The 227,448-nt window shown below is 55.8% G+C and carries 209 protein-coding genes, 4 tRNA genes and 11 pseudogenes (2 of these 224 cut by a window edge); 98 read left to right on the plus strand and 126 right to left on the minus strand.

Features of this window, described 5'->3' with window-relative positions; genetic code table 11:
* The 10 genes from ACY4LX_RS16400 to ACY4LX_RS16445 all read right to left on the minus strand — a co-directional run.
* Positions 1 to 1,752: the 5' portion of an acetoacetate--CoA ligase gene (locus ACY4LX_RS16400; RefSeq protein WP_463257056.1), read on the minus strand. It extends 204 nt beyond the left edge of the window; 1,752 of the gene's 1,956 nt are visible here — the first part of the coding sequence; it begins with the start codon at positions 1,750 to 1,752; its stop codon lies beyond the left edge, outside the window.
* A 139-nt stretch (positions 1,753 to 1,891) separates the two neighbouring features.
* Positions 1,892 to 2,665 carry a 3-hydroxybutyrate dehydrogenase gene (locus ACY4LX_RS16405; protein ID WP_463257057.1) on the minus strand — a complete coding sequence of 258 codons (774 nt, stop codon included), beginning with the start codon at positions 2,663 to 2,665 and terminating at the stop codon, positions 1,892 to 1,894.
* A gap of 7 nt (positions 2,666 to 2,672) precedes the next feature.
* Positions 2,673 to 4,064 carry a GntP family permease gene (locus ACY4LX_RS16410; RefSeq protein WP_463257058.1) on the minus strand — a complete coding sequence of 464 codons (1,392 nt, stop codon included), beginning with the start codon at positions 4,062 to 4,064 and terminating at the stop codon, positions 2,673 to 2,675.
* A gap of 302 nt (positions 4,065 to 4,366) precedes the next feature.
* On the minus strand, positions 4,367 to 5,782 hold the full coding sequence (locus ACY4LX_RS16415; protein ID WP_149661225.1) for a sigma-54 interaction domain-containing protein: 1,416 nt from the start codon (positions 5,780 to 5,782) through the stop codon (positions 4,367 to 4,369).
* 153 nt (positions 5,783 to 5,935) lie between these two features.
* On the minus strand, positions 5,936 to 7,510 hold the full coding sequence (locus tag ACY4LX_RS16420; protein WP_149661256.1) for an ABC transporter ATP-binding protein: 1,575 nt from the start codon (positions 7,508 to 7,510) through the stop codon (positions 5,936 to 5,938).
* Positions 7,511 to 7,524: 14 nt separating this feature from the next.
* Positions 7,525 to 8,547, minus strand: coding sequence for an ABC transporter permease (locus tag ACY4LX_RS16425; RefSeq protein WP_149661224.1), 1,023 nt, complete (start codon positions 8,545 to 8,547; stop codon positions 7,525 to 7,527).
* Positions 8,547 to 9,608, minus strand: coding sequence for a microcin C ABC transporter permease YejB (locus ACY4LX_RS16430; RefSeq protein WP_149661223.1), 1,062 nt, complete (start codon positions 9,606 to 9,608; stop codon positions 8,547 to 8,549). The genes ACY4LX_RS16425 and ACY4LX_RS16430 overlap by 1 nt, the downstream gene beginning before the upstream one ends.
* A complete protein-coding gene (locus tag ACY4LX_RS16435; protein WP_463257059.1) occupies positions 9,608 to 11,476 on the minus strand; it encodes an extracellular solute-binding protein in 1,869 nt (622 codons plus the stop codon). The genes ACY4LX_RS16430 and ACY4LX_RS16435 overlap by 1 nt, the downstream gene beginning before the upstream one ends.
* A gap of 136 nt (positions 11,477 to 11,612) precedes the next feature.
* A complete protein-coding gene (locus tag ACY4LX_RS16440; protein WP_008150918.1) occupies positions 11,613 to 11,894 on the minus strand; it encodes a peptidylprolyl isomerase in 282 nt (93 codons plus the stop codon).
* A 120-nt stretch (positions 11,895 to 12,014) separates the two neighbouring features.
* Positions 12,015 to 12,896, minus strand: a complete 882-nt coding sequence (locus ACY4LX_RS16445) for an esterase/lipase family protein (protein ID WP_463257060.1) — start codon at positions 12,894 to 12,896, stop codon at positions 12,015 to 12,017.
* A 340-nt stretch (positions 12,897 to 13,236) separates the two neighbouring features.
* On the opposite strand from ACY4LX_RS16445, the gene ACY4LX_RS16450 reads away from it, so the two are divergent.
* Positions 13,237 to 14,280, plus strand: a complete 1,044-nt coding sequence (locus ACY4LX_RS16450; RefSeq protein WP_463257061.1) for a hypothetical protein — start codon at positions 13,237 to 13,239, stop codon at positions 14,278 to 14,280.
* 51 nt (positions 14,281 to 14,331) lie between these two features.
* Here ACY4LX_RS16450 and ACY4LX_RS16455 read toward each other — a convergent pair whose 3' ends face one another.
* Positions 14,332 to 15,420 carry a 3-deoxy-7-phosphoheptulonate synthase gene (locus tag ACY4LX_RS16455; RefSeq protein ID WP_463257062.1) on the minus strand — a complete coding sequence of 363 codons (1,089 nt, stop codon included), beginning with the start codon at positions 15,418 to 15,420 and terminating at the stop codon, positions 14,332 to 14,334.
* 351 nt (positions 15,421 to 15,771) lie between these two features.
* Positions 15,772 to 15,900: a hypothetical protein gene (locus tag ACY4LX_RS16460; RefSeq protein WP_256672385.1), complete on the minus strand. Its 129-nt coding sequence runs from the start codon at positions 15,898 to 15,900 to the stop codon at positions 15,772 to 15,774.
* A gap of 161 nt (positions 15,901 to 16,061) precedes the next feature.
* Between ACY4LX_RS16460 and ACY4LX_RS16465 the strand changes: the two genes are divergently transcribed.
* The 17 genes and pseudogenes from ACY4LX_RS16465 to ACY4LX_RS16545 all read left to right on the plus strand — a co-directional run bounded on the left by ACY4LX_RS16465 (position 16,062) and on the right by ACY4LX_RS16545 (position 36,715).
* A complete protein-coding gene (locus ACY4LX_RS16465; RefSeq protein ID WP_463257063.1) occupies positions 16,062 to 16,505 on the plus strand; it encodes a GNAT family N-acetyltransferase in 444 nt (147 codons plus the stop codon).
* A 126-nt stretch (positions 16,506 to 16,631) separates the two neighbouring features.
* Positions 16,632 to 17,273: a response regulator transcription factor GacA gene (gene gacA, locus ACY4LX_RS16470; protein ID WP_082356623.1), complete on the plus strand. Its 642-nt coding sequence runs from the start codon at positions 16,632 to 16,634 to the stop codon at positions 17,271 to 17,273.
* Positions 17,274 to 17,275: 2 nt separating this feature from the next.
* A complete protein-coding gene (gene uvrC / locus ACY4LX_RS16475) occupies positions 17,276 to 19,099 on the plus strand; it encodes an excinuclease ABC subunit UvrC (protein WP_149661217.1) in 1,824 nt (607 codons plus the stop codon).
* A gap of 32 nt (positions 19,100 to 19,131) precedes the next feature.
* Positions 19,132 to 19,692 carry a CDP-diacylglycerol--glycerol-3-phosphate 3-phosphatidyltransferase gene (gene pgsA / locus ACY4LX_RS16480; protein ID WP_149661216.1) on the plus strand — a complete coding sequence of 187 codons (561 nt, stop codon included), beginning with the start codon at positions 19,132 to 19,134 and terminating at the stop codon, positions 19,690 to 19,692.
* A 63-nt stretch (positions 19,693 to 19,755) separates the two neighbouring features.
* Positions 19,756 to 19,831, plus strand: a tRNA-Gly gene (locus ACY4LX_RS16485).
* Between the two features lie 231 nt (positions 19,832 to 20,062).
* On the plus strand, positions 20,063 to 21,436 hold the full coding sequence (locus tag ACY4LX_RS16490; protein ID WP_463257064.1) for a tyrosine-type recombinase/integrase: 1,374 nt from the start codon (positions 20,063 to 20,065) through the stop codon (positions 21,434 to 21,436).
* 169 nt (positions 21,437 to 21,605) lie between these two features.
* Positions 21,606 to 21,803, plus strand: coding sequence for a DUF7740 domain-containing protein (locus ACY4LX_RS16495; protein ID WP_463257065.1), 198 nt, complete (start codon positions 21,606 to 21,608; stop codon positions 21,801 to 21,803).
* A 285-nt stretch (positions 21,804 to 22,088) separates the two neighbouring features.
* Entirely contained in the window at positions 22,089 to 22,745 is a 657-nt protein-coding gene (locus ACY4LX_RS16500; RefSeq protein ID WP_463257066.1) for a hypothetical protein, read from the plus strand.
* A gap of 399 nt (positions 22,746 to 23,144) precedes the next feature.
* Positions 23,145 to 24,269, plus strand: a complete 1,125-nt coding sequence (locus tag ACY4LX_RS16505) for a hypothetical protein (RefSeq protein WP_463260605.1) — start codon at positions 23,145 to 23,147, stop codon at positions 24,267 to 24,269.
* A 683-nt stretch (positions 24,270 to 24,952) separates the two neighbouring features.
* Positions 24,953 to 25,423 (plus strand): hypothetical protein, encoded by a 471-nt coding sequence (locus tag ACY4LX_RS16510; RefSeq protein ID WP_463257067.1) that lies wholly within the window; start codon positions 24,953 to 24,955, stop codon positions 25,421 to 25,423.
* A gap of 110 nt (positions 25,424 to 25,533) precedes the next feature.
* Positions 25,534 to 25,703 (plus strand): annotated as a pseudogene (locus ACY4LX_RS16515) (PAAR domain-containing protein); the annotation flags it as partial.
* Between the two features lie 229 nt (positions 25,704 to 25,932).
* Positions 25,933 to 28,818: a UvrD-helicase domain-containing protein gene (locus ACY4LX_RS16520; RefSeq protein ID WP_463257068.1), complete on the plus strand. Its 2,886-nt coding sequence runs from the start codon at positions 25,933 to 25,935 to the stop codon at positions 28,816 to 28,818.
* A 33-nt stretch (positions 28,819 to 28,851) separates the two neighbouring features.
* Entirely contained in the window at positions 28,852 to 29,835 is a 984-nt protein-coding gene (locus ACY4LX_RS16525; protein ID WP_463257069.1) for an HNH endonuclease, read from the plus strand.
* Between the two features lie 551 nt (positions 29,836 to 30,386).
* Positions 30,387 to 32,528, plus strand: coding sequence for a hypothetical protein (locus ACY4LX_RS16530; protein ID WP_463257070.1), 2,142 nt, complete (start codon positions 30,387 to 30,389; stop codon positions 32,526 to 32,528).
* A complete protein-coding gene (locus ACY4LX_RS16535) occupies positions 32,525 to 34,432 on the plus strand; it encodes a hypothetical protein (RefSeq protein ID WP_463257071.1) in 1,908 nt (635 codons plus the stop codon). The genes ACY4LX_RS16530 and ACY4LX_RS16535 overlap by 4 nt, the downstream gene beginning before the upstream one ends.
* A 41-nt stretch (positions 34,433 to 34,473) precedes the next feature.
* Positions 34,474 to 35,403 carry a hypothetical protein gene (locus ACY4LX_RS16540; RefSeq protein WP_463257072.1) on the plus strand — a complete coding sequence of 310 codons (930 nt, stop codon included), beginning with the start codon at positions 34,474 to 34,476 and terminating at the stop codon, positions 35,401 to 35,403.
* Positions 35,404 to 35,707: 304 nt separating this feature from the next.
* Positions 35,708 to 36,715: a GIY-YIG nuclease family protein gene (locus ACY4LX_RS16545; protein ID WP_463257073.1), complete on the plus strand. Its 1,008-nt coding sequence runs from the start codon at positions 35,708 to 35,710 to the stop codon at positions 36,713 to 36,715.
* 365 nt (positions 36,716 to 37,080) lie between these two features.
* On the opposite strand, the gene ACY4LX_RS16550 is transcribed toward ACY4LX_RS16545, so the two are convergent.
* The gene (locus ACY4LX_RS16550) at positions 37,081 to 37,932 is read right to left on the minus strand and encodes a DUF6710 family protein (protein WP_463257074.1); all 852 of its coding nucleotides are present in this window, start codon (positions 37,930 to 37,932) and stop codon (positions 37,081 to 37,083) included.
* 209 nt (positions 37,933 to 38,141) lie between these two features.
* Between ACY4LX_RS16550 and ACY4LX_RS16555 the strand changes: the two genes are divergently transcribed.
* Both ACY4LX_RS16555 and ACY4LX_RS16560 read left to right on the plus strand, forming a co-directional pair.
* A complete protein-coding gene (locus ACY4LX_RS16555) occupies positions 38,142 to 39,632 on the plus strand; it encodes a DUF262 domain-containing protein (protein ID WP_463257075.1) in 1,491 nt (496 codons plus the stop codon).
* A complete protein-coding gene (locus ACY4LX_RS16560) occupies positions 39,629 to 41,596 on the plus strand; it encodes a DUF262 domain-containing protein (RefSeq protein ID WP_463257076.1) in 1,968 nt (655 codons plus the stop codon). The genes ACY4LX_RS16555 and ACY4LX_RS16560 overlap by 4 nt, the downstream gene beginning before the upstream one ends.
* Before the next feature lie 180 nt (positions 41,597 to 41,776).
* Here the strand turns inward: ACY4LX_RS16560 and ACY4LX_RS16565 are convergent.
* Together ACY4LX_RS16565 and ACY4LX_RS16570 are read right to left on the minus strand one after the other, a co-directional pair.
* Positions 41,777 to 42,014 (minus strand): annotated as a pseudogene (locus ACY4LX_RS16565) (transposase); the annotation flags it as partial.
* 293 nt (positions 42,015 to 42,307) lie between these two features.
* On the minus strand, positions 42,308 to 42,871 hold the full coding sequence (locus ACY4LX_RS16570; RefSeq protein WP_463257077.1) for a hypothetical protein: 564 nt from the start codon (positions 42,869 to 42,871) through the stop codon (positions 42,308 to 42,310).
* A 170-nt stretch (positions 42,872 to 43,041) separates the two neighbouring features.
* Between ACY4LX_RS16570 and ACY4LX_RS16575 the strand changes: the two are divergent.
* Positions 43,042 to 43,338: pseudogene (locus ACY4LX_RS16575) on the plus strand (hypothetical protein); the annotation flags it as partial.
* Between the two features lie 73 nt (positions 43,339 to 43,411).
* Here ACY4LX_RS16575 and ACY4LX_RS16580 read toward each other — a convergent pair.
* Positions 43,412 to 44,272, minus strand: a complete 861-nt coding sequence (locus tag ACY4LX_RS16580) for an exodeoxyribonuclease VII large subunit (RefSeq protein WP_463257078.1) — start codon at positions 44,270 to 44,272, stop codon at positions 43,412 to 43,414.
* Positions 44,273 to 45,316: 1,044 nt separating this feature from the next.
* On the opposite strand from ACY4LX_RS16580, the gene ACY4LX_RS16585 reads away from it, so the two are divergent.
* The 3 genes from ACY4LX_RS16585 to ACY4LX_RS16595 all read left to right on the plus strand — a co-directional run bounded on the left by ACY4LX_RS16585 (position 45,317) and on the right by ACY4LX_RS16595 (position 47,305).
* Positions 45,317 to 45,742: a LexA family protein gene (locus tag ACY4LX_RS16585; protein ID WP_463257079.1), complete on the plus strand. Its 426-nt coding sequence runs from the start codon at positions 45,317 to 45,319 to the stop codon at positions 45,740 to 45,742.
* A complete protein-coding gene (gene umuC / locus ACY4LX_RS16590) occupies positions 45,735 to 47,015 on the plus strand; it encodes a translesion error-prone DNA polymerase V subunit UmuC (protein WP_463257080.1) in 1,281 nt (426 codons plus the stop codon). Before ACY4LX_RS16585 ends, umuC begins: the two co-directional genes overlap by 8 nt.
* A gap of 218 nt (positions 47,016 to 47,233) precedes the next feature.
* Positions 47,234 to 47,305: transfer RNA gene (locus ACY4LX_RS16595), tRNA-Arg, on the plus strand.
* Positions 47,306 to 47,601: 296 nt separating this feature from the next.
* On the opposite strand, the gene ACY4LX_RS16600 is transcribed toward ACY4LX_RS16595, so the two are convergent.
* Positions 47,602 to 48,099, minus strand: coding sequence for a helix-turn-helix domain-containing protein (locus ACY4LX_RS16600; protein WP_463257081.1), 498 nt, complete (start codon positions 48,097 to 48,099; stop codon positions 47,602 to 47,604).
* A gap of 94 nt (positions 48,100 to 48,193) precedes the next feature.
* Between ACY4LX_RS16600 and ACY4LX_RS16605 the strand changes: the two genes are divergently transcribed.
* The 3 genes and pseudogenes from ACY4LX_RS16605 to ACY4LX_RS16615 all read left to right on the plus strand — a co-directional run bounded on the left by ACY4LX_RS16605 (position 48,194) and on the right by ACY4LX_RS16615 (position 49,563).
* Positions 48,194 to 48,589, plus strand: coding sequence for a DUF6957 family protein (locus tag ACY4LX_RS16605; protein ID WP_463257082.1), 396 nt, complete (start codon positions 48,194 to 48,196; stop codon positions 48,587 to 48,589).
* A gap of 210 nt (positions 48,590 to 48,799) precedes the next feature.
* On the plus strand, positions 48,800 to 49,075 hold the full coding sequence (locus ACY4LX_RS16610) for a hypothetical protein (RefSeq protein ID WP_463257083.1): 276 nt from the start codon (positions 48,800 to 48,802) through the stop codon (positions 49,073 to 49,075).
* A gap of 104 nt (positions 49,076 to 49,179) precedes the next feature.
* Positions 49,180 to 49,563 (plus strand): annotated as a pseudogene (locus ACY4LX_RS16615) (hypothetical protein).
* 81 nt (positions 49,564 to 49,644) lie between these two features.
* On the opposite strand, the gene ACY4LX_RS16620 reads toward ACY4LX_RS16615, so the two are convergent.
* The 4 genes and pseudogenes from ACY4LX_RS16620 to ACY4LX_RS16635 form a co-directional block, all read right to left on the minus strand.
* Entirely contained in the window at positions 49,645 to 50,754 is a 1,110-nt protein-coding gene (locus ACY4LX_RS16620; protein ID WP_463257084.1) for a ComEC/Rec2 family competence protein, read from the minus strand.
* Positions 50,747 to 51,805, minus strand: coding sequence for a hypothetical protein (locus ACY4LX_RS16625; RefSeq protein ID WP_463257085.1), 1,059 nt, complete (start codon positions 51,803 to 51,805; stop codon positions 50,747 to 50,749). Before ACY4LX_RS16625 ends, ACY4LX_RS16620 begins: the two co-directional genes overlap by 8 nt.
* Positions 51,802 to 52,956: a caspase family protein gene (locus ACY4LX_RS16630; protein WP_463257086.1), complete on the minus strand. Its 1,155-nt coding sequence runs from the start codon at positions 52,954 to 52,956 to the stop codon at positions 51,802 to 51,804. The genes ACY4LX_RS16625 and ACY4LX_RS16630 overlap by 4 nt, the downstream gene beginning before the upstream one ends.
* Positions 52,957 to 53,137: 181 nt before the next feature.
* Positions 53,138 to 53,391: pseudogene (locus ACY4LX_RS16635) on the minus strand (DNA polymerase V subunit UmuC); the annotation flags it as partial.
* Between the two features lie 268 nt (positions 53,392 to 53,659).
* On the opposite strand from ACY4LX_RS16635, the gene ACY4LX_RS16640 reads away from it, so the two are divergent.
* The 8 genes and pseudogenes from ACY4LX_RS16640 (at position 53,660) to ACY4LX_RS16675 (ending at position 65,374) form a co-directional block, all read left to right on the plus strand.
* Positions 53,660 to 54,790: a hypothetical protein gene (locus tag ACY4LX_RS16640; protein ID WP_463257087.1), complete on the plus strand. Its 1,131-nt coding sequence runs from the start codon at positions 53,660 to 53,662 to the stop codon at positions 54,788 to 54,790.
* Between the two features lie 129 nt (positions 54,791 to 54,919).
* Positions 54,920 to 57,088, plus strand: coding sequence for an ATP-dependent nuclease (locus ACY4LX_RS16645; protein WP_463257088.1), 2,169 nt, complete (start codon positions 54,920 to 54,922; stop codon positions 57,086 to 57,088).
* Positions 57,085 to 59,070: a UvrD-helicase domain-containing protein gene (locus tag ACY4LX_RS16650; protein WP_463257089.1), complete on the plus strand. Its 1,986-nt coding sequence runs from the start codon at positions 57,085 to 57,087 to the stop codon at positions 59,068 to 59,070. The genes ACY4LX_RS16645 and ACY4LX_RS16650 overlap by 4 nt, the downstream gene beginning before the upstream one ends.
* Positions 59,071 to 59,815: 745 nt before the next feature.
* Positions 59,816 to 60,334, plus strand: a pseudogene (locus tag ACY4LX_RS16655) (ATP-binding protein); the annotation flags it as partial.
* A gap of 1,632 nt (positions 60,335 to 61,966) precedes the next feature.
* Positions 61,967 to 62,053 (plus strand): annotated as a pseudogene (locus tag ACY4LX_RS16660) (SEC-C metal-binding domain-containing protein); the annotation flags it as partial.
* Positions 62,054 to 62,177: 124 nt separating this feature from the next.
* Positions 62,178 to 64,016: a protein kinase domain-containing protein gene (locus tag ACY4LX_RS16665; RefSeq protein ID WP_463260606.1), complete on the plus strand. Its 1,839-nt coding sequence runs from the start codon at positions 62,178 to 62,180 to the stop codon at positions 64,014 to 64,016.
* Positions 64,017 to 64,102: 86 nt separating this feature from the next.
* On the plus strand, positions 64,103 to 64,468 hold the full coding sequence (locus tag ACY4LX_RS16670) for a histone-like nucleoid-structuring protein, MvaT/MvaU family (protein WP_463257090.1): 366 nt from the start codon (positions 64,103 to 64,105) through the stop codon (positions 64,466 to 64,468).
* A 129-nt stretch (positions 64,469 to 64,597) separates the two neighbouring features.
* Positions 64,598 to 65,374: an SDR family NAD(P)-dependent oxidoreductase gene (locus ACY4LX_RS16675; protein WP_463260607.1), complete on the plus strand. Its 777-nt coding sequence runs from the start codon at positions 64,598 to 64,600 to the stop codon at positions 65,372 to 65,374.
* A 275-nt stretch (positions 65,375 to 65,649) separates the two neighbouring features.
* Here the strand turns inward: ACY4LX_RS16675 and ACY4LX_RS16680 are convergent, their stop codons facing one another.
* Positions 65,650 to 65,874: a hypothetical protein gene (locus tag ACY4LX_RS16680; protein WP_463260669.1), complete on the minus strand. Its 225-nt coding sequence runs from the start codon at positions 65,872 to 65,874 to the stop codon at positions 65,650 to 65,652.
* 378 nt (positions 65,875 to 66,252) lie between these two features.
* Between ACY4LX_RS16680 and ACY4LX_RS16685 the strand changes: the two genes are divergently transcribed.
* Complete coding sequence (locus ACY4LX_RS16685) at positions 66,253 to 66,993, plus strand: hypothetical protein (RefSeq protein ID WP_463257091.1); 741 nt, start codon at positions 66,253 to 66,255, stop codon at positions 66,991 to 66,993.
* 133 nt (positions 66,994 to 67,126) lie between these two features.
* Here ACY4LX_RS16685 and ACY4LX_RS16690 read toward each other — a convergent pair whose 3' ends face one another.
* The 4 genes from ACY4LX_RS16690 to ACY4LX_RS16705 are packed head-to-tail and all read right to left on the minus strand — an operon-like array spanning position 67,127 to position 71,680.
* On the minus strand, positions 67,127 to 67,717 hold the full coding sequence (locus tag ACY4LX_RS16690; protein WP_463257092.1) for a hypothetical protein: 591 nt from the start codon (positions 67,715 to 67,717) through the stop codon (positions 67,127 to 67,129).
* A 43-nt stretch (positions 67,718 to 67,760) separates the two neighbouring features.
* Positions 67,761 to 68,231 (minus strand): hypothetical protein, encoded by a 471-nt coding sequence (locus ACY4LX_RS16695; protein WP_047573592.1) that lies wholly within the window; start codon positions 68,229 to 68,231, stop codon positions 67,761 to 67,763.
* A complete protein-coding gene (locus ACY4LX_RS16700; protein WP_463257093.1) occupies positions 68,232 to 70,508 on the minus strand; it encodes a Mov34/MPN/PAD-1 family protein in 2,277 nt (758 codons plus the stop codon).
* The gene (locus tag ACY4LX_RS16705; RefSeq protein WP_463257094.1) at positions 70,505 to 71,680 is read right to left on the minus strand and encodes a ComEC/Rec2 family competence protein; all 1,176 of its coding nucleotides are present in this window, start codon (positions 71,678 to 71,680) and stop codon (positions 70,505 to 70,507) included. Before ACY4LX_RS16705 ends, ACY4LX_RS16700 begins: the two co-directional genes overlap by 4 nt.
* 122 nt (positions 71,681 to 71,802) lie before the next feature.
* On the opposite strand from ACY4LX_RS16705, the gene ACY4LX_RS16710 reads away from it, so the two are divergent.
* The 11 genes from ACY4LX_RS16710 (at position 71,803) to ACY4LX_RS16760 (ending at position 80,868) form a co-directional block, all read left to right on the plus strand.
* Positions 71,803 to 72,663 (plus strand): helix-turn-helix transcriptional regulator, encoded by an 861-nt coding sequence (locus ACY4LX_RS16710; protein WP_368979103.1) that lies wholly within the window; start codon positions 71,803 to 71,805, stop codon positions 72,661 to 72,663.
* A gap of 57 nt (positions 72,664 to 72,720) precedes the next feature.
* Positions 72,721 to 73,512 carry a hypothetical protein gene (locus tag ACY4LX_RS16715; protein WP_058971520.1) on the plus strand — a complete coding sequence of 264 codons (792 nt, stop codon included), beginning with the start codon at positions 72,721 to 72,723 and terminating at the stop codon, positions 73,510 to 73,512.
* A gap of 58 nt (positions 73,513 to 73,570) precedes the next feature.
* Entirely contained in the window at positions 73,571 to 74,467 is an 897-nt protein-coding gene (locus ACY4LX_RS16720) for a ComEC/Rec2 family competence protein (RefSeq protein WP_463257095.1), read from the plus strand.
* 109 nt (positions 74,468 to 74,576) lie between these two features.
* The gene (locus ACY4LX_RS16725; RefSeq protein WP_463257096.1) at positions 74,577 to 75,377 is read left to right on the plus strand and encodes a hypothetical protein; all 801 of its coding nucleotides are present in this window, start codon (positions 74,577 to 74,579) and stop codon (positions 75,375 to 75,377) included.
* 83 nt (positions 75,378 to 75,460) lie between these two features.
* On the plus strand, positions 75,461 to 76,141 hold the full coding sequence (locus tag ACY4LX_RS16730; RefSeq protein ID WP_463257097.1) for a C40 family peptidase: 681 nt from the start codon (positions 75,461 to 75,463) through the stop codon (positions 76,139 to 76,141).
* Positions 76,142 to 76,375: 234 nt separating this feature from the next.
* Positions 76,376 to 76,882, plus strand: a complete 507-nt coding sequence (locus ACY4LX_RS16735) for a hypothetical protein (protein WP_463257098.1) — start codon at positions 76,376 to 76,378, stop codon at positions 76,880 to 76,882.
* A complete protein-coding gene (locus tag ACY4LX_RS16740; RefSeq protein ID WP_463257099.1) occupies positions 76,872 to 77,273 on the plus strand; it encodes a hypothetical protein in 402 nt (133 codons plus the stop codon). The genes ACY4LX_RS16735 and ACY4LX_RS16740 overlap by 11 nt, the downstream gene beginning before the upstream one ends.
* A 77-nt stretch (positions 77,274 to 77,350) precedes the next feature.
* Positions 77,351 to 77,719 carry a histone-like nucleoid-structuring protein, MvaT/MvaU family gene (locus ACY4LX_RS16745; RefSeq protein WP_463257100.1) on the plus strand — a complete coding sequence of 123 codons (369 nt, stop codon included), beginning with the start codon at positions 77,351 to 77,353 and terminating at the stop codon, positions 77,717 to 77,719.
* Between the two features lie 568 nt (positions 77,720 to 78,287).
* On the plus strand, positions 78,288 to 78,929 hold the full coding sequence (locus ACY4LX_RS16750; protein WP_463257101.1) for a hypothetical protein: 642 nt from the start codon (positions 78,288 to 78,290) through the stop codon (positions 78,927 to 78,929).
* A gap of 492 nt (positions 78,930 to 79,421) precedes the next feature.
* Positions 79,422 to 79,694 (plus strand): hypothetical protein, encoded by a 273-nt coding sequence (locus ACY4LX_RS16755; RefSeq protein ID WP_463257102.1) that lies wholly within the window; start codon positions 79,422 to 79,424, stop codon positions 79,692 to 79,694.
* Positions 79,695 to 80,001: 307 nt separating this feature from the next.
* Positions 80,002 to 80,868 carry a DNA/RNA non-specific endonuclease gene (locus ACY4LX_RS16760; protein ID WP_463257103.1) on the plus strand — a complete coding sequence of 289 codons (867 nt, stop codon included), beginning with the start codon at positions 80,002 to 80,004 and terminating at the stop codon, positions 80,866 to 80,868.
* Positions 80,869 to 80,935: 67 nt separating this feature from the next.
* On the opposite strand, the gene ACY4LX_RS16765 is transcribed toward ACY4LX_RS16760, so the two are convergent.
* Positions 80,936 to 81,175, minus strand: coding sequence for a hypothetical protein (locus ACY4LX_RS16765; RefSeq protein ID WP_463257104.1), 240 nt, complete (start codon positions 81,173 to 81,175; stop codon positions 80,936 to 80,938).
* A gap of 663 nt (positions 81,176 to 81,838) precedes the next feature.
* Between ACY4LX_RS16765 and ACY4LX_RS16770 the strand changes: the two genes are divergently transcribed.
* Together ACY4LX_RS16770 and ACY4LX_RS16775 are read left to right on the plus strand one after the other, a co-directional pair.
* Entirely contained in the window at positions 81,839 to 83,092 is a 1,254-nt protein-coding gene (locus ACY4LX_RS16770) for a hypothetical protein (protein ID WP_463257105.1), read from the plus strand.
* A 13-nt stretch (positions 83,093 to 83,105) separates the two neighbouring features.
* Positions 83,106 to 84,152 carry an SGNH/GDSL hydrolase family protein gene (locus tag ACY4LX_RS16775; protein ID WP_463257106.1) on the plus strand — a complete coding sequence of 349 codons (1,047 nt, stop codon included), beginning with the start codon at positions 83,106 to 83,108 and terminating at the stop codon, positions 84,150 to 84,152.
* A gap of 230 nt (positions 84,153 to 84,382) precedes the next feature.
* Here ACY4LX_RS16775 and mobH read toward each other — a convergent pair whose 3' ends face one another.
* A complete protein-coding gene (mobH, locus tag ACY4LX_RS16780) occupies positions 84,383 to 86,191 on the minus strand; it encodes a MobH family relaxase (RefSeq protein ID WP_463257107.1) in 1,809 nt (602 codons plus the stop codon).
* 206 nt (positions 86,192 to 86,397) lie between these two features.
* Between mobH and ACY4LX_RS16785 the strand changes: the two genes are divergently transcribed.
* Complete coding sequence (locus ACY4LX_RS16785) at positions 86,398 to 86,763, plus strand: DUF3742 family protein (protein WP_463257108.1); 366 nt, start codon at positions 86,398 to 86,400, stop codon at positions 86,761 to 86,763.
* 3 nt (positions 86,764 to 86,766) lie between these two features.
* Here the strand turns inward: ACY4LX_RS16785 and ACY4LX_RS16790 are convergent, their stop codons facing one another.
* From ACY4LX_RS16790 to ACY4LX_RS16860, 15 genes are all read right to left on the minus strand, one after another.
* Entirely contained in the window at positions 86,767 to 88,272 is a 1,506-nt protein-coding gene (locus ACY4LX_RS16790) for a conjugal transfer protein TraG N-terminal domain-containing protein (RefSeq protein WP_463257109.1), read from the minus strand.
* A 17-nt stretch (positions 88,273 to 88,289) separates the two neighbouring features.
* Positions 88,290 to 88,616 (minus strand): hypothetical protein, encoded by a 327-nt coding sequence (locus ACY4LX_RS16795; RefSeq protein WP_463257110.1) that lies wholly within the window; start codon positions 88,614 to 88,616, stop codon positions 88,290 to 88,292.
* 2 nt (positions 88,617 to 88,618) lie between these two features.
* The gene (locus tag ACY4LX_RS16800) at positions 88,619 to 90,022 is read right to left on the minus strand and encodes an integrating conjugative element protein (protein WP_463257111.1); all 1,404 of its coding nucleotides are present in this window, start codon (positions 90,020 to 90,022) and stop codon (positions 88,619 to 88,621) included.
* Positions 90,019 to 90,921: a TIGR03756 family integrating conjugative element protein gene (locus ACY4LX_RS16805; RefSeq protein WP_463260608.1), complete on the minus strand. Its 903-nt coding sequence runs from the start codon at positions 90,919 to 90,921 to the stop codon at positions 90,019 to 90,021. Before ACY4LX_RS16805 ends, ACY4LX_RS16800 begins: the two co-directional genes overlap by 4 nt.
* Before the next feature lie 209 nt (positions 90,922 to 91,130).
* On the minus strand, positions 91,131 to 91,640 hold the full coding sequence (gene radC, locus ACY4LX_RS16810) for a RadC family protein (RefSeq protein ID WP_463257112.1): 510 nt from the start codon (positions 91,638 to 91,640) through the stop codon (positions 91,131 to 91,133).
* A gap of 477 nt (positions 91,641 to 92,117) precedes the next feature.
* The gene (locus tag ACY4LX_RS16815) at positions 92,118 to 93,041 is read right to left on the minus strand and encodes a hypothetical protein (RefSeq protein WP_463257113.1); all 924 of its coding nucleotides are present in this window, start codon (positions 93,039 to 93,041) and stop codon (positions 92,118 to 92,120) included.
* Between the two features lie 59 nt (positions 93,042 to 93,100).
* Positions 93,101 to 95,971 carry a conjugative transfer ATPase gene (locus ACY4LX_RS16820; protein ID WP_463257114.1) on the minus strand — a complete coding sequence of 957 codons (2,871 nt, stop codon included), beginning with the start codon at positions 95,969 to 95,971 and terminating at the stop codon, positions 93,101 to 93,103.
* A complete protein-coding gene (locus ACY4LX_RS16825) occupies positions 95,971 to 96,399 on the minus strand; it encodes a TIGR03751 family conjugal transfer lipoprotein (protein WP_463257115.1) in 429 nt (142 codons plus the stop codon). Before ACY4LX_RS16825 ends, ACY4LX_RS16820 begins: the two co-directional genes overlap by 1 nt.
* Positions 96,377 to 97,801 carry a TIGR03752 family integrating conjugative element protein gene (locus tag ACY4LX_RS16830; RefSeq protein WP_463257116.1) on the minus strand — a complete coding sequence of 475 codons (1,425 nt, stop codon included), beginning with the start codon at positions 97,799 to 97,801 and terminating at the stop codon, positions 96,377 to 96,379. The genes ACY4LX_RS16825 and ACY4LX_RS16830 overlap by 23 nt, the downstream gene beginning before the upstream one ends.
* Entirely contained in the window at positions 97,791 to 98,681 is an 891-nt protein-coding gene (locus tag ACY4LX_RS16835; protein ID WP_463257117.1) for a TIGR03749 family integrating conjugative element protein, read from the minus strand. Before ACY4LX_RS16835 ends, ACY4LX_RS16830 begins: the two co-directional genes overlap by 11 nt.
* Entirely contained in the window at positions 98,678 to 99,361 is a 684-nt protein-coding gene (locus tag ACY4LX_RS16840) for a PFL_4703 family integrating conjugative element protein (protein WP_463257118.1), read from the minus strand. Before ACY4LX_RS16840 ends, ACY4LX_RS16835 begins: the two co-directional genes overlap by 4 nt.
* Complete coding sequence (locus ACY4LX_RS16845) at positions 99,358 to 99,756, minus strand: TIGR03750 family conjugal transfer protein (protein ID WP_463257119.1); 399 nt, start codon at positions 99,754 to 99,756, stop codon at positions 99,358 to 99,360. Before ACY4LX_RS16845 ends, ACY4LX_RS16840 begins: the two co-directional genes overlap by 4 nt.
* 12 nt (positions 99,757 to 99,768) lie before the next feature.
* Complete coding sequence (locus ACY4LX_RS16850; RefSeq protein ID WP_463260609.1) at positions 99,769 to 100,101, minus strand: TIGR03745 family integrating conjugative element membrane protein; 333 nt, start codon at positions 100,099 to 100,101, stop codon at positions 99,769 to 99,771.
* Between the two features lie 44 nt (positions 100,102 to 100,145).
* Entirely contained in the window at positions 100,146 to 100,379 is a 234-nt protein-coding gene (locus ACY4LX_RS16855; protein ID WP_463257120.1) for a TIGR03758 family integrating conjugative element protein, read from the minus strand.
* Positions 100,376 to 100,711: an integrative conjugative element protein, RAQPRD family gene (locus tag ACY4LX_RS16860; RefSeq protein WP_463257121.1), complete on the minus strand. Its 336-nt coding sequence runs from the start codon at positions 100,709 to 100,711 to the stop codon at positions 100,376 to 100,378. Before ACY4LX_RS16860 ends, ACY4LX_RS16855 begins: the two co-directional genes overlap by 4 nt.
* 199 nt (positions 100,712 to 100,910) lie before the next feature.
* Between ACY4LX_RS16860 and ACY4LX_RS16865 the strand changes: the two genes are divergently transcribed.
* The gene (locus ACY4LX_RS16865) at positions 100,911 to 101,276 is read left to right on the plus strand and encodes a histone-like nucleoid-structuring protein, MvaT/MvaU family (RefSeq protein WP_463257122.1); all 366 of its coding nucleotides are present in this window, start codon (positions 100,911 to 100,913) and stop codon (positions 101,274 to 101,276) included.
* A gap of 69 nt (positions 101,277 to 101,345) precedes the next feature.
* Here ACY4LX_RS16865 and ACY4LX_RS16870 read toward each other — a convergent pair whose 3' ends face one another.
* The 23 genes from ACY4LX_RS16870 to ACY4LX_RS16980 form a co-directional block, all read right to left on the minus strand.
* Positions 101,346 to 102,095 (minus strand): TIGR03747 family integrating conjugative element membrane protein, encoded by a 750-nt coding sequence (locus tag ACY4LX_RS16870; protein WP_463257123.1) that lies wholly within the window; start codon positions 102,093 to 102,095, stop codon positions 101,346 to 101,348.
* Positions 102,092 to 104,230, minus strand: a complete 2,139-nt coding sequence (traD, locus tag ACY4LX_RS16875; protein ID WP_463257124.1) for a type IV conjugative transfer system coupling protein TraD — start codon at positions 104,228 to 104,230, stop codon at positions 102,092 to 102,094. The genes ACY4LX_RS16870 and traD overlap by 4 nt, the downstream gene beginning before the upstream one ends.
* 2 nt (positions 104,231 to 104,232) lie before the next feature.
* Entirely contained in the window at positions 104,233 to 104,658 is a 426-nt protein-coding gene (locus tag ACY4LX_RS16880) for an integrating conjugative element protein (RefSeq protein WP_463257125.1), read from the minus strand.
* Positions 104,655 to 105,227 (minus strand): lysozyme family protein, encoded by a 573-nt coding sequence (locus ACY4LX_RS16885; protein WP_463257126.1) that lies wholly within the window; start codon positions 105,225 to 105,227, stop codon positions 104,655 to 104,657. The genes ACY4LX_RS16880 and ACY4LX_RS16885 overlap by 4 nt, the downstream gene beginning before the upstream one ends.
* Positions 105,212 to 105,934, minus strand: a complete 723-nt coding sequence (locus ACY4LX_RS16890) for a TIGR03759 family integrating conjugative element protein (RefSeq protein WP_463257127.1) — start codon at positions 105,932 to 105,934, stop codon at positions 105,212 to 105,214. The genes ACY4LX_RS16885 and ACY4LX_RS16890 overlap by 16 nt, the downstream gene beginning before the upstream one ends.
* A gap of 8 nt (positions 105,935 to 105,942) precedes the next feature.
* On the minus strand, positions 105,943 to 106,587 hold the full coding sequence (locus ACY4LX_RS16895) for a hypothetical protein (protein ID WP_463257128.1): 645 nt from the start codon (positions 106,585 to 106,587) through the stop codon (positions 105,943 to 105,945).
* Positions 106,584 to 107,105 (minus strand): PFGI-1 class ICE element type IV pilus protein PilL2, encoded by a 522-nt coding sequence (gene pilL2, locus ACY4LX_RS16900; RefSeq protein WP_463257129.1) that lies wholly within the window; start codon positions 107,103 to 107,105, stop codon positions 106,584 to 106,586. Before pilL2 ends, ACY4LX_RS16895 begins: the two co-directional genes overlap by 4 nt.
* Before the next feature lie 186 nt (positions 107,106 to 107,291).
* Positions 107,292 to 107,594, minus strand: a complete 303-nt coding sequence (locus tag ACY4LX_RS16905) for a hypothetical protein (RefSeq protein WP_463257130.1) — start codon at positions 107,592 to 107,594, stop codon at positions 107,292 to 107,294.
* A gap of 183 nt (positions 107,595 to 107,777) precedes the next feature.
* Positions 107,778 to 108,209 (minus strand): STY4534 family ICE replication protein, encoded by a 432-nt coding sequence (locus ACY4LX_RS16910; protein WP_463257131.1) that lies wholly within the window; start codon positions 108,207 to 108,209, stop codon positions 107,778 to 107,780.
* A 128-nt stretch (positions 108,210 to 108,337) separates the two neighbouring features.
* On the minus strand, positions 108,338 to 108,748 hold the full coding sequence (locus tag ACY4LX_RS16915) for a hypothetical protein (protein WP_463257132.1): 411 nt from the start codon (positions 108,746 to 108,748) through the stop codon (positions 108,338 to 108,340).
* A 232-nt stretch (positions 108,749 to 108,980) separates the two neighbouring features.
* The gene (locus ACY4LX_RS16920; RefSeq protein ID WP_463257133.1) at positions 108,981 to 110,219 is read right to left on the minus strand and encodes a DNA cytosine methyltransferase; all 1,239 of its coding nucleotides are present in this window, start codon (positions 110,217 to 110,219) and stop codon (positions 108,981 to 108,983) included.
* Between the two features lie 471 nt (positions 110,220 to 110,690).
* On the minus strand, positions 110,691 to 112,706 hold the full coding sequence (locus tag ACY4LX_RS16925; protein ID WP_463257134.1) for a DNA topoisomerase III: 2,016 nt from the start codon (positions 112,704 to 112,706) through the stop codon (positions 110,691 to 110,693).
* 280 nt (positions 112,707 to 112,986) lie between these two features.
* Entirely contained in the window at positions 112,987 to 113,385 is a 399-nt protein-coding gene (locus tag ACY4LX_RS16930) for a single-stranded DNA-binding protein (protein WP_463257135.1), read from the minus strand.
* The gene (locus tag ACY4LX_RS16935; RefSeq protein WP_463257136.1) at positions 113,382 to 113,897 is read right to left on the minus strand and encodes a DUF3158 family protein; all 516 of its coding nucleotides are present in this window, start codon (positions 113,895 to 113,897) and stop codon (positions 113,382 to 113,384) included. The genes ACY4LX_RS16930 and ACY4LX_RS16935 overlap by 4 nt, the downstream gene beginning before the upstream one ends.
* The gene (locus tag ACY4LX_RS16940; RefSeq protein WP_463257137.1) at positions 113,894 to 114,697 is read right to left on the minus strand and encodes a PFL_4669 family integrating conjugative element protein; all 804 of its coding nucleotides are present in this window, start codon (positions 114,695 to 114,697) and stop codon (positions 113,894 to 113,896) included. Before ACY4LX_RS16940 ends, ACY4LX_RS16935 begins: the two co-directional genes overlap by 4 nt.
* Positions 114,698 to 114,853: 156 nt before the next feature.
* Positions 114,854 to 115,999, minus strand: a complete 1,146-nt coding sequence (locus tag ACY4LX_RS16945) for an STY4528 family pathogenicity island replication protein (protein ID WP_463257138.1) — start codon at positions 115,997 to 115,999, stop codon at positions 114,854 to 114,856.
* A 4-nt stretch (positions 116,000 to 116,003) separates the two neighbouring features.
* Positions 116,004 to 116,564: a DUF2857 domain-containing protein gene (locus ACY4LX_RS16950; RefSeq protein WP_463257139.1), complete on the minus strand. Its 561-nt coding sequence runs from the start codon at positions 116,562 to 116,564 to the stop codon at positions 116,004 to 116,006.
* A 9-nt stretch (positions 116,565 to 116,573) separates the two neighbouring features.
* Positions 116,574 to 118,139 carry a ParB family protein gene (locus ACY4LX_RS16955; RefSeq protein ID WP_463257140.1) on the minus strand — a complete coding sequence of 522 codons (1,566 nt, stop codon included), beginning with the start codon at positions 118,137 to 118,139 and terminating at the stop codon, positions 116,574 to 116,576.
* The gene (locus tag ACY4LX_RS16960; RefSeq protein WP_463257141.1) at positions 118,132 to 119,001 is read right to left on the minus strand and encodes a ParA family protein; all 870 of its coding nucleotides are present in this window, start codon (positions 118,999 to 119,001) and stop codon (positions 118,132 to 118,134) included. The genes ACY4LX_RS16955 and ACY4LX_RS16960 overlap by 8 nt, the downstream gene beginning before the upstream one ends.
* An 11-nt stretch (positions 119,002 to 119,012) precedes the next feature.
* A complete protein-coding gene (locus ACY4LX_RS16965) occupies positions 119,013 to 119,228 on the minus strand; it encodes an AlpA family transcriptional regulator (RefSeq protein WP_463257142.1) in 216 nt (71 codons plus the stop codon).
* Between the two features lie 112 nt (positions 119,229 to 119,340).
* Complete coding sequence (locus ACY4LX_RS16970; protein WP_463257143.1) at positions 119,341 to 120,039, minus strand: hypothetical protein; 699 nt, start codon at positions 120,037 to 120,039, stop codon at positions 119,341 to 119,343.
* 242 nt (positions 120,040 to 120,281) lie between these two features.
* Positions 120,282 to 121,172 (minus strand): LysR family transcriptional regulator, encoded by an 891-nt coding sequence (locus tag ACY4LX_RS16975; protein WP_463257144.1) that lies wholly within the window; start codon positions 121,170 to 121,172, stop codon positions 120,282 to 120,284.
* A 55-nt stretch (positions 121,173 to 121,227) separates the two neighbouring features.
* Positions 121,228 to 121,509, minus strand: coding sequence for a hypothetical protein (locus ACY4LX_RS16980; protein ID WP_463257145.1), 282 nt, complete (start codon positions 121,507 to 121,509; stop codon positions 121,228 to 121,230).
* A gap of 394 nt (positions 121,510 to 121,903) precedes the next feature.
* Here ACY4LX_RS16980 and ACY4LX_RS16985 point away from each other — a divergent pair, with 394 nt between their 5' ends.
* Positions 121,904 to 122,716 (plus strand): XRE family transcriptional regulator, encoded by an 813-nt coding sequence (locus ACY4LX_RS16985; RefSeq protein ID WP_463257146.1) that lies wholly within the window; start codon positions 121,904 to 121,906, stop codon positions 122,714 to 122,716.
* 521 nt (positions 122,717 to 123,237) lie between these two features.
* Here the strand turns inward: ACY4LX_RS16985 and ACY4LX_RS16990 are convergent.
* Both ACY4LX_RS16990 and ACY4LX_RS16995 read right to left on the minus strand, forming a co-directional pair.
* Positions 123,238 to 124,725, minus strand: a complete 1,488-nt coding sequence (locus ACY4LX_RS16990) for a Shedu immune nuclease family protein (protein WP_463257147.1) — start codon at positions 124,723 to 124,725, stop codon at positions 123,238 to 123,240.
* 158 nt (positions 124,726 to 124,883) lie between these two features.
* A complete protein-coding gene (locus tag ACY4LX_RS16995; RefSeq protein ID WP_463257148.1) occupies positions 124,884 to 125,324 on the minus strand; it encodes a 3'-5' exonuclease family protein in 441 nt (146 codons plus the stop codon).
* Positions 125,325 to 125,790: 466 nt separating this feature from the next.
* Between ACY4LX_RS16995 and ACY4LX_RS17000 the strand changes: the two genes are divergently transcribed.
* The gene (locus tag ACY4LX_RS17000) at positions 125,791 to 126,126 is read left to right on the plus strand and encodes a hypothetical protein (protein ID WP_463257149.1); all 336 of its coding nucleotides are present in this window, start codon (positions 125,791 to 125,793) and stop codon (positions 126,124 to 126,126) included.
* Between the two features lie 162 nt (positions 126,127 to 126,288).
* Here ACY4LX_RS17000 and ACY4LX_RS17005 read toward each other — a convergent pair whose 3' ends face one another.
* The 3 genes from ACY4LX_RS17005 to ACY4LX_RS17015 all read right to left on the minus strand — a co-directional run bounded on the left by ACY4LX_RS17005 (position 126,289) and on the right by ACY4LX_RS17015 (position 128,455).
* Positions 126,289 to 126,909: a hypothetical protein gene (locus ACY4LX_RS17005; protein ID WP_463257150.1), complete on the minus strand. Its 621-nt coding sequence runs from the start codon at positions 126,907 to 126,909 to the stop codon at positions 126,289 to 126,291.
* A gap of 71 nt (positions 126,910 to 126,980) precedes the next feature.
* Positions 126,981 to 127,619 carry a hypothetical protein gene (locus ACY4LX_RS17010; RefSeq protein WP_463257151.1) on the minus strand — a complete coding sequence of 213 codons (639 nt, stop codon included), beginning with the start codon at positions 127,617 to 127,619 and terminating at the stop codon, positions 126,981 to 126,983.
* A gap of 161 nt (positions 127,620 to 127,780) precedes the next feature.
* Complete coding sequence (locus ACY4LX_RS17015; protein ID WP_463257152.1) at positions 127,781 to 128,455, minus strand: hypothetical protein; 675 nt, start codon at positions 128,453 to 128,455, stop codon at positions 127,781 to 127,783.
* A gap of 602 nt (positions 128,456 to 129,057) precedes the next feature.
* Here ACY4LX_RS17015 and ACY4LX_RS17020 point away from each other — a divergent pair.
* Positions 129,058 to 130,386, plus strand: a complete 1,329-nt coding sequence (locus ACY4LX_RS17020) for a hypothetical protein (RefSeq protein ID WP_463257153.1) — start codon at positions 129,058 to 129,060, stop codon at positions 130,384 to 130,386.
* A gap of 126 nt (positions 130,387 to 130,512) precedes the next feature.
* Here ACY4LX_RS17020 and ACY4LX_RS17025 read toward each other — a convergent pair whose 3' ends face one another.
* The 4 genes from ACY4LX_RS17025 to ACY4LX_RS17040 form a co-directional block, all read right to left on the minus strand.
* Positions 130,513 to 131,286 (minus strand): SIR2 family NAD-dependent protein deacylase, encoded by a 774-nt coding sequence (locus ACY4LX_RS17025; protein WP_463257154.1) that lies wholly within the window; start codon positions 131,284 to 131,286, stop codon positions 130,513 to 130,515.
* Positions 131,287 to 131,449: 163 nt separating this feature from the next.
* Complete coding sequence (locus ACY4LX_RS17030; RefSeq protein ID WP_463257155.1) at positions 131,450 to 132,256, minus strand: tetratricopeptide repeat protein; 807 nt, start codon at positions 132,254 to 132,256, stop codon at positions 131,450 to 131,452.
* Complete coding sequence (locus ACY4LX_RS17035; RefSeq protein WP_463257156.1) at positions 132,199 to 133,002, minus strand: hypothetical protein; 804 nt, start codon at positions 133,000 to 133,002, stop codon at positions 132,199 to 132,201. The genes ACY4LX_RS17030 and ACY4LX_RS17035 overlap by 58 nt, the downstream gene beginning before the upstream one ends.
* A 331-nt stretch (positions 133,003 to 133,333) precedes the next feature.
* Complete coding sequence (locus tag ACY4LX_RS17040) at positions 133,334 to 133,951, minus strand: LysE family translocator (protein ID WP_463257157.1); 618 nt, start codon at positions 133,949 to 133,951, stop codon at positions 133,334 to 133,336.
* A gap of 65 nt (positions 133,952 to 134,016) precedes the next feature.
* On the opposite strand from ACY4LX_RS17040, the gene ACY4LX_RS17045 reads away from it, so the two are divergent.
* Positions 134,017 to 134,934 (plus strand): LysR family transcriptional regulator, encoded by a 918-nt coding sequence (locus tag ACY4LX_RS17045; protein ID WP_463257158.1) that lies wholly within the window; start codon positions 134,017 to 134,019, stop codon positions 134,932 to 134,934.
* An 88-nt stretch (positions 134,935 to 135,022) separates the two neighbouring features.
* On the opposite strand, the gene ACY4LX_RS17050 is transcribed toward ACY4LX_RS17045, so the two are convergent.
* The 4 genes from ACY4LX_RS17050 to ACY4LX_RS17065 form a co-directional block, all read right to left on the minus strand.
* On the minus strand, positions 135,023 to 136,135 hold the full coding sequence (locus ACY4LX_RS17050) for a class II histone deacetylase (protein WP_463257159.1): 1,113 nt from the start codon (positions 136,133 to 136,135) through the stop codon (positions 135,023 to 135,025).
* A 64-nt stretch (positions 136,136 to 136,199) separates the two neighbouring features.
* Positions 136,200 to 137,663, minus strand: a complete 1,464-nt coding sequence (locus tag ACY4LX_RS17055; protein WP_463257160.1) for a purine-cytosine permease family protein — start codon at positions 137,661 to 137,663, stop codon at positions 136,200 to 136,202.
* Between the two features lie 176 nt (positions 137,664 to 137,839).
* Positions 137,840 to 139,627 (minus strand): choline dehydrogenase, encoded by a 1,788-nt coding sequence (locus ACY4LX_RS17060; RefSeq protein WP_463257161.1) that lies wholly within the window; start codon positions 139,625 to 139,627, stop codon positions 137,840 to 137,842.
* 152 nt (positions 139,628 to 139,779) lie between these two features.
* Positions 139,780 to 140,139, minus strand: a complete 360-nt coding sequence (locus tag ACY4LX_RS17065) for a cupin domain-containing protein (RefSeq protein WP_007973008.1) — start codon at positions 140,137 to 140,139, stop codon at positions 139,780 to 139,782.
* A 112-nt stretch (positions 140,140 to 140,251) separates the two neighbouring features.
* Between ACY4LX_RS17065 and ACY4LX_RS17070 the strand changes: the two genes are divergently transcribed.
* Together ACY4LX_RS17070 and ACY4LX_RS17075 are read left to right on the plus strand one after the other, a co-directional pair.
* On the plus strand, positions 140,252 to 141,232 hold the full coding sequence (locus tag ACY4LX_RS17070) for a LysR family transcriptional regulator (RefSeq protein WP_463257162.1): 981 nt from the start codon (positions 140,252 to 140,254) through the stop codon (positions 141,230 to 141,232).
* Positions 141,233 to 141,528: 296 nt separating this feature from the next.
* The gene (locus ACY4LX_RS17075) at positions 141,529 to 141,894 is read left to right on the plus strand and encodes a hypothetical protein (protein ID WP_429515342.1); all 366 of its coding nucleotides are present in this window, start codon (positions 141,529 to 141,531) and stop codon (positions 141,892 to 141,894) included.
* 333 nt (positions 141,895 to 142,227) lie between these two features.
* On the opposite strand, the pseudogene ACY4LX_RS17080 reads toward ACY4LX_RS17075, so the two are convergent.
* A pseudogene (locus ACY4LX_RS17080) lies at positions 142,228 to 142,398 on the minus strand (FAD-dependent oxidoreductase); the annotation flags it as partial.
* Between the two features lie 512 nt (positions 142,399 to 142,910).
* Here ACY4LX_RS17080 and ACY4LX_RS17085 point away from each other — a divergent pair.
* From ACY4LX_RS17085 to ACY4LX_RS17105, 5 genes and pseudogenes are all read left to right on the plus strand, one after another.
* On the plus strand, positions 142,911 to 143,453 hold the full coding sequence (locus ACY4LX_RS17085; protein ID WP_463257163.1) for a redoxin domain-containing protein: 543 nt from the start codon (positions 142,911 to 142,913) through the stop codon (positions 143,451 to 143,453).
* Between the two features lie 11 nt (positions 143,454 to 143,464).
* Positions 143,465 to 144,004 carry a DsbA family protein gene (locus tag ACY4LX_RS17090; RefSeq protein ID WP_463257164.1) on the plus strand — a complete coding sequence of 180 codons (540 nt, stop codon included), beginning with the start codon at positions 143,465 to 143,467 and terminating at the stop codon, positions 144,002 to 144,004.
* A gap of 98 nt (positions 144,005 to 144,102) precedes the next feature.
* On the plus strand, positions 144,103 to 145,203 hold the full coding sequence (locus ACY4LX_RS17095; protein WP_463257165.1) for a low temperature requirement protein A: 1,101 nt from the start codon (positions 144,103 to 144,105) through the stop codon (positions 145,201 to 145,203).
* A gap of 228 nt (positions 145,204 to 145,431) precedes the next feature.
* Positions 145,432 to 145,734, plus strand: coding sequence for a putative quinol monooxygenase (locus ACY4LX_RS17100; RefSeq protein ID WP_023047152.1), 303 nt, complete (start codon positions 145,432 to 145,434; stop codon positions 145,732 to 145,734).
* 194 nt (positions 145,735 to 145,928) lie between these two features.
* Positions 145,929 to 146,111: pseudogene (locus tag ACY4LX_RS17105) on the plus strand (monovalent cation:proton antiporter-2 (CPA2) family protein); the annotation flags it as partial.
* Between the two features lie 38 nt (positions 146,112 to 146,149).
* On the opposite strand, the gene ACY4LX_RS17110 reads toward ACY4LX_RS17105, so the two are convergent.
* Positions 146,150 to 147,133, minus strand: a complete 984-nt coding sequence (locus ACY4LX_RS17110; RefSeq protein WP_043862986.1) for an LLM class oxidoreductase — start codon at positions 147,131 to 147,133, stop codon at positions 146,150 to 146,152.
* Positions 147,134 to 147,999: 866 nt separating this feature from the next.
* Between ACY4LX_RS17110 and ACY4LX_RS17115 the strand changes: the two are divergent.
* Positions 148,000 to 148,523: pseudogene (locus ACY4LX_RS17115) on the plus strand (tyrosine-type recombinase/integrase); the annotation flags it as partial.
* Positions 148,524 to 148,634: 111 nt separating this feature from the next.
* Entirely contained in the window at positions 148,635 to 149,339 is a 705-nt protein-coding gene (locus ACY4LX_RS17120) for a tyrosine-type recombinase/integrase (RefSeq protein ID WP_463260610.1), read from the plus strand.
* 332 nt (positions 149,340 to 149,671) lie between these two features.
* Here the strand turns inward: ACY4LX_RS17120 and tssI are convergent.
* The 16 genes and pseudogenes from tssI to tssB form a co-directional block, all read right to left on the minus strand.
* A pseudogene (tssI, locus tag ACY4LX_RS17125) lies at positions 149,672 to 150,514 on the minus strand (type VI secretion system tip protein TssI/VgrG); the annotation flags it as partial.
* Between the two features lie 219 nt (positions 150,515 to 150,733).
* Positions 150,734 to 151,402, minus strand: coding sequence for a GAD-like domain-containing protein (locus tag ACY4LX_RS17130; protein WP_463257166.1), 669 nt, complete (start codon positions 151,400 to 151,402; stop codon positions 150,734 to 150,736).
* Positions 151,399 to 152,646 carry a polymorphic toxin type 15 domain-containing protein gene (locus ACY4LX_RS17135; protein WP_463257167.1) on the minus strand — a complete coding sequence of 416 codons (1,248 nt, stop codon included), beginning with the start codon at positions 152,644 to 152,646 and terminating at the stop codon, positions 151,399 to 151,401. The genes ACY4LX_RS17130 and ACY4LX_RS17135 overlap by 4 nt, the downstream gene beginning before the upstream one ends.
* 3 nt (positions 152,647 to 152,649) lie before the next feature.
* Entirely contained in the window at positions 152,650 to 153,006 is a 357-nt protein-coding gene (locus ACY4LX_RS17140) for a DUF4150 domain-containing protein (protein ID WP_463257168.1), read from the minus strand.
* 1 nt (position 153,007) lies between these two features.
* A complete protein-coding gene (locus tag ACY4LX_RS17145) occupies positions 153,008 to 154,357 on the minus strand; it encodes a DUF2169 family type VI secretion system accessory protein (protein WP_463257169.1) in 1,350 nt (449 codons plus the stop codon).
* Between the two features lie 9 nt (positions 154,358 to 154,366).
* A complete protein-coding gene (locus ACY4LX_RS17150; protein WP_463257170.1) occupies positions 154,367 to 156,379 on the minus strand; it encodes a type VI secretion system Vgr family protein in 2,013 nt (670 codons plus the stop codon).
* 27 nt (positions 156,380 to 156,406) lie between these two features.
* Complete coding sequence (locus ACY4LX_RS17155; RefSeq protein ID WP_149661211.1) at positions 156,407 to 156,664, minus strand: PAAR domain-containing protein; 258 nt, start codon at positions 156,662 to 156,664, stop codon at positions 156,407 to 156,409.
* Between the two features lie 78 nt (positions 156,665 to 156,742).
* A complete protein-coding gene (locus ACY4LX_RS17160) occupies positions 156,743 to 157,255 on the minus strand; it encodes an Hcp family type VI secretion system effector (RefSeq protein ID WP_149661210.1) in 513 nt (170 codons plus the stop codon).
* Between the two features lie 105 nt (positions 157,256 to 157,360).
* Complete coding sequence (gene icmH, locus ACY4LX_RS17165; RefSeq protein WP_463257171.1) at positions 157,361 to 158,209, minus strand: type IVB secretion system protein IcmH/DotU; 849 nt, start codon at positions 158,207 to 158,209, stop codon at positions 157,361 to 157,363.
* On the minus strand, positions 158,202 to 159,548 hold the full coding sequence (gene tssK, locus ACY4LX_RS17170) for a type VI secretion system baseplate subunit TssK (protein WP_463257172.1): 1,347 nt from the start codon (positions 159,546 to 159,548) through the stop codon (positions 158,202 to 158,204). The genes icmH and tssK overlap by 8 nt, the downstream gene beginning before the upstream one ends.
* 37 nt (positions 159,549 to 159,585) lie before the next feature.
* A complete protein-coding gene (gene tssJ, locus ACY4LX_RS17175; RefSeq protein WP_463257173.1) occupies positions 159,586 to 160,935 on the minus strand; it encodes a type VI secretion system lipoprotein TssJ in 1,350 nt (449 codons plus the stop codon).
* Positions 160,932 to 161,954, minus strand: coding sequence for a type VI secretion system baseplate subunit TssG (tssG, locus tag ACY4LX_RS17180; protein WP_463257174.1), 1,023 nt, complete (start codon positions 161,952 to 161,954; stop codon positions 160,932 to 160,934). Before tssG ends, tssJ begins: the two co-directional genes overlap by 4 nt.
* Complete coding sequence (gene tssF / locus ACY4LX_RS17185) at positions 161,918 to 163,684, minus strand: type VI secretion system baseplate subunit TssF (protein ID WP_463257175.1); 1,767 nt, start codon at positions 163,682 to 163,684, stop codon at positions 161,918 to 161,920. Before tssF ends, tssG begins: the two co-directional genes overlap by 37 nt.
* Positions 163,685 to 163,691: 7 nt before the next feature.
* Positions 163,692 to 164,105, minus strand: coding sequence for a type VI secretion system baseplate subunit TssE (gene tssE, locus ACY4LX_RS17190; protein ID WP_463257176.1), 414 nt, complete (start codon positions 164,103 to 164,105; stop codon positions 163,692 to 163,694).
* Positions 164,106 to 165,578 (minus strand): type VI secretion system contractile sheath large subunit, encoded by a 1,473-nt coding sequence (gene tssC / locus ACY4LX_RS17195; RefSeq protein ID WP_463260611.1) that lies wholly within the window; start codon positions 165,576 to 165,578, stop codon positions 164,106 to 164,108. It abuts the gene before it with no gap.
* A 37-nt stretch (positions 165,579 to 165,615) separates the two neighbouring features.
* The gene (tssB, locus tag ACY4LX_RS17200; protein WP_463257177.1) at positions 165,616 to 166,119 is read right to left on the minus strand and encodes a type VI secretion system contractile sheath small subunit; all 504 of its coding nucleotides are present in this window, start codon (positions 166,117 to 166,119) and stop codon (positions 165,616 to 165,618) included.
* A gap of 311 nt (positions 166,120 to 166,430) precedes the next feature.
* On the opposite strand from tssB, the gene vasI reads away from it, so the two are divergent.
* The 9 genes from vasI (at position 166,431) to ACY4LX_RS17245 (ending at position 180,778) form a co-directional block, all read left to right on the plus strand.
* The gene (vasI, locus tag ACY4LX_RS17205) at positions 166,431 to 167,093 is read left to right on the plus strand and encodes a type VI secretion system-associated protein VasI (RefSeq protein ID WP_463257178.1); all 663 of its coding nucleotides are present in this window, start codon (positions 166,431 to 166,433) and stop codon (positions 167,091 to 167,093) included.
* Positions 167,081 to 168,499 (plus strand): type VI secretion system protein TssA, encoded by a 1,419-nt coding sequence (gene tssA / locus ACY4LX_RS17210; RefSeq protein WP_463257179.1) that lies wholly within the window; start codon positions 167,081 to 167,083, stop codon positions 168,497 to 168,499. The genes vasI and tssA overlap by 13 nt, the downstream gene beginning before the upstream one ends.
* Positions 168,500 to 168,504: 5 nt before the next feature.
* A complete protein-coding gene (locus tag ACY4LX_RS17215; RefSeq protein WP_463257180.1) occupies positions 168,505 to 171,024 on the plus strand; it encodes a type VI secretion system Vgr family protein in 2,520 nt (839 codons plus the stop codon).
* A complete protein-coding gene (locus ACY4LX_RS17220; protein ID WP_463257181.1) occupies positions 171,021 to 172,439 on the plus strand; it encodes a hypothetical protein in 1,419 nt (472 codons plus the stop codon). The genes ACY4LX_RS17215 and ACY4LX_RS17220 overlap by 4 nt, the downstream gene beginning before the upstream one ends.
* Before the next feature lie 56 nt (positions 172,440 to 172,495).
* Positions 172,496 to 173,491 (plus strand): PoNe immunity protein domain-containing protein, encoded by a 996-nt coding sequence (locus ACY4LX_RS17225; RefSeq protein ID WP_463257182.1) that lies wholly within the window; start codon positions 172,496 to 172,498, stop codon positions 173,489 to 173,491.
* Between the two features lie 229 nt (positions 173,492 to 173,720).
* Positions 173,721 to 174,569: a PoNe immunity protein domain-containing protein gene (locus ACY4LX_RS17230; protein WP_463257183.1), complete on the plus strand. Its 849-nt coding sequence runs from the start codon at positions 173,721 to 173,723 to the stop codon at positions 174,567 to 174,569.
* A 4-nt stretch (positions 174,570 to 174,573) separates the two neighbouring features.
* Positions 174,574 to 175,665 carry a PoNe immunity protein domain-containing protein gene (locus tag ACY4LX_RS17235; RefSeq protein WP_463257184.1) on the plus strand — a complete coding sequence of 364 codons (1,092 nt, stop codon included), beginning with the start codon at positions 174,574 to 174,576 and terminating at the stop codon, positions 175,663 to 175,665.
* An 85-nt stretch (positions 175,666 to 175,750) separates the two neighbouring features.
* Positions 175,751 to 179,404: a type VI secretion system membrane subunit TssM gene (gene tssM / locus ACY4LX_RS17240; RefSeq protein ID WP_463257185.1), complete on the plus strand. Its 3,654-nt coding sequence runs from the start codon at positions 175,751 to 175,753 to the stop codon at positions 179,402 to 179,404.
* A gap of 51 nt (positions 179,405 to 179,455) precedes the next feature.
* Positions 179,456 to 180,778 carry a hypothetical protein gene (locus ACY4LX_RS17245; RefSeq protein WP_463257186.1) on the plus strand — a complete coding sequence of 441 codons (1,323 nt, stop codon included), beginning with the start codon at positions 179,456 to 179,458 and terminating at the stop codon, positions 180,776 to 180,778.
* Positions 180,779 to 181,024: 246 nt separating this feature from the next.
* Here the strand turns inward: ACY4LX_RS17245 and ACY4LX_RS17250 are convergent, their stop codons facing one another.
* The 4 genes from ACY4LX_RS17250 to ACY4LX_RS17265 form a co-directional block, all read right to left on the minus strand.
* Positions 181,025 to 182,866: a DAHL domain-containing protein gene (locus ACY4LX_RS17250; RefSeq protein ID WP_463257187.1), complete on the minus strand. Its 1,842-nt coding sequence runs from the start codon at positions 182,864 to 182,866 to the stop codon at positions 181,025 to 181,027.
* 151 nt (positions 182,867 to 183,017) lie between these two features.
* Positions 183,018 to 183,449 carry a hypothetical protein gene (locus tag ACY4LX_RS17255; RefSeq protein ID WP_178129251.1) on the minus strand — a complete coding sequence of 144 codons (432 nt, stop codon included), beginning with the start codon at positions 183,447 to 183,449 and terminating at the stop codon, positions 183,018 to 183,020.
* Between the two features lie 97 nt (positions 183,450 to 183,546).
* Entirely contained in the window at positions 183,547 to 184,320 is a 774-nt protein-coding gene (locus tag ACY4LX_RS17260; protein ID WP_149661206.1) for an L-iditol 2-dehydrogenase, read from the minus strand.
* Between the two features lie 37 nt (positions 184,321 to 184,357).
* Complete coding sequence (locus tag ACY4LX_RS17265) at positions 184,358 to 185,668, minus strand: ABC transporter substrate-binding protein (protein WP_463257188.1); 1,311 nt, start codon at positions 185,666 to 185,668, stop codon at positions 184,358 to 184,360.
* A 244-nt stretch (positions 185,669 to 185,912) separates the two neighbouring features.
* Here ACY4LX_RS17265 and ACY4LX_RS17270 point away from each other — a divergent pair, with 244 nt between their 5' ends.
* Positions 185,913 to 186,803, plus strand: a complete 891-nt coding sequence (locus tag ACY4LX_RS17270; protein ID WP_463257189.1) for a helix-turn-helix domain-containing protein — start codon at positions 185,913 to 185,915, stop codon at positions 186,801 to 186,803.
* A gap of 94 nt (positions 186,804 to 186,897) precedes the next feature.
* Here ACY4LX_RS17270 and ACY4LX_RS17275 read toward each other — a convergent pair whose 3' ends face one another.
* Both ACY4LX_RS17275 and ACY4LX_RS17280 read right to left on the minus strand, forming a co-directional pair.
* Positions 186,898 to 187,686 (minus strand): transporter substrate-binding domain-containing protein, encoded by a 789-nt coding sequence (locus tag ACY4LX_RS17275; RefSeq protein ID WP_463260612.1) that lies wholly within the window; start codon positions 187,684 to 187,686, stop codon positions 186,898 to 186,900.
* A 57-nt stretch (positions 187,687 to 187,743) separates the two neighbouring features.
* Positions 187,744 to 188,715, minus strand: coding sequence for an NAD-dependent epimerase/dehydratase family protein (locus ACY4LX_RS17280; protein WP_463257190.1), 972 nt, complete (start codon positions 188,713 to 188,715; stop codon positions 187,744 to 187,746).
* A 90-nt stretch (positions 188,716 to 188,805) separates the two neighbouring features.
* Between ACY4LX_RS17280 and ACY4LX_RS17285 the strand changes: the two genes are divergently transcribed.
* Positions 188,806 to 189,696, plus strand: coding sequence for a LysR family transcriptional regulator (locus ACY4LX_RS17285; RefSeq protein WP_463257191.1), 891 nt, complete (start codon positions 188,806 to 188,808; stop codon positions 189,694 to 189,696).
* Here the strand turns inward: ACY4LX_RS17285 and ACY4LX_RS17290 are convergent.
* Positions 189,689 to 190,396 carry a cupin domain-containing protein gene (locus ACY4LX_RS17290; RefSeq protein WP_463257192.1) on the minus strand — a complete coding sequence of 236 codons (708 nt, stop codon included), beginning with the start codon at positions 190,394 to 190,396 and terminating at the stop codon, positions 189,689 to 189,691. The two genes, ACY4LX_RS17285 and ACY4LX_RS17290, sit on opposite strands and share 8 nt — an antisense overlap.
* A gap of 61 nt (positions 190,397 to 190,457) precedes the next feature.
* Positions 190,458 to 191,303, minus strand: coding sequence for a GNAT family N-acetyltransferase (locus ACY4LX_RS17295; RefSeq protein ID WP_463257193.1), 846 nt, complete (start codon positions 191,301 to 191,303; stop codon positions 190,458 to 190,460).
* A gap of 228 nt (positions 191,304 to 191,531) precedes the next feature.
* On the opposite strand from ACY4LX_RS17295, the gene ACY4LX_RS17300 reads away from it, so the two are divergent.
* From ACY4LX_RS17300 to ACY4LX_RS17360, 13 genes are all read left to right on the plus strand, one after another.
* On the plus strand, positions 191,532 to 193,004 hold the full coding sequence (locus ACY4LX_RS17300) for an aldehyde dehydrogenase family protein (RefSeq protein ID WP_463257194.1): 1,473 nt from the start codon (positions 191,532 to 191,534) through the stop codon (positions 193,002 to 193,004).
* A 502-nt stretch (positions 193,005 to 193,506) separates the two neighbouring features.
* Positions 193,507 to 194,175 carry a haloacid dehalogenase type II gene (locus ACY4LX_RS17305; protein ID WP_149661198.1) on the plus strand — a complete coding sequence of 223 codons (669 nt, stop codon included), beginning with the start codon at positions 193,507 to 193,509 and terminating at the stop codon, positions 194,173 to 194,175.
* Positions 194,176 to 194,202: 27 nt separating this feature from the next.
* The gene (locus tag ACY4LX_RS17310; RefSeq protein ID WP_463257195.1) at positions 194,203 to 195,477 is read left to right on the plus strand and encodes an NAD(P)/FAD-dependent oxidoreductase; all 1,275 of its coding nucleotides are present in this window, start codon (positions 194,203 to 194,205) and stop codon (positions 195,475 to 195,477) included.
* Positions 195,478 to 195,560: 83 nt separating this feature from the next.
* Complete coding sequence (locus ACY4LX_RS17315) at positions 195,561 to 197,198, plus strand: ABC transporter substrate-binding protein (protein WP_463257196.1); 1,638 nt, start codon at positions 195,561 to 195,563, stop codon at positions 197,196 to 197,198.
* A gap of 45 nt (positions 197,199 to 197,243) precedes the next feature.
* Entirely contained in the window at positions 197,244 to 198,200 is a 957-nt protein-coding gene (locus ACY4LX_RS17320; protein ID WP_463257197.1) for an ABC transporter permease, read from the plus strand.
* Complete coding sequence (locus tag ACY4LX_RS17325) at positions 198,197 to 199,072, plus strand: ABC transporter permease (RefSeq protein ID WP_123597926.1); 876 nt, start codon at positions 198,197 to 198,199, stop codon at positions 199,070 to 199,072. The genes ACY4LX_RS17320 and ACY4LX_RS17325 overlap by 4 nt, the downstream gene beginning before the upstream one ends.
* 1 nt (position 199,073) lies before the next feature.
* Positions 199,074 to 200,915 carry an ABC transporter ATP-binding protein gene (locus tag ACY4LX_RS17330; protein ID WP_149661194.1) on the plus strand — a complete coding sequence of 614 codons (1,842 nt, stop codon included), beginning with the start codon at positions 199,074 to 199,076 and terminating at the stop codon, positions 200,913 to 200,915.
* Positions 200,912 to 201,220, plus strand: a complete 309-nt coding sequence (locus tag ACY4LX_RS17335; protein WP_463257198.1) for a (2Fe-2S)-binding protein — start codon at positions 200,912 to 200,914, stop codon at positions 201,218 to 201,220. The genes ACY4LX_RS17330 and ACY4LX_RS17335 overlap by 4 nt, the downstream gene beginning before the upstream one ends.
* Entirely contained in the window at positions 201,202 to 202,578 is a 1,377-nt protein-coding gene (locus ACY4LX_RS17340) for an FAD/NAD(P)-dependent oxidoreductase (protein WP_463257199.1), read from the plus strand. The genes ACY4LX_RS17335 and ACY4LX_RS17340 overlap by 19 nt, the downstream gene beginning before the upstream one ends.
* The gene (locus ACY4LX_RS17345) at positions 202,575 to 203,729 is read left to right on the plus strand and encodes an NAD(P)/FAD-dependent oxidoreductase (RefSeq protein ID WP_463257200.1); all 1,155 of its coding nucleotides are present in this window, start codon (positions 202,575 to 202,577) and stop codon (positions 203,727 to 203,729) included. The genes ACY4LX_RS17340 and ACY4LX_RS17345 overlap by 4 nt, the downstream gene beginning before the upstream one ends.
* The gene (gene argE / locus ACY4LX_RS17350; RefSeq protein WP_463257201.1) at positions 203,726 to 204,883 is read left to right on the plus strand and encodes an acetylornithine deacetylase; all 1,158 of its coding nucleotides are present in this window, start codon (positions 203,726 to 203,728) and stop codon (positions 204,881 to 204,883) included. Before ACY4LX_RS17345 ends, argE begins: the two co-directional genes overlap by 4 nt.
* A gap of 145 nt (positions 204,884 to 205,028) precedes the next feature.
* Positions 205,029 to 206,486, plus strand: a complete 1,458-nt coding sequence (locus ACY4LX_RS17355) for an NAD-dependent succinate-semialdehyde dehydrogenase (RefSeq protein WP_463257202.1) — start codon at positions 205,029 to 205,031, stop codon at positions 206,484 to 206,486.
* A 27-nt stretch (positions 206,487 to 206,513) separates the two neighbouring features.
* Positions 206,514 to 207,593 (plus strand): tartrate dehydrogenase, encoded by a 1,080-nt coding sequence (locus ACY4LX_RS17360; protein ID WP_463257203.1) that lies wholly within the window; start codon positions 206,514 to 206,516, stop codon positions 207,591 to 207,593.
* A gap of 122 nt (positions 207,594 to 207,715) precedes the next feature.
* On the opposite strand, the gene ACY4LX_RS17365 is transcribed toward ACY4LX_RS17360, so the two are convergent.
* A complete protein-coding gene (locus ACY4LX_RS17365; protein WP_463257204.1) occupies positions 207,716 to 208,642 on the minus strand; it encodes a 2-hydroxyacid dehydrogenase in 927 nt (308 codons plus the stop codon).
* Between the two features lie 272 nt (positions 208,643 to 208,914).
* Between ACY4LX_RS17365 and gabT the strand changes: the two genes are divergently transcribed.
* From gabT to ACY4LX_RS17410, 9 genes are all read left to right on the plus strand, one after another.
* Positions 208,915 to 210,207: a 4-aminobutyrate--2-oxoglutarate transaminase gene (gene gabT, locus ACY4LX_RS17370; RefSeq protein WP_463257205.1), complete on the plus strand. Its 1,293-nt coding sequence runs from the start codon at positions 208,915 to 208,917 to the stop codon at positions 210,205 to 210,207.
* A 95-nt stretch (positions 210,208 to 210,302) separates the two neighbouring features.
* Positions 210,303 to 210,959, plus strand: coding sequence for an HAD family hydrolase (locus tag ACY4LX_RS17375; RefSeq protein ID WP_149661185.1), 657 nt, complete (start codon positions 210,303 to 210,305; stop codon positions 210,957 to 210,959).
* Between the two features lie 45 nt (positions 210,960 to 211,004).
* The gene (locus tag ACY4LX_RS17380) at positions 211,005 to 211,493 is read left to right on the plus strand and encodes an Lrp/AsnC family transcriptional regulator (protein ID WP_008055821.1); all 489 of its coding nucleotides are present in this window, start codon (positions 211,005 to 211,007) and stop codon (positions 211,491 to 211,493) included.
* Positions 211,494 to 211,803: 310 nt separating this feature from the next.
* Positions 211,804 to 212,574 carry a DUF4198 domain-containing protein gene (locus ACY4LX_RS17385; RefSeq protein WP_463257206.1) on the plus strand — a complete coding sequence of 257 codons (771 nt, stop codon included), beginning with the start codon at positions 211,804 to 211,806 and terminating at the stop codon, positions 212,572 to 212,574.
* Between the two features lie 27 nt (positions 212,575 to 212,601).
* Positions 212,602 to 213,807 (plus strand): DUF1624 domain-containing protein, encoded by a 1,206-nt coding sequence (locus ACY4LX_RS17390; protein ID WP_463257207.1) that lies wholly within the window; start codon positions 212,602 to 212,604, stop codon positions 213,805 to 213,807.
* Positions 213,808 to 213,873: 66 nt separating this feature from the next.
* A complete protein-coding gene (locus ACY4LX_RS17395; protein ID WP_463257208.1) occupies positions 213,874 to 215,217 on the plus strand; it encodes an OprD family porin in 1,344 nt (447 codons plus the stop codon).
* A 228-nt stretch (positions 215,218 to 215,445) separates the two neighbouring features.
* Positions 215,446 to 215,519 (plus strand) — tRNA-Cys (locus tag ACY4LX_RS17400).
* A gap of 195 nt (positions 215,520 to 215,714) precedes the next feature.
* A tRNA-Leu gene (locus ACY4LX_RS17405) sits at positions 215,715 to 215,801 on the plus strand.
* Positions 215,802 to 215,964: 163 nt separating this feature from the next.
* The gene (locus ACY4LX_RS17410; RefSeq protein WP_463257209.1) at positions 215,965 to 217,191 is read left to right on the plus strand and encodes a tyrosine-type recombinase/integrase; all 1,227 of its coding nucleotides are present in this window, start codon (positions 215,965 to 215,967) and stop codon (positions 217,189 to 217,191) included.
* Positions 217,192 to 217,193: 2 nt separating this feature from the next.
* Here the strand turns inward: ACY4LX_RS17410 and ACY4LX_RS17415 are convergent, their stop codons facing one another.
* The 17 genes from ACY4LX_RS17415 to ACY4LX_RS17495 form a co-directional block, all read right to left on the minus strand.
* The gene (locus ACY4LX_RS17415; RefSeq protein WP_463257210.1) at positions 217,194 to 217,409 is read right to left on the minus strand and encodes a helix-turn-helix transcriptional regulator; all 216 of its coding nucleotides are present in this window, start codon (positions 217,407 to 217,409) and stop codon (positions 217,194 to 217,196) included.
* Positions 217,410 to 217,452: 43 nt separating this feature from the next.
* Positions 217,453 to 218,103: a DUF1281 family ferredoxin-like fold protein gene (locus tag ACY4LX_RS17420; protein ID WP_463257211.1), complete on the minus strand. Its 651-nt coding sequence runs from the start codon at positions 218,101 to 218,103 to the stop codon at positions 217,453 to 217,455.
* Positions 218,104 to 218,170: 67 nt separating this feature from the next.
* The gene (locus ACY4LX_RS17425; protein WP_463257212.1) at positions 218,171 to 218,506 is read right to left on the minus strand and encodes a hypothetical protein; all 336 of its coding nucleotides are present in this window, start codon (positions 218,504 to 218,506) and stop codon (positions 218,171 to 218,173) included.
* A gap of 49 nt (positions 218,507 to 218,555) precedes the next feature.
* Positions 218,556 to 218,888 carry a hypothetical protein gene (locus tag ACY4LX_RS17430; RefSeq protein ID WP_463257213.1) on the minus strand — a complete coding sequence of 111 codons (333 nt, stop codon included), beginning with the start codon at positions 218,886 to 218,888 and terminating at the stop codon, positions 218,556 to 218,558.
* A 73-nt stretch (positions 218,889 to 218,961) separates the two neighbouring features.
* Complete coding sequence (locus tag ACY4LX_RS17435; protein WP_463257214.1) at positions 218,962 to 219,549, minus strand: hypothetical protein; 588 nt, start codon at positions 219,547 to 219,549, stop codon at positions 218,962 to 218,964.
* 47 nt (positions 219,550 to 219,596) lie between these two features.
* Positions 219,597 to 220,034 carry a hypothetical protein gene (locus ACY4LX_RS17440; RefSeq protein ID WP_463257215.1) on the minus strand — a complete coding sequence of 146 codons (438 nt, stop codon included), beginning with the start codon at positions 220,032 to 220,034 and terminating at the stop codon, positions 219,597 to 219,599.
* A gap of 1 nt (position 220,035) precedes the next feature.
* Positions 220,036 to 220,377, minus strand: a complete 342-nt coding sequence (locus tag ACY4LX_RS17445; RefSeq protein ID WP_212546426.1) for a hypothetical protein — start codon at positions 220,375 to 220,377, stop codon at positions 220,036 to 220,038.
* A complete protein-coding gene (locus tag ACY4LX_RS17450) occupies positions 220,374 to 221,141 on the minus strand; it encodes a lambda exonuclease family protein (RefSeq protein WP_463257216.1) in 768 nt (255 codons plus the stop codon). Before ACY4LX_RS17450 ends, ACY4LX_RS17445 begins: the two co-directional genes overlap by 4 nt.
* Complete coding sequence (locus ACY4LX_RS17455) at positions 221,138 to 221,896, minus strand: ERF family protein (RefSeq protein ID WP_108183207.1); 759 nt, start codon at positions 221,894 to 221,896, stop codon at positions 221,138 to 221,140. Before ACY4LX_RS17455 ends, ACY4LX_RS17450 begins: the two co-directional genes overlap by 4 nt.
* A gap of 10 nt (positions 221,897 to 221,906) precedes the next feature.
* The gene (locus ACY4LX_RS17460; protein ID WP_463257217.1) at positions 221,907 to 223,070 is read right to left on the minus strand and encodes a hypothetical protein; all 1,164 of its coding nucleotides are present in this window, start codon (positions 223,068 to 223,070) and stop codon (positions 221,907 to 221,909) included.
* Positions 223,071 to 223,226: 156 nt separating this feature from the next.
* Positions 223,227 to 223,352 (minus strand): hypothetical protein, encoded by a 126-nt coding sequence (locus ACY4LX_RS17465; RefSeq protein ID WP_463257218.1) that lies wholly within the window; start codon positions 223,350 to 223,352, stop codon positions 223,227 to 223,229.
* A complete protein-coding gene (locus ACY4LX_RS17470) occupies positions 223,349 to 223,519 on the minus strand; it encodes a hypothetical protein (RefSeq protein WP_463257219.1) in 171 nt (56 codons plus the stop codon). The genes ACY4LX_RS17465 and ACY4LX_RS17470 overlap by 4 nt, the downstream gene beginning before the upstream one ends.
* The gene (locus ACY4LX_RS17475) at positions 223,516 to 223,731 is read right to left on the minus strand and encodes a hypothetical protein (RefSeq protein WP_463257220.1); all 216 of its coding nucleotides are present in this window, start codon (positions 223,729 to 223,731) and stop codon (positions 223,516 to 223,518) included. Before ACY4LX_RS17475 ends, ACY4LX_RS17470 begins: the two co-directional genes overlap by 4 nt.
* Positions 223,728 to 224,147: a hypothetical protein gene (locus ACY4LX_RS17480; protein WP_463257221.1), complete on the minus strand. Its 420-nt coding sequence runs from the start codon at positions 224,145 to 224,147 to the stop codon at positions 223,728 to 223,730. Before ACY4LX_RS17480 ends, ACY4LX_RS17475 begins: the two co-directional genes overlap by 4 nt.
* 24 nt (positions 224,148 to 224,171) lie before the next feature.
* Positions 224,172 to 224,360, minus strand: a complete 189-nt coding sequence (locus ACY4LX_RS17485; protein WP_463257222.1) for a hypothetical protein — start codon at positions 224,358 to 224,360, stop codon at positions 224,172 to 224,174.
* A gap of 21 nt (positions 224,361 to 224,381) precedes the next feature.
* A complete protein-coding gene (locus tag ACY4LX_RS17490; RefSeq protein ID WP_463257223.1) occupies positions 224,382 to 224,573 on the minus strand; it encodes a hypothetical protein in 192 nt (63 codons plus the stop codon).
* Positions 224,574 to 224,588: 15 nt separating this feature from the next.
* Positions 224,589 to 224,921: a hypothetical protein gene (locus tag ACY4LX_RS17495; RefSeq protein WP_463257224.1), complete on the minus strand. Its 333-nt coding sequence runs from the start codon at positions 224,919 to 224,921 to the stop codon at positions 224,589 to 224,591.
* A 188-nt stretch (positions 224,922 to 225,109) separates the two neighbouring features.
* Here ACY4LX_RS17495 and ACY4LX_RS17500 point away from each other — a divergent pair, with 188 nt between their 5' ends.
* The gene (locus ACY4LX_RS17500) at positions 225,110 to 225,460 is read left to right on the plus strand and encodes a hypothetical protein (RefSeq protein WP_463257225.1); all 351 of its coding nucleotides are present in this window, start codon (positions 225,110 to 225,112) and stop codon (positions 225,458 to 225,460) included.
* A gap of 262 nt (positions 225,461 to 225,722) precedes the next feature.
* On the opposite strand, the gene ACY4LX_RS17505 is transcribed toward ACY4LX_RS17500, so the two are convergent.
* From ACY4LX_RS17505 to ACY4LX_RS17515, 3 genes are all read right to left on the minus strand, one after another.
* Complete coding sequence (locus ACY4LX_RS17505) at positions 225,723 to 226,265, minus strand: hypothetical protein (protein WP_463257226.1); 543 nt, start codon at positions 226,263 to 226,265, stop codon at positions 225,723 to 225,725.
* Between the two features lie 440 nt (positions 226,266 to 226,705).
* Complete coding sequence (locus tag ACY4LX_RS17510) at positions 226,706 to 227,260, minus strand: hypothetical protein (protein WP_463257227.1); 555 nt, start codon at positions 227,258 to 227,260, stop codon at positions 226,706 to 226,708.
* Positions 227,261 to 227,339: 79 nt separating this feature from the next.
* Positions 227,340 to 227,448 carry the final stretch of a LexA family protein gene (locus tag ACY4LX_RS17515; protein ID WP_463257228.1) on the minus strand. Its footprint extends 548 nt past the window's final position, so 109 of the gene's 657 nt are visible here — the last part of the coding sequence; its start codon lies beyond the right edge, outside the window; the stop codon is at positions 227,340 to 227,342.

Below are 227,448 nucleotides of genomic sequence, written 5' to 3' on the forward strand. Positions count from 1 at the left end.
GCGAATCTGCTGTTGCAGGGTCTCATCGAGCGTGACGCCGTCCGTGAGGCGCACAAACAGCACCACCCGCACGTCATCCTGCCATTGCTGGCCGATGGCGACGCTGTCCAGCACCTGCGGCACTTTCTCCACCTGGCGATAAATCTCCGCCGTGCCAATGCGCACGCCGCCGGGGTTGAGCACCGCGTCGGAGCGACCGTGAATCATCATCGCGCCGTGGTGCAGCTGTTCGGCGTAGTCGCCCTGGGCCCAGACCCCGGGAAAAAGGCTGAAATAGGATTTGCGCAGCTGTTCGCCGTCCGGGTCATGCCACAGGCCGACGGGCATCGCCGGGAAGTGGCGAGTGCAGACCAGCTCACCTTTCTCGCCGATCACCGGTTGGCCGGCGTCATTCCAGACCTCGACCGCCATGCCCAGGCTTTTGCCCATGATCTCGCCACGGCGGACCGGCGACAGCGGATTGCCATTGACGAAGCACGAAACGATATCAGTGCCGCCGGACATCGAGGCCAGGCACACGTCCGCCTTGAGGTCGCGATAGACAAAATCGTAGCTCTGCGGTGACAGCGCCGAGCCGGTGCAGAGCAGGGTTTGCAGGCTGCTCAGATCGTGACTCTGTCGCGGTTTCAATCCACTGCTTTCCAGGGTCGCGAGGAACTTGGGGCTGGTGCCGAAGACGTTGATGCGCTCGTCGTCGATCAGGTCGATCAAGCGCTCTGGGCCGGGGTGGAACGGTGAGCCGTCGTACAGCACCACGGCACTGCCGACCGCCAGGGCCGAGACCAGCCAGTTCCACATCATCCAGCCGCAGGTGGTGTAGTAGAACAAGCGGCTGCCGGGGCCGAGATCGCCATGCAGCCCATGCTCCTTGGCGTGTTGCAACAACACGCCGCCGGTGCTGTGGATGATGCATTTGGGCACGCCGGTGGTGCCGCTGGAGTAGAGGATGTACAGCGGATGGGCGAACGGCACGGGGACAAAATCCGGTTCGCCGCCGATGTCGTAAAAATCGTCCCAGAGCGTGACGTTGGCCTGGGTGTGGAATTCGTCGATGTGCGTATGGGGGCGGGCGTAAGGCACGACGATCAACTGCTCCAGAGTGGGCAACTGTTGGAGGATTTCGTTGACCTTGGCGCGCTGGTCGATCTCTTTGCCGGCGTAGCGATAACCGGCGCAGGTGATCAGCACTTTGGGTTCGATCTGGCCGAAACGGTCGATCACCCCTTGGGTGCCGAAGTCCGGCGAGGAACAGGACCAGATCGCCCCGAGGCTGGTGGTCGCGAGCATCGCCACCAGGGTTTGCCAGGTGTTGGGCATGCACGCCGCCACCCGGTCACCCACACCGACTCCGGCGGCTTTCAAGCTGTTTTGGAGGCCGGCGACATGGCTGGCCAGTTCGGCCCAGGTCAGTTGTTCACGCTGACCGTTTTCAGCCACCGCGACCACTGCCACGGCATCGTCGCGACGGCGCAGCAGGTGCTCGGCAAAGTTCAGGGTCGCGCCGGGGAACCACTCGGCACTGGGCATGTGCGGGCCTTCGCGCAGCACGGCGTCGGGCTGGTCGTGGAAGCGGATATCGAAGCAATCGACGATCGCCTGCCAGAAGGCTTCCCGCTGATCGATGGACCATTGGTGCAGGGCAGGGTAGTCGTCGATCTTGAGGTGATGGCGCTGATTGACGAAGCGCCGAAAGGCCTCCATGCGGGTCTTGCCGATGCGCTGGGCGCTGGGTTGCCAGAGGATGTCGGACATGGCTTGCCTCTCTTTTAGTCAGATCGTTCCCACGCTCTGCGTGGGAATGCAGCCCGGGACGCTCCGCGTCCCAAAATCGGACGCAGAGCGTCCATTGAGGCATTCCCACGCAGAGCGTGGGAACGATCCGGGTGGCGGATTACTGGGCCAACCACCCACCATCAATATTCCACGCCGCGCCCCGCACCTGGCTGCCGGCCTCGCTGCACAAGAACAGCACCAGCTCACCCAGTTGCGGCGGGGTCACGAATTCCAGGGACGGCTGCTTCTCGGCCAACAAATCATGCTGCGCCTGTTGCGGGTCAATCCCGGTGGCGGCGCGATCGTCAATCTGCTTCTGCACCAGCGGCGTCAACACCCAGCCCGGGCAAATGGCGTTGCAGGTCACCTGGGTGGTCGCAGTTTCCAGACCGACTACCTTGGTCAAGCCGATCACTCCATGCTTGGCCGCCACATAAGCGGCTTTGCCTACCGACCCCACCTGGCCATGAACCGAGGCGATGTTGATGATCCGCCCCCAATTCTTTGCACGCATACGCGGCAGGCACAGCCGGGTGCTGTGAAACACCGAGGACAAATTGATCGCGATAATCGAATCCCAGCGCTCCAGCGGAAAGTCTTCCACCGCCGCCACATGCTGGATCCCGGCGTTGTTCACCAGAATGTCGACGCCGCCGAACTCGCGCTCGGCGTAGGCGATCATCTCGGCGATGTCCTCGGGTTTGCTGACGTCCGCCGGGTGATGCCCGACCTTGCCGCCAAATTGCTGGACTTCGGCAATCACCTTCGCGGCATCGCCGAATCCGTTGAGCACCACGTTGGCGCCGGCCTTGGCCAGGCTGAGGGCGATGCCCAGGCCGATGCCGCTGGTGGAGCCGGTGACCAATGCGGTCTTGCCAGTCAGATTCGTCATGAATACCTCACACAATGCCAGTGGCGTAGAAAGTGCCGATCACCACAAAAACCGCCAGGGTCTTGATCAGCGTAATACAGAAAATGTCTTTGTAGGCTTCGCGGTGGGTCAGGCCGGTGACCGCGAGCAGGGTAATCACTGCGCCGTTGTGCGGCAGGGTGTCCATGCCGCCGCTGGCCATCGCCGCCACCCGGTGCAGCACTTCCAGCGGAATGTTTGCGGCGTGGGCGGCGGCGATGAAGTCATTGGCCATCGCCGCGAGGGCGATGCTCATGCCGCCCGAGGCGGAACCGGTGATACCGGCCAGCAGCGTCACAGTAATCGCTTCGTTGACCAGCGGGTTGGGAATGCTTTTCAGCCAGTCGGCCAGCACCAGGAAGCCCGGCAACGAGGCGATCACCGCACCAAACCCGTATTCCGACGCGGTGTTCATCGCCGCCAGCAGTGCACCGCTGACTGCACTTTTACTGCCTTCGGCCAGTTTGCTTTTGATCGCGCGGAAACCGAACGCCAGCACCATGAGGATGCCGATCAGCAGTGCCGCTTGAACCGCCCAGATGGCGGTGAGCTTGGCGATTTCGGTGGTCACCGGCGTGGCCATGCCCGGCAGCGCGAGGCTGTGGGTCTTGCCGTACCACTGCGGGATCCACTGGGTGAACAGCAGGTTCATGACGCCCACCGCCAGCAGTGGCGACAGGGCGATCCACGGGTTCGGCAGCTTGATGTCTTCGGCGGTTTCCGGCTCGTTGCGCAGCTCGGTGCCGTAACCTTCACCGGCGCGCTGAGCCTTGTTGCGTTGGCGCTGGAGGAACAGCATGCCGGTGCAGAATACGAAAATCGTCCCGATCAAACCCAGCCACGGCGCCGCCCAGGCGGTGGTGTTGAAGAAGGTGCTGGGGATGATGTTCTGGATTTGCGGGGTGCCGGGCAGGGCGTCCATGGTGAAGGAAAACGCGCCGAGGGCGATGGTCGCCGGGATCAGGCGTTTTGGGATATTGCTCTGGCGGAACATCTCGGCGGCAAACGGATACACCGCGAACACCACCACAAACAGCGACACGCCGCCGTAGGTCAGCAGCGCGCAGACCAGCACGATCACCAGCATCGCCTGGCGGGTGCCGAGCAGTTTGATCGCGGCCGCCACAATGGAGCGCGAAAAGCCCGACAACTCAATCAGCTTGCCGAACACTGCACCGAGCAGGAACACCGGGAAATACAGTTTGATGAAGCCGACCATTTTCTCCATGAACACCCCGGTAAACGCAGGGGCGACGGCGGAAGGGTCGGTGAGCAGGACGGCGCCGAGGGCGGCAATCGGGGCAAAGAGGATAACGCTGTAGCCACGGTAAGCAGCCAGCATCAACAGCGCGAGGGCTGCCAAGGCAATGATCACACTCATGGGTGTGTCTCTCCTGAATTGTTATTTTTGTAAGGTGGATCTTTTGTGGAGGAGGGCTTTAGCGGGAATCGTGCCAGGTGGTTAAGGTGTTGAAATATAAGGGGATATTGGTTTTACCTGGTGATGTTTTCAGACTTTTGTCTCTGTTTTGAGATGTATGGTGATCTGGCGGGCGCTTTCGCGGGCAAGCCTCGCTCCTACAAGTGCGAGGTGTAGGCATAATCCGCGAACGCCACGAAGCCCTGTAGGAGCAAGGCTTGCCCGCGATGGCGTACTTTCTACCAACAGAGATCAATGTCTCGTTATTGAGACTCTGCAATCCCCAACGCCACCATCTTCTTGTACAACGTCGACCGCCCAAGCCCCAACCGCGCCGCCGCTTCAATCACCTTGCCGCCACAGTGCGCGAGCGCCGATTCAATCAACTGCCGATCAAACCGCTCCCGAGCCTCACTGAACGTCTCATGGCCGACGGATTCAATCGCCTGCGCCGCCACCCGCGTCACCGGGGTCAATGTGCCAATCGCCGCCCGAATATCCGTCGCAGTCAACATCAAGTCATCGCTAAGCAACGCCGCGCGTTCCAACACATTGCGCAGTTCGCGGATGTTCCCCGGCCAGGCGTGTTGGCCCAGCAGGTCCAGTGCCTCGCGGTTCAACTCGTGCTGACTGCGCAGCTCTTCGAGAATCGCTTCGCTCAGGGCCGGGATGTCGTCGAGGCGGTCACGCAACGGCGGGACCTGGATGGGCAGCACGTTGAGGCGGTAATACAGATCGGCACGAAACTCGCCGCGCTTGATCGCTGCTTCCAGATCCGTGGAGGTCGCGGCAATCACCCGCACATCGCTCTGGATCACTTCGTTGGAGCCCACCGGCTCGAACTCTTTTTCCTGCAACACCCGCAGCAATTTGCTTTGCAGAGGCAAGGGCATGTCGCCGATCTCATCGAGGAACAGGGTGCCGCCCTGGGCGATCTGTAACTTGCCGACCCGGCCCTTGCGGTCCGCGCCGGTAAACGCGCCGGGGGCGGTGCCGAAGAACTCGGCTTCCAACAATGCCTCGGGAATCGCCGCGCTGTTGATGCTGACAAACGCCTTGTGCGCCCGGGGCGATGCCCCGTGGATGGCTTGGGCCAGCAACTCCTTGCCGGTGCCGGTTTCGCCGAGCAGCAACACCGGCGACTCGGCGCTGGCACTGCGCCGGGCACGGCGTTTGACTTCCAGGCTGGCGGCGCTGGTGCCGATGAAATGGGCGAAGTTGTACTTGGTTTGCCGCGCCCGCAGCAGCGAGCGGGTGGAAGCCAGTTCTTCCTGCATGCTCAGGTAGCGCTTGAGCATCGGCGACAGGCTGCGCAATTCGTCGAACAGCGCAAAGCCGATGGCGCCGATCACCGCGCCGGCATCGTCGTGAATTGGCAGGCGCATCACCACCAGCGGTTCCTTGGGTGTGTCCTGCATGTCCAGCAGGATCGGGCGGCCGGTGCGCACCACGTCACGCAGCAAACTGCCGGGGATCACGCTTTCACAGGCTTTGCCGATCGCGACCTCTGCCGATTCCAGGCCGAAGCGCCGGGCGTAGCGTTCGTTCATCCAGACGATATTGGCGTCGCGATCGACAATCACCGTGCCTTCGCTCGATTGCTCGATGATCTCGAACAGCGAGCGGATCGCCAGCAGGCGCACGCGCTGGTAGTCCTTGAGGCTTTCGGTGGTGTTCATGTTTGTCATGTCCGGAATGTGTGTTGTTTGTCAGGGCCTCTTCGCGGGCAAGCCTCGCTCCTACAGGGGGGTGTGGCATTCGCGAATGATGCGTACACCGAGCACTTGTAGGAGCGAGGCTTGCCCGCGAAGGCCGCGCCGCAGTTTCGAGATTCAGCCCGGATGCGCCGCCGCCAACAGCTCTTTGGTATACGGATGCTGCGGTGAATCGAACACGTCATGGCTGGCACCGCTTTCCACAACCTTGCCGTCCTTGATCACGATCATGTCATGGGCCAAAGCGCGCACCACCGCCAGGTCATGGCTGATAAACAGATAGGTCAGGCCATGCTTTTTCTGCAGGTCGCGCAGCAGGGCGACCACCTGCTTTTGCACGGTGCGGTCCAGGGCCGAGGTCGGTTCGTCCAGCAGGATCAGCGCTGGCTTGAGCACCAGCGCCCGGGCGATGGCAATGCGTTGCCGCTGGCCACCGGAAAACTCGTGGGGATAACGATCACGGCTTTGCGGGTCGAGGCCAACTTCTTCCAGGGCGCGAATCACTTCGGCCTTGCATTGCTCGGCGGTCAACTGGCTATGCACTTCCAGGCCTTCGCTGATGATCTGCGCCACCGACATCCGCGGGCTCAAACTGCCAAACGGGTCCTGGAACACCACCTGCATTTTCTTGCGCCACGGTCGCAGCTGCTTTTGCGTCAAGCCGTCCAGTGCCTCGCCCTGAAAGCGAATGCTGCCTTCGGAGTCGAGCAAACGCAGGATCGCCTGGCCGAGGGTGGACTTGCCCGAGCCGGATTCGCCCACAATGCCCAGGGTCTTGCCACGCTGGATGTTGAGGCTGATGCCATCCACTGCGTGCAACCAGGTCTTGCGCTGGAACAGACCGCCGCCGAGAGCGAATTTGACCCGCAGGTTGTCGACCTCCAGCACGTTCTCGCGCTCGTCCCGGGGCAGGGCTTCGCCTTCCGGTTCGGCGTTCAGCAACACGCAGCTGTAAGGGTGCTTCGGTTCGTTAAACAACGTCTCGCAAGGGGCTTGCTCGACGATTTCCCCGGCCTTCATCACGCACACGCGCTGGGCGATGCTGCGCACCAGATTCAGGTCATGGCTGATCAGCAACAGCGACATGCCGAGCCGTTGTTGCAGGGATTTGAGCAGCAGCAGGATTTTGCGTTGCACCGTCACATCCAGGGCGGTGGTCGGCTCGTCGGCGATCAGCAACTCGGGTTCGCAGGCCAGGGCCATCGCGATCATCACCCGTTGCCGCTGGCCTCCGGACAGTTGATGTGGATACGCTTTGAGGCGTTCCTTGGGGTGCTTGATGCCGACCAGTTCCAGCAATTCGAGAATCCGCGCCTGCGCCGCTTTGCCGGCCAGGCCTTTGTGCACCAGCAGGGTTTCGCCGATCTGCTTTTCGATGCTGTGCAGCGGGTTCAGCGAGGTCATCGGCTCCTGGAAAATCATCGCGATCCTGTCACCGCGCAGCTTGCGCAAGGCCTTGGTATCGGCGCCGACCAGTTCCTGGCCGCGATAGCGAATACTGCCGGTCGTTTCAGTGCCGATTTCCGGCAGCAATTGCAGGATCGAATGGGCCGTCACCGATTTGCCCGAACCCGACTCGCCCACCAGTGCCAGGCATTCGCCGGGGCGGATATCCAGGCACAGGTTGCGCACCACGGTCTGGCCACTGAAGGTCACGCTCAGGTCACGGATTTCGATCAGGTTGTCGCTCATGTCATCGGTCCGCTTCATGATCTGGGGTCAAAGGCATCACGCAACGCCTCGCCAATGAACACCAGCAAAGAAAGAATCAGCGCCAGGGTGAAAAACGCTGTCAACCCCAGCCACGGTGCTTGCAGATTCTGCTTGCCCTGGCCGATCAGCTCGCCCAGTGAGGCGCTGCCGGCCGGCATGCCGAAGCCGAGGAAGTCCAGGGCCGTGAGGGTCGAGATCGCGCCGGTCAGAATGAACGGCAAGTAACTCAAGGTCGCGTTCATCGCATTGGGCAGGATGTGCCGCACGATCACTTTGCGGTCGGTCAGGCCCAGCGCCCGGGCAGCCTTGACGTATTCCAGGTTGCGCCCGCGCAGGAATTCGGCGCGCACCACGTCCACCAGGGCCAGCCAGGAAAACAGCGCCATGATCCCCAGCAGCCACCAGAAATTGGGCTCGACGAACCCCGACAGGATGATCAGCAGGTACAGCACCGGCAGCCCCGACCAGACTTCCAGCAAACGTTGCCCCAACAAATCGACCCAGCCGCCGTAATAGCCTTGCAGCGCACCGGCGGCAATGCCGATCAGCGCACTGACAAAGGTCAGCATCAGGGCAAACAGAATCGACACCCGGGCGCCGAAAATCACCCGGGCCAGCACATCCCGCGCCTGGTCGTCAGTGCCCAGCCAGTTGACCTTCGACGGTGGGCTCGGCGCCGGTTTGTTCAGGTCGTAATTGGGCGTGTCATCGCTGAACGGGATCGGCGGGAACAGCAGCCAGCCGCCATCCTGTTTGATCAGCTTCTGCACATAGTCGCTGCGGTAGTCAGCCTGGAACGGCAGTTGCCCGCCGAATTCCTGCTCGGTGTGGCGCTTGAACGCCGGGAAATACAGCGAGCCCTGGTAACTGACGATCAGCGGCTTGTCGTTGGCGATCAGTTCGCCACCGAGGGTCAGCAAAAACAAGCCGATAAACAGCCACAGCGACCACCAGCCCCGGCGATTTTTCTTGAAGCGTTCGAAACGACGACGGCCCAAGGGCGAGAGCTTGAACATCAGGCGTTCCTCGCGGCGAAGTCGATACGCGGGTCGACCAGGGTGTAGCACAGGTCGCCGACCAGTTTTATCAAGAGGCCGAACAGGGTGAAGATGAACAGCGAACCGAAGACCACCGGATAGTCCCGTGATACGGCAGCTTCGTAGCTCATGCGGCCCAGGCCATCGAGGGAGAAAATCACCTCGATCAGCAACGAACCGGCGAAAAACACGCTGATGAAAGCCTGGGGGATCCCCGATACCACCAGCAGCATGGCGTTGCGAAACACGTGGCCGTACAGCACCCGACGCTCGCTCAAGCCTTTGGCGCGGGCAGTCACCACGTATTGGCGCGTGATTTCATTGAGGAAGGAGTTCTTGGTCAGGATCGTCAGCGTGGCGAAGCCGCCGATCACCAGCGCGGTAACCGGCAACACCAGGTGCCAGAAGTAATCGGCGATCTTGCCCACGGTGGACAGCGACTCGAAGTTGTCCGAGACCAGGCCGCGCACCGGGAACCAGTTCAGCGACGTGCCGCCGGCAAACACCACGATCAGGAACATGGCGAACAGGAACGCCGGCATGGCGTAGCCGATGATGATGGCGGTGCTGCTCCAGATATCGAAGTGGCTGCCGTGATGCACCGCTTTGCGGATGCCCAAGGGGATCGACACCAGGTAAGTGATCAGCGTCGCCCAGAGCCCGAGGGAAATGGTCACTGGCATTTTTTCGAGGATCAGGTCGGTCACCGTGGCGCCGCGGAAGAAACTCTTGCCAAAATCCAGTCGCGCGTAGCTTTTGAGCATCAGCCACAGGCGTTCCGGGGCCGGCTTGTCGAAACCGTATTGTTTTTCGATCTCTTTGATCAGTTGCGGGTCGAGGCCACGGCTGGCTCGGGAGCTGTTGTGCATCGTCTCGCTGGAACCGCCGCCGACCTGGGCGCCGCCGATGCCTTGCAGGTGCGCGATGGCCTGTTCCACCGGACCACCGGGCGCGGCCTGGACGATCACGAAGTTGACCAGAAGAATGATCACCAGCGTCGGGATGATCAGCAGCAAACGCCGCACTATGTACGCCCACATCAGCGCGGCCCTCCGGATTTGCCGCGCTTGATCAGTTCGGCGGTCATCTGTTCGTTGGTCAGCGGGGTGGAACTCACTTCCCACCAGCTCTCGATGGCTTCGTCATTGCTCGCTTGCACGCTGGGAATGCCGAAGCGATTCCACCACACCGTCGAACTGCCGGGCGGGTAATAGTTGGGAATCCAGTAGTAATTCCATTGCAGCACCCGATCCAGGGCGTGGGCATAGTGCAACATGTCGGCCTGGGTGTTGGCGCGGATCAGGCCGCTGATCAACGTATCCACCGCCGGGTTCTTCAGCACCATGTAATTGTTGGCGCCGGGATCGTTGGCGGAGGCCGAGCCGAAGTAGTTGACCAGTTCGCCGCCGGGGGAGGTGGTCACCGGGTAGCCGGTGATGATCATGTCGTAGTCCCTGGACATCAGGCGGTTGACGTATTGGGACGAGTCGATGCGACGGATGTTGAGGTCGATACCGATCTGTTTCAGCGTGCGCTTGTAAGGCAGCAGCAACCGGTCGATACCGTTCTGGCTGGTGAGGAAGGTAAAGCTCAGCGGCTCGCCCTGGGCATTCACCAACTGATCGCCATCGGGTTTCCAGCCGGCCTGTTCGAGCAGCTCCAGGGCCTGCAATTGCTTGTCGCGGATCACGCCGCTGCCATCGGTCTTGGGCGCTTCGAAGACCTGGGTGAACACTTCATCGGGAATCTGCCCGCGCAAGGGCTCGAGAATCGCCAGCTCAGCGGCATCCGGGAGCTTGCGCGCCGCCAGGTCGGTGTTGGAAAAGAAGCTCTGCTGGCGGATGTAAAGGCCGCGCATCATCTGCCGGTTGCTCCATTCGAAATCCCAGAGCATGGCCAGGGCCTGGCGCACACGGCGGTCCTGGAATATCGGGTTTTGCAGGTTGAAGACGAATCCCTGGGCTGTTTGCGGTGCGTCGGTGGCCAGGTGGGCCTTGCGCAGGCGACCGTCGCTCAGGGCCGGACCTTCGTAGCCGATGGAGTAACCGGTGGCGGAGAACTCGCGGTTGTAGTCGTAGGCGCCGCCGCGCAGCACCTGGCGGGCGACGTCGGTGTCGCCGAAGTACTCGATGCTGAAATGGTCGAAGTTATAGAGGCCGCGGCTGACCGGCAGGTCCTTGCCCCACCAGTCGGCGTTGCGCTCGAAGGTAATGCTGCGCCCGGAGTCGACCTTGCTGACCCGATACGGGCCACTGCCCAGCGGGGGTTCGTAACCGCCGCCGCTGGCGAAATCGCGGGTCTTCCACCAATGCTCGGGGAATACCGGCAGAGTCGCGATGTCCAGGGGCAGGGTGCGGTTTTCGTTGCTTTTGAAGTCGAACCGGACGGTCAGCGGCGACTCGACTTCAACGCCTTTGACGTCGGCGAACTGGGTGCGGTAGCGCAGGCTGCCCTGGGTCATCAGCAGATCGAAGGTGTAGCGCACATCTTCGGCAGTGATGGGCTGGCCATCGGCGAAGCGTGCCTTGGGGTTCAGGTAGAAACGCAGGGACAGACCGTCCTCGGAACGCTCCATCTTCTGCGCCACCAGACCGTACACCGTATAGGGCTCATCCTGCGAACGCTGGGCCAGGGGTGAGTAGAGCAGGCCATCGATCTGGTTCACGCCGATGCCCTTGTCGATGTAGGGCAGCACATGGTCGAAGTGACCGATCTCAATGGCCGAACGGCGCATCGTGCCGCCCTTGGGTGCTTGCGGGTTGGTGTAGGCGAAATGACTGAAGCCCGGGGGATATTTCGCCGGTTCGCCATACACGGTCAACGCGTGTTGCGGTGCTGCATTCACACCAGCGGCACTCAGCAGCAGGGCCACGGCAGTGAATATCAAAGTGGGGAAAGCCAGTCGCATTGTCAGCCTTAGAGCCGGGTGATCGATAACCACAATTTGTACGCTAGCAGCGCGTCACTCGCCAGTCGAAACACGTAACCAAAACACAACGGCCCACCAAAAGGCGGGCCGTTGCGCAGAAAACACAGGCGTCAGATCAATCCTGGCGGCTGGTCACTTCCAGCAGGTGATAACCGAACTGGGTTTTGACCGGGCCTTGCACCACGTTGATCGGTGCGCTGAAGACCACGGTGTCGAATTCCTTGACCATCTGGCCTGGACCGAACGAACCCAGGTCGCCGCCCTGGCGGCTGGACGGGCAAGTGGAGTTAGCCTTGGCAACTTCGGCGAAATCAGCGCCGCCTTCAATCTGGGCCTTGAGTTCGTTGCACTTTGCTTCGCTGGCAACAAGGATGTGACGGGCAGTGGCTTTAGCCATGGGAAAATTCTCCTTTCAATGTTCAGTAAAGTGCTGAGCCTACCGGATTCAGTGGCCTATTTCTTCTCAAAGTTCCATCTGAAGCCGGTCGGGCATTGGGGCATTAATATAAGGAAGGGTTTACAGGCCGGCATTTCTCAAGCGCTCGGCGTGTTGCACGTACAGCTCGATCGGGTTGACACCTTTGCGACCTCGTCCGGCTGTCTGACCCAGGCTGTCCATGTGATCCATTGGATAGTCGGAGCGGATCACTTTGCCCAAGTGAGAGCTGTAGCGTCCGACCAGTCCGTCGTTTTGTCCGGCCTCGGTGATGAAGTACTCGGAAAACGCCCGGCAAAAAGCGTGTGCCGGATCGAAACCACTGAGCCCTTCATCAAGGATGCTGCCTTGCAGGGTGCCGCTCCAGGAGTAATACCGCACGCCGTTGACCAACTCTCGACCCTTGCCGCCCCAGGTTTTCGGCAGCCCCTGTGGGTACTTGTCGTTGAAGGCACCCACGCCTTCGGTGGTCAGTGCGTTAAGCGCGGCGATTGCGTTTTGAGGCAACTGCTGGTTACCGCTCAGCAACGACAGGAAGTCTGCAAACGCGGTGGCGACTTTTCTCGCCACATGCTCCGGCAAGCGTCCTGGCGTAAGGGCCTTGCGCAGAAAGTCAGCCAGTTCCGAGCCGTGATTCGGGCCGCTGACGGACGTCACCGAGGCTACCCGCTCCGGAGCGACGGCGGCGGCGTAACGTGCGGCCAGTGCGCCCTGGCTGTGACCGATCAGGTTGACCTGGCTTGCGCCGGTCCCTTCCAGTACCCGTTCGATCTGTGCCAAAAGCTGGTCGCCGCGCACTTCGTTGCTATGGGTAGCTGACAGGTGGGGAACGAAGACTCTGGCGCCATAGCTTCTCAGTGCCTGCTTGACGTCATGGAACAGTTCGAACTGACCGATGCGATCGAAACCGAAGAGCCCATGTACCAGCAGGATTGGATGCTGAGTTGTTGCATTCCGTTGCATGTTCGTACCTTTTTCGCGGAAGTTCGTAGATGTGGCAGGGGCTCCACTCTAAAACACTCCCGTAGCCGGGCGATGTATGAAAAATCCGCTGTGCTCGAAGGAAAGCGGTATAGGAAAAGTATGAAAATTCGGAACAGGACGAAGCCTACGTCGGAACATTTCGACATCTTTTTAAGCAGCCAAGAGAAATTCTCATCAACGGCCTACTAGGTAATCAGCATTTGCCCCGGTCCTCTGACGTGATCGCCTGACATCGCCGAACGCAGCGATGGGTTTCAATAGGCTTCGTTCGACGCCGGCCTGCGGGTCGGTTCATATGTCCAAGGACTGGAGTAAATGAATGAGCCTAATTGAAGTAGAAGCAGCGAAGCTGGCGTTGTCCGCCCCGCAGTTGGTGCAGGCCGACAATGCCGTTCTTGACCCTTCGAGCAAAAAAGCGGTCGTCAATGTCTTGCCTTATTCAGGCATGGCGAGCGGAGACAGGCTGGTGTTGCACTGGTCCGGGATTGACGCCGAGGGGTTGGTCTATCGGCACGAGGTCACGCACTTTGTCAGCCAGAGGCAGGTTGGCAAGGACGTTGTGTTTGTCGTCGCCAGTCCTCATATCGTTGCGCTGGATGGCGGTTACCTGGAGATCTACTACACGCTCACCAGCCGTTGTTTGCCCGAGCCCGTGCAGTCCCGACGTTTGCAATTGAATGTTGGTGATACATCTTCCGGAGTGTTGCCGTTGTTCGTGAATGATGCCGTGGGCGGCAAGCTTGATCCGGCCCGGGTGGGTGAGGGCGCACGCATCACGATTCGACCTTACGCCCGGATGGCGGCCGGCGATCGGGTTGTGCTGTTCTGGGAAGGTGCTACAGCGGAAACGAGCTTCAACGACAGGTTGAGTATCGAATCCTTCGCGGTGGGGCACGAAGTATCGTTCTGGGTAAATCCGGAGTTCATCGTCTCAGGCCTCGGATCGTCGGTGATCCTGCGTTACTGCATTGAACAGCATGGGCAGGCGCCGCTTTATTCGGACCCGATGCCGTTGTCCATCGGGCCTCTGGAACGAGCGCCGCTGTTGGCCCCCATCGTCCTGGAGGCCGATGAAGGCTGGCTGGATCTGCAGGACTCGATCGATGGCGTCACTGTCGTGATTGATGGTGCACGAACCGAGGAAGGCGAACTGGTGTACCTGAAGTGTGACGGCACTGAATTCAGTCATCGGGACGAGCGTGAAATCTCCCAGGAGATGGCCGGTGAACCACTGGTGTTCATTGTTCCTTACCGGTTCTGGAGAGAGCATCAAGGCTCGACGGTTCGGGTCGGTTATTCGGTCGAACGGCTCGATGATGTGAGCCAGCAATCAGAAGTGGTACTGGTTCAGGTGCAGGAGTAAGTCGTTCGCGACTTTCCAGTCTTCGCTTGAAGACTGGAAGGAAGCCATGAGTCATGCCGGTTGACGTGCGTGGTGCTGTGTCCGCAGACGGTCGGCAGCCTGGCGCAGCAGGTGTTCCGTGCCAGTCCAGCCGAGGCAGCCGTCTGTTATCGATACCCCGTATTGCAAGGACGAACCCAGCGCTTGGCAGCCTTCGAAGAGATGACTTTCAATCATCATGCCGATTAGCGAGCGATCACCTTGCAGGCGCTGCTCGAGCACATCCTTGAATATGGCGGGCTGACGCAATGGGTCTTTACCGCTGTTGGCGTGGCTGCAATCGACCATGATTCGCGCGGGGATCTTCAGCCTGCTCAAGTCATGGTTGATCCGGGAAACGCTATCGCGGTCGTAGTTGGGCCCGTGATGTCCTCCGCGCAATACCAGGTGGGTATCCGGATTGCCGGGGGTTTGAATGATTGCGGGATGCCCTTGGCTATCGACACCGAAATGTCGGTGGGGATGAGCTGCCGAGCGCATGGCGTCACTGGCGACCGTGACGCCGCCATCGGTGCCGTTCTTGAAGCCTACTGGCATGCTCAGGCCACTGGCCATTTCCCGGTGGATCTGCGATTCGGTGGTGCGCGCACCGATGGCGACCCAACTGAGCAAGTCGTCGAAGTATCCGGCTGCCATCGGTTGCAGCAGTTCGGTAGCAATCGGCAAGCCGAGGCGGAGCATTTCACGCATCAGCTCCCGGGACAGGGTCAGGCCACCGGCCATGTCATCGCTGCCATCCAGTTGCGGGTCGTAGGCCAGGCCTTTCCAGCCGATGGTGGTGCGGGGTTTTTCGACGTAGGCACGCATCACCAGGAGCATTTCATCGCTGACTTCAGCGGCCAGGCGAGCAAGGTTGCCGGCGTATTCGAGTGCTGACTTCGGATCATGGAGGGAGCAGGGACCGACGATAACCAACAGGCGGGAGTCTTCACCGTTGAGGATCGATTGGACCGCGTGGCGGTGGGCGGCGACTTGCTGGGTCAGGGCATTGTTGAGCGGCAGTTGCTGTTTGAGTTGCAACGAGCAGGGCAGGCGCAGGCTCAGCGCTTCATTGGCCGGGCTCAAGGTGGACAGTGGCAAGGCAGAGACGGACGAGTTCATATTCAGGCTTCCTGGGCTGGCAGCGGGTTCGTTCCCGCGTACTCGGCCCTACTGGGGTGTTCGACAATTGGCCGGATTGGCTGCGTGTGTGTGCTTGCCACCTGTGGGTGACCGATCGGAGGCGGCAGGCTGTCCCGAGCGGAGGCTGGTAAATCGCCAGGCGGTAAAACTGTCGTGACGGTAATAAGTGGCGTAGTTCATGTCGTGAATCCTCAAGTTGTCTGGGGTGTCGCTAAAAATGTAGGTAGCTGATGGCAGGACGCTGAAAAAACAAAACCCCCGGTCGGGGAGCCGACCGGGGGTTGAGAATTCTCTGGTGGCGACCCGTTTAAAGTGGGCGCCGTGTGGGTATCAGGCGCGCCAGTGGCTAAACCAATACCCAAAATAAAAGCTGACCGGAGCACAAACGTCATTCACCCGGGCAGCCGCCACCGAGCGCAGGGCGCTGACGGTAAGAAGCTGAGAAGGGGTGTTGAACATGGTCTGTCTCCGATGAATGCGCCGAGCTTACTAGAGGGCGGTAGGCGGATTCAATCAGAAAATGCTATCGGGCACCGGCGGCGTTTTCTATCGCTTGAGTGCCGGGAGGGTTGTGACACACTCGATGCTTCGCTACATGCAGTCATCATCGCGGGGCTTGAATGATTTACCAATTACGTCCGGCGACATCCCGGGATCTGGATTTCGCTCGGGCCCTGACCTGTCAAAACATGTTGCCTTACTACATCCAGTACGAACTGCCCTGGCTGGATGAGGCCTTTGATGTGGCGTGGGCGGGAAGAGAAAACTGGTTGATTATGCGGGGCGACGTTTCGCTGGGTTATGTCAGCCTCAGCCGTGATGCCAGGGCCTTGTACATCCGCGAACTGCACATATCCGACGCCTTCCGGGGGCTGGGAGCCGGTTCCTGGGCGATCGATCAGGTATTGGCAATGGTCCAGACGGAACGACGGCCGGCCTTGCGCCTGACGGTCTTTAAAAATAATCCGGCGCAGGCGCTGTATCGGCGAATGGGGCTGGAGGTGGTCGGCGAGGATGAGTGTTTCCTGAGAATGCAGCGTGAAGTCGATGCCCCTCGTCGCTGAAACACACAGAGGGCAAGCCTCAAAAGATGAATTGAAACTTTTTATATGATGCTTGCCGCTAGGTCTGCCAGTCGCTTTTTGCTAAGGTGTCGGCAACCCAATACGACCATATCGCGAGGTGTCTGCTTGATTAGGGTGCTAGTAGTCGATGACCATGATCTCGTTCGTACAGGCATTACACGAATGCTGGCTGACATCGATGGCCTGCAAGTAGTCGGCCAGGCCGAGTCAGGGGAGGAATCCCTGCTCAAGGCGCGTGAGTTGAAACCTGATGTGGTACTGATGGACGTCAAGATGCCCGGGATCGGCGGTCTTGAGGCCACGCGAAAACTGCTGCGCAGTCATCCGGACATCAAAGTCGTCGCGGTCACTGTGTGCGAGGAGGATCCGTTTCCTACACGGCTGTTGCAGGCCGGGGCGGCGGGTTATCTGACCAAGGGCGCAGGCTTGCCGGAAATGGTCCAGGCCATTCGCCTGGTATTTGCCGGGCAACGCTACATCAGCCCGCAGATCGCCCAGCAATTGGCAATCAAGTCGTTCCAGCCGACCAACGATTCGCCTTTCGACGCGTTGTCGGAGCGGGAGATCCAGATCGCCTTGATGATTGTCGGCTGCCAGAAGGTCCAGATCATTTCCGACAAACTCTGCCTGTCGCCGAAAACCGTGAATACCTACCGTTACCGCATTTTCGAAAAGCTTTCGATCAGCAGCGACGTTGAACTGACGCTGTTGGCGGTTCGTCACGGCATGGTCGATGCCAATCTCTGAAAATGAATGAAGTCTTCGATCCGAGTGCATTTCTGTCGACGGTGAGTGGGCGCCCTGGCGTCTATCGCATGTTCGACAGCGACGCGCGCCTGCTTTACGTCGGCAAGGCCAAGAATCTCAAGAAACGCCTGGCGAGCTATTTCCGCAAAACCGGCCTGGCACCCAAGACGGCTGCGCTGGTGGGTCGTATCGCTCAGGTCGAAACCACGATCACGTCCAACGAAACCGAAGCCCTGTTGCTTGAGCAGACGCTGATCAAGGAATGGCGTCCGCCCTACAACATCCTGCTGCGCGACGACAAATCCTACCCGTATGTCTTCCTCTCCGATGGCCAGTTCCCTCGGCTGAGCATCCACCGTGGCGCGAAAAAGGCCAAGGGCAAGTATTTCGGTCCCTATCCCAGTGCCGGCGCCATCCGTGAAAGCCTGAGCCTGCTGCAAAAGACCTTCTTCGTTCGTCAGTGCGAAGACAGCTACTACAAGAACCGCACGCGACCTTGCCTGCAATACCAGATCAAACGCTGCAAGGCGCCGTGTGTCGGGCTCGTGGAGCCGCAAGTGTATGCCGAGGACGTTCGTCACTCGGTGATGTTCCTTGAAGGGCGCAGCAATGCACTGACGGACGAGCTGTCTGCTGGAATGGAGGAGGCGGCAATCAACCTCGAATTTGAGCGCGCAGCCGAATTGCGCGATCAAATTTCATTGCTGCGTCGGGTCCAGGACCAGCAAAGCATGGAAGGCGGGACGGGCGACATCGATGTGATCGCCGCGTTCATCAATCCGGGCGGTGCCTGTGTTCATTTGATCAGCGTGCGTGGCGGTCGGGTGCTGGGCAGCAAGAACTTCTTCCCGCAAGTGGGGATTGAAGAGGACGTTTCCGAAGTCATGGCGGCGTTTCTGGGCCAGTACTACATCAGCAGTCCCGAACGGGATTTGCCGAGCGAGTTGATCGTCAACGTGGTTCACGATGATTTCCCGGTCCTGATCTCGGCCATCGACGAGCTGCGCGGTCGCGAATTGTCCATCAGTCACCGGGTTCGCGGTACGCGTGCGCGCTGGCAACAGTTGGCCGTCACCAATGCCGAGCAGGCGTTGAGTGCGCGACTGGCCAATCGTCAGCACGTCGCGGCCCGTTTCGACGCGCTGGCCGAGGTCCTGAACCTGGATGAACCACCGCAGCGCCTGGAGTGCTATGACATCAGTCACTCCAGCGGTGAAGCCACCGTGGCATCCTGCGTGGTGTTCGGTCCGGAAGGCCCGATCAAGTCCGACTACCGTCGTTACAACATCGAAGGCGTGACGCCGGGCGATGACTATGCTGCGATGCACCAGGCCCTGACCCGGCGCTTCAGCAAGCTGAAGGACGGCGAGGGCAAGCTTCCGGACATCCTGCTGGTAGACGGCGGCAAAGGTCAGCTGTCCATGGCCCGCGACGTGCTCAATGAACTGGCAGTGCCCGACCTGATTCTGTTGGGCGTGGCCAAGGGCGCGACGCGCAAGGCCGGTTTTGAAACCTTGTACCTGAATGACGCTGCACACGAATTCACATTGCGCGGTGATTCCCCCGCGCTGCATTTGATCCAGCAGATTCGCGACGAAGCCCACCGTTTTGCCATCACCGGGCACCGGGCACGGCGGGGCAAAACCCGCCGCACCTCCACGCTTGAAGGCGTTGCAGGTGTCGGGCCGACACGTCGGCGCGATTTGTTGAAACATTTTGGTGGATTGCAGGAGCTGTCTCGTGCCAGCATCGAAGAGATCGCCAAAGCACCCGGGATCAGTAAAAAGCTCGCAGAGTCGATTTATGCAAATCTGCACAGCGAGTAGAATGCCAACTCACCTCGTAGCCAGTTGTGCCGATGAATATCCCTAATCTGATTACCGTTCTACGCGTCCTGCTCATCCCTATCTTCATTTTGCTGTTTTACCTGCCTTACCAATGGAGCTACCTGGCCTCCAGTTCGGTCTTCGCGTTCGCCGCCGCCACTGACTGGCTCGACGGATACCTGGCCCGCCGCCTGGAACAAAGCACACCATTCGGGGCTTTCCTCGATCCGGTGGCCGACAAATTGATGGTAGCCGTCGCGCTGGTGTTGCTGGTGCAAGAACACGGCAACCTGTGGCTTACGCTGCCGGCTGCGGTCATTATCGGTCGCGAGATTGTCGTCTCGGCGCTGCGAGAGTGGATGGCCGAACTCGGCGCACGCGCTCACGTCGCAGTGTCGAACCTGGGCAAATGGAAAACCGCCGCGCAAATGCTCGCGTTAGTCATCCTGTTGGCCAACCCGTCGGACTTCTCGTTCTGGGTGCTGTTCGGCTACGCTTTGTTGCTGGTGTCTGCAGGCCTGACATTGTGGTCCATGGTCCAGTATCTACGGGCTGCCTGGCCGCATCTGAAGACCGACGTTGAAAAGAAATAAAACTTTTTTGAATCAAAGGGTTGACGGGGCTTCTGGATTCTATAGAATGCGCCACACCAAGACGCGGGAATAGCTCAGTTGGTAGAGCACGACCTTGCCAAGGTCGGGGTCGCGAGTTCGAGTCTCGTTTCCCGCTCCAGATGTTGATCTACAGATGTCTACCGATGTCTGTAAGTCATTGAAAATAGAGGCTTCGGCCTCTTTTTTCGTTCCGGCGATTTCTACTGGAAACCACCCCCAGCCACACATTTTTTGTACATTAAAACGTACATCGAAATCCGGGCCTAAGGCGTGTCAGTTTTCAGATAGATGATGCATTGCTGGAACCCGTACATCTCTCCTCAATCGTTCGAGACGAGGAGATGTACGCATGCCTTTGACTGATACGGCTGTCCGCCAAGCAAAAAACCTCGGAAAAAATTACAGCCTCAAGGATATGGATGGCTTGCACCTATTCGTCAGCTCGAAAGGTGCCAAGAGCTGGCATTTTCGTTTCACTTGGCTGGGCAAGCCGGCTCGGATTTCTTTAGGCATGTATCCGGAGCTGACCCTTAAAGATGCCAGGTCATCTCGTGACAGCGCGCGTTCCTTGGTAGCCAAGGGTGTCGATCCTCGAGCTGCCCGCAGAGAGGATCGCTTCGCCGCGTTAGCCGCGGACGAAAATTCCTTTGCTGCAGTCTTTCTTGCCTGGCGAACGTTCAAAGCGGTCACTCTGAGTCTTGGGCGCCAAACCTCGCTTTCACAAATGGATCGCATTTTCGCCAACGATGTTTTGCCTCTGTTGGGGGCATTACCTATCAATGAAATTTCCCGTCAGCACTTGATCGAATTGCTACGCAGGATCGAGAGTCGTCAAGCGTTTACGATTGCAGAAAAATGCCGAACCTGGTTCAACCAAATGTTTCGCTATGCCATGGTTGAAAGAGGATTGCAGAGCAATCCCTCTGCAGATCTCGATATTGTCGCGATCCCTAAACCTCCGGTAGAGAACAATCCCTATTTAGTCATGGAGGAGATGCCTCTTTTTTTACAAAAATTACGAAACTATGGGGGCAGCACCGCAACGATTTTGGGCCTGCGCTTGTTGTTCCTTACGGGCGTACGTACCGGTGAATTGCGTTTGGCTGTTCCTGAGCAGTTCGACTTGGTTAAAGGGATATGGACAATACCGGCCGTGGTCGTCAAACAGTTGCAGGTAAGGCTACGCAAAGAGGGAAATAAAATTCCGCCCTATGTGGTGCCGCTATCACGTCAAGCGATAGCGATCATTCGAGAGTTACTGAAGCTCCGGCGACCAGCTCAGCGCTATCTACTATCCCATCGTAGTGATCTGTCAAAAAGGATGAGCGAGAACACCCTTAATGGCGCGCTCAAGCGTATGGGCTACGAAAGGCAGCTCACGGGGCATGGAATTCGCGCAACGCTCTCTACAGCGCTCAATGAGCTTGGCTACGAAGAAAAATGGATTGATGCGCAGTTGTCACATGCTGAGCCCAACACAGTTCGGGCTACTTACAATCACGCCCTCTATGTCGAACAGCGGCAGCGAATGATGCAGGATTGGGCAGACCAGCTTGATCGGTGGGAGCGGGGCGAGAAGGGCGTCGTCATTGCTCCAGCACTCAACCCGTCTGGCGAGCTGGATATGATTGCTGAGTATCTGAAGAAGCTGGCAGCTGGTGGCAGCCCACAGCTTGGCGGAGCTTTGGGGCGTGAGCGGGCGGCGTTGTCACGGGGGTTTTAAATTCCCGACGTCTTTAGACGGATTGAAGCGGTCGTTACCATCACCACCTCGGGACGGTTGCCTCAGAACGTGGGGAGTTACAAATACCTCAGTGCTGGGTTGCTCATTGATCGTGCGTTCACAGAAGTGAGTTCGCTACAGTGAGAAGCTAAATTTTTGGGGCGTGTTTATGAACCTCTCTGATGCAACCCTGGTGCTTCTTTTGGCCGCTCGTATCCATGGAACCGACGAGGCAGTTAGGGCTTCGGCAAAAAGCGTTGTGAAGAAGCTTCCACGAAGCAAGCGTGACCTCATCTACAAGGTGATTGAAGCAAAAAGTCCACTTCATCTCGTGGGCTTCATTGCTGAAAATCTGGATGACTTATGATTCCTCGCGATCATGTTGATGCGTTCGTGTTGACTGGTTTGTAGCCCTACCGAGTGAACTGCCCTTTCTCTTCAGACGATTTTGAATCCTTGGGGCGGGATGTTTTCGCTTCACTGCTTGAAGCTGCCGAAATCAGCGACCTCAATATTCGCCACATCCCCTAACCTTTGCCGACTACTCCTACATTTTTCCATTGGCATATTTGCTAGCGTGAGTGGCTCATATCGGCTATCACTCAGTGACGGTGGTGAGCCGTCTTTTCTAGAAAGGAAGGGTTGGAAGGTGATGGATCACTCACTCCCGTTGAAGGGTATCGATCAAGGGAAAATCGAATCGTTGCGCGTCCGGATGGATGAGGCGGGATGCGTTTTCGAGTTTGTCGTCGTCGCTCCTGATAGTGATGCTCTGATTGATGAAGCAATGCATCGACGAGCCTTGGGTGAGCTTTACGAGCAGATTATGATTGGTCAGCTTGAGTGGCATCGCAGGCTTGTCCAGACATTGCCAGAAGCCGAATATCCAGAGCCCACCATGACATGGAATCTGGAAAAGGCCACGGCCACTCTGCTGACCCAAGCGCAGGTTCGCAATCTGACACTGTCGGAAGAAGGTGAGCTAGGTGCCTTGACACTCTATGGTCATTTTCGCGAGTCGCGTGATCTGACTGCGTTAAACCAAGATACGGATGGGACTAAAGCGCTTTTTCGCGATTGGCTCGGGATAATCGGAATTGAGGATCACGAGGATATCGTCGTGCTTAACTGGATCAAGGAAGATGACGAAAAAAGACTTCATGGTGATTCAGGACCGGTCATTGAACCATGGAGCGAGTATTTCAGTTCAGGGGTGGCATGGCGGAGCGGTTGGTGTTTGACCATTTGGAATCCACGATTCCGTCTGCTCAGCGCCATTGCTGCCAGTGGTGCAAGTCGAGAGCATTAGATCGAGCAACGATGAGCGCATGTCTTATCATGCACTGGTCGTCATTCGTTGTTTGAGCGTCCCGAAGGGATATTCAGGATTACTAGTTATACCCTGCCACAATTACAGCGCAGTCCGAAGGGATAAGAGATCTTCTGTAGAGTTCGTGAGGACATGGTCTCTGTCCCAACTGCACGATGGCGCCGTATTCCTCCGTGGGCACCATGCGAGTATCGGTCGACAGTTTTCGTAGGCCACGGCTAAGATCGCCGTCCAACCTTTCAAGGATGATCACCCGCGATGTACCGTACGATCAACGTTCATGTCGATGAGTCCAGTTGGCCTGGCGTCGGCAAGATTCCAAGTTTCCCGGCTGCTTTCACTGCAGGCACCCACAGTTTCGATCTGAACATCAACTCGATGTTATTGATGATCGGCTACCTGACAACACCGACTTCTGTCACTGGCGTGTCGCTTGCAGAATTCTGGGCGTGGGTGAGGTATCTGGCAGCGATCACCTCCCGTGATGCGGACCTGCGTTTGACAAGAAGCTATGCAGATCTCGATGCGCACCAGAAAACCATTCTGAGCGATGACTTCGGAATGGGAGTGCCGATGGTCTGGCTCATGAAGCATTTGCAATTGGTTGAAATTGTCGATGGTCGCTACTTTTTGCAGCGATACAGCGCAAGTCATGGCGCACACCAACATCGTACCGCAAAGCGAGGGCCGAACAAGACGCCTGATTTTGTGGCACGAGACCGCGATGGCAACTGGCACATTATGGAATGCAAGGGCACTCAGTCTGGCGAGGCTTTCAGGGATCGTCAAATCGGTTCAGGCATATCCCAGAAACTCTCGATCAGGTTCCCACCCGGGCACACAGGCCAACGGTTGGTTTCAGGTCTCAGCATCGGCATTGAAGATGGCAATCGAAGTCACCTGAGGATCATTGATCCAGTGCCCGACGATCCTGTAATTATTGCCGAAAGTGAACTGGAGTTTGCCAAGGACGCCGCAACCCGTGGCGTAATGGCCAAATTGCTTCGGTCGACAGGCTTCGAAATTGCGGCAGAGGCGGTAGCCGCACCGTTCGGCACACCACAAGCCATGCCTCCCTCGACTGGAAAAGCAGATAAGAAACGCGTCGAGTTACTGGCGGATCGAGACCGTCGCGCACGAGAAGAGCTGCTTGAAAGTACCTCAAGACGTCACCTTTTCGATGATCGCTATCGTGGTCGAGAGGTTGCTTTCCAGTTGCCGAGGCCAATCTATATTCATGGCGCTGCGATTTCAAAAGTTACCGTAAGACAAGGTATCAATCTGGATGCACTCGACCTGCTCAGAGAGCAACCTACTATCGAGACACTGGTCGACCCATCCCGTAACCATTGGATCGATATGATGGGAACTAACATTATTCACGATGACGAGAAAACCGCGACGTTGCAAATCGGAGACATTTTCCGGTCCGAGTTGATTCTAGAATGGTGGCCTGATGGCGATGCTATTCATTTCAGATGGTTCGGCTGTACGATGCCGTAAAGTTTCAACTTGAGATGCAGTGTGGAGCGCGAAATACTAACGGCCACCGGTTGTCGCTCTCGCTTTCCCTGCGCTGGCGCTGCAAAAGCTCCAGCAGGCGGGCCGGTGCAGGGCTTCGAAATCGCTGATAGTCCGTTGACCGCGGGCCGAATCGCTCGGGCATGTCCCGCTTAGTATTCGGTGGCATCACTAGCACAACACACGAATACTTACTCTGGCTTGTTGAATCAGTCAAACTCGAATACCGCTCTCTAGAGCAACGCATCATTTTAACATTCAACCCAAATCAGCTATCGAAGAAAATATCAGACACAAAGGAAAAACTAGACGAGGTGGAATCCCTTATCAAAGGGGACGAGCTTCTTAAGCCAATGGAGTTTCCGTTTCGCGGAACACAAAATACTTTAAAAGCGTAAGCGCCGTGCCAAACGGGTATGAAGATATTTATAAAAATATTATCAGACCAGTCCAGGAAGATGGCCGATCTGGCGTCAGGGCAACAGTTCGCTGGTTGCAATAAGCATAATTTCTACTGCGTTATCTTGGGTCATTAGCGATTTTGACAAAATATCTACCCTCGTCAATGGTGCTTAACAAATGGTTCAAGTCGTTCGCGGGGACCGACCAAGCCGGCTCCTTAGCTTAGTCGTTAGGCCTCACAGCTACAGCCACAGGCATTTCTTATGAATACCAACCGCTCCGTCTCTGCCGCTATTGGTGAATACCTGGTTCTTGGCGAACTGCTGAAGAGGAACATCGAAGCCTATCTGGCTCACGGGGAAACCCAAAAGGGATGGGACGTCGTAATCGTCACGAACGAGAGCACGAAGCGCGTTCAAGTTAAAACGATCGATTGGCCAAACCAACTAGCGGTCAATGGAAACTTTGCAGGTGGGTTTGACTATCTCGTCATTGTTCTGCTTGACAGGATAAATCCCCGCAGTCGGTTCTTTGTGTTTGAGCATGCGGAACTTGAAGCTCTTCTCTCCGCTCCGAATGAATTGAGGGCGGGGGGAAAACGAACCCTAACAATGAGTCAGAGATCAATGGACTCTAGGGTTAAACTTCACGAAGACAACTGGAAAGTCATGGAGACTGCGCCCACGGAGTCGAGACAAGAAGTCGTACATGCAGCGCCAGAGAGTGAGAGCTAGCCTTCCATCGATAGGGCGTCGCCACTACGACAGACCTTAGTGCCCAATGTGGTCATAGCATTCTTACGTGGGTAACTGCTTCTAGCCGATTGCTGCCAGCCCAAAAGGGTGCCGGTGTCGGCCATAAGGTCAACTGCCCGCTGTGCAAGGGGATCTTCCCCATTGCGGAGGCAATAGAACCTACACCGTCGACGGGACCCCAATTGCTCTGCACGGCATGAAAACAGCCTGTGGTGCCAGCCTAATTGTCTGTGGCCCCAAAGGCGCATTGATCAGATGAATCCAACTCATTTGGAAATCGCTACTCGCCCGAATTGAGTGGCCTTTCGTCGCGTAAAGCCCGCTGATATCCATCCCAACCTGACAGAGCCAGTGCGCGGTATGCGATACTGGCTCAGTAATGGCACTGGCGTGTGCCTGGATTTGGATCGGTACAAGGACTGAACCTGCATGACACGGACGAAGGCAGCGGCTGCCACTTTGCAGCGCTTGTATAGCGGGATGGTTCAATGACTCAGGGAGCTTTTCAGAGTTTTCGCTTGGCGAAATGGTTAGGTCCCACCTGTGCCTCTTTGGACATCGCCTCCAACGGATTGATAGCCGTTGACTGGACAGGGCAAGCATCAAAGGTCCTCGTGGCCGGCATGCCCAAACCGCCTCAGCTCAACCGCTGGTTGGGAGTTTCCTGCTTAACGCTGACATTGCCCACTGGCCAATTGAAGGCCATCGGGTGGGGCGTTAAACGTGCGGATGACATCTGGCGTGCGACATTACGTGAATGGTACGGCAACCGCGTGCTGGTCATTGGCGAGGCCCTGAATGCGTTCTACAACATTGTTCGAGCATTCAATTACTGCCGGCGCTCGCAATGGACACTTCTGCATGCTTCGCTGGTCAAGCAATCCAAGCAATGGCCGGCATTACCTCCCAGAGGTTTAGGCGTTCTATCAGGACCTGAGCGCAAGATTCTGACCCGGGCCTGGTCGTGGGTTCGCGACGGCGAGAAGTGCCTGCGTCGTTGGCGTAAGCATTACGTGAAGCTCAGCCTCGTCGAGCATGCTGAGTTGTTCGACACCATCGAATCGATGCCGCTCACGCTCAACCAGCGTCTCGCTTGTATCGTGGACGAGGACAACAACCTCGTGCTTGCCGGGGCGGGAACGGGCAAGACCAGTACAACCATGGGACGAGTCGCCTTCCTGGTGCGCAGCGGGCAAGCGCAACCTGAGGACATTTTGCTGTTGGCTTACGGGAAGGATGCCGCCGATGAAATGCGCGAGCGTCTGGAAGCGCGCGTGGGCATCAAAGGCATCAAAGCGTCGACCTTTCACTCCCTAGGCAAAGACATGCTGGGCCAGCCGTCTCTCACACCAATGGCTGAGGACAAGGCTGCCCGCAAGCGATTCATCCAGTTGGCTTTCGAAGACTTTCAGTCTCAACCGGGCTACCGCAAGCGCCTGTTGCAGTACTTCGAGAATTACCTGTTCCCCATCAAGAACCCATTCGAATTTGATTCTCTGGGCGAATACTTTGCCTACCTGGCAGAGCATGAAGTCAGAACGCTCAAGGGTGAGTTGGTCAAAAGCATGGCCGAGTGCCGTATTGCCAATTTCCTGTTCAAGATGGGCGTGGAGTACCAGTACGAACCTCGCTACAAGGTGTCCACTCGCACGGCGGAGCGTCGGGACTACCATCCCGATTTTTACCTGCCGGTGTTCGACATCTACATCGAACATTTTGGTACGGACCGCCATGGCAATACGGCGCCTTACATTGACCGAAAGGCCTATCACCAATCGATGGCCTGGAAGCGAGATCTGCACAAACTGCATCAGACACGGCTAATCGAAACATTCCACTTTGAGCAGCAGGAGGGCCTGTTACTGCCGCTGCTGGAGCAACGATTGCTGGCGGCTGGGGTGAGTTTCAATCCTTTGCCTGACGAGGCCATGCTGGCAACGCTTCGCGAGTTCGGTGTTGTTTCTGAGTTTGCCGATCTGCTGGAAAAGCTGTTGACGGGTTACAAGGCCGCGGATCTGGCTAAGGTCGATTTGGAGGCTCGTATCAACGCAGCCCCATCACCGGATCAGATGCGGGCGGCGCTTGAGTTGTTGATGCCAATTTATCAGCGTTATCAGGATGACCTGGAAGGTAAGGGTCAGATCGATTTCGATGACATGATCGTGAAGGCTGTACGCCTGGCGGAGCAGGGGGCCTTCAAGGCTCCCTGGCGCTTTGTGCTGGTCGATGAATACCAAGACATTTCCGAGCCAAGGGCTCGTTTGGTCAAAGCGCTGCGGCGATCCCAGCCTGATGGCTCGTTGTTTTGTGTGGGGGACGATTGGCAGTCGATTTATCGGTTCGCTGGCAGTGACATACGGCTCACCTCGGAGTTTGAAGCGTTCTTCGGTGCGACCGCCATCAGCGCGTTGGATAAGACCTTTCGTTTCAACGACAGAATCAACGCGGTTGCCAGCAGGTTCGTGATGCGTAATCCGGCGCAGTTGAAGAAGGACATTCACACCCATACGCTGGAGGATTTGCCGGCCGTTTCGTTGCTCCGGACGGAGTTGGATGATGATGAGGCGTTGCCCCATGTGCTGACTAAGATTGCAACGCGCGCTAAGCCGGGCTCGGTGGTCTACATTTTGGCGCGGTTTAATTTCTTGCTCCCGGACAAGGCGAAGCTTAAGCGGCTCAGTAATAGTTACCCGCAGTTGGCGATCAAGACCTACAGCATCCACACCTCCAAGGGGCAGGAGGCGGACTACATTGTGGTGCTGGGCAACAAGGCAGGTAAGTTTGGAATGCCTCCCATGAAAGCGAGCCACCCACTGTTGGAGGCGCTTTTACCGCCCCGTGAACCGTTCGCTCATGCCGAAGAGCGGCGTTTGTTTTATGTGGCACTGACCAGAGCCAAGCGGCGTGTTTACCTCGTTGCCAGTAAGGGGAGGGCATCCAGTTTTATCAAGGAGCTCCTTGATGCCAAGTACGATGTTGAGCTCGATGAGTTTGGTGGATTATCGGCTGTGTCTGTGCCGGGGCCGGATTGCCCGGTATGTCAGACGGGGGAGTTGACCTTGCGGGCGAAGAAGAACGGGCGGGAGTCATTTTTCTTCTGTGCAAATTCTCCTCGTTGTAAGCACACCGAATCGGCTTGTCCTGATTGCTTGGCACCGATGCACAAGTCGGGTCGTTACCTGATCTGTAATGAGAGTTGTGGGGGATGGATTGCGCTGTGCCCGTTGACCGGTGGCAGGATGGTGTCGCGCGGGATCGGTAAGCAATTTTGGGGGTGTTCAGATTACCGTCGGGACGAGACTACCTCTTGCTCCCATACAGAGACACGGATAACACCTCCAAAAGGTTGTAAGGCCCGAGTGCTTACTCCGTAATCTTGATGGGTTGATGACTTAAAAGGATCTTCCATGCTCAGCGATCTGCGTGAACAGCTTAAGCCGACGTCCACCATGCGTGTGTACGACGCTGTCTTCGAAGCGGGTATCGATGTCAGCGATTGGCACAATATTTCCTCCAGCAGGTCACCAGCCCAGAATCCCAATTATTGCTATCGGTGGGCATTTGAAGGAAGCGGCCGTGTGCTTCTGTGTCTTTGGTACAACGAACTTGATTTTTCGATTGAAGGTGTCGAGTACGAAGGCAATACGAGAGCTGAATTTCAGGATTATGACGAGAGAGCCAATGACCAGCGGGAGCCGTCGCTGCGGCAACGTTTGAAGACATGGGCTGCCAGGGCTTTGCAAATGGATGAGGTAATTAAACTCGCCCACAGGGAAGGTCGGTTGGTTCGTGTGGCTCTGATTCAAAGCAAAAAATCTGTTCGGCTTAACGATGAACGTGCGGCGGCTGATTTTAGGTTGCTTGATCCGGAGCCTTGGCATCTCGTGCAATACGAAATGCAGACCGGTGCTTTTCGGCTGCGACGTGGACCCAAGCTCTCACACGAAGCGCTCAATGACGTCATGAGGCTAGACGAGCAAGAGGAGGTCGCCGCAGTGGCACACCACATGCTCCTTCCGGAAATCACTTCAGACTCCTATGGCGTAGGAGTGGCAGATCAGTTCATTGGTAATGAGCCCCCTGAGCGCACAGCGGTTTCAGCATATGTGTGGGAGCGGAGTGCGCGAGTCAGGCAGATCGTTTTGGCTCGATCAAGAGGGCGATGTGAGCACTGTGGGCGCCATGGTTTCCTCAAGGCTAACGGTGATCTTTACGTTGAAACTCACCACATTATTGCGCTGAGTGAGCGCGGTCTTGATCGGCCTGAGAATGTCATTGCCTTGTGTCCTGAGCATCATCGAGAAGCGCATTATGGAACTCAAAAAGAAATGCTTAGAGCTAGATTTTTAGAGGTTGTTTTAGCTGAGGTCTCTAGTGAGACAGGCACCTAATTTGGCAGTTTGCAGGCTGGCTTCGATCAGTGTCTTTAGAATTTGAGCGTTTGTGAACACCAGAAAGTTTTCGGCAGTAAGCGAGGCTCGGTTTCGCCTCCCCAACAAGGAGCAACGCTGAATGGCAAATCAAAATTGCGGCTGCAAAAACTGCTGATTGCTTGACTATTGAACGTTCGGTCACGAAATCGGAGTCCATCAATGTAACTGCCCAGTCGCGCAGGCTGAACAAGTCCATGGCAATGAACAACGGTGCGAGCAAGACTCCAGCTGTGATGGAGTCCATCACAAGCGACAGAGGCGGGATACCGACAATGGCAAAGTCGGCCGGTCACTCATTCAAGAACCACTAGAGTTCACTGCGAATCATGGTGCTTCAAAACTTTCGCTATGAGCTGTCGCGATAGTGTCTCGGTGATATCATCATTGTAACTTTTTTCAAAAAAAACAGGAGCGGCGAGCCTGGAGAATTAGAGGGCAAAGGTTACATTCTCTAGCGGCGACTGCTTGTACAGGACTACCGACTCAGCAAAATCCACAAGGAACACTGGATGAAAAGTCCCGAACTATTGCTTGCCAACCTGAATCGAGTTGTCCGCGAATTGCGTGGGGCTATCACCTATCTGGAGGATGATGATTTAGCTGCTCAAATGGACTCGGTCATCCGCCGTCTGTTTCTTGCGCAGCTTTTGGCAACAGAGCAAGTGATCGCGATTGGTGGTTCCCAAGGGGCAGGTAAAACCACGCTGATTAGGCTGATGTATGACCTTCACAAGAGTGAGGAGTCTCCTGAGAAAGGCTGGTTACCCGCGAATGCAGGACGGGGCGAAAGCATGTCGGTGCTTGTGCTGGAAGATGACGCTGTCGATAAGGCTCAAGGTTATCTCCGTGTACTTGAGGAACAGCCGGATTCGCTTGGCCATTTTCATATCGTCGAACGCAAGGCCACGTCTGAAGCCGAGTTCCGAGAGGCCTGTTGCGGGAATCTTCAGGGCGTGATGCTCGCGGTGCTGAAGGTGCCGCTGCGTTACTGCAGGCACAGCGGTCAGGGCTTTATGCTGATGCCCGGGTACGAGCCGGTGCACGAAGAGAACCAATCCTGGCAAACGCTCATGCGCCAAGCGCTGGTCGCTTGTTCGGGCAGGGTCATCGTGACCGATGAGATACGTCTTGCCAACGCGTCACAACTGGCAATCCAGCGTGATCTGCATGCCAGTCATCTGGCGGGCACCGATTCGCTGATCATCGTGACCAAGACCGAAGACTATGCCGATACACCGCTCAAGTTACAGGAACTGCGCCTGAGTGCCGCACAAGCATTTGACATCGCTCCTGAGCGGCGGGAAGCCTTGATCATTTGCACCGGATCCAGTGAAAGCAGTGTCGAGCAATGGCGCCCGCAGTTGATCCAGGCCCTTGCAACGGTACGCGAGAGCACTGCTGTCAGTCGTGAGCGCCAACTGCAACAGCTGGAGCAATTGCTCAGCCACGACCTCAACTATGCGTTGGCCGGCATCCGTAGCAAGTTTGCCTTGCATGCTGCGGCAGAGCAGGGTGCTGGTCACCAAATCATCCAGGAAGCCTTGGATGCATTTGATCAGGCACGGGATAGTTTGCGTGATGAGTACAAGAGAGGACTCAGAGAGTCATTGTCACGTCATCACGATGACGCCTCTGCATCTATGGATACTCTGTTGATTGATAACCATGAGGGGGTCATCAACAAATTCACTGGTATCTTCGATACAGTCACGGAAAAGCATGTCAGCCTTACCGGTGATATTAAGCGTGCATGGGCTGAGCCCGGCAACTTTCTGGATACTCACATCGATGTGCTCGGCAAACTCACCAGCACTAAGCTGGGAGCGCCGCAGGCATTCATTGAACGCCTCAAAACCGACGATCATTGCTCAAGCAAAGTCGCTCGCCTGGGTTACAGCGATCACCAGAACCAATCAACCGAGTGGAGCAAGGTTTCGCCGGATACATTGAAAAACCTGGCTGTTGTGTTTTATTCCGATCGTGATGACGAAGGGCAAGCGGGCAAGTTCAGCAAAGAGATGTCCCGCAGCCTCAAGTTGCTGCCTGCAATGACGCTGGAATTTGCGCGTATAGGCAGTTTGTTCCCCGAGGTATTCGGCATCAACTCCAATAACCTTCAGCCACTTGATGGTGGGGATGGGGTTGCGGCCGCTGCACGTATCCAGAACGACTTTTCTGCTTTGCAAAAGGTCGGCAGCAATGTGGTAAAGGGCATAGCTCTGATGTTGGCTGTCGATGTCGCAGCCGATGGCCATATTGACACCATTCCAGCGTTGTTCAATGCGTTGGGCATCGGTGCTGGTACTGCCGGCATGACCTTGGCTGGGGCGGCGACTGGCATGGTTGCAATCGGAATGCTGACCTACAGTGTGCTCAAGGAAGTTGATCGCCAGGATCGACACACCCGCAATCACGCCTTGAGTGTGCTGAGTCAACTCAAGGAGTACTACCAGGCTCACTACCTTGAGCAGTTTGACGTTCTCATGGATCAGGTGCGTGCGCGTATCTGCGACAACCTGACAGTTCGGTATCGACTCGACGAAGTACTCATGCGTCGTGATCGAATCGCCAAGGCGCTGGCTGATGTAACGTCACTACGTCTTGACCTGCAGGACGAAATCAGTGCTCGCGCGCGACCACCGCTTACATGAAACTCCAGGCTTATTGGCAAGAGTTGCACCATAAGCGCCTTGACTGGGCACACAAAGCCTACAAGGAATTTATGGATAGCCTCGATGCCAGAGTGCGAGCTTGCTTCGCCGATAGTGGTACGGAGGCGTCAGTTGCGCTGTTTGGTCGTACGCAGGTTGGCAAAACCACGCTTTTATTGAATGTGTTGGGTATCGACGAGCAGTATCTGCCACAAGTGAGTCTGGTGCTGCGTGGTGGTCGTGGCGCAGGGCAGTCTTCTACCGCCACTGCGATGCAATATCACCGCGCAGCGGATGACAATTGGCACCTGAGGATCAACCAACAGCAAATTTCAGTTGGCGAACAACAAGTCATAGAGGCCTTGGCGCAACTTCGTACGAGAGTCGAAAGCGGTGCATCTCTGCCAAACGATCCCGTAGAAATCGGCATTCCCAGAAAATACTTCTCGGCGCAGTCTCATACGCGGCCCCAGGTACGAATTCTGGATTTGCCAGGAGATAACCCCAAGGACGCACAGGAAGCCATGCATGTGCGGCTGATTGCCAGCCGATACCTGCCCATGGCCGATCTGATTCTGATTGTTGGCAAATTGGACGATTTGTCTTTCCTCAATCCCAAGGCATTCACCCTTCCGGGTATCAGTGACTGGCGATACACGCCAAACCGATTTCGCGTTATCACCACGTTCTCGTTTTCATTGCAGTCAGAAAAAGAGTGGGCAAAGCGTCAGCCTGACATGGATGCCGACCGGGTGCGTGCCCACGTGATGGAACAGATCGAAACCCACAAAATCGACCTGGGCAGCAGTGCCGGGAACGCCAAGCTGTATTTTCCGCTCGACTTCGGCGAGTCGTGGCGAAAAACCTGCTTATTCGACCCTGAAACCTTCGCGCGCATGAACGGTATCAACAGTCAGTTGATGGATGAGTTGATGATGGATATTGCGGAGTCCGCGACGGTTCATGGCCGCCTTCGACAAGCGGCTGATAGCCATATCGTCGCATTGCGGGTGAAGCAGGAGGAGTCACAGAGAATGCGCATTCGGCTCGGGCAACTTGAAGCCAAGGAGAGAAAAACCAAAAGCGATGCGAACGAGGCCAGTACTCAGTGTGCCTCGCAGAGGTGCAAAATCGCTGAAGCACAGGTGCCGTCTTTTGGTGTGCGGGAGATGATGGATATTCTGATGAAATGCCAGCAAGGCATCAGTTGTCCCTCAGACATTTTCGACGTTGAAGACCTCGCTACTGATACAGGTGCACTGCATGGCCGCATCGACAGGTGCTGCGTTTATTTGCTTGAGGCTGCCAAGGCGTTAGAGGCGCGCGAGATTCTTCCTTTCGATATCCGTGCGCAGAACGCTATCGAACATGCCCCTCAAGAGCTGCGTAAAGCGCTCAACAAATGTTTTACCGAATTTCGTGGGATATTGGACGATTACAATATCGAGGAATACTTTCCGTCATTTTCAGATGATTTCGACAACGATAAAGCCCGATTGAGCGATTTGATGGAGGAGGCGAGGTCGTTGACGATCAAATATGCGGCTCAGTGTTGGTGGTCCGCAGTCGAAGGTGTTTTGCACCAGCGTAAAGTGGTATTGAATTTGAAAGAGCAAGAGTTGGCTGTCTTCGAGTCGGCGTTACGGGAGTACGAGAAAAGGCATGAGGACGCCCGTACGGATCTGGCGAAGTGGAAGAAAACAATTCGAGACTTCGAGCGTGATATGGACATTGAGGTAGAACGCGGTGAGCGATTCTCCCGCTACCTGGGTGCCGCGTTCGATGAGGAGTTGGCGCAGCGCCGCCAGATGATAAGTAATGAACCGTCGACACCTCGCAAGCTGCTCCAACTGCTCAGTTGCAAAGAATTGTGTGACGAGCGGGATAAGTTGATTTGTGGATGAGTCACGCCACTTTTTCCATCCATTCCATTTGGCACTGACCCATGTCTGAACCAAGTACTGAAGAACTCGAATTGGCCTCACTTCTGGGCCGCGTCATGTCAGCACCCTTGGCACCATTGCGCGAGCATGGTGCGAAGCTAGAAAAGGGCTTGAGCAGTGCGGTGAGTGAAAGCAACAAATCCAGTCAGTTGATCTCTTCCGGTCTGGATAGCATCAGCCAGAGCCAGAAAAGGGTCATGAGCGCATTAGCTGATTTGGAAGAGCTCCCCAGAGAGCTTCAGCAGCTTGCCAGCCATTTTGCAAAAATGCGTGAAGCTGCTGTAACCGTCGTCCAGATACACCAGGTGCTTGAGCGTCATGCGCGTGAACAAAACGCACTGACTGAGCAAGGCCAGGAAAAAATCCAGGAGGCATTCGCCCAGCAGCAGCAAGGCATGGTTGCGCTCAACGCGCAGATCATCCAGGCCAATGATCAACAAAGCGTCCATATACAGGAGCGATTAGAGGAAGCTGATGTACACTTGGGGCAATTGTTGCAGGAGCGTACTCAGGTACTGGAAGACAAGCTGACAGCGTGCATTCTGCGAATCCAGCTCATTGGGAGCCATCTGGTAAAACTGCAGAACGCATCTCTGACTGCTGAACAGGTAAATAAGTTGTTGGAGGCACAGGCGAATACTCAACAGGTGCTGATCAAGCAAGATCAGGAGCAGGTTCAGGCTGGGCTCCGCCAGAATTTGCAAGGCGTGGCAGCTCTTGAATCGCACTTCAATCAGGTAAATACCGCTATGAGTGTGCAACTGCAGGAGCGGCTTGAGCATGTTGAGCTGCGTATTGGGCAGCAGTTGCACTCGCTCACTCAGAGTCATGGTCAGCAATTCGTCAAGACCTTCAAATGGATGGTCACGCTGGGAATATTGAATCTGGTCGGATTGGTAGCTTGCGTCGTATGGATTGTTCTTCAGCATTGATGTGCCCGGCTTAATTTCAAAGCGCTATACGCGGTCGACTAAAGTGGTTAGCGACGCTCCGGGTATGCCTGTTGCTAACGTGAGCACAGTATGACTATGCCTGGCCTCGGGTTGACGGTCCTGTCTACAGAGACACGGATTTATCCTCCCAAAGGTTGTAAGGCTAGGGTGATTACTCCGAAAGACTGGCGTTCATCGGGTTGTCCATTCTGTGTAAATGCATATGGAGTGATAGATGTATCTTCGTTTTTTCTCACCCGCAGCCTCCCTTCTGTACGCAAGCTGAGAGAGCATAGAGATCCTATTGACCGATGCATTCAAGCGGCTTTACAGATCTACATCACCGGATAATACAAACATAATGACCCAAACACACGCCGTAGGCTTCGTCTACGTGCTCACGAATCGCGGGATGCCAGGTCTAGTAAAAGTCGGCTTTACAGAAAGCCTTCCTGAAGACAGGGCAAAAAAGCTATATACCACTGGCGTCCCAACTGGCTTTGAAGTCGCCTTTCGTACGGCAACATCGCGACCGCGTATCTTAGAAACCAGGATTCACAAAATCCTTGAAAAGCATCGCTTCGATGAGGCTCGCGAATTTTTTCACGTTGACGTCCATCAGGCGATTGAGGCTGTTCGTTTTGCCTTAATCGACATCGCTGGTATTGGCAGTTGGAAGAGCCAGAAGCCGCATCTCTTAGTCGAAGGCGATAGGTTAACCTTGGCGCTCAAACACGGGCAGATTTTTGCGCTGATTAGCTTCGCCGATACCGAACAGCTAATGTCAGGTCGTGCTGAGATACTCGATTTGTGGCAGGTGCATTCTGATGGCGACATCCTAGAGATCTCCGCAGCCCACTCATTGAGTCAAGTCGCCGGCTTCAGCGACGATGACCCAGGCAGTTCCGAGGATCCTGTTCCTTACCTGAATCGTGATCAAACAGCTACCAACGGCATGATTAATGGACGTGAGCGCCTGGTTCCTGGAGAACGACTTCTATGGATTGCTGCACCTGACGAAGAAGAGGGGTCGGCGTTTGTGATTTTTGAGGCAAGCAGCGCTTGTCAGGTTGTTAGCAGAACTTGGCAACCTTCAGTGAGAGCTGACGGAATTCCGCTGTTGCTTAACCACTTCACTTATGAAGCTGTATGGCCAGCGGCTTCCGTTGCCATGCGCGAGGCCGTTGCGCTACCAACGCCCCGTACCTGGGCGCCACGCAGCGATTACTCCTTGATGAGTGTAATCGCCAGTGAACCACCGCCACCTGAGTATTGGTTGCCGCAACTGAAACCACGTTCGAGCAAAAGTTAAGTGAACCTCCGTCAAAAATGTGGCCGCTATACGGTGAGATCGCTCGGCATATTGAAGCCCTAGTCTAGGTACGTAGGGTTCCCAAAATCATGCTTCCATCCTGTGATGTCCTACTGTTGCGGTCACAACTCATCACATACAAACGTTAGGGTCGTGGCCTATTTTTTCGCGGCGGATTCGCTGAGTTGTGCGGTACAGATATCGAGAATCTGCTGCTCTTGAGCATCGTTGATTGCGGGATTCATTAGCGTTGTGCATTTTTCTATTACAGATTGGTTTCGTTGAATTCGGAACCGATTGTCATAGCTGATCTCTACCAAACTAGGCAACGACTACATGGGCATGGCCTTTCCCTAATCGTCTCATTAGAGTGGCTGCAACATCCGGGCACTTCCATACACGCAGGCTTGTTCGGTTTCAGCCTTGAATGCTGGAAAATTCATTTCTCTCATGACTCTCCCAATTTCAAATACGGCGGCTTTTCGCACATCTGTGACTGGTGCCATTCTTTTTCCGGTACGTGTATCGAAATAGTGCTTCCCATCGCAGTGAAGATCATCGAGCAAGTACGTCATGTCATACACATAGTCAGGCGTGACTTCACCTTCACCAGCCAGGATGCCGGCAGTGATGGAGTGGTTGCCTCCATGCACGAAGCCTATGCCCCATGGCAGCCAAAGCTCAATCTGGTGGTTATTGTCTTGGCGCCAAGCACCCTGATGAGTATTGTTCCATTTAGGTACATCTTCAATCGTTTTGCTGGAGCCAATCGTCGCTAACGCACAGATATATCGATCAACATTCCATGCCCACGGCAGTATTGTGTCGCGCGAAAGCCGTAGTCTGAATGTCATGCTCTCCAAGCGCACACCCCGCAAATTCATACCGTCAGCGGCGAACATCCGTGACCGTACAGAGTCGCCGAAAAAGGTATAAGCGTCGATGCCAAGCATCGCATCATGCCCACGCTCAGCCACGCCTAATAGGTATTCAGATTGGAGTGGGCGCAGGATTGCGCGCACCAGGTCAACTAAGCCCCTTGGGTTAGTTTCGGCGATAATCTTTGCGGTGTTCATCAGGGAATCGAAGCGGGCCTGAGGCTGTGATTTGAGTTTTCTCGCTCGTATTTCCGATCTCTCTTGATAGAAGCGATCCCACCAGCACAGAAGAGAGGATCGGCTAATGGAGTCACTTATAGATGGGATTTCTTCGGTCATTTCAATCCTTGCAATTCATATCTGGTTTTTCATTTTTTAACTTGATGGATTGACTGCATCCACCTTTTTTGCAAATGGACGGTTTGTACAGCGTAGAGAATTGTTCCCTGATATCATCGAGCCATTATTGTGGGTGATGCTGATTTTTTTGGCATTTCAAGAATGGAGTGAGCGCTCCTTGTGGAGCGGGATTTTGAAAGGACTGTTTCATGAATCAGGCCGTCAAGGATGGATATTTACTCCACGTCGAACCCAGCGCGGTTGATGGCATCGTGGTCGCAAGCACGTCGTTAGAAGAACTGTTCAGATCCGACAGAATAGTGGCCAGCGACGGTAGCTTGGTTTTTGGCAAGTTAAATCTTCCTGAGTACCAGCGCCCTTATCGTTGGGGGGGCAAGCAACTTGAACGAATGCTTCAGGACCTGCGAGTGTTCTTTCCCAAGAATGTAGGCCAACAATCGGCTCATTCCCACGATTTTTATCTAGGCAGCATCATTCTGCATCAGGTGGGAGGAACTGATCGCCGGCGTGGGCAGTTGAACATCATCGATGGGCAACAACGATTGACCAGCATGGCGTTGCTCCGTTTTTTGCAGTCGAGTGGAAAATCGGCACTCGATCTCCAGTTTTCTTCACCAGAAAGCCAGAACCGTATTCGCCGGAATCTCGCTTGGCTGGAGGCGCAGGAATTACCGCTGGTTGATTTCAGTCGAGTGAACATCAGTTTGGTGGTCACACGTTCAGAAGATGATGCCTACCGTTTTTTCGAAACTCAAAACACCAGTGGTGTGCGTCTAGGTGGGGCGGACATCATAAAGGCGTTCCATTTACGTAGCGTGCCCCGTGCTGGTCAGGATGCCTACGCCAGAACGTGGGAGTCTCTATCCGAACTCACGCCGCTGGTTGCCACGCTGATGAAATCTCGCTATTGGCAGAAACTAAAATGGCAAAATGTTGCTAGTGATCGAGAGCCGATCGCCGAACGTGAGCAGATTGTGGAGGAGTTGGCAGAGCGTACCCGTGCGAACGGGCGTGATGTGGCTTACCGCCCAGCGCAGATTTATCACGATGGCGATGGAGAATCTTGGCAAGCAATCAAGCCCGGATATGGTATGCGCCAACCCTTGAACACAGGGGCCAACACCATACGGTATGTAAATCATTTTCATGAGCTTCAAGACCGCTTGTTGATCAAGCGTGATATGCCGGAGCTTACCTCTTTCTATAGCTATTACGATCAGCTTGTCGTGAACGCCCAAGGCAGCATATTTCTGGGTCGATTGTATGACTGCGCGCTGTTGTTGTATGTGAGTCAATTCGGAACGTCGCAACTGCTTGAAGCAAGCGTGTGGCTCTTCCGGATGGTGTTTTCACTGCGACTGATCAATGAGGTCAGCGTGCGCGAAATGGGCGTTCAAAAGTTTGTACGTGAAAATCCCGTACTGGACTGGATTGCCAGCAGCTTCAACCATGAGCAGCTCATGCAGTACCTACGTGATTACCGCTACGAATTCAGCGATGTCGGTGTTCAAAGGAATAGCATCAAATCGCGTTTTATTAGATCGGTAGCCACAACGCTTGAATTGCACTTGCCTTGGGAAGACATGAAAGAAATGACTACGGACTACGATCGGCAACTGCGACATGCCCTTGAGTCGTTTCGTCCCGTTGAAGAAAGTCTCCATGGAGGTCGTCGATGAACGCTCGTGTCCTCTCTCAAGTCCAGACAGCTGCCGCGCTTTGTCTAAACAAGGTCGAGCTTGTGATCCCCAGTTACCAGCGCCCCTATGTTTGGCCTAGCGAAGACGTCGTCGGATTGCTGGACCAGATCATCAATGCCTGCATGACGGACGAAGACCACTACTACATTGGAACGGTGCTAACGAGTCGTATCCCTCATCGCCCCGGGTCTAGTGCTGCGATTACGTATGAGTTGATCGATGGCCAGCAGCGAATGACCACCTTGATGGTACTGGCGTTGGCATTTTTCGAGATATCGCCCACCAAACAGTTGAGAGAATTGACGGTGTTGGGGGCTACACCGCGATTGGTATTTGCGATCCGTGAGGAAGTCCAGACTCAACTCGGTATATGGGCTGGGTTGATAGACAGTGAGCAGTCAACGGATCTTGAGAAGAAGCCTTATCTGAAGCATCTCATCGCGGCCCATAAAGCCGCGAAGGATCGCTTGCAGATGCTGAGCAATGATCACGGCCCCTTAAAGCTCGCGGCGGTTGAGGAGTTTTTGTTCCACCGCGTCAAATGGGTGAACAACGTTATGCCTGCTGATATGGATCTAAACGGGCTTTTTGCGACACTCAACACCAGTGGCATTCAGCTGGAGCAGACAGACATCCTGAAAGCACGTCTGATGGACAAGATCGTTCATCACAGGGCGTGCTATGAAGGTATCTGGCAGGCCTGTGAGGACATGAATAGCTACTTCGAGCGTAGTTTGCGGCGTGTCTTTCCAGAAGCCGCTTGGGATCGAATGAGGTTCGCAAATCTTGAGTCCTACTCGCGAGAGCTCTTTTCTTTGGAGCGTCCGGTGGAGGGGCGTGGTAACGGTCTCACGATTGCCGAAATCAGCTTAAAGCGCGTGCCTCGAAATGACACCGACGCTGTATCTTCCGAAGAGACCGATGATGAAAGCGATGAAGGGAGCGTTCAGTCAATCATCAGCTTCGGTTTGCTGCTCATGCATACATATCGCATTTATCGACATCGACAGTGGGGCAAGGACATTGGAACTCCGCTCAATGACAGCCGCCTGAACAAATGTTTTGAGAACTTTGTGGTCAACGCGAGCGTTGTCCAAGCTAGGGAGTTCATCGAGTGCTTGTGGCAGGTTCGTTATCAGTTTGATTTGTGGGTCGTGAAGTGGGTGCGTTTGGCCGAGGAGAAGGAAAAGCATCTTCGACTGACCACAATCAACAAGCGTACTGTCGGTAAATTGAGCGCCAGCCGTGTCCCGGAATTGCACACACCCGATCTTGCCCAACTTCAAAGCGTGCGTTATTTCACCGGTGATCGTAGTGCGCAGTATTGGTTAACCCCGTTACTAGGGGCACTGATCGACAACCCCACCATGAACCCCAATCAGGTAGACGTGTTGCTGGAAAGGATCGACAACCAGCTGTCGATTATTCCCGAGACAAGCACCCAGAAGGCGGCCAGCTTCGCATTGCTGTCGGGCGACTGCGTTTCTTCAGGTCACTTGTCGGACAAGATTGCCTATTTAAAAGAATCCAACGGCACAGGCTTTGAGCATTATTGGTTCCAGAAGGTGGAATACATTCTATGGCGTGAGCGCAATAAGCTGGGCTGTTTCCAAAAAGAGTCGCTAGAGAGCTACCGGATAGCGTCAAGGAATTCGGTTGAGCACGTGCACCCTCAAAATGAAGAATTCATGAACCGTCTTGAGGATGATTATCTGCATAGCTTTGGCAACCTGGTGCTGTTGAGTCCCGGCGAGAACTCGTCTTACAGCAATCAGGCTGTTCTGAAGAAGCAGGCGGACTTCCGAGCTAAGCCTCGTTATGACTCGTTGAAGCTGGCGCATATGTTTTATGTGTTGGGTAAAGGAGAGTACTGGGGGCGGGAGCAAATTGAGCGTCATCGAGGAGAAATGATCTCAATGATTGAGGCCCACTACCTAAGGTAATCGGGTTTTAGCTAAACAATTTGGTGACCTGGGAGGTGGCGATGAGGTTCTGGCGTTTCCTTCTCCCGGGTATTACCAAACAGTTTCGATAGGGTTTTCCATGCTCAACGATCTGCGTGGATAGCTCAAGCCAAGGTCTACGATGCGTGTGTACGATGCTGTATCAAAGTACGCGGCGGCCTTTTTTAAGATATCTCGCTCTTCAGTGACTTGTTTGAGTTCCGCTCGCAGACGACGCAGCTCAGCATGTTGAACATCGTCCAGTTGCCGTTCTTCTTGAGGTTTTCTGTAGCGTTTTATCTAGGCATGGAGGCTATGCGTCGACACGCCAAGACGAGCCGCTACATCAGCTACAGATTTCGGTTACTTGATTGACCGTTTGGATTCTGAATTCATCGAGGTAACGCGGGTTGCTCATGGCACCTCCTAATTGGCCTCATTTTAAGGCATAGAGGTGTCTACGAACCCCGGGCGATTCCCTTCACGCTTCCATTTGTTGGGTGGTGAGTTGGGATTACTCGTGGTGAATTTAGCTAGCTTCGCAATGTCCCGTGTGGACAGAGAGTCAGCGCTCGCCAATACGGTATTTCGGCCATGGCTAGCATCAGAGCGTCCTTGAGGACTGCCGGCTGAATGGGCACTTTGGGTGTCAGTGGCGTGACAGTCTGCTCACCAGATTGCCTTCTGGGTCTTAGATTGGTTCCCTGCCGGTTACTGGGCTTGGAGGTGGGCTTCGAACTCGGTGACCGCATCCCTGCGTAGCCACCGGTTGATTTCCTTATCCCTGATCGGACCGTGGTGATTCACGGTGAATCTGAGCAGCCTGGCGCAATACTCGATGGCGAACCTGTGATTCGATTTGGTCTCAGTCCTGAATCTGTTGCAGTCGGCCGTGCCGGCCGCTTGCAGCAACAGGTCCCTCAGCGAGGCATCAAAGTCCATCGAGTCACCTGAACATTGGAAAATGCCGGCTTCCTCCGTGCAGGGGGTATTGGAGTTTGGATTGTTGGTATCCACTCCCTCATTCCAATCCCAAGAGCTTTCGAATCCGCCCAGGACACGAAGTACTTCCAGCATCGTTGCTTTCCTATGCAGGAGACTTTGCCAGGGCCCAAGGTCGGCAACGACGCTGGAGTAAATATCGGTGCGCTGGTTCGGCACAAAGATCTCATCTGGCGCGTCTCTTGCCCACGTGATGAGTTCTAACAAGAATGACTCCGGGGCCGAGCCTCGGTCATGAACTTTGGTTCTGCACGCGACAAGATCAGTCGACATGGCTTCGCTCCCTTCCTGTGCATTTGAACTGCCCTAAGTGGAGAAAGCATAGTCGCATCCGGGCATGCAGGGCTGACCGACATAAACCTCCCGAGCAGAAGCCGTTTGTCTCCCCAAAATCGCTCACGCAATAAGGCATCAATCGTCAGTTAATGGCTGTTGCTACATCGCTATTGCCTGCCATGTTGAAAGCCGGATCGATGCTGGATCTGTCAGTCAGCGTGCGGATGTTCGTGCTGTTTTCCGGAGCGCTGTCGGGCGCGTCCTGGCTGTATGCCGCCATGCTCGGTGATGGTCAGCCACTGGCATGGAAATACTCGCTCAGCGAGTTGTTGATGGCTCATACGATGATGATCGTACTCGGGTTTGCGTCGATGGCAGCATGGGCCCTGTGGGTGCGGGGCCGGAGCGTGGTAGTGCCGGTTCAGGACGGTTCATGGCAGCTCGCCGGCATTCAGCCACAGTGACCTGACGAAAATCTAGCGATGGGGAATGCCGCGGGCACGCGCGGCTGCTTTACTCACTATCCCTTTGGATGTTTCAGGCCTTCCAGAGGATTATGAGCAACAATCCGATAACCCAAGGCCAATGGCGCTTAACAAACGCTATCGAATCGCTTCGGGAAGCCATTTCATTTCCTTTCACTTTGCTATCTTTTTCCTGTCGAAGTTCAGTCTCTAGTTTGTCAAATGCCCCAGAGATGCGAGCGAGTTGGTCCCGCAGGTGTGTACCTGCTGCTGCGGGAACAGATGCCGAGAAATCACAAAGTAGGTCAGCCATCGCTAGGTCAGCGGTATGTCCGATCCCCAGTATTCGATACCCCGGAAAAGAAGCCAAAGCTTCTAGCACTAAGGGGTCATTGAATGCGGCGAAATCAGCGTCGTCGCCGCCTCCTCTGATCGTGACCAAAACCTGAGCAGTGCTTTCCTCTATTGCCTTGGCTACGGCCTCAGCCGAACCAATTCGGACCGGTACCGGAGTTATGAGGCAGCGCTGGCTTTGGTCGCCTAATGCGGTTGTGAAATCCTCATCGACCCGTGCGTGGGTTGTTGAAGGATAAATTAGAGACACGGACAGTGGGGCCCGTTGAATCGGGAATGGGTGCCGCCTCGACTTTAGACTCCGCAAGTATTGAATGTCGTGGACGAATTGACGACGTTGCTGCGTCATCTGTGTGCCTTCAAAGTGGCGAACATCAACCACTTCCAACTTGAAGGACAGCGCGCCTCTGTAGACGTTTGCTAAGGGGAATCCAACCACTTCCACGAAGTCGCCATTTTGAAATCCACTCATCAAACTCAGTGCGCCATCCAGGACGACTGTGCCTTCATTTTCCAACTGAAAAGCGTACAGTTTTTGCCATCCTTTGGTCTCGCTAGCGAGCCGCCGCTCCTCAAGCATACGTAGCGATCCACAGGTTCTAACGAGTAGATCAGGCTCTTTCCACTTCGCGAGTTCTCGACTAGCAATTGAGGTTAGTAAGCTGTCTAACTCTCCAGCATTTAGGATAGGGATAGGTCGGTTTTCAAGGGCTGAATTCATAGCAATCCGTGTCACTTTAACGTCAAAGACACCCATAAGATTGGGGGAGTAGTCTAGCTGGAACTGGTTTTGGGCAATGGTGCAAGCTGATTTTCGGCTCTGCTAAGGTTGGGTCTCTTTATGAAAAACACCGGACCGACAGTCCAGCAAAAACGCCCGCTGAATTTGGGGACTGGTAGTCGGGGGAGGGGGAGCCGCGTCCGGCGTTGGCTCAGCAAATAGGTGCGCTCGAAGACCCGGGATAGAACAGAAACGTGCGTGATTTTTCAGTTTAGCCTCGGTGCCCTCAGATCCGTATCGTTTGAAAACCGAGGATACAGTTGGGGTATTAGCCCCTCTGATTACTGGGCACCCTACGGAACTACTGAATCAAGCGGGGCTACAGCTTGGCCTATACGCTCGCCTGTACAACTCGTCGCGTAGCCCCAGCAGGCGGCACATACCCTTCCATGCACATGATTCTGCCCCTGAAAAATAATTGTTGGAGTTACGCAACCTCGTGCGAAACCTTGTGTAGCTGTGATGGCTTCACCTGTAGTGGATAAAAACGCTACGCTTGCGCGTCCTACGTGCGCATACGTTTGCGCAAATGAATGCACAACAGGGAGTGCATTTCCCATGCTTCCATTTGGATGTGGCATGTCTTCTCCTAGGGTGATAACGGTTAATTCAACAGCGGTCCACGAGGGTAGCTTGAGGGCATATTGATTTCAAACAGCACGATGTTAGCGGAGATCACAGCGAACAGTGCGGAGTATCAAAATGGCATGGGCTGGCGACTTCAACATTTTGGATTCTGGGTCGCAGTGGATCCGCTTGTCGTAAACATTCCGATGAAAATTGACCGGCACGCTGCTTCGACGTTAACTGTACAAAAATACAGTATGTGTAGAAGGCGTCTCAATGAGCGTTACCATCGTCGGTCCTCTCGCAGAAGGCGGCATCAAGCTCCCTCGCTGCTCATTTCGCGTTCCAGCAGGCTTTCCCTCGCCGGCGGCCGACCACATCGAGCAACATATCTCCTTGGACGAGATTCTGAATATCCGAGCGCCTCACGTGTACCTGATCTCCATAGCGGGGGACAGCATGCAAGGCGCTGGGATCTTCGACGGCGACTTGGCCGTTGTCGATCGCGCGTTGGAAGCGGGCCACAACGACATCGTGGTGGCCTTGCTGAACAACGAGCCCATGTGCAAGCGATTGTGCAAACGCGGCACCCAGATGATTCTACTTTCAGAGAATCCTAAATACCCTCCTAGATACGTCCTAGAAGGGGACGAGCTTTCCATCTGGGGTGTCATCACCAGCAGCGTGCGCAGCCATGTCTAAAAGGTTGGAGCCGGTCTTTGCGTTGATTGATTGCAACAGCTTTTACGCCAGTTGCGAGCGCGTGTTTCGGCCGGACTTGGCTCGTGTGCCCATCGTTGTGCTGAGCAACAACGATGGCTGTGTCATTGCCCGCAGCTACGATGCCAAACCCTTCGTGAAAATGGGTGAGCCGTACTTCCAGATCAAGCACAAGCTCAAGCAACACGGGATCGTTCCGTTCTCCTCGAACTACGCACTGTATGGCGACATGAGTGAGCGTGTGATGACGCTGATCGAATCAATGGTGCCGGCGGTGGAGGTCTACAGCATTGACGAGGCCTTTGCTGATTTGACGGGCATCTCGAACCTGGATGCGCTCGGGCGTCGAATTCGTAGCCAGGTGCTGCGTTGTACGGGTATTCCCGTCGGCGTAGGGATCGCCCATACGAAGACGTTGGCCAAGCTCGCGAACCACACCGCAAAACGCCTTCAAGCTGAAACGGGTGGAGTGGTCGACATCTGTGAGCCCTTCAAGCGTGATTGGGTACTGCGCAACACAGATGTGGCTGAGGTATGGGGTGTCGGTCGGCGCATGAAAATGCATTTGGATGCGCTGGGTATCAAAACCGCAATGGATTTGGCCAAAGCTGATCCGTCGATGCTTCGCAAGAAATTTAGTGTCGTGGTCGAAAAGACGGCCAGGGAATTGGCCGGCACGCCGTGCCTTGAACTGGACGAGCCCGATCCGCCGAAGCAGGAGATCTGCTGCAGTCGAATGTTCGGAAAGCGCCTCACGGAACTACCCCCGATCAAGGAGGCGGTTGCTACCTACATGATGCGCGCATCGGAGAAGCTTCGTGCTCAGGGTTCGGTGTGCAAGAAAATCCGTGTCAGCATCCGCACGGGTATGTTCAACCCTGATGAAGCCAAGTTTGCGAACGGGGTCGTAGTGGACCTGCCATATCCAACCGATGATGTAAGGCTTCTGACCAAAGCTGCAGTCGATGTGCTTGATCGTGTGTACCGGCCGGGGTTCAAGTACAGCAAGGCCGAAGTTTTACTTCTCAATCTTTGCCAGCCAGGCGAGTACACGGACGATTTGTTCGCGATCTCACAGCCATCGGAGGCTACCAAGGTTATGGCTGTGTTGGACAAGATTAATGGGCGGTGGGGAAGGGAAACGTTACGCGCAGCGAGCGTGCCGAGTAACCCTGATTGGGCGATGCGACGGGAGATGATGAGCCAGAGCTTCACCACTAGGATTGATCAGCTTTGGACGGTTCATTGCAGATAGGCCACTCCTAAGGGGAAGGTTGGCAGTTCTTATCTGGGTTACTCACCAGACTCCTATTGGGGGTGGCGTGTTGATAAGGAGTGGTCAAAGCCGATTCATCTGTACGAGGACATGCGCGGACTAATTGCTACATCGCACACTGCTCATGGTCTAACGCGTTGTTTTTACAGTAATTCGCTTGAATCTGAGGATAAAAGCAACCAAGATATCCCTGTAGAGTCCTCTTAGTTCAACGGATAGAACGAGCCCCTCCTAAGGGCTAGATGCTGGTTCGATTCCAGCAGAGGACACATCCTCCGCAGTTGCTTTCGCTCCCGTCCCGAGTCTTTTGATAATCATCTAGCAATAAGCTACGCGCACTGTGCGCACTCTTCGTCCTTCTCCTTTCGTTACCGATTCCATGAGAAAGCTCCGTCAACTAGAAGGCGCTCTGGAAAGTGTTTAAGCCGAGGCGCCACAAGGCTGCTGTCGGGGGGAGTTTTCCGCCCGCCTTTCAGGAATATGCTGCTGAGCGATCACGCCTTATCTAAAGATGGGGCAGTAGCTTCGATGCTGGTGACGGTTGATAGGACGCAGTCTTCTTCCGTCAATTGGTAATGGTTTGATGCCACAGCCGCCTTAAGGTGCTCTCTGGAAGTCCGAGCTCTTTCACCGCCTGGGATTGACTGAGCCCACGCTTCTTCAGCTCCTGCACCGCCAACCATTTTTTCCTGGCTTCCACGACGCTAGGAGCGGCCATGACTTGTGGTTCTGATGGGAGCTGGGTATCCGCTAGCCCTAGGGCTTCTGCTTCGGCCAGCGCAGCGAGAAGCGCTTCACGCACCGTGCGCTTCTCATGGGAGGCAGCCGCGAGTGCCAGCAAAGTGATTGGTTCTACATTCAGCGCCGAGGCAAGACGGGCACTCATGTCGACGGTCGCTGAGCTTCTACCGAGCTCTAGCTCGCTCACGTGGGCCTGTGTGATCGAGCCCGCGAGTTTTGCTTGAGACAAGCCTTTCCGAGTGCGAAGCAGTTGAACCACTGCTGCATAAGATTTCCGCAACGACATTTCACTATCCCAATAAAAAGAGACGGTATGTCGCATTTGCCTGCCGCCGCACAAACAGATATATTTGTATGTGTGGCGGTATTATGCCTCAGCTGCTAATTATCGAATATTGACAGAGAGGGATCGGGCCGTGGATGGGATCATCGAAGACGGTTTGTTGGGCGATCTTGGTATCAGTCTGATGGGTTCTGACCTAGGTCTAGAAGCCGTGATGGCTGCAGCCAGAAAGCGTTACAAGTGGATGCCCCTCTGCGCCGTAGAAGAATGGACAATCCTAGACGCCATCGTCACCGACGAAGAGCGAGCCAAAGTAGCCGCCGCAGGCTGCCAACCAATCTTCATGTTTGCCCACAAAGTTGTGGATGACGAGCAGAGGCGTTTCGAGCCAGGCCATTGGGTGCGCTCAAGCATGGGCACCGCTTTCAAAGAAGGCTACTTATTCGAAACACGCAACACGGTCTACGTGTTGCTCGGGCCAGGCCATCGTAAGTCTGCTTCTATCGAAGCAATATTTGCCCTTTTCTGATTACCCATCGGTTCTGCTGGGCAACTGACGTGCTCCAGCAGCTTGAGGCGACACATGTTCAGAACCTTAGACAACGACCTGATAGGCCTCCCAGGAATGTTCGGGGAGGGCGTGTCCCATTGGCGCGGAGTCTCAAGGCTGCTCCGAACGCCTTGGTATCACTTAACCCTTAGCGTCGAAAACGAGGGTCGGCTCAGCGAGTGTGCGGTGATGATTGACGACACCCACCAGCTTCAAAAAATGTTGGTAAGCCAAGGTGCGGATTTAGCTATCACCGAGATTATGGCTGTGACGCCATCTTGGATGAATAAGTCCGGAGGCTGGCAGATGGAGCGGTTAACCAGAGTAACCGTAGGTGAGGACAGGTCTGGTTCTGAGGTTTGCTTGCTGGAAGTGGCTAAGGGGGCGGTGTATCACACCTCACACCAGCGAGACTTCGAGATTGAAGCGCTGGCCAACCTGGGCCCGTCTTTCTCTCAAGCATGATTCGATCTGCCTGAAATTTACCAGTAATCCCCCACGGTACCAGCGCGCCTGGTTGCGTGTGCAATTCTTGATAACTCCCTACAGGCCGCAACCGGAGCCCAACAATGCTCGACACCCTAGATGTGAATTTTCACGGCAAACGCCATACAGATTTTGATCTCAAGCGAATTATAAAAGCTCAGGCCTAGGGCTTCGATGAACCGGTGACCGCTTACCTTTGCGGAGTTTCCATCAAGGCTCGCGCTGGCATCGGTGTGGTTTTTGGCCACAAGCGCAAAGACCAGTACGGGCGGTTTGGCGATGGCCACCTGATCAGGACTTCTGACGTGTTGAAGGTCGAGCGTTAGGGGCAGTTCTGGGTGATGACAACTGTCAACTCCAGGTATGTAGTCGCCACCTTCCAGCGCGGGAGCGGGCGTGCCAGCCTGCGTGAGTTTCTGGGCTTAGCAAAACGCCAACCCCACTTCACTCCACATACCCTTCAGTAAATGTGATGTTGGCCGTGTAACGACCGAGGCCTTTAGGTTTGATGCGCTAGCAGCGGGTACGACCAGCCCTGGATTGCTTCGTTACAGCGGTGCGTTGCGTGAGCTGAAGGTCAATGTGAGTCCGTGCTCGCTATCACCATAGCTCGTAACATAGTCGAATTTCTTACGCCACTCATCGTTGTTCCATCTCTCGTTTATTTTGCTTTGGATGTTGAAACCGATACGTGCCGGGCGCGCAGCGCTGTGATGGATAAGCTTTGCAACTGCCTCATCATCGGGGTGTCGAAAACGATTGCCCTCTGTTGAAATGATCCAGTGATCGCACACTACGCTTTTAACTAGCTTGCTGGAAATATTTTTGCTGCTGCCATGATGCGGAACTTTAAACGCATCAAGCGTCATCGGCTTCGTCGAATCTATACTTTCGATAGCTTCCACTAAATCGGACGCATACGCATCGCCGCTCAACAATACGCGATTACCTTGATACTCAATCAGCAATGCAATACTGCTACCGTTTGCTCGGCTTTTATCGGTTTTGGTTGTTTTAGTGGCGAGCTTTATTAGGTCTTGCATGCTTCTTAGGGTGAGCTTCTTAGATGCACCTAGAGCTTCAAGTTCGCCCTCTTCACCCCTATCTTTTTCTTCGTACTTGGCCAATGCTTCACGCCATTCCTTTTGCCAGGTTGGCAAAAGCTGCTTAAGGCGCTGTGGCGTAGGCCCTAGTACCGTAATTCGCAACTCATCAGCAAGTTCTATGACTGGAGCTGGCTTGCTTGGGTCTCTACATATCGGCCCGCCATCAAATTGGAGATTCCATGGCTTATCTTTGAGCCATTCGCTGAGCATTTCACCTTTGACTGCACCCAATTCTTCAAGTGAGTCTGCATTTGGATTGTAATCGAGGTGAGCTAAGCCATTGAACCAGAAGTCCTTTATGGACAGACCTGGAATAGGCGCATTGTCAACCAACGCTGAAAGAGCGCCATTGATGTGATCACAATCGATATGGGTGACGACAACCAGCTCAAAATTACGCCCGTTTTCAGGAAGGGCTTCTAACCGCTTACGAAGCGCAAGTCCTGTTTGCACCGTTCCCATATCGATCAGCATTTGGAAAGCCAAATCCTTTCCCCATCGTAGCCAAATCGAGTCACCTTCGCGCGCGGGGAGAAATTGTATTTCAAGCATTGCTGTTTTCCGTCGAGGTTCTGCACAGGTAAATCGAATTCCAATCTACATCAGGCGCGATCTTGGCAATGTTCGTTAGCGCTTTGTGGCAAAGAGCAACGTTACCGGCTTTAGGTGCGTAACGAAGCAGGCTCATCAGTATGGAGAATGATTCGGTATAGAGGATTCGTTCCTGGCTCGCTTCATAAGCCAGCTGAATAGCTCTCTCGCGCTCGCTAGGCTTTGCCATCAAAACGTTGGCAAGCAGTATTTTAGCGTCTGGTAACCAAGGGAACTCAGTGCTGAGCTCTTCTAATTGGTTCTTGTATGCACCAAGCCTTCCAGTTTTTTTAAGTATAAGAGCAGCTAAGATCGCCCCGGTAGGGTCGACGTATGTATTCATCAGAGTGTGAATTGCTCTGCCTGCAAGCCTCGCCGCAGGGCCAATTTGCCCTGAGATGAACAAACTTTCCAAGGCAGCCGATAAACTCCTAGTTTGAGAAATGTTGATCTGTAGGTTGTTTTTCGGGCCTTCTGAAGATGTTTTGATGTGGCAAGTAACTGATAGGTGATGGTCGCCAGCACTAATAGGAAGGCTTACTTCGAATAGCTCATCACCCTTTCGAATAATCGCGTAAGCGACATGTTCCATCTCCTCGTGGTGACGGACAATCCAGAAACCATCTTCAGGGTAGATGGTGACATCACTGCTCGCGCTAACTAGCTTGAAGTTTTGTGTCGGAGTTTCAAGCCTTTGTATTTGTTCAGCGGACAGAAATTTGAACGCTAATTCTGGGGCGTCTGGCTGAGTTGGCAGCTTTGGTTCGAGCAATACATTAGCCGTTTCAGACGCGATTACTTTGACTGTTTGTTTCTGTCGTTTTCCATCTTCAAGGACAGCGCTTATTTCGTAAATTCCTACAGGAAGGTCAAATACTCGCTTATTGCTCGTTGAGAGGATCAGAATAAGATCGTCATTTCTAATCTCGATAGGTGTCGCAGTTCCACCAAAATTGACCCTGGATTTAACATGGACTTTCACTTGGCCGTGCTTTGTATTTTCAGGGTTCATTTCAGTGGTAGCTCCATCTCACTGGTAGGCGGTTCGATGCTGAAGCAATCCACTTGATAATCTGGAGGAGTGACTGTAGTGACCTCAACTACATAGATGCCCGCGCGGACTTTGGTTTTAGCTGGCCAGTTATTCAGAGTATTTCCTACCTTCTTGCCTTTCAGCTTAAGATCCGCAGAGTAGTTGTCAGGATCTTGTGTTGGGCAGATGGTAACTATAAGGTTTACGTCAGGCGGAGATAGGCACTCATGTAAACACGCTTTGATCGGACGGCCACCGACGTCTACTTTTTGTTTTTTTCCTTTCGCTGAGGCGATAGCCTCTACTGCGGGCGTCAAATAATCGATGAGGCTAGTCGTGCTCACGCGCCATGTAGGGTCGTTTGCTACGTCGGTTTTCGCAGCATAACCTTCCCTGAGACCAGCCATTAACACTTCGTTAAAAAGCGTGACTTTATTAGGCGTCCCGTACGCGGTCTGTCCGCTGGAGGAGGAGAAAAACATCGGAGAGGCGACAGTCGATTCGGATCGGCTGACGTCGAATTCCAGGATTCCAGCCAGTTTTTCGTAATCCTCTTTGTCTGGTGCAAGGCCGCGACATAAATCCAGAAACCAGAACTGCGCGTGTGCGGAGCCCTCATTGTCCATGGCCTTATTTAAGGCGGTCATGTCAACAGCGCCTGTATATTTCTTCCGGTTGTGAAGTGGATTTCCAAAGTCACTCAGAAGTAAAACAGCACCGTCTTTGGTGAATTGCACTCCATGTCCAGCGACGTAGACAACTGCGATGTTTTCAGGATGCTGCTCGGAGGCATCCATGAAATCGAGAAAGGCCTGTTCGACGTTCGCGCGGGTCGGTGTGTGATCGCCTTTCATCAGGCTTTGAACCGCAGGGTGGATGACTTCACTCGGCGATTCAGCAAGGAGCACTCTCAGGCTGCGCAGAGGAAGTCCTGGCAGATTATGGCCATCCATAAGCCAAGCGGCGAATTCCGATGCCGATCGAGCGGCAGATGATAACTGCTTCAACCCTAGGTGTAGGGTATCGGGGTTTTCATCGTGACCACCCTCCAGAAACTGGTATGCACTGATGCCGATGACAAGAGCGTGGGTGCCAGGCTCCGTCAGATCCTCAGGTAATAACAACGGCATGTAGAAGCTCACTCATCCTAGGATGCCTCAAACCTCTATCATATCAAACAGCTAGCATCAGTAGCGGTTCCGCAAGTATTTCTCAGTAGCACTTGTGCGGCATGGAACGGAAAGGGCTCAAAGCGTTGGCACGCTTGGCCGCGACAGAGGTGCCCATTGGCAGCAATTTTAAGACACCCAAATCAGGCGCCGCCGGCAAGCTGGCCAGCCGAAGAACACCCTTTTCCCGACGATCTTGATCTCATCCAGGATGGTCATCACTTTGTCCGCCGTAACTGGCTGAGAATGTGCAAACAGGCCATCAGTGAATTCGCCCGGCTGTCGCAAATCCATCAGCAGAGCCTCGGCCTTGCTGTACTTGAAACCCGGTCGGAAGAGGCGATTGACGGCTTCGGTCGCAGCCTTGGTAATGAGCAGAACGTCTTTTGTCGGGTAGGCGCTGATGTATGGATCTTCATATCCAGATCAGCCGCTTCCCTTTCAAGCTGCGCGGAAGTTTCCCAGTAGGTATCGCCCGCAACAGCTTAACCGAAGTCACTATTGCCCTAGTTGCACACGCTAAACGCGCCTCGTCCATCACGTGGAACTGGTCGCAGTTGGCAGAAAGCGCTAGCTTTGGCATTCGACAGCCACGTACTGTCGTCCTGCTATCAGTCAGGCTTCTTTCCGGAGCGTGGCTACTGCATTCAAATGGAGTGTTGAAATGCCATTAACCGCCTTCTCCGCCTCTCGCCAAATGGAATTGGATGTAGATCAACTCCTGCAATATCTCGCCGATAGTCATCAGCGGGGTAAGTTGAAATCAAGGGAGCCGATTCCGGATACTTGGAAGCAGACAATTCATAGTGATCTCGAATGCCCTGCGTGTTTTGTGAAGGGGGCGGAGGTCGTCAGGGCTTCGAGCTCGAAGGTAACTGGGGATGCAATAAAACAGGCGTACTTCCGTTTTCCTGGAGGGCACCACCCATTTTGCGACTTTGCCATTTTGCCGCCTGGCGAAGCGCCGCAAGGGTTAGTGCAACTAATCTCGACTGCACGGGACGGGGTATCTAGGGCGATACGGGATTTAGTTTGCAAAGGAATTCAAATCGGCGCGCTGGATCAAGTCAAGATCAGGAGCATGCGTGAGTGGTTCCACCACAAAAAACTAAGCTCACAGTTCGACGTAAACCTGGATCAGCAGGTTCTGCATTGGGTCGGTGCGGTGCAGGCCGGAGCTTGGCCGGTTAAGTACCAGCCTCAGTGGCTGACGGTTAACCAGGAGCTCCTGAGTATTCCTGGTTTTGATCTTGGGACGGCCACGAAAGTGATGCTGGCCCGCCGTCACGAGTCGCTGCTCACGTATCTTTTCGAGCGTACGGGCATGATCAGGCCGTTGGTTTCTCGAATTGCAAAGCTCGCGAGTGATCATCAGGGCCAGCCAGCTTTTGACCCAACCACACTAAAGGTTGAGTACGACGCCACGCTTGCACTGGCGCAATTCATATCACATCACTACGAGCCACTGCGCAGAGCAATGGGCAGGAGGTATGGTGCCATGCAGGGAAGTAAACCCTTGATGGCGTTTACCGCGCTGTTGCTCTTTCTCAACGATTGGAATCTGAATCAGGCTGCGGCGTTTTTTGCTCGGATCGCCAGTTACCAAGGGTATGTCGATCAGAGCCTCGGTAATGTCATGGGGCTTAACCCGTTTCATGACTATGAGGCGTGGTCGGCGCTCAAAGTTATCCAAGAAACACCAGCGTCTGACATCGGCCCCTATAACTTGGCACATGGCTGGAAGGAGTGGAGCGAAGAAACAGCTGCTGCCCTCCGAAACGGACAGACCTTCTGAGGCTCAGAGGGGCGAATAATGGCCCACCGATCTTGAGCTGATAGCTGCTGAGTAGTACCGCATAATTTCAAGAAATGGATTCTTTAGGCCTGGCCCACTGCATCGCATTTCAATGACAGGAAGACATGGATGTATTTGTCAGCACTCAAAATTCAAAATTTCCGGCAGTTTGGCGCAGATCAAGACAGTTTGGTCATCGAATTCAATAAGGGCGTTACTGCGCTCGTTGGCGAGAACGATGCAGGTAAGTCTTCGGTTATCGATGCTCTGCGACTCGTCCTCCAGACCCGTGACGGCGAATACGTTCGCCTGCAGCCGGAGGATTTTTACATCGCTCGTGACGGGAATCAGGCTCATCAGATCATCATTGTTGCGAAGTTTTCAGATCTCACTACGGCTGATCAGGGGGCTTTCTCAGAGTATGTGACATTCAAAGACGGCAAGGCTGTTGTGTACGTCCATTGGGCTGCACGTCGAATCAGTGATGATGCGCTGGCGCGACGCTGGGTAGATATTGCAGTACGAAGCGGCCACAACGGTGGTGGGCCGAGTCTCGATAATAATGTACGGCAGTTGTTGGCCGCAGCCTATTTGCGACCACTGCGCGATGCTGCGCGTGAGATGTCCCCTGGACGGAGCTCACGGCTGTCACAAGTATTGAAAAACTTTCCAGATATCAAGAGCGGCAGCGATTTCGATAGTACGCAGCCCATTGCGGATCTGGATCCTGCTTCATTAAGCCTCGCGGGTTTGGCCGAATATCTTCGCCATCTGGTTAACCTTCACCAGGGAATTAAGACAGCTCAGGACTCGGTCAACAACGACTACCTATCGCACTTAGCCCTTGAGGGCGACGAACTGCAAGGCCAAATCAACTTTGTCGAGGGGGGCTCAGAACCGGCGCGCTTGAGGCAGATTCTTGAGCGCTTGGAGTTGAGCTTGCTCGACCAGGAGTCGGGGGATCCCCGGGGCAAGTATGGGCTTGGATCCAATAATTTGCTGTTCATGGCATGCGAACTGCTACTGCTCGGGCGAGAGCCAGATGGGCTACCTTTGCTTTTGATCGAAGAGCCCGAAGCTCACCTTCACCCTCAGCGACAGTTACGCCTGATGGAGTTTTTGAGCGTTGCTGCAGGGCCTGAGAATTCCTCCCAGAAAAAAGTTGAAATCTCGATAGAGTGCGACAGTCAGGAACATGCTGGTACTCAACGCCGATCCTATAGCTGGGCGGATGCTAAGGTCGCTACAGCAGTGCTGCCTCCTGAACCAGCGGAGCAGCCCTCAGATGACTCAGAGAGCAAAAAACAATCTCGACCCGTTCAGATCATCTTAACGACACACAGTCCCAACCTTAGCTCAAAGATTCCGCTGGATAATCTGGTGCTCATGCATCGCCACAAAGCGTACTCGCTCAGCAAGCAGCACACGAAGTTGGATACCAGTGACTACAGATTTCTGGCGCGTTTTCTGGACGTGACCAAGGCCAACCTATTCTTCGCGCGTGGTGTGCTTATCGTGGAAGGTGATGGTGAGACTATCTTGCTGCCGGCGTTGGCGAAACTCTTGGGCAGAGACTTCACGCGATATGGTGTGTCGGTGGTAAACGTAGGAAGCACCGGCTTGGGGCGTTACTCGCGAATCCTTCAAAGAGCGAATCCGGAGAAAGGGATATTGGCTTTACCGGTTGCCTGTCTGGCTGATATGGATGTCATGCCAGATTGTGCACCGGTCATCTTGGGACGAGTGAAGGATGATGATGACGCTGCATGGGCTTCTACGTCGCGTCGCTGGAAGGCCATCAGGGACTTTGGGGATGATGAAAATACTCAGCAGGTCGCGTTGGAAAAGCGGCGGCAACAACTCAAGTCCCACGACGGGCAAAACGTTAAGACTTTCGTCGCTGGTCAATGGACGCTTGAGTATGACCTCGCGTTCGCGGGCCTTGCCCGGGAGGTTCTCATTGCTGCCAGGCTGGCAGAAAACGATGACGCGCTCAACGAAGAGAAGAAAGAACCTGAAGAAATCATCCAGAGTGCTGAGGCGGAGTTTCACACACTGAAAGATTCGGCTGAATCCATGGCACACCTGTGCTCTCACATTTATGCGTTGTTCCACCGCAAGAAAGCGTCCAAGGCGATCACGGCGCAGTATCTGGTGGACTTGCTTGAGGGGCGACTAGGTTTCAAAGCGCCACCCCAAGAGCAACTCGTGCAAGCCTTGCCGACCTACCTTACCGAAGCCATCACCTACGTGACATCCGGCCTGGAAGCGACCCAGCCGGCGAGACCTGATCAATGATTGGGTTCAAGGATCTGGTGCCCCAGATCACCGACGAAGATATCTCCTGGGTTGTCGATCTGCTGAGCCTCAAGGAGCTTGATGAGCGACGGCTGGCTTTCCTTAGATCAAGAGAGACCTTGGACATCTCGGCCTGCCCTGGAAGCGGCAAAACTACTTTGGTGGTCGCTAAGCTTGCAATCCTTGCGCGCAAATGGACGAGCCGAACCCGGGGCATTTGTGTGCTGTCACACACCAACGTCGCACGCCAAGAAATTGAACATCGATTAGGCGGTACGGAGGTGGGCAGGCGCCTTCTTAGCTATCCCCATTACATCGATACGATCCATGGTTTCGTGAGCCGTTTTCTAGCTACCCCATGGCTGCTTTCCGCCCAATACAGGTTCACCGCCATTGATGATGAACTGACACACCGGATGAGATTCAACTGCATGAACAGCGCGGATAGACGGGTATTTCGCGATTTTCTTGGCTACCGGAAGTTTGATACCAAGAAGCTTCGCCTTAAAAGCGCAGATTTTCATACCCCCGTAATCGACGGCAAGTTTCCAAGCGGGCCAACGACTCGCATGTACAAAATCATGTCATCTGCCATGGGAGAGGCTGCCAAGCGAGGATACTTCTGCTATGACGAGATCTTCGTATTAGGAAAAGCCCAATTAACAGAAAGACCAAGCGTAGCAGAAGGGCTCCGGCATCGTTTTCCCTGCGTAATCATCGATGAAATGCAGGACACGTCGGCGATGCAAAACGAATACCTGAGCACTATCTTTCCTCGCCACAACCCAGCAATCTGTGTGACTCGTGTGGGTGATCCTAACCAGGCGATTTTCGATTCTGACGTCCATTCCAAAGGCAGTGATTTTCCGGATTCCACACGCTCGATTGATATCGCCAGTAGCTTCCGTTTCGATCCTTCGATCGCATCTCTCGCCGATACGTTTGCCTTCTTTCCAGTTGCTGGCAGCCTTTGCGGGTTGCGAGAGCGAGATCACGATCCGCTCCCGCACACCATATTTGTTTTCCCAGATGGTGACTGCAGTGGTGTGCTTGATGCGTATGCCCAGCTTGTTCTGGATCACCTGCCGGCAGCATTGCTTCCAAAGGCTAAGGTCGCCGCGCTGGGATACACGCACAAGGAAATTGATCCCGATGGAGATCCTGAACATTACCCCAAGACAGTAGGGCATTACTGGGAACCCTACGAACGCAACGCTGGCCGCACTGGATACAGGCCGTCGACTCTCGTGGAGCGAGTGCGTCTTGCTAGGCGACACATTTCGAAAGGCGAGACCGCGCATCACGGAGTGGAGGAGATTGCCAGAGCATTACTCCATCTTGTGAACCTTTCAAATTTGTCCACCAAGCTCAAGGTCGGTGCTCGGCAACACGTACAGGTTCAGCAGCTATTCACCGAAGCGAAAGACCTGGAGCGTTACCAGCAGCTTGTTGTTGAGGTTCTATTTAAGGGGGATGTGCTTAGTTGCGAACGTTGGTTGATTCTTTCTCAACGCTTTTGGGATCTTACGAAAATTCTAGCCTGTACGAATGATAAAACCGAAGCAGCCCAAGACTACCTGGGATGGGTCGTGGAGAACCAGGAAGGACTACAAGAGCGCGTAGTCGGCTTGTCTGTAAACACATATCGAAGTGTTCATGAGAAGGGCGCCGTCGACATCAAGCTTGGCTCCATTCATTCGGTAAAGGGGCAGACTCACACCGCGACGCTTGTGCTTGAAACCTTCAGTCATGAGCCGTTTCTCGACAGCTTAATGCCCTGGGTTTTGAGGAAGCGTGTACATGGCCATAAAAGGCTTGGGGTGCGAGATACGCAGCGGCTCCTTGCGATGTACGTGGCAATGACTCGACCGACGCATTTACTTTGCTTGGCGATCAGCAATCGAACGTTGGTAGGGGATGAACAATTTCAGCCTAACTGTCAGGCACTCATTGATCTTGGGTGGAACGTCCAGCATCTCTGACGATCAATGGCGCCATCGCGACACGTCTGCTGAGCTGTTGATGCGCGCCATACTCCTTGGGATAGACGCGTTGTGGGAGAGCAGTGGTGTGAATCTGGACTCTTGCTACCATCGTGAAAGCTCAAGGGCATTGGGCATTGGGCATTTTCGGCATTATCTGCAGCATCTAAAGTGAGATTGAAAAATGCAGTCCAATGATCACGCACATCCAGACGTCGTCCTCGACCCTGCTCAGTTGAAGCGGATTGAAGCCGTTCATAAAGGATTTCTGTACCAACACTTGTACGCCGTAGGTTGCCTTTTTCTGGCACAGGCTTCCGGGGTACGTGAGGTGCTGGTCGAATTGGATGAAGACGTCGAGCTCAGCTTAGATTCCGGGCGAGTGTATGTGCAGGTGAAAACGCGCTCGCGCGGGATCATGCCTGGCGACGTCTCAGGCGCTCTGGAGCGATTCGACCTCATCAGGCATGAACATATCTCGAACCGACGCACCGGGGCGGCTCAATTTGTCATCGTCGCGAATCAGGCGCTTGGGGAGACGCTTCAGTCGGAGGTGGATAAGGGGAGCGTGCCTGCTGATCTGCTGTACCTCTACCCGGAAGCTAAACTCAATCGACCAGAGTGGCTTCCTCCCGCTTGGAGAGACGTTTCGGAGGCTGCGCAGTGGTGTATGGCACAAGCCGAGAAGCTTCACTTTTCGCTGTTATCACCAGCCTCGTTGACGTGGAAAATGGCAGGGTTGGTGATGCTTGCCTCGGCTGCCGGGAACGGAAACTCGAGGCATGCGTTCCTCAGCTCGGAGCTGTCTGATCTGTTCGAACAAGTAATTGTTCAACTTCAGGATTTTCCTTCGCCTCCCCAATCTTATAGGCCTCAGCAGGACGAGCCCTCTCTCGATTCTCAGGAGCGGGTTCGGATAATTTGCGGATTGTCTGGTGCGGGTAAAACTACCTGGGCCTCGCATGCGGCCTTGCATAGTGTTGAGCGGTGCGCCTATTACGATGTTGGCGATCTTCCTGGCCCTTCCATCGCAGGCTCTATTGTGCGTGAGCTGGTCTCGAAATACGCGAAGGATGATCCGGACAAGGTAAGGCAGATACTCATGCCGGGGGCTAGCGGCTACGAAGCAATGCGAGTCTTCGACCGTTTCCTAGAACAGGATGGGATGGGCCTAGTAGTTGTGGTAGACAATGCTCATCGTGTCCCTGTCGCCAACATGCGTGACCTCTTGAACGCGACTCGGCACGTTCGTTTTGTTCTCTTGTGCCAGCCTCATGAAAATGTGCGTGAGCTCGAAGCTGTCTTGGGGCTGAATCGTGAGAATCTGCTCGGCTGGGATCTCGATACCGTGGCTCGTGCGGTCAGTGATGCCGGGGGCGCTGGTAGCCCACAAGCCCTTGATCGGCTGCGTGCTTACTCAGGGGGGCTACCCCTGTATGTCGATAGCGCAGCAAAAATTGCTGTCTCCGAATACGGGGGAAGTATTGATGCGCTCTGTGCTGATCTTGAACAGCAACTCAACGTTGTGGAGACAGCGCAGGAGATCATTCTCACGCGTGTCTTTGAAGGCTATGACGAGGTCACTAAAAATACATTGGCGGTCATCAGTCTTGCCGACGTGGGGCTTACGCAGGAAGAGGTTATTCGCCTGCTGACAACCGCCCTTGACCTAACGAAAACTGGTGCGGCTGTTGCGATTAAAAAGATCCAGGCTACGGGCACGGTTGAGGTCTTTGGCGCCAAAAGTCTCAAAGTCCATGATGCTGTCCGGGCGATAGGCCTCCGACACCTAGAGCTCATGGGGGCATCCCTGATAAATACAGCTCTACTGACTTTGAAAGAGATTTTGGTCGCTGGACTGGAGAGGGATCGGGATACCTCAAGGTTTTCACTTCTGACCCAAGTGTTCATCAAGCTTGACGATGTTATGACCCTCATTGGTCTGTCCGGAGAGGAGGTGTTCTATGAGATGGGTATATCTGTAGATATTCTTTCCAGGCTTGAGCAGGCGGTGGATTCAGGAAGTTTGAGCCCTCACCAGGCGTTCTGGGCTCTCGACGGAGTCGTCTTCTCTCACATGCGATCAGGTAAGTTTGATGAGGTACCTGGTCGTCTGGCCCAAATGGAGGCGCTTCTTGCTGAGTATGAGTTCGAATACCGCGAGCAGATAGCTTGGGCAATGAAAAAAGTCATTTTTGCCTCGGAGCAGGGAAATGAGGAAGAGGTTAGGCGAGCCATCGAGTATGCCACCCCCAAAATACCCGATGCCAAAAATAGAAGGGTCTTTGAGTACAACCATGCGATTGGACTTTGGAAGCTGAAGCGTCATAAGCAAGCCGAAAATCTTTGCCGAAAAGTAATTGATGAGTATTACGAAATGCTAGGACTCACTCCAAAGGACGTGATTGGTAAAAATCCCGATGTCCTTTGGACTGTCATCAAGCGGCCTCCAGATGTTGATGAGGATCTGAAACATATTGCTGATGCCTTGGAGTTGTACGCCATAACGAGAGAAGCCCAAGGCCTCCCCACTCCTTTCGCTCGAATTCACTCCATGAAGTTTTACGGGATGATTGGTGCTTATGACTCAATCGTGCGAGTAGGCCAAGACCTCGCCGATGAGTTTGTCGGCTTGAAAGACTACGAGGGTGCGCGAGAGGTTATGGAGCAGCATGTGCTGCCTATGGTCTCGAAGGCCAAACTTGTCACGAGAATGGTTCAGTGCAGAAGTCAGTATGCAGTGATTCTCGCGCACGCTGGCGAACATATGGGGGCTGTTACTGAGATCCAGCGGTTGAGGCCATATTTGGATGGGGTTAGCGAAAGTCAAAGGAAGGAGGTTGAGCATCAGACTGGTTTCATTGCTCATATCATCAACCAATCCAAGCGGGCAAAGGTTAGAGCTACATTAGGGAGCGTGGGTCGAAATGATCCTTGCCCCTGCGGTTCTGGGCTGAAATACAAGAAGTGCCATGGCACTTGAATTCAGCTATGAGTGCTGAGGCGGGCGATGAGTGCGTTAGGGTGGTTCGGCAGCCAAAAGACGCAATGAATTTTCGAGAATAGATATGGTTGCCAGGAAGACTAGGGGTACCACTTTGATTGTAGTGAATGGATGGTCTTACGACTCCCGAGAGTTTCTTGGCGGTGGAGGCAACGGTGACATCTTCCGTGCAGAAAAAGATGGAAGAGTTGGTGCGCTTAAGCTACTCAAAATCAACCTGAAAAAACTCAAATCGCCAAGCATACAGAAGCGAGTTGACCGTTTTCGTGACGAAGTGGAAGCGCTCAAAAATTGTGCTGATATTCCGGGTGTTATCCCAGTTTTTGAGGCCGACACCGCCCCTAGGCCCAACCAACGACCTTGGCTGGTGATGGGACTGGCTATCCCTCTTGCCGAGCAACTTGGCAAATCACCGTCACTCAGAGATGTCGTTCAGGCGTTTCACGACATTGCTGCGGTGCTTGAAACCATGCATGGGCGCAGGTTTTCCCATCGTGATATCAAACCCGAAAACCTCTTCTACTACCAAGGTCGATGGACGGTGGGTGACTTTGGGCTTGTTAGTTTTGAAGGCAAGGTAGGAATTACCGAGCCAAACGAGCGAATTGGCCCTCTGTTCTACAGTGCTCCTGAAATGCTCAATACCGCGATAGAGGCCGATGGCAGGCCAGCCGATGTTTTTTCGATCGCGAAAACTATTTGGGTGCTTGCTACCGGACAGCGATTTGCTTTGCCAGGTGCTTACGATTTGAATCATGAGGCTTTTCAAATCGGTACTTATCTACCTGCCGCCGAAAACACAGCCCCATTAGATAAGCTGATTGCTAGTGCGACAGCCTTTTCACCCGAGAATAGGCCAACCATGAGCCAGGTACGCGCCGAACTGCACGCTTGGTTGAGCCCCAGTAAGGAGCAGAATTTGGCAATCAAGTTTGATACCAGCAAGTTCAATGCTCATATCGACCGAAATCAGAGGTCTATGGACATAGAGGCGAGCAGAGAGGCCCAGAGACAGGCCCAGCTAGCGAGTGCCGCACAAAGAGTGAGAGAGTCACTGTCTCTCTTCACGGAAGATGTGGTGACTGGGCTGAAGGATGCAAAGCTCCACACCGTTACCCACGCATGGAACAAAAATGATCATTCGCTCACAATTCGAGGCAGCATTCCTGGCATCACTCACTGTGGGGTTGTACTACGGATTGGTGTTGATGATCTCCAGCCTCCGAACCTGAAGGTCACCGGGCGTACCCTGCTGGAGTGGAAAGGAGCGCCGGCAGCTCAATTGCTGCTGTGGAATGAGGAGGCACAATTTTTAGAGGCCGGGAGTGAGGAGCCGCTGGCAATTGAACGGCTACAACTAAGTGCAACTGCTGCGCTCCATGCGACGTTGGAGCAGGCATTTATAATGTCATTGGCACAGCCCACGTCCGTTCCTCAATTAGAGAGCTACACCTTCAACATCATTGATAGTAAAGGGGCGTCATTGGCTGGCGCAGATGTTTGCCTAGTCAACAGCGACGGTGCTTCGTTCAATGGGCGTACAGATGAACAAGGACGCGTCGTGATAGGCCCTCATCCTCTGATTGCCCCCATTGCATTTGTTGCTCACCCATTTTATCGAGGCGCCGTGCTTTGGAGTCTCCTAGAAAACAATGAGGTTGAGTTATCTTCTTCATCAGGTGATGGGTCTTTCATCTCTTCCGGTGCTGGACATTATTGGCCTGAGCTCAAGACGAGGCTCAACCTTATTCACCATGAGCTCAATCGTTCATACATGTACGCGTCTGATGGCGTGATTGATCATGGTGTCCACCAGCCCGGACATATTGCTCTTGGGCGTCAGACGTATATCAAAGATAAGCCCGGTAACACCATATCTATCTGCCCGCAGGCTGTTCGAGGAGAAGTCTTCCTAGTGAATGTTATAAGGCTATCAGCTTGACCGCAGCTTTAGGCAGGGCACTGTACGTAAATGAAAAGCGCACTTTTTTATGTATTGTTGAGAGACTTACCACATAGGGATTTACCATGTCCAAACTCGCCGAATTTCGTCAGCTTGAAAAACACCTCGCCGAACAGCTCCTGGCCCTCGAAGCCCTCAAGGGCGACGCTGGCCTTAAGAAAGAAATCGAATTCGAAACGAAGCTGCGCGATTTGCTCGCAAAATACGGCTACAGCCTGAAAGACGTGATCAACCTACTTGATCCGCAAGCAGGCCGTCGTCCTGCAGCCGTCGAATCCAAAGCCGGTAGTCGCAAGCCTCGCCAGTTGAAGGTTTATAAAAACCCTCACACGGGCGAAGTCGTCGAAACTAAAGGCGGCAACCATAAGACGTTGAAAGAGTGGAAAACAGAGCACGGCGCTGCGACCGTCGAGTCTTGGCTGACCAAGTGATTTAGGTTTGAGTACAAATAAAGGGCCAGTTAATCGACGTAAGCGACCGAATCCTCCACCTTCGTTTTCGGCTATCTGCTACACCTCCATTCATGTGCTTCTCGCAAACCTTCAACGGAGGCAAGGATGATGAATTCAAGCTGGGCGGATCAGGTGGCGCTTGTTAGTGGAGCGGGCAGTGAGGTTGGAATCGGTATGGCCATTGCCCGTCGTCTTGGGGCTCAAGGGGCCAAGTTGATCGTCACGGCAAGCAGCGCACGCATCAATGAGCGAGTTGCGGAGTTACGCGCCGCCGGCTTTGAAGCAGTGGGTCGACCGGTCGACTTGACTCAGGAAACTCAGGTGAGTGAATTCGTCGCTTGGGCTGAGGCCGTCTGGGGGCGCATCGATATTCTTGTAAATAATGCCGGTATGGCGATGCAAGGGAGCCCAGAGCCGTTCGCCGAGTTCACGAGTACGAGCCTCGAAACCTGGAATCTTTCCATTGCTAGAAATCTGACAACTGCGTTTCTGTTAACCCAAGGGGTGTTGCCTGGGATGCGGGCGAGAGGCTATGGCCGTATAGTTAACATCAGCTCAACTACCGGCACACGGGCCAGTAATCCAGGGGAGGCTGCTTATAGTGCTGCAAAGGCGGGAATGGTAGGAATGAACATGAGTCTAGCTCTTGAGGTTGCTCATCAAGGTATCACGGTGAATTCAGTTGCCCCTGGCTGGATATCTACAGGGTCGAGCACGCCTGATGAAGTCAAAGCTGCACGATCTACGCCTCTCGGGAGAGCGGGGCGACCAGACGAAGTGGCCGCCGCCGTTGTGTTCCTGGCTTCGCCTGAAGCGAGTTACATCACCGGTGAGCTGCTCGTAGTGGATGGAGGCAATTGCCTGGTTGAGAACAAAGCTAATTAAGACTTTTCAACCCATTCTGCGACCGTTGAGTCTTGGCTGACCAAGTGACTTTAGTTTGAGTGCATAAGGGCCCGTGGGGCCCTTTTTATTTGTGTGTTACCAGAGTGTTAGTTCCAGTAGTCAGCCCGCTGAACCCGTGAAGCTTGTGTATCGACGCGGTATGTCCCGCATTGGCCGGCGCTTCCTTAAAGCTCGGGCACTTTTAAGCATCCGTCTACGGCTCAGGCGTGGGCACTGCGCCTGTATTCCATGCATTTGCCAAAGGAGCCAGTGCCTCAGAGGCTTAGTGCGCCGGTGTTTTCCACATCCTCAATATGATTGGCGCAGATGGCCGATTTTGTGGCTTTGCCGATATGGCCATAGACGTAGAAAATGTAAGTGGCGTCGGTTTCTCCACCTCCCACATAGTGATTGGTTGCCTTCACTGAAAAGCCATCAGCCTTGGCACGGTCTTGCTGGAAAGCTCTGACAATCTTGCGTCCACCCTCATGAGCGGACATGTGGCTTCCCGATCAAAATAGGAAAGGAAATGCCACCCACCCGTGGTGCTTCTTGGATGCGGGAAATTGATGGCGGCTTTGCCTGTTATGTAGTGCTTGTGCGAGACGCGTTTGAGGTCAAAGTCGAAAAGCGGCTGGGCCATGAGGGCTTTCCTGAATTTTTGAGCGCCAATTCGGTTAAGCGGAGCACACCCCAGTTCGTGGTATAGCGGCCCATCGAAGGGTGGAGGATCGCGTTGTTCTAGTTGATGTAAATCATAACCGTATTAAAAAGCGTGTGGCATATCTCTACGCATTGAGAAGTATGCTGCGAACGAACAGGTAACGCTCGAAAAATACCAGTGAAAAAATATTGTAGTTTCGCTAAGGAATTAGTGAGTGCCGCCGATGATAAATGTTCACCAATTAGCTAAGGGTCTGTGCGTGTCTGACGGTATATTTTCTGTGATCAAGAGCGTTTTTCCCACGTTCGTGGCTGGAGCTAAAGATCTACAGCGTTCCATAATTACTCCGACCGAATTTTTCAAAGATATGAAGCTGCGCAATTACTGGTGTGCGCAAGCCAGCTTGATCGGGCTCGTAATGGCCGTTGCGTTATCACTACTAAGCTTTCCATCGCTGAAAGGGATTGGGATAGAGCTGAGTAAAGACTTTGTAGCCGTCATGGTTGTCCTGAATTGCATGCTCCTGATCCTCTATGGAGCTTGCTTCTGGTTAGGCGCACGTTTCATGTTTGGAAAGGGGTCGCTGTTTTCTACGATCAACTCATTTTTTTATATCTCGATTTGCCTAGTCTTCATGAAGATCGCTGAGATGCCAGCGCTGGGTTCGAGAATGACCGCTTTAGCGCATAGCTGTGAGCTCGGGGAATTTGGAGCGAATGTCACTGCAGCAATATCCGCAAGTTCTGTTTCCAGGACGTCAAACTTTTTAATCGGCGTATTTTACCTTGCATTTACTGTTTGCTCGGTAAAACTCCAGCGAGGCGTCAATGACTTCGGTATCGTAAGGGGAGTGATGTCCGCGATTTTCGGGATGTTATTCTTAAGTTTAGCCGTTATTTATATCCAAGAGCCTGCAGTGTATGCAGTGGTCTGCGGCTACTTAGGCGAAAAGTAACTAACCATGTTTTGATTGGTTGGCTAGCTAGCGTTACGTCCTTGTAGATCAGCGATTAAGATAACTCATAATTTAACTGTACCATGGCTGGTTGTTTCTTTGCGTCAACAACCATGGAACGGTTATCGAGGATTCAGACCATCGGGCGTGGCCCGAATTCTTCTTCAATCCTTTCACTCCATGCTGAGTTTTCAGGTTTGTTAGCGGCCCCTCCTACTATTCTAATAGCGTATGCGCGGCACACCTCCAGAAGCGAGGGCGGGATGTATTCCAGTATCCCTCTGTATTCTTTGTAGTCCCCGTCACGGTACTGGTACAAATCAGCGCACCAAAGATCGTAGACCCAGTCACTGATTTCCTCGTCGCTTTGCGGAAGGGCAACCAATTCTTTGACGAATTTGTTCAGGTGCTGACGCTCCCTCTTGGAAAAGCCTCGGGTGGTAAGGCTAAAAAACTTCAAAGCCTTTATAGCTGGTCTAACTCGCCAGGTGAGCGAGTCAAGGGAGTCTGGAGCTCGCATCAGTGGCACTAGCTGATACGGATTGAGCAACTCGCCGGTATCCGTTGCCAAGGAATGCATTATACGGTCAAGGTGGAAGCTTCTACGCTCACTGCGCATGTGGCAAAAGGCATCAATGGTTTTATCAGTTTCCTTGCAGGGATCCGATATATCCCTTTCTGTGATATTACCTGCGCCATCCTGGTACTTAATGCATATGCGCACTGTTGCTCCTGAAATTCTGTACTGGGCTGTAAAATGTCACTGTTCATCTATTGTCGGGCGGGGAGCGAGTCTCGGAGGCGCGGCTCTTATCTATCCCCCACACTGCTTTAGCTACCTCTTCAATTTTCGCGACAAATTTATCGACGTTGAGCCCTGCGATGAAAGCTAGCGCGAAGAAACCAATTTCACTCGCGTCAGATTTAGAGCTGGATTCCAATACCAGCAAGCCCGCTTTGAGGAAAAGATAACTAACGGCACCAGCAATCACGCTCGTAATAGGACGGATGAAGTACCACGCATACCAGTCCGTATCCCACCTTTTGTGGACGCATTTGTTCAAGTACACAGCCCTGAGGCAATAAAGGCAGCCTCCCACGCAACCAATTGCACCACACATCAACGGGATCCGTAGCACCTCATAAGGTTGTGCAAGCCAACCTAGCGCCATTGCGCCTATCGAGTAGGTCGCGATGAACAGCAACAGCACAAGGTAGCCTACGATCAGAAGCAGCACTTAATAGTCCTTCAATTGGTCGGAGTACGTTCCAATAGTAACTGTGCAATCAGTTTCGCCCATGATGAGCATGACAACTGGCAAGCCATCGTTGGCCATGGTCAGGGCTAAGGAAGCTAGTAGATTCATGTCGTCGGAGCTCGGGCGTGACGAGTGCTTGGGCGGATGCGAATGCCAGTCACCGATGTAGTCGACGATCCCGGCTGTTCTCCGACGCGTATCAAGAAGCACTTCTTCCTGGCCCTCGTACCCTCGAATGAAGGAGGTGGGTGTAGAGACGCTATCTGGAGGGGCAGGCATTCCTTTGACTATATTGATAGTTTTCAACTGTTGGTCAGTGTATCCAAGCAATATTCCACCTGTTTCATTAGGTAGCGCCTGGCTTCTCAGGCTGCGGATTTGTTCAATAAATCCTTGATCCCACCGGACTGTCCAGCCGTCTGACCGTGCTTCCTTTGATTCAGAAATGGCTATTTCATGCGCTGCGACGCCGCCGGTTTCATCGTTTACATCCCATACACACGCTCGCGCGCCCGATTTGGCTTGGCTCAGCCTTACCTGCCGGCTGAGGAGTGATGCGTGGAGGCGAATCAGTTCGACGGAAAGCCTGAGGGAAATATCTCTGCACCCGTTCCCGACCCATTCACCTTTGCTGTGTCCATCAAGATGAAGTTCTCCCCACGGCGACTCAAGGATTGCACGGTAGTATTGGGCTTCGATGCTCGATATTCGAACGCCCCTGTCGCGGTCTTCGAGAAGCAATACTGAGCTTCTACCTGAAGGTGTGAGGAATACGCTTGCAGTACGAGGTGTTCCATCACGCTCACCTAATTCCCTCGGTACATGCAACGTCGTCGTGGCGTCCACTACTAAGCTTGCGTTGCTTAGTGCCGCCGAGACATTCACATCTTCGTCGACAACGCTCGCGTCAATCGCCATATGCGGTGGTTGTTCGGGGAATATTTGATCCAGAATGCTTTTAACGGCTCTGACTTTCGGGGATCCGATAGCAGAATCCGAAATGATGTGCCGTGCCAGGTTGTGAGGCATAGCTTGGTCAGGATCTATCAAAGTCCACTGACCCCAAGACTCTCTCGTCCACGTTTCCACCATGGAGCTGCCGAGAGCACCTACCCCAGCGATCACTCCTTCGAAATCCGAATCTGCAGATTCCAGGCACGACAATGACCGGATGAGTGGCTTGTCGAGCTTATATCGAAGCTGGGTTGGCAAAATTGAAATAGCTTTCCATCGCTCCTCTAGCGTTTGGCCTATGAGCTCAACGGGGCTCCAGCTTCCTCGGTATTCATCATAAAAAAGCAACCCGCAGGCTTCACCCAGATGGAGCAGGGAACTGGTAACCCAATAGGCGAGGTCGTCAACCTTGTCCACAGTCCCGTTCCGAAGTCTCGGAACCGATAGCAAAATAAGAACGCATTTTGGACGCTGTTCATTGGATGAAAGATCAGTGACCGAAATCAACTGCTTGATTGCTTTGGTAAGCTCGTCAAAAAAGGAACCGCCACGAATAGCCACCCATTGGTCAAGGTCTCCCAAGGTCGCTGGGAAGCGCTCGACGCGCGAGCTTTCAACAGGCGGCAAATTAACGCGAAGGGTAGGGATACCCTTCATTCCACATGCCGTTGCTGCATTCGCATCTACATAGTAGCCAAGGTAAGTGGTGACCTCAGTGCTACCGGACTCGGCTTCAACAAGAACCAAGCGGCGAGCAGGGTTTAAAGATTCCTGGGCGTGTTTGGCGGGCAAGATAATTTGGAACGATGTGTTGAAAAATAATTGCTCCAAAGGCTGATCGCCGAGATGAAGCGAATTTTCGGCTGATTCCCGCAACCACCAGAGCACCCTCGCAAGAAACTTTTGAGGAGTCCAGGAGCGCTGAATCTCTGACCATGTGCTGTTGTACAAGCATAAGGAAAGTGGCTCGCCGGTACGGGTGTAATTTTGATGGCCTAGAACAGGGAACTCACTTCTTAAAGCCCTCACCCCAACAGGTGGGTCTTCCTCCGCGTTCACAGTGAGTGCTAACCACTCCTTACGCAAGATACCGTTTGGGTTGTGGGCCCCAACCGACCCGTCTCCGGCCTTCACCACAATTATCTCGGTCAGGCCTGTGCCGTCTGATAGCGACCGGACTTCCTGGATCTGGAAGTATTCATGCCTTTCGCATGCTCGATAGATCTCAACCGACAAGGCAAGTGTCAGTGCCTGCGCTCCATCTTCGAGTGGGTTACCCCACTCGATGAGACTGAGGCTCACTTCTTGACTCCTGCCCGAGGTGCCGCCGCTGCCACAGCGCTGCTCGCTGCCGCGATCCCTACAGCTGCTCTCACCAATCCCGATGATGTGACCTCAAACCGGATCGCTTCTGGTTTGGCCTTTTCGCCGACACACAGAAAAATCCCGTTGACGTCATCCAGGATGGACTCGTACTCCCGCTTAGCTCGAATGCAAGGTGGGTCGTTTTTGTCATCGACCACCTTTTTGCTGCTGGCGACAATGATCGCACCCTGACGAGCTTGACCCAACGCAGATCTTGCACCCTCGGATACCTCTGCATCTTCCCCATAAGTCGACCAGCTGTGGTGCGAAAGTGCGTGCCACGAACAGTGGTGCGGAGCCTGGAGCAGATCGTATTCCAGCACTTCAGGAGTTTCTTTGTAACGTTCCCAGATTCGCTCCCAGATAGAGGTATGGGCATCGCCACCAGTCAGAAGGCGAGTTTTATTTCGGCTGAATGACGACGGAGCCAACTCGATACTCAAAATCACACTTGAGTGATTTTTCGAAAGAGTCTCTTCTGTCTCGTCATCCTGCTTGGGCATAGGTGCCAAGAGTTTTGCGCTGAAGAAGTCACCGTAGGTATGCCCACCAATGGTCGAGAACGTCTCCCCTGTCTTCACTAGGATGGGTTGGATGTTGTCGGTTTTACCTCCTTCATCCTCACCGAAAACTCGAACCCCATTACCAACCACTGCGTAGCCGAGCTCCTTCCAGCGAAGGACTCGGCGCCTTGCTTCAACGTGAAAGGCGTGGGCGTCGTCACACAGTGTTAGGCCGAGCGAGTTACGTCGCCGAAAAATCATAGGAGACGACCACATCTCACGAATCACGATTCGCTTTTCAGCCTGCGGCTTTTTATCGTCCGGGTAGTCCTCAATCGGCCCAAGCCAAAAATGCTTGCGCACGCCGAGGCAGTGATCTTCGTCAGGATGGCTGAGAAGAAACGCATCCACGTAGGGGCGTTGGTCAGCATCTGCCAGCAACTGCTTCCTCAGCTCCCCCGCAACATCCGGCGTCTCATCCTCAGGATCATCTGCCGCTTGGCGAATCCGGACGTCAATAATGATGGTAGTGGCATCGGCGTTAGCCAGTCGCACCATGGTCATGTCGCCGTTACCCACCGGGAAAAACGCAATTTGTCCAGCCATGGTGCACACCCCCAAAAGAAGACGCGAATCGTCGTGATGGCAATACGGTACTCATAAAAATTAGATGAGTCTAGTTTTTAGTAGTGTTACCATCGCACCATTCATTGCACTAGGCTCAACAGATGACTGACCACCCACCAAAAAAGGCAGGCCGCTGGGGCCAGATGCGCCGTTTGGAGTTCATTGACTTCAGGCTTTTGTGGGAAGGACGGGTAAATCGGGCTGATCTGCTCGATTTCTTCGGAATTTCTGCTCCGCAGGCTTCTTTAGACTTCGCTAGTTACTTGGAGCAGGCGCCAGGGAATGCAGTCTATGACAAGACCGTAAAGGCCTATGTGGCCACGGACACGTTCACCCCGAAATTTGCTCCTGACGACGGTTTGCGCTATTTGGACGAGCTTCTCGCACGGGAGATGGGCGTGATTGATGAAGCAGAAAGCTTCATCGGTTGGGCGCCTCCGATGGATTCGGTGCCCAACCCTATCCGTCTAGTCGATAAGCCGGCGCTTATAAAAATTCTTCGAGCTATTCAGCGGCAGGAAGCGCTTGAGATTAATTACCAATCGATGAGTGGGCCAGATCCAACCATCAGGACTGTCGCGCCACATGCTTTAGGGTTCGATGGCTACAGATGGCATGTGCGGGCCTATTGTTTTAGACGTAACCAACACATAGATTTTGTTCTCGCAAGAATACTTTCGTTGGTCCCGAAAGACCTGCCGTCTACACCACCTTACGATAAGTTATGGCATACCTATGTACAGGTGGTAATTGGAGCTAACCCTGAGTTGGACGAAGGGCGTCGTCGTGCCATTGAGTTGGATTACGGTATGCAGGATGGCCAAAGTACGTTGACCACCCGTCAATCTCAGCTTTGGTATCTTCTACAAAAGCTTGGTCTCAGGAACCACAATCCTGATCCTAAAGCACAGCAACTGGTACTTCTCAATCAGCCAGAGTGCCAACAATGGTTAGGTGAGTAATCTAGCTCGTGCACAGTAATTCAGGCCGATATTTGCAAATCTACTGATGGATTAAACATGGTTGCGATATTAGAGTTGGTGAAAGATCCCTACGAGCGAAAGGCTAGAGTGATACCAGGGCTTCTGGTTTCACTACCGCTGCTTGTGCCCTTACTGTGCGTTTATGGTGCTAAACATCCCGTACTTACCAGTGTCATTGGACTGCTGGGCGGGTGTGGTGCAATCTACGCGTTGGCGAGCGTTGCTCGTGGTCGAGGAAAAAAGCTGGAAGAAAAGCTGCTAAAGACATGGGGAGGAATGCCTACGACTTTAGCCTTGCGGCACAGTGATAAATTCCTGGATAGCGTCAGTAAGCAGAGATATCACCAACAGATATCGTCAAAGCTGGGAATTGATATGCCTAGTGAAAAGGATGAAAAATCGGATCCTGCTAAAGCTGATGATATCTATATTGGCGCGACTAAGCGCCTCAGGGAATTAACTCGTGGCAATAAAAATCTCCTACTGAAAGAAAATATCGCCTATGGCTTTCATCGCAATATGCTCGCGATGAAGGCTGTAGGAATTCTGTCTTGCCTTTGCGGATTAGGGTATGGCGGACTGATTGCGGGAGTAATTCGAGTCAAGCCGCCTCATTTTGAGCCGATTCATTTGGCAGATCCAGGGCTTGCAGCTGGGCTCACAATTCTTATTTCTGGGTCACTTTTGATGGCTTGGTTATTTTATTTCGACAAGGATGCTGTAAGGCGGATGGGTTTTGTCTATGCGGAACGCCTGTTCGAGTGCCTTGGTTCCCTACCCAATCCGAGGTCAAGAAAGAAACCAGCCCAAGCGCCGGTGGAGCCCTAGACTCATACGGATTTAACTTTAATACAAGTAGTCAATTATAATCATGCAGGGAGGCAAAATGCCTACGATAAAAAGCTTGTCCGTTGGTAATGGCGATATGTTCTATATTCTTCATGGTGGTGACAACTTCACCATGATTGATTGTAATCTGAATGCTGGGAATTCCGATGAGATTATCGCCGAGCTCAAGGAGGTATCAAAAACCAAAAGTATGCGACGCTTCATCTGCACTCATCCGGATGAGGATCACTTCAAAGGCATCGAGAAACTCGATAAAAAATTTCCTATAGCGAATTTTTATTGCGTAAAAAACAAGGCTCAAAAACCGGATCTAACGGATTCGTTTCTTCATTATTGTGCCTTGAGGGATAGCGGGAAGGCTTTTTTCCTTGAGAAAGGTTCAAAGCGTAAGTGGCTTAATCAAGGCGATGACGACCGTGGATCTTCCGGGGTTCATGTTCTTTGGCCGGATACCTCTAACGCAGACTTTAAGGAAGCTTTGCGTAAATGCGATGCTGGTGAAAGCTTCAATAACGTGTCCTGTGTATTGAGGTACTCTGTTAAAGGAGGGGCAAGCTTTCTTTGGTTAGGTGATCTCGAGACTGACTTCATGGAGAGCATTATAGATGACATTGAGCTGGAAAAAACAACCGTCGTATTCGCCTCTCATCACGGTAGAGCATCCGGTAAGATTCCAGACTCTTGGCTCGAGAAGCTTGATCCTCAAATCATTGTAATCGGTGAAGCTCCATCGCGGCATCTTCACTACTACACCGGCTATAACGTTATTACCCAAAACAAAGCAGGTCATATTACGATGGATTGCGTAGATAACATGGTTGATATCTATGTAACGAACGAAGAGTACGAGCGCGATTATCTTGAGGATCATGGCAAGCGAGCTTGCCCAGGATATATTGGCTCCTTAGAGGTCGAGACAGAGTACACACTCTGATTTGGCTGGCTGCTTGAAGGTAGCTGTCCGGGGTGGTTGCCTCATAAAATTTCTCATAAAAGTAGCCACAGCCTTAGGTGCCCATTACCCGCAGTCGTTGGAGAAAATCATGACTAATCAAGCTGTGCTTTCTGAAGGACGTTACTTGCTATTCTTGGACATACTGGGATTTAGTCAGTTGGTCGAGACTAAAAGCGTTCAGGAAGTTTACGGGGTGATTGATGAGTCTCTAAAAGCATTTGGTTACTGGGAAAGAATGAATGGGCTTTTCAAGACTATTTATTTTTCCGACACATTTATTTTTTACCAAGATCCAAAAGGTTATGCTAACTGGGCCTTTCTGGATATTTACGCCATCGGTGCAATGTTGCTTTCAGCGCTTTTGGCAAAAGGTATTCCTGCAAGGGGGGCGATCTCTTTTGGAGAATTTGAGGTTGATCTCGATACTACTGGTCGGCACCAACTCTACTTTGGTAAGGCTTTGATTGAGGCTTACAGAGCCGAGCAAGCTGAAAAGTGGATTGGCATCACAGTGCTGCCTTCAGCATGGATGCCCTATGAACAGAATAATCCTGGCTCGATTGTCTCTTGGGAGCGGGAAGGGACTTGGTTAAAAAGGGGGGACAATGTGTTACTGCTCAATCCGTTCATAAAGCTTCGAGGGTGGTACGACCTATTCCTCGCAGGCGAAGTCCCTACGCCGTATTCGCTGTACGATGAGCCGGAATTTCCGAATGATATTCTGGCATTCAAGTTTATTCGAGATCGGGCCAAAACATACGCCGCAAAAAACGACTTCATGAGCCCAGCTGCAGTCAAGTATCATATGACTCTAAATTTCTTGAAAAAGATCTTGGGGGACGAAATATATCGATGGGGTGAAGAGGCCTCGCAACTTGAAAATTTTTAGCGTTTGCGGTCTTGAATCTGACAGTGTGATTAGCCTAATTAGCGTTAAAAAATGTCCACTGGTATAAAAATGGAAGTAATATCATGAAAGCTGGAGATTTGCTAGTATCGTCTGCTAATAGTTGTGCGAGTTGGGGGATTAGGATCGGAACCGTGAGCAGTGTAAGTCACGTCGCGATGGCAATTTCACGTTACAGAGTAATTGAGTCTGTGCCCACAGGAACATATGCAAAATCACTTTCTAAATTTTTAGAAGGTAATAATAGGGTTTATCTATTGGAGAGGCCCGTCGAATTACAAAAAGTTCAGGTTACTAAGTTGCGACGGTCAGCACTTAGGATCCAGCGGCCAGGCTATAACTTGCCTCGCAGCCTTACATCTGGATTCGTCAGGTTTGGGTTTGGGTTTTGGTTGGTTTACTTTTTATTTGTGAATTTCACTCTGATTTATGATTATGATGCACCTTGGTTTATTTTGACGAGTTATAATTTTTTAATGGGGCTATTGCTTTTGGTTTTTTGCACTTGTGCTTGGCCGCAGCGATTTAATCGTGCTATTGATAAGTTACATCTTCCCGAATTTATGAAAACTGATATCGAGAAGCATTTCTGCTCTCAGCTGGTTATGGAGCTCGATCAGATAATCGGTGGCGGCCTATCAAAGGGTGTAATAAAAATCCATGAGCTCAGGCCTAAAGACGTACAACGGCGCGCTAACAAGAAGTTGGGTTACGTACGCAGGAGAATTAAGCCTCCGATAATTTAAGTTTCAAGTATCAAGATCAAGCCTTTGGCACTACTATTTGTCCCGTCGTTAGGATCAGAGTTGAATGCGAGGGAGTTTGAACGCATGAATACTCGAGCCTGACGCGGATGATCATACGGGTATCCTATGCCGTCCAAACGAGTCCCCCTAGGTACCTGGAAAAATCAGCTGGCTTAGATCGTTTTGTCAAAGGTACTCAGGCAGACCTGAAACAGGTACTCAAGGGAGGAGGGAATGAAGCTATTTTTAGACTGCGAATTCACCCAGCTCAATCGAGACACGAAGTTGATTTCGCTGGCACTCGTGTCCGAGGCCGGCCACGAATACTACGTTGAACTCACAGACACCTACCTAGTGGGAGACTGCAGCTACTTCGTGATCCAGAACGTCCTGCCTCAGCTCAACCTACCTGAACATGGGCAACCCTTGGTCGAAGCTCAAACCTCACTGCTCGCTTTCTTGAGCAACCTTGATGGCCCGCTCGAGATTTGCTCGGACGCGCCGGATTGGGACTGGGATCTCTTCTGCCAATTGGCCTACGCAAATCATCGTTGGCCTGCTAACGTTGCCAATAGTCCAACCAACCTCATCCTGCTATTGAGGCATCTCGAAGCGGATGATATCGGCGAAGTGACGCTCCCGGAACTTCCACATCACGCGCTGCTGGATGCTCGCCTCTTAGCCGACCTTTATCGTCGACTGACTGCCGGTTCCAATCGAGGCATTGAACATGGCCGATGATCTTCGTACGCGTGAGTCTGTTAGGCGCAAAGCCCTCTGGACACTTTCGCACCTGGTGCCGGGTGACCCACAAGCTGCCGCTATTTTGAATGTGCTTGACGATATTGAAGACCAAGAGCGCGTCGACTTAAACCAGAGTCATCCACACCTCGATATTGATGCTGTCCGCAAAGCAGTCCTTATTGAGCGCCACAGTTCCGGTATCAATATCGTTGACGAGGCCAGGATTCCACAGCCGTGGCGTGAGCGTTTTCTACAAGCGAGCATCGGCTCGACGCGCCTGATCGATGCCCCATACGCCCGTGATTGGGAAAAATTCCTGGCTCAATGGCAGGCTGAGATGAAGCATTTGGATGCTCACATGTCTGCAAGGCTTGAGCATGAGCGTTAAGCGTCGGAGGGCACCTTCGATTGTCTACTCTGGATAGTGCTGACTATACTGGCAACACTAAATATCTGAGGTGTTACATGTCCCGTCTCGCTGAATTCCGCGCGCTTGAACTACAGCTTGCTGCCCAATTGGCAGAGCTTGAAACACTGAAAAACGATGATGGTTTGAAGCGTGAGATTGAATTCGAAACGAAACTTCGTGACCTGCTAGGTGAGTATGGTTACAGCTTGCGCAATATTGTCGCGATTCTCGATCCGCATTCTTCAAACCGCCGTGCTCCAGCAGCTGCTGAAACCAAGGGCTCCCGTAAGGCTCGCGCCGTGAAGGTTTACAAAAATCCTCACTCGGGCGAAGTTGTCGAGACGAAGGGCGGCAACCACAAAATCTTGAAAGAATGGAAAGCCGAGCACGGTTCCGAGACAGTCGAGAGCTGGCTGGCCCGGTAAAAGTTTGAGTGCAAATTGAGGGCCCTGCGGGGCCCTTTTTTATGGGCAAGCTGTAGTCTCGGCTATCAGTGCTGGAATACTTCATAGCTTTGCAGGCGATACTCCAATCCCTACCCGTGCAGCGAAATCAACCAGAGAGTACACCTAGGTAGATAGCTGGAGCCCATCTTTGGCTCTGAAGATCATTCCTGCGGTGCCCAGTGGACATCCTTTTCAAGCTTTCCTCTGATGGGCCGATAAAGATGCGGTATCGAAACTACTACAGGAGAGTACGTTGGCCAGGGGAAAGAAACGGTCAGGAGCGCACGGGCGTCGAGAGCAGTCACGGAAAGGCGCGTTAGAGACAAAATTTAGAAGGTCGATTAATTATATTAAATCGCATCCAGTCGCCATACTAATATTGTTTCTAGCTTCTTTGGTGCCGCATGCGTATACGGTTGTGGGTGATTTCTTAGACGGTAAGTGGTCGGGCGAAACTACACTGTATATACACAGTGTGCCCCTAAGAAAGGGGGAGCCAGTATACGTATTCTACACTATACCCAGGTTGCCTGAGGCGGCGAAGATCATGGTGCCGGTTGAAATAGTCTTGTTTAATGACTCAAGGAAAGCGGCAAAAAATGCAGTTTTGACCCTTAAGTACGACAAGGCAACGGATCGACAGAAATTGGCAGCGATTCCGCATACTTACGAGGGATCGCTAGGCCCTAAAGAGCTATTGAGCGATGTAAACTCTAACGATGATTTTACTTATGCTAATCACCGAATGGCCTCAATGCATCCGGGTGATCAAGTGAACGTTGTCGATGGCGCGTTCGCATTGCCTAATCACACCGATACGCCCACCTACAAAGCTCCTGGCATGGGGCTAGACGTGCGAGCCTCTTTGTCTACCGATACCCAATCAAGCCAGGGCTGGGATATTAGGTATAGAGGAGTTGTAGCCTCAAGCAATGCACAGATTCTTGAATGGATTCGGCAGGACTATGGGTTATACGTAGCCGCAGACCTAAGACGAAAAGACGGATTTTGGGGATATCTTTGGGGGTGGGCCTTCTCAAAGAAAATCGATATTTTCAGCTTTTCTGTAAAGTTTGGTAGGGATGACAGCGAAAGGTTTTTTATTCCTGAGGCAGCTCCCGATGAATACAAACTTTACAAATTTGAACCTTATGTAAAAGAATTTATATTCGGTGATGGCCGGGTTTGAGTTCAAGGGGGGGCTCTCTGCGCACAAACCAGAGCATTTTATTTCGAGTGGTGCTCGAGGCGACCTTATTCAGATGGCGGCGCAAGCAAAGTGTGCAGGCGTGTGGCATGGAAGCCCGGAGGCACGAGACGCCGGCCTGCTAAGGCTCGGTTTACGACAGCCATTCCCCACAGGGGCACGCACAAAAAATGCTCTTGTGGGACGCGGCGGCAAACGACTAGGTTGAGTGGAGAAATCCGATGGATATGACAGACGATGACTACACAGTATAATTCGATATACAAATGCCCTTAGCTCAGGGTCGTCAGTTGTTGCAACTGGTGAAGATATTAAGGGATTCTAAGCCCATCCGAGACTCGACGGAGCTTTCCGAACACATTGGGGCTATTGCTCAACTGTGAATTACGTGCTGTAAGGGTGACTCCAGGATATCTTTGACTTCTTCGGCAGTGTTAAAATTCCCACGGGGTTTTCAAGCAGGAGGCCGGAGGAATGACCACCCTTCCAACGGCGCTTTACTGGGCGCTGCTTTGGGTTATTTGTGCCTTAGCGTTGGATTTTATGCAATACCTATACGGTTCTGCGACGTGGGCGGTTTTTAGCAGATCCAAAGAGAAACAGGGTATCGACCAAGAGGCTGAACTATTAGCTCCAGCCTTCTTGAATTGGCCAACAAATTTTTTCTACGTATTAAAAATCCTTTCCGCGATAGCCGTGTATGTGCAGATACTCCGGTATTTATACGCAGTGATTAAACCTGGTTAGGGCAGGCGAGCAATCTGCTTGATTTTAGAGGCTTTAGAGAGAGCTAGGGTGAATCTCCGTGCCGGTAACTCTTTTGCACCTCCCCGACCGCGACCTCGGTTGCCGTTTCTTTCAGGAACTGGCCGATTTACATCGCGCATAGACCCTCGCTCTGATCGCTGCCAGGCAATATTTGAATAGCCGTCGACGGACTATGACGAATCGGAAATGAGTCCTTGCATTTCATGACACAAATTGGCATATCGACGATGTGGCCTTTCTGGCAGGTAGTCATTAAGCTCTGCGGCCATTTTCAGGAGATCTTTCGATGCAAGGAATGCATAAGCTCAAGCTACTATCCATCGCCGCGATCCCACTGCTAGCGGCCTGCACCGCTTCCCAACCGATTGACGTTTCCAATAATTCAGAGCAACTTCAGTTGGCACCATCTGTAGCTGTCGACAACTGCTCAGTAGGCTGCCCCTCAGGCGGAAGCGAGCAGATCCTCAATCGTCAGGCATATACCCTTAACAACAACGGCTCAACCAAATTCGCCAACTGGGTTGCCTACAAAATCACAAATGAAACCCCTGCCAGCGGGCGCCCTAGAAACTGGAAAACCGACCCCGACGTTCCCGCCGGAGAAACGCTAAATCCAGTCGACTACAACGGCGCCAGTGTCGCCCTGAAAATAGACCGAGGCCACCAAGCAAACCTTGCATCTATGGGAGGCGTCTCCGATTGGCAGACCCTAAACTACCTCACCAACATCACCCCGCAAAAAGCCGACCTGAACCAAGGCGCTTGGGCACGTTTGGAGGATCAGGAGCGCATCCTTAGCAAGGCACCTGACATTGATGCCGTCTACGTGGCAACAGGCCCCCTATACGAAAAGAGCATCGGCTCACTACCAGGCACAAATAAGGTTCACACGATCCCTAGCGGCTACTGGAAAGTGATTTTCACTGGCAGCACGCCTGTTAGCGGCCTCTATGCTGCCTTCATCATGGAGCAAAGCACCCCACGGTCCGCGAGCTACTGTGATTACCAGGTAACGGTAGAAGAGATCGAAGAGCGCTCGGGTCTGATTCTGTGGAGCAATTTGCCACAGGTTGTTCAAACGGGTCTGAAATCAAAACGTGGTCAGTTGTCCCAGAAAATTGGATGCGCCTCGGAAGCTGTTGTCGCTAAATAGACGAGCATGAAAAAACCACCTGTCGTAAGACAGGTGGTCTGGATTAGATCTAGCGTTGGTAGATGATTCAGTGAATAAATTTCATGGCAGCGATGAGGATACCGACTGCTGCGGATAGCATGACACCCATACGAATAGTGAGCTTAACTTCAAGTTGAGCGAGTTCAGCTCGTAAAAGAGCTATGTCTGCTTTGGTTGCGATTGACGTCTGCAAATCGGACTCCAATGCTTCGATTACGGCGTGGGCTTTCGGCTCAGGCACGTTGATTGCGATCAACGCTTGATATAGAGCCAGTTCCATTCTCATAAGGCCTCCAAAAAATTACAAAGGCCTACCCACGACGGGAAGGCCCGTCGTGGGTTAGAAAAAGTGTGCTTCCATCGACTTAGTCGACTGACCGCGCTACCGGAAGCTATGCGGTCATTGGGTGGATCCTGCGGTAATCCGCAGCGCCGACTCGAAGATCCTGACGGCTTGGCATGTAGCTGAACATGTCAGCAAAACATGCACCTAAATTGCTTTCTTGCTCGCTCTCTGTCAATCCACAAACCGGTTACTGACTGTGTCTAGAATGGCGTTGCGGTGAGGTCGAGAAATTGCTGTCTCGCTCACAGGTACCTGTTCGACTAATGCTACGTGAGTAGGGCAGACGCTTATCCGATATCAGCACACGTTGACAGCATTTCGAGCTCGATCCGTTGCATTTCAGCAGAGGTTCACGTCGGGAGGGCGTCGGTGCGCAGGGGAGAAGATGGGTACGTCTGCTACCAAAACCATCAGCGCATCCCGCCGGACAAATACTCATCAAGACGTCTGAATCCTAGGTCGCATTAACGTTTGCGGTTGTAATTTCCAAATTCGATAAAGTGCCATTACGAGGAGAGCGTTCCTTTTTTTGCTGGGACGCTTGAGTTTTCCAAACTCCCGCCTAGCCTCATTGCAAATCGCCACTAAGTCATGGAGCAAGCTATGCGGCCAACTGGAAGACCATTTTTTGTTATAGCTACCGCGCTCTCGCTTCTCTGCGCTTGTGGTAGCGCATGGGCGTTCAAACTCAACCCTTGTTTGAGGGTGCTGGTTTACAACGACGGCGCCCTTGAGGCTGAGAAAATCAGAGATAGGAATCTATGCGGGTGGGCACCCGAAAAAATGCGGTTGACCGTCCACGAGCATATGACCAATTTCGCGATCGATGAATATCGAGGGTCTGGTTTTCTAGTGAATGCCGCGAATGGGCCGGCTCGGGATAAGCCACGCCAGCAAGTACTTAACTACATGACTGACCCCGTCTGGTCTAAAAGTCCAGGCTCACCAAAGCATCATACCTACATGATCATCTTCGGTAGCTGGTGGAACGATGATCCATTGATGTATCTGTGGGGTTCGGGAAGCGACTTCAGACATGGGCTTGGCAACCTCCGAACACTGTTCAGAAATAACTCGGCGCGTTATGAAGGGGGTATGAATAGTTGCTCGGTACTAAAGAAGGATCACCTCGCTTGGAATTCACATTTTGGGAGGCTTCAGTACCTGCACTTCATGAGTAACGCCGACGGCAAAGCAAAAAAAGGCGAGCGTTTAGGCGAAACACTGCGGAAGTCACTCGGGTGGATTGAGTTCGCTTACAAAGTTGCCACGGGGGATATACCTCCTACGGCCCCCTTCACAGCAGAACAGCAGGCGGCGCTCAGCCTCCCATCCATTGCCGAAAATTACTGTTTGCAAGATCCAGCCAACACGAAGATTCGAACTCTGTTCGCTAGACCGAGCGGAGATGATGCGATGCGAGACCAAAGGACTCCAGACGTAGCGCTAGGCAGCATATTTCACATTCTTCAAGACTCATTTTCACCTGGGCATACATGTAGAACTGATCAGATCGTTGATGGTGAACGCTACGCTGTCCTGAGTGACGTTTACAACTATAACGAACAAGACGAGGATTTTCACAGTAGCAAGGACATCTTTCCCGGATGGCTACATAGCTACGCTGAATCAGGTAAGCATGTCTATGCAAATGATCCCATCAAGGTCGGAGCTTGGGTGTTGCAAGCCGTTGATGCGAAAACCCCATGGGAGGAAGTTAAGGAGCATTTGTTACAAACGGTGTTTATGACTGCGGGTAAGGCTCCTCCTTCAGTCCAGGCCAGCTGTATTGGTCAGCAAACCGTCTCACAAAATACGGCCTTACCAGTATCTATCACAGTCGCGACTGAAGATTAAATACGGAGCAATCATGAACGATGATCTGGAAAACCGAGAAAGCGCTCGTTTAGCCCTCCTAGATATGGTTTATGAAACGCAACTTCATTCACTGTCAACCACGTCGGGGATGTCCGGCGCGCAGCCATATAGTTTGCCATCTCAACTGTCGAGCCTTGCCACAAGGTCAAGTATTACCAGCAACATTGGATTTCGGGCAGGCATAAGTGTTGTCGCGCAAGGTGATTCCTGGTTCGACTATATCGGCAACGACATCATCCAATCTCTGAAGAACCGTGGATTTGCCATCAAGAACTATGGCACTGCGGGGGATACTTTGGAAAACATGCTTTTTGGTACTGAATTCCGTGGGCGTAATTGGGAGCGTCACCCGGCAGAACACGCGAAGGTCTTGGAATCGATTAGGCTCATTAAACCTAAATTTTTTCTCTTCTCCGGGGGTGGAAATGATATCGCTGGCCCCGAGCTTGCGCCTTACCTTAATCATGCAGGTCTGTACCCAAATGAACCTCTGCGCTTGGATTTTCTGGACTTCATGTTCAAGAAGGTCTTTCGCGACTATTACGACTTCATGATCAAGTCGGTGAAGAGCACACTTCCCAGTATAGAAATAATTCTTCATGGCTACGGCCATGCGATTCCTACAGGAAAGGGCGTCATTACTGTTGGGCCTTGGCGCTTTATCGGCCCTTGGCTGCGTCCCTCCCTGACCGCCAAGGGCATTATTGACCCCGCAACTCAAATGGGGGTTATCACACGGGTCATCGATGTGTTCAACGAAATGCTGGCAGACGTCGCGAAGGTTCACGCTAATGTGCACTACATTGATCTACGTGGAATTATCAAATCAAGTGATTGGATAAATGAACTTCATCTAAATCATTCTGGGTATGAAAAGGTTGGTCAGGCTTACCAGTCGCTGATGCAGGACTTGATGACCGCTGCGGAGAAACAAGCGTTGGTGGAGAATAAGGCGTTGGTAGATGAGTTTCTTGCTAGGCCTGAAAGCGCGCTGCAACACCATAAAGGGTCCGACGTAGGATTGCCCGCAGCACATTGAGCACCGAGCCTCAATAGCGTCGTCGATTGCTTGACCGGTTTCGATGACGCTTGCTGAGGGTGATGATTTGGCAGACGTCGAGTCCCGATGTAGTTTTTTCAGCACAGGTACTGAACACTAAATCCACAAATGCAGAACATGACCTGGTACGTGAATTTTGATGTGAGTCACTTCAGAAGAATGTGAGGCTATTCCTCTATTAAGTGAATGAACCTCGTGCCTAATACTGGCTACCGAGTCTTCGCTGATGGATGTGGTGATTCCTCAGCATTACCTAGCGTCACGATTTTTAGGTAGGGATTATTCAGTGCCAGTTCATTCAGCAAACCTCCGGGTGATTTAAGCAGGTATCCGTGTAGGCGCCGGGTCTTGCGCGGTCCGGTGACTTCGCACGTCCAGATGTTGAGACCATTGGGTTGCTTGCGATGGAGCTTCATCTGTTCGAAGCGTTTCTGTATCCATTGCCAATCGGACAGGCTTTCCTGTTTTGCGATGCGAGCTAAGTGCGGGTGTTCCTGGCCGTACCGTTGAAAGACCCCCGGTGTGACGAGGTAGATCGTGTCATTGACGCTATGAACCAAGGCTTTGGTGTCATTCATTATGATGCGGTGCGTTTGAACACCCTGAGTAAACCATTGCATAAAATGTTCGCCTGACGGATCTGCATAAATCGGAGGAGGCGGCACTTCTACGGTGGGTAACGCAACGTCCTCAATGCTGCCAGGCTCATCCATATTTGGTGGCGGGGAGCCTAATAGGTCCATCAGCATATCGACTGAATCTAGCGGCGCGGGTGACGGCGGGGTCGTGCGCGCCGGGGCTGTTTTATCTCCTCTTGAAGGTGTGCTCGTAATTCCATCAACCTGCTCAGTAGGGATGGTTGGCAGGTCGGGGGCATCGACTATGACGCTACCGCTAAACGCTTCCGGTCGCGCTCCTGTATCCCAGATCAGTGCTGGAGACAGCTTGAGAAAGGTGAAGCTGTGCGACCAACCGTTCTCACTCGTGACGTTGGCTTTCCAAATGGCTTTACCGTCGGTACTGGGCTGAGCGATTCCATGGTCCTGTAGAACATTGAATACGGCGGTGTTCTTCTCGGGTATGCCATCGATGCCCTGGGACAGTAGATGCGCACGCAATTTATCTGAGACAGTTTTGCTGACGAGCCAAAGAGCATCTTGAGTGAGCCAGCCATCAGAGGCTTGAGGTTGGTTGATTTTCAGCTCTTTGCTCAGCAGGTAACGTAGGCCTTCCAGCAGCTTTCGCTGTAGCGCGTGTTTTGGCGCTGTCAGGGCTTTGACTGGGTCGCCACCCAGTGCTTGGGCTACTGATGCTTGGTCGGCTTGCATCACGAGTGAACCCAACTCTCCAGCGTGTTCGTACTGACCTGCCAGGTTGTAGATGAGGGAAGCCCAAAGCTCTGGGAACGTGCAGAGCCAATCCATGATTTCCCGATTCAGAAGCTGGCAGACGAGCATGCCTGCCGCTGCGCCGTGTAATCGATATTGTCGGTCCTTACGATAGCGGAGGCGGTAGGGGCGGGAGAGTGGGCCGTGCCATGGATGCCAGACTGAACCGTCTGCATATTCAACGTGCAGATCAACGCCTATTTTTCCAAGGTCGTGGGCCAGAGCGCCGTAAGCGATACCCGCAGTCCAGGCTTCAGATTGGGCGATCTGTACTTCCGGCTGGGCACCGCAGGGGAGTAAGTGCGACTGCCGCAGTTTTAACGCGTAGGCGACGACTTCTAGGCCGTGGTCGAGCATTCCGCCGGGGTAGGCATGATGGTGACTCTCAGACGCTGGGAGCTGCTGCACCAGTTCGGCGTAGCGCTCGATGGGGTCGAGGTACAGTTTGTTGAACTGCGCTCGGGAGAGGGCTGTTCGCTGCCAAATGTGATCAAGCAGTTTTTGCCTGCGGGGTTCCGAAAGCAGCGCTTGGGCTGACTGAGGCGCGGTCAATCCTTTTGAAGATGATTGCTCGGTGGGGGAGCTTTCGATTTGAGGTGACCGTTGTTTGCGATGAAACAGCGAGAACATGATTTACCCTGTTGGTTTGATCGATTTGAAGGCCTTTTCTTCTTTTCGGGTAGGGCCTTTCCCCTTGTGCTCCATTCCCTTGGCCCATTCCATTTTTCCATTTACCTTTTTGAGGCTGCGCATTTTAGCGGGGCGCTGCCAGGGTCAATTGGCTCGCGCGCGACCCCTTTTTATGGATAAACGTTTACGGACAAGGAGGTTGTGCAATGACGAAAAGGGACAATCCTACAAAGGCGATGCAATTTGGCCGATGGCTTGGGCGTCGGTGGCGGGGCTATCTCCGGTATGAGGAGAAGACAATGCAATGGCTGCAAAATAAAGGTATCCCTATCGAGGTTTCTAGGATCCTTGGGTGGATTTTGAAGGCGGTAGTCATCATCGCTCTGTTATATGTTGCGTTCTGGATCACTCTAATCGTCGTTGTGGCTACCGTTGGCGCCTATGCTGCTCTTAATTCTGATACGAGCATGAATGACGAATCCACAGAGTGGCGCGATGGGTTATCGGGTTTTGGGCTTTACGACCGAGGAGGCAACAGGATCGATCCGCATGATCCTGATGAAATGCCATAGCCTCTACTTGATCAATCTCTGGGCGAGTCCAGCACCTTGCCCCCCAGCTGTTTTCGCATCTGATACACCTTGGCTCAGACCCTGAATCATTCCTCCAGCTCGTATGCCAACCCATGACAAAGCGGTTATCCAAAATGTCGGGAGAATCAAAAACATTGTTGCCATCACGAAGTTCAGCAGCATGTCGCCGAACGAGTTGTTGATGCCCATAAGCACGTTGAAATTGCTATGCGGTGAGTTCCAGCCGTACAAGGTGTCGAGGATGGTGCTGTCGATCCAGCGGGCCAGTTGAAACCAGAAGTCGACGAAGAAGAGGGCAAACTGCACGCAGCTGATGGTCACCAGGGCTTTGAGTTCGTAGGTGCCAATGACCAGGATCAGCGGGATGCAGATGGTCAGTGCCATCTTCAGGAATGACAGCACCATGGGCAGAGCTTGGCGCACGACGTCCATTGCGGGGAAGAATGCCATCGAGCCGGCCGTAAGGCCCAGGTCGGAGGCTGCGCGTGCGGTTATGTTCGAGGCGGACATGTCGATCTCACCACCATAGCTGGTGTAGACCTGGCCTTGGTTCAGCGTTTGTTGACGGGGGGAGACGACGGAGCGAATGACGGCGTCGTCAGCGTCGGTTTTGCTGACGAAGCGCGCCCAGTTGCTGAGGCGGGTGAGCAAGCCGGGGTCTACTTGTTGCACGAGCCTTGCTCGTAATCCGACGCTGGCGTCCGACCACCATTGGCGGCAAGTTGGGTAGCCACCACCACCGGGAACCTGCGTCAGCCCCGCATCTCGAGTTGAGTTGAAGGGCCAACGGCTGCGAGGTGTTTTGGAATGATACCTATCATAGTAACCGCTGATGTTGACCAGCTGTTTTGACCCAATCCAGTTGATGTCGTCCATCTGTTCGTCGGTGAGGTTGGGACGGTTCATGAACATTCTGGCGCGGGCGGGGCCGTAACAGTCTTGGCTGAAGTCAGCCACTTCCTGAGCCAGGATCGGGTCGTCGATGCGGGCAGCGTCAATGTCCATCCTCATTTGTCGCAAATCCGTTCCGCAGGGGATTGCCGCAATGGACCCACCGGTGATGGCCTTGGACAATGAGTGCATGAAGAACCACCACACAGGCACTTTTGCGCTCTGGTTGTTGAGGGTGGTAAAGGTGTTGGACCAACGGGTGTCTTGCGGTTTGGCGACGCTCACTTGGCATTGCGAGGACCGGGTGCTGTCGAACTCGATGGTGTTCAAGTCCACCTCGAAGAAAGGGATACCTGCGAACATGATGACCACGATCGCAGCCCAAACCCGATTCTCGATGCGCAGTGAGGATAGGACACCTTTGTTGCCCTCATCGGCGCCTTCGCTTCTCGCCCTGAGCCACTCTTGCAGAATGATGGCAAGGAAGGGCAAGGCGAACACGCCGCTGGCAACGAGCAGTTCCCAGATACCGTTGTTGACGATCCACCCGACTAGCGTCAGGTAATACTCCAGGTAGTCATTGGTATAGAGCGTCATGGGATCGTCCGTGGTCGTTAGCGGAGGCCGTGCAGTTCGAGCAAGGCAATGGCCGCCACGGCTGCGAATTCTGCGCACAGCAGGCGTTGATGCTGTTGGGGGGAGAGTCCTTCGGCGTTCAGGCGCTGACGCATCCGGTACCAGCCATAAGCGGTGGCGCCGTATAGGGCCAGACGCCAGATCAATAGCGCAGTCGCCTGAGACTTCAGCAAGTGACTCCAACTGTTCATGCCATTGGCCTCTTCAATGCCCAGCAGGCCAATGATGACGATCACCAGAATCGTTAGTGCCGCCCAGAAGATGACCAGCGCTTTGGGTGTTCGATGTGCGTGAGGTTGTTTCATGGTTACTGATCCTTGGGTGTTGCTTGTTGGATCAGGTCCAGACGGTTGCGCACCGGGTCGCCCTGGTAGACGCCACGCGAGCCAGCTGCTCGGTTACTTTGGCGCTGGATCAGCATCATCGGCGAGTTGCCTGCCAATGTGCGGCGCAGCTCGAGTTCGGTTTTAAGGCTGTTGATTTCCTGTGTCAGGGCATCACTTTCGGTGTTGATGGCCTGCTGAGCCAGTTCGTTGGCCGCAACGTTAGGTTCCTTGCGTCCGGTCAGCAGGGTGCGCTGCAACAGGAGTGCTTTTTCCAGGACGCTGGAGAGCGCCACCTCGGAGGCAAGGCGTCTTGCTAGCAGGTCTTGGTCAGGTTCATCGCGTAGCGCTTCGATCACGCCGCGGGTGATGGGCAGCGATTGGCTGCTGGCTGCCATCAGGTGTTCTGCCGAGGTGGGCTTGCTCCCGTTCAGCAGCGCTTCCAGGACTTGGAGCTTGGCGTCGTACTCTTCCTGGATGAGTGGTGTAAGGCCCACTCCAGCTTTGGTTTGAGTTTTGGTGCAGTTGTCGCAGGTTTGGTGTTCGCGCTCACCCATCACGCGAGTTGCCCAAGTCTCCGCTTCTTGGGGGGACGACCAGGTCTGACAGCTCAGTCGATTGCCGCAGGAGTCTTTGGATATAGGGGCGCGATCATCGACGTTGCGACCATTGAGCAGGTTGAAGCCAGCCCGGGTGACATCGGAAACCACTTTGATGGGGGGTTGTCTTTTTCCCCCGGCCGAGTTGCCACCGACCCAAGGCACGCCGTTGTTACCTCGCTGCGTCTCGGCCTGTTCTACTGCCGCGACTGCGTCATGACTTTTGACCGTGTTGCTGAGCGCCATGCCTTCGGCCAATTCGCCCCAGCCGAGTTGACCGCCAGCGACATTGGCCATGCGTTCGGCGACGGCTCGGCAGGTTGATTTAGAACGATCGAAATCGAGTCGTGCTTGCAGGATTCCGTTGGTGAGCAGGTTGTACAAACCGGGGTCGGCTCGTTGGATAATCAGTGCTGGGAGGGAGGCCATGGCGCTGGTTGCGTTCTGGATCACGGTACTCATCATCGACTTAAAGCCTTTGGTGGCACCGTTCAGTTGATTTTGCACAGTGGTGTCCAGGCTCATGTCGCCGCAGATCAGGTTGGTGTCCCAACCGGCACCGACTGTGATGCTGTCCATGGTGGCCGCACCGCTCATAGACACGGCGCGTCCTCCGCCGATGCTGTAGAGCACTTCGTCGCCGATCACCGATCCGCTGTGATTGATACCGTCCTTGTTCAGTTGGGTTTGTGCGGCGTGTACGGTGGTGGCTGAGAGAAGCAGGGCGGTGATCAGGATTCGGGTGCTTGTGAGTCGTGGTGTCGAAACGTGCAGGTCAGCAATTTTCATTCGTTCGCTCCTGCGAAATCTGTACTTCCTAGAAAAAGTTGTCCCTTACGTTCGCAGCAGCTGTAGGGCCGCCAGAGGGCCCAGGCGTAGTCGCCTCGTGGGGATTGAACGTGAGGGAGGTTGTTTGGAAATACGGCGCAGGTTTGAGATTGACTGGGTGTCAGTTCCTGCCATTTTCCGCTGCCGGGGTCGCTTTCTTTCAGAGGGCCAGCTGGCCAGTAACCATCCTGCTGGGTGCCCAGCAGTGGTTGGTAAACGTGGATTTGGCCGCGACGCGTGACGATATCGCCGGCTCTTTGGGCAACCACAGCGGCGCTTTTGTAGTCGTCGACGCCATGCAGGAATCCACCTCGCGGGTAAACCGCTCCCCACAGGTTTGCACTGGTCCGACTGCCGATCTCTCTTACACCTGGAGTCAGTGCTTCTGGGAACACCAGCTCGGGGATGTTGTTGCGCCAGGCGATGCTGTCCAGCGTGCTCAGGAAATAGGGCATGAGGATCTTGCCGGCACCCGGGCAACTGTAGCCGGACTGGCCTGCGAACTGGCTGAATGTTGCGCCACCAGGATGGCCGATGACGTCGGCATTTTTGAACTTGGAGAGGTCGTTTTCGTGGCTGATGCCTGCGTTGCCATCGCCGCCACCGCGCGCGTAGGCATTTGGCGAACTCATGGCGTTGACTTCGGACCAGGGATTTTCCCCTGTGCTGCTGTAGCTCGATACCACCGCGTCAGGGACGTAGTGACGAATCTTGGGGGAAGTTTCGACTTCGCACCCGAAGTTGGTGCAGTAGAGCCAGTAGCAGATGCCGACCACGCGATAGGCGATGCAGTCGGGGGAAAGGCTGGAAGCGGTGATCGATGCGGTGTTGATGGCGGATGCTGACGGTGGAAGTCCCATTGCTGTAGCAACGGCGATGAAACGGAAAGTCTTCGAGTGGCGGAGGGGCATGGTTTGATCCTGCGCATAACGGTGTGCGCAGTGAAGCAGTGGTGGGACATGTCTTCCTGTCAAAAAAGGATTTGGTGCATCTCCCTATTGATTGGCCTTTTGTAGGGCAGAAAAAAGCGCCCTGGAGGGCGCTTTGATAAAAATTACAGACGGCAGCTCTAGCTAACCCTTTTTCGGAGCAAACCAGCTTCTGCGAAGGAGTAAGGCTCACCTTCTCCGATGATGAAGTGGTCGAGAACTCTCACGTCAATCTGTTCTAACAGAGTAACCAGGGCTGAAGTGATCTCTAGGTCACCTCTGCTCGGGTTTTTGTCTCCGGAAGGGTGATTGTGAGCAAGGATAACAGCTGCGCAGTTGTGTTTGAGTACCCGTAACAGAATCTGTCGTGGATACACTCTCGTGCAATCTATCGTGCCGAAAAATAACGGCTCATATGCAAGCACCCGGTGACGTGAGTCGAGGAATAGAGCAGCGAAGACTTCGTGGGGTTCACGTGCTAGTTGTAGCCGTAAATATTGACCCACCTGTTCTGGGTTTGCGAGGTAGGTGCCGCGCTTGAATAACCGTTTTTCAAGAACCGTAATGGCCTGTTGGACAAGCTCGTCTTCTAGACGTCGGCTCTTAGATCTTACTTTTGGGGTGCCGGCGTTAGGAGAAGTATTTGTCATCGGAAGCTCCTGTGACGAAAAAGGGCTTCCGCCCTCAAGGTCGGAGCCCTCAGGGAAGATTGTGGGGGGCGACGTGACGCGCGCCTTGGAGTAGATGCATCCTCCATCGTATGTGCGATGGCTGTTCGCAGGCTGGATGCGGGGCGAATGGTAATGGTCAACTCAGCAGAGCTAAGCCGTAGCCTTGAAGACCAGGGCTACCTAGGAGTAGTGCTGACTAGGCCAACTAACTACTACATGCTTTCCAGATGATTGTTGCGCAGGTTGATACGGTAGTCCGTACATAATCCGAATGACTCCAGCCCCCCTTTGTTGCTGGTGTTCATTTCTTGCTTTCTCTGAAGGTGAAAGTACCTCGCCGCATTTCAGAAGCTGGCAACGCCGATCGTGGAGTCGCCAGGGTCGCTAAGTCGCAAGCAAGCGGTAATTGCTGAGGTTCAGGAGTCTCTTCAGACACTTAGCAGATAGTGCTAAACGTTACTGAAACGTCACTCGCCAGGACGCTCGTTCGCGTAGAGACTTCAGCGTTGGGGAGCGAAGAAAATTCCAGGTTGAGTAAAACTCACTTGTGGATAGCTCCTCCAAACGGTTGAACGTAGGTGCCTTTGCAACAAGCGCGTCGTAGCGACGGATGAATCGAAACGCTATTGGCTCCAATGTAGCGTCGCTGAGCATGTTTAGAATCCAGATTTTTTCATTGTCCGGCAGTGGTCCGACCAGAACGCTTTTCAGGTACTCGCAAGCATAAAGTCTGTCGCCAGATTCTGCGCGTAGGAAATACCCATCGAGGTGGGAGTATTTGTTGGCAATACATGAGTGGTGCTTTCGCAACAGCGTTAGAAGGATCTTATAACAATCAGATTCGGTTTCCTCAACCAACACGGCCCACGGGTCGCGATTTTGCTTCTTGAGATCTTCCACGATCCTATCAAGCTTGAGGGAGTCGGCTCGCTTGAATATGGTTGAAGCGAGTCCCGAATCCTCAGCCCAATCAATCAAATCCGCGGGTGGTAAAGCAGAGACAGGTGTTGGGCAACGTTTCGCCCATGAGTCAAACCAATCAGCCTCCTTAAGGGAAAAGTTGACTGGCAAACAGAGATACCAATTTTTAACTTGAAAAACCTTGGAGCCAGCGGCGGTAGTATATGAGTCACGAATTTGCTGCTTTTGTGAGTCACCAACGCCGTCAATAAAATATTTGCACTGGTAAACATCAATCGGGGCCACTCCGAGGTCGCCTACGTATATATCAATGCCTCCATCCCCTTGACTAGCTCGTATGCCTCGGACGTTTTTTAAAGGATTTTTAACCCGAATAATTTTCTCGCACGCAAGCTCAAAGGCTGCGCGAGCCCCCTCTACGTTGCCGTGTATGTAGATGAGGTCGGACCAGCTCGACATATTGATTCCTTTCAAACGCAGTGAGTATTTAGCTGCCTATTCTGAATGGTGCCACCTGCTCATGCAATTCCAAGACATCCGAAGCAAGATCCCTCAGAAGACAGCGGTTCGATTCCCCGCGCCCGGTCAATGTTTTCGGCCATCCGAATTGCCGCATCCAGCTCACTGAACCCATACTCCTGCATGAGTTTGAATCGCGCGGCTTTCTCCTCGGGTTCAGTCATGGCCATGGCCAGGTACAAGCTAGGAGGTACGACACGGAAGAGTGCTTCCATGGACTTGGAGAGCACGACACCTTCGCAGTATTTCCCAGCCTCTTTGCGTGCGGACATCATCATCGCCTTTTGCGCTGGGCTGAGTTCCCTGAAGCGAGCGATTTTCTCCACCTCATCGGGTGGCATGCTTAGGCAAATCCACCACTCAATCATGTTGAGCATTGGTTCGGCGGCTTTGGGTAGGTCGTCGAGGTTCTGTGTGGCCAGCCAGAACCAGGCGCCCAGTTTTCGCCACATCTTGGTGATCTTGACCACGTAGGGAGAAAGCAGCGGGTTCTTGGTGATGATGTGTCCTTCGTCGGTGACGTTGATGATCGGACGCCCCAAGAACTGATCACGCTCGGCGATGTTGTTGACGGAGTTGAGCAGGGACAGGTACGCGATGGAGAGTTGGGCGTTATAGCCCTCGCGCGCGAAGGTGGCCAGGTCGACAATGGTGATATCAGCTTCAGGCCAAGGCGTGCCTGGGCGGTTAAACAGCTCACCATCAACGCCCTGGCAGAACAGGTCCATTGCTTCAGCCATTTCCAGAAGGCGAGTTCGCCGCGACTCTGGCAGCCCATTGTCGCTACCGCGCTCACGCAGAGCATCACGAACATCCTGGGTCAGTACTGATCGATGCTCACTAGCACAGCGTTGGGCTGCGTCTAAAATGCTTTGTCGAATCAGGCTGCGATCAGCTCGGGTCAGTCGCGCTTCTTCTTTCTCTTCACCCCCGGTGATCATCAATCGAGCCGTGATCTCCAGTTCTCCGAGGACATCACGCTGTTCGTCGCCAGCGCCCTGTGCGTTTGACTCGTCCAGTTGATCGGCATCCAGCGTCTCGATCTCTTCAGGCGTTTCCACCAGCCTACGGGCGTCAGTGAAAGGTGCCAGGCTCACTCCGGAGCCGGGCGAAAGTTTGATGTGGTGGACACTTAAGCCCAGTCGTTTAGCGAAGTCTGCAAATAGACCGAATGAATTTCCTGCTTCGACGATGAATAGCCTTGGGCGATAAATGGCGGTGATCTGGTTCAGGATGTAATTAAGGGTGGCGGACTTACCAGCCCCAGTGGGGCCGAACAAAAACAAGTGCGCATTCATCTGTCGGTCCAGCCTGTTGAGCGGATCGAAGGTGAGGGTGCCTCCGCCACGATTGAAAAAGCTGATCCCCGGGTGTCCTGTGCCCTGACTGCGTCCCCAAACAGGGGCAAGGTTGGCCGCGTGCTGGGCAAACATCAGTTGGCTGTACCACTGACGTTTGTCCTTGGCGGGGTTAAATACGCACGGCAGCCAGCGCAGATAGCTGTTCAGCGGCGCCACTTCATCATCTTCGCGAACGGGCTGCAGTCCTGCGTTAAGCATCACGTTGGCTAACTGCATGCCCCGGGCGTCCAGTTCGGCAATGTCCTTGCCACGTATGTAGAAAGCGATGGTGGCTCTGTACAGCTTGTGGGAGCTCCCAATGATGGATCGAGCCTGGTGCACGTCTTGGCGAGTCTGTTCAGAAGCGAGGGTCTCACCAACTGACTTTTTACTCAGGTGGTTAAGGTGCGATTCCAATACGTCTTGTGGCGTGGCGATCAGCGTCAGGCACATCATTGTGTCTTCGGGCATCTGGTCAAAGTAGGTATTGATCGCGTCCCCTTTGCGCGTCTCACCTGTCAGGTGTCCTGTGTTTGGAGCGTTGCGTAGTCGATCCATCAGCATGACCCGGTGGGGCATGCCGTCGAAGTACCAGGCGCCTTCAGCCACATCGGATCGCGGCTGACTGAAGAATAGGCGCTGCGAGAAGTCGGTACCGCTAGCCAGCTCAATCTCTCCGGTCTCCGATTCTTTGGGGTAAGCGGTCAGTTGGTAGAAACGCTCACGATCCACCGCCGAGGAGCCCAACAATGTTGGGTTCGGATTGAACCAACGCAGTAACCAATCATGGATGTTGGCAGCGTTAAGCCGCCGTGACTTGATGCCTGCGCTAGTGAGGCCGCCAGTCAGTCGCTCGCAGACATTGCTAAGTGCTTGTTCTGCAGATTGTCCACGTCGTGTAGCAGGTGAGGCAGGGGAGCGCCTGTACACCACCATTCGCACACGTCGGCTCTGACCCCGCCAAGGCAGTCGGGTGAGTGTGGTGTCTTCGAAGAGGCCACCAGGTTTGGCGACTGCCTTCAAGTGGTGAGCGAAGAAACGTAGGTAGAATTCGCTGAAGGCACTGTCACGGGCCCGAGGTTGGATGTATTGCGTGAGCGATTGGAGGTACTCGTCCCAGTTTGTTTCATCCTGCGCATAGAGTTGCACCACCCAGGGATTATTGTCGAGCTCGTCGAAGCTGTCCTGGAGAACGTTTTCCAGCCTATCGCGCGCTTCAAGTAGCCAAGCGTTTTCTCGGCCTTCGGTGCCCAGCGGTGTTAGTTCAAAAAACGCAGCGACGGACGTACCGTCCTCCAATAGAACGCTTTGTGATTGAGGCAAATATTCAACCCAAGGCAGTCTGTCTACGAAGGAGGGCGCGGTGTCGTAGAAGGAATGCTCATCGGCCTGTGTGACGGGGCTTCTCTGCTGTTTACCGGGTTCGGAAATTCCGTTTTCGGCCAGTTGATTGACGTGCCGGTCCCAAGCGTCAGATTCAACCGATTCGCTCGACTCGACCTTGCGTTTCAAGACAGAAAACCAAGCCATCAGTAATCCTCCAAGCGTTCACCAGGCATGGCGTATTGCACGCGTTGGTACAGTGGAAACACCGTGCTGTACCCAGGCACGGGTACTGGATCTGTTCCGGCCCAATGCGGGAAGATGTACATCACCAGGTCGGGGTTAGGCAGGCGATGAAACTGCCGCTTGATTTCGTTTTGCGCGGTTCGGGTATAAGGCTCGCTAGTGGAGGGGGTCATAGGTTCGATCAGAGATCGTCTTAAAGACTGGCGGGCGTCCAGCAGCTGTTGAGATGCCTGCCCATGTTGGGTGCCTCCGTTCGTTTGCTGGTTCCAGACATCCATCATGGTGCTGCCGTTGTGGCTGAGAAGATCTTCGGTGTTGGTCGCACAACCGGCCAGCATCAGCGCCACCAGAGGGGCGGCGGTTGTCTTAATCCAAATCTTGCGTGACATGGCGACCTCCGAGGGTGTGATCGACCTTGCGCCCCTTGGCGTCGTAATCGAGGGTGAGCTGTTGTTCGATGTGGATGGCAACCTGTGCGCCGGGCTCGACGTATACGGCAGCAAAGGCTTGTCCGTAGAGCTTGTTGACCCACTGCGACATGTCCTGCACGCCACTGGCGAGGATTCGTTCCATCGCCGCGTTACCGGAGATACCAACGCTGCCTTGCGACCCATTGCCGTTGCTGACATAGGTGGTACTGCCATCGGATTTGATTAGGGAGGCGGCGCCGGCGCCCGCGGCGGTTATCAGCGCTTGTGAACCGAGGTACTGCTGGGCGTTGCTACGGCGTTCGCCGCTGACACAGGGAATGCCGTGGCGGTCGCTGATCCAGCCCAGGCCTTCTGTAGCACCGGCATTTGAGGAGCTTTGGGAGTTTTCTTGGGAGCTGCTCCCACCTGGCAACGTTCTAATGGTGCCGTCCTGAAAGACGAAGGTGATCGACCGGATCTGCCCTCGTACACAGGACAGTGTCCAGTCTCCTGATGCAGTGCCACTTATGACAGCGCCAGCGACCTCAGGTAGGTCGATGCCATTGGCTGTGAGGTTGTCAGCACCGATCAAGACTTTGAACGGGTAGGGGTCATTGACGGTGCCGTCAATGGGGACACGACCAATCAGGGCTGTCATGGCGACCGACCCCATCAATGTTGAGTTTGAGGGGACGGTGTACATCGCTTTAGCCATTGGGGTATCTGAATTTCCGGATGCAGTTGCGACACTGTCAACGACGTTATCCAAGGTTCGTTGCGCAGGGCCGAATTGGGTCGGGTAGATGAACTCACTTTTCTGGGAGGATCCTGCTTCGTCCTTGGGTTTCGCATCATCAGGTTCAATCCATCGCGTGCTCTTCCCGAACCCTTTTCCATCTCCTTCTTGCAGTCCTAGGCCTACCGGTAGATCAAGGTCGTCTTCCTTCTGTCCGAGGCTATCAAGTCTGCGTTGAAGATCTTGGAGCAAGCCTTGGGTGTCTTGCTCTCCGATGTCAGCAGCTAACCGTTCTTCCTGCCATCGACGGCGTTCTTTTTCCAAGGCGTCCTGTATGCGCTGTTCAAGGGTGTCTTCGGAGTGGCGCAGTTGTCCTGCATCGCCATCTTGTCTCTGATCATTGCCGAGTGATTGTTTCAGCTCGCCACGTAGTTGTTTGACCTGCGCCACCAGTGTGGCAACGGTATCGTTCGACGTGTCACCTTCGATACCTAGCGCTTTCATTTCTTCCTGGGTGAGCAGATTCTCCGTGTCGCCTGGATTTGAGGACGAAGGCTTGTTACTGGGTAGTAGCTTCAGAAGGACGACAATCAGTAACGCGCCCATTGGGATCATCAACCATTTGAGCAATCCATTACTTTTCATCGCGAACCTCCGTGGCTGTCGCATCGTCGGTCGAATGGGGAAGATTAAGGGCTGCGTCTACAGGGCTAATGGTCGGCAACACCGATTGAGCCAAGCCGTAACCCCGGGTGGTTAGGTAAAGGACAGTGGTGTCTGATGACGTGCCCTTAAGGCCCAGGGTTTGATGCTGAAACGTGGCTGTCGCAAAGTCTCCTTGCAATAAACGTGGGTCGAGATCGACGACCTGATTGGTTTGATTGGTGAGTCGAATAGCAGTCACCCAGTAATTCTCCAGGCGCCAAGCTGCGAGTGGCTTGGCATGCACAGGTAAGCTGGGCAACAAGAGGTCGAGGGATAAGTCAGGAGGGAGATTGACCCGTCGAACTCCAGGCAGCGCTTCAACTGTGCGCAAGGGCGCATATAGATTTTGAGCCGCATAACGGGTCAGAACGACGGGAAGCGGTGTTTGGTTTGAGGTGGGTTCAGGGGTGGCATTGATGGAGGCGTCCGATTCCTTATGACGTATCGCGACAGGCTCCTCGACGATTCTGACTGGCTCTAGCTGCGCTTGTCCGCTCTTGGCAGTTTCCGCAACGATGTCCAAAAGAATCAGCTCACCGGTTGCAGCATCCTGAAGTTGCAATCGAGTGGGTTCGATTGGTTCATTGGCACGCAGATAGACCGTACCTGCCGCACTTTGAACCCGTAGTCTGTCGCCCATTGAAGCGGGTAAGCCCACGCGGACATTGCGCTCCACAAACACCACCCGTTCTTGCCCGACCAGCAGGGGCACTGCCAACGGGAGGCGTTCCCAGTGCATGACTTCTGTCGCATGGCTGGGGGGCATCGCAGTGAAGATAAGTGCAAAGCCTAGCGGAATAGAAAACAGAGCAGGCTTCATGAGATGTCTCCCAACGGGCGTTCTGAATGTCGATTTGCTGGGGGGGCAGATGCAGGAGCAGAGATGCGTTGAGGTGCCCCGTCATAGCAGTCCAGTACGAGGCCGAATGGGTTCAGCTCCGGATCGATGTCCAGGCGAACAACTTTGATGGGGTAGCGGACGAGTGCACGCTTAACCTGCTCGGTGCCATGGTATTCGTCTGCATTGACGTCCAGAGTGACGACCCAGTCCCGATCTGAAACGACTTTCACGCGAGTCTCTGGGTCGTCGCCGTAGCCGCGCCCGGGAATCTCATAAAGTCCCCGCACTCGCTTTCGAAGCTCGCCGGAGCGGCGTCGTTGTTCGTAGTCAGCTTGCAAATACGAACGGCATGCTGCTGTGAGATAGGCTGATAGGGACTGTAGGTTTCGGTTGTAATCTTCCTCGCCGTCGGTGGGCCAACGGTTTAGTTGTTGGAAGATGTAAAAGGTGAATGCGTAGACGGATTCAGGTGGAACTTCCCACCATTTTCGGGTACTGCCTGATCGCAAATCGGGTGGGACATGGATGGTGAGGTCGCTGGGAGCACTCCACCACCCCATACCCGCCACCAATACCAGGAAAAGCAAACCACCAGTGCACATGCGCAACGTTTTGACATGAGATTGCAGGCGCATGACTTCGTTCTTGAACCGGCTCATGCTCCACCTCGACGTGTTGACCAGTAGCCCGCGCGGGTGATCAGTTCCTGTGCTTTGAGCACATTGGCGAGGCTTGGGTATCGGCAAGCGACCCACCATTGCAGATGTCGATACAGCCAAGTCTCCGGCCGGCCACGCTTTTGCCTACGCAGTAGCCCTCCACCGATGAAAAGACCTGCGGCGATTGAAGCAACGATGGAGGTGGGGATCATTGCGATGCTCCCGGTTACCCAGGCAAACGGAAGGCCTAGCCCGAGTCCGGCCGTTGCTGACAGGCCTGTGCAGATCCAAAGTTCATCGGCTGTCAGTCCCCTGACCACGATGGGCTGACGGTTCAAGCGATGGGGTAAAAAGCCAACTGTGCCGTCAGGCACATTATCTTGAGTGAATTCCATGATGTGTCTTCCTCACAGAATTCCAGTGGCCTTGGTCAGCAGCCAGATACCGACGACCAGCATGACGGCACCTACGGCAATGCTAAGCCCGAACTGACCCCAGGTAGAGCGACCGGTATGGATCTCGGAGTAGCGTGTGTAGGCGTGGTAGCAAACACCGATAAACATTGAGGCTACCACCAGCAGTGCCACTAGCATGACGATGTCATAACCGTAGTTTTGCATCGTTTCCATAATGCCCTTGCCGGCTCCGCGGGAAGGATCTTCCATGGTTGGCAGTTTGCCTTTCGCTTGGGCGAAAGTTGGAAACGCCGCGGCAAAAGCAAAGGAGGAGGGGCTGAGCATCTTGAAGCGCGGGAAGTGCCAGATCATGTTGATTATCCATTGGCTTAGGAGAGAAGGAAAAAGGTCAGAGCGAGGTACATCGCTGCAAAGCGGGTAACGACCCCCATGAATTGCCGCTGATTGAGGCGTTGTTCGGCCCAGCCGCTATAAGCTGTACGGATAGCCCAAACACCCCACAACAAGAGCGCCGCGAACACTGCGGAAATCAGTAACGACGCTGTGGCGGATGTGGAAAATCCACTATTTGCTTGGAAGGCGGTTAGTTGTGCGGCGGTCATGGGGCGAGTCTCACTTCGTAGCGATATTGGCCATGGAGGGGCTGTGGATCGCGGGGTTGAGCACGCTTGGGAGTTAGATAGTCCTGAACACCGGAGCGGACTCGGCGTATGTCCATTCGTAAACGATCGTGATCGAAGTGGTAACGGTCCTGTTCAAAGGCCGGTCGGGCTGATAGTTGTGACGCCAATCGGTCGATGGCATCAAGCTGGCGTAACAGGAGCCCGAACGCATCGTGCTCTACCGACGCGTGTGATGAAGCAGTTAGTCCCGTGAGTATTACCACTAGCGTGATTGCCGAGATTTGTTGGATGCAACCAGTTGCCCTAATCATTTGAGCTCACCATGGCCGTTAGAGGTGGGCAAATGGTAGAGCTCGACAAAGTGATTACTTGAATGAATCAGACACTGGGCCAACCGTATTTTTTAACAGAGTTGTCTGGCTGTTGTTTTTGGAATTGGTGTGTCTAAATATTGCATTTGTCGATCTGTGCCTTCATTATGAAATCAGCATAAAAAACCTGAGGTGTAACATGTCCCGTCTCGCAGAGTTTCGTAAGTTGGAGCAGCAACTAGCCAGTCAAATGGCTGAGCTGGAACAGATGAAGAATGACTCGGGTCTTAAAAAAGAGATCGAGTTTGAAAAAAAGCTCCGTGCATTATTAGCTGAGTATGGGCATAGCCTAAAAGACGTCATCACTATGCTTGATCCGCATGCTAATCGTCCTGCGCGAGCAGCAGACACGCAGAAAGTTGCCCGCAAAGCGCGTGTGATTAAGGTCTACAAAAATCCGAAGACCGGTGAGACGATCGAAACCAAAGGTGGCAATCATCGCCAGCTCAAAGAATGGAAAACTGAGCATGGAAACGACGTTGTGGAATCGTGGCGTAGCCAGTAATTGCTGATCCTAAAAAGGGCCCGTCAGGGCCTTTTTTTAATCAGGTGTATTGCTAAATCATTCGTTTGTTTAAATATACTTTTTGAAGCTTCTCACCGTAATGCTCACTGCTAATCCAAGTAACGCAGCACATGGCAACAGAATGAAATGGGGGTTTACACTAACGGGCAATGACAGGTAAACAACCCACGGAAGCATCAAAATAGCACCCAGGCTTGCTTTGGCACGATGATAGACATAACCCGACTCCCGCCCCGCTGCAAAACGGCGCAGGTCCCTGGCAACCAACCCATCAACTAGCCCTACAAATGCGGCAACCACAAAAAGTGGAATGGTGAGCGCCAGTACCAACAATCGAATCAAAAACACCAGCCCTGTGAATGCAGTGGCTATCAGACCATTTTCCAAATGGGTGTAGAGCGCACCGACGTAGTAGCGAGTGTCGCGCACAGTGTCGCTTTTTGTCATACGCGCCCGTTGAGATGTGTTCCGTATCCAACTGGCGATACCCGTTTTTCCGAGTGCAACGTCGTAAGCAATCTCGACCAGTTTTTGGGCCGTACGTCCTGGTTCCTGCACCAACACACTTCGAGTGAAGTTGTCAGAAAGCTGGCTCAATTCGAACTCGAACATTCGTTGCGAATGCCGCCAGCCTTCCTCAGGCCAGAAGAAGTACATGCCTGCGCACTCGATCACAATGCTGAGCATCAGCGATCCCAGTAGTACACCGACAAATCGAAAAGGCAGCGTCACGAGGCTCATAAGCAGGCCTTGCTGCTGATCCTGCTGGCGGCGAGCTGTTGTGGCTGGATCGCTCATGAACCTGTCCGTTCCTGCTGCGGCGTTGTGCTGTTCTTATCTTGCAGGTCATCAGGCAGGTCCGCACTCTGATCCTGCATAGCCAATGGGCTCCACCAGTCGTTTGCGGCGACGTACCGTTTACGCATGTACCCGGCCATCGTTTGCAAATCCTTGGGCATGACCTCATCAGGATCTGGAGCGGGTAGGGGCATGCGGATTTTCCAAAGCTGCCCACCCTCGATCAACCCAAAGGCTTGACCCTTGGGCAACGCAACAACATGCGCCGGCTCAATCATCGGTACGCTGGTTGTTGTGACGCGGTCTTGGGTGTTTGAGGTGAAGGCGGTATTGCCATGCGGGTCTGAACTGTCCGTCGCTGCGCTCATGACTGAAGTCGCGTAGACATCTACGTTGGGCAGCTGCTTGGTAAGTAGCTCAGCCGTCGCTGTTTCGCGCACCCTCAGCATGAACAGGTTATTGAAGTTACCAATGACTTGACCTGCCTTGGCACGGCTGCCGATTCTCGCCTCGATGTCACTCTGGGTTTGGGTATAGGCCGTCACTTGAATGCCGGCACCACCGCCTTTGTTGATCATGGGGATGAACTCATCTCCCATCAGTTCGTTGAACTCATCAGCATGGACGTTGATGGGGACTTTATTGTCAGCCGAAGCTCCCGGAAGTCCGTCATCAACTCCGAATTTATAGATGTGCCCGGCGACTGACACCAGGTCGGAGAACATCGAGTTGCCAACGGCTGATGCGACCTCTGAGTCGGACAGAGCATCCAGCCCGACATAGACTACCGCGCGCTTTCGAATAACCTGCATCCAGTCAAATATCGGACGTGGATCTTCCAGGTCCATGTAATCCGGGGCCAGCAACTGAGCGATGTCGCCGGTGGTGAGCTTTTCCAGCAATGGCAGTAATGAGGCGACGATCTTGTCGAAGTACGTACGGTCATAGCGAACAGCTGACCGCAATCCGTCCAGCACGGGGTCATACAATCGCGCCTGTGACAGGTATTGCTCGATGGCTACAACGCGCTTCTCCCGCCCCATCATGTGCCGCGGGATGTTTTTCTCGTTGAGCTTGGCCTCGATCTGAACGATCACCTCCCAAGCCTTGGGCTCATGACGAGAGAAAAAGTGTGCGGCGTACTCAATGAACAGGGCATCGATATTGATCACGTGGCGTTGGATCAATAGATAGTCCGGACGTTGCCCCAGCTCTACCAGCGCCCGGGCGATAATGTTGACGAAACGCCAGGCAAACTCTCTGAACGCTGCGGAATTGCCTTCACCCGACAGTTGTCCCGCGATCCGAGAGGCAACCTCGGTGATTCGCCCGAACCGGCCGATAGCGTTGTATCGCGCCGAGATGGAGGGTTGGCCCAGGTGAAAGACGTAGAACTCACCGTCGCGCCCCGCACGTTTGGCTTCGACGTACATGCGTTTGAGCAGTTCCGCATCGCCCTTTGGATCAAACACAATACACACCTCACCGCGGCGAATATCCTGGGTGATAAAAAGTTCGGCAAGGCGGGTTTTTCCGACACGAGTCGTACCCAGCACCAAGGTATGCCCAACACGCTCGCCTAAAGGGAGGGTGACGTCGACCTCGTTTGGCTCTACGGCGTGCAGTCGAGGAAGGCCGCCCACTGGGGGTAAGGGACGCAAAGGGTTGAGCGCATTATCCCAGCCGGTTAGGCGAGGCAATTGACTGAGTGGATAGGGTGCGAACTCCAGACGCATTTCGAGCTTGCGCGCCATCTGATAGAGCTGAGATGGCTCGACGTACTTACTGAACTCGGGTCGGTAGGTCTGCATTAGTCGATGGGTATGGCGCTGATCCCAGCGAAAACCTCTGCCAACAAACAGCCGCTGATTGCTTACAGGGATTTCACGACTGGTCATGACGTAGCGCGGCAAGCGTCTCATCTGGCGGCGATACCGCAGTACAACATTGGCCTGCTTCAGTCGGACGGCGCCGAGTGAAGCACAGGCCAGCGCTGCTCCGACGCCAAGCGACGGGTTCAGTGCTAAGGACCATGGAGCAGCCAGGCAAAGTGTTGCAGCTGAACAACATGCTGCAACGCTGTACAACTCGACCGCCGGCCGCAACAGGGTTTCAACCGCGTGGTGTTGTGTCACGGCTACTGCTCAAGGCTGCTGGACGTGATCAGCACGGGGTAGTGTTTCAGTTTAAGCCGTTGTGCCAGGTCATCGGCCGATACCGGGGTGAGCGTCAGTCCCGGCGCGGTGCGTCGGAGGTTATCGAGTGCTGTTTTGGATTCGATGTTGATGACGAGGCCGACAGCGTTCAGCTTACGCAGCACCGGTAAACGCTGCTTCAGCCAAGACCGTGAACGAGCGTCATCCCCAATTAAAAAAAACGCCGGTAATCCGGTGGCGTTGAGGAGACGGCGCTCGACAAGGCCGGGAGTCAGCAGTGTTGATCGAACGGGTAGCATGTCCTCTTCGCTGTAGCGTATTTCCGCAACCGATGGTGCATTTTCTTGTGCAAGGCATTGGACGCTCAATATCCAAGCGACAAGCAAACTTGTTGACCAGAATTTCATGGTCGATTACTCCCTGTAGATTCAAGTTGAGTCAGGTGATCGCTGACACTTAATCGGTAGCGAGCTGCCAATGGCCCACCTGCTGGCCGGTGAAAACGTCCTGCAGCGTGCAACCAGCTTTCATCGACACGGTAGTGCTCGCGTAGTAGCGTCGCTGCAATAGCCAGGTTTCGATTTGGGCTGAGGACTTCACAGGGAAACTGGTAGAAGCGCTTTTGATAACCCAGATTAATTTGCGTCAGACCAGCGTCGATGCGTGTTGCGGGATGGCGTTTCAGGGCTTGAAGAAGGCCAAGACAGGCATAGCTACGGGTGGAGTAGTAATGCGCTGTGCCGGCAATGTTCAGCGTCCACGGCCAAGGCAGCCGCTGGCGGCGTAACGTGATGCCGCTTTCTTGCAACGCCACGGCAAATAGAATATTCGGTGGTACTCCCACTTTACGCGCAGCAATGCTGTAGGCCGGCGGAGGGACCTGCGCTGCTTGAGCAAAGGCGCAGGGAATCGGATCTAAAAGGATGCAGCCGACGAGGCGAAACAGCACCGTCTTTGGTCTTACTGACGTAACCATGTTCCATTGACCTCGCGCATTACAGCCGGCAGTTCTCCTTTCGCGCCGATTGACAACCAGCGCCCGCTGTCGTGATTGAGCGTGATGGTTCCGTCGCGGATTCTTGTTGGTTTGATGCCGATTTTTTGCGCCCAGTCGCGAATCCGCTTGTCGTTCTGCCGACTTCCCACCACGTAGAGATCGAACGGTGTGCCGTCAGTGTTCAGCTGTTTGACTCGTTGGTCGCAGCTGGGGCAGTCGAATTGGACGAAGATCGCGACTCGCTCTGCGGCCTTGATGTTCAGTGGGCTGCTCATAGGGGGCAGGTTGATCAGAGCCATTCCCGGGTTGCGTTCTATCCATGCTTGGTCGTAGGCACGCTGATAGGCCAATAGCTTTTCGACTCTTGCCGCTTCGGCTTCCACTTGCAGTCCTGCGTAGCGCTGACGTTCTGCTTCAGATTGAGCTTCGATGCCCAGTGCGCTTAGTGGATCGAGGTTGGGGGAGTAGGTACCGAGCGGTCCTTGCATCAACTCTCGGTATCGGTGGAGCTCATCTTCTTGCAGGCCCCACTGACGAGCCAGTTGTGGTTCGTTTTGCAGATCAGCTGCAGTGCGATTTTTGCTGACTGTTTCGATTGTGATTTTTGGGATTGATCCCGGGACCTGTGCTTCAGCATTTGTCATGAACGCCAAGGCCAACGCGGATATTAGAGAGAGTCTGGACATGCTGGCTCCTACCGAATGTTCAGCCGACGTGTTTCTTCATTGACGATGAAGACTGCTGTCTGGTCGTCGAATCCTTCAAGTTTCCATCCGTCCAGAGACTCGCCGATACGCATGACACGGCTTTGTTCCAGGGACTGAGCGCCGAGCGGGGCAATGGACAGGAAGCGCTCACCACCACGCAGTTCACGTCCGATGATCTGAAAGGTGGGGGCTAAGGGTTGCGGCGCTTTGCGCGCTTTTTGACTGGGTCTGCGGGGAGGCAAGGTTGGTGCGGGTTGCTGCAGCTTGGCTTCAAGCGCTTGGACCTGCAGTTTCAAAGCCTGTAGCTCCGCACTTGTCGCAGTTGTTCCTAGGGTTTTTCGAATGTCGTTTACGCTCAGGTAAAAGGCGTCATCCAACTCGTTGAACTCGGTTTGAGTGACCATTTTTGGTCCCGGCTGTGCACTGATATCAGGTTGTTCAAGAGCGATCACTCGATCATCGAGAAGCTTAAGTTCTGTAGAGTCCTCATGTGCTCGGGTTCGTTTCTCCAAATTCGACAACCACAGTTGGTGAACAATTAACCCATGTACGGCTAACGACAAGCATCCAGGTATTGCCCAGCGTGAAAGAAACGCGCGGATCTTTGAGGTCGAAGCAGTTGCATAAATCATGGATTGGCCTCCTTGGTCACATCGGTCAATGGTGAAGTCTTCATGGGGGAATGCTCGTCTGCCGGGACGAAACAGATTTGGCGAAGCCGCTCATTCGCCTGCAATGCCCATGCGGGTCCCCCAAGAGTTTTCAGGGCATCTCGCAGCACCATCGGGCCGAGACTCAAATGCGCAGCCGGAAGGGGGAGATTGAACAGCGTCGCTATTTGGGGTGTGCTTTCGCAGAGCTGGTAGCCCGAGCGCATCAACACGTAGCGCAACGCATCACCCACGGAGACGGACCAAACTGAGGGAAGATCGATATCCACGACCTGGAGCAGAAGGTTTCGCTGCGCACTTTCCGGCGCGAGCTCGACCAACGTGTAACGACCATATCGTTGGACGGGGATGCACGTATCTACGGGCTCAGAAGCAGTGGTTTCTACAGGTTGGGTTGGCTGTACTACTGAGTTGTTGCAACCTGAGAACACCAAACTGCTCAACAAAATGACGGGGGCGAAACGGTGGTTAGGAAGCATGTGTAGAGTTCCAGATTGAAGTCCTAGAAACATCGCAGGCAGCAGGAAGGCTGGCAGTTACCAATCAGGAATGCACAGTGCTCACATTCAAGTGCTCAAAAGAAAAACGGCCTCCGAAGAGGCCGTGTAGAAATGGATCAGCGTGATTAAAAGCTCGAGGTAAGAGCTACCTTTTCCTCAAGTGGATTAATATTCGTCAGGCAGTAGCAACGTGGTAACGCTTCGGTCTGCTTCGGTGATGATCCAGAGCTTTAACTCCGGTTCAATTTCATAAACAGACATCAGCCTGGCACCAAATTTCAACGCATCTGCATTTGCCTGGTGGTCTTCCTCACAAATATCTCCCCAATCGCCGCTGAGATGACGACCGAAGTAATGAAATGGATTTATTTTGTGGGAGCGAAATAAGGCATCAGCGCCGACGGTGAATACTAAGGCTCCACATTTGAACAGTGGCTCAAATGAAGGGCCGGCCTTAAGGATTATCATGGTCAGTTTCCTAGTCAAAATGGGCCATGACGCCCCCTCGGGAGTCATGGATCCCGAGGGTGTGTAAGAAGGCGTAAAGCCTTCAGATGTGTGTAGCAACAGCGAAAAGCAGTTCCTTAGCGAAACGTCATATCAATGTGTAGTGGCGGATTCTCAGCGCGATGTCGAAGACTTCGGCTTCCTTCATGGTTCAACCGTGCCATCGTTGTCATGACTTGGTGACTCGTGTTTATGCACGAGCTCACCATCGACCTTGATCCAGTTCACCACGAGCAGTCGGGCCTTGAGGCTGACCCCTAGTTCACCTGCATGTTTACCTTTGGAATAAGTGAAGGTGTCTGCCCAGAGATCACCGAGGCGAAATCCGATCAGAACTTTGCGCTCCGCCTCTACAGCCTGAGCGCACCGGCGAACCAGTTGCTGAGCTTCAGAACCCGATACCCGGACATCGAAACGGCGGTATTCCGGTGAGTCAGTTGGACCATTGAGCGCCGCAATATCGCAGGCGAGGAACGGGTCACCTTTCTTCGGTTTCACTTCGCGAATGCGATTGAGATAGCCCAGTCCGGTGATATGAAGATCGAAGTAATTACTTTCCGAATGTGCAATGCTCATGACGTGCCTCCAGGCTAGAGAGAGCAAATGGAGGCACCCATCCCAAAGGGCTGGATTGCCCCCGAGGGTTAGTGGATCGCAGGATCCAATAGACAATGTGAGTGTTGTTTCAACGACAGATTGAGGCGTTACCAGGCATGGTGGTGCATCACCAATGACGCAATAACATCGCGTCGTTCTGGGTCAAGAACGCCCAAATCGGCCAACCCCTTAACACCTACTTGCTGAAGGAGCGTGCTGCCTTCATCGGTGTCGTAAAAGCTGACCAGCGCAGCGAGGAATATTCTTTCGTTGTCGCTCAGAACACTGATGGTGTTGTTGATCATGAGCAGATTAGGACGCAGGTCCCATCTGCAGTTGGCTTTGTTCAAACCTATCTGCGTCCCATCGCCGAAGAAGGTTGGGCCCGCTAATGCGACGCCTTGCTTCCAAGCATACAAAAACGCAGCGGCAGTGCCTTCAAAGTTGGCCGGTACTTGTTCGTGTAGCCTACGAGACTGGGAAGGAGAGGACAGCTGAGAAACAGTGCAAGTGTTCATTTGGATGCGTTCCTGAATATTTGGAATATGCGCTTAAGTCCTAATGGGATAGGCGCGTTGAATGACAGGCATCGACGCCCTCAGGGCGTGCGTCCGCAGAAACGATGCGTAGCGGACTGGCATGGTCGACGTGATTTCCCACGTCGCAGCCCTGAAGACCTCGGCTGCCTGGGCAGGCACTGATTGGAGTCAGTGATGCGTAGCCAAAGACTGTTCCTCGAGCCCAATTCTGTCAGCGATGAATACCGTCCAGCACTGACCCTGATTGCGGTAGCGCGCAGAGAATCCGTTTGCCGAGCCAGGTCAGGCAAGGTACGGCGATGCTGTTTCCTACGGCCTTGTATCGAGGACCATCGGCGGCCATCAGCATCCAGCCATTTTGGGTGGCATCCCACAGATCGATCGGACGACTGCGGCTGATGCGTCTTGTTGTATAGAACCGTCGGGGTATTCGGGTGTAGTCAGGAGGTAAGCCCTGCAGCCGCTCGTATTCTTTCGGAAGCAGGCGTCTGACCTTACGAGTGAGCCAAGGAACAACAGGGTGGCCTCGTCCAGTCCCATCTTCACTGGCGTCGAAGCCCTCGGCCCTCAAGCAATGCGTAACGTCACCAGTGGCACACACGACGATGGCGGCTTCGTGATTACAGGTCAGCGTCGGGCAGCACTCCAATGTGGCTTCTGCGCCAGCTTGGCCGTGCGCCATGCCGTACGAGCTCGCAAAAACGCGTAATCCGACTATGCAGCCACTGCCCGTAATGCCTGCTCCAGTGCCTGAGGCAGTGATCGGCGTCGGTGTTCGGTCCGGCGGAGTATCCCGGCGCAGGCCCTCTGACTCAAAAAGTACCGCTGCGGGATCGAAACCTGCTCGAGCACTTGCGACAAGGAACACACGGCGGCGTCGTTGGGCCACGCCGAAATATTGGGCATCCAGGACCCTCCAAGCGATTGTTCGTTGGGGGCCACACACAACACCTGCGTTCGACCACGTCTGCCTTGGCGGGTGAAGCTCGTCCTCTTCCCCCGCAAGCGCTGCGAGAAAGCATCCAAAGGCATTGCCTTTATCACTGAACACTCCAGGAACGTTTTCCCAGACAACGATGGATTCTGGTTCATTTCGGCTGGTTCGTACTTGGTCGATGGCATTGGCTAAATCCACGTATTTGAGGGTCAGGGCGCCACGCGGGTCGGCCAGACCTGCACGAAATCCAGCAACGCTGAAGGCTTGACAAGGTGTACCTCCTACGAGGATCGGTGGGGCGGGAATGGCTTCATTTCGTACTTGGTCGGCTAGTTGCCTCATGTCTCCGTGGTTTGGAACATCGGGGTAGTGATGCGCCAGTACCGCACAAGGAAACGGTTCGATCTCGGAAAACCAGGCGGGAGTTATTCCGAGCGGTTGCCACGCGACATTGGCGGCCTCGATACCGCTGCAAACGCTGGCGTACTGTAGGTGGGTTGTAGGGTGGTTCATTGGGTAAGGCCTTCTCTGTTGCACTTCAACTTCCAAGACAGAGCGTTGCCTGGAACGGTGCGTTTTTTGGGGGGGAAGACTGAGGTGCCGAAGGCATGGCCTTCGGCTGAAACAGAGAAGCCACCAGTGGGCTGCGTCGGAACTTGGCGGTCGTCATTGCCAGTCGCCTTGACAGCCTTTACACCCGACCCTTGTCGTGGCGAGGGCCGGCATCGTAAGGCACACATCCGCGTACAAAAGGAACCCGTTGTTTGACCGGCGGGCGCCGGCACTGATTACGGTTCACCCAAAGGGTCTCCTGAGTCGCTCTGGTTCAAAGCGTTCAGGGGACCTTTCAGGAAGAACCCGTATGGATTCGAACTTGGCTGCATAGGGCAGTAGTGAGGAAGAAATCCTTCTCGTCTCCGGCTAGATGAACCGGGCAGACGCGCACGCTGTTGCAGAAGGAAAGACATGCTTGGGCAATGCCGCTCAACCTCTGTGAGGGGGCGAGCGGCGAGGCTTACGGGAACCTGTGACGTCACCTGACTTGGCTTCGACTGGCAACGTACCTTTGCACTCGGGGTATCGGGTGCATGACCAGAAGGAGCCGTTTTTACCTGAGCGATGACGCATCGTTGCACCACATAACGGACAGGAGGGCCCATCTGGAATGCGGATGGAGAGGGCGGTTGTCCGATAGTGCTCAACAAGCTGAGTAATCCAATTTGCTTGCTTGGCGATGAAGTCGTCCAAGGTCAGTTGGCCGGTTTCAATCATGTCCAGCCCCTGTTCCCAGATAGCTGTGGTTCCAGGATCGGCAATGGCGGCGGGGACTGTATCAATCAACGTAAAAGCTGCTTCAGAAGCTTTTACGGATCGACCCTTTTTGAACAGGTAGCCCCGTTTCAACAACCCATTGATGATGTTGGCCCGTGTAGCCTCTGTGCCAATCCCCGTCGTTTCTTTGAGCTTTTGCTTCAGTCGGGGATCGGTAATGAGCTTGGCCACGCCCTTCATGGCTTTGATCAGTTCTCCCTGGGTAAACGCTTTAGGTGGTAGCGTTTTCAGTGTTCTCAGTTCCGCTTGTTGAACGTTGCACCAGGTGCCTGCTCCCAAGATCGGCAAAACTTGGCTTCGATGTCCAGACTCCTCATCGTTCACCTCAGGAGCATTACCCAACACGCAGCGCCAGCCGGGAATAACGATCTGTTTGCCTGTCGCTTGCAGCGGCTCCTGACCACATAGGAACCGAGCACAGCTTCGATCGAACTCGTGATGAGGGAAAAACTGTGCCAAGTAATGGGCTCGAATGAGTCCATAAACCGCTCGTTCTTTCTCATTAAGTGCGTCCAGCCTAAACGGTTCCAGTGTTGGGATGATGCCGTGGTGGGCGCTAACCTTGCTGTCGTTCCAGACCCGTGAGCGCAGGGTCGAATCTGCGACGTTGATCAACGGTTGTAGGCTTGGATCGCTGGCTAATAGAGCGCTCAGGACCATCGGCACTTCAGCGAACATGTTCTCTGGCAGATACCCGGAGTCAGAGCGAGGGTAGGTTGTCGCTTTGTGGGTTTCATAGAGCGCTTGGGCAATGTCCAGGGTGTCTTGAACGTCCAAGCCGAAACGTCGTGAGCAGACTTCTTGAAGAGTACTCAGGTCGAAGGGCAGGGGTGGTGCCTCCCTAACTCTCTCTGTATCGACGGAGACCACCTGAGCCTGTTGAGTAGACTGCATACGGTCCACTGCGGCGCGCGCGACCGCTTGATGAATGCAATGACCGGCATCATCTGTCGCGTTGTCCGGAGGAGCCCACTGTGCGCTGAACGGTTGGCCTTGTAGAGACAGCTCAACGTCGACGACCCAGTACGGCACTGAAACGAATTGCGCGATATCGCGATCGCGATCCACCACCAGCCGTAATGTGGGTGTCTGGACCCGGCCGACAGACAGGACGCCGTCATGACCCGCCTGACGGCCAAGCAAAGTGAACAAACGACTCAGGTTCATTCCGATTAACCAATCCGCTCGCGACCGCGCTAACGCCGAGTGATACAGGAGAACGGTTTCGTTCGCGGATTTTAACGTTTCGAGCGCTTTGCGAATGGAAGCGTCGTTGAGCGCCGAGAGCCACAGCCGTTGAATTGCCCCGCGATAACGGCAAAGGTCCAGCAGTTCCCGAGCAATCATTTCGCCTTCACGGTCAGCATCAGTAGCGATGACCAGTTCCGTTGCCTGAGCCAATAGCTGTTTGACGACTTTGTACTGCGATGCTGTGTTTGTCTTTACCTCAATGCGCCAGGTATCTGGAATTATGGGTAATTGATCCAGTGACCAGCGCTTGAAGTGCTCACCATAGGCTTCAGGTGGAGCGGCCTCAACGAGGTGGCCAATGCACCAAGTGACCGTTACACCGGCACCGTTATAGCAACCGGTGCCACGTTGGGTTGCACCCAACACACGGGCAATGTCTTTACCTTGAGAGGGTTTTTCGCAGAGAAAGAGTCGCATGTCGTGACCTTTGAGTTGATCAGTGATGCGTCTGAAGATGAGCCAACGATTGCCGCAACAACGAGCGTCAAAGCGATACAGCCATGAGCTCATTGACCAGCAGTTAACGTTTTTTGAGAGGAGATTGACGTAAGGCTCGAGGTTGATGCTTCAGAAGTTTCGTTTTTGCTACCAGCGTGGATATCAGTGGACGTCAGTAGATCTATCCCCTGGGGATGGCGCCTGCGTTGGCGCAATGCGAGCGGCAGGCCGTTGCGGCAGCCGCTCGTTGTCGCTTTAACTACTGCAGTTTCCCATCACTATCGGGGACAGGGTTTTTTCCACTCAACACGATAGTGTCGATGCGGTAAGGCAATATGCCGACTCTGCGTGCTTCAATTTTGAAAGTTACGCGGGCGTTTTCGTCGGCATCTTCCCATTCGTCCTTCACGGTTCGGCCTTCGACCAGGACACGCATTCCTTTCTTGTACAGTGTCTTCCAGTGTTCAGCATCGCGATGCCAAAGTTCGACCGGTGCCCAATAACCACCGCGGTCCTCATAGCCGTCTTTTACTGGTACGGGATTGTCGAAGTAGATGTTGAGCCTCAGCAGTCGCCGCGGCTCATCATTACCGTTTGGGAACTCTCGATAGTCTGGCGCAGACCCTATGTTGCCTTCACCAGTAAAGTGGGTGCTCATAATGTGCTCTCTTGGGAAGTGGGACGCCGATCGGCGCTACGCTGATAGACCACCTCAGCCCGGACCAACTTGTTGGCGCACTCGATGGCTTGTCGGGAGAGGGTATGGGTCAAGCTGATTTGCATGTTGAGGACGACTCGCTGCCGCTCCAGTGCGAAAAGGTCTTCGATCAGTACATTTGGTGTCGAATTGCTGTCGATGCATTGCTCCCACAGCGACACTCCCATCGAGCTTCGATTGAGGTTGCGCCAGCGCAGAAAGGTGGTTCCTGCGCCAGTCACCTGCTGGGCCAGTTGAACGGGAAGTAGATTGAATGGGTACCTACGGGCCTGGGTGAGTACCTGACGCTCGGCCAAGTCGATCAAACCATCGCGAAGAGCAGAGCATTGGTTGGCCCAGACTTCCAAACTCCCCTTACCTTTAAAAGGATTGAAAAGGCCTTTTAGGTAGGGTGCATGTGCCAGTTGCTGGAGATCGGTCTCATCCAATGGTGTGAAGTAGCGATGCGTCATCGGCGCTCCTCCTCTTCAGAAGGGGAGTATCCAGCGGAGGACTCGTCAGCATCTTCATCGGCCGCGTTCGCGCGCTCACCATCCGGTTCATCGACCGCTGTCTCTTCATGCCGTTGTTGTTCACTAGAGGGTTTGTGTCGAACCATCGGCGGCGCAAATCGTGAGCGACGTGTGCCCTCGAGTACGTCCTGAGGTAACTCGCCGAACTTTTCCCTCGCCATTCTCGCCGCCGCATTGTTAGCCGCAACGTCTTCACGCTGGACGCCCGTGAATTTGTATTGCTGCGCCAGGCTGAAAAGACTGCGCAGAGCGTGCGCTCCTTCATTGAGCCAGCGCTCAAGAGTGCCTCGGTCGATCAGTGCGGTGTGATGGGCCAAAATCAGTCGACGAGCAAGGTCATCGTATTCCGCCAAGAGGTACACCGCCATAAACCCGAGTTGAGCATTGACGAATAGGGGCAGGTTGACGGGTTGGACGTTCAGGTTTTCGCCGAGACTCAACGCAGAAGGAACCTCTGCCATTACTTGGTCAACCTGTTCGCGCAGTTCTTTAAGACTCTCCCTGGTTTCATTCAATTTGTCTTCGATACGCAGCATCCAGACATCCGAGTAGGGATCATCCTGCTCAGCACCGCGCTTCATTTTGTTCATGATGGAGACGAAGCCGTTTAAACCAATGATGGTCGCTCGTCCCTCTGAGGGAGCACGACCATGCCAGATGCGCGAGGCATGGTGCGTGTGCAGGGTTAATTGCATGGTGCTACGCAAGGCACCGAGGTTGAGTTGCAGATCATTTGCCATAGGGGTTGCACTCATAGGCAGTGGAATGAGTGGGCCAGCTTTGAGGCAGCGGAGAAGGCTGTCAGTGAACAAAGCGCAGGGCGCATGAGCCTGATTTCATCGCGATGGGTGGTGAACGGGCCTATCCCCAGGGGATAGGTGATGAAATGAGAAGGCTCAACGCAGGTTCAATAGCCCTTTCAACGCCGCAATGCTGGCTTGCGCGATCTCGGGATCCCGTTCTGCCTTCTTTTCAGGTTTTGACGCTATATCGGGGGAGGCAGTGTTGGGCGTTTTGACCTTCGAAGCCCAAGCAGTGAATTGCCCATGCTGGGCTTTTTGAATGATGCCGAACAGATAACCGGCGGGACTCTTAACCTGGGTGTCACGACACCGTGCTGCCCACTCGTCGAGCACGGCTTGGCCCAACTCTTTGTCCAACTGCTGCAAGGCCACCTTGGCGCCTGTTTGCTGAGTCATTTTGAGAGTGACGAATCGAGGTGGGAACAACAGCTCGGACGCCTCGCGAGCGTGAGGTTCAGTACGTATTTCTTTTAAGATTTTTGTACTTAAAGTACTCGCAGCCTTCGGATTCCGAAGACCGCCGCAGTACATGGCTTTGAAGCTCGCTTCGGTATCCGAAGTAGGGGGCGCTTCATTCCGAAGAGGTGAAGGAGGGGGGGCTTCGGATTTGTGAGCCGATTCTGCATCGGATGACTGATGGCCGTGCAGACGCTTGATCAGGATGTCGAGGTGTCTGGGTAGTATCTGATTTCTGAGGTGTGAGTCCTGGCGGACCTCTTCGATGATTGCTAAACCCACGCGCTGAATGCCTTTGTTGGCGTGATCTAGCGCTTCGCTGACCAGGCCCAGATACTCAGGGTCCAGTTGCATGGCTTCGTAGGGACTCAGGGGCATGTCGTGCAGAACGTAAAGATTACCGAGCACGCGCCCAGTGTCGGCATCGCGTCGACGTCTTACCAGGCTGAGCCAGCGGGTTAAGCGAAGCATTGTCAGCGTTTTGGCAACAGTTTCATGAGAGGCCAGCGCGCCGCAGGGAACTGAAGACAGATAGCGGCGCAATTGGTCGTAGGTTGGGAAGGCTGTGACGCCGTCATCGTTCATCAATAATCGAAAAACCTGCCAAGCATTGCGCTCCAACGGTGTTAGCCGGACGTCCAGCAACAGCGCTCTTGGCACGGTATCGTGCCGATTGCCGCTGAAGAGAAAACCATCACCGCTGGGTGGCTTATTTTTTTGTTGCAGATGTTCGAGTGCATTGTCCAGTAGGGAGGACAGGGAAGAAGGACCAGCGCAGTTCACGGTCCTATACCAGCCCTTGATCAATCCAGTTGTGCAAAGCGGCCCAAATAACGGATACCGGAAACGAAAGCTCCTGCGCTAAATCAAGAGTGAGCGACAACATGGCCAAGTCGTCGTCTACTGCGATATCTCGTGCTTTGAATTCCGGGTGCCAGCGCTGCCATAACAGGGTGTCTTGTTCCTCGCTTAACACCGGATGACGGCCTTTGCGTTTGGGCAGTCCAAGAATGTCCCTGCGCAATGCTACTTCCTGGTGGGTCAGGCCATAGAACTTGCTCACCATCTCGGTACTTGCCCCTAGGCGCAGCATCCGATCTACCGTGGCAATTTCCAGCTCCAAATCATTGACCTGACGCAGAACACGTTGAAGAACTTCACGGTTGATGTTGACGGTGCACCAAGGCACGCGAGCATTCAGCAGTACGCTAATGAGTGCGGGTTCTTTGAGAGCCGCTAGGTCGTCATCGGCGAACCCCATTATTTTGCAGCGACGTAGTTGACCGTTTCGAAGGTCGTGCAGGGCTTGAGCAATTACGGCTTGGTTCAACGGGTGTGGTGATGTCATGTGCCCCTCCTATGAGCGCGCTATGGTCACGGGCTGAATATCTGACTTGAGGTCAATCAGGCGGCGAGCCAAACGTATCAATCGGAAGAGTTTGATCAGATTGGCGTCGCTCATTCTTGCGCATGAATTTGGGCCCTCCGCTGCTCCCAACAGTAGCGAACCTATCTCCACAGGTGCTATGGGAGCGGATGCATCAGTTGTCGTCAGCGTATTCAACAAGGCAATCAACGGAGCAGTGCTTGCTGGTGAACTGGGTGAAGATGCGCAGCGAAACCCGATGCCTTCGTCGACAGCGGTGATGCAATCAGCATGCTCTGCATCCTGGGCAATTTCTCGTGCGAACTGACTGATGTGAACGCGAAGGCGCTCTGGCGCATCCAAGCCGGGTTCGATATTCCATATGTCCGATATCGGAAAGAGGCTGCCTTGCGCTAAGGGAAGAATGTGAGATGGCAAGTCAGGCATGCCCCCTGTGTGTTCGGCCACCATCTGTTGAATTGACTGTAAACGGTCAATGATAGGTGGATAGGTGGCATCAAGGGCCTCGCCATCGGACGCTTTGTGCTCAGTGCTTTTTCCCACATTGTTGGACGCAGCTTTAAGCGGGCTAGGTAATGGTTTGGAGGTGATTGGTAAGGAGATTGAATCCTCTGTTTTCTGCCGTTGCTGAGGCTCACCAACCAACACTTGTTGCCGTCGTTCTCCAGCTTCCGATTCCAGAACCAGCGTGTCGTAGTCCATGGCGAGCCATCGCGCCATTTGACCAATCAGTTCGTCTTGCACACGCGGTAATGAGAATGCGGCGGCTTCTCCGTCAAACATCACGAGAGCGTCCTGAAATAGCGCGAAGAAATCTATGTTCAAAGACTTACCCTTGGAGTGCTCTTCCCATATACGTTCTGCTGATCGACGCATCACAGCGAGGCGTTCAACCTGATGACGACCCAGGCCGCTATACAACACGTTGGGAATCGCAGGCAGCAGGTATTGCACGGCGTCTCTCATACGGCTGATATGAGACTGTTGGATAGGGTAGCCATCTGCGGTTAGGCGCCGCGACAGTTCTGACTGGGAAAGCGATGATCCGCACTCTTGTTCGTAGAGGTTACGTGCTTTTTCTACGCCTAGCGCACGCTCAATAAACGAAAGCGCGCCACGCAACTCGTTTTCGGCCAGGTGCCCAGTCAACGCCACAATTTCGCCTCGCTGGGGCCATGGACGAAAGAGACAGCCAAAACGATAGAACCTGTCTTCCTTCGTCTCAGACCAGAGCTCATGAAGAATTGATAACCGTGTGTTGCCACCGTTACGTATTCGAAAGTGAGGTTCACCGGGACGCCTAGTAATGGACGGTGGGGCATCTAATCCTCGTTGGCGAATAGATTCCTTGATCTCCTCATAGCGAGGATTACGGGTCACCCTAGGGTCTAAATCGTAGGGCTTCAACCTGTCCAGGGTCACTATCATCGGAGTGTCAACGATCGGATCACTCAAGGCTTGAGCGGGAGGCCCTGTTCGTTCAAAGCCTTCAGCCGACAAATGATTGGCCATCGTTTCAATTCGCCGGTCACTCATGTTGCGACCTCTGACGAATACGAGTGCTCGACTGCATCGCTGAAAATAGATCGAACTGCACTCGCCATTGAGGGAACAGTTCACATGCCAGTGCACGCATGCTCTCTAGTGCTGCTGGAGCCTGACGTCCAGTAGGTCGCCTATATTCGACACGGTGAACTGGAAGCAACTTTGTCGCTGCTCGGGGATAGGCTTCGATCGCCGGAATATCTGTCTCCAAAACACGTACGTCGACCTCTGCTTTGAATACCAGGCGAAGGGTTTTTTTTATTAAAAATGCATTGGTTGAAACAGGTGGTACGCGGTTTATCAAAAGATGTAGATGTGGTGGTTCTATCCCCAGGTGTCGATAGGGTATGAGATCTCGAAGCAGCTTCAGTGTGCCGCGGCGCAGTTCGCGTGCAGCAAGGATTTCAGGTGTGACTGGGGATAACGCCAAGTCGGAGGCGAGCATCGCCATTTCCAGAAGCACGCTCCTCGCGCCTTGAGTATCGATCAACAGAAGATCGTAGTAAGGCTGAAAGATCGGTAAAAGATTGCGCAGGCGCAAACGGCCATCGGGAGCGTGAAGAAGCAGTGTATTCAACTGACCCTGTTCGTCGTTCGAAAGTACGATGTCCAGGTTGTGAATGGCAGTTCTGCAAATCAGTTGGTCCAGTCGCTGTTCGTTGTACGCCAGTAGCTCATAGACACCCGCTGGGGCCCGTTTGGCCAGTTCAAAATAGCTCGATAAAGTGGGTTGTACATCGAGGTCCAAGAGTAAAACTCTCAAACCTGCGTCGGCAGCTAACCCTCCAATATTGGCGGCAGTTGTGGTTTTACCTACGCCGCCTTTGGTCGAAACAATAGACACTACACGCATTGGGTAGCTCCTTAAGTGCGGTCTTGTAAGCGATCTGCTATCCACTGATCGATTTCGGCTGCGTTCCAGCCCACAGCTCGGACTCCAAGTCGCACGGACCTGGGGAATTTTCCTTGGCTCATCAGGTTGTAAATGTGAGCGCGCTTGAAGCCACTTTTTTGCTCAACCTCAGAAAGTCGCAAAATGCGAAGCTCCCTCGGAGGAGTTGTTTCGTTCTGCTGAGGCACGGTGGACACTCCTTGAAGCCCTATAGCGTCTGGTGGGAAGTGTTGGCTATTGAATGCTGATAAATGATCGAAAGCACTGCAGTTGCAGAAGGGGGGACTGCAGTTGCATCAACTACGAATCACCAGAAAGCTGACGTTTGGCTTCGGCGAATTTTGCCCACAACGTGCGTTCGGTAATTCCAGGTCGACCACTGTGGTGGGCTATCAGTGAACTGATGATGGACTCGACGGTATTGAAGGATGAGTAGCGCACGCCTCCTGGAGAATGTCCTAAAAGCAGTGTCAATAGACCGCCGATGATGTTTAGGTACGTAGTCTCGGCCCTTATAGGAAGCTGCCTCCCATTCTCCGCAGAATTGGTCTTTTGAGTTCGTAGGCTCAATTGAGATTGGAGTGTCTTGATCTGTAATAGCAACGCCTGGACGGAACTGAGATCGACAGCCGAATGCAGTTGTTGCTCCATTTCGTCGAACAAGAAACTAGGTTTTTGATCCGGGTAGGTCTTAGCCATCCACCGCTTGAGATCCACGTGCCTGATGGTGAGCTGTGGGGTATCAAGCAGAGCAGGTTCATTGGAGGTGATCCCCGCTTTGCCATACACGAGCTCACCGTTTCGCATCGCGTCGTAAAGACGCTCGAGATTGAGTCCTAATATGGGCCAGAGCGGAAGAGCCTCCGCGGTAGTGGGAACTATCAGCGCTGTCACGGTGAGTATGCTGACTTCCTCTTCAAGCAAATTGCTCCAACGAACTGCTGCTTCGATAGGGCTGTAGAAAATCTTGATGCCGAGCTGTTCGTGTTTCCGATTCATTGGTCGTTCCGTGGATGACGATGTCCCTCTATAGAAACGTCAGCGAGATTCTGGGGAAAGACGAAATACGTCTTGGCACATTCTCGTTTATCAATGGTGGCGGTCGAGACTTTGTGGGTATCAGGTCTTTGACAATCGGTGGTGCCGGAATGGCTGTCCCACTTTTTGATCGGGAGAGAGCAGATGTTCTATAGGTCTGATGCAGGACCGAATCAGTCCTGCATTCGAGGTGATCTAGAGGATCAAATGAGCGAATTCATATCGGTGGCACGGGTTATGAATCGCTTCAGTTGCTCACTGGGATCACTTGATGGGCGGAGTAGGTAACTGGTCAGCATGGGAGGGTCACCGGCAAGAGGGCGGGTTACGATTTCGGTGCTTTGGCAGAGCGCCATGTGCGCTTCACAGGTGAGTCCAAGACCGTATCCGGCAGCGACCAAGCTGAGCATCACCTCCTGACTAGAGACCCGTTCCGCTACTCGCGCAGGTGAAGGTATCTGGCGCAGCAGGGCGTCAATTTGTTGATGAAGCCCGGTATGTGTTTGAGGGTGGAACAGCACTAACGGATAGTTCAGTACCTGATCCAACGGAATGTGCTTAAGGGCAAGTAGCGGATGCCGAGAAGGTACGGCTACAGCTAAAGGTGTTTGCCAAACAGATTGTGCAATCAGGTCTTCACCAACGTCCATTGAACGGGCGAAACCTACATCGAACAGGTCCTCGCGAAGCCCCTTCAATTGCTGGGATAACGAGACCTCAAATAGGCGAATTTCCACCTCAGGCTCTTCCTCTCGACACCGGGCTAAAATCGCTGTCAGGCGTTGAGGAAGAACCCCATCAGACAAGGCGATCCTGAGACATCCCCGGTATCCAGCCGCGGCGGCCTGAACGTTACTGCGCGCTTGTTCCACGGCCTGAAATACACGGTGCACAGCTTCCGCGAAAACCTGCCCGGGCCACGTCAGCCGTGTGCCGCGAGAGGATCGGTCAAAAAGCTGAGCGCCGATGTCGGATTCCAGTTCTTTAATTGTTCTGGAAAGCGGAGATTGTTCTATGTGTAGCCGCTCCGCAGCGCGTGCGAAATGAAGCTCTTCTGCTACAGCGATGAAGCCGCGCAAATGGCGAAGTTCCAAAATGACTCCTTAGCTATCGCTCCTGAAATAAGTAACGATAGCGAGTTGTTATAAGTTATATGCCAGGCGTGACTTGTTTTGTTGTAGATTTGGAGTGGAGCTGTTCTAGAAGTTCGAGGCCTTCCTGCAGCGGTATATATGCAGAAGACATCATTCGATGAAAATCAGCATCTCTTATGTTTAAGAGCGTCACCGACGTTAGGGCTTCCAACAACCCAGTGCCAGTTTCAATCCGTAACAGCGCATTCTCCAGAAGCTGTGAGGCATCGACGTCGGTATCGATGAGCATTACAGGAGTAGAGGTTGCGTTTGTTTTTAGCGGGCGATAACGATCCATGTTTAGCTCTTGTGAATTTTTCTGAAATGGGGTGTTCGTCATTTAGCGTAGCGCTAGCGTACGAAGAACAGCTGTTCGGTAGCGCTGTGTGTTTCGAAATGTGATCAGAAGGCTAGGGGCCAACGGGCAGTCTCAAGCAACGTACCGACAAAATGGATGGAGTCGTCAAAGGTCTGCTGCTAAATCGTGGTTTTTGACTTCAAACATGTAGTATTCCTTACCGGCTGTTGTAGTCTCGAGGTGAACGGGATGAGCGAAATTTGGAGCTTGCTTTCCCTGCGGTAATATTTAGTTATTATCCGCTTCTCTGCAACTGCGCGAGTTGTTCGATATTGGGGCGAGTTGCTGTTAATTTCGCATCGCCTAGCACCTTTATGAATAAGTACTGATAGAAATGCGCGAATTTTTTCCTGCCAACCTGCAACAGTTATGTAACCATTATCGATCCACTGCTGAGGTCTGCCGGAGACTGGCAATCAGCAGAGGTCAGTTCAACAAGTACCTGAGAGGGTGCAGTCTGCCTAGCGCCTACAATCTCAAGCGCATCTGTGATTTTTTTGGTGTTGAGGAATATGAAATTGGTCTGCCGACAGAGCAATTCATCAATCTAATCGGTGCCCGATCAAAGCGTTCAGGGTGCCCAGGTGTGATGACGCCATGCCAGCGAGCAGTCGATCATCTTCAACAGCAATCGTCACCACAGATGCGGGCGTTATTGGGGTACTACCACGAGTACTACATTGCAATGTCGGAGCCAGGTTTCATCGCTTGCTCGTTGGTGCATATGCGCGAGAGGGACGGCTGCTTCATCTACGAACGCAATGAGCGTTCGCAGACCAATATCCCAGGTGTCGAAGATCAGGAGCGTTCCAGATACAAGGGGTGCGCCTACTACTTAAAAGAGAGGCTTTTTCTTATCGACTATGAATCACTGACATCCGGCGAAATCAGTCAAACCATTCTTATCCCAAGCTATAAGAGTCGAGTGACTCGTCTCAATGGATTAAAGATAGGAGTCTCGGCGTGTGATCACCGCAAACCGGTTTGTTCGAGGGTGGTGTGGCATTTTCTAGGCACTGACATAGATCCTCATAGCGCCTATCGAAGGGTAGGTCTTCATCGGATAGATACGGAGCAAATAGACAGCGATTTGAAGGCGAGACTGAGGCAGGCACAGAAGGTCGACGGCCTGTTTCAAATTGTCTGATTTTTCCATGGCTGGCAAACGAGTTGAAGCATCCTAATGCGTATGACCACCGCAACATTCGAACCCCTTTCATGGTGCTCACTAGGGCCGGGGGGCCTGAATAGGAAGTCTCCGCTGAAAGTACGGTATAAGTTTTTCTGGCTTTGGCGGTGGAAAGCCAGTCGGTATGACCCAGTGAATGCGCAGAAGCGCAAGCGTGCTAAAGGACAAATACTATCTATCGCAAAGGGTTGAAATCGGCCAGAAGTGAACGCTCGTTCTTGCGGTAAAATCACTTTAACGGCAGGCATTTCGGCACAGCTTAAATATCCACTTATTCTTCCCTGGCTCTCATGGCCTGATTTGCACAATGCTGGCATAGCAGCGTGTGGGATAACCATGGCAGAGGGGAGAGGCCGTGAAGAAAGATCTGAGCAAGGTGCTGATGCCCGCCCCCCCTGTACACCAAAGCACTGGAAGCGCTGAAGGCCTTTCTCCCATTAGCGACTTAAGGCGCCTGCACAGCCTCAGTGACGGCCATTTCAGAAAGGTAAGTCTTCATCACCAATGGGTAGGTGCGCTGCCGGCGGCTTCGGCGAAAGGGCTTGGTGAATGCCCTCGAGCCGTCCCAGCATTTCGTCGAAAGTAATCACGAGCACATCCTTCAAGCTGTTCCGATACTGCTCGAAAGCACGCTGCTCACTAACCGTTGATGGGGTTCGACCAATGATGACAATGGCCGCCACGGCATGTGCGTAGACACGTTCATCGTAGTCATCGGCATCGGTCAGGTTGAAAATGCTCTTCTGTAGAACGCTTCTCTGACTGATGACCTGGGCCACGGATCCACTGAGCTCGTAGGAGGGCACATAGGTCTTGCGGTAGGCTTTGCCGAGTAGATCTTTCCCAGGGTGCTTGATCTCGATCAGAGCGAGATTTCCAGTGGCCTTCGCCGCCATGAGAAAATCCGAATACTGGCCTCCTTGACCTCTGAGGTTCTTACCACCGACATAGGGCTGTTCTGAAATCATCTTCACTGGATAGCCGAATGCCGTGTCGAGCACAAAAGGATGTTCACCCAGGAAGCTCTGCCACTTGCTCTCAGAGGCGTTGCTCTCCAGCATCCTTCGGTAGACCTCAATGAGTTCTCCGAGCGTTAAGAACTCGATCTCAGACTTCAGCCGATACAAGATTTTCGGTGCAGATTTCGCCAGCGCGGGGACGCTTTGCTGGGCAAGCATGACTGCCTGCTTTTGATCTTTGGGTGATAGTCGGGGTGCCACTGACCCCAGCGCTACCAGATTTGCAAGCAGATCTGGCGGGAGCTTGCGCTCACGGGGAGGATAGAGCTCGGGGGCCGCTTTGTGCAGGAGCCCCGTGTAGCAAACAAGTTTTTTGTCGGCAGCGGTTTCTCGCTGATGCCGCTGAGTTAGCCGATCAAGGCTTCGCTCCATTTTCTCAAGCTGAGCAACGCCTAAACAGAATTGATTGCTTTCGATTTTCGCATCAAAGTTCCCTGGCCCACCATGCAGAAACAGTGTGTCTATCCCCTCCAAGTCATCTAAAGCCTGGATGATATATCGGTACTCGTAGTGGAGGCCGAGACCGTAGCGCCAGTCTTTGGTGAGCCCTACAGGGAGAAGTCCTAGTAAATCCTCAAGCTCATCCTGATTGTTAGGATGTGGATATTCTTGGAAGACAGGGCGAGTAACCACTATCGACTGGATGTTGTTGTACTTGGGCTTACCGTACTCAGAGTGTTCCGAGCGGGCGTTGATAGGATAAATGGTCAAATACTCGGAGGTGACCATCAATAGGAGATGCCAGCCTGACCCATTGTCTGGCAGGGGTACATCGCTGTAGAAAACGAGTGTGGGGCCATAGTAGTCATTTTCGTCGTATTCGCCCGACTCCAGTGCTTCGAGTTCTCCCTCGCTCAACCCTCTCGCCTCACCATTGTCGAAACGAAGGAATGGGCCGCCATCCACGCGCTGTTGCATGGCGTACTGTGAGGGGCGCATTGATGGCATGTGCTTTCGTCCTTGATCGAGATATGGTTTCTACTTGCCCACGCACTGGCGGGCCGAGTGCGAGTCTAGCGAGCCGCTGGTGTTTTGGAGAAGGGATTGATGAGAGCTTGTCTGGAGAGAGCGGTATAACACTGCGAAGGCTCCAATTCGTTTATATTTTAACTGAACATGCCAGCGATAATCCTGGCGTCGAGCAAGGCGTGGTGAGGCAACTCTTCACCCTCGCTGGTTGGGGCAAGCGTCGTCGCATCGGTAGGAAAATTTCGAACGATTCTGGGCCATCGTCCGCCGTCATAGACCAGATCGCAAAAAAGCTCCCAGTCGTACTGGGGAGCATCCGTGACGATATCGACCTCCTTTTGGAACGACGTCAGAAACCTGAGCAGCGACATCCTGGCTTCAACAATGGGCAGCGCATAGCCCCCACCCCACAGCTGCGGAAGCACGATTTCCTTTACGAAATCACTGCAGTCTTCTTCTTGCCAAGCATCGACCAATTCCACGTAGAATTCGCGCCCATCCTCACCTACCAATGCGAGTGATATCAGCTTCGCAGCCGCCGAAAGCCGGGTAAACTCGGAATCAAGAAAGAGTCTCATGTTGGTAGAACTCCGCAATGACTAGGGGGCGCCTGGATATGGCGCAGGAAGGTCAGCTATGGGAAATGGCCCTCGAGCATCTTGGTTCAGACGGGCTCCTCCAAGCGGTCATAGAAATGTGGAGCCGCGCCGCCCCTCCGCCCAGACCATTGGTTCAACACCTGTTCACCAATGAGGTGAGTCAGGACGTCTTGAGCATACTGAAAATTGCCCAGCAGCGGGTAGGTGCCATCGTGCCAGGTCGAACGCCTGGTGCAGGCACTGTCACGCTATACGCTCGTCACGCTAGCATCTTAGGTGACGGGCTCATTACACTGCTGCCAAAGGTGCAGCTTTCGCGAGCCTTGCGAGGCTCTTGTATTGAAATCGAACTGGGGATTTGACGTCCGCGCAGGCTCCTCGAACACCAGTCTGCAACAATCTTATGAAAACTTGCCCAGCGAAATGCCTCCCTTTGAGATTTTCTATGAACTCTGATTTAACTGAAGAAGAAATGCGTCGTGCCCTTTTTGGCACGCCTCAGCCAGAGGAGCAGGTTTCTAGTCCGCTAGTGCAGGAGCCTGCGAAAGAAGTTGTGCTCGCGAAACCGGTAGTCGCTCCAGCAGCCAAGAAGAAAGCGTCAAAAGCATTTACGCCCAGGTTGAGGGTCACGTTGGGTGTTGGAAACGAGTTTGAGGGAAAAATGATCGAGTTGATTCACGAGGCCGACACGTTGAGCTCGTTGCTTGCTGAGCAGGAGGCTGTGAAGGCTGCTAGGAAGAAGTACAAGTACGTAGAGGTAATCTCGGTCAAGTCGATGTAGATGCCGCAGCCGAGGTGATTAGGTAGATTATTACTCTGCTCAATCACTGTTCTAAGCGTGCAGGCGAGTGTAGCGCCCCGGCTTTTTGATCACATAGTCAGCCAACTTGTAGCTCTGCTCACCCAGATTTCAGCTGTATGCGGCGCCGGATGGTCATTCGGCTTATGCTTTCGATGCGACAATCTCAGCCGCAACGTCATTGAGTTCGATTAAGCGCCGATTCGTAACATCCAGCGTTGTGTCATTCTGCCACGGCTCGTTCGCAACCAAATCAGCCAAGGCAAAGAGCTTCTCAAGGAACGCTTCGATAAGCAGCTTCGCATCCCTATATATCTCAACAAAAAGCGCCCTTACTTGGTCAGAAAAGGCATTGTATTGTGCTGTTGGTGCTTTCCTTATCCCGGCCAAGATAGCGAGCAATTCTTCCGCCTTACCTTTGTCGTTGATACCCGAGCGATCAATGACAGGGTTTTCGTAGATGCGATCAAGTTGCTTACCAAGTTCGTCTCCGAACGTCTTTTTATACCACTCGATCTCAACAATCACCCCAGCGAGCAGCACTCTGATCCTTTTTGAAAGGTAATCATCAACCGCTTCAGCTTTGTCCAGTCGGCTCGGGGCCCTTGGGTAGACTTTTGCATGCCCAGAGGCTTTTGCGCTCTTACGCTCGATGAAGATATGTCCAACGCTAAACCCCATCTCCCTGGCCATTAGCCAGTGGCCAAGTTCATGATGGATCACCCGGCTATCGTCGATTGTGTGTGTTGTCGCTGGCAACGCCATAAATACCTCCAGTTTCACCGACGATGGTCGCTGACTTTCGTTCTCAGATTGATGACTTACTCTCCATTCATTCACGCGTCGATAGGTTTATTTGACGACAACGCGTCGGCTTCAGCCTCAAGGCTTACAAGTCGCTCATCACTCACGATGAGCCTGCCACTTCTCCAGCTCTCATTGAAGGCCAATTTCGCCAGGATGAAGATCTTTTCCGAGAACTCATTGAAGATGTTCAGCGTCTCTTGATAAATCTCATTGAAAATTTCGTACTTTTGATCTTCAAGAAAATCGTCATTTTCGCTCGGTTCGCGTTCGATCCCACAGAGAATTATCAACAGCTCTTGGAGCTTATCGTCGTCAGTAAGCCAAGTACCATCTGTGACACCATTCTTACAGATTGAGGTGATATGGGCATCTTTAATCTCGAAACCTGGGAGTTGCTCGAACCATTGAGCCTCACTGATTACGCCAGCACAGAGAACCATGATCCTTCTCCGCAAATGGTCAGCAACTGCTGCAGATGAATCGAGCTTGGTTGGCGCTTTTGAGCGATTTTTTGACAGACTTGAGGGTTGCCCAAAAAGCGCACCTACGAATAATTGACCAGTTTCAAATCCGAGCCGTTTGGACATTAAGCGCTGAGCGATATCGTGATGAACTACACGACCATATTGCTGTAGATCGGTCAGGGTTGGTAGAGGCGATAGTTCCATTGTTCTTCCTAAGCATGACACCGATTTTAGACGATGGGCCTTTTGCAGATCGCCGTTATTTAGTAAGCCACTGGCTTGCCGGCCACCGGACACTCAACCTCACCGCCGACTTTTTTGTAGCTCAGAAACTTCGCTGCCGGAGTGAGGTAGGAGACGGCTCGTCAGCCGGCGGCGATAACCTGGAACGAATTTTTTAGAGAAGGCCAGTTGGTGATAGCCAGCGAGATTGCAGTCGAAATCACGATGCTGAAAATGGCCCACCTCACTGTAGCCTTGACGCCTGACCTGCCTTCCTCCTGAACAGGGCGAATGATGTTTTTATAGATGTGCTCGTACCCCTCAGATACCACACTGATGCTGTCGAAGTGGCTCTGAATCTCGCGCAATGGGGCAGCCAAAGGCTTGAGCAGGTCGTTTGATGCGACGTGTTTCTTGACCTCGTCAATCTGACGCTTCGTGTCGGCGATTCGACTGGTCAACGCACTTGGGCTGAAGGTAAGGATGTCGGTGATGCGCTTGTCCAGGGAAACGTATTCCGCCTCAAGCTTCTCAGCCAGGCCGGCTACATATCGATGAGTGTCATCATTGATGATGCACAGGATGATTGGCTTGAAGCCATCCTCGCCGATCTCGGAATAATCGATTACTCCAGCCTCGTCGAGTTTATGAAGCAGGTACTCCACTGCGTTCCAGTTCCAGGCGAGGCTACTGAGGGTAGTCGTGACGTCTGGGTTGTCGAAATCAACGATTCCTTTGGCGTCTGCATGACGGATCAAGCAGAGGAGGGCTCTGAGCTCCTGAGGTGAAGTGATTTGATCGTCCAGCGTAGTTTTCATCCGAAACCAGTCCACTCAGTTATCCAAAAAAATAGGTATAGGCGCGCTAAATGCTGGGGCGAATGTCGTGTAGGTCTGCACTATATTGCCCTGTCGACTAGCTTATCTTCGCTAACGGCTTGTCTTTGGGAAGCAAGAGGTGCGGTTGCCGTGGTTATCGATATAGTGGCAAGGCGCCATACTACATTTATCGCACACCTCAATGTAAACGCATAGATGGCCAGCTCATCGACCAGCTTGGTCAACAGCATGAACCGCTTGTGAAACACCTGTGCCTTGAAGCGCTCAGGCGTCACCAGGTTGGACTGGAATAGTTCAATGACCCGATTTTGCCCTCGCCCAGACCTTCGAAGCTTTTTGAAGTGGATTTCAGGGGCCTGCCTGGAGCGCAGTGGGCGCAGGAGCTGCTCACACTCTTCAGCACTGAAGTCACATGAGCCAAGGATGAACAATGGCTGATCAACCATCGTAATTACCAGTACCTATACCCTAGGATGTACGAATTGCAGACTTTGCTCAGTTTCACCATGAACGAGGCCAGATTGTAGAGCGATACGTGTTCATTTGTTCCAAGATAACTAACAGAGAGGAGAGATCAGGGAATGACTGTTAAAGGTGCAAATAGTTTTGGCCGGTTAATGGGGCACTTGGATCTAGGAGATTTTGCCAAAAGTGAAAAGCCTTTGGCTTTGGTGGGAGATCTATTTGGTGAGGACTGGCTGTCCACGAACGGTGGCCATCGGCTTCAAAAGCTATGGGCTAGAAAAGACATGCTGTCCAGCACAGAGCTCTTTGCGCTAGGGCGTGCAATCGAGAGACTGACTCCTGATCACTCGCTCTGGCTGAAGCGGGTAGCAAATGACATTATCAACCAACCCAAAAATGCTCACGGGTATCTTGCCGAAATAATGGTCTGCGCTTCGCTATCAGCGCCTGACGGCACAGTTTTTCCCGCATCGAAGGGGAATAAAGGGTTCGATTTGACGTTGACGATGCCCTCCCAGTTCAAGTACCACGTTTCGATAAAAAATCATGACATATCGGAGCATGAAGGGGTGTTTAGGGAGAAATGTGCCGCTCTCAAAGCCGTATTTGACAAGAAAATGAAAGAACTGAGAGTTCATGGCGCTCTGAGGGTTATTTCGGATCAATTTATTGAACCAACTGTTCTCGATGCGCTGGTAACTTGGGTTTCCAAGAAGATGAACGCGCCTGGATCGTACAAATGCCAGGGGGGGACTGTAAAAGTGTTCTTTTCTGAGTTGCATTCAACGGATGAGCGGCCATTAGCAAGAAACTTTTTTTCGAGCGATTTAATGGTTGTTGGTGGGTTCCACAGAAATGAGTTGGCTAATCAGAAATCGCGAATACTCAAGGCAGCAGCGAATCTGAAAAAGCACGTTTCTCCGTCACCTAACTCTTGTCGATTCGTCTGGATGAGGGTTCATTCTAGCGCGGATGTGGGTTTGATATCTGATGCAGTGAAGGAGTTGCTCATAAGTGGTATTTCTGGTGAAGATATTGGGTTCGATGGTTTTTTCATCGCACAGCCTTCAATCGTTCGAGAGAATGGTTCGAGTAGAGTGAACACCGTACTTTCAATCATCGAGGGCTCCCATGCTGGGCTGCAAGCTTCAAGAAAGCGGGGTGAAAAACTTTCCATTGAGGTTTTAGTAGGGGATATGAGTTTGGAGCCTTCCCGTGTACTGCTTCAGGTAGATGGGGAAAATATAGAGCTTTCGCCTCATCTCTATATTTATCAGGATAGTGATTTCTATGTGTTATCAAAAATAGAAAATGGCGTGGCCAGAGGTGATCTTACTTCACCTGCTTCCGGTGTGCGGAACCACAGCGTCTTCGATATAGACGGAGAAGAGATTGGATTAACTGGGCGATTGTTTCCCAGAGCGGAAGAGCTATTGATCTTCTAAGCTAAGCCGCTCGCTGGCCCCTTGCCTCTGCGGTCGGGCGCTGCCTCAGGAGAGCCATCTTAAGATGGCTAGTGTAGGTGGCGGGTGACTCAGTCCGCTTTACGCTGTTGCTTATCAACCCCTCTTCTAAAATCGTTGCGGTGACCTGTGTCGGTATGCCTCGCGAAGCAGGCTCTGCATCATCACCGAAGCAGGGCCTTGTAGAAAGTGCTCCTGACTGCTGATCTCGAACCGCACAGGATTGATGTGACCAACAGTCGCCCCTCGACCTAACGCACGCAGCGGAAGCTCAGCAGCCGGGTACACGATCCCTGACGTGCCAATCGAAAGAAAGACATCGCAGTCATCCGCAGCTGCGAGGCCTGTGCTCCACGCATCCTCCGGTAGCATCTCGCCAAACCAAACAACACCGGGCCGTACATACCCGCGACATGCACTGCAGCGTGGCGGCTCAACCCGACTTCCGCCCTCAGGCAGAGTTTCGGATGTGACGGGCAGCGCATACCCCAACCCGCAATCGATGCACCTAGGTGAATGTAGGCTGCCATGCAGATGGGTCACATCCTGGCTGCCAGCTCGTTCGTGTAGGTCATCAACATTTTGAGTCACTACGGTCAGCTTTGGCACATGGTTGGCAAGCTCGGCGATAGCGAGATGCGCCCCATTTGGCTGCGCCTGAATAACCTTCAGCCGGCGCCATTCGTACCATCCCCAGCAAAGGCTGGGGTCTGCACGAAATGCCTCAGGAGTCGCAAGCTGTGCAGGATCAAACCGCTCCCACAGCCCCGTCAAAGCATCTCGGAATGTTGGGATGCCGCTTTCTGCTGAGGCTCCTGCACCCGTGAAGACAACGATATGCTGATCCTCACGCAATCGCTTAGCGAGGGAACTGATAGTCACAAACTAACTCCCTGAGATGTGGCAATTGATCATCGCTCACGCAGCCTAGACCTGCAGCAGAATCCGAATGAGGCATGTTGAGTTTTTGAAGCTCCTCCCTCCCTGAGCGATTCGGAGGCTCTCCGCAATTTCAACTGCTACAAATATAATATTGCGAAAGCAATCAAGCCGAAGGTGGTGCTACGTTGGGCAACGTCGTGTCCGCCCAGCAAATCCTCGCTGACGGGCTTTTCGATGCTCGCGTGATGACTACTTCATCGCAGCCAACGTAGGCGCGCTGGGACGGCTTGGTTGCGATGGGGATGGGAAGGGCAATTTTTTGAAGCGCAAGGTAGGGGTATGTCTTAGCCATGGCTACCTCCATCTTCTCCCAGATATACGTAGCAAGCCTTCCACATGCTGAAAGCAGGTCCTTATGTTGTGACGTTATAGTAATTTCATCCTGGCAATTAGTAATGTGCGTCAACGCCGAGTGAAGTGCGTCTAGATTGTCTGCTTGCTTCACTAGGCTATGAGCCAGCGCATACCGGGCTTTTATGCGAGTGTTCTCGCTTCGGATGCACTCTTCATAAAGGGCTTGAGCATCAATGTCGGTTCGGCCCGGAATGAGCTTTTGGCTGATTAGTCTGGCGAACTCAAGCATGGCTTCTGGATATTTTTGCTCTGCCGCTTCGATTAGCCAGGCGATAGCTTTCGGGCGGTCATCGGCAAAAGCGTGACCTTGGTGATGCAGCGTGTACAAATGAAACTGTGCCTGCGGAAATCCAGCCTCTGCAGACTGAAGAGAGCATTCGAATGCAGCAATGAAGTTTATCGCGCCACCGATACCTCTCTCATGCATTTCACCCAACTGAGAAAGTGCTCCAGGGTGAGACTGCGCGGCAGCCTGCTGATACAGGTCTCGTGCGTATTCTAGATCTTGCTCGTATCGAGCCGACCCCCAAAAGTGGCAGTCGCCAATGAAAGCCAAAGCATCAGCAAGGTCTCTACCGCTTGCCTGCCAAACCCAATGCTCACCCTCTTGGCGTTTACCTTGAAATTCCTCGCCGTGGAGGCGCGCAAGGTAAGCTCCGTACTCATACATTGCCTCGACATGTGAACTGTCTGCGGCGAGTTTGAACCAGATATTGGCCTGATCAATGGATTTACGGGATGCAAAACCGTAACCGCATCAGCTCTGAACATCACCTCCGAGGTTTTCAGGGCATCAGCTTTTTCTTTGAAATGGATTCCTAGCGTGTAGCGTGCATCAGCATCTTCCTCGAAAACAGCGCTGTAGCTAAGTTCGCGAAGGTTGTGCTGGGTGAGTGGTGTGACCGTGTATTTAGGAGCCTCACCGAACACAGGATTCAGGGAATGAAGGTACTCAAGCAATTCGAGGGCAGCGGGCAGCGCCAGCCCAAGCATTTCAGTGAAGTCATGGGACGTAAAGCTAAATGCCTTAGGGTGAGCCGCAACATTCCCATTTTTTTGTAGGATGCGGAGCGGGTTCAGCACTCTGTGGTCTACCAGCCGCCTATCTCGCAAGTACGCAATCTTGCGGTCAAGATTCAGGTCTCTATTCATATTCGGAATTAGCGTTTCGCAGAACGCTCCGGCAAAGCTTCGCAAGAAGGTAACTGCATAACCCGGCGTCGAAGCACCTAGGTTCTTTGCCTGCTCGTACAGGTCGCCCAGTTGAGGGCTGACGCTGTGCGCAAACTCAATATCGTTCATCGTATGGCCGTAAGTGCAGTAGGGATTTACCGAAAGTGTCACCTATCCAGATCGGGGCATGGGAAGCGACCTAGAAGATACCCCTTGACGCATCAGTTGGTCACTGAGTCGCCCCGAGTTTCGTAGACGCCTTCAGGCCTCAATGGAGGTCGTCTAAACCAATGAGGACAGTCCGCTTTTGGCCGTTTTCCGCCGGTCGCGAGAGGCAGAAAACGGCCAGAAGCAGTCATTCAAACTGCCCAATTAAAGACTCATACACAAAAGAGTCAGGTCGAGAAACAACTCGAACATGCGGCGTGCTTGAAAGGCCCTGCGCAAGGGCTAATTCAACTCAGACTGAACGCTGAGCAATTGTCAGTAATATCCCGAAGCTCACGAGTAGGCCGCCAAAAACCCGGTCAATCCATTGTCGTGCAGCCACCAATTTCTCGCGCACCATTCCCGCTGAGAAGCAAAGCGCGACGAGGCTGAACCACATTGCGTGCGCCCCAGCGATAAACAGCCCATATGCAATTTGCATTGTCAGGGCGGTGTCCGGTTGTATTACCCCCATGAACAGACTGACGATGAAGATCGATGTTTTCGGATTCAACGCGTTCGTGAGAAATCCCGTCCGCAGAGCTGCCAGGTCGGACATGGCGGGTGGCGGTGCGTCTAGCTGTTCGATAGCCGGCTTGGAACGAAGCATTTGGATGCCTAGATAGACGAGATACGCAGCTCCAGCCAGCTTCAGCGCATTGAACAACCAAGGCGTTTGTTGAAGCATTAACCCTAGTCCGAGCAGCGTATAGCAGACGTGGACAAGCACCCCCATACCAATTCCTACAGCTGTGAGGACGCCCGCCCGTCGAGACAGCAGCAATCCGTTGCGAGAAACCATGGCGAAATCTGGCCCAGGACTGATGCATGCGAGTATTGTAATGGTGATTACTGCTATCCATTCGCTCATGCGACACCCTTCAATTATTGGTAGTAGAAAGCGATGTTTACAGATCCTGCTCTTTGGTAATAACGATGATTTCTGATGAACATAGTGACTTCAAATCACTAATCACCGAGGCTCGCCTGCCTTCTCTGCTCGCGTTGCGTTGCTTCGAATCCGCCGGACGGTTCGAAAACTTCGCACGCGCGGCTGACGAACTGCACCTGACACCAGGAGCCATAAGTCGAGCAGTGCGCTTGCTTGAAGAGGATCTGAGCGTTGACTTGTTCGAGCGGCGTAACCGAAGGGTTTTTTTAACTGACGCCGGCAAACGTCTGGCGAAAGCAGTTAGTGAAGGGCTTGGATTGATGAACCAGGCAGTTCGCGAGATACGCACCGACGCCCGTCGTACCCGTCAGCTTGTCCTGTCCTGCGAGCCAACGCTTTTAATGCGATGGTTGATTCCTCGCTGGAACGACTTCCAAACACAACATCGGGGGCTAGACATTCATTTAGTGGCCGGCGGCGGCATCTTTTCATTCGACCATGGCATCGACTTGGCCATTCGGCGGGACGATTTTCCTCGCCCCTCCGACTATCATGCTGAGACCCTATTCCCTGAGAAGATCGGCCCTGTATGCCGGCCGGAAAAGGTAGATCAATGGTTTGGCAAAAGCAGGAAATGCCTGCGTTCCTCGGCCCCGCTGCTTCAGACTAATAGCCGACCTACAGCTTGGCAGGAGTGGGCTACTGCAAAAGGACTGCCCGCTCCTGCCATGGAGATGCAATCTTTTGAGCACTTTTATTTCAGCATCCAGGCGGCTGTCGCGGGCCTGGGGGTGGCCATTGGCCCATGGCACTTGGTGCATGACGATATCCAGAGCGGCGTTTTAGCCGCGCCATTAGGATTTATTGAAGACGGCTCACGCTATTGCCTGTTATCTCCCACCCCCCCTCAGCCAGGCAGCTTGGAAATGGATTTACTTAATTGGTTGCAGACAGTGGGCTGAGTCTTGTCGAGGCGCAGCGCTTGTCAGCACTGGCGCCTCATCACCAAATGGCTCGCCCCCTTCGGTGGAAGGCTATTGAAATTCCCCGTTATCGCGCGCTCTTGGATCCATCAGGTACTCCCGAGAGAAGTTGTTCACACGCTCGTATCGCTGCGTCATGGTGCGGCAACAAAGCTTGTTCCGGAAGATTCGCGACTGTGTTCATCCATGGGTCCTCGACTGCGGTTCGCCGCCCTGCAAGTGTTTCAACCACGGCAAGACCGCAGAATGGTCCCATCAGCGGATCGTAGCCCCCCTCATGCACAGCGACGACCCGCGATTTGCACACTTCTTCAGCCAGATTCATCACCAGAGTCGTCAGCTCGCGATATGCCCCGGAGCACAAGAGTTGGCGGCCAAAGGGGTCCATCGCAGCGGAGTCAAATCCGCTCGCAATCACGATGAGATCCGGTTGAAAACGACGGACCGCAGGCATTACGACACGCTCGAACGCGCCCAGGTAAGCCCCTCGGCCCGACCCTGCGGGTAGTGGAATATTCAGGTTGGCACCCAGTCCGGGACCCGTTCCGATGTCTTGTACCTTTCCGCGGCCGATGGGGTAAAGGTCGTCCTGGTGAAGAGAGATCGTCAGCACCGACGGATCGTCATAAAAAAGGGTCTCGGTCCCGTTACCATGATGAACATCCCAGTCGATGACCGCGACTCGTTTCACCGCTCCTGTTTGCTGCAGATGGCGGATTCCGACCGCGGTGTTGTGGAATATGCAATATCCCATCCCCTGATTGGCAATCGCATGATGTCCTGGCGGTCGAATGAGCGCGTAGGCGTTCGTCACAGTACCCGATACGACCGCATTGAACGCCGAGATGACAGCGCCTGCTGCAAGTCTGGCAATCTCTGCCGACCCTGGTCCGACGGGCGTTTCACCGTCGCCTGCATCGCTCCATACAGGACCGGTCGGATTCAGGATTCGATCGACATACTCCGGAGTGTGTACCCGCAACAGATCGGACTCCGAGGCCTGGCTGAATGGTAACGGAACAAGGTATTGATCGAGGCCGCTTCGCTTGACGAGGCTTGCAAAGCGTCGCTTGGTATCGCCCTTCTCAGGATGGTCGATGGGTTCCTGCCACGGTAGGCTCCAAGCCCGCGTGTCATGAGTCATAAATCTTTCGTCCCAAATCCAGCCGGTTGTCGTCATGGTTTTAACTCTACTTTTTCGTGTCGATAGGGATAAGTTCTTTGCCCGAAACATCGGGCTGCCTTCATAGCTCGCCAGCTATTCCTTCTTTTTCCACCAGGCTTCGCTCGTAGCTCAAATCAAGAGTCCGAGATGTGAGCAAATAGAGGAGGCTGGCGACTACAAGACCTACAAACATCGAGATGTCGATATCACCCATCCGGTGAGCTATCCATCCAGTGAAAGGCTCGGTGACAAAAAACGGCACCATCGTCACCAGTGTTCCGATATAGGCGACGTTTCCTTGCCATCCCCATCGGCCGTAAATACCGGCCGGATTGAAGAGTTCGCGGATCGAATAACACCCCTTGCGAACGATATAAAAGTCCACCAGGTTTATTGCAGTCCATGGTGTGAACAGATAGGCCAGAAATACCAATACGTTGCCGTAGAAAACATTGAATTGTTCCTCCCCGACCATTGCCGCGACAACGCCTACGGACAGGGTCATCGCGACGATTGTGATGCCCCTTAAAAACAACGATGGCCGGACCCGACGGAAACAGTCAACGATCGAGATCAGGGTCAAGCTGCCTCCGTAAGCATTCAGCGCCATCACTACCAGAAGACCAATGAACAACAATGCGACGGCTATTCGACCACCTCCTGCCATCAGGGCGTCGCCACCTTGCGCGATCGCCATGATGACGGAAACGCCGGGGGTCGCTGCCGCGAGCAAGGAGCCAAGGCCGATCACCCATAGCGCTGATATCGCTGAAGGCAGATAGGTCCACAGGAACGACGATCGAGTGGAAACGGTGGGTGGGAGGTAGCGGGAGTAGTCCGATACGTATGGCGCCCAACCAAGCTGGAAACCTGCGACGATTACGAAGGTGGTCGCGAACGAATGCCATTGAATGGGCCCCGGAGTGAAAGCACCCGAAGGAATCCCGCCCCGCACCATCGCAGCAAAGGTGAGTATCACGACCGTCAAGGCCAGCGGTGCGACCAGGAATCGGTTAACTCGATGGATCCACCGGTAGCCATACAGCGCCAAGGTGCCGGCGATCAGTACCGCGATTGGGAACCCCCAGGAAGTTGGAATCCCGAGGAGGAAATGCAGACTCGATCCTGCAAGGATCGCGTCGGCGACGTTGTAGTTGAAGTAGTTCACAAAGGCGAAGACCCACACCGTGATCGCGGCCCCTAAAAATCCGAACTGTGCTCTGGACTGAACTAACTGCGGTAGACCCAGGTGAGGCCCCTGCGAGGAATGCAGAGCCATGAAAAGGGTTCCGAACAGTGATCCGAACACGGTGGCAACCAGAGTCCAGAACAGTGAACCGCCAAGCGCCAGTGTGGTAACGCCGGTAGCCATTGCGGTCAGGTTGATGTTGGCAACTAACCAGACCGCACCTAGATGTCGCACCGTGCCATGGCGCTCCGCCACCGGTACGAAATCTACAGAGCGCCGTTCCGCACCATCGAGTCGGCCCTGCTGAATGACAGGCGTCACCGTGGCTGTTTTCCCGTTTGATGTCGTTCCCATTTTCTTGTTTTCCTAATTGAGATTGATCGGGGCTGAATCACTGAGGCTTCATTCATCAAACTTACCGGGGCACCCTCCAATTGCTGGTCAATCGCAGTAACTTTTATTACCTGTACAGCTGAAAGCAGAAAGAAAGCTCGATTATGCGTAGCTTCGTTGCCCGGTAACGCTGTGACTCAACCCGCCACCATCGGCAGCTGTTGTCCCTTGGCATTTTCCAATAACGCGGCCGCTAGCCGATTTCGTTCGCCGGAATAGTCTCGGGTGATATTGGGGCCGCGTTGCCGGGTGGCCCATTGCGGATCTGCCAGTAACTCGGCGCCCTGCGCCTCCGGCAGGTGACGGCCACGGATCAGATCGGACAGCCGCTCGGCCAGCATCAGTGTTGGTGCCTGCAAGTCGCCAGCTGTGGCAGCGGGCATCAGCGAGGCATCTACCACCCGCAGCGCCTCCACGCCGCGCACCCGACCGTCGGGGAATGTCACCGCAGCTTCGTCGCTGCCCATACGACAAGTGCCGCAGGGATGGTAGGCGCTTTCCAACTTCTGCTTGAGAAAGGCATCTATGGCGGCATCGTCCTGCACTGCCGCGCCCGGGGCCAGTTCTCGGCCCCGATAAGGGGCGAAGGCCTGCTGGGCAAAAATCTCCCGCGTCAGGCGCACGCAGGCCCTGAACTCCGTCCAATCATCGCTATGGGTCATGTAGTTGAAGCGTACTCGCGGCAAACTTTCCGGACGGGCGTCACGCAGCCTGACCCAACCGCGGCTCTTCGAACGCTTTGTGCCGACATGCACCTGGAAGCCGTGTCCGGCGGCAAGTGTCTGCCCGTCATAGGAGATGGCCAGCGGCAGGAAGTGAAACTGGATGTCGGGATAAACGATGCCCGCCCGGCTGCGAATATGACCGCCGCTCTCGAAGTGGTTGGTCGCACCAGGCCCGCGCCGGGTAGCGAGCCATTCGATACCGATCCTGGCCTTGCCCAGAAGGCTCTGGGTGGGAAACAGGCTAACCGGCTGGGTGCACTCCATCTGGAGGTAGAGCTCCATATGATCCATCAGGTTTTCGCCCACTTCGGGTGAGTCATGGATCACCGCAATACCCTGCTGCGCGAGCTCCTTCGCAGGTCCCACGCCCGAGCGCTTGAGGATCACCGGAGACATGATGGCCCCAGCTGACAGGATGACTTCCCGCGTGGCCATGGCTCGGGCAGGCTTGCCCGCTACCGAAAACAGAACGCCAGTCGCTCGTCGGCCATCGAACATCACCCGGTCAACCAGGCCGCCCTTGATTACACGTACGTTCCCCCGGGCGATGGCAGGCCGCAGATAGGCCCGGGCAGCGCTCATGCGGCGCCCGTCGCAAACGTTCATTTCCATCGGTCCGAAGCCTTCGTGCTGCCGATTGTTCATGTTGTCACTTAAAGCGTAGCCGGCCTCGTTCCCGGCTTTGACGAAGGCCCGATAGAGTGGATTGGTTTCCGCCCCCCGCTTGATGTGCATCGGCCCATTGACCCCGCGCAGAGAGCCTCCGCCCTCGACGTTTTCCAGACGCTGGAAGTAAGGGAGCACGTTGGACCAGCGCCAGCCATCGGCACCCAGCGCCTCCCAAAGCTCATAATCCATGGGGTTTCCGCGAACCCAACACATGCCGTTGATCGACGATGAGCCGCCCAGCCCTTTGCCACGGGGCAGGTTCACTTGCCGCCCGTCCAGGCCAGGCTCCGGCTCGGTCTTCATGCCCCAGTTGAAGCGTTTGGTGTTCATCGGGATCGACAGTGCGGCCGGCATCGACACGAAGAGCGAGGCATCGCTGCCACCTGCCTCGATCACCAATATCCGCAGGTCCGGGTCTTCACCAAGGCGATTGGCCATAACGCAACCGGCTGCGCCGGCACCGACGATGATGTAGTCATAGCGCCCTTCGTCTTGCGGGCTGGATAACGATGTTTGCTTAAGAGTCGACATGGTAATGATTCCCACAGACGTAATGCTGGAGGCAGACCCATTCACCCCGCTCGGCAATGTCCGCGCCAGGTTCAGGGTTGGTTTAAAGGAGCGATTGCTCAGTTTGGGCTTTGCGATTGATTGTTATGACTCGCACCCAACTCTTCAGCTGGCTAACCGACAATCACATAAAACTTCAGCATCGGAACTGGCTGACGCCACACGCCACGAAACCCCTTGGGAACCAGAAAGGAATCTCCTTGGGTATAGGTTTCGCAGAAACCGTCTGCTTCGAGAGTGACCTCGCCCTCCAGTACCACCATGAACTCATCAGCCGGATAGTTCTCGTAACGCTCGGTGTAAGGTTCGCAGCGCCAGATACCCGACTTCACCGGTGGTTCGCTACGGCAGAAGTAGGCATGATCCAGGCCCATCGGACGGCCTTCGATCAGCTCGGCATGTTCCAGAGCCTCGTTCGGCAATTGCTGCCAGTCACTTGGGCCAGTCGAAGAAAAACGGATTGGTAGGAGCATTATGAAACCTCGGAATTGCGTGTTGGGGTTGACGTCCAAGCTAAAGTCAGGCTCCTATACGGGCAAGTGACAAGATTTCAGTCTGAGTCACTTCAGGTTACGGAGCGCCCCTTTGAGAAAACACCAATCGCTAACCGCGCTTCGCGCCTTCGAGGCCGTTGCCCGACTCAATAGCATTTCGTCCGCTGCGGAAGAGCTGCATGTAACGCGTCCAGCAGTGTCAAAACAGGTTACGCAGTTGGAGAGCGACATGGGCTGCCCCCTGCTCCAGCGTACGGGCAATGTGATCCGCCTGACTTCGGCGGGCCGCGAGTTGTTTGCAGCCCTGCAACAAGCCTTCGAGTTGATCCAGTTGACCACCGATACCATCAGCCGCCGGGCACGGCGGGGAGAGCATCTACGGGTGTTGGTCTGCCGTGACTTCGCGTCAAGCTGGCTGGCCGGCCAGGTTGGGAAGTTTCTGGTTGCCAATCCCGGGATATCCGTAGAAATCACCGCCGAAAACAACTTTAGCTTCCGCCTCGATGAGGATTTCGACTTCCGAATTTTCTATGGTATGCACGGAGTCAGGGCGGGCGGAGGGTTGGAAGAAACTGAGCTGTGCCGCTGGATCGACGTTCTGGTCTGCACCCGCGGCTTTGCAGAAACCTATTTAGGTGAGGGCCACAAGCCTTGCGAAGCGCCTTACCTGATCGATGCCAATTACGATGTCTGGGACGAGTGGTGCACCCTGACCGGGCTGGTGCCTGGCGGCCCGCGTCGCCAGCAGACAGTGTTCAATGAAACCACCCTATGCCTATCGGTTGCCGCATCAGGCGGCGGTCTGACCATCGGCGACAGCTTTCTTGCACTGCCCGCCATCCAAACAGGCGAGCTGATCGTCCCCTACCCACTGGGCCTGGTCAGCGCGCAGAGCTACAGTCTGTTCAAACCCAAGGCAAGACCGAACTCACCGGCTAGCCAAAAATTTGAGACCTGGCTACGCGGTGCGATAGATACCTACCAAGTGACAGTGCGACAAGCGCTCGCGGAAAAAGGCATTCGAGTAGTGGAGCGCACCGATGCTATCGACCAAAGCGCCCCTATCGGCTGAGCGCGCTGGACCGATTACGGAACTCACCGTTATTAGAGCGTCGTATACGGACTCCTCCTCGTTGCAAGCTTCCTTCGCTTTGGCGCCATGCAGCTTTGGGCAAATACCAACTGCTTGTAAACGTCTGCTTTTGGCCGATAGCCGTCCGTGACGAAGGGCCGCAATCGACCCATAGCTGCCTGTCGCCTAGGGCTCCAGTCGACCCTTGGTGGACATTCAGATGGAACCCTTTGTGCAGCCTGGTTTAAGGTTGACATGGACTGGAATGGATTTCTCACCCGAAGGACACGACACTTATGGAAATCGCTTTTTCCCTGATCAACGAGCGCTTGAACAATCGCCAATTCACAGTAGCCAACAACACCCAAGGCCTATCAGGTGCCGGCACGATATTTCATTACTTTGTCGAAGACGGTGCTATTACCAGCCGCTACCAAGGCGGACGGATACGAACAGGAAACCAGGTTGGTCGCGTGACAGGCCCCGATACCATTGAACTTCTCTTCCACTGTTCAACGACTGATGGAGAGCTTCTTGCCGGCTGGTCGCGTGGCACGGTGGGGGCTGATAAAGCTGGGCGCACGACACTCCACTTCGTTTGGGGGTGGTTGTCCGGTGCGACTGGAGGTGGTGAGTCTAACTATGTCGAGTTTGTCGAGTAGTTAAAGGCTTTACTTAAATAGGCAGGCACTCATCGACTGGCTGCGAGGCGCAGTCCCTGGACTGCTCATCCGCACCCGCGCGGCCAGTGAAGCACCATCGTTACAATGACAGGCAGACCGTGATGACTTCAGCTTTGAGTGTCCGCTTCAGGCCGTTTTCTGCCCGTCGCGAGAGGCAGAAAACGGCCAAAAGCGGTCAGTGACAATATTCGCAAAGGCTACCGCTCAGCTTCCCGAAGACCGATCTCGACTATTCGTTAGGTACAGCACCATCGCTGCGCGTGCCGCATCTTTGACTGCTGCTCCGCGCAGTGCTGCAATGGGGTCACGTTAACCGTATAGGATGTTGATCCATGCGAGTGAATCTCCAAACACTCCCGACGCGATACCTTCAGCCTCAACCAAGGTGATATTCGCGCCTTTATCAGCCAGGTGATACGCCAGCGAAGCGCCCACGATGCCGGCACTAATGACAACGACTCGTTTGTCCAGAGCATTTCCCATATCAACCTTCATTCTGTAGACCTGAAGGCGGTTTCAGTGTCTGCCTCTGGTCGATTTCTGCTTGTCGTAAGGGGCAGCAGTTGTCGTCCAGAAAGCAGATGTAAATTTGTCTGAAGTGGCGAAATAGCTGCCAAAATCATCGTGTTAAAACGCCGCCTGAAATGGCAGCAAGATAAGCGCGTGAGTGTTGTTGGCACTGGTGGGTAGCGAAAAATCGTTCAGCTACTACGGTAAGCGTCATCAACGACTATAGTCATTGGTGAGCCAGAGCGAATCTGACCATTCCCCTGCCAACCTGGCCTAATCCAATTCCGCGATTACACGGCGGATCTTCTTGTGTTCCTTGATGCGGAACGTGAACGTTTCGCTGCCGAAATCACTCAGGCTCAGGCTGAGATCGAGGCAGCGTTGTCTTTTTTTTTGAACCCCTTGATGGTGGATGGAGTTATCCCGCCGGGCACGTCGCATCCCACTGAGCACGTCCCAACCACCCATCTATCAAGGTTCAAGCAATGAATACTTTAGAGTTCGATGATGCACAAAAAACCAATGGCGACCTGGTTCAGGGTCCGCTGCCGGCCGGCACTGTCGCGCCCGACTTCACTCTTCACGCAACCCCTGATCAACAGTTGTCGCTGCGTGAGCTAAAGGGAAATCCCGTTATATTGGCGTTTTATCCCGCTGACTGGACTTCGGTGTGTGGTGACCAACTGACTTTGTACAACCAGTTGCTACCCACATTCAGAGAATACGGTGCGGCGCTACTGGGTATCTCGGTTGACAGCGCCTGGTGTCATCAGGCCTTTGCCAAAGATCGGAATTTTCACTTCAGCCTGCTGGCCGATTTCGAGCCCAAAGGGGCTGTGGCACGACAGTATGGAGCGTACGAGTCCCAGTTCGGGGTTTGTAAGCGTGCACTGTTCGTGATTGACAAGGACGGGGTGGTTGCCTGGAGCTACGTCTCCCCGATGGCAATCAACCCTGGTGCGGACGGTATTCTGGATGCGCTGGATGCTTTGGCGAATTCGCCACAAAGCACGCCAACCAAAAATTAACAGGTGATTAGATGGCCACTCTCAAAGTCCCGGTAAGTGCCAACGACTATCGCCAGGGAAGTGCGCATGCCAAGGTCACCTTGGTCGAATTTGGCGACTATGAATGTCCCTATTGCGGTGAAGCTTATTGGATGGTTAAGAATCTGCAACAGCATTTTCGCGATGACTTGCTGTTTGTGTTCCGTAACTTCCCTCTGACCACCGCTCACCCCCATGCATTGGGTGCAGCGGTCACCGCTGAGTATGCCGGGAGTCGAGGATTCTTCTGGGAGGCCCACGACGAATTGTACGAAAATCAGGATCGATTGGGCCTGCCGCTGTATCGCGCCATCGTTCTCAAACACGGCCTTTCCAGGGAGGAATTCGATCTTGCAATGCAAGAGGATACTTACATTCCCAAAATACAAGCCGATTTCAATGGCGGTGTACGCAGCGGCGTGAATGGCACCCCAGCGTTTTACATTGACGGGCTTCGCTATGACGGAGTTCCAGAGTTCATCGGGATGAGTCAGATAATTGAGCTTTTGTTAGTGCGTGGACGAAATCGCTAGAGAGCCAAATCGGCTTGACATCACCCACATCGGAGCCGAGGAAAAACTAACGTTAGCTTCCTTTTACATTAAAGAGGTGGACACGGAGCCGGTAACTAATGAAATCTTTGAAGTATTATGAAGAAAATCGACACGCCACATGGTTGGAGTTGTTTTTTGACCTGACTTTCGTTGTTACGATAGGCCAGGTTACGCACACTCTCGGACATGTTCATGACGGGCACTTTGAACATAAGCAATTATGGACATTCTTACTGCTTTTTGTGCCGTTGTGGTGGATCTGGTCCAGTCACACGATTTACTCCAACAGGTTCGATACAGACAGCAATCTTCACCGTTTGGCAACATTATTCATAATGCTCCTGCTCATTGTGCTATCGGCACGGATCGGGGAAGACTTGGAAGTGAACTACCCGCTCATTATTGCCTGCTATTTTGGTATACGTGCGATCATCAGTGTTATGTATATTTCATCCATTAGTAAACTCGATTCTCGCGGCGAACTTTCCTCAAGGCTTGGCTTCGCCCTATTAGTTAGCGCAGTTATTAGCCTTTCATCCGTTATTTTTGACCCGCCCTCGCGTTACCTTGTTGCTTATATTGGGATTGTTCTTGATATTCTGTTTCCTGTATTTTTCTGGACTAAACTAAAACCGTTGCCAGCACACACAGAGCACTTGGTTGAGCGTATAGGCCTACTTACCCTAATCTTATTGGGGGAGTCAATTATTAGCCTTTCCGGAGGCTTATCTAACATTCAATGGGGTTATTATAATGTGATGGCGGCCATCACCGGATTTATCATGATTTGCAGTATTTGGTGGATCTATTTTGATAGTTTTTACTTATTGAACAAACATCAAAGCAGTATGAGTGGGCACGCCTTAATCTACTCGCACCTTTTTCTTTTTATGGGGCTGGCACTTCTGGCAAATTTGATTAGGCATGCGATCCTGAACGACATTGCGATACGCGATTTCCAGATTATGTCGATCACCGGCATGGCCTTGTTTTTCCTAGGTAAGCAATATGGCTATTTCATAGCCGTGAGTAGAATAAGGAAATACATATTACAAAACACGTTGATAGTGTTTTCTTTGGGCGGGTTAGTCGTGTTTTTACCCCGCGTCGAGTACATATTGGTCGGCCTGACAGCAACCATGATCTCTTATGTTTTTCTAAATTTCAGATATCGTTGAATCATTATTATCAGACCAGAGGGTGGGACTAAGTGAGCAAGTGGCTGACTTGCGGTTACATGCTGCCCACTACGTCGTTCTCACTGCCCGTGCGCTACTCGCCGCTACCCTTGGTCTATTTGGGTTTGTAATCCTGGTATCGTCGACCATAGTTAAGAGTCTCGGATGCCCCTCTTAGCTATCGCGATCTGATAGCGCCAGCCGCATCGTAACAACAGGAGCCACATCATGGTCAAAGTAGCGTTGTTCGTTCGCCTGGAAGCAAAACCCGGGAAAGAAAAGGATGTAGAGAGCTTTCTTTTGGGCGGCCTTCCGTTAGTGGAGGAGGAGCCAGCCACTACAGCCTGGTTTGGAATCCGCTTGGGGCCGTCCACCTTTGGCATCTTTGACGCATTCCCGGATGAAGCGGGCCGGCAGGCTCATCTTTCGGGCAAGGTCGCGGCGGCGCTTATGGCAAACGCTGCCGAGCTATTTGCCGAACCGCCATCAATCGAGAAGGTTGACGTCCTTGCGGCCAAGCTACCCGGCTAAGCAAACCCAATAGGAAGCTCCAGTCAGTACTGGGAGGCCCACGATGTATTTTGTGAAAATCAGGATAGCCTGGGCCTGCTGCTGTTCCGGGCGGTGATCAATCAAAACACTTGTATTGAAGATAAATGTCATGGCTAAAGTGCCGTGTCCAGGATTCATGCCATGCTTGCGCGCTCGGTATAAGTGAAAGGATACGCGCGCAAATCGTGTCCAGGGACGGCGTGGAAGCCGCACAGAATCTGCAAGGCAACGTGCTCATCACGGGTTTAGGCTGGGTAGAGTAGATTGTTTGCCGGGCACCGGTCGCTCATGGCGCGAAGATCTCCATCATTGATATAGAACCGGAGGTCATCCGCGCCGTGACACCTTATGGTTTCGTCAAGTGAGCATTCGTCGGCGTAGCAGTGACCGATGTTCAATGAGCTGCCTGACGCGGCTGCACTCCGAACTGCGCAACGATGTGCGTACCCAATTCCTCAATAACTTCCACCGCAGGGCGCTTGCCGTATTTGAGATTGAGAATGACGTGGTCCACGCCGATTTCCTCAAGCGACTCCAGCAAAAATCGTAGATGGTAACGTCCAAGTCTGAACCCCAAATGGATACGTGTGGGTGGCGTTGACGGATTCTCATCGAGATCGATGTACAGCGACTGAGTAAAGGGCTTATACACAGAACCACATTGTTTCGTGACCTCCAGTCGCCAATCTTCCACGACCAGCCGCTGCATGTTCGGAATGCGTGGATAGTTGATCCATCCGTTGCTCTCACGCGCGATCCAATCCAGTGACTGGCGACTGTTGCCGGTCACGAGCATTGGAATGAATTGGGTGGTAGGTTTCGGAATCAGGTCTGCGCCTTGCATTTCACCAGTGCTCCAGTGGATGGGCTCAAAACTGGTGCTGTGGGCGCGGCGAATCACTTCGTAGTGTTCTCGAAAGATCTCTCCACGCCTTTCGGGATCGACGCCAAACGCCGAGAACTCCACTGGCCGATCTCCCGAAGCAACCCCCAGAATCAAGCGACCAGTGCTCAACTGATCGACGCTGGCTGACGCCTTGGCCGTGTGCAGGGGATGGTGCAGCGGGATGGCGATGGAGGCGGTGCCAAGTGCAATCTCCGAGGTATGGGCGGCCATATAACCCAGGTAAACCCAGGGGTCGAAGACTTGGCCGACATCGCCGAAGCCAGGGTCGCGAAGCGGCACGTCGCGAAACCAGAGCGCGCAGAAGCCCAGCGCCTCGGCTTGTTTAGCCAGTGTGACCTGGTTGAGCATGCTCGGAGTGTCCCCGTCGAACGCCTCCATGGGAAAGAATAATCCAAGGCTCAAATGCCCCTGAGTGAAGGTTCGGCTGAACCCTCGATGCTGCTGGTAAGGAATCGTGCTCGGCCGATACATACGGATTGACCTCATGGCAGAACGTGAACAGCGCCCCCGTTTCCAGAGGTGCTGCGGCATCGGTCGCTTTTGAACGGCAGGTGGGGGGACTGGGTCTGGCTTTTACCCGTTGCGCCGTACTGCTGGTCGTGTGGACCGGACTCAGGGGGCAGTTGCTGGCGATAGGCGCGGGTTGATCCGGGTGGGTGTTAAGCGGACGGTCAAAGGAAGTCAGATCTCTCGGCTCTATACCACCAGATGGGCAAGGCGTTCGAGGAATCATTCTATAAGCGTAGGCGGTTTTGCAGCTCTCCGCCATATTCTTACAATCGAGCCGCTGGCGGGCGAAAGTCGCGTATCGAAGGCAGTTATCGGTCGTTTCCTGCCATTCCAGAACGGCCGCTATTGGCCGAAAGCAGGCGCTCGTGAGGGTCCACTTATACCCGGAAGCTGCCTGCCTTTCTGCGCAGTAGACTCAATTCGTCGATCAGCTACATAGAGTGTGTTCGTTGAAAATGCTGAAGCAATTTGTCAAAGATGACTACTATGCAATCTTGAAGAATACGTACATCATCCCGTACATCGAAAGCACTGATCGCACAAAAATATCAATGTTTTCAAGGAGAAAGAGCGCGGATTTCAGTCTCGTTTCCCGCTCCAAATATAAATCCACAGATGTCCACTGGGCGCTGGGGATTAGCGAAATAGACGCTTCGGCGTCTTTTTTCGTTCCAGTGCGATCCGCCGAAACCCGGCCCAGCCACGTTTTTTAAGTACATTTTTGAGTACATAGAATCCGGGTAGCAGGCATAGTGGTTTTTGGGTGGAACGTCCCGGTCCGGCATCGATATACATCTCCTCGACCCTACGAGACGGGAGATGTACTCATGGCCTTGACCGATACCGCCGTTCGCCAGGCGAAACCTTCCGGTAAAAATTACACCCTCAAAGACTCGGGCGGGCTTGCGCTGTTCGTGGGCCCCAAGGGTGCCAAGCAATGGCACTTCCGCTCTACTGGCTGGGTAAGCAATCGCGCATTTCACTGGGTGTTTACCCGGCAGTCAGCCTTAAAGAAGCGCGCACGGCGCGGGACGAGGCGCGTGCGCTGGTCGCTCAGGGCGTCGATCCACGTTCAAATGGACGCGAAGCCCGACTGGCAGCCAGTGCCTCGACGGAAAACTCTTTTCGTAGCGTTTATACAGACTGGCGCGCGTTCAGGGGCTTGAGCCTGAAGGTCGGGCGTCAGAGCACCTTGTCGCAGATAGATCGTCACTTCAACAAAGACATCCTGCCTCGGTTGGGTGATCTGCCGATCGTCCAGATTACGCGCCAGCATGTGCTGGAAGTGCTGCGCAAGATTGAACGGCGCAAAGCCATGACCATCGCAGAAAAGTGCCGCACCTGGCTCAACCAGTTGTTTCGCTATGCCATGGTTGAGAAGGGGTTGGCGGTAAATCCGGCCGCCAACCTCGACATCGTAGCGATGCCCAAACCCAAGGTCCGCCACAATCCCCATCTGCGTATGGACGAACTCCCTGCGTTCCTGCGCAAGTTACGCAGCTATGGTGGTCACCCCAATACGGTACTGGGTCTTCGTTTGCTGTTGCTGACCGGCGTTCGCACGGGTGAACTGCGCGCGGCCAGGCCCGAGCAGTTCGATCTGGAGCGAGGGTTGTGGATCATCCCGGCTGAGATGGTCAAGCAGCTGCAGGTGCGCGAGCGTCAGGAAAGTGAGGAGATCCCTCCCTACATTGTGCCGCTGTCCCGCCCTGCCGTTGAAATCATCAAAGGCCTGTTGGAGGCCAAATTGCCGGCACAGTGTTTTTTGCTGTCCCATCGCTTTCAATCTCGGAAAAGTATCAGCGAGAACACCCTCAACAATGCGCTTAAGCGCATGGGGTATAAGGTGCAACTGACGGGGCATGGCATTCGTGGGACATTGTCGACCGCACTGAATGAGCTGAGGTACGAGGAAAAATGGATTGATGCGCAGTTGTCGCATGTCAATCCCAATGAGGTAGGGCGCTCCTACAACCACGCTGAGTATGTGATTCAGCGGCAAGCCATGATGCAGGATTGGGCGGATCGTCTGGAGTGTTGGGAGCGCGGGTTGCCGCAGCCGGAGCGGCCAAAACCCGTGGCAGCGCCAGAGCTGGAAATGATCGCGGCGTACTTGATGACTTTGACTGATCAAGGACTGCCGATGCCGCAGGGTGTCACTGGGTGAGTGTGGAAACTGTGACAACGTAAAGCTCTAGCCCAAAGAAGTAGCATAATGCCGCACAAGGGGAAGCGTATGACGATAAGCTCTTGAGCTGATGGGGCGCAACCCGGCTTTGTTCGGGCCTTCCCTGGGGCACGCAAGCGACTCGCGTTGAACCAAACGGCGCCTCTTCCGAGTCTTGTTTGGGTCCTACTACTCGATGCCGGCACCCTGATTGTGTTTAATTTCTGTCAGGCGGTAGAGTGTTTCTCTGTCGGCCCCTTCTTGATTTCTTCCGGGTGATTGTGGGTGCTATTGCGCGCTCCTAGACTCATAAGCGTATTTCAGTTCTCCGGCGCTGTTGGTTTCACTGAGCAGTTGGCCGTGAGGCCGCTACCAAACGATTCTTCCTGCAGGCTGGTGTGCTGCTTGCCCTCGTGGCTGATGGCGATGGTGCGCCAACGGTCATTGAAGTCTTCGCGCGGGTGCTCGCACAGGTCGAAGGCCAGGCCCGGTTGCAGGCGCGCATCGTCGCCTTCCAGATGGGCCAGCTTGGCGTCGTTGCGCAGGGCGGCCAGGCGGGTTTTGGTGAAGGGCTTGCCGGCGATGTCACGTTTGTAGCGGCCAGGGTAGTCGTAGCGTTCGTAATCTTTATGTTGATTATTCAGGTCCTGGTCACCGGTGGCGGTGTGTTGCTGGTTGTAGCGCGGGTGGGTGAAGGTGTAGTCGCGCTGGACTTGTACGGCGGTGCGCACCTGTTCGGTGTAATGGAAGCGGTTCAATGCCGGTTGCATAGCATCGCCGCCGGCCATGGGCTGGTAGATCACTGGGCAATCGGTGTGGGTGCCGATGGTGCCCAGGCCGCCGACGCGGTCGGTGAGGACGAGGGTGTGGCCGTCGGCGCGGTGTTCGAAGGTGTAGAGCAGGCCTTCCTCGGCGGCGAGGCGGGCGATGAAATCGAGGTCGGTTTCGCCGGCTTGTACGCAGTATTCGCGGGGTTGGTGTCCGAAGCAGATTTCGCTGCGGATGTCGGTCAGCTTTTGCTTGGTGAGGACGCTAGTGATGATGTCGGGCACAGTCTGGCCCTGGAAGATGCGCCAGTTGGAGCGCAGATCGAAACGCGCCAGGGTCGGTTCGAGCACGGCGGTGTAGCGGGTGCGGCGAAAGCCGGTGTCGCCCTGCTGAAACAGGCTGACCAGAACGAGCTAAAGACGAACTGTTGATTGACCGGCGCAGCGAACCAATAGGGGAGGGCGGTACCCCGGACAACGCTCCCATGGAAAAGTCACGTAAACAGTGCTGGCCAATGGTAGACGGGCTCAGCGGTTAATTACCAGGGGCCGGGGCAGGGATAACTCGGTCACGTCGATCCAAACGTCGGCGTCAACCCTGAGGATAAACGTTGTAAAGTACTCAAGTTACTCTCCCATCTTTCGAATGATGTTTGATGAGCCATGACCACTTGAGTCAATGATGTACATGTTCTGTGTTTGGGAAATAATTGAAAGATGTTCGATCGTTTTTACTCTTTTTAGATAGTCTATGTGTGCTAGTCCAGCCAATGATAGCGCGGGGAAGAAGCCATAGCACTCGCCAATCTCTAATGTGCCTAGTTTTCTTTTTGCACGTGAAAAGAGGGGGGAGTCGTTAATGTCGAAAAAGTCTAAGGATTCGCGATCAAGTGCAAAAGGCAAATATATTGTGTTTTCGGGATTTAGATTTGCCTTGGATGGTGATGTGAAAGTTGAGTTGTATAAGTGGCCGTTTATTAAGTCAATTTCTCCGCAGCCATAGAGGTCGTGATAGAAATAAATGTTTCCGAATGCGGAGTATGCGAATGCATGGCAGTTGTCTTTGTTGAAAGTTTGATCTTTGCCGAGAATTAATGAAAAAAGACCTTTGAAGTCAATTGGGTGGCAGGTCTGTAAGCGTCCGTCTTGAATTGTGAAGCGACCATGGCTTCGATATAACTCAAGTAAAGGTATTGGTAAAGTGGACGGTAGTTGACTTAGCTCCTCCTCGTTGAGTGGCTCAGTTTTTTTAGGAGTTCCGTTTTCTTCGATTATAAAATTTATTAATTCGCTCACTGTTTATTTCCTTGGCATTTTTTGAGTTTTACTTTAAGTTTTCCGTTGCCATTACCGGCTTTTGCCATTTCCTTTGCATGGTCCTCAATTGATTGAGATCTTCGCCCCTTCCATTGTGCTCCAACTGAAGAGTTAGTTCTCTTGTCCCCCATGGTGACATCACTGGGGTTGCCGCCGGCAATGATATCTAAGATATGTGTTGCTGCTAGTTCTTTAAGCTCGGTGGCCACGATTTTTTTCGCTTTGCTAGCATCAACGTTCTGTGCGAGCAGGTCACTCAAACGTTTTCTTTCGTAGTCCTTCCTTGCTTTGCGTTGTGCCTTTTTGTCTCGAAGAGCTTCAGTGCCCCCGGCATCATCTATGGCCTTTCTACGTGAAATCAGTGTATCTGCATCCATTGCGTTGAGAGCATCTTCTTGTTCCTTAAGCTGGCGGACAAACTCATCTTCGTTTGCACCTTCAGGCAGATTAAAGCACTCAACGTCAAATACTTTTCGTTGTTTTATCTTCCCGCCGTCTCCAGCTTTTGGAGCAGCAGACTGCTCTGATGCATGTCGTTCTGTTGCATTTTTCGAAAGTCGTTCCGATGCTTCTCTTTCACCTCGTTCTGCTACTTCCTTGGCTGCCTTCTGCGCAGTCTGTTGTGCTGCTTCTGACCCGAGACGGTGCGCGCCCTTGCCAACTAGTACGCTCCCTTTTATCGCATCGCCTGCAAAGGGTATGGCTGCAACTGCTGAGAGACCAGCATTGACCGCATCGCCTTCTACAGCGTAGACCCCAGCGTTGATCAGGTCTGGAATAGCTCCCAGTCCAGGCACGAAGCCCAATACATCCAAGCCGCCATGAACCCAAGGGCTGGCGTTGATCCACCATCCTTTTTCAGCGTCGGTCTCAGCCTCAATCGGCGGATTGGCCTGCGATGCTGGAACTGCCGCCGGCGCGGTCTCACCCACCACCCGCCCAATGGTATTGCCACTCTTCAACGAACTGAACGGCGGTAGGGTTGCTTGTTCGGTGCGCAGGTAGCCCGCCCGCAGGGCTTCGTATTCGTCCTCCTGCAGTTCCTTGCTTTCGTGGATTTCATTGCCCATGGCGTCTTGCCAGAAGGCATCGATTTGCACGCCGCCGTTCTCGCCTTGCTGCAGCAGCAGTTCGGCTGGGCCGACGATGCTGTCAGGGGGCGGTTGGACGGTGACGCTGATCGCGTGCACTCGCACCGGGGCCAGGTTGATCGGTTCCGCCATGCGCTAAGCACCGTTCATCCAGAACTTGTCGTCATGGCGCACCACCAGTTTGCCCTCGGCGCGCACGGTGCTGCTCTTCTCCAGCGGATAGCACTTGCCGCCCACGGTGTTGCTCTTGATGCCTTTGGCGGCACCGGCTGCATCACCTTGGGTGCTGGGCACCAGGCTCTTGTCGAAGACCACTACCGGCTTGCCGTTGGCACGTACCGACTTGGCCACGCCGGTAGCGATTTTCAGTTCAGCGGTGACGGGGTAGGGGACCGGTGGTATGGCGCTGCCCATCGGGGTTTTGCACACGTCGGGGACGATGCTGACGACCTGCCATTTGACTTGCTTACGGGCGATGACGTTAGCGGCCATGTCAGAGCGCCTTCTTGGCTGCACGCTTGATCAGCGGCGCGGTCGGATCGGTCTCGAAGCGTGCTTCAAGGACGCGAATGCCCAGGTGATTGGGCAGGCTGATGCGGTGAGTCAAGGCGAGGGTCATGGCTTCGGTGTCGATGCGCAGGGTGTCGGTGAGCATCGGCAGTGGCAGCATTGCGCCGTTGTGCAGTCGCAGCAGGACAAAAGGACGATGGCCGGGCAGTTCGACGCATAACGTGCCGTCGGGCGTGAGCGCCGGGTCGGTCAGGTTGAACATTTCAAGGCGAAATGCCGGCGGCGGAAAATCGATCTGCTGATCGGCCGGTGCACCGTTCCAGTAACCAAAATCAAAATCCGTCGGCAGCCCCGGCCAGCGTTCGCGCTGCCATGCCTCGTCGTAGGTTCCGGCGAGCGGCAAACGGGGCGCCCAGGCGCGGCCCACGATGCCAAATCCCGCCGGCTGGTTTTTGTAGCAGGCTGCGATCTGCGCCATGCCGTGGGCGTCGAGTTCACCGTCGGGATGTTTGGCTCGCTCTAAGCGCCACACCGGTTTATCGATGGGTTCGATCTGCGGCGCGGGGAGTTCGCGCAGAGGCTTGTCCAATTGATAGCCGAGGTCTTCCTGGCGCTTTTCAATCCAGCCCCGGCCCAGCGGGTTGCTGTAGCAGACCTCGTTGAGCAGGTAGGGCGGCGTGTTTGCATCAACCGCATGCTCGGGATTGGGCACTACGCTGCGGCCTCCGAAGGCGTATTCCCAGCGCAAAGGCACCGAGGTGGCCGGTTGCGGTTCGGTCAATTGCCAGCCGCCAAACAGGCTGTGGCTGAACTGCCGGGGGCCGGTGAATTTCAAGTACTTGTCCAACAAGTAGTGGCGTGTCGGCGCATTGGCCCGGCGCTGAAAAGCCTCTTGGCGGGCGGTTTGCCACGCGGCCAGTTGATGTTCGGTCAGTCGTTCGCCGGGGCTCAGGGGTGTCGGCAGCGGCGCGTCGACACGCGGCAGCGGCGGCACTGGCGCGCTGATGCGCAGGCCTGCGGTCCAGTGCGTGGACGGTTGGCCCTGGGGCGCATGGGCATTGCCGACCACGATCACATCGCAGCGCGGTTTGAACGGCGCCAGGTCGCTTTCCTCGCAGACGCTGCTGGTGCCTTCTTCGCCGTAATAGCGATCAGCGGTGCACAGTGGCAGCGGGTTATGGTCCAGCACCTCGGCGCGAAACTGCTCCGGCTGTCCGTCGATGGGCAGCAGCCGATACCCCACCTTCATGACCAGCACCGGATACTCTTGGTCGTCCACCCCCAGCGCGCTGAAACACAACGCATCGAAGGGCGTTAGGTTGCGAAATTCCATGTCCGCCCCTCAGTTGATATCCACGTCTTTGCCGTTGATCTGCACCGCGCCGCTGGCGGAAAAATCGAAGGTGCGGCCGTTGATCAGCACCCTGCCGTCGGATGTCATCACCAACGTGGATTGGCCCACCGTGACTTTGAATTCGTCACCGGCATCGATGCTGAAACGCTTGCCCACCACCACCGATTTGTGGATACCGATCTGCTCGCTCTGGCTCAGCCCCACGGTGGTGTTCATCGCCGCGCCGACACTAGTCTGGTAGGCCGCGCCAATCGTCAATGCCTTGGCCAAACCGATGGTTTCGGCTTTGGCCAGCTTGATGGTCTCAGTCTTGTTGCCGCCGATGGTCACGCTGCGGTTGGCGCCAATCTGGATGGTTTCGTTCTGGCCGACGTCTTCGGTGCGGTGGTCGCCGATGGACACGGTCTCGTTGTGCTCGACCCGTTCTTTACGGTCATTGCCGACGAAGATGCCGTTGTTGTTTTTGATATGGACGTTCTTGTCCTTTTCGGCATGGATAAACACTTCCTGTTGCCCCAGCTCATCCTCAAAGCGCAGTTCATTGAAACCCGAGCCCTTATGGGTGCGGCTTTTGATGGTCATCCGCGTTTTGTGCTTGGGCAGCTCATACGGCGGCAGGTTGGTCTCGCGGTAAGTGCGGCCCGTGGCAATGGGTTGGTCAGGGTCGCCGTCCAGATAGCTGATGATCAGTTCCTGGCCGACTCGCGGTACGGCCATCGAACCCCAGGTCGCGCCGGCCCAGCCCTGCGCCACACGAATCCAGCACGAACTCTGATCGTTTTTTTTATCAGCGCGATCCCACGGGAACTGCATCTTGACCCGGCCCCATTCATCGCAATAGATCTCTTCCCCCGGCGGGCCGACCACCGTGGCGATCTGCGGGCCGTCGATGCAGGGTTTGTCGCGCAGCGGGGCTTTCCAGTCGGAGGTCCAGCGGATGGCGCTGGCTTTCAACGTGTAAGAGGTGCCGAGGCCGCTACCAAACGATTCTTCCTGAAGACTGGTGTGCTGTTTGCCTTCGTGGGTGAGGGCGATGGTGCGCCAGCGATCGTTGAAGTCCTCGCGGGGATGCTCGTTCAGGTCGAAGGCCAGGCCCGGTTGCAGGCGCGCATCGTCGCCTTCCAGATGGGCCAGCTTGGCGTCGTTGCGCAGGGCGGCCAGGCGGGTCTTGGTGAAGGGCTTGCCGGCGATGTCACGTTTGTAGCGGCCGGGGTAGTCGTAGCGTTCGTAATCTTTATGTTGATTATTCAGGTCCTGGTCACCGGTGGCGGTGTGCTGCTGGTTGTAGCGCGGGTGGGTGAAGGTGTAGTCGCGCTGCACCTGTACGGCGGTGCGCACTTGCTCGGTGTAGTGGAAGCGGTTCAAGGCCGGCTCTTTGGAATCACCGCCACCCATGGGCTGATAAATCACTGGGCAATCGGTGTGGGTGCCGATGGTGCCCAGGCCGCCGACGCGGTCGGTGAGGACGAGGGTGTGGCCGTCGGTACGGTGTTCGAAGGTGTAGAGCAGGCCTTCCTCGGCGGCGAGGCGGGCGATGAAATCGAGGTCGGTTTCGCCGGCTTGTACGCAGTATTCGCGGGGTTGGTGTTCGAAGCAGATTTCGCTGCGCAGGTCGGTCAGCTTTTGCTCGGTGAGGACGCTAGTGATGATGTCGGGCACAGTCTGGCCCTGGAAGATGCGCCAGTTGGAGCGCAGATCGAAACGCGCCAGGGTCGGTTCGAGCACGGCGGTGTAGCGGGTGCGGCGAAAGCCGGTGTCGCCCTGCTGGAACAGGCTGACCAAGCCATGGACGTAACGAACCGGAGTCTCTCCGCGCCAGAGGGTGAACAGCCCTGCCAGATCGAGCACCCGATTGAAATCGATGGCGGCGTTGTGACTGACCAGCTCCAGCTCAAGCTTGAAGGGTTGAGAGAGACCTTCTTCGAGGGTGAACGAGACCACTTCGAAGGGATCGCCCTTCAAGGGCTCAAAGGTGAAGCGCAGGTCGCTTTGGCGGGGCATGGAGCCTCCCAGTCGAGTGTGTGGGTGTCAGTCGATCAACCAACTGCTATCACCGTTTTCCAGTTCGCCATCGTGGTCGGTGGTGTCGCCGACGCGGGCTACAGGTTGTCCGTTGATGGTCATGGAGGGCGCGCCGCTGGTGATCACAGCACCGCAGCCGAGGGTGTCGCCGACACGGGCGACGGCGCTGCCGTTGACGTTGAAACTCGGCGATCCACTGTCCACGGTGGTCGGTCCACACAAGGGGCAATCATGGTCGTGTCCGACCAGAACGACGGCGGGCATAGCGCCTCCTGATTCAATTCAAATGAGTAAACATTCCGCCGCGCAGCGACCTGCACGGCGGAACGTCCCGGTTGCTGGTTAAGCCGGTTTACGCCAGTCATCCGAAGCTTCGGTGCCGGCCACTACATGGCTCCAGCTGACCTTGCGATAAGCCAGGCTGGTCTTGATCAGTTGGCTGTAGTTGGCGTTGTCGCTGTCCTGTGCGTGAGGCAGCACGGTGTGGATCTCGACGACGGTGGCGTCCTCGAGCTTGGTGGTGAAGAAGTGTTCCTGTTTGCCGTCGCCCGAGGTGCGGAACCACTTGACCTCGACGGTCGGCAGCATTTCGCCGGTGGCCAGGGCCTGGTAGAGCATGGGTGAGGCTTTGCTCAGGGCGCTGGTGAAGATCAGCGGTTTATGCACGCGCTGACCCGCAGGTTGACCGCTTTGCGGGTCAGTGGGCGTGGTGATCTGATGATCGATTTCCTGTGCAAGGATTTCGTCCTCGTGGCCTTCCACATAGACGTTGCCCACCGAATCAGAGGTGAATGCACCCTTGGTGATATGGCCCTGGTTTTGGCCGTGGATGCTGATGTACGCAGGTGTTGGCATGACATGCTCCTTGTCGCGAGTGTTTGAGCGACCCGTGGGGGCGCGGGTTATGGCCGACATAGCCATGGCTTTGCAGGTGCTCGGGATGAGCACGCTGAAAATCGGTTACAGGTTGAGAATCCGCTCCAGGGACACCAGCACTTCCTGAGTGATGGCGTTCAGGCGGATCGAGTAGATCGTGTAGGCGCAGGCCAGCACGGCGGCGGCCAATGCCCAAGGCGTCCACAACGGCCAGGCGCGTTTGATCCGATAGTTGCGCGGCGCGACGTTGCTCAGCGGGTCGGTCAGGCGTTTGGGCGTTTCACCGCGTAGCGGGCGAAGCACGCTGTGCAGTTGGTTGATGATCTTTTGTATTTCGTCATCGCCCTTGGCCTGGTTACCGTACTTGCCCCTGAGGCCGGAAATCAGGCATTGGTACATGAACTCCAACGCGTGCTGGTATTTGGCGGCTTCAGTGCTCGTGCGGGTCAGCACCGTGAAGAATTTTTCACCACCCCAGGTTTCTTCATGAAATTGGCTAAGTAATGAGCGCGCACTCCAGGTTGAGGATTTGCCCCAGGAAGTGCTCATGACCACCTCATCCAACAACAGGCACAGGCTGTAGGAGTAGGCCTTGAGCGTGCCGGGGTCATAGTCGAGCTGACTGACTTCTTCCATGATCGTGGTGATCTGGTTGCTGACGCTTTGGTACAGCGCGGGCACGTCGTTGTGTCGGTCCAAACGACGCAGGCGGATCACCAGGCCGATCAGCGGCGTGGCGGCATCGCACAGCGGGTTCCAGGCCAGGCCGCGCATGTCGAATTCGGGGTCTGCGAGTAGTGGTTCGGGTTTGGGCGCGGTCTGTTCCTCAACGACATCTGACCCTGTGCTGGTTGTGGCCCGTTGCAAATAGCTGAAGATCCGGTTGCTGTCGTCCGCTGGCGGCGAGGCTTCGGTGGGTAGGGACTCACTCATCTTTCTCACTCCTGATCGCCCAGAACTGCAGTTCCAGCTCCGGGAACTCGCCGGCAATATGGAAACCAAACCCGCTGCCGCTGCTCAGGCTCTCCCAGGTGGGGTGATGGCGGTCGAGTTCGAAGTAGCTGAAGCCGGCATGGAACGGCAGGTGCCGTGGCGCCACCGGCAGCGGCATCAGTGGAATGCCCGGCAATTGCAGGCTGACCAGTTGCTCCAAGCCTTCGGTGGAGCTGATCTTGATCTGCTTTGGCAGTTGCTGACGCAGGCTCTCCGCTGGCAGTTCGGCCCGCACGGCGAGGATGAATTCGGCGTTGTCCAGCAGGCGTCTGTCGTTCAACGCAGCGGTGCGTACGCCGTACAGCTGCTCGACGATCGGCAGCGACACCGCACGCGGTTGCAGCACGGTGCCCAGGGCGCGGCGCAGGGTGTGCTCCAAAAGTTGGAAGGACTCGCGCAGGTTGTCGTGCTGGTAGGCCGGGTATTCCTGGGGCAGGTGACCTTCGTCGGTAAAGGTCACCAGTTCGCCGCAGGCCTGGGCCAGTGCGATGTAAAGCCGTTCCGGGTGGACTTGGCGTTGGCGGGCCAGGTGCTGGAACAACGGGAACAAACGATTGAGGGTTTGCAGCAGGTTGAAGTCGGTGACGTCGGCCACGCCCGACTGCCCTGGTGAGCCAATACGCTGAGCCAGGTTCTTGGCCCGCTCGCGCATCAGCCCGGCCACTTCACCCAGGTAGCGGTGCAATGCCGGCACGGCTTGCAAGGACAGGCTGGTGGGGTAGAAATGCTCGTCCATCACCAGGCTGCCATCCGGGCGCTTGTCTTTGATCCTGCCGATGGCGATGCCGGTGAAGGCGCTGCGGTCACTGCGTTCGAGCATCAGTTGCAGGTTGGGCACGGCCAAGTCCATGCCCACTTGGTCGCCGTCATCACTGTGGGTATCACGGATTTCTTCGCGCCGGACGATGTAGCGGCTGTTGCCGTAGCGGTCGGGCCAACGCACTTCGAGGGCGCCGTTGGACCGCAACGGCAGGGCCAGGTAGACGATCTGGTTGACCGCGCTGCTGTCGGCGATCTCCAGTGGGGCGGGCGGCGCCAGGTCACGGGGAATATCAAAGACACTGCCGTCGGGCATGATTCCACACGCCTTGGTAAGGGCGACTTTGCCGAAGCTCAAATATTCGCTGTTCAACTCCAGCTCGCTGAAGCCATAGAGGGCGTCGTTCAGGCTGTGCAGGCGCTGGTGCACAGCGGCTTCGGCGGCGCGGGCCTGTTGCTGGAAGTGTTGGGGTTTGACGAACAAACCTTCATGCCAGATGACGGGGTTGCGTGAACTCATCGGTAATTACTCTGCGCAAAAGCGGCTGAAAATGACGTCATCGGGTTTCCCCTTTGAGGCTGACCTGCTCGGCGTCCAACTGGACCAGCACGGCGTACTGCCGGCCCTTGGGCTCGACGCGCAGACGCTGTTTCCACTGGCCGACGTCGGTGCTGTGGTAGTTGGCGATCACCGCGATAAATCGGGTGTCCTCGTCCAGAGGGCGCAGGTCGACGAACTTGAATTGGCCGGGCAGGAGCAGGTAGTCGTCGGCGCGGATATAGGTACTGCCCAAGGTCTTTTTCATGTCTTCAGCCATGGCCTGGGGGCTGGCGTTGACCAGCAGCGAGTCGTCGGTCAGTTGCAAGACCTTGAAGGCGATCGGCGTGGCGACGTGCTGCAGCGCCGGGTTGCCCCATGGCGTGGTCAGGCTGACGCCTTGGGCGTCGTATTGGCCCAACAGCGTGTCTTCGAGGGGTGACATCGGCACCACAGGCTCGGGTTCCAATGTCAGCGGCGACTGGGCGGGTACGCTCTCGTAAAGGTGGTTGAGCAGGGTTTGCACTTTGTCCGTCAGTGCTTGCGGGTTGCTCGCCTGAACGTTGAGGGTGTAGGGCGCACGGCTTGCGTCTTCATCCGTTGCTGTGCCGGTGCTGATCAGGCGCGGGTTAACGTGGTCGCTGGCGTGCAGGCTCAGGGAGTAACGGCTGGGCTGATCGTCGGGGCCGCCGACCGGAATTGACGGGGTCCAGATCACTTGGCCGACTTTGCCGAGCATGGTGCAGCCGCCGAGGGTGAGGCAGGCCAGCAATAAGGTGCCCAGGCGCAGGTTGCTGAGCAGGCTGACGGGGTTCTTGGGTGCAGCCGTGCAAATGTCGGCCAGAGGTTTTGGTGGTTCCACCTCATTCATCGCTCGCAGCGGGTCGCCTTGCTCCGTCAAATTCACGGGTTGGCAAAGGCGTTCGAACTCCGGGCAAGCAGCAGGTCGCGGATCGGGTAGGGGTAGGCTCGGAAAATCCTCCAAATACCAGGCTTGCATACCTTCCGGGTGACCGCTGAACAGCTCATCGAGCGAACGCTGACCTGGGGCGTGTTCACCCAGCTGCACCGCGACCCGATACGCACCAATCTGCAACAGGTCGCCATCGTTCAGGCTCACCGCAACGTTGTGCCCCAACGGCAAATCATGGCCATTGGCGTAGGTGCTGCCACTGCGGTCGATCACGCAGAAGCGCCCTTCGACAACCCGGATTTCGCAGTGGTTGGGCTGCACACTATTGTGGCGATCTTCCAGGCACCAGTCCGCTGCAGCACTGCCGATGCTGCCACCCCGTGGGCCAAAGCGATGACTGGGCAGATACCCATGCAACAACTGCGCAGGATTGCTGATAACCAGAGTCAACTTCATGCGCGCCCCCGAATTCGCACCACGGCGGGATGACGTTGTTCCTGATGTTCGATAAAACTGGTCCAGCCCAAGTGGGTGCCGCTGTCGCGTTGCAAGTTGAACGGCGGTACATCCTCTTCTTGCAACCCAAGTTCCAAGTCGTAGGCGGTGACGTCGCGCAGCAAAAAATCCATCAACTGGCGCAGTCGTCCAAATTGCTCACCACTGGGCAAGAACTGCCGAAAGCGCGCTTGGCTCAGGTTGGGAATCACCAAGGTGAACTTGCTGGCGCGGGTCATGCTGCGGTCACCCACCACAAAATCGCTGCCCAAGGTGCCGTTGGCTTTGCCCAACACCATGCGCTGACGCTGCGGCAAACTCACCGAACGCACCTCGAATTCACGGATGTGAACGCCGTGCAGGTCGAAGCAGTGTTCGACAATGCCGGACACCAACGAAGGCGAACGGCTGCGACTGGCGATCAACCCGGCAAAGCTCAGCAGCCGCCCCCAGGGCAGCGGCGTGGCGCCGCGCAGGTCGTTGTCATTCAACCCGATCAGGGAAAACACATAGCGCGAAAAGCGGTCGCTGGCTTCTGCCTGAAAGCGGATGTAGTAGCGGTACTTGCGCCAACTGTGGTGCAGCAGGGTCAGCAAACGATGATTGAAAAAGTCCATGAACGCCGGGCGAATCCCTCGCTCCTGGGCCTGTTCGTAGGCCAGGCGATCGAGGTAGTAGCCGGGCAGGGGCGAGTCGGTGCCGTGCAGGCCAAAGAAGCTGGTCTGCAAGCGATAGCGCACTTCTTCGCGATCGTCTTCCACACGTGCGGCCACGACCACATCTGAGGCAGGAAAGCCCAGCCCCGCATGGCTTTGCAGGCGCACACGACGGCGCGCCGCCGCACTCAAGGGCTGCGCCTCCAGGTCATCGCCATGCAAAGCGTGCAGATGCTCCAGCAGACGGTGAAACGAGTAGTTCCGCGCGTCGGCCAGCAGCACGTCGGCTAGATCACGGGTTGTCTGCCGGTCAACAGTGGCCATTCGTAACGCTCGTTGTTGGTGGTATTGATCACTTCCAGGCGATGGAAGGAGTTGATGCTCGCGTACAGGGCGAAGAAGTGCGAAAGCACGCTGGCGAACAGGTACAGATCGCCCTCGCAGAGGAAGGCGTTCTGGTCCAGTTGCAGACGGGTCTGCAAGCCGCGCACCGGCAGGCCTTTCATCAGCCAGTCGATGGGGGTGGTCACGGCCTCGTGGATGCCATTGAGGCGTTTGCGGGTGGCGCGTGCCTGTTGCAGGTCGTGCAAGGCGGCGAAGTCATAGGCACGGATCACCGCCTTGAGCGGCTCGGCCGACAGCAGCGACAGGTAGTTCAGCGACAGGTTGGAAATCAGCGTCCAGTGCAGGCTGCTGTCCAGCACCGGCCTGTAGCTACGAGTGGGGGCAATCAGGTTGGTGTAGGTGGCGAACGACGGCGTAACCTCGGTGGACAGCGATACATCTCCCACGCCCAGCAACTGCGGCAGGTCGCGGTTGCTGCAAGTCAATTCGATGGACGCCGCTTCATGTTCGCCGATGTACAGGCTTTCATCGCCGCGCACAAAGGCGATGCGATGGCGCAAGCCCTCACGCCCGTGTGACTCCTCGATATGCGTGCGGAAATACAGTGCTGTACGGCCTCGCGCGTGCTCGATCTCATGCTGGAACGACTCGAACGGGGTAAAGCGCCGCAACGGATCGCCCTTGCGCTCCTTGTCCGCGGCGTCCCAACCGGCCACCTGGTCGACACTGAAAATCTCGTAGGCTTCGGGGCAGTTGCCACTGGGGCTGATACGCCGTTCCAGGCTGCGCCCGTCCAGCGCGATGGGGTTGGCATCATGTCGGAACAGGTTGACTGCCGGTGCGCAATACAGGTGGAGGTCACTGGTGCGCAGGCGGATGTCGGGCGGCATGGGCCGGGTGAACTGAAATTCGAAGCGCAGCGTGGTGGCACTGATATCCGGCCAAATGTGGGCCAGACGGGTCAGGCTGAAAAAATGGAACCGCTGCGGAAATACAAAGTATTCCTGCAGGATGCGGTAGCCATCGAACACATTGCGCGGGTAGGGCAGCAACGCCTCGTCGGCGGTGAAGCCTGGGAAGCCAATATCCTTGGTCGACAGACGATAGCTTTGTCCATTGATCTGTAGGGTGATGCTGTCCAGGTAATGGGCGAGCCACAGGTACAAAGTCAGTGCGGTGGCGTTGTCGCCGCCCAGGTGAAAGTCCAGCTGGTCGCAGGCCATGCTGGTGAGGGGTTGCTCGGTCAACACCTTGAGGTCGATGCGCATCACCGACGCTTCACGGCTGTGGGCGTCGCTGACTTCCTGCAAGGCCAGCGGGTACAGGTTGACGTCAGTGCAGGTGCGAAACTGGCAGGAGATACCGTTCACCGGTTTGGCAAACAGTGGCGTGCCCTTGGGAATCACCTGCCGTTGGCTGATTGCATCGGGCAGCGGTGCAAAACGGATGATGGTCGCGCTGGGCAGGGAGCGCAGGTAGTTGGGCCAGAGCATCTGCAATAGCGGATGGGTCAGCTCCGGCAAGTCGTCGTCGATCTTCATCCCCAACTTGGCGGTGAGGAAGGCAAAGCCCTCCAGCAGCCGCTCCACGTCCGGGTCGCCGGCCTGATCGCCGAGAAATAGCGCCAGCTGCGGGTTGTCCTCGGCAAACTCGCGGCCGAGTTCGCGCAGGTAGCGCAACTCCTCGGCAAAGCGTTGTTTCAAGTCCATCGCATCCTCATTTCACGCGGGTGTAGCCGTCGCGGCCATGCATGGCCACTTCGATCTGCACCTGTTCTTCCTTGTGGTTGACCCGCACCTGGCAATCCAGGCGAAAGTTCAGTTCCAGCGGCAAGTCCGGGTTGGGTTGATAGCGCACGCCCGTCACCTGGATGCGCGGTTCAAAGGCCTCCACCGAGCGCCGGATGTCGGTGCTGATGGCGACCACCAGATCACTGCTGGCCTGGGTGACCCCGTTGAAGTCGCACAGGCCCAGTTCAGGGCTGCTTTGCGAGCAGCCCTGACGTGAGTTGAGCACCTGTTCCAGGTGGCGTTTGATCGCCTCGACACGCTGGCGCGCCTGCTCATCCGCGCTGCTTGGGCGGTAGCGCGGTGCGTCGGGTTCGAGGCGTTCGAACAGGCTGCCGCCCACTTATTGAGTGCCCAGCCGACCAACCAATGAGATCTCGAAGTTGGCGCCCATGTACTTGAAGTGCGGACGTACCGCCAAGGACACCTGGTACCAACCCGGATTGCCGTCCACGTCCTGAACTTCAATTTTCGCGGCACGCAAAGGGCGACGGCTGCGCACGTCGGTCGACGGGTTCTCCTGATCGGCGATGTACTGCTTGAGCCACATGTTCAGCTCGCGCTCCAGGTCCTGGCGTTCCTTCCAGCTGCCGATCTGTTCGCGTTGCAGCACCTTGATGTAATGGGCCAGGCGATTGACGATAAACAGGTACGGCAACTGGGTGCCGAGCTTGTAGTTCGTCTGGGCTTCCTGGCCTTCTCGAGTCTTGGGGAAGTTCTTCGGCTTCTGCACCGAGTTGGCGGAGAAGAACGCCGCGTTGTCGCTGTCCTTGCGCATGGTCAGCGGGATGAACCCGGCTTCGGCCAGCTCAAACTCTTTGCGGTCGGAAATCAGCACTTCGGTGGGGATCTTCGCCTGCAACTGGCCGAGGGATTCGTACAGATGCACGGGCAGATCGTCCACTGCGCCGCCGGATTGTGGGCCGATAATGTTCGGACACCAGCGGTAGCGGGCGAAACTTTCGGTGATCCGCGATGCCATCAGAAAGGCAGTGTTGCCCCAAAGGAAGTTGTCGTGGTTGCCGTCGACGGTTTCGTCATAGCCGAAGCTGCGGGTGGCGTTGTCGTCGGTGCTGTACGGCGTGCGCAGCAGGAAGCGCGGCAGGGTCAGGGCCAGATGGCGGGCATCTTCGGATTCACGAAGGCTGCGCCATTTGTTGTGGCGTGGGCCGTCAAAAATATCGCTGATTTCCTTGAGATCGGGCAGGCCCTGGAAACCTTCCAGGTTGAACAACTCTGGGCCTGCCGCCGAGACGAACGGCGCGTGGGACATGGCGCCGATGGAGGCCACATAACTGAGTAACTTGATGTCTGGCGAACTAGGGCCAAAGGTGTAGTTGCCGACGATGGCGCCAACGGGCTCACCACCAAACTGGCCGTAGCCAGCGGTGTAGACGTGCTTGTACAAGCCGCTGCGGGTAATGTCGCCGGCGTTGTCGAAGTCGTCCAGTAGCTCTTCTTTGGTGACATGCAGCATTTCCAGCTTGATGTTTTCGCGAAAATCCGTGCGATCCACCAGCAGCTTCAGCCCACGCCACGATGACTCCAGTTGCTGGAACTGCGGTTGATGCAAAATCACGTCCATCTGTTTGCTAAGAGCGCGGTCGATCTCGGCGATCATCTGGTCGACCCGATGTTTGTTGACCGGCTGCTGGTGATCGCCGCTTTGCAGGATCTCGCTGATGAACGCAGCCACGCCTTGGCGAGCTACCGCGTAGCCTTCCTGAGATGGGCGCATGGTGGTGTTGGCCAGCAGTTGATCAAGTAGCGACGGCTGTTCGTCAGCCACCAACACTTGGGCGGCGGCGCTTTCCATAGGCATGGGGAGTACTCCGTTGAGAAGGGCGTTCAAGTCAGTTGTTTGGCGCGTCGAGCACCAGGTTCAGCTCGCTGGCCAGGCGTTGGCGGGCGGTTTCATCGGTCAGCAGGTTTTGCAGATGTTTGCGAAAGGCCGGGACGTTGCCCATAGGGCCTTTGAGCGCAACCAGGGCTTCCCGAAGTTCCAGCAACTTGTTCAATTCAGGTACTTGCCGGGCAACGGCGTCGGGGCCGAAGTCATTGATGCTTTTGAATTGAAGCTGCACATTCAGATCGGTGTCGTGGTCGTTGTTCAGAACGGACGGTACTGCCATGTCCAAGGTAACTTCGGCTTTGGTCAGTACTTCGTTGAAAGTGTCTTTGTCGATGCGAATGGACTGTCGGTCTTCTAGGGCGGTAATTTCGCCGTGGCCTTTGAAGTCACCCGTAACCAACAGTTTCAGGGGGAGCTCTACTTCAGCTTGTTGGTCGCCCGTTGCCGGGACGTACTTGATGTTGATGCGCTCTTTGGGCGCGACAGAGCCGTGAGTTTTCGACATGGGAAGAATCCTTTTCGTAAGGTCGGCGTATTAGAAACAGCTGTTGCAACATTTGTCATGTAGGACGATGTCGACGCGATTCGTGAGTTTTAGATGTAGGAAATTGCGCTTAAAAGAATGCTGCTATTTTTCCTACGCTTGTTGTGGATGCGTCTGAAGGAAGTCTCTTTTTATTCTGGTTTAACGTCATGTCGTTCGTCTTTTACTTGCCTGTCCATTGAACTGCGGTGAAGCTCTGAAAGTTAATTAGTTGAGCTTAAAGCTGAATAGCGTTAGTTCGAAAGTTTAAGGTGGCCTATCAGGAGGCGTTGATGCGCGACGGATGGCGAGGATGGAAGTGGGGCCTTTGTGTGGCGGTCTTGGCCGTAATGGATGTGCAGGCGGCGACACAAGATTGCCCTTCCATCGTCTCGCCCTTGAAGCGCCTGGAGTGTTTTGATTTGGCCGCGGGTACGCCCATCCATCACGCACCAGCGGCGCCACGCGCCCTTGGCAGTGTCCTGCCAATTGTCGATCTGGTGCAACGCAATGAACTCAAGCGCCCACCCGAGGATCAGCGTTTCCTGCTGTCGTCGTTTCCAGAACCGGACAACGACCAGCAACAACGGCTAGTGATCTCAGCCCCGGCCTTGGGGGCGTTGCCGCCTCGGCCCTATCTGGCCATCAGTTGCGAATCGAAAATCTCTCGCCTGCAACTGGTGCTGGATGAGCCGGCCAAGCCCAACAAGATTCGCATTCAGCTGTTCAAGGACGAGCGCCCGGTTTCCGAGGCCTATCAGTGGCAAGTGCTGGACGATGCCGGCCTGGTAGTGGATGCCGGACGTGGGCTACAGGCCATTGCCTTGTTGCGCAACATGGGCGGCGGCCAGCGACTGCGACTGGAGAGCGATTACCCACGGCTGCACGGCCTGGTGTTTGACGCTGAAGGGCTGGGCGAACTGATCGAGCAGGAGCGCCAAGTATGTCGCTGGTGATCGACGTGCCGGCGGACAGTGTCAAGCTGCTGCTGACACCTATTGACCCAGAGCAACTCGCCGGCCATTTCGATGTGGAGGATGAAACCTATCAGGCCATCGATCAGGAAATGGTCAAGCTCGGCGGCCTGCGTGAAAGCGATATCGATTGGCCGTATATCGACGAAGCCTCCCGCGAATACCTGGCCACTCAGTGCAAGCACTGGCGCATCCTCGGTCATCTGCAAGTGGTGTGGCTGCGCACCCGGCAATGGGCACGCTGGGCGGATGCGTTGGGTTTGGTGGCCGGTATGGTCGAACTGTATTGGGACAGTGCCCACCCCAAGCCCGGCCCGACGGGCTATCTGAACAAGCGTAAGCAGGTGCAGCGCCTGTTGGAGAACCTGGGGCAGGTGTTGCCGTCTCTGGATCGCAGTAGCTTTACCCCGGCTTGCCAAGCGGCTGCGGAATTGGCCGTGGCTACCCTGCAACGATGCGTGGAAAACGCCAGGTTCGATCCCGCCCCGTTGGATGCACTGCAACGACAGTTGGGCAAATACAGCGAGCCGGTTGTTGCGAACGAAACCACCCGTGCAGTCACCTCTGGCAGCGTTCTGGATTCAGCGTTTTTCACCAGCCCAAAACCGCAGGCGCCGGGCAATGAGCGTGAACAACGCCGCGCCGTGTTGAGCATGGCCGAGCAGATCAATCAGCAGGATCCCTACGACCCCACCGGCTATCAATTGCGACGCTTCGGCCTGTGGTCACATTTGCGCACAGCGCCTCCCATCACCCGCGACCGTCGCACTGAATTGACCGCCGTGCCCAAGGATATCGTCGACGGCTACCAGGACGCGCTGAACCACAATGCGCTGGACCCGAACCTGCTGCTGCGTCTCGAAAAAAGCGTCTGCGCTTCACCGTACTGGTTGCGCGGCAGCTACCTGGCCGCCCAGGTCGCCTCGCGCCTGGCAATGGAGGAAGTGGCCGCTGCCATCCGCCAGACCTGCGAACGTTTCGTCTGCCGCCTGCCGGCCCTGTTGGAGTTGTGTTTCAGCGACGGCACGCCGTTCGTTGATACACAAACCCAGGCATGGATCACCGGTGCCGATCAGGCGCAAACCACCGGCAGCCCGGTGCAGGAATACGCAGCCCTGCGCGATGAGCTGACCACCCAACTCAATACCGAAGGCGTCGAAGTGGTGCTGCTGCGCCTGCAGGATCTGCACGCCAACCATGACGCACCGCGCCAGCGCAGCTACGCCACGGTAATTGCCGCCGACCTGCTGGCCTCGCGTGGGTTGGCATGGCTGGCGGACGACCTGTACGCCAACGTTGCACGGCTAATGCGCGATACCACGGCGCAGGGGTGGGAGCCGGAGTTGTATCGGAAGGTGGCAACTGAAAGTAGTGAAAGTAAGGATTAGCCGTCATGCCCCGCCAAAGCGACCTGCGTTTCACCTTTGAGCCCTTGAAGGGCGATCCCTTCGAAGTGGTCTCGTTCACCCTCGAAGAAGGTCTCTCTCAACCCTTCAAGCTTGAACTGGAGCTGGTCAGCCACAACGCCGCCATCGACTTCAATCAGGTACTCGATCTGGCGGGGCTCTTCACTCTCTGGCGCGGCGAGACTCCTGTGCGTTATGTCCACGGTCTGGTAAGTCTGTTTCAGCAGGGCGACACCGGCTTTCGCCGCACCCGCTACACCGCCGTGCTCGAACCGACCCTGGCGCGTTTCGATCTGCGCTCCAACTGGCGCATCTTCCAGGGCCAAAGCGTGCCCGACATCATCACCCGCGTGCTGGCCGAACATGAACTGACCGACCTGCGCAGCGAAATCTGCTTCGAGCACCAACCCCGCGAGTACTGCGTACAAGCCGGCGAAACCGACCTCGACTTCATCGCCCGTCTGGCTGCCGAAGAAGGCCTGCTCTACACCTTCGAACACCGCGCCGACGGCCACACCCTCGTCCTCACTGACCGCGTCGGCGGCCTGGGCACCATCGGCACCCAGAGCGATTGCCCGGTGATTTACCAGCCCATGGGTGGCGGTGATTCCAAAGAGCCGGCCTTGAACCGCTTCCACTACACCGAGCAAGTGCGCACCGCCGTGCAGGTGCAGCGCGACTACACCTTTACCCACCCGCGCTACAACCAGCAGCACACCGCCACCGGTGACCAGGACCTGAATAATCAACATAAAGATTACGAACGCTACGACTACCCTGGCCGCTACAAACGTGACATCGCCGGCAAGCCCTTCACCAAGACCCGCCTGGCAGCCCTGCGCAACGACGCCAAGCTGGCCCATCTGGAAGGCGACGACGCGCGCCTGCAACCGGGCCTGGCCTTCGACCTGAACGAGCATCCCCGCGAGGACTTCAACGATCGCTGGCGCACCATCGCCATCAGCCACGAAGGCAAGCAGCACACCAGCCTGCAGGAAGAATCGTTTGGTAGCGGCCTCGGCACCTCTTATGAAATGAAGGCCAGCGCCATCCGCTGGACCTCCGATTGGAAAGCCCCGCTGCGCGACAAACCCTGCATCGACGGCCCACAGATCGCCACGGTGGTCGGCCCGCCGGGGGAAGAGATCTATTGCGATGAATGGGGCCGGGTCAAGATGCAGTTCCCGTGGGATCGCGCTGATAAAAACAACGATCAGAGTTCGTGCTGGATTCGTGTGGCTCAGGGCTGGGCCGGCGCGACCTGGGGCGCGATGGCGATACCCCGCGTGGGCCAGGAACTGATCATCAGCTACCTCGACGGCGACCCCGACCAGCCTATCGCCACGGGCCGCACTTACCGCGAGACCAACCTGCCGCCGTATGAGCTTCCCAAACACAAAACGCGCATGACCATCAAAAGCCGCACCCACAAGGGCGAAGGCTTCAACGAACTGCGCTTTGAGGATGAGCTGGGGCAACAGGAAGTGTTTATCCATGCCGAAAAGGACAAGAACGTCCATATCAAAAACAACAACGGCATCTTCGTCGGCAACGACCGCAGCGAACGGGTGGAACACAACGAAACCGTGTCCATTGGCGACCACCGCACCGAAGACGTCGGCCAGAACGAAACCATCAGCATCGGTGCCAACCGCAGCGTGACCATCGGCGGCAACAAGGCTGAAACCATCAAGCTGGCCAAAGCCGAAACCATCGGTTTGGCCAAAGCGCTGACCATTGGTGCGGCCTACCAGCGAACAATAGGTGGGGCCATGAATACAACAGTGGGACTCAACCAGAGTGAGCAAATCGGGCTGAGCAAATCCGAATTCGTAGGGCATACCTACTCTATCGAAGTAGAAGACGAATTTTCGATTGCGGTGGGCAGGTCAGTTCTGGTGATGAAGTCTGACGGCACCATCCTTATCAACGGTCGTACGTTCGACTTCAGTGCCACGGGGCCAGTTGTTATCAGCGGCGCTGAGGTGGATCTCAATATCAAGCGGGTCGAGCACGACGGTTCGGTACTCATCAACAAGCCACCGCTTGAGTTGCATTACACCTATGCCGATTTGAAGCCGCAAGTCGGCGCACCTTATGGAGTTGAGTTTGAGGACGGCACGCAAATAACCGGCACGCTCGACGAGCAGGGGACTGCGCTGATCGAAAACCCTCCAGGCACGGGAGTTGCTTTTTTTGGCTATGACATCAGAGAGCCGTTTCCCACCCACACACAGACAAAAAATGACGTGTTTGGCGTTTTACCCGATACACCCGAAGAAGCTGAACAGGCGATTGAACGCTACCGGCGGCAAGAGGAGGAACATCGAAAAAACACTTACTTTGCCGATGAAATTGAGGCTTTAGAGGCAGGTCGTCTGGACTACGACGACATGATTGAAAGCTATGTCTACGCTGCGGACCCCGTCAGTGATGAGTCAGAACCCGTAACATCGGGTGAGCATGAACAGGTTTCCTTGGCGATTGATCAAGAGGAAGTGTCATGAGCCATCCCGCCACTTCCCGCCTTGAAGACGACACCTTCTTGCAGATCCTCACTTGGGTTGAAGAGGTTGTCGAAGGTCGTGGCGCGTCACTGGCACAGATGATGGTCAGCACCGTGTTGGGCCTGATTCCATTTGTGGGGCAGGCAGTCGATGCATACAACATCCTGCGTTGTCTTTATCAGCTCACACGCACCCCTGACAGCGGGCAACACTGGCTCGATCTGGTGCTGTCGTTGGTGGCCCTGGTGCCGGGATTTGGCGATGCGCTGAAAAACGTGTTCAACATGCTGCGTCACGGCAAGCCCATGGGGCGCATTCTCGATAGCTTGCCGCGCCACGTGCGCGGCGATATCGAAACCTGGTTTCGCCAGCTGGATTGGGCGCGTTACACCGCCGAAATCATCCAGAACATCGACACGATACTGTCCGGGCTGATCAACATGCTCAGCCGTAGCCTGTCGACCTGGGCATTGGGGCGCAAAGGCGTGGAACGTCTGATCGAACAGTTGCGCCAGCTTCAGGATATGGCCCAGCGCCAGATCACCGAGGCAATGAACACCCTCAAGCGCGCTCACCAAAAAGCCCTGGCCGATCCCCTACCGAACACCACCGCGCGCACACCTGCAGCGCCTGGAGGGAGCAGAGCGCCTGCGCCCAATAGCCAGGCTAGCGGCAACGTGGCGACTCCCACGGCCGGCACTCAATTACCGGCTCAAGGGCGGGTGACGGCACAACAGAGGCAGAGCGAACGCTCCAGTCAAAGGCCCCATCAGATCAGCGTCTCGGGCGAACACATCACCGATTACTACTTCGTCAAACGCCAGCGCCGTCGGGCCAAGGTCAACCATCGCGGCAAGCTGTATGAAATGAGCCAGCCAGGGCATCGGGGCATTGACCATGTGTGGCATGGCGGCGGCTTGCCGTCGGGTTATCGCATCAGCGACACCAAGGGCACGGGCGGCGCGTTTCACAAACTGGAAACGGCCAAGGCGGTGTTTGCCGGGCTGGAGTACGGGATTGATGCGTACTTGGGGATGGAGGATGAAAAGCGCGTGGAGCGTGCGGTGAACAAACCCACGGTGGGGGATGGGCGACAGCTGAGTCATAAGTGGATTGCGGCGAAGATTCGGGATGCTCAGTTGGTTGAGCAGCACAAGTTAATTCTGGGGCGCCAGATTGAGGCCTGGAGGAGCGTCGAATTCAAGATGGGGGCTGAAACCCGTGTCGAAAACGGTGAAGCCACTCGCCAGTTAGTGAAGTGCCCTTACGACCGCAGCCTGATTACGGTGGTCGGCCCCAACCACAACCTGCATGAGCGAGCCAAGGGGCCTGTCACGCCTAAATGCTGCAAAGCCTCAGTGTCACATCAGATCAGTACCGAATTCGTTTTACCTACTCAGATGCTAATCAAGTGAGTGAAGTTATGCCTAATTTGCCTGCCCCTGACTGGTCTCGTTGGCTCAGTTGGAAAATGAGCGAAGCAGACTTTGAACTACGTCGTGAGCGCTATGTGCTCTACAAAAATTATCCTGAGCGTTTCGACGACTTCATGGGCCGTATGCACATGATCACCACGGACTTACCCAAGTATCGCGAACGCTCAAAGCCCGGTGGGTTAATGACTTCTACGAATCAGAGGCTCTGGGACGCCCTCGACTGGACCAACCTGCAATATTCCGCTGGCGCACCAGTGGAGCAACTGGTCGAGGTCTGGCCTTACGCACTGGAATGGGCAGAAGAATACGGCTACTTCGATGCACTGTTTGACCAGTCGCCCGAAGCGGGAAATTACATGGCCCCGCATGCCGCCCTACGCACCGAAGAATACTGGATCGTGGCCCTGCGCCTGACCTGCTTCGGCCTGCTCAGCGGCTACGCCCACACCATGCCAAGGGTCATGGCGTTTCTCGATTACGCCAACGAGCTGATGGGGGTGCGCGACGGTTTGCTGGAGCACTTGGTGAGACCGTTCGTGCCGAGTCGCGGCCTGCCGCCAGACAGTTGCACCCGGCACCTGCCCTACCGCAAGTTGCTCAAAGTATTCAGCACCGCTCCGGCCAAACGCGCTGCACTGCTCGCAAGCTACCTGGACGAGTGGTACCACGCCAGCCGTCGCGAGCCCTACATTGACCAACACGAAGAGGGTGGTTATCTCCACTACGGCTACTGGTCGTGGGAGGCAGCGGCTGTCACATGGCTGCTACGCATCGATGACAGCAGCTACCGCGATATGCAGTTCTATCCCAAGGACTGGGCCGATTACGCCCGCCAATATCCGCCACCGCCTATCGAATCGATCCTGCATTCAGGCCAGACCTGCCCACAAAGCGGTTGGTGGTGGAGCGATGCCCGGCACGACTCTCTACGCCGTTTCGAGAGCGGGGACATCTTCCCGGATATCGCCAGTGGCGTGGCTCGCGGAATTACCGTTTGGCGCTGGGCGCTCGATCAGCGGCAGGAAGGTTGAAGCGATGAGCCATCCCGCCACTTCCCACCTTGAAGACGACACTTTGCCCACCCCTGACTGGTCCCGATGGTTCGCCTGGAAGATCAGCGAAGCTGACTTTGAAAAGCGCCGTGAGCGTTATGTCCTGTTCGGGAATTATCTGATTAATTTTGACGATAACGTGAAACGAATGGTGATGATCACTACGGACTTGCCTAAATATCGGGATCGTTCGAAATCAGGCGGCCTGATGACCTCAACTCGCCGACGGCTATGGGACACCCTCGACTGGCTCAACCTGCAATATTCCGCCGGCGCTCCCGTGGAGCAACTAGCCGAAGTCTGGTCTTACGCATTGGAATGGGCAGAAGCATACGGCTACTTCCATGTTCACTATCACCAGTCGCCCGAAGCGGGTAACTACATGACGCCGCATGCCGCCCTACGCACCGAAGAATACTGGATCGTGGCCCTGCGCCTAACCTGCTTCGGCCTGCTCAGCGGCTACGCCCACACCATGTCTCGGGTCATGGCCTTCTTGGATTACGCCAACGAGCTGATGGGTGTGCGCGACGGTTTGCTGGAGCGCCTGGTGCGACCGTTTGTGCCGGGTCGTGGCCTGCCGCCGGATAAATGCACCCGGCACCTGGCGTATCGAAAACTGCTCAAAGTATTCAGCACCGCTCCGGCCAAACGCGCTGCAGTGCTCGCAAGCTACCTGGACGAGTGGTACCACGCCAGCCGCCGCGAACCCTACATTGACCAACACGAAGAGGGTGGTTATCTCCACTACGGCTACTGGTCCTGGGAAGCGGCGGCCGTCACATGGCTGCTCCGCATCGATGACAGCAGCTACCGCGATATGCAGTTTTACCCCAAGGACTGGGCCGATTACGCCCGCCAATATCCGCCACCGCCTATCGAATCGATTCTGCATTCAGGCCAGACCTGCCCACAAAGCGGTTGGTGGTGGAGCGATGCCGGTCACGACTCTCTACGCCGTTTCGAGACCGGGGATGTTTTCCCGGATATCGCCAGTGGCGTGGCTCGCGGAATTACCGTCTGGCGCTGGGCGCTCGATCAGCGGCAGGAAGGTTGAAGCGATGAGCCATCCTGCCACTTCCCACCTTGACGACGACACTTTGCCCACCCCTGACTGGTCCCGATGGTTCGCCTGGAAGATCAGCGAAGCAGACTTTGAAAAGCGTCGTGAGCGTTACGTTTTGTTCGGAAATTATCTGATCAATTTCGACGATTACGTGAGTGGTATGCGCATGATCACTATGGACTTGCCCAAGTATCGCGAGCGCTCCAAGCCTGGTGGACTGATGAACTCTACAAATCAGAGGCTCTGGGACACCCTTGACTGGCTCAACCTTCAATATTCCGCCGGCGCTCCCGTGGAGCAACTGGCCGAGGTTTGGCCTTACGCACTGGAATGGGCAGAAGAATACGGCTACTTCGATGCACTGTTTGACCAGTCGCCCGAAGCGGGCAACTACATGGCTCCGCATGCCGCGCTACGCACCGAAGAATACTGGATCGTCGCCCTGCGCCTGACCTGCTTCGGCCTGCTCAGCGGCTACGCCCACACCATGCCAAGGGTCATGGCGTTTCTCGATTACGCCAACGAGCTGATGGGTGTGCGCGACGGTTTGCTGGAGCGCCTGGTGCGACCGTTTGTGCCGGGTCGTGGCCTGCCGCCGGATAAATGCACCCGGCACCTGCCGTATCGAAAACTGCTCAAAGTGTTCGACGCCGCTCCGACCAAGCGTGCGGAACTGATGAAGTCCTATCTGGACGAGTGGTATCACGCCAGCCGTCGCGAACCTTACATTGATCGGCACTTTGAGGGCGGATTCTGCCACTACGGCTACTGGTCCTGGGAAGCGGCGGCCGTCACATGGCTGCTAGGCATCGACGACAGCAGCTACCGCGATATGCAGTTTTACCCCAAGGACTGGGCCGATTACGCCCGCCAATATCCGCCACCGCCTATCGAATCGATTCTGCATTCAGGCCAGACCTGCCCACAAAGCGGTTGGTGGTGGAGCGATGCCCGTCACGACTCTCTACGTCGTTTCGAGAGCGGGGACATCTTCCCGGATATCGCCAGTGGCGTGGCTCGCGGAATTACCGTTTGGCGTTGGTCGCTCGATCAGCGACACGGAAGTGATGGTGCGACCCATTGCTGATAACGACTCCGACAAGGCCAATGCACCGATTGATATCTGGCAGATGGCCGGAATACAGCGAACTATTCAAAACTAGGAGCGATTTATGGGGATGATACGGAGTTACCTAGTGCGCTGGGGCCTGCCGGTACTGCACCAGTTCAACCAGGCGGTGCCAGTACTGGTGCTGCTGGGCGTGTTGTTTTTATTGATCGCCATCTGGTGGCTGGGCCCGCAGTGGGTTTGGCGTGAGCATCAGCCGCTGAGCGAGTTGGCGATGCGCGTCTCGGCCAGCGTCGTGGTGTTGGTGGTGCCGTTGCTGATCTGGGCATGGCGGGTGCGTAATCGTTACCAGCGGCTGCAGCTTGAACGCCAACATGAGGCCGCGGTGCAAGCCGACCCTTGTCTGCCCTATGTCGAGGCGCAGGAACGGGCGCTGGACCGCAGCCTGGGCAATTTGCTGAACAACATGGAGCGCCGCCGTTCGCTCTACCAACTGCCGTGGTACCTGGTGTTGGGCGAGGAAAATGCCGGCAAAACCAGCCTGATCACCCGCTCCAACCAGAGCTTTGCCTTGTCCCATGTGACCAAGGCCAGTGTCAGGGCGCATCAGGAAGAGCAACTGGCCTACCCGGTGGACTGGTGGATTGGTGACGAGGCGGTGTTGATCGACCCGCCGGGTGAGTTCCTCAGTCACCCGGAGCCAACGGCAGATAACACCGAGTACCAGGGTGCGACCCAAGGCAAGGTCAAACCGGTATTGCCCGAAGGCACTCACCCACGGCTATGGCAGCACCTGCTCGACTGGCTGGCGCGCAACCGCAGCCGTCGGGCACTCAACGGGGTTGTGTTGGTGGTCGATGTGCAGGCCTTGTTGGCGCAACGTCCCGAACAACGCAAGGCCCACGCCAACCTGCTGCGCACCCGGCTGTTTGAGTTGACACGGCAATTGGGCACGCGCTTGCCGGTGTACGTGACGCTGAGCAAGTTAGACCTGCTGGAAGGCTTCGAAGAGTTCTTCGCCCGGTTGTCGCGCAGTGGGCGCGAAGACCTGCTGGGCTTCACCTTCAGCCTGGACGCGGTGGATGACTTTGATGTCTGGTTGGCGGAACTGACGCGCCAATACCAAACCTTTGTCGTCTGCCTCAGCGAGCAGATTTTCGACGGTGTCAGGACGTCATCTGGTCTGACCGAACGCGATCGCTTGCAGGCGCTGGTGCATCAGATGGCAGGCCTGCGCCCGGCACTGTTCGGCTTCCTGAGCGAAATGCTCGGCAGCGATCGTTTCACCACCCCGGCGCTGGTGCGCGGGGTGTATTTCTCCTCGGTCTTGCAGCAAGGCACCCTGAGTAATGCCTTCGTCAAAGAAGCGGGGCAGGCGTATCAACTTCCGCCACCGCCGCCGGAGGTCAAGCCTACCGGTGGCTCGGCGATCTACTTTGCCCAGCAACTGTTCCAGCGAGTGATCTACCCCGAAGCGGGCCTGGCCGGCGACAACATCAAGGTGGCCCGCAACAAGCGGCGGCTGCTGATCGCCGGGTTCAGTGTCGCGTCCTTGGGCGTTTTGGTGGTCATCGGCACTTGGCAGTTTTACTTCAACATCAACCGCGACAAAGCAGCCAGCGTCCTGGCCAAGAGTCAGGAGTTCAGTGGGCGGGACATCGATGCCAAGGTCGACACCACCGGCCGTAACCTGCTGGTACCGCTGGACCAGATCCGCGATGCGGTGCTGGTGTACGGTGACTATCGCGAGGCGTGGCCGTTGCTGTCGGATATGGGGCTGTATCAGGGGAGGGCAATTGGCCCGACGGTGGATGAGGCCTATCTGAATCTACTGTCCAAACGCTTTCTGCCGGCGATTGCCAGCGGTGTGTTGGACGCCATCAACGCCGCGCCCGCCGGCAGTAATCAACAGCTGGCGGCCTTGCGCGTTTACCGCATGCTTGAAGAGCGGCAAAACCGCCGCCCGGCCATCGTCGAGGAGTGGGTTGCCAAACAGTGGCAGCGGGCCTATCCGGGGCAGGGCCAATTACAGGCCGATCTGATGGGGCACCTGGGCTACGCGCTGAAATACGCCGACGCCGATTTGCCGCACTACCGTGAGCGCATTGCCCAAGTGCAACAACAATTACGCCAGTTGCCTATGGCTGAACGGGTCTACATGAGCCTGAAACAGGATGCCCAAGAGCGTTTGCACCGCCCGCTGGACCTGCGCACCGAGGTCGGTCCGGCGTTCGACATCGTCTACAGTTCGTTGAGCACCGATCAAGAGGGGAGCGGCTTGAGGGTGGCAGCGCTGCTCACCGCCAAGGGCTTCAGGGACTATTTCGAGCCTGGCACCAAGGGCATCATCGAACTGGCGATGATCGACCAGTGGGTGCTCGGCGAGCGACAACGTCTGGACTACTCTGACGAAGATCGCAAAGTACTGACCCAGCGGGTCCGCGCGTTATACAGCGCCGACTACGTCGACAGCTGGCGACGCGCGCTGAATCAGTTCGCGATCACCGACTTCGACGACCTCAGCCACGGCGTGGCCGTGCTGGAGCAAATCACTGGCCCGGCCGCCCCTCTGCGGCGTCTGCTGGAAACTCTGCGCGACAATAGCGTGATCTACCCGTCGGTGCCCTTGGTCGAAGGGCAGGCACCGCTGACGTTGGACAAGGTGTCGGACGGTCAGCAACAAGCAGTTGGCATCCGGCGGGCGTTCGCCAGTCTGGCCGAGCTGATCACCGCGCGAGGCGAACAGCCGTCCTATTACGAAGAAACCCTGCGCTCGGTGAGTGCCGTCTACGACTACGCCAAAGCAGTGCACGACAATCCCGACCCCGGCAAGGCGGCGCTGAAAACCGTACTTAACCGCTTCTCCCTGGGCGGTGCCGACCCGATTGCCAACCTGCAACGTGTTGCCGTGGGCCTGCCCGAACCACTGAACCAGCAGGTCAAAAAACTCGCCGACCAGACCTCGCAGGTACTGGTGATTGCCGCTTTGCGCGAGCTGGAAAAACGCTGGGACAGTGAAATTTATAGCTTCTATCGCGACCGCCTGGCAGGCCGTTACCCGTTCAAGGTCAGCGGCGAGGACGCCTCGCTGGAAGACTTCGAAGCCTTCTTCGGCCCGCAGGGGCGTCTGCAGCAGTTCCACGATCAATACCTGAACGTGTTTCTCAAGGACAACCTCGACGCGCTGTACTCCGACAGCCTCGGCGGCTACTTGGTACGTAGCGACGTACTGGAACAACTCAAGAAGGTCGAGCGTATCCGCGACACCTTCTTCAATCATCGCGGCCACCTGGCCGTACAACTCACCATCGAACCCTTGGCCCTGAGCGCGACCCGCCTGAGCAGCATGCTCAGCGTCGACGGTCAGTTGATCCCTTACCAGCACGGCGCGCCGCAACGCACCGGGCTGGTGTGGCCCAACAGCCTGGGCAACACCAATGGCAGCCAATTGACCCTGGTGCACAGCACCGGCAACACCGCCAGCCTGAGCTATCGCGGGCCGTGGTCGTTGTTCCGGCTACTTAGTCGCGGGCATCTCAATGGCAGGACCGACACCAGCGTGGACCTGACCTTTGCCGTCGCCGATGGGTTGATGCGTTATCGGATTGGGGCGGAGAAGGCTAACAACCCGATTACCCAGCGCAGTTTTGAAGGGTTTGTGTTGCCCAGGACGTTGTTAGAGGAACGTCGATCAAAGAAAACCATAAATAAGGTTGAGGGTGTCGCCGCAACAGCGTTCAGCGAAGAGCGTAACTAATTCAGCGAATGCCGGACACAAAGTAACCACCAGCAAAACAGGAGCGTTTAAATGGCAATCAAGCTACAAATGTTGACTGAAGACCCACAGGAAATTGAGTTGATTGAGCGTTACTGGGCAGTCGATGAGTTAGGGCGACACCTCGAAAAAGTGAGTGATCTTGGGGGCCTGATTGAAATGGCTCAGGGCGTTTCACTGGCCAGCTTTATAAGGCAACGTTGCAACGCGTTCGATGAAAATCAGGTCTGTCCCAAGTGCGCAGAACTGATCGAAATCAGAAATCGCTCCGAGGCAAAGAAGGTCCCTCCGCGATCCCCTAAACTTTGTACCCTCTGTCAGAAAAACCAGGACGCAGTTGAGCTTGAGGCTGAAAAGACGAAAGCCGCAGAGCTTGAACGGCAGTTGGCCGAATACGCCCGTAAACAGTCAACCCGAACGGTGGACTACTCAGAGATACCGGACAATCAGGTGCTCCTTCTGTTGGCGTTAGACAGGGCTATTACGCCGAGACTGACCAATGGCGGCTTCACAGTAGGTGACTGCCGAGGACTTGCGCCTCGGTACGTCGGTGATTTTGTGCTGCAATTGCGTGAGGCTGGATTGGTTCTTGAGGATCCCGGTAAAGCAAGGCCGGGCACCTACTATTGGGAGGGCGATGAGATCTGGATGTTGAGGGAACAGGTGGTCTATCGTTTGGCTCCAGATGCCGCGTCAAGGAGTGCGGACGAGATCATCCGTAGCCTGTTGGATAGGGTGTACACGGATGCTGAAGGGATTTTCAACCTGTGGCTTGATTACTCAGTTGCAGATGTCATGCGCTATCTGGGTACCCAATGCGAGCTCTACAACCATGATTTGTCGGAACAAGAACTGGAGGAAATTAAAAGTACGATGCGCTCTGCATTGGAAACCTACAGCGTTTCACAACTCTGGTCGGTGGTCTGGAAGGTCGTCAGAGACGCCGCAAGTTTAGCCAATCGCGAGTACTACAACCGTCCCAAAGCGGCTGCGACCATTCCTGGGAAGATTCGGCGGAACCTTGAGAAGGTGCAGCGCGAGTCGATTGAGCTCAAGGCATGGAGCCGCCCGGAGCAGCATCCCGCAGGTACATTGGGTATGGTGTTGGGAGAAATTTTGGGTGTTGATGAAAATACCTCAGGCCATCTGGTTTCCTCCGTTGTGACCTGGTTCACCGGACAGGCATGTTCACCAACTGTCGAAGCAGAGCTTCACGAGCCTGTGCGAGAGCTGATGACCATCGCGCTGGCGCATGACGTAGGATCCACAGTTATGCTTCGGTTTGCGGAACTGATTCGTGCGGGTCATGACGTTGGTTTCGCTATCGAGGAAATTGGTGACGCGCTTCGGTCGTGACGGTGGTAGGGCAACTTCAGGGAGTTAAGAGTTGGGGAGCAGGCGTCAGCCTACATACGGCCATGTCCAGCAGCATGGTCGGTTGGCCGGCGGCTCAAGCTGAACGAACCTTCTTCAAGATGAGGAGGCGGGGTCGGCGTTTTGGTATCGATGGTCATCGTGGTCTTTGGGGGGCGGGAGACGCCAAGCGTTCGGCGAACATTGTCCCCTCATCGGCAGAAGGCCGCACATTGAAACGGCGGTGGCTCAATCCGGCACGCTTATTCTCTCTCCCGTCGCCGGTTGTTCACTGCCCGGGTTGTCGGCCAGTTCCAGTGGAATCTCCAGGCTGAACACGGCGCCCAGGTCCGGCCCGTCGCTCTGGACATTCAGGTGTCCATTCATCTCAACCGCCGCGAGTGCGCAGCTGTGCAGGCCAAAGCCATGGCCTTCCTTGCGTGTGGTGAAACCGTGATTAAAGATGCGCGACAGGTTCTCGGCGACGATGCCTTCGCCCTGATCCTTGACGCTGAAGCGCAGTGTTGAATGCTCGGTAACACTGACGCTCAAGGTCATTTCCCGCTGCTGCTCGGTGACCGTGGACATCGCGTATTTGGCGTTGCTGATCAGGTTGATCAGGATCAACAGCAGCCGGTGTTTGTCGCCAATGATGGTCGGGACATCCTGGTAGTCCTTGATCACCGTGACATGGTGGCGGCTCAAGGCGCCGGAGTTCATGCGCAGCGCATCTTCGAACAGGCTGATCACGTTCAGCGGCTCGACCACCCGGGCCGCGCCGGCGTAGGCCTGCTGGGTGGACACGATGTCCTTGATGTGATCGATGCTCTTGGTCAGTTGCTCCAGCTCTTCGACGATGTCCGATTGTTCGACCGCAATGGAATCGACCAGTTGGTTGAAATACAGGGGCAGCAGTTTGCCTTTTTCATCGTGAGTGATGAACTGTCCCAGGTCTTCGGGATGATCGTTCATCATTTTCACTGCTTTACCCAAGCCCAGTGTCTTGCTGGTCGACAGCCGGCGTGCGATCACATCGGCGGAGACGTTGACGCTGTTCAACACGTTGCCGACGTTGTGCAGCACGTTGGTGGCGATCTCCGCCATACCGGCCATTCGGGCGGCATCCACCAGTTCGCGCTCGGCCTCGATCAGCTCTCGCGTCCGTTCCTCGACCCGTTGTTCAAGTCGCTCGTTTGCCGTTTGCAGCTCGCCGTTGATTTTATTGATCACGGTATAACTGCGAATCAAGCGCGCGGTCAGGTAAACCAACAGTAAAGCCAGGATGCTGGCGCAGATGGCCAGGTAGATATGGTATTGGCGGTCCTGGGCTTCTGTTCTTCGCTGGGTTTCGTTCAGCAACTCATTGATGCTGTCCAACTGCTGGGCGACGGGGATCACATTAATTCGGTCGAGCAAGTCATTGACGATGGGTTGCTCGCGCATGATTGCGTTCACATGAGCGACGAAGGTGTTGAAAGGCGGCAGGCGTTCAGAAGGGAGCTGACTCATGTATTGGTTGAGTACGCCCAATTGGTCGTCAGTTTCCTTGGCTTTATCACTGGAGGCATACAGGGCGTATTCGAGGGTGCTTAATGAGAGATTCAATATATTTGAAGAGCGGGTCAGGAATTCCAACGGTTGTTGGGCATTGATATCTTTGAGCAAGCCTTGAATGGTGTTTTCGACATCGGGCAAGGCGTCAAGGGCCGCACGCAGTACCGTGTTGTGCTGTTTAAATTGATCAACCAGCAGCGTCTTGTTTTGCACCGCGTCCAGGTAGCCCTGGCGGCGTACTTTCCATAAAGCCGCCAGCGGGCCGGAATTGTTCAGTTTGTCCAGTTGGTCCCACCGGTTGCCGGATTCGGCGGGTGCTCCCAGCAGCAAGCTGCTATTGATGCCGATTTTTGCCCTGAGGATCTTGACCCCCCAATTGGCATCCAACTGCTTTAATTGACGAACGAAGTCGCGGGATTCGAAATAGGTCGACGTTTCATAGGAGTACGACTTGAACAGCAGGAATATCAACGCCGCAAACGTGGTGAGGGCGATGGCCGAAAAAGTGATCCATTTATAACTGCTGCGAATTTGCATAATGTTCTTCCGCTCCCTGAAAGTTGAAAATACAGACATCATGCAAATATCAACGTACCCGGATTCTAGTCGTACGCTGGAAAACTGCTTACAAAAACGCCACTCAATGGAGTGGCGTTTTTATTGGCGTGGAACCTGTGTGCAATGAGGTTCAGCCGGCAACTTGTTGCTGCAATTGCAGATTCCCGTCCACGTCCTTGACCAGCCCACTGGCCAGGAACAGTGGCTGCAAGCGTTTGTGCAGTTGCGGCTCGACAAACTCTTTGACGGTCGCCAGCGCCAGGCTGCCGTAAACCTCCAGCTCCACTTTGGTATACGACAGCCAGGCCTTCTTCAGCGCCATCAGCACATCGCTACCGGCGGTGGAGGCGAAGCGGCGGTTGAGCACTTGTCCTTCCAGGTTGAAGGTGTGTTGGTACTCATAACCGGTCTCGTCACCTTTGCTGTCGACGCAGCGGATGCAGGTGCATTGACCCTCGCCGAAGGCTGCGAGCAGATAAGCGTTGAAGTCCACGACAGGCTTGAGCCCCAGGCGTTTATCGACTTCGAACAGATCCCCGGTCATTTTTTCTTCAGTACTCAACGTTCATTCCCTCACAGTCATACGGTGTATTTCACAGCGCTGCACAATACGCGAAAAGACGATGCCAGGCTCAATTAGCGCCTCTCGCGGTGAGTCCTCAACTCATCCAATTGCCGCCATCCACGTTATAGGTCTGCGCCACGATGTAGTCGCTCTCGGCCGATGCCAGAAAAATCGCCATTCCCACCAAGTCTTCCGCGGTCGCCATGCGCCCAAGCGGCACTGCCTCGCCCACCCGTCTTTTCTTTTCTCCGATCGGTCGATTTTCGTATTTGGCGAACAGCGCATCGACGCCGTCCCAATGCTCGCCGTCAACCACGCCGGGGGCGATGGCATTCACATTGATCTTGTGTTTGATCAGGTCAAGGCCTGCCGATTGCGTGAGGCTGATCACCGCAGCTTTGGTCGCGCAGTAAATCGCGACCAGCGCTTCACCCCGACGACCCGCCTGGCTGGCCATGTTGATGATCTTGCCGCCATGGCCCTGGGCGATCATTTGCCGCGCGGCGGCTTGCAGGGTAAACAGCGTGCCGGCCACATTGATCGAGAACAGGCGTTCGTAGCTGTCGCGGGAGATCTCGGTGATCGGCGCGAGATCGAACAGCGCCGCGTTGTTGATCAGGATATCGAGCTTGCCGACTTTCGCGACCACCGCTGCGATGGCATCGTCTATCGAGGCCTGATTGGTAACGTCCATCTCGACCGCATAGGCCTGCGGGCCCAGCTCGGCGGCCGTGGCTTGCGCCCGTTCCAGGTTGATGTCGGCAATCGCCACGGTCGCGCCTTCGTGGATATAGGCTTGGGCGAAGGCCCGGCCGATGCCTCTGGCCGAACCGGTAATGAGGGTGCTTTTTCCTTCCAGACGTTTCATTTTTTTCATCCGTTCGTTAAGGCTGAGTGTCGTGGCGTTATTTGGGATACCCGGCGCGCTTCATTTCACGCTCGGTGCTCTGCTGGGCGTTGGCCAACGCTTGCTCCACCGACATCTGCCCGGTCAGCGCCGCGGACAATTGCTTGCCGACCGAGGTGCCGATGGCCTGGAACTCGGGAATGGTCACGTACTGGATGCCGACGTAGGGCACCGGCTGCATGGACGGGTGCGCGGGGTCGGCGTTCTGCATCATTTGCAACGTGACTTTGGCGAAGGGGGCGGCCTGCAAATAGGCATCGCTGTAGGTGGACATCCGCGTACCCGGCGGCACGTTGCTGATGCCGTCCTTCTGCGCGACCAGCTGGATGTATTCCTTGGACGTGGCCCAGGTCACAAAGGCCTTGGCGGCGTCTTTGTGTTTGGAACTGGTGGGAATCGCCAGTGACCAGGCATACAGCCAGGACGAGCCCTTGTCCGTGACTTGCGTCGGTGCTGCAACGAAGCCAACCTTGTCCGCGACATTGCTCTGGGTCTTGTCCGTGATAAAGGAGCCAGCGACGCTGGCATCGACCCACATCGCGCACTTGCCGCTGTTGAACAGCGCCAGGGTTTCGTTGAAGCCGTTGCTCGACACCCCGGGCGGGCCGTAGCGCTTGAGCGTATCGACGTAGAAATTGGCGGCGGCAGTCCACTCGGGACCGGTGAGTTGCGGTTGCCATTTCTCGTCGAACCAACGCGCGCCAAAGGCATTGGCCATGGTCGACAGCAGCGCGATGTTCTCCCCCCAACCGGCCTTGCCCCGCAGGCACATGCCGTATTGCTCTTTGTCAGGATGGTGCAGCTTGCCGGCGAACTCACCGAGCTGGGTCCAGGTCGGGTGCTCGGGCATGCTCAGCCCGGCGTCTTTGAACAGGTCGCTGCGGTAATAAGTGACGGTGCTTTCGCCATAGAACGGCAGGGCGTAAAGCGTGTCGTTGAGCGAAAGCCCCTGGCGCACCGAAGGGAAGATGTCCTCGACGTCATAGCCGGCGGGCAGGTCCTTCATTGGCTCCAGCCAGTTTTTCGCGGCCCATAACGGCGTTTCGTAAGTGCCGATGGTCAGCACGTCGAACTGCCCACCTTGCGTGGCGATGTCAGTGGTCAGGCGCTGGCGCAGGACATTTTCTTCCAGCACCACCCAATTGAGCTTGATCTGCGGATGCGCGGCCTCGAAGGTTTTCGACAGCTTTTGCATGCGGATCATGTCGCTGTTGTTGACGGTGGCGATGGTGACGGTATCGGCAGCCTGGGCGAGCAGGGCGCAGGAAAAACCGGCGGACAGCAACAGCGCGTGGGGCAATAGCTTCATGGTGTTCTCCGCTCTGCGGCGTGGGCAGCAGAATCTTTTATTGTTGTAATCCGGGATGGCGCAGCGATTACACCAGCTCCCCAAGGCCCTCACAAATCAACGGCACACGCCCCACTGATACTTTTTTAACCGCACGCGCCGGCGGCAAAAAAGTATCAGTAGTCGCCGATCATTGCGCTAGGCAACCCACACGCCTTAGTGTGAATCTTGCTTGACCGACAAGAATAAGAAGGACGCGATAGTGATGAGCCAGTACGCCACCGCGGACAAACAGCCCGCGCTCGAAGTCATCCTCAACGAGCCGCAGCACAGTTTTCGCTGGTATCAGCATGACTATCCGTTCGACCTGGCGCGCTGGAATCATCATCCCGAGTTCGAAATCCACTTGATTCGCGAAGGCAGCGGTCGGCTGTTGGCGGGTGATTACATCGGCCTGTTCGAAGCCGGGCATGTGGCGCTGATCGGGCCTGGCCTGCCCCACGACTGGATCAGTGATCTGGGCAAAGGCGAGGTGATCGTGGGGCGTGACGTGGTGTTGCAGTTCGATGGTCAGGCAATGATGCAATTGCGCAACCTGGTCCCGGAGCTCAATGAGCTGCAAAGCCTGTTCCGGCAAGCAGCCCGGGGGATCGAGTTCAGCGGCGGGACACGCAAGAAGGCCGCTGAGCTTTTGGAACAGATCGGCCAGAGCCAGGGGTTTGAACGGTTGTGCCTGTTCCTGTCGTTGCTGCAACTGCTGGCCTCGGCGCCCGACAGCCAACGAAAAACCCTCGCCAGCCTGCAATATGCGCCGATGCTTGATGCCCTGACGGCCCAGCGCATGAGCATCGTGTTCGACTACATCCTCAACGACCTCGCCGACGAACTGCGCCTGTCCGTCATCGCCCAGCGCCTGGAAATGAGCGAACCGGCGTTCTCCAAATTCTTCAAACGGGCGACCGGCCACACCTTCGTCGACCTGACCCGCAAACTGCGGGTCCAGCGGGCCTGTCGTCTGTTGGCGCAAAGCAACCTCAGCGTCGCCAACATCTGCTTCGAAGTGGGTTATGCCAACCTGTCGAATTTCAATCGGCACTTCCGCCATGAAATGCAGGAGACACCGAGTGAGTATCGGCAGCGGTTGCAGGCCGGTTAAAGCAGATCGGACGCGGCCGCAACGCAAGCTTCATGACCTGTGGCGAGGGGGGCTGCCCCCTCGCCACAAAAGCCCCTAAACCATAAGAGCATGATTATTGGCCAGGGTTTGCCAACCACTCGCCAACCACTTTCTGATAATTCCCAGTCACCTTGCTCAGATGCAACCACTGATCAACATACTGCTTCCACGCCACGTCATCCCGCGGCAGCAGATAAGCCTTCTCGCCATACTGGAAATACTGGCTCGGGTTCACCGCACACAACCCAGGCTTGAGTTTCTGCTGATACAGCGCCTCGGACGCATCGGTAATCATCACGTCGGCTTTCTTGTCCAGCAGCGCCTGGAACAGCGTCACATTGTCGTGCAGCAGCAACTGCGCCTTGGGCAGGAAGGCATGGACAAACGCTTCATTGGTGCCACCGGCCGGTTCAATCAGCCGCACTGCCGGCTGGTTGATCTGCTCGATGGTCTGGTAACGCGCCTGATCTTCGCAGCGCACCAACGGGACCTTGCCATCGACATCCAGCGTGCTGCTGAAGAACGCTTTTTTCTGCCGCTCCAGCGTCACCGAAATCCCGCCCATCGCGATGTCGCATTTGCCCGCGAGCAGGTCGGGCATCAGGGTCTTCCAGGTGGTTTGCTCCCATTTCACCTTGGCGCCCAGGCTGTCAGCCAGCGAGCGGGCCATCGCGATGTCGATGCCTTCGTACTCGCCGTTTTCAGCCTTGTAGGTGTAGGGCTTGTAGTCCCCGGTGGTACAGACCGTCAGCACGCCTTGCTGCATGACGCTGTCCAGGTGCGAAGGGGTTTCCTGTGCCTGCGCGCCCAATGGCAAGGCGAGCAGTCCACAGAGGATCAGCGTGGTTTTTTTGTTGTTCATCGGTTCGGCGCTCACTTTCAAATCCTATGAGAGGTGCGCCGAGTATCGCTGAAAATTTCAATGGTTGGGGAGGGAAAGGCAGCCCAGACCTTGCAGGGTGGCTTCGATCGCTTGCTCCAACGGTGTGTGCGGCTCGGTTCCGAGCACCGCCAGCAAACGGCTGTTGTCCATGCGCAGCGGGGTTTGCCACAGGTAGCGCATCTCCAACAGTTCACGCAGGGTGGTCATGAACGGCGAGACCAGCCGCGCCAGCCACCACGGAAAGGCGCGCAGTTTCGCCTGCCCGCCATTACGTTCGACACAGCGCGCGATGGCGCTGGCGATCTGCGTGCCATCGGCGTCCCAATGCCCGTCCATATGGAAGGTAGAGAAGGGCGCCAATTGCCCCCGACGGTTGAGCAATTGCACGACGGTCTGCGCGACATCCGGCAAATACGACCACTGATGGCCAACGCCGGGATCGCTCGGCAAATTGATGCGTTTCACCGCTTGCCCAGGCTTGATCATCCCTTGGGAAAACCAACTGTTGCCGGCCTGCGGACCAAAGAAATCGCCAGCGCGCAGCACAATCGCCCGCGCGCCTTTTTGCGTTGCGGCGAGCAAGCGTTGTTCGAGCTGGACGCGGATCTGGCCTTTGCGGGTCAGTGGGTGCTGCGGTGAATCCTCGGTCAACAGCGGGAAGGCGTCCGGGCCGAAGTTGTAGACCGTGCCGGGCAACACCACCGTGGCGCCTTCTTTCAGCGCGGCGGCGATGGTGTTGTCGATCATCGGCAGCACCCATTCATTCCAGCGACGATAGCCGGGTGGATTGACCCCGTGGATCAGCACGCTGCACCCCTGCGCGGCGCGCATCACGTCCTCGCGGTTCAGCGCATCGCCACGCAGATAGAGAATGCCCTCGCGGGTTTCACTGCTTTGCGCGAGGCCGCGTTGCAGCGCCTGGACCTGCCATCCCGCGTCGCGCAACTGACGCGCCACTTCACCGCCGATACCGCCCGTTGCACCCAGTACCAGAACTTTCTGCGCCATATCACGTTCTCCACAATTGAAATCCATTTTGGCGCCAGGCGCGGAATGAAAGAAATTGCGGAATATCAACCACTATCTATACATTTATGTATGACTAAAAATATCGGTTGGGAACTCTATCGAAGCTTTCTGGCGGTGCTGACCCATGGCTCGCTGTCGGCGGCTGCGCGGGCGCTGGGCATTACCCAGCCCACGGTGGGTCGCCACGTTGCCGAACTGGAAGCCTCGTTTAAACAGACGTTATTCACGCGCTCAAGGACCGGCTTGATGCCGACCGAAGCCGCGTTGACCTTGCGCAGTTACGCCGAGGCCATGCACAGCAACGCGGCGGCGCTGGAGCGGGCAATGGCCGGGCAGGGCCAAACCACTGGCGGCACCGTGCGCATTACCGCCAGCGAAGTGATTGCCGTGGAAGTGTTGCCGCCCGCGCTGGCACGACTGCGTCAGGCGCATCCGCAACTCACTATTGAACTGGTGGCCACCAACCGCGTGCAGGATTTGTTGCAACGCGAGGCCGACATCGCGGTGCGCATGACCGCGCCGAAACAGGAGCAACTCATCGCTCGCAGTGTCGGCAACGTCAAGATCGGGCTCCACGCCCGGGTCGACTATCTGCAGCAGTTCGGCACGCCGGCACTGCCGGCCGATCTGGTTGGGCACACCATGATCGGCTTCGACACCGAGACACCGTTCCTGCGCGCCGCCAGCAAACAAGTGCCCGGCTGGAGCCGTGAAGGCTTTGCCCTGCGCAGCGACAGCGACCTGGCGCAACTGGCCCTGATTCGGGCGGGCGCTGGCATTGGTTTTTGCCAGTCGGCCGTGGCCAGGCGCGACGCGAATCTGGTGCAGGTATTACCCGAACACCTGACCTTCCAGCTGGACGCCTGGGTCACCATGCACGAAGACCTGCGCAACAGCCCGCGCTGCAAGGTGGTGTTTGACGCCTTGGTCCAGTGTCTGCTGGCGCATACCGCTATTTGACCGCATATACCTTGCGCACATAGCGCGAGCTTTTCCACGCGCAGGGCGCACCTTGCGGCACGAACACGCTGTCCCCGGGGTTGACTGTCACGCTTGCGCCGTCGGGCGCGAGCAACGTCACGCTGCCTTCGAGCAAGTGCATCAGTTCATTGAGCTTGTGCGCACGGCCATGACGTTCGTAAGGCGTCGAGTCCCAGACGCCGACGCGCAGATCGGTCGCCTCGTCTTCAAAGGCGTTGCGTGACCGGCATTGCGGCGTCGGACCGATCAGGATTTGCGCTTGCGGTGCTGCCGAAGGCGAGAGCATTGCCAGTGGATCAAGCAGGGTCAGGCCGGGTGTCGGCACGGCGGTGGTCATGGCACAAAAGGCCCATTGCGTAGCGGCGTGCGCTTCGATCCGCAGCGTGGTCCCGCGACCGATCACCGCGCTGGCTCCCACGCCCAGTTCCAGCGTCTGGTCCGGGGTTTTCAGCTGCACATGGCCGGCGTGGACCACGAGCACTTCGGTGTGCGGAAAATCCTTGATATCCAGTACTTCGCCGGTTTCCACAAGACCTGCAGATATGCCGTCATTACCGGACCAGGCGACCCGGCGAGTATCCATAAACGGATCGGTCGCACTCAACGGCAGCGTTTTGAAAGGCGTGACAACGCGGCTGCCGTCGGCGCGCGCCAACAGCAGAACGGTAGGTTGGGACATACGAGTGACGCTCCATACAAATAAAGGTGTGGGGTGACGTGGGTTCGATCAGGCCGAGCGATCAGCCGATGGCTTGGGTGACCACGGCAAACTGGAGCACGCCGTCGGCTGCTTGCGGCGGGGTGCCACGGGCCATTTGTGCGACGGTGTCGATCTGTTTGAGCCCGGCGGTTTCCAGCCAGTCGCTCAGGCCGTTGTCCGCCGGAATGTCGATGCGTACGAAGGTGTCCGGGACCTGGGCCAACAACGTTGCGATCAGGTGTTGGGCCTGCTCCAGGTTTTCGGCAACCACCGGGCCGACGCCGCGACCACGGCCGTAGGGACGCAGCATGGCGAAGGCGCGCACCTGGCCGTCACGCTCGATGACCACGGCGTGCTCGATGACATCGAACAGGTCGCTGAGCACGGCGTGTCGATCCATTCCGGTGCTGGTGTTGGCCAGTTTCAGCACTCGGGCCTTATCGGCGTCACGCAGTGAGCGACAGGTTTCACCGTCAGCCAGCGGCGCAGGAGCGGGTGCTTGCGCCAGTCCTTGATGTTGCTGAATCCGCCCGAATTCCACAAAGCCCTGACTGACATACAGCGGCGCACCGGCGAGGGTCGCGTTCAATACTGGCGTGCGATTCTGGCAAGCATCCAGTGCCTGCTCCATCAACTGGCGACCGATGCCTTTGCCTTGATAGTCGTCGCTGACAATCACCAGGCCAATGGTGGCGAAATCCCCTTGAGGGCAGGTGAACGCCGTGCCGATCAGACGCTCGCCATCCAGCGCGACAAAGCCGTCGCTGATGCGCAGCACCATGGCCCAATCGTCCAGCCGATGGGGCCATTTCAGTTGCACGGACAAGGCATGGGCCGCCGGGAGATCGGCAGCAGTCATCGGGCGATAAACATAAGGGGCGGGCATGGCGAGTCTCCGTTAGCGGCCGGTTTCCCGGCGTGATGGTGCCTGTATCCCATCTGCGTAAACGCCTGACAAGAGGGCTCGGAACATTCGGCAGATTCCGCGAGGCTGAGGCCACAAGACCACACTTACTACTTAATTGCACGGCAAGGTCGGCAGCAAATGCTTGGGCTTTTTTTCTACGATGGAAGCCTGAATCAACGACTCGCCAGCCCTATTTTGGAGTGCTCCATGGATAGCTTCGATCCTCGTCTTATCGCTGTGCGCAGCGCTCACTTTATCGGCGGCCAATACCGCGACGCTCAACCCGGACTGGAGGTCGTGCGACCGTCAGACGGTCAGGTGTATGCCGGGTTGCCGATTGCCGATGCCGACCTGGTGGATGAAGCCGTCAACAATGCCTGGCAGGCGTTCAACCGCAGCGATTGGGCCAGCCGGCCGCCCCGGGAGCGGGCGCGGGTCATGCGCCGTTGGGCTGACCTGATCGAAGCGGATGCCGAAATCCTCGCGCCACTGGAAGCCGTCGGCTCGACCCGCCCGCATAAAGATGTGATCGCCTGGGACATTCCTTATGTCGCCGAAGGCATTCGCTTTTTTGCTGAACTGGCGGACAAGCACGGCGGCCAGGTCGCGGCAACCCAGACCGACCGATTGGGCATGCAGATCGCCGAACCCTATGGCGTGATCGCGGCCATCGCGCCGTGGAATTTCCCGCTGAGCATGGCCTCCTGGAAAGTCGCCCCGGCGTTGGCCGCAGGCAATGCCGTGGTGCTCAAGCCTTCGGAACTGACACCATTCTCCAGTTTGCGCTTTGCCGAACTGGCGTTGCAGGCCGGTGTTCCGGCGGGGATTTTCAACGTGGTGCAGGGCGATGGTCGCGTCACGGGTGACGCCTTGTGCCGTCATCCGCGAGTCGGCAAGGTGACCTTTACCGGGTCCACCGCGACCGGGTCGAGCATCATGTCCACGTGTGCGTTGGTGGGGCCGAAACCGGTGACGCTGGAACTCGGCGGCAAGAGTCCGCAACTGGTGTTCGCTGATGTACCGGACATCGCGAAAACCGTGCGCACCGTGGCGCTGGCCATTACCGGGAATGCCGGGCAGGTTTGCGTGTCCGGTTCGCGGCTGTTGATCCAGCGTTCGATCATGGAGCCGTTTATTGCGCAGTTGCAGGCGTACTTCGAAGCGCTGCGCCCCGGCCCGACCTGGTCGCCCGAGAGCACGCTGTCGCCGATCATTTCCCGGCTCCAGGCCAATCGCATCGACGGCATTGTCCAGCGCTCGCGCCAGGCCGGGGCCGAAGTGCTGACCGGCGGCGGATTGTTCGATGGGTTGGGCGGTGCTTACTACCAACCGACGTTGCTGGCCGGCCTCGACAACCAGAATCCGGCGGTCTGCGAAGAAATCTTCGGCCCGGTGCTGACGGTGCAGGCGTTCGATGACGAAGAGCAGGCGCTGAGCCTGGCCGCCCACGCCACCTATGGCCTGGCGGCGGGTGTGCACACCGCCGACATCAATCGCGCCTTGCGACTGGTGCGCAAGCTGGAGGCGGGGACGGTGTGGGTCAACCGTTACGGGCGCAGTAACGACTATATCCTGCCGACCGGTGGCTACAAGCGCTCGGGCATTGGCAAGGATTTGGGGCGTGAAGCCTTCGAAGCCAATTTGCGCTTCAAGAGCGTGCTGATCGATATCGTCCAATAACACCACATCCCCTGTGGCGAGGGAGCTTCCTCCCGCTGGGGTGCGAAGCGCCCCCAAAACCAGTCACCACATTTTTTCAGGTAATACGCATTCGCGGGTTTTGCGACCGCTTCGCAGTCGAACGGGAGCAAGCTCCTTCGCCACAGGTTATCGGTCAGCCATCTAACCGCATCTAAACGGGCGCCTTCTCAGGGAAGCGCCCGTTTTCATTCCGCCCGACGCAGTTTCTGCGGCCAATCGCGGCACAGGCCGGCCGCACAGGGCTATAAAGGTCCATAAGAGCGCACAAATACGGGGTTTGCCCAAGGCTGGAGCGGGCCGCAAAGTCTGCTGAGGGGGGTGGCTAAAACGGTGGTTTGTATCGAGCAGAGGTCGCTTTTAACGCCATCTGCTGATTTCACGGTGTTGTAATGACGGTGTGCTGCAGCGTTGCATCTGAGCCTTACCCACGACGCGAATGCCAGTCACGCCATGACCTCAACGAACTTCAGGACCGCACTCAATGAGCTTTCTTCGCCCCAAATTCATTACGTTCGACTGCTACGGTACGCTGACCAATTTCCACATGGGCACGATGACTCGCGAGCTTTTCGCCGATCGCGTCAAACCCGAGCAGATGGATCAGTTCGTCAAGGATTTCTCGGCCTATCGCCTGGACCAGGTCATGGGCGACTGGATGCCGTACGACGAAATTCTCAAGACCGCCCTGGCCCGGACCTGCAAGCGCTGGGGCATCGCCTACCGCGACGAAGGCCAGCTGTATTACGACGCCGTGCCGACCTGGGGCCCGCACCCGGACGTCCCGGCCGGCCTGTCGAAAATCGCCGACAAAATCCCCCTGGTGATTTTCTCCAACGCCAGCGACAGCCAGATCATGTCCAACGTCGACAAACTCGGCGCGCCGTTCCACAAGGTCTTCACCGCCGAGCAGGCCCAGGCCTACAAGCCGCGTTTGGCCGCGTTCGAGTACATGCTCGACAACCTCAACTGCGGCCCGGAAGACATCTTGCATGTGTCCTCCAGCTTCCGTTACGACCTGATGCCGGCCCACGACATGAAGATCAAGAACAAGGCCTTCGTCGCCCGTGGCCATGAAGTGCCGGGCAACGCGTTCTACGGCTACCAGCAGATCACCGATATCGGTGGGCTGGCTGCGTTGGTTGGTCTCTGAGTCTCTTAAGGCACAAGGGGTTAGACAATGGGCAGTGAATCCTACTGGCTCGACACCGCACCGGCCTTCACCGGTGCCCAGCTCGGCGGGTTGCCCGGGCAGGTCGACGTGGCCATCGTCGGTGGCGGTTTCACCGGTTTGGCGGCGGCTCGGGCGTTGGCCTTGAAGGGCGCCAGTGTGGTGGTGCTCGAAGCCGGGCGGGTGATCGGCGAAGCCTCGGGGCGCAACGGTGGCCAATGCAACACCGGGGTGGCCCAGGATTACGCCGGGCTCAGCGCCAGCCTCGGTGCCGACAAGGCGCGAGCTTATTACCAGGCCTATGAAAGCGCGGTGCAGAGCGTGGTGTCGCTGGTGGAACAGGAGCAGATCGCCTGCGACCTGATCCGCAACGGCAAGCTCAAATTGGCCGCCAAGCCGATGCACTACGAAGGCCTGGCGCGCACCTGCGAATTGATTCGCAAGGAAGTCGATGCCGAGGTCGAGTTGCTGTCCGCCGAGCAGACTCGTGCTGAAGTGAATTCGGCACAGTTCCACGGTGGCTTGCTGCAACGCAACGGCGTGCAGATGCACGTCGGGCGCTTCGGTGTCGGGCTGGCCGAGGCTGCGGCGAGGCATGGCGCGCTGATCCACCAAGGCACTTCGGTGCTGGACTGGAAAGCCCGGGCGGGCGGCTATCAGGTCAACACCAGCAAGGGTTCACTGCACGCGGGGCAAGTGTTGCTGGCGACCGGCGCCTGTCAGCACGGCGGTTTGGGCTGGTATCGGCGGCGGATCGTGCCGGTGGGCAGTTTCGTCATCGCTACCGAAGTGCTCTCAAAAGAGTTGATCGATCAACTGCTGCCAGGCCGCCGCGCCTATGTCACCAGCCGCATGATCGGCAACTACTTCCGCCTGACCCCGGACAACCGCCTGCTGTTCGGCGGCCGTGCCCGGTTTGCCATGTCCGACAGCGTCAATGACGCCAAAAGCGGCAAGGTGCTGCAAGCGGCGATGGTGCAGATGTTCCCGCAGTTGGCCAACGTGAAGATCGATTACTGCTGGGGCGGACTGGTGGACATGACCTCCGACCGACTCCCCCGGGCCGGCCAGCACGGCGGTATTTATCACTCCATGGGCTACAGCGGCCATGGGGTGCAGATGTCGGTACACATGGGCCAGGTCATGGCCCAGGTGATGGCTGGCAAGGTCGAGGCCAACCCCTGGCGCGAACTCGACTGGCCGGCGATCCCCGGGCATTTCGGCAAGCCGTGGTTCCTGCCATTCGTGGGCGCTTATTACCGCTTCCAGGACTATTTGCATTGAGTTGATGTTGTGGCGTCACCGTCGTTTGCGTTTCAACGCCCCGGACAACCGGAGCCTTCTCCTTCTCGACAGGTACAACTGATATGACTGACAACAAGATCGACTCACCCCTGATTTCCGGCCAGGACAGCCTGCGCGTGTTCGAAGGCCTCAATCGTGGCATGTCGCGCCGTCACGCCCTGCAAATGCTCGGCGTGGCGGGTGTGGCCGCTGCGGGCGCCGGCAGCCTGTTCGGCGCGGCGGGCAAGCTGTTTGCCGAAGAGGCCGCGGCACCGGGCAAAGGCAAACCGGGCGGACGAATTCGCGTCGCCGGCATGTCCAGTTCCACCGCAGACACCCTCGACCCGGCCAAAGGCGCGCTGTCCACCGACTACGTGCGCCACTTCATGTTCTACAACGGCCTGACCCGTTTCGACACGCACCTGGTGCCGCAACTGGAACTGGCTGAACGCATCGACAACACCGACGCGACGCTGTGGACCATCACCCTGCGCAAGGACGTGACCTTCCACAACGGCAAGACCCTGAGCGCTGCGGATGTGGTGTTCTCGCTGTCGCGGCACAAGGATCCGTTGACCGGCTCCAAAGTCATGCCATTGATGGAACAGTTCGCCGAGATCAAGGCCACCGGCACCAACGAAGTGCAGATCCGCCTCAGTGCGCCGAACGCCGAGCTGCCGTCGATCCTCGCCGTGTCGCACCTGCTGATCGTTCCCGAAGGCACCACCGACTTCAACGCCGGTATCGGCACCGGGCCGTTCAAGGTCAAGGAATTCAAACCGGGCGTGCGCTCGATTGCCGCGCGCAACACCGGTTACTGGAAACCGGGCCTGCCGTATCTGGACGAGATCGAGTTCATCGCGATTGCCGATGAACCGTCCCGGGTCAACGCGCTGCTGTCGGGCGATGTGCACATGATCAACGAGGTGAACCCGCGCTCCACTACCCGGATCAAGGCCAGCGCCAAGCACCGGGTCGTCGATGCACCGTCGGGCAACTACACTGACTTGATCATTCGCCAGGATCAGATGCCGGGCAAAAGCGCGGAATTCACCCAGGCCATGAAGCACCTGATGGACCGCGAACAGATTAAATCCGCCGTATTCCGTGGCTTTGCCGTGGTCGGTAACGACCATCCGATTGCCCCCGGTTCGCGTTATTACAACGCCGACCTGCCGCAAACCGTCTACGACCCGGAAAAAGCCAAGTTCCTGCTGAAGAAGGCCGGTATGGAAAGCATCAGCATGCCGCTGGTGGCTTCCCCGGCAGCTACCGGATCGGTGGACATCGCCGTGCTGTTGCAGCAATCGGCGAAACAGGCCGGGCTCAAGCTCGACGTCAATCGCTTGCCGAGCGACGGCTACTGGTCCAACCACTGGATGAAGCACCCGCTGAGCTTCGGCAACATCAACCCGCGACCGAACGCCGACGTGATGTTCTCGCAGTTCTTCCAGTCGAAGGCGCCATGGAACGAGTCCGGTTGGCAGAACGACCAGTTCGACCAGCTGCTGATGCTCGCTCGCGGTGAAACCGACGACGCCAAGCGCAGCAAGATGTACGCGGACATGCAAACCCTGGTGCATGACCACTGCGGCATCGGCGTGCCGGTGTTCATCAGCAACATCGACGGCGTCGACCAGCGCATCAAAGGCTACGGCAGCAACCCGCTGGGCGGTTTCATGGGCTACATGTTCGCCGAACAGGTCTGGCTGGACGCTTGATGGATGGTCGAGTGGTACGTCAGGGACAGTGCAGGAGGGTAGGCGATGAATAGCAACACACTGTGGTTGATCGGCCGGCGCCTGGGCGCCGCGATCGTGACTTTGTTGATCGTGTCCATGGTCGTGTTTGCGATCACGGCGGTCTTGCCGGGGGACGCGGCGCAACAATCCCTCGGGCAGTTCGCCACGCCGGAACAGGTGGCGGCACTGCGCCTGAAACTGGGGCTCGACCAGCCCGGTGTGCTGCGTTATCTGCACTGGTTGATGAGCCTGCTCAGCGGCGACATGGGGTTGTCGGTGTCCAACGCGATGCCGGTCACCGACTTGATGGCGGGCCGGGTGCCGAACACCCTGATGCTGGCGGCCGCCACGGCGCTGGTGTCGGTGCCGGTGGCGTTGATTCTGGGCATCGGTTCGGCGATGGGCCGGGGCGGGCGCATCGACAGCTTCCTGAGCTTCTTCACCCTGGCCATGGTCGCCGTGCCGGAGTTTCTGGTGGCGACCCTGGCGGTGCTGATTTTCGCGGTGAACCTGGGCTGGTTGTCGGCGCTGTCCTACGCCAGCGACATCACCTCGCCGTGGCAATTCATGCGCACTTACGCCTTGCCGGTGATGACGCTGTGCTGCGTGATCGTCGCGCAAATGGCGCGCATGACCCGCGCCGCCGTCATCGATCAACTCGACAGCCCCTACGTGGAAATGGCCCGGCTCAAGGGCGTCAGCCCGATGCGCATCGTGCTGCGCCACGCCTTGCCCAACGCGATCGGGCCGATTGCCAACGCCATCGCCCTGAGCCTGTCGTACTTGCTGGGCGGGGTGGTGATTGTCGAGACGATCTTCAACTACCCCGGCATCGCCAGCCTGATGGTCGATGCCGTGACTAACCGCGACATGGCGCTGGTCCAGGCCTGCACCATGTTGTTTTGCACGGCGTACCTGGGGTTGGTGCTGATTGCCGACCTGTGCGCGATTCTGTCCAATCCGAGGCTGAGAAACCAATGAACAATCTCATTGTGAAATCGACGCCTGCGACCCCCGACCTGTCGGTTGGCAAGGTGTCCCATGGCCCGGCCTGGCTGGGCCTGATCGGGGCCGCGATGTGCGTGATCTGGTTGCTGGTGGCGATCTTCGGCCCGTGGCTGGCACCGCACCCGGTCGGTGAAGTGGTCTCCGACAATGTCTTCGATAGCATCAGTGCCCTTTACCCGTTTGGCACCGATTACCTTGGGCGCGACATGCTCAGCCGCGTTCTGGTCGGCGCGAAGTTTACTGTCGGCCTGGCGTTGATCGCCGCCGTGTTGGCCAGTGGTTTGGGCACCAGTTGTGCGCTGCTTTCAGTGGTGTCGCCGAAGTGGCTGGACGAAGTGATCAGTCGCTTGATGGACGCGTTTATCTCGATCCCGAGCAAGATGCTGGCGCTGATCATGGTCTCGGCCTTCGGCTCTTCGGTGACCTTGCTGATCTGCACCGCCGTGCTGAGTTTCACCCCCGGCGCCTTCCGCATCGCCCGCAGCATGGCGGTGAACATCGAAGCCCTGGAATACGTGCAAGTCGCCCGTACTCGTGGTGAACGCCGCTTGTACATCGCCTGCGTGGAAATCCTGCCGAACATGCTCAACCCGGTGCTGACTGACCTCGGGCTGCGCTTCGGTTTTATCGTGTTGCTGCTCAGCGGCATGAGCTTCCTCGGCCTGGGCGTGCAACCGCCGGACGCCGACCTCGGTTCGCTGGTGCGGGAAAACATCGGTGGCCTCAACCAGGGCGCGCCGGCCATCGTGATTCCGGCGCTGGCCATCGGCACGCTCACCATTGGTGTGAATCTGTTTATCGACAGACTGTCGTCCCGACGTAGTCGCCGTACGGGAGGTCATTGAAATGAGTGAATTGATTCGAGTCGAAGACCTGCGCGTAGTCGCCTGTGGCGAGCGTGGCGAGGTGGAAATCGTCAAGGGCGTGAGCTTCGCCCTGGAAAAAGGTGAAGTGCTGGCGTTGATCGGCGAGTCCGGTTCCGGCAAGACCACCATCGCCCTGGCACTGCTGGGCTATGCCCGGCGCGGTTGCCGGTTGTCTGGCGGCGTGGTGCAGGTGGGCGAGCACGACATGCTGGCACTCAGCGAAAAGGAATTGCAGGGCCTGCGCGGCAACCGGGTGTCGTACATCGCGCAAAGCGCGGCGGCGGCGTTCAACCCGGCGAAGAAATTGATCGATCAAGTGGTGGAGGGCGCGTTGATCCACGGCCTCGGCAGCCGTGCGGTGCTCGAAGCCAAAGCCATTGAACTGTTTCGCGACCTGGCCTTGCCGGACCCGGACCGCATTGGCCAGCGATACCCGCACCAAGTTTCCGGCGGGCAACTGCAACGGGTGATGGCGGCCATGGCGCTGATCAGCGATCCATTGCTGGTGGTGCTCGACGAACCGACCACCGCCCTTGATGTCACCACCCAGATCGACGTGCTTCGCGCCTTTAAACGCGTGGTCCGGGAGCGTGGGGCGACGGCGGTCTACGTGTCCCATGACCTCGCCGTAGTGGCGCAAATGGCCGATCAAATCGTCGTGCTCAACGGCGGCCAGATCTTCGAGCAAAGCGCCACCGCGCCGCTGCTCAAAGGCCCGGCCCACGAATACACCCGCAGCCTGCTGGCCGCCGCGCGGCCCGACACGACGATTCGCCCACCCTGCGGCGTGGCGGAAGATACGCCGTTGCTGACCATCCAGGGCCTGACCGCCGGCTATGGCAACAAGAACATGCAAGGCATGCCGGCGATCCGCGTGCTGGAAGACATCGACCTGACCGTGCGCCGGGGCCAGGCCATCGGCGTGATTGGTGAGTCGGGTTCTGGCAAATCGACTCTGGCGCGGGTGGTGGCGGGATTGCTGACCCCGGCGTTGGGCGGACTGACCTTCGATGGTCAGCCGCTGGGCGGCAGCCTTTCCGAGCGCACCGACGAACAGTTCCGCCGCATCCAGATGGTGTTCCAGAACGCCGACACCGCGCTCAACCCGATGCACAGCGTCAGCACCATTCTCAGCCGGCCGTTGAAGATGTATTTCGGCCTCAAGGGCGCTGCGTTGCGCGAGCGTATCGGCGAGTTGCTGGACCTGGTGCGCTTGCCCCGAACCATGGCCGAACGTCGGCCGAATGAACTGTCCGGCGGGCAAAAGCAACGGGTCAACCTGGCCCGTGCCTTGGCGGCCAAACCGGATCTGATCCTCTGCGATGAAGTGACCTCGGCGCTGGACACGGTGGTGGGGGCGGCGATTCTCGAACTGCTACGTGACCTGCGCCAGGAGCTGGGGGTTTCCTATCTGTTTATCAGCCACGACATCTCCACGGTGCGGGCGCTGTGCGACGACATTGTAGTGATGTACAGCGGCCACAAGATCCAGGCCGGCACTCGGCAATCGTTTGCCCAGGCACCGTTCCATCCGTACACCGATTTGTTGATTCACTCGGTGCCGGAGTTGCGTCAAGGCTGGCTGGAAAACTGCGGCACCACCTGCGGTGAGCTGCCGCCGATTGGTCCCAAAGCGAACGTGCCGGAACTCTGCACCTTCCTCAGCCGTTGCCCGGTGCGGGTCGATGGCCTGTGCAATCGCACCGCGCCAAACCGCCGGATCATCGACGGTGGCAGTGAAATCCTCTGCCACCACGACAGCGCCGAACTGCTGAAAACCCAGCAGGACTTGATCACCATGAGCCAGGGAGCCTATGCATGAAGGGGCGTTTTGTGAGGCTGGCCGAGGAGGGCCGGCCGACCGTCAGCTTGAAGGTGGACGGCGCCGCCATCGAGGCGTTGCAGGGCGACACCTTGATGGTGGCGTTGCTGACCCAGGGCAACGCGTTGCGCCAGTCGGAGTTCGATTCCGGCCGGCGCGCCGGGTTTTGCCTGATGGGCGCGTGCCAGGATTGCTGGGTCTGGACCCGCAGCGGCGAGCGTCTGCGTGCCTGTTCCAATGAGGTCCGCGAAGGCCTGGACATCGTCACCACACAACCGGAGGCGATATGGCCACTGCACGGATAGTCATCGTTGGCGCCGGGCCGGCGGGTATTCGCTGTGCCGAGACGTTGCTGGCGGCGGGTTTCAAACCGATTTTGATCGATGAAAATCGCCGGGATGGCGGGCAGATTTATCGTCGACAGCCGCAAGGGTTTACCCGTAATTACGCCACGCTGTATGGCACCGAAGCGCATAAGGCCCGGGACCTGCACGACAGTTTTGATCGACTGCGCGGTGCTATTGATTACCGCCCGGAGACGCTGGTGTGGAACCTGACGCCGGGGCAGTTGTGCTGCGTCAAGCAGGGCAAGCACACGACGGTGGATTACGACGCGCTGATCCTCTGCACCGGCGCCACTGACCGCTTGATGCCGATTGAAGGCTGGCAGTTGGCAGGCACCTACAGCCTCGGTGGGGCGCAGATTGCGCTCAAGTCCCAGGCTGTTTCTATTGGTCATCGCGTGGTGTTTATGGGCAGCGGGCCGTTGCTGTATCTGGTCGCCAGCCAGTATGTGAAGGCCGGCGCGAACGTGGCGGGGGTGCTCGATACGTCGCCGCTGAGCAAGCGCTTCGGTGCCTTGCCGAAACTGTTGGCACGTCCCGGATTGTTGTTCACTGGAATGAAACTGTTGGCGCAGTTGTATCGGGCAAAGATTCCGGTGCACTCGGGTATTCAGCCCTTGCAAGTACTTGGCGACGCGAGCAGCGGCGTAAGCGCCGTGCGCGTGCGAACCGCAAAAGGTGAAACGTTGAATGTGGAATGCGATGCCGTGGCGCTGGGGTATCACCTGCGCCCGGAAACCCAACTGGCGGACCTGGCCGGTTGCCGCATGCGCTTCGACGAAGCGTCCGGCCAATGGTGGCTGGCGGTGGATGAGGAAGGCCGGACCTCGGTCAGCGGTGTCTACGCCGCCGGTGACGGCTCGAAGATTCGCGGCGCGGATGCCGCTGAACACGCCGGTCGCCTGGTGGCCATGGCGCTGCTGGAAGACCTGCACCAGCCAGTGAACGCCGGATTACGCGACGAAACACGCCAGGCGTTGGCGGTGATGGACCAGTTCCGCCTCGGCCTGGCCCAGGCCTTTCCCTGGCCTGCCGAACAAGCCAAAGCCTTGCCGGACACTGCCATCGTTTGTCGCTGCGAAATGATCAGCGCCGGTGAGTTACGTGCGGTCGTCAGCGAAAAGGGCGCCTGCGAAGTCAATCGGGCCAAGGCCTTCAGCCGGGTCGGCATGGGTCGCTGCCAGGGTCGTTATTGCTCCCAGGCCGGGGCTGAAGTGATCGCGGCAGCGGCAGGTGTCAGCGTGCAACAGGTCGGCCGTCAACGCGGACAAGCACCGGTCAAACCGCTTTCGATGCTCACCGAGGAGGTGTCGCCATGACCGTACAGAAAGCCGATGTGGTGATTGTCGGTGGCGGCCTGATGGGCTCGGCGGCGGCGTTTTTCCTGCGCAAGCGCGGGCAGTCAGTGATCCTGCTGGAGCGCGACCAGATTGGTCAGTACGCCAGCGGCGTGAACTTCGGCAACGTCCGGCGTCAGGGGCGTTATCTCGGGCAACTGGAATTGGCGAATCGCTCCTGGGCGTTGTGGAAGCGCTTGCCGGAATTGATCGACGATGACCTGGAATTCATCGCCAGCGGGCACATGCGTGTGTGTTATCGCGAAGATGAAATTGCCGAGCTTGAGGCTTACGCCGCTGCTCCCGAAGCCGCGCAATTGGACCTGAAAATTTATCGCGGCGCCGAGTTGCGCCAGCGTTTCCCGTTTCTGGGGCCGGATGTGAAGGGCGGCTCCTACGCGCCTCACGATGGCCACGCGAATCCGCGTCTGGCCGCCCCGGCATTTGCCCGCGCGGCACGGCGACTCGGCGCGCAGATCAAGGAACAGACTGAAGTGGCCGAGGTGCAGAAGGTGGGGGGCGAGTTCAGCGTCACCACCACCGACGGTCGCCAGTTCAGCGCCGCACAACTATTGATTACCGCTGGAGCCTGGGGGCAGAAGCTGTCCCGACAATTCGGCGAACCGGTGCCGCTGGACACCCACGGACCGCAAATGGCCGTGACCGAACCGGTGCCCTACGCCTTGCCGACGGTGATCGGCGTCTACACCAAGATCCCAGAAGAAGTGATCTACTTCCGCCAGATCCCCCGGGGCAACATCGTTATCGGCGGCGGCTATCGCAGCAAACCGGACATGCTCAATCGCCGGGCCTATGTCGAGCCGCGCAGCATCCTCAACCAGATGGATCAAATGCGCCGTCTGCTGCCGGGTGTCGGCAACCTCAACATCATCCGCGTCTGGAGCGGCATCGAAGGTTATCTGCCGGATTCCTTGCCGATCATGGGCCCGAGCGGTACGGTCGATGGCTTGTTCTACGCGTTCGGCTTCTGCGGCCATGGCTTCCAACTCGGCCCCGGCGTCGGCGATGTCATGGCAGAACTGATCAGCACCGGCAGCACCAGCACTTCGATTGAGCCGTTCTCTATCCGTCGGTTCGCCCATTTAGCCGAGCAACGGAGCAAGGCCTCATGAAACCCCGTGTACTGGACATTCTCAAACGCCTGATGGCCTTCGACACCGTCTCTTCGGAGTCGAACATGGCCCTCATTGAATACGTACGCGACCTGCTGCTGAGCAAGGGCATTGAGTCGCTGATCGTCAAGGATGAAACCGGCAAGAAAGCCAACCTGTTCGCCAGCACCGGCCCGAAAGAGCTGCCGGGGATTCTGCTATCCGGGCATACCGACGTGGTGCCGGCGGCGGGGCAGGCCTGGACCATGCCACCGTTCCAGGCGACGGTGCAGGACGGCAAGATCTACGGGCGCGGCAGTTGCGACATGAAAGGCTTCATCGCCCTGGCCATCGACGCGATGCTCGACGCCGCCGACCATTCCCTGAGCCGACCGCTGCAACTGGCGCTATCCCATGACGAAGAGACCGGTTGTGTCGGCGTGCGCCGCTTGCTCGACGTGCTGCACCTGACGCCGGTGCGGCCGTTTTTGTGCCTGATCGGCGAACCGACCAACATGCAGTTCGTGCTCGGACACAAGGGCAAGGGCTCGTATCGCACCTATTGCCGGGGCCTGGAGGCGCATTCGTCCTTGGCGCCGCGCTCAGTCAATGCGATCCACGTCGCCTGCGATTTCATCGCGGCGCTGCGACAGAGCCAGCAGCAACTGCAAGAGCAGGGCGCCCAGGATGCCGACTACGACGTGCCTTACAGCACCGTGCATGTCGGGCAGATCGGCGGCGGCCGGGCGCTGAACATCGTGCCGAACCTCTGCACCCTGGACTTCGAAGTGCGCAATCTGCCGGCGGACAATCTGGATCAGTTCCTGGAGCAGATGCAGGAACGCGCCGAACTGATCGTGCGCGAGGCGCGGTTGTTGTCGAGCGTGGCGGCGATCGAGATTGAAACCCTCAACGTCTATCCCGGCCTCGATACCCATCCGAGTGTTGAAGCGGTGCGTTTTCTTAAAAACTTCGCTGCACCGGATACCGGCACCGCCAAGGTGTCGTTCGGCACTGAGGGCGGTTTGTTCAAGCAACGTCTGGATGTGCCGGTGGTGGTCTGCGGACCCGGCTCGATTGAACAGGCGCACAAGCCGGACGAATTTATCGAGATCAGCCAGATGGAGGCCGGGGAGCGGTTTTTGGAAGGTTTGCTCGGTTCCCTGAAGTTGTGATCATCATTCCCACGCTGCGCGTGGGAACGATCATCTGCCGTTCCACCGCCAATTTCAGCATCCGACACTGTCCTCAAATCGCTTTCAGCATCCTCCGCCGCCACACCGCCATAGACTTGAGCATGTCTCGGATCAGGACTCGACCATGCTCAAGAATCGTTTGAAAGACCCCAGCCTGTTGGCAGAACTCGCGTATGTGGACGGGCAGTGGATCGGCGCCGACAACGCCGCAACCCTGGACGTCATCGACCCCGCCAGCGGCCAATTACTCGCCCGCGTCCCGGCCATGCAAGGCGCGCAAACCCGGCGCGCCATCGAGGCCGCCGACAAAGCCTGGCCAGCCTGGCGCGCACGTCCGGCGGCGGAACGTGCGGCGCTGCTGGAGCGTTGGTATCAGGCCATGATCGACAACCTCGACGACCTGGCGCTGATCATGACTTGTGAACAGGGCAAGCCGCTGAACGAGGCCAAAGGTGAAATCCGCTACGGTGCCGGTTTCGTCAAATGGTTCGCTGAAGAAGCCCGGCGGGTCTACGGCGAAACCATGCCGGCCCCCAGTGGCGACCGCCGATTGCTGACGCTCAAACAACCGGTGGGCGTCTGCGCCGCGATCACCCCGTGGAACTTCCCCAACGCGATGATCACCCGCAAATGCGCGCCGGCATTGGCGGCGGGTTGCCCGATCATCGTCAAGCCCTCGGACCTGACGCCGCTCTCGGCCCTCGCTCTGGCGGTACTGGCGGAGCGAGTGGGTATTCCGCCCGGTGTCTTCAACGTGCTGACCGGTATGCCCGCCGGCATCGGTGAAGAGCTGACCAGCAACCCGACCGTGCGCAAGATTTCCTTCACCGGATCAACCGCTGTCGGCCGCTTGCTGATGCGCCAGAGCGCCGAGCACATCAAGCGCTTGAGCCTGGAGCTGGGTGGCAACGCGCCATTCATTGTCTTCGACGATGCAGACCTGGAGCAGGCCGTAGCCGGGATCATGCTCAGCAAATTCCGTAACGCCGGGCAAACCTGCGTCTGCGCCAACCGGATTCTGGTGCAGGACGGCATCTATGAACGCTTTGCCCAACGTTTGGTGGAGGAGGTCGGCAAGCTCAAGGTCGGCAACGGCCTCGACGCTGACGTCACCATCGGCCCGTTGATCAATCCGGCAGCGGTCAACAAAGTCGCCCGACACATCGACGATGCCCTGAGCCAGGGCGCGACACTGCTCTGTGGCGGTATTCCCGAGGGCGACAACCAGTTCGTGCAGCCCACGGTGCTCGGCGATACCCACGCAGGGATGCTGCTGGCCAACGAAGAAACCTTCGGCCCGGTCGCGCCATTGATGCGTTTTACCTCTGAGGCGGAAGCCCTCTCGCTGGCCAATGCCACGCCTTACGGTCTGGGTGCCTACTATTTCACTCAGGACCTGCGCCGCTCATGGCGTTTTGGCGAGGCGCTGGAGTTCGGCATGGTCGGGCTCAACACCGGGATCATTTCCATGGAAGTCGCGCCGTTCGGCGGTATCAAGCAATCGGGCCTGGGCCGCGAAGGCAGCAAATACGGTCTGGATGAATACCTTGAAGTCAAAGCCTTCCACATCGGCGGGCTGTAATTCACAGACACTGGGGAGGCACGATTGATGAGCAAGACATTCAGAATCGCCGCGATTGCCGGCGATGGTATTGGCAAGGAAGTGCTGCCGGAAGGCCTGCGGGTGCTGGAGCAGGCGGCGAAGAAATGGCAGCTCGATTTGCACATCGAAGTGCTCAACTGGGCGCACTGCGATTACTACCTGGAACACGGGCAGATGATGCCCGACGACTGGTTCGAACAGCTCAAGGGTTTTGATGCGATCTACTTCGGCGCCGTGGGCTGGCCGGACAAGGTGCCGGATCACATTTCCCTGTGGGGCTCGCTGCTGAAATTCCGCCGCGACTTCGATCAATACGTAAACATCCGCCCGGTGCGGCTGTTTCCGGGTGTGCCGTGCCCGTTGGCCGGACGCAAGCCGGGAGACATCGATTTCGTGGTGATTCGCGAGAACACCGAGGGCGAGTATTCCTCGGTCGGCGGCAAAATGTTCGAAGGCACCGAACATGAGTTCGTGCTGCAAGAGTCGGTGTTCACCCGCCGTGGCGTCGACCGGATTCTAAAATTCGCCTTCGAACTGGCCCAGACCCGGCCGCGCAAACGGCTCACGGCAGCGACCAAATCCAACGGAATTTCCATCAGCATGCCGTACTGGGACGAGCGCACGGCGTTGATGGCGGCGAACTACCCGCAGATCACTTGGGACAAGCAGCACATCGACATTCTGTGCGCGCGGTTTGTGCTGCAACCGGATCGGTTTGATGTGGTGGTGGCGTCGAATCTGTTTGGCGACATTCTTTCCGACCTGGGGCCGGCGTGTGCCGGGACTATCGGGATTGCGCCTTCGGCCAACCTTGATCCGGAGCGGCGCTTTCCGTCGCTGTTTGAGCCGGTGCATGGCTCGGCGCCGGATATCTATGGGCAGAACATCGCCAACCCGATTGCGATGATCTGGTCCGGGGCGTTGATGCTCGACTTCCTCGGCAATGGCGACGAGCGCTATCGCGCGGCCCACGATGGAATTCTGCAAGCCATCGAACGTGTGATTGCCGATGGGCCGATCACACCGGATCTGGGCGGGAAGGGCTCGACCCAAGACGTCGGCAAAGCCATCGCCGAGCGCCTTTGAATGATCGTTCCCACGCGGAGCGTGGGAATGCCTCAACGGACGCTCCGCGTTCGGCTCTGGATGGGACGCGGAGCGTCCCGGGCTGCATTCCCACGCGGAGCGTGGGAACGATCTATCTACCTCTAATAACCCTGGGTGCGGTCGATCTGGCCCACCATCGGCGCCCCCCGCTCAAACCGCCGAATATTCTCCAGCAACACCCCAAACGCACTCTCCGGCTGGGTCATCGCGGCAATATGCGGCGTCAGCAAAATCTGCGGATGCACCCAGAACGGATGATCCGCCGGCGCCGGTTCTTCCTGCAGCACATCCAGCACCGCGCCACTGAGTTGCCCACTGTCCAGCGCTTGCAGCAGATCACCTTCCACCAGATGCCCGCCACGACCCATGTTGATCAGCGCCGCTCCATGAGGCAGTTGGCGGAATAATTCACGATCTAGAATTCCCTCGGTCTGTTCAGTCAGCGGTAACACGCACAACAAAATATCGCACTGGCTGAGAAACACCGGCAGTTGCTCGCGGCCGGCAAAGCAATCCACGCCCGCCACCTGATGCGCACTGCGCGCCCAACCCTTCAGCGCAAACCCCAACGGCTGCAATGTCGCCAGAATCTGCTGCGCCTGCGCACCCAGTCCCATCACACCCACCCGACGCTTGCTCGCCGGTTGCAGCAGATGCGCCTGCCAACACCGCGCCATCTGCTGCTGCCGATAACGCAGCATGTCGCGATGCAGGCTCAGCACGGCAAAACTGGCGTACTCACACATGCCACGGGTGATGCCCGGATCGAGCAGACGCACCACCGGCAAACTTTCAGGCAAACGGCTGAGATCCAGTTGATCAACCCCGGCAGACAGCGCAAACAGCACCTTCAGATTCGGGAGCAAAGCCTCCAAATCATCCGGCGCCTGCCATGCGGCCAGGTATTCAATCTCGGACGGATCGCCAATGTCCGGCCAGGCGCGCCATTCGATATCCGGGGCGTGTTCGGCGAACAGCGCTTGCCACTGTTCGCCGCGCACAGGGTCAGCTTTATAAAGCAGGGCCATGGGCAATTCCTGAATGGGTAAAGGTGCTTTCATCATCGCCCAACGCCAGCGCAGGATCTGTCGAAAGGGCCGGGTTAAACGGCTTGCGTCATGTTGTATCGGTGAAGTGGCGGCAGATTCGGCGGGCTGAAGGAATCTGCCGTTTGGCAGGGTGAAAACAGTCGATCCGAATTTCTCAGGGGCCAAGTTCGGCGTAGTTCGTTTCGCCCAAGCCTTAATCTGGACAGCATCGCAACCACCTCCCGGTTGCCGGACTCACGATGGGAAATGCCATGAATAGCAAAGTCGACGACACCCCTCATTTGCTCCGTCAGCGCGATCAATTCGTGCCGCGTGGCCTGGTTACCGCTCACCCGTTGGTGATCGATCGCGCCCAAGGTGCCGAGTTGTGGGACGTGGACGGCAAGCGTTACCTGGATTTTGTCGGCGGCATCGGTGTGTTGAACATCGGTCACAACCATCCGAAAGTGGTTGCGGCGGTGCAGGCGCAATTGCAGAAGGTTTCCCACGCCTGTTTCCAGGTGGTGGCCTACCAACCTTATCTGGATCTGGCCCAGCGCCTGTGCGAAATGATTGGCGGTAAAGAAGCCTATAAAGCGGCGTTCTTCACCTCCGGCGCCGAGGCCGTGGAGAACGCGGTGAAGATCGCCCGGGCGCACACCAACCGTTCGGCAGTGATTGCCTTTCGTGGTGGCTTCCACGGTCGTACCTTGCTTGGCACCACGCTGACCGGCATGAGCCAACCGTACAAGCAAAACTTCGGGCCGTTCGCGCCGGAGGTGTTTCACACGCCGTATCCGAATGCATATCGCGGGGTTACCAGCGACATGGCGCTCAAGGCGCTGGACGAATTGCTCGCAACCCAAGTTGCGCCAGAGCGGGTCGCCGCGATCATTATCGAACCCGTGCAGGGCGACGGCGGTTTCCTTTCGGCACCTGTCGAGTTCCTCAAGGGCCTGCGCGCACTGACTGAGAAGCACGGCATTGTGCTGATTCTGGATGAAATCCAGACCGGCTTCGGCCGCACCGGCAAGTGGTTCGGTTTCCAGCACGCCGGCATCCAGCCTGACCTGGTGACGGTCGCCAAGAGCCTGGCCGGTGGCCTGCCGCTGTCGGGTGTGGTCGGCAAGGCCGGGATCATGGATGCACCGTTGCCCGGTGGCCTCGGCGGCACCTATGGCGGCAATGCGTTGTCTTGCGCGGCAGCACTGGCGGTCATCGATGCCTTCGAGGAAGAACAGCTGCTGGCGCGGGGCGAAGCCTTGGGCGAGCGTCTGCGCCAGGGACTGCTGCGCTTGCAAGCCCGTCACCCACAAATCGGCGACGTGCGCGGGACCGGGTTCATGCTCGCCATCGAGCTGATCAAGCACGACGAAGCCCGCACCCCGGACGCAGACCTGAATCAGCGGCTGATCGACGAGGCGCGCAAGGGCGGTTTGCTGGTGATCAAGTGCGGTGTGTACCGCAACGTGTTGCGCTTCCTCGCACCGCTCGTGGCCACCGAAGCACAGGTCGACGAAGCGCTGCAGATTCTCGAAGCCGCTTTGGCACGCGTCTTGAACTGAGCTCCAGCCAGCTCGTGGCGATGCTGCAAGGCATCGTCCGTGAGCGTTTATGGAGCATGGATGGATGAAATGCATCATCGGAGGCTTTGCACACCATGGGGCTGACTGATTATCGAGCGCTGCTCATCGATTGCGATGAAGTCCTGGTCGACCGCGACTCGGGGGTCTGGGCGGCGTTGCAACCGCTGCTCGACAGCCGGGGCGGGCACCCGGATAAGGAACAGGTGCTGGGCGAATACAGCGAGGTGGTGCGCGCACTGTATCCGCGCTTCGGTGAGCTAGGCTTCAGTGGACTGCTGTGTTTCGCCCATCGCCAGTTGGCCGAACGCTGGGGCTTGAAAGCCAGTTGGGAGGAGGGCATGAGCTTCGCCCGTTCGGTGGCGAGCTGGTCGCTGTTCGAGGACGCGCCGGGGGCGATGTTGTACCTGCGCAAGTTCTATCGCCTGCTGGTGCAGGGGGATCGGGATGCCGAGGATCGCGGGTTACTCTGCGAGCGGTTGGGGATCATGGCCGACGATTTCGTCTCGCTGGCCAGCGACCCGTTGCAGGACCCGGATTGGCTGCTGGCGAACGCGCTTAAACCCGGCGAAATCCTGCAAGTGACCCGACCTTCAGCCAGTACTCAGACGAGCAGCGATGTGTGCTTGATCTGCCGTGGTCGGGCCAAACACCCGACACCGTGCGCAGCGGATTACTGCATCAACAGCATGGCGGATCTGGTGGCACAGCATCAGCTGTCTTTACGGCGCTGATTTTGCTAGAAGATTGTCTTACAAACGGCAGTCACGAGGTACGCAATGGAAGGTTTAGTCAAACTGGACCGGATCGACATCAGTATTTTGGTCGAGCTGCAAAAGGACGGGCGCATGACCAACGTCAGCCTCGCCGATGCCGTGGGATTGTCGGCCAGCCCTTGCCTGCAACGGGTCAAGCGGCTGGAATCGGCCGGGTATATTTCCAGCTACAAGGCGCACCTGAACCTGGCGAAAATCACCGATTCGGTGACCGTCTTCACCGAAATCACCCTGAGCGACCACAAGCGCGAAGACTTCGCCAAGTTCGAGTCCAACATTCGCCTGGTGGATGAAGTGCTCGAATGCCACTTGATCAGCGGTGGCTACGACTACCTGGTGCGCTTCATGACCCGCAGCATCCAGCACTATCAGGAAGTGATCGAAAGTCTGCTGGACAAGAACATCGGCATCTCCAAGTACTTCAGCTATATCGTGATCAAATCTCCCGTGCTCAAGGACGGCGTGCCGCTGCGCAAGTTGTTGCGGCACTGAAACCTCCCCCAATACAAACCTGTGGCGAGGGGGCAAGCCCCCTCGCCACAGGGTATTGATGCACCGCGTTTGGACATTCCCCCGCTGGATCCCCGCAACCCGCCTCATCCTGGCGCAAGCCGCATAAACCGCTGTTTCCCCCCACAAAAACAGTCACCGATGGCCCTGCATGCGCTGATTTCAGAGAAAAGCGCAAAAGTCTCTGCGCTGTAATGCGTACAGAGAGAGGGGCGCGGTTTGTGAAGTCGCTGGTTTCCAGGCAGCTTTTGCGAATCGCTGAAAAACACCAATCGGAGCCAAAAAAATGCGAATGAGCAACGCAAAAGCACTGTTGGGTTACGGCGCCTTCCTGCTGGCTGGCAGCAGCGAGGCGCATCAGATCTGGTACGAACAGCCACCGGGGCAACCCTTGGCGTTGTACTACGGGGAATATGACAAGAACATACTGGAAGTCACGCCGGGCGGGATGGATCGGTTCCAGCAACTCAAGGCTTGGTCGATTGGCAACAATTCGAAACCATTGAATCTGACCTTGCAGCGCCAGGCTTTTTCGGTAGCCCATCATGCGGCGGGCGATGACTCGCTTCTCGCCCAAGATCCGCATTATCCGATCTTCGACCTGCATGAAGCCGACAAGTCCCTGAAAACGTATTGGACGCCAGCGACCCGTTGGGTCGGCGATTTGCGTGCCCGAACCCCGGAACTGACCCTGGACATCGTGCCGACCGGCCTCGTCGATGACAACAAGGCGCAATTCCAAGTGTACTATTCGCAAAAACCGCTGGCGGATCAGGACGTTATGCTGGAAACCGGTTCCGGTGAAGTCTTCACCCAGCGCACCGATGCGGCGGGCAAAGTCAGCTTCGAGTTGCCCTGGCAGGGCACGTATGTGGTGGCCGTCGAATACAAGGACCGCACGCCGGGTGAACGGGTCAGTCCGCAAGGCAAGACTGAGCCATACGACCTGAAGAGCTTCAGCTCGACGCTGTCGTTCTATCGGGCCCAGGGCAAGCCGCCATTGCCGCGGGCACCGTCGCAGCTGCCGGCCTCCGAAGTCGCCCGGTTGAAGAAACAGGCCTGATCCACCGCCCCCACAGGAGTCACCACTATGTCCCAATCTTCAGGATTGGCCGGGCAGGCGGGAAGTGTTTCCGCTGCGCTGGCCACCCCCGCTGTAAAAGCCAACACCCGGATGCTGGCGATCGATGCCCTGCGTGGTTTCGTCATGCTGCTGATGCTGATCGACCACGTGCGCGAAACCTTTCTGCTGCACCGTCAGGTCACCGACCCCATCGACGCCTTGAGCGTCACGCCGGACCTGTACTTCACCCGCATGCTCAGCGAAATCTGTGCCCCGGTGTTCATCTTCCTCACCGGCCTGTCGGCCTGGCTCTACAGCCAGAAACACACCGCCAGCGAAACCTCGGTGTTCCTGCTCAAGCGTGGATTCTTCCTGGTGTTTCTGGAGATCACCTTCGTCTGTTTTGCCTGGAACGCCGAGTTCCCGCCCAAGACCCTGTGGCTGCAAGTGATCTGGTGCATCGGCATCTGCATGATCGTGCTCGCCGGGTTGCTGCACTTCAAACGCGGCTGGCTGATTGTGCTGGGGCTGGTCATCGTCGCCGGGCACAACCTGTTCGATAACGTCGTCGTCGGGCCGGAATCGCCGTTCTATGTGCCATGGTCGATCCTGCATCAGAAGGTGTTTATCGATATCACCGAGTTCACCCGGGCGCGTACGACCTATCCGGTACTGCCGTGGATTGGTGTGATTCTGCTGGGCTGGGGGATCGGGCCGTGGTTCGGCAAGGACATGGAACCGGCCGAGCGGATTTCTCGCCTGGTCAAACTCGGCGCCGGTCTGCTGGTGGCGTTCGTGTTCATCCGTTACCTGAACGTCTACGGCGAGAAGCCGTGGGTGCAGACCGGTGATTCGTTGCGCACCTTCATGAGCTTCATGAGCGCGAAAAAGTATCCGCCGTCGCTGATGTTCCTGATGCCGACCCTTGGACTCGGGCTGCTGTTGCTGGCGTTGTTCGAGAAGCTGCAGGATCGCTGGTCCACCGCGACACTGGCGATCTACGGTGGGGCGCCGATGTTTTTCTATTTGCTGCACCTATACGTGCTCAAAGCCATGTACTTGGTGGCTGTCGCGATTTGGGGTGCCAATCAGGGCGCGTATTACGGTTTCGACAACCTGCCCACGGTGTGGCTGTGGAGCGTGATCCTCGGCGTGTTGCTGTTCTTCCCGACGCGCTGGTTCGCCAGCCTCAAACAGCGCCGTCGCGACATCGCCATCCTCAAATACCTCTGAGTTGCCCAATGGTGTCCCCCGTTTGGCGGGACACCTTGCAGACCCCGAATGCTGTGGAGTTGCCCTGTGAAAACCCTATCGACACACACCCTGCTATTGGCATTGGGTGGGCAGTCCTTGCTCGCCCTGGCTTCGGAACAAGACAACGCCAAAGGCTTTGTCGAAGACAGCCAGTGGAGCCTGCTCAACCGTAGCGTCTATGACCGCCGCGACTATGAACACGGCGCGCTGAGCAACGGCGCACGCAATGCCTACAAACCCCGCGCCCAACGTAGCGACCTTGCCGAAGAATGGGCCTACGGCCTGATGGCCGATTTCACCTCCGGCTACACCCCTGGTACCGTGGGTTTTGGCCTCGACGCCCATGTGTATTCCGGCTGGAAACTGGACAGCGGAGGCGGGCGGGCCGGCAAGGCGCGGTTGCTCGGCGTGGACAACGACGGTCACCCCAAGGATGAATTCAGTCGTGGTGGTGCCGTGGCCAAACTGCGTTTTTCTTCCACCGAACTGCGTTACGGCGAGCAACGGGTGAAAACCCCGGTGTTCGGCTCATCCGACAGCCGCCTGCTGCCGGAAACCGCCACCGGTTGGCTGCTGACCAGCCGCGAACTGCCCGCCACCACCCTGTACGGCGGACATTTCAACGAAAGCACCGACCGCAACGCTACCAGTCATGACCAAGGATTCGTGGTCAATTATTCCAACGGCAAGCAGGGAGACAGCTTCGATCTGGTGGGGGTGCGCAACACCGCTGTCAAAGGGCTCAATGCCAGCCTGTTCAGCGCGGTCTATGCCGACACTTGGCGTCAGCATTACCTGGGTGCGGTCTACACCCAGCCGATAGCGGACGGCCAGGACCTGACCTTCGACCTCAATCTGTATCGCACCCAGGACACTGGCAAAGCCTTGTCCGGCCGGATCGACAACACCACCTGGAGTTTTCTGACGACCTACAAGGCCGGTTCCCACAGCTTCGGCCTGGGCTATCAGAAAGTCGACGGCGACACGCCCTACGACTACGTCACCCGCGGCGCGATCTACTTGAGTAACGCCGTGGCTCTGTCCGACTTCAACGCGCCGCAAGAGGCGTCCTGGCAGGCGCGCTACGACCTGAACCTGGCTGGCTACGGCATCCCCGGTCTAACCTTCGGCGCTCTGTATGTTCGCGGCAGCGGCATCGACGGCAGCCACATGGACCCGAACGGCGGTTACAAATGGCTGGGTTACGGGCAGGGCGGCAAACACTGGGAGCGCGATCTACAGGCCAAATACGTGGTGCAATCCGGCGCGGCGAAAAACCTCGCGTTCACCTTGCGCCATGCCGTGCACCGGGGGAACGCGGCCCAGGCGGAACTGGATGCCAACCAGATTCGCCTGGCGGTGGAATATCCATTGGGTGGGAAATTCTGAATCGCGAACGTGACGTAGCGTGAAACCGGGCGCGATCAACCGGGCAGAATTTTTTTTGAAATCAAGGGGTTGCCAGCCTCGGGAAATCAGTACATAATTCACGCCATCGAAAGCACTGATGGCTGAAAAAGCTCAATGTTTTCAATGAGTTAGAGAATGATTCAATTAACTCTCGAAGCTCAGCGTTTGTATGCGTTTGGTGTCGTGCTACTGACATCAGATGTTTGAGGCCGAGTAGCAAAATGGTTATGCAGTGGATTGCAAATCCACCTACGCCGGTTCGATTCCGACCTCGGCCTCCACTTTAAACGAGCTCCGTAGATCCTTGATCTACGGAGCTTTTTTATTTTCGCAGCCCTGCAAGATTTAGTCTTGAAAAGGCCATATGCGAACTTGCTTCACGGGGGAGGGATGTATATATTTCCACCTCTGCATCACAAGCGTCAGAACGGCCAGGTTGTTACATGGCAGTATTCAGACCGCTTCACCGCGCTACCGCCCGAATGGCGAAACTGGTAGACGCATGGGACTTAAAATCCCCCGCTCGTAAGGGCGTGCCGGTTCGATTCCGGCTTCGGGCACCATTTTCGCTTCTCAGGCCTTACCAGGCCTTCTCAAAAAGCCCCGCAGGTTCTAGCCTACGGGGCTTTTTAGTTCTCAGAGATTCTCAACTATTCTCACCCCTTCTCATTATTTTTAGTACATTCACCAGCACATCTGAATTCGACTGCTCATGGTGATGTACTAATGCCCCTCACTGACACAGCCGTCAGGCAAGCAAAGCCCAAAGACAAAGATTACAGCCTCAGCGATAACGCTGGCCTGTCTTTGTTCGTCGCCGCCAAAGGCACGAAAGCGTGGCACTTCCGTTTTTCATGGCACGGACAGCAACCGCGCATATCCCTGGGTACCTATCCCGAAATCTCCCTGAAAGAAGCCCGCGAGCGCCGAGACGAGGCAAGATCCTTTATTGCCAAGGGTGTCGATCCTCGATCTCAGCGCCGCGAAGAAAAACGCGCAGCCAGTACCGGCGCAGTCAAAACATTCGAAGTAGTGGCTAAAGAGTGGTACGACTTCAAGCTCCCTCGATGGGGAAAGGCCAAGAAGGGCGCTGCCGTGCAGGCACAACTCTATCTGGCCAAGGACTTGGTGCCAGCGCTGGGCAAAATCCCCATTGCAGATGTAAGGCGCGCTGATGTACTAGCGACCCTGAGGGTCATCGAGAAGCGCGGGGCGCTCAACGTAGCTAGAAAATGCAGGACCTGGCTGAACGAAATATTCCGCTTTGGCATCGCTTCGGATTATTTGGAGATTAATCCAGCGGCGGACCTAGATATCGTGGCTGCTAAAGAACCACCAGAGAAGCACAACCCCATGCTTAGACAGAAGGAGCTGAAAGAGTTTTTGGAGGCGCTGAATTGCGCTGATGTTACGGAATACACAAAGAGCGCCATCCGTTTATTGCTATTAACAGCAGTGCGCACCGGAGAACTGCGCAGCGCAATGTGGTCACAGTTCGACCTTGATGGCGCGCTTTGGACTATTCCGGCATCAAGCGTAAAGCAATTACAGAAGGTAATCAGGGCAAAAGGCGGGGATAACGTACCGCCTTATCTGGTGCCGCTCTCGCGACAGGCGGTTGCTGAGGTACGTAAGGTGCATGAGCTGACCGGCCGTTACAAATTACTGATCGCGGGTCGAAGTGACCCGAGCAAGCCAATTAGTGACGGCACGGTCAACGTTGCATTACGCCGAATGGGATATGAAGGCAGACTGACCGGGCACGGAATCCGCGCCACGATTTCAACGGCCTTGAACGAGATGGGCTACAACGAGGATTGGATCGAGGCGCAGCTTTCGCATGCGGGTTCAAGCAAGATCAGGAAAACGTACAACCACGCGGAGTACGTGGAGCAGCGGCGAGGAATGATGCAGGACTGGGCTGACTATCTGGACAGGCTGATGAAGGTTTAGGCCTATTGCGCCCTTTCACGAGCGGCGGCTCGGCTTGCTGCCCATGCCTCGACTTCCGACCGAATCCAGGCCACGGCCTGCTCTCCAACCTTGGCTTGACGTGGAAACTTGCCCCCAACAGCCATCCGGTAAATGGTAGCGGTGCTTAGGCCGGAGATTCGGCGCACCTCTGGCAAGCGGATGTATTCGATAAATTCTTCGGTATGCGCGGTATTCATTTGATGCTCCATGCCGCGCGTGGCGGCAGAAGGTGGTGATGGGTTATTCGGCGTCTTCTTCGTCTTCTGGCCAGCCTTTCAGGTCTCGCGCCCAGGCCGTCCACTGCTTGCGTTGCTCATCGCTCATTTCGTTCCAGCGCCCAGCAACCTTCGAAGAAACCACTTCACCCGCCTTGAGACGCACGGTTCCGCAGTTACTGCCGAGATCTTCGTCCGCATAACGAACAACGATTTCGTCATCTGGATGGAACCTCGAAAGCTCTGTCAGAACCGGAATCGGACACGACCAGGCGGTATCGAACGAGAGTTCACCAGCATCCAGCTCAATCACCTGGTCGTAGGCGTTCCACTTTGTGCCCCAAACATCCCGGGCGAAGTCCAGCGAATGGAAGTGCCCAGACGATCGCTTGTTGCGCAGCATCTGGATGAACTGTTCGAAGCACTCTTCGCGCAGTTGCAACACGTTGGCCTCGGTGCGGTTACGCCGTTCAAGCCCTGCAATTAAAGGATGATCGTTGAGCGGCTGAGCAGTGATCGCTTCCGCCGCGGTCTCGGCCTGCCCGCTGATGCTGTCCCAAGGGAACGTCCCTCGAAAGGGAAGGATGGTGTTGAAATCGATCTTGCCGCTTTCGTTGATCAACGACTTCAGGACGTGCGCTGGCGCGTGCACCTTATTGGTCACATGGTTTGGCATGGCAATAGAATTCCTCGCCCGCCGTACACCGGCAGGCATGCAGGGGGATTGGGGTTAGGGGGAAAGGTCAGGGTTTCCAGCGCCTGCCAACGCGGTACACCGTCATCAGGTTGTGATGGAATGGCACCTTGAGCACATGGTCGAAAAACTCACCCTTGCCGGAAATGAAACCAGTTGGCACCTTGGTTCCTCCAGTGCCGAATTCTCGCCAGCATTCTTCGCCGCCGTTCTTGTCCCAGTAGGCGCGCTCGCGTTTTGGAATCTCATCGTAGGTTTTTTCGAACACGGAGATATCGGGGATATCACAGATCCGGCGCCATGCTGGATTGCGCTTGCACCACTCGGCGCCATGCTGGGCAGCTTGGTCGGCGGAGTAAAACTCCCTCTTGGTTTGTTCATTCATCGCCATGGTCCTCTATAGATCAGGTAGGCCATGTAGAGCGGGGCGAAGATCATGGCGTCACCTTCAGGCCGGCGGCTTCCAGTGATGCCAGGTCGTAGACGGCTGTCTTCGCGCACATGGGGTCATCTATCTTTTCCGCATACTCGACATCCCAAACTGAGCGGCCTCCACCGCACGCGGCGTAGTCACCTACCACGGCATACGGCTTTGGCAGCTCCATCACCGCAGTGGCGCAGGAAGCCTGCCAGCCAGCCTCGAAACACGACCAACTGAGCACTTCATCAGCCCGTCGATATGCGCCCGGCCAGTCGTCACCCTGGATCAACAGGCCGGCCAACTTCGCTCGGCGCATCTTGTAGGCTTCACGCATCTTGTCGCTCATCCGATCACCGCCTTTATGGTCAGTACCAATGGAAGCCAGAAGAAGAGGGTGCAGCCAGCCATGCATTTGAAGATCATGCTGCGGCCCTCGCGGTGGCGACCTCATCGATGAGCGATTGCGGGAGCCTTACTGCGAATTCCCCTTCCGACCACGACAGGGGTTCAGACTTGCGGATCATCTCGTTCAGCAGTTCGAACGCAGCAAGCAACTGATCGTCGCGGATCTCGCCGTCTTCCGGCAGGTCATCGCAGAAATGGTCTTCCGGTTCGATTTCACGGGGATAATTCGGCTCACAGATGCAGAGTTGAACGTCAGCCAGTTCGATATCGCTGTCGATCAGGTAGTCGCGCAGGCTGTCCTCATCGAAGAAGTAGCGGTCGCCATCGAAGATAACCAGAGGCTCGCCGGCCCAGTCCTTGACTGGCATCGCCGCGAATTTTGCTTGGCACCGGACGTGTCGGCACTCATTGCAGGAACTGTTCACCTCATAAATAGGGTGTTCAGGGTTGATGTCGCAGCGTCGGTGAGTTGCGCCGCAGTAGCGGGCGAGGTTCTCGTCGTCGCCGAAAAATCGACCACCAGCGGAAACCCAGCCGGTTACCGTTTGGAGGCTGGCCGCTTCCGGAGCATCGAACATGATGATTGGCTTTTGTGCAGGCATGACTTCGTCCTTGCCGCTATAGCGGCTGACTTTGAAGGGGGAGGGAGTTACGGGTATTTCTTGCTGATGCGCTGGGCTATTTCTTCGAGCTCACCGGCAATTTCAAACATTTGGTTGTTGTCGCGTCGGGACACAACTGGGGATCGCTGAACGTTGCGGCCGCTCAGTATCTTCGCGGCCAGAAGGATCAGCCAGGCTTCGAACTTGCGGCGGATGAAGCGCTTCATTCCGGCTGCCTTGCAGCTCATAAGCTCGACGGCGATTTTGTCTCGATCCTCTTGAGTGATCATTCGGCCTCGCTTAGCCTTCTGCGCTTCGATGTTCCTGTAGCCGTAAGGCGTTTTGACTACCGTTGCGATGCCTGGACTGTCCTTTCCGATCCCGGTAGGGATTTGCTGTGCCGTACCTCCAGATGCAAAGAAGGCAGCTTTCGCCGCCTCCAGTCCACTTTGCCGCTTTGCGGCTTCAACGAATGCTTGTTCCATATCAGGCACCTTTCGAGCGACTGTTGATGTTGATTTCGTAGATCTCGGCGAGCTCACGAAGAACGGCCCGCGTAATCCCAAGCGCTGCGCAGATCTCAGCTTGCGATCGCGTGCCGGCCAAAGCCTTTATCTGAGTGACCATTGAGGCCCTTTTTTGGCGACGGGCTTCCATCGTCCTGGCGGTGCAGGTCGTGAACTCAATTCCGTGCTCGCTGGCGATCCGGTTGAGTGAGCGAGTGGAGCGGTGCAACGCCTTGGACGCGGCGAAGATCCCCGCGTCAGCGAACCTGTGAAGGGCTTGGGCGATGGCCGGCTCCTCTGCCTTATGGGCGTCCCATCTCATGCTGCTTTACTCCGGAGCTTCGCCTCGTAGCCGTCCACCAGCAGCTTGAACTGCCAGAGGTCTTCTTCGAGCTGCTCGATGTAGTCGTCGTCGCGCTTGAATTCCTGCAGCCAGAGCTGACGGCCGACAGGCTTGAGGAGGGGGCAGTACATACCGATATGCCACCACTTGCGGCCGGTGATCCACATGCAGCCCTGCACCTGGTCGATGACTTCGCTGGCATCGTTGTCGATGTGGAACGCGCGAAGCTTGTCAGGCGAAAGGAAACATTTGTACTCCGAACCGCCGTCTTCGCCGATGAACCCGTCTGCACTGGCGCCAAACACGCCGTCGTCAGTTTTCACCAACCCGACCTGTGTAACGATCAGGCCCGTCTGAAGTTCGTGTTCCATTCGGGCTTCGGGCTCGAGCTCATGCCCCCGGCGCATCTGCCAGGTTTCGAACCCGCCATCCAGCGGTGCGCCGCCGATACGCTCCACAGCCAGCTCGAAGGCGTAGGTGAGTGCAGCGTTGGACGGCTCGCCGACTTTCTCACCATCGAGAGCGCGCTGCACGACTTCGGCCTTCGGCCCAGCCTTGTAGCCAGCCAGGTCGCGGGCTTTGCTTTCGCTATGGCCGGCCAAGATTGCTTCAACGTATGTCCGCTGCTGGGTAGTGAGCCCGTTCACCTTGGAGCGGGCGGTGCTGAACATGCTTGCGGTGATGACCCCGGCGCGGCCTTGCAGCCACTCGGCAGATCCCTGCGTGCAGTTGAGGACAATCATTGTTTTGCCTCCAATATGTCTTTGCGCTTGGTGACGGCAATCTTCACCGTGTCATAACCGACCTTGTCGCCGCTGGCCTGCAAAACCTTCAATGCAGCCTGCCAGACATCTTTGAGCTCATCGGGTGAGGCTGTCTGTTCGACCCGCTCAAGGATGTCCGTAATTACTTGGGCTCGCATTTCCTCGCTATCCGATCCGTCCGCCGTCTGCGCGTCATCATCGCGAGCCTCACTGGTCGTGATGTTCAGCAGGGCGCACATCACGTAGCGCTTGCCATAGGTGGTGGATGAACCAACCGCCTGCACTTCGTTGCGCCCTTTGCCGATATCGGCCGGCAAGGTCATCGTGGTGTGTTCTCGGTGCCCGTCACGGTGCATCAAAATGCCGGTGACACTGATCGCCTTGTCGAGGTTTTCAACCTTGAAGGTGATTGCGAATCCGTGTCGCTGCATGATCGGCTTGATGATTCGCGTGATGTCGTCGAGCGTGGCGTAGGCGTTGCCGGTATGCAGGTTCACAGCGGCCTCGAAGACCGTTGGTATCTCGCACTGCATTTGCGCCATTCCGGCGTTGAATGCTGCTTCGGCGGCCTTATCCTGCATGCGTTCATGCATGGCGAGCAGGCGCTCCATCTTTTCGATATCGCAGGTCGGATCGGCGGCGGCGCGACTGATGACCGCCATGATGCTGTTGTCCGTCGAGATCGGCACGACGGCTTGCCGGCGCTGTTCCGGCATGATGATTTCGGTGGACATGGCGGCCTCCTCAGAAATGGATGGTGATGTTGGGGACTTCCCGGCGGGCGATTTTCAGAACGATGGCCTTGGCCAGTTCTTCGGTGATGTTCATCGACATCAGCGCCTCTTTGGCGGCGCCCATGATCTTCACCTTGTGGGCCTGATCGGCTTCGCGCTCCCGCTGCTGGCGGGCGGCCTCGTTCGCTTCGGCCTGCTGGCGAGCTACCTCGGCAAGGCGGGCTTGCTCTACGGCTTCAGCTTGTCGCTGCTCGGCGGCGACCCGCTCTTGCTCGGCTCGTTGTTCGGCAGCGATGCGATTGGCTTCTGCCTGGGCAGCGGCTCGCTCGGCCTGCTCTGCCTGCAATTGAAGTTGTAGGCGCTGGCGCTCGGCTTCTACCTCAGCATCGCGGGCCGCTTGCTCGGCGGCGCGCTGCGCAGCGGCAGCCTGATCAAGCAACTCTTGCTCGCGGCGGGTGGCGGCGTCTCGCTCAGCTTGGGCGCGTTGTTCAGCTTCGCGGCGGGTACGCTCTTCAGCTTCCCGGGCGATCTGTGCATCACGATCACGCTGCGCCTGTGCTTCGGCTTCGGCGCGCAACCGGATCAGTTCGGCCTGTTCGGCCTCGTAGCGCGCACGCTCGGCGTGCAGGGTGCGCAACTTGATCAGCGTCTGGTCTTTCACCTGGGCGGCTTCGGCCAAAAACTCTTCCCAGCTATCGCCGATTTCGAGCAACTCGAGGTCGGCGATGATCTTGGCGAGGTGCGCAGACGCAGGCGTCTCATCGAAGACGACCAGATCCTTGATGCACTGAATCTCGTTGTTGTGCCTGTTGATCCGTTCATCTTCGGCAGCCTGCCAATCGTCCAGAGGCTTCCTTACTTCCTTCTGCCAGGCTTCGAGTGTGTCCCACACGCGCTTGCGCTCAGCGTCAATCAGCTTCGGGATTTCCTTTTGTTTGGCGGAAATCTCTTTCCCTACCGCCTCAAGCGCGGTTTTCGATTTTGCGATCTGGTGCGCCATCGACGCATATGCCTCGCGCCCTTTGCGCGTCTTGAGGTCAGGTAGCACCTTTTTGAACTCGTCGACCTTGGCTCGAACCTGATCAAGCCATGGGTCGAGACCGTTCGGCTTGCTATAGACGGCCAAGGCAGTTTCTGCGGGCGGCACTGTGGCCAGTTCAGTGTTTGCGGACACGGGGATTCCTTGCCGCGGCGTGCGCAGCGCTTGAAGTTTAAAGTCAGGAGGTGATGCGGTCGGCGAGGGCGCTAAGCAGCATCAGGAAGGTGTAGATCGAGAGGACTCGAAACGAACCGCGCCGAATCAGGATGCGGCGTGCACGCTGAAGGCTGGTCATCGGAACACGTGGTAGGTGGTGGAGCGCGGCACCTGGCAAGTACCCTGGCCATCGCGAACGATGCCGTAAGCGCCTGCACCTGCTACCAGGACCGCAACGAGAATCCAGTAGACGAGATTCATGGTCGAGCCCTCACGGCGATGCGGCCTTGTTTGATGGCAGCTACCAGCGGAGGAGGGAGCGCCGAAACAGGAAGTTCGCGGGGGATGCCCGCACCGATAACTGCGAGGCTGCGTTCAATCTCTTCCAACTGTTCGTCGATCAGCGTTTTAATCGGTGCAGTGGTCATGCCGAAACTCCTTTCAGATGCGTGTTGCGCTCGACAAACTTGGAGTCCAGCGCGTCGCGGTAAAGGTTGGCGGTGGCGGTATCGATCAGATCGGCGAATTCCGCCATTTCAATCATGCCCATGACGAAGGTGCGATCCGGAACCGGAGTGCAGGACTTCTTCATCTTGGCGATTTCAAGGCCCAGCCGGGCCAGTGCTACCTGATTGCTCATAGCTCGTTGTCCTCGGCTTGGGCGATAAGGGCGTCATCTGCAAGAGGGCTCAGCAAGCGTCTGGCGATAACTCGCAACTGCTCCTTCGGGTCAGGAGCCGACATCAGGTCGAAAGCGCCGCCGCGAGCAACTGAGCTTCCAACAATCACGCCGATTACCATTTCTCCAATAGCGCTTTGGCTCCGACAGGATCCGCTGATGACGAACTGCTCAACTTCTTCAGCGAATCGCTTGAAGGTGATGCCCTGCTTCGGATTACCTTGGCGCTTGAATTTCACGTCACTGCAAAAATCAACGAGCTGCTCGGCGCCGTTTTCAATCCACTCAGCCCGAGCCACTTCCTGCGGGCTCTCGCTCACCATCGGAGGCAACTTCGCGTCGTGCATGGCCTGACAAGTCTTCATTGCTGCGTTCATGGCTGCCTCCAGGGTGGCGCAGAATTAGCTTTCGTAGCTGGCGTAATCAGCGATGTCAGGGTGGTTGTGGTTTTCTTCGCCGCACACCCGGCATTCCAGGTAGCTACAGTCGAAAGTCCCGTTGATCACCTGCGGATCGCCTGCCCAGTCGCGGACGAACTTCCAGTCATGGTCGACTTCGCCGTCGACGATTTCGCATTGTTTGTCGCTCATGGCGACCTCCGGTGTTTAGTGTTAAGCGGTGACTGGGACGGCTTCACGAAAGCGCGAGGGGCTCCAGTCGCACGACTCATCCGCAGGGATGTGGCCGAACATCGCGGTGCAGCGTTTGCAGTGCACGCAGTCGCCGCAGGTCTTGCCCTCGGGAAGGTTCATCTGATCAGCGTTGTCCGCCGACCGTGGGTACGGCGCTCTCTGTTCAGGCATGACTCTCTCCTTTGGTTAGGCGGTGGCCTTGGCGATGGTCTGCTCGAAGCGGCAAGCAAGCCCCGCGTTGACCTCGGCTTTTTCTAGGCTTTCTGCGGTGCATTTGGCTCGATGCAGCGCTTCGTAGCGTCGAAGTGTTTCGGCAGCGACGACCAAATCAGCCAGCAGATCTGGCGCAGTAGCCATCAACTTTGCGTTGGCTTCCGCGTCATCGTGTTCGATGCCATCAGTGAATACGCACTCGGATTCAAGGAGCGACGCGAGGCGCTGACCCTCGCCATCCTCGATCACCCAAAAATGCCGACCTTGAATAGGGTTCCATTTGCCCGGCGTGTGCTTCGTTTCCATGACTTGCTCCATCTGGTTTATCCAACAAAATTCGGATGCACTCATCCGCTCCGCTGGTTGCCGTTGGGCGCAGGGGTAAGTGCATTCGGGTGGTGTCGGGGAAGGGTGACTAAATCGCTAAAGGAACCAGCGAGCTTGGCCGATACGTCTTGGCATTAATGCCAAATAATTGAGATCTGGAGATATGAATGTTTCTGAGTAAAGTTCGCAGTGCTACAGCCATCGCGGTGATTGCTCTCGCTTATGCTGTCCCATCTCTGGCTGCCACCGACGTTGTCGCAGACCACAACACTGCGGTTATGGCTGTCGCATCCACCCAGGCGTGCGCGAAGAAACATCCAGAAGCAGGTATCACTTTAGAAAAATTCCTGACGGAGCAGAAAGAGGGCATGACTGACGAGATGGCGAAACACATCCGTGATGTTGCTACAAATCCTCGGTACGAAATGGAAGTGAAGCAGTCGATGGAATTCTTCAATTCCAAAGGCGGCCAGAGCTTGCTGGACAGCCTTTGTGGCGGGTTCATCACCGCGAAGTAAGTGCCTCGCTTGCTCACTTCGCTGTGATTCATTCCTGATGCAGGTGGGCGGTTATAGGCCGCAGTTTCGTCCGCATCGGGGTGTGATTTGGCAGGGATTCGAACCCTAAAGAATTACGTCGATTTCGGCAGCGCTACCTAGTCGACCGCACCCCGCACGCAGGGCGCCCCTGATCCGCCGAGGCAAACTCCAAATCACACCCCGATGCGCTCTCATAGAGAGGATCGGGCAGTTAACGACAGGCTGTCGTGGCGCTGGTTGTTCAATACGGCTTTTCGACCTTGCCTTGGTCTTGCAGGCTTTTGATGTGAAACAGGCCGTCCAGCATGGTGTCCATCTGTTTTGCCAATTGGATACGAAGGCCGTCTTTCAGGGCTCCCGATACGTTGCGCACGCTCTGGGTCATTTCCTTCGTGAAGTCTTCGGCGCAGACCTGAGTCATGATGTATTCGGCTCGGGTGACTGTGTTGTAGTCGCTCGTTGCGGCCTTGCCGGTCCGCGGTTCAACCTTGGCTGACCAGTAAGCGTTCACGGTCTTTTCCAGTTCTTTGCGAATGGTTGTGGCCGGGCCTTCTGGCTCGCCCCAGGTGTTTACCCGGCGGTATTCGCGCTCAAACGAACCGTTGATGGTTTCGTTGATCGCTGCCTCAATTTGCGCTGTTACGCGCTCGTTGAAGATCTTGTCGATGCGTTTCTTCAGTTCCGCAGCGACCATGCCGGAAAGGTCATCGCCGTCGCGCAGTAGCTCATCAGATACCTTGGCTACGATTGCGGTTTTCAGATCGTCTTCATTGATGTTGAGCATTTTGTGACTCCCGTTGATTTCCAATGCCGCCTCATAGAAGCGGCATCAGTAAATCTGTGGGTGTTTCATCTCCACCACGCGCATCGCCCGATTCATATCTCTGGCCAGGTCACACATTTCGTGTCCGGTGTTCTTCCTGGCTGGCTTGCGTGGTTTCGCGTACTCACATTAGGGAGTACGGCAGCTACCAGAGGCTGCATGGACGACGGTTTAGCTTTCTCACCACCGGGGTTGCCGGTACGTCGTTGGGTCACGTCAGGTTGTGTAAAGAGCGACTCCGAAATTGGAGCAGGCCCTGAGGCCCTGGCGAGCCCCTGTTGGGTGACTCGATGGAGTGACTATACGAATCCTCATAATTTTCGTCAATACGTTTTTGCATAATATTTTTCACGGGCGTAAAAAAGCCCGCTCGCGGCGGGCTTGTCCGATCTGAAAATTAGTCAGCGTATTGAGATTCGGTATCGCTTATTTGACTGATTAAGCTGCGCCTGGACGATTACAGGGATGTTACCGTTAACAGTAGGACGTATTGCCTCATACGCGCAGGGTACGATCGGATAGAAGGATGAAACGTCAGCCTTGTTTGGGATTAGCTTCAGATCCAGGAGGTCGTACTTTAGCGCGATGTCGGCCATCAGCGTGGCGCAGACAGCTGACCCATTGCCGGTAAGCTGTGGTTCGCTGGATTTGGTCTTATAAGCCTGGGCGCGTTGCAGCGAAATAACCTGCTGTCTCAACGGTGCCAGGTCGGGATTTTCAACGTAGAACCGATCATCGCAGCGCAAGGCCTTCACCGATGCTGCGGCTTGATTTGATTTGGCTATGAGCGCATCGATTGCAGCGCAAGCGGTGCTGGTGTAGTCGCCACTAGCAATGCAGGCTGGCGCAGAGGATAGATATTCCTGGTCTATCTCCCTGAATTCAGACATGTCGCAGGATGCAGCCAGCGCCGCTCCAGGGGCAATAAGGGCGATCAACAGAGAAATACTTTTCATGGCGCGACCACTCTCATTGCTAGTTTGTTTAGCGTTAATTATAGGCCTGATCGCTCACTGATTCAGCGCTGATACAGGCTTACAACACTGATCGCGGCCACTTGGCGTCTACGACTCGGCCAACCACTGACCAGGTGTCGTCCACCTCCACCGTAGGAAACGCCGAGTTTAGCGGCTTGAGGTATGCC

Source organism: Pseudomonas sp. Emmai (genome assembly GCF_055179735.1).

Excerpts from the sequence above, each read along its gene's own strand:
- ACY4LX_RS16405 (WP_463257057.1), bottom strand. The coding sequence starts at position 2,665 with ATGACGAATCTGACTGGCAAGACCGCATTGGTCACCGGCTCCACCAGC.
- ACY4LX_RS16410 (WP_463257058.1), bottom strand. The coding sequence starts at position 4,064 with ATGAGTGTGATCATTGCCTTGGCAGCCCTCGCGCTGTTGATGCTGGCT.
- ACY4LX_RS16415 (WP_149661225.1), bottom strand. The coding sequence starts at position 5,782 with ATGAACACCACCGAAAGCCTCAAGGACTACCAGCGCGTGCGCCTGCTG.
- ACY4LX_RS16420 (WP_149661256.1), bottom strand. The coding sequence starts at position 7,510 with ATGAGCGACAACCTGATCGAAATCCGTGACCTGAGCGTGACCTTCAGT.
- ACY4LX_RS16425 (WP_149661224.1), bottom strand. The coding sequence starts at position 8,547 with ATGTTCAAGCTCTCGCCCTTGGGCCGTCGTCGTTTCGAACGCTTCAAG.
- ACY4LX_RS16430 (WP_149661223.1), bottom strand. The coding sequence starts at position 9,608 with ATGTGGGCGTACATAGTGCGGCGTTTGCTGCTGATCATCCCGACGCTG.
- ACY4LX_RS16435 (WP_463257059.1), bottom strand. The coding sequence starts at position 11,476 with ATGCGACTGGCTTTCCCCACTTTGATATTCACTGCCGTGGCCCTGCTG.
- ACY4LX_RS16440 (WP_008150918.1), bottom strand. The coding sequence starts at position 11,894 with ATGGCTAAAGCCACTGCCCGTCACATCCTTGTTGCCAGCGAAGCAAAG.
- ACY4LX_RS16445 (WP_463257060.1), bottom strand. The coding sequence starts at position 12,896 with ATGCAACGGAATGCAACAACTCAGCATCCAATCCTGCTGGTACATGGG.
- ACY4LX_RS16450 (WP_463257061.1), top strand. The coding sequence starts at position 13,237 with ATGAGCCTAATTGAAGTAGAAGCAGCGAAGCTGGCGTTGTCCGCCCCG.
- ACY4LX_RS16455 (WP_463257062.1), bottom strand. The coding sequence starts at position 15,420 with ATGAACTCGTCCGTCTCTGCCTTGCCACTGTCCACCTTGAGCCCGGCC.
- ACY4LX_RS16460 (WP_256672385.1), bottom strand. The coding sequence starts at position 15,900 with ATGTTCAACACCCCTTCTCAGCTTCTTACCGTCAGCGCCCTGCGCTCG.
- ACY4LX_RS16465 (WP_463257063.1), top strand. The coding sequence starts at position 16,062 with ATGATTTACCAATTACGTCCGGCGACATCCCGGGATCTGGATTTCGCT.
- uvrC (WP_149661217.1), top strand. The coding sequence starts at position 17,276 with ATGAATGAAGTCTTCGATCCGAGTGCATTTCTGTCGACGGTGAGTGGG.
- pgsA (WP_149661216.1), top strand. The coding sequence starts at position 19,132 with ATGAATATCCCTAATCTGATTACCGTTCTACGCGTCCTGCTCATCCCT.
- ACY4LX_RS16490 (WP_463257064.1), top strand. The coding sequence starts at position 20,063 with ATGCCTTTGACTGATACGGCTGTCCGCCAAGCAAAAAACCTCGGAAAA.
- ACY4LX_RS16495 (WP_463257065.1), top strand. The coding sequence starts at position 21,606 with ATGAACCTCTCTGATGCAACCCTGGTGCTTCTTTTGGCCGCTCGTATC.
- ACY4LX_RS16500 (WP_463257066.1), top strand. The coding sequence starts at position 22,089 with ATGGATCACTCACTCCCGTTGAAGGGTATCGATCAAGGGAAAATCGAA.
- ACY4LX_RS16505 (WP_463260605.1), top strand. The coding sequence starts at position 23,145 with ATGTTATTGATGATCGGCTACCTGACAACACCGACTTCTGTCACTGGC.
- ACY4LX_RS16510 (WP_463257067.1), top strand. The coding sequence starts at position 24,953 with ATGAATACCAACCGCTCCGTCTCTGCCGCTATTGGTGAATACCTGGTT.
- ACY4LX_RS16520 (WP_463257068.1), top strand. The coding sequence starts at position 25,933 with ATGACTCAGGGAGCTTTTCAGAGTTTTCGCTTGGCGAAATGGTTAGGT.
- ACY4LX_RS16525 (WP_463257069.1), top strand. The coding sequence starts at position 28,852 with ATGCTCAGCGATCTGCGTGAACAGCTTAAGCCGACGTCCACCATGCGT.
- ACY4LX_RS16530 (WP_463257070.1), top strand. The coding sequence starts at position 30,387 with ATGAAAAGTCCCGAACTATTGCTTGCCAACCTGAATCGAGTTGTCCGC.
- ACY4LX_RS16535 (WP_463257071.1), top strand. The coding sequence starts at position 32,525 with ATGAAACTCCAGGCTTATTGGCAAGAGTTGCACCATAAGCGCCTTGAC.
- ACY4LX_RS16540 (WP_463257072.1), top strand. The coding sequence starts at position 34,474 with ATGTCTGAACCAAGTACTGAAGAACTCGAATTGGCCTCACTTCTGGGC.
- ACY4LX_RS16550 (WP_463257074.1), bottom strand. The coding sequence starts at position 37,932 with ATGACCGAAGAAATCCCATCTATAAGTGACTCCATTAGCCGATCCTCT.
- ACY4LX_RS16555 (WP_463257075.1), top strand. The coding sequence starts at position 38,142 with ATGAATCAGGCCGTCAAGGATGGATATTTACTCCACGTCGAACCCAGC.
- ACY4LX_RS16560 (WP_463257076.1), top strand. The coding sequence starts at position 39,629 with ATGAACGCTCGTGTCCTCTCTCAAGTCCAGACAGCTGCCGCGCTTTGT.
- ACY4LX_RS16570 (WP_463257077.1), bottom strand. The coding sequence starts at position 42,871 with ATGTCGACTGATCTTGTCGCGTGCAGAACCAAAGTTCATGACCGAGGC.
- ACY4LX_RS16580 (WP_463257078.1), bottom strand. The coding sequence starts at position 44,272 with ATGCTTGAGGAGCGGCGGCTCGCTAGCGAGACCAAAGGATGGCAAAAA.
- ACY4LX_RS16585 (WP_463257079.1), top strand. The coding sequence starts at position 45,317 with ATGAGCGTTACCATCGTCGGTCCTCTCGCAGAAGGCGGCATCAAGCTC.
- umuC (WP_463257080.1), top strand. The coding sequence starts at position 45,735 with ATGTCTAAAAGGTTGGAGCCGGTCTTTGCGTTGATTGATTGCAACAGC.
- ACY4LX_RS16600 (WP_463257081.1), bottom strand. The coding sequence starts at position 48,099 with ATGCGACATACCGTCTCTTTTTATTGGGATAGTGAAATGTCGTTGCGG.
- ACY4LX_RS16610 (WP_463257083.1), top strand. The coding sequence starts at position 48,800 with ATGATTGACGACACCCACCAGCTTCAAAAAATGTTGGTAAGCCAAGGT.
- ACY4LX_RS16620 (WP_463257084.1), bottom strand. The coding sequence starts at position 50,754 with ATGCTTGAAATACAATTTCTCCCCGCGCGCGAAGGTGACTCGATTTGG.
- ACY4LX_RS16625 (WP_463257085.1), bottom strand. The coding sequence starts at position 51,805 with ATGAACCCTGAAAATACAAAGCACGGCCAAGTGAAAGTCCATGTTAAA.
- ACY4LX_RS16630 (WP_463257086.1), bottom strand. The coding sequence starts at position 52,956 with ATGCCGTTGTTATTACCTGAGGATCTGACGGAGCCTGGCACCCACGCT.
- ACY4LX_RS16640 (WP_463257087.1), top strand. The coding sequence starts at position 53,660 with ATGCCATTAACCGCCTTCTCCGCCTCTCGCCAAATGGAATTGGATGTA.
- ACY4LX_RS16645 (WP_463257088.1), top strand. The coding sequence starts at position 54,920 with ATGTATTTGTCAGCACTCAAAATTCAAAATTTCCGGCAGTTTGGCGCA.
- ACY4LX_RS16650 (WP_463257089.1), top strand. The coding sequence starts at position 57,085 with ATGATTGGGTTCAAGGATCTGGTGCCCCAGATCACCGACGAAGATATC.
- ACY4LX_RS16670 (WP_463257090.1), top strand. The coding sequence starts at position 64,103 with ATGTCCAAACTCGCCGAATTTCGTCAGCTTGAAAAACACCTCGCCGAA.
- ACY4LX_RS16675 (WP_463260607.1), top strand. The coding sequence starts at position 64,598 with ATGAATTCAAGCTGGGCGGATCAGGTGGCGCTTGTTAGTGGAGCGGGC.
- ACY4LX_RS16680 (WP_463260669.1), bottom strand. The coding sequence starts at position 65,874 with ATGTCCGCTCATGAGGGTGGACGCAAGATTGTCAGAGCTTTCCAGCAA.
- ACY4LX_RS16705 (WP_463257094.1), bottom strand. The coding sequence starts at position 71,680 with ATGGCTGGACAAATTGCGTTTTTCCCGGTGGGTAACGGCGACATGACC.
- ACY4LX_RS16710 (WP_368979103.1), top strand. The coding sequence starts at position 71,803 with ATGACTGACCACCCACCAAAAAAGGCAGGCCGCTGGGGCCAGATGCGC.
- ACY4LX_RS16715 (WP_058971520.1), top strand. The coding sequence starts at position 72,721 with ATGGTTGCGATATTAGAGTTGGTGAAAGATCCCTACGAGCGAAAGGCT.
- ACY4LX_RS16720 (WP_463257095.1), top strand. The coding sequence starts at position 73,571 with ATGCCTACGATAAAAAGCTTGTCCGTTGGTAATGGCGATATGTTCTAT.
- ACY4LX_RS16725 (WP_463257096.1), top strand. The coding sequence starts at position 74,577 with ATGACTAATCAAGCTGTGCTTTCTGAAGGACGTTACTTGCTATTCTTG.
- ACY4LX_RS16730 (WP_463257097.1), top strand. The coding sequence starts at position 75,461 with ATGAAAGCTGGAGATTTGCTAGTATCGTCTGCTAATAGTTGTGCGAGT.
- ACY4LX_RS16735 (WP_463257098.1), top strand. The coding sequence starts at position 76,376 with ATGAAGCTATTTTTAGACTGCGAATTCACCCAGCTCAATCGAGACACG.
- ACY4LX_RS16740 (WP_463257099.1), top strand. The coding sequence starts at position 76,872 with ATGGCCGATGATCTTCGTACGCGTGAGTCTGTTAGGCGCAAAGCCCTC.
- ACY4LX_RS16745 (WP_463257100.1), top strand. The coding sequence starts at position 77,351 with ATGTCCCGTCTCGCTGAATTCCGCGCGCTTGAACTACAGCTTGCTGCC.
- ACY4LX_RS16750 (WP_463257101.1), top strand. The coding sequence starts at position 78,288 with ATGGTGCCGGTTGAAATAGTCTTGTTTAATGACTCAAGGAAAGCGGCA.
- ACY4LX_RS16755 (WP_463257102.1), top strand. The coding sequence starts at position 79,422 with ATGACCACCCTTCCAACGGCGCTTTACTGGGCGCTGCTTTGGGTTATT.
- ACY4LX_RS16760 (WP_463257103.1), top strand. The coding sequence starts at position 80,002 with ATGCAAGGAATGCATAAGCTCAAGCTACTATCCATCGCCGCGATCCCA.
- ACY4LX_RS16765 (WP_463257104.1), bottom strand. The coding sequence starts at position 81,175 with ATGAGAATGGAACTGGCTCTATATCAAGCGTTGATCGCAATCAACGTG.
- ACY4LX_RS16770 (WP_463257105.1), top strand. The coding sequence starts at position 81,839 with ATGCGGCCAACTGGAAGACCATTTTTTGTTATAGCTACCGCGCTCTCG.
- ACY4LX_RS16775 (WP_463257106.1), top strand. The coding sequence starts at position 83,106 with ATGAACGATGATCTGGAAAACCGAGAAAGCGCTCGTTTAGCCCTCCTA.
- mobH (WP_463257107.1), bottom strand. The coding sequence starts at position 86,191 with ATGTTCTCGCTGTTTCATCGCAAACAACGGTCACCTCAAATCGAAAGC.
- ACY4LX_RS16785 (WP_463257108.1), top strand. The coding sequence starts at position 86,398 with ATGACGAAAAGGGACAATCCTACAAAGGCGATGCAATTTGGCCGATGG.
- ACY4LX_RS16790 (WP_463257109.1), bottom strand. The coding sequence starts at position 88,272 with ATGACGCTCTATACCAATGACTACCTGGAGTATTACCTGACGCTAGTC.
- ACY4LX_RS16795 (WP_463257110.1), bottom strand. The coding sequence starts at position 88,616 with ATGAAACAACCTCACGCACATCGAACACCCAAAGCGCTGGTCATCTTC.
- ACY4LX_RS16800 (WP_463257111.1), bottom strand. The coding sequence starts at position 90,022 with ATGAAAATTGCTGACCTGCACGTTTCGACACCACGACTCACAAGCACC.
- ACY4LX_RS16805 (WP_463260608.1), bottom strand. The coding sequence starts at position 90,921 with ATGGGACTTCCACCGTCAGCATCCGCCATCAACACCGCATCGATCACC.
- radC (WP_463257112.1), bottom strand. The coding sequence starts at position 91,640 with ATGACAAATACTTCTCCTAACGCCGGCACCCCAAAAGTAAGATCTAAG.
- ACY4LX_RS16815 (WP_463257113.1), bottom strand. The coding sequence starts at position 93,041 with ATGTCGAGCTGGTCCGACCTCATCTACATACACGGCAACGTAGAGGGG.
- ACY4LX_RS16820 (WP_463257114.1), bottom strand. The coding sequence starts at position 95,971 with ATGGCTTGGTTTTCTGTCTTGAAACGCAAGGTCGAGTCGAGCGAATCG.
- ACY4LX_RS16825 (WP_463257115.1), bottom strand. The coding sequence starts at position 96,399 with ATGTCACGCAAGATTTGGATTAAGACAACCGCCGCCCCTCTGGTGGCG.
- ACY4LX_RS16830 (WP_463257116.1), bottom strand. The coding sequence starts at position 97,801 with ATGAAAAGTAATGGATTGCTCAAATGGTTGATGATCCCAATGGGCGCG.
- ACY4LX_RS16835 (WP_463257117.1), bottom strand. The coding sequence starts at position 98,681 with ATGAAGCCTGCTCTGTTTTCTATTCCGCTAGGCTTTGCACTTATCTTC.
- ACY4LX_RS16840 (WP_463257118.1), bottom strand. The coding sequence starts at position 99,361 with ATGAGCCGGTTCAAGAACGAAGTCATGCGCCTGCAATCTCATGTCAAA.
- ACY4LX_RS16845 (WP_463257119.1), bottom strand. The coding sequence starts at position 99,756 with ATGGAATTCACTCAAGATAATGTGCCTGACGGCACAGTTGGCTTTTTA.
- ACY4LX_RS16850 (WP_463260609.1), bottom strand. The coding sequence starts at position 100,101 with ATGCTCAGCCCCTCCTCCTTTGCTTTTGCCGCGGCGTTTCCAACTTTC.
- ACY4LX_RS16855 (WP_463257120.1), bottom strand. The coding sequence starts at position 100,379 with ATGACCGCCGCACAACTAACCGCCTTCCAAGCAAATAGTGGATTTTCC.
- ACY4LX_RS16860 (WP_463257121.1), bottom strand. The coding sequence starts at position 100,711 with ATGATTAGGGCAACTGGTTGCATCCAACAAATCTCGGCAATCACGCTA.
- ACY4LX_RS16865 (WP_463257122.1), top strand. The coding sequence starts at position 100,911 with ATGTCCCGTCTCGCAGAGTTTCGTAAGTTGGAGCAGCAACTAGCCAGT.
- ACY4LX_RS16870 (WP_463257123.1), bottom strand. The coding sequence starts at position 102,095 with ATGAGCGATCCAGCCACAACAGCTCGCCGCCAGCAGGATCAGCAGCAA.
- ACY4LX_RS16880 (WP_463257125.1), bottom strand. The coding sequence starts at position 104,658 with ATGAAATTCTGGTCAACAAGTTTGCTTGTCGCTTGGATATTGAGCGTC.
- ACY4LX_RS16885 (WP_463257126.1), bottom strand. The coding sequence starts at position 105,227 with ATGGTTACGTCAGTAAGACCAAAGACGGTGCTGTTTCGCCTCGTCGGC.
- ACY4LX_RS16890 (WP_463257127.1), bottom strand. The coding sequence starts at position 105,934 with ATGTCCAGACTCTCTCTAATATCCGCGTTGGCCTTGGCGTTCATGACA.
- ACY4LX_RS16895 (WP_463257128.1), bottom strand. The coding sequence starts at position 106,587 with ATGATTTATGCAACTGCTTCGACCTCAAAGATCCGCGCGTTTCTTTCA.
- pilL2 (WP_463257129.1), bottom strand. The coding sequence starts at position 107,105 with ATGCTTCCTAACCACCGTTTCGCCCCCGTCATTTTGTTGAGCAGTTTG.
- ACY4LX_RS16905 (WP_463257130.1), bottom strand. The coding sequence starts at position 107,594 with ATGATAATCCTTAAGGCCGGCCCTTCATTTGAGCCACTGTTCAAATGT.
- ACY4LX_RS16910 (WP_463257131.1), bottom strand. The coding sequence starts at position 108,209 with ATGAGCATTGCACATTCGGAAAGTAATTACTTCGATCTTCATATCACC.
- ACY4LX_RS16915 (WP_463257132.1), bottom strand. The coding sequence starts at position 108,748 with ATGAACACTTGCACTGTTTCTCAGCTGTCCTCTCCTTCCCAGTCTCGT.
- ACY4LX_RS16920 (WP_463257133.1), bottom strand. The coding sequence starts at position 110,219 with ATGAACCACCCTACAACCCACCTACAGTACGCCAGCGTTTGCAGCGGT.
- ACY4LX_RS16925 (WP_463257134.1), bottom strand. The coding sequence starts at position 112,706 with ATGCGACTCTTTCTCTGCGAAAAACCCTCTCAAGGTAAAGACATTGCC.
- ACY4LX_RS16930 (WP_463257135.1), bottom strand. The coding sequence starts at position 113,385 with ATGAGCACCCACTTTACTGGTGAAGGCAACATAGGGTCTGCGCCAGAC.
- ACY4LX_RS16935 (WP_463257136.1), bottom strand. The coding sequence starts at position 113,897 with ATGACGCATCGCTACTTCACACCATTGGATGAGACCGATCTCCAGCAA.
- ACY4LX_RS16940 (WP_463257137.1), bottom strand. The coding sequence starts at position 114,697 with ATGGCAAATGATCTGCAACTCAACCTCGGTGCCTTGCGTAGCACCATG.
- ACY4LX_RS16950 (WP_463257139.1), bottom strand. The coding sequence starts at position 116,564 with ATGACATCACCACACCCGTTGAACCAAGCCGTAATTGCTCAAGCCCTG.
- ACY4LX_RS16955 (WP_463257140.1), bottom strand. The coding sequence starts at position 118,139 with ATGAGTGACCGGCGAATTGAAACGATGGCCAATCATTTGTCGGCTGAA.
- ACY4LX_RS16960 (WP_463257141.1), bottom strand. The coding sequence starts at position 119,001 with ATGCGTGTAGTGTCTATTGTTTCGACCAAAGGCGGCGTAGGTAAAACC.
- ACY4LX_RS16970 (WP_463257143.1), bottom strand. The coding sequence starts at position 120,039 with ATGAATCGGAAACACGAACAGCTCGGCATCAAGATTTTCTACAGCCCT.
- ACY4LX_RS16980 (WP_463257145.1), bottom strand. The coding sequence starts at position 121,509 with ATGGATCGTTATCGCCCGCTAAAAACAAACGCAACCTCTACTCCTGTA.
- ACY4LX_RS16985 (WP_463257146.1), top strand. The coding sequence starts at position 121,904 with ATGCGCGAATTTTTTCCTGCCAACCTGCAACAGTTATGTAACCATTAT.
- ACY4LX_RS16990 (WP_463257147.1), bottom strand. The coding sequence starts at position 124,725 with ATGCCATCAATGCGCCCCTCACAGTACGCCATGCAACAGCGCGTGGAT.
- ACY4LX_RS16995 (WP_463257148.1), bottom strand. The coding sequence starts at position 125,324 with ATGAGACTCTTTCTTGATTCCGAGTTTACCCGGCTTTCGGCGGCTGCG.
- ACY4LX_RS17000 (WP_463257149.1), top strand. The coding sequence starts at position 125,791 with ATGAACTCTGATTTAACTGAAGAAGAAATGCGTCGTGCCCTTTTTGGC.
- ACY4LX_RS17005 (WP_463257150.1), bottom strand. The coding sequence starts at position 126,909 with ATGGCGTTGCCAGCGACAACACACACAATCGACGATAGCCGGGTGATC.
- ACY4LX_RS17010 (WP_463257151.1), bottom strand. The coding sequence starts at position 127,619 with ATGGAACTATCGCCTCTACCAACCCTGACCGATCTACAGCAATATGGT.
- ACY4LX_RS17015 (WP_463257152.1), bottom strand. The coding sequence starts at position 128,455 with ATGAAAACTACGCTGGACGATCAAATCACTTCACCTCAGGAGCTCAGA.
- ACY4LX_RS17020 (WP_463257153.1), top strand. The coding sequence starts at position 129,058 with ATGACTGTTAAAGGTGCAAATAGTTTTGGCCGGTTAATGGGGCACTTG.
- ACY4LX_RS17035 (WP_463257156.1), bottom strand. The coding sequence starts at position 133,002 with ATGAACGATATTGAGTTTGCGCACAGCGTCAGCCCTCAACTGGGCGAC.
- ACY4LX_RS17040 (WP_463257157.1), bottom strand. The coding sequence starts at position 133,951 with ATGAGCGAATGGATAGCAGTAATCACCATTACAATACTCGCATGCATC.
- ACY4LX_RS17045 (WP_463257158.1), top strand. The coding sequence starts at position 134,017 with ATGATTTCTGATGAACATAGTGACTTCAAATCACTAATCACCGAGGCT.
- ACY4LX_RS17050 (WP_463257159.1), bottom strand. The coding sequence starts at position 136,135 with ATGACGACAACCGGCTGGATTTGGGACGAAAGATTTATGACTCATGAC.
- ACY4LX_RS17055 (WP_463257160.1), bottom strand. The coding sequence starts at position 137,663 with ATGGGAACGACATCAAACGGGAAAACAGCCACGGTGACGCCTGTCATT.
- ACY4LX_RS17060 (WP_463257161.1), bottom strand. The coding sequence starts at position 139,627 with ATGTCGACTCTTAAGCAAACATCGTTATCCAGCCCGCAAGACGAAGGG.
- ACY4LX_RS17065 (WP_007973008.1), bottom strand. The coding sequence starts at position 140,139 with ATGCTCCTACCAATCCGTTTTTCTTCGACTGGCCCAAGTGACTGGCAG.
- ACY4LX_RS17075 (WP_429515342.1), top strand. The coding sequence starts at position 141,529 with ATGGAAATCGCTTTTTCCCTGATCAACGAGCGCTTGAACAATCGCCAA.
- ACY4LX_RS17085 (WP_463257163.1), top strand. The coding sequence starts at position 142,911 with ATGAATACTTTAGAGTTCGATGATGCACAAAAAACCAATGGCGACCTG.
- ACY4LX_RS17090 (WP_463257164.1), top strand. The coding sequence starts at position 143,465 with ATGGCCACTCTCAAAGTCCCGGTAAGTGCCAACGACTATCGCCAGGGA.
- ACY4LX_RS17095 (WP_463257165.1), top strand. The coding sequence starts at position 144,103 with ATGAAATCTTTGAAGTATTATGAAGAAAATCGACACGCCACATGGTTG.
- ACY4LX_RS17100 (WP_023047152.1), top strand. The coding sequence starts at position 145,432 with ATGGTCAAAGTAGCGTTGTTCGTTCGCCTGGAAGCAAAACCCGGGAAA.
- ACY4LX_RS17110 (WP_043862986.1), bottom strand. The coding sequence starts at position 147,133 with ATGTATCGGCCGAGCACGATTCCTTACCAGCAGCATCGAGGGTTCAGC.
- ACY4LX_RS17120 (WP_463260610.1), top strand. The coding sequence starts at position 148,635 with ATGGACGAACTCCCTGCGTTCCTGCGCAAGTTACGCAGCTATGGTGGT.
- ACY4LX_RS17135 (WP_463257167.1), bottom strand. The coding sequence starts at position 152,646 with ATGGCGGAACCGATCAACCTGGCCCCGGTGCGAGTGCACGCGATCAGC.
- ACY4LX_RS17140 (WP_463257168.1), bottom strand. The coding sequence starts at position 153,006 with ATGGCCGCTAACGTCATCGCCCGTAAGCAAGTCAAATGGCAGGTCGTC.
- ACY4LX_RS17145 (WP_463257169.1), bottom strand. The coding sequence starts at position 154,357 with ATGGAATTTCGCAACCTAACGCCCTTCGATGCGTTGTGTTTCAGCGCG.
- ACY4LX_RS17150 (WP_463257170.1), bottom strand. The coding sequence starts at position 156,379 with ATGCCCCGCCAAAGCGACCTGCGCTTCACCTTTGAGCCCTTGAAGGGC.
- ACY4LX_RS17155 (WP_149661211.1), bottom strand. The coding sequence starts at position 156,664 with ATGCCCGCCGTCGTTCTGGTCGGACACGACCATGATTGCCCCTTGTGT.
- ACY4LX_RS17160 (WP_149661210.1), bottom strand. The coding sequence starts at position 157,255 with ATGCCAACACCTGCGTACATCAGCATCCACGGCCAAAACCAGGGCCAT.
- icmH (WP_463257171.1), bottom strand. The coding sequence starts at position 158,209 with ATGAGTGAGTCCCTACCCACCGAAGCCTCGCCGCCAGCGGACGACAGC.
- tssK (WP_463257172.1), bottom strand. The coding sequence starts at position 159,548 with ATGAGTTCACGCAACCCCGTCATCTGGCATGAAGGTTTGTTCGTCAAA.
- tssJ (WP_463257173.1), bottom strand. The coding sequence starts at position 160,935 with ATGAAGTTGACTCTGGTTATCAGCAATCCTGCGCAGTTGTTGCATGGG.
- tssG (WP_463257174.1), bottom strand. The coding sequence starts at position 161,954 with ATGGCCACTGTTGACCGGCAGACAACCCGTGATCTAGCCGACGTGCTG.
- tssF (WP_463257175.1), bottom strand. The coding sequence starts at position 163,684 with ATGGACTTGAAACAACGCTTTGCCGAGGAGTTGCGCTACCTGCGCGAA.
- tssC (WP_463260611.1), bottom strand. The coding sequence starts at position 165,578 with ATGGAAAGCGCCGCCGCCCAAGTGTTGGTGGCTGACGAACAGCCGTCG.
- tssB (WP_463257177.1), bottom strand. The coding sequence starts at position 166,119 with ATGTCGAAAACTCACGGCTCTGTCGCGCCCAAAGAGCGCATCAACATC.
- vasI (WP_463257178.1), top strand. The coding sequence starts at position 166,431 with ATGCGCGACGGATGGCGAGGATGGAAGTGGGGCCTTTGTGTGGCGGTC.
- tssA (WP_463257179.1), top strand. The coding sequence starts at position 167,081 with ATGTCGCTGGTGATCGACGTGCCGGCGGACAGTGTCAAGCTGCTGCTG.
- ACY4LX_RS17215 (WP_463257180.1), top strand. The coding sequence starts at position 168,505 with ATGCCCCGCCAAAGCGACCTGCGTTTCACCTTTGAGCCCTTGAAGGGC.
- ACY4LX_RS17220 (WP_463257181.1), top strand. The coding sequence starts at position 171,021 with ATGAGCCATCCCGCCACTTCCCGCCTTGAAGACGACACCTTCTTGCAG.
- ACY4LX_RS17225 (WP_463257182.1), top strand. The coding sequence starts at position 172,496 with ATGAGCGAAGCAGACTTTGAACTACGTCGTGAGCGCTATGTGCTCTAC.
- ACY4LX_RS17230 (WP_463257183.1), top strand. The coding sequence starts at position 173,721 with ATGACCTCAACTCGCCGACGGCTATGGGACACCCTCGACTGGCTCAAC.
- ACY4LX_RS17235 (WP_463257184.1), top strand. The coding sequence starts at position 174,574 with ATGAGCCATCCTGCCACTTCCCACCTTGACGACGACACTTTGCCCACC.
- tssM (WP_463257185.1), top strand. The coding sequence starts at position 175,751 with ATGGGGATGATACGGAGTTACCTAGTGCGCTGGGGCCTGCCGGTACTG.
- ACY4LX_RS17245 (WP_463257186.1), top strand. The coding sequence starts at position 179,456 with ATGGCAATCAAGCTACAAATGTTGACTGAAGACCCACAGGAAATTGAG.
- ACY4LX_RS17250 (WP_463257187.1), bottom strand. The coding sequence starts at position 182,866 with ATGCAAATTCGCAGCAGTTATAAATGGATCACTTTTTCGGCCATCGCC.
- ACY4LX_RS17260 (WP_149661206.1), bottom strand. The coding sequence starts at position 184,320 with ATGAAACGTCTGGAAGGAAAAAGCACCCTCATTACCGGTTCGGCCAGA.
- ACY4LX_RS17265 (WP_463257188.1), bottom strand. The coding sequence starts at position 185,668 with ATGAAGCTATTGCCCCACGCGCTGTTGCTGTCCGCCGGTTTTTCCTGC.
- ACY4LX_RS17270 (WP_463257189.1), top strand. The coding sequence starts at position 185,913 with ATGAGCCAGTACGCCACCGCGGACAAACAGCCCGCGCTCGAAGTCATC.
- ACY4LX_RS17275 (WP_463260612.1), bottom strand. The coding sequence starts at position 187,686 with ATGAACAACAAAAAAACCACGCTGATCCTCTGTGGACTGCTCGCCTTG.
- ACY4LX_RS17280 (WP_463257190.1), bottom strand. The coding sequence starts at position 188,715 with ATGGCGCAGAAAGTTCTGGTACTGGGTGCAACGGGCGGTATCGGCGGT.
- ACY4LX_RS17285 (WP_463257191.1), top strand. The coding sequence starts at position 188,806 with ATGACTAAAAATATCGGTTGGGAACTCTATCGAAGCTTTCTGGCGGTG.
- ACY4LX_RS17290 (WP_463257192.1), bottom strand. The coding sequence starts at position 190,396 with ATGTCCCAACCTACCGTTCTGCTGTTGGCGCGCGCCGACGGCAGCCGC.
- ACY4LX_RS17295 (WP_463257193.1), bottom strand. The coding sequence starts at position 191,303 with ATGCCCGCCCCTTATGTTTATCGCCCGATGACTGCTGCCGATCTCCCG.
- ACY4LX_RS17300 (WP_463257194.1), top strand. The coding sequence starts at position 191,532 with ATGGATAGCTTCGATCCTCGTCTTATCGCTGTGCGCAGCGCTCACTTT.
- ACY4LX_RS17305 (WP_149661198.1), top strand. The coding sequence starts at position 193,507 with ATGAGCTTTCTTCGCCCCAAATTCATTACGTTCGACTGCTACGGTACG.
- ACY4LX_RS17310 (WP_463257195.1), top strand. The coding sequence starts at position 194,203 with ATGGGCAGTGAATCCTACTGGCTCGACACCGCACCGGCCTTCACCGGT.
- ACY4LX_RS17315 (WP_463257196.1), top strand. The coding sequence starts at position 195,561 with ATGACTGACAACAAGATCGACTCACCCCTGATTTCCGGCCAGGACAGC.
- ACY4LX_RS17320 (WP_463257197.1), top strand. The coding sequence starts at position 197,244 with ATGAATAGCAACACACTGTGGTTGATCGGCCGGCGCCTGGGCGCCGCG.
- ACY4LX_RS17325 (WP_123597926.1), top strand. The coding sequence starts at position 198,197 with ATGAACAATCTCATTGTGAAATCGACGCCTGCGACCCCCGACCTGTCG.
- ACY4LX_RS17330 (WP_149661194.1), top strand. The coding sequence starts at position 199,074 with ATGAGTGAATTGATTCGAGTCGAAGACCTGCGCGTAGTCGCCTGTGGC.
- ACY4LX_RS17335 (WP_463257198.1), top strand. The coding sequence starts at position 200,912 with ATGAAGGGGCGTTTTGTGAGGCTGGCCGAGGAGGGCCGGCCGACCGTC.
- ACY4LX_RS17340 (WP_463257199.1), top strand. The coding sequence starts at position 201,202 with ATGGCCACTGCACGGATAGTCATCGTTGGCGCCGGGCCGGCGGGTATT.
- ACY4LX_RS17345 (WP_463257200.1), top strand. The coding sequence starts at position 202,575 with ATGACCGTACAGAAAGCCGATGTGGTGATTGTCGGTGGCGGCCTGATG.
- argE (WP_463257201.1), top strand. The coding sequence starts at position 203,726 with ATGAAACCCCGTGTACTGGACATTCTCAAACGCCTGATGGCCTTCGAC.
- ACY4LX_RS17355 (WP_463257202.1), top strand. The coding sequence starts at position 205,029 with ATGCTCAAGAATCGTTTGAAAGACCCCAGCCTGTTGGCAGAACTCGCG.
- ACY4LX_RS17360 (WP_463257203.1), top strand. The coding sequence starts at position 206,514 with ATGAGCAAGACATTCAGAATCGCCGCGATTGCCGGCGATGGTATTGGC.
- ACY4LX_RS17365 (WP_463257204.1), bottom strand. The coding sequence starts at position 208,642 with ATGGCCCTGCTTTATAAAGCTGACCCTGTGCGCGGCGAACAGTGGCAA.
- gabT (WP_463257205.1), top strand. The coding sequence starts at position 208,915 with ATGAATAGCAAAGTCGACGACACCCCTCATTTGCTCCGTCAGCGCGAT.
- ACY4LX_RS17375 (WP_149661185.1), top strand. The coding sequence starts at position 210,303 with ATGGGGCTGACTGATTATCGAGCGCTGCTCATCGATTGCGATGAAGTC.
- ACY4LX_RS17380 (WP_008055821.1), top strand. The coding sequence starts at position 211,005 with ATGGAAGGTTTAGTCAAACTGGACCGGATCGACATCAGTATTTTGGTC.
- ACY4LX_RS17385 (WP_463257206.1), top strand. The coding sequence starts at position 211,804 with ATGAGCAACGCAAAAGCACTGTTGGGTTACGGCGCCTTCCTGCTGGCT.
- ACY4LX_RS17390 (WP_463257207.1), top strand. The coding sequence starts at position 212,602 with ATGTCCCAATCTTCAGGATTGGCCGGGCAGGCGGGAAGTGTTTCCGCT.
- ACY4LX_RS17410 (WP_463257209.1), top strand. The coding sequence starts at position 215,965 with ATGCCCCTCACTGACACAGCCGTCAGGCAAGCAAAGCCCAAAGACAAA.
- ACY4LX_RS17415 (WP_463257210.1), bottom strand. The coding sequence starts at position 217,409 with ATGAATACCGCGCATACCGAAGAATTTATCGAATACATCCGCTTGCCA.
- ACY4LX_RS17420 (WP_463257211.1), bottom strand. The coding sequence starts at position 218,103 with ATGCCAAACCATGTGACCAATAAGGTGCACGCGCCAGCGCACGTCCTG.
- ACY4LX_RS17425 (WP_463257212.1), bottom strand. The coding sequence starts at position 218,506 with ATGAATGAACAAACCAAGAGGGAGTTTTACTCCGCCGACCAAGCTGCC.
- ACY4LX_RS17430 (WP_463257213.1), bottom strand. The coding sequence starts at position 218,888 with ATGAGCGACAAGATGCGTGAAGCCTACAAGATGCGCCGAGCGAAGTTG.
- ACY4LX_RS17435 (WP_463257214.1), bottom strand. The coding sequence starts at position 219,549 with ATGCCTGCACAAAAGCCAATCATCATGTTCGATGCTCCGGAAGCGGCC.
- ACY4LX_RS17440 (WP_463257215.1), bottom strand. The coding sequence starts at position 220,034 with ATGGAACAAGCATTCGTTGAAGCCGCAAAGCGGCAAAGTGGACTGGAG.
- ACY4LX_RS17445 (WP_212546426.1), bottom strand. The coding sequence starts at position 220,377 with ATGAGATGGGACGCCCATAAGGCAGAGGAGCCGGCCATCGCCCAAGCC.
- ACY4LX_RS17450 (WP_463257216.1), bottom strand. The coding sequence starts at position 221,141 with ATGATTGTCCTCAACTGCACGCAGGGATCTGCCGAGTGGCTGCAAGGC.
- ACY4LX_RS17455 (WP_108183207.1), bottom strand. The coding sequence starts at position 221,896 with ATGTCCACCGAAATCATCATGCCGGAACAGCGCCGGCAAGCCGTCGTG.
- ACY4LX_RS17465 (WP_463257218.1), bottom strand. The coding sequence starts at position 223,352 with ATGAATCTCGTCTACTGGATTCTCGTTGCGGTCCTGGTAGCAGGTGCA.
- ACY4LX_RS17470 (WP_463257219.1), bottom strand. The coding sequence starts at position 223,519 with ATGACCACTGCACCGATTAAAACGCTGATCGACGAACAGTTGGAAGAG.
- ACY4LX_RS17475 (WP_463257220.1), bottom strand. The coding sequence starts at position 223,731 with ATGAGCAATCAGGTAGCACTGGCCCGGCTGGGCCTTGAAATCGCCAAG.
- ACY4LX_RS17480 (WP_463257221.1), bottom strand. The coding sequence starts at position 224,147 with ATGAACGCAGCAATGAAGACTTGTCAGGCCATGCACGACGCGAAGTTG.
- ACY4LX_RS17485 (WP_463257222.1), bottom strand. The coding sequence starts at position 224,360 with ATGAGCGACAAACAATGCGAAATCGTCGACGGCGAAGTCGACCATGAC.
- ACY4LX_RS17490 (WP_463257223.1), bottom strand. The coding sequence starts at position 224,573 with ATGCCTGAACAGAGAGCGCCGTACCCACGGTCGGCGGACAACGCTGAT.
- ACY4LX_RS17495 (WP_463257224.1), bottom strand. The coding sequence starts at position 224,921 with ATGGAAACGAAGCACACGCCGGGCAAATGGAACCCTATTCAAGGTCGG.
- ACY4LX_RS17500 (WP_463257225.1), top strand. The coding sequence starts at position 225,110 with ATGTTTCTGAGTAAAGTTCGCAGTGCTACAGCCATCGCGGTGATTGCT.
- ACY4LX_RS17505 (WP_463257226.1), bottom strand. The coding sequence starts at position 226,265 with ATGCTCAACATCAATGAAGACGATCTGAAAACCGCAATCGTAGCCAAG.
- ACY4LX_RS17510 (WP_463257227.1), bottom strand. The coding sequence starts at position 227,260 with ATGAAAAGTATTTCTCTGTTGATCGCCCTTATTGCCCCTGGAGCGGCG.